Genomic DNA, 230,686 nt, shown 5'->3' on the forward strand with positions numbered 1-230,686 from the left:
ATACCAGGAATACCTGCTGTTTAAGGAACTGGAAGAATCCCCCGATGGCAACCAAATCCTGAACTTCAAGGAACTGACCTCCGCCATAGAAAAGGCCCTAAGTCGACTCCCCGAAAAAAGTGCCGAAGTGTTTCGGCTTAGCCGCTATGAGAATCAACCCGTCAAGGAAATCGCCAAACACCTCAACCTGAGTGAAAAAGCGGTGGAATACCACTTGACCAAGTCACTAAAATTTTTGAAAGACACTTTAAAGTCATATCAGTCCGAGAATTGATAAACCTTAAACTATGTTGAAATGACTCAAAAGGAGTTCAATGAACTGTCCAAACGATACCTTGAAGGAAAAACCACTGCCGAAGAGGACCGAAAAATTCAAGCCTGGTATGACACACAGCCTGAGTTTCATCAGCACAATACCCCTGATGAAGCAGCTCAAACTATAGGTAAAAGAATCTGGTCAAACCTCCGTCAGGCGGTTTACCACAACTCCACCGACCGCATCACCCGCATGACCTGGATCATGGGCATTGCCGTGGGGATGATTTTGGCTTTTGTGTGGTTGAGCCAATTTGAATTGCCACCACCACCAACGGAGGCAGCCGATCAAACCCGCCCTGCCGTGGCTCAACGTGGAATTGAACTCAAAAACACGACTTTTTCCGATCAAAAAATCACCCTGGCCGATGGTTCGCTGGTGGTACTAAAACCTGGAAGTAGCCTGGTTTACAACAAGAACTTCAATAAAACCAAAAGAGAATTGCACCTACATGGTGAAGCATTTTTTGATGTTACCAAAAACCCCCACAAACCCTTTATCGTCCACGCAGGCAAACTAACCGCCGAAGTATTGGGCACCTCTTTCAACATCAAAAATGCCGAAGACTCAAAAAATGTTTTAGTCGACGTATTATCGGGGAAAGTATCGGTATACGCCGAAAAAAAAGCACCCAACGAGTCGAATTCAACATCCGATCGGCCGAGCGTGATCCTGACCCCCAACCAACGGGTGAAATACCTCAGCGATGAAAATCGACTTGTCAAATCCATCGTTGAAGCACCCAAGTTCGTCATCAGCAAGGCGGAGGTTGAAAAACTCAGTTTTGTGGATGCGCCCATAGCCCAGGTTTTTGACGCCATTGAAACCGCCTATGGTCTGGAGATCATCTACGATGAAGTAGTGATGAGCGACTGCACCATGACCACTTCTTTCGACGATGAAAACCTGCACGACAAATTATCTATCATTTGCAAGCTACTAGGCGCTTCCTTTAAAATGGTTGACGCTCAAATAGTTATATCCAGCAATGGCTGCCAATAAATGTCGCCATTGTGCCACGAGCAAAACATTACTTGCTGCTTATCACAAATTTTTATTAACTTAACCAACATCAGAGGCATGAAAAAAAATCTACTGCACCGTGAAAAATTGCTTCAGCTCATGAGAATCTCGCTTGCTCAAATCATTCTGGCTGGGCTTTTCGCGGGTATGGGTTACGCTCACCCTGCTTTTTCCCAGAAGGTGCTTTTGCAAAAGCTTAGTCTCAATCTAGAAGACAAAAAACTATGCGAGGTACTATTTCTGATTGAAAAGAAAGCCGACGTTCGTTTTTCCTATTTACCGAAACAGATTGATGCCGACAGAAAAGTAAGTATCCAGGCAGAGGAAGAAAGCCTGGAAAAAATCCTCGACCGGGTGTTCAAAAAAACGCCCATTCGTTACGAAGTTTTTGGTGCAAAACAAATTTTGCTGAGTAAAACGCCCCTGGAGCGTTACGAACAGCAGCCAGATTTGGAAAGTTTGCCCAAAATCCAGCCGATCGTCGCCCAAAAACCTGATTTCAGGGTACAGGGAACCGTTACCGACAATGCCGGAGAGCCTATGGTAGGTGCTTCAGTCGTGCTGGAAGGTACCACCCAGGGCGCGATCACCGATGCCAATGGCAAGTACACTTTGGATCTGGCCGATGATGCCCGCAACGGCACGCTGATCTTTAGCTTTGTGGGCTACACCACCCTGCGCGTAGCCATTGATGGCCGGGCCACGGTGAACGTAGTACTGGAAGAAGGTAAAGTATTGGATGAAGTAATCGTGGTAGGTTATGGTACCCAGAAAAAATCTTCTTTGACTGGTGCTGTATCTTCAGTAAGTCAAAAAGACCTGAAGGCGCTGCCCGTTATCAGTTTGACCCAGGCTATTCAGGGTCGGGTGCCCGGTGTTTCGATCACCAACAACAGTAGCCCTGGTTCCGATCCGATCGTCCGCATCCGGGGGATTGGTTCGATCAGTTTGAACCCCAATCCATTGTATGTTATTGATGGTGTGCCTGCAGGCGGCTTAAACAACATCGATCCAAAGGATATTGAGTCCTTGGAAGTATTGAAAGATGCCAGTGCGGCATCTATTTATGGCTCAAGAGCAGCCAACGGAGTTGTTTTGATCACAACAAAAAAAGGAGCTGTCGGTAAGATGAAAGTAAATCTGGATTCTTACTATGGTGTACAGTCCGCATGGAAAACCCTTGATTTACTCAATCGTGACGAGTACATTCGTTACGGAACTGCCCTGCTGACTGCTTCCAACCAGCCAGTCCCAGGCCGTTTTACCAACTTGAATACCCCGGTTTATGACGGAGCAAGTACCACTTTTGGCCAAACCGAAACGGATTGGCAAGATGTGATGTTCCGCTCTGCGCCGATTATGGATCACCAGTTGTCGATCTCTGGTGGCAACGACGTATCCCGGGTGTATACCTCTCTGGGCTACTTCAGCCAGGACGGGATCATGCCTGTTACCGATTACCAGCGCCAAAGTTTCCGCATCAACTCGGATCACAAAGTGGCCAAGTGGTTGACCCTGGGCCAAACCCTGTTGGTAGCAACGGACAAGCGTCGTTTGGAGCGCGACGGTGGGGGCCGTACTCAGATCCAGAATATCATGCGGATGATCCCTTACTGGCCAGTACGTGACCCAACTAAAATTGGTGGCTTCAGTACCACTGCTCAAGGTTTGGACGCTACTGACCCTGAAAACCCACTGCGCATTGCCGAGCAGGAACAACGGTACCAGATCGACAATGGGGTAAAACTGCTGGGTACTTTTTTCACCGAAGTGAAGTTCACCAATTGGCTGAAGTACCGCTTTGTTGCAGGTGCTGATTTTGCCAATAGCCAGTTTACCAGCTTCCTGCCCATCTACAACGATGGCAACCGCAGCCGGGTCATTGCTTCTCTGTCTGAAAACCGGAATAATTTCTTCTCTACTGTATTTACCAACCAGTTGACCTTTGATAAATCTTTTGGCAATCACAATGTCAACATCATTGCGGTAGCAGAAAAGCAGGATGCCAAGTCAGAAGGTATCTCAGCCAGTGGTCAGCGCCCTGACAACAACATTCAGGTATTGCAGGGGATTTCGAACCCGAACGGTTCTTCTTCTCTGTCGCAAAACTCTTTGATTTCCTATGTCGGTCGTTTGACTTACGACTACGCTGGGAAATACTTGTTGGGTGCATCTATCCGTCGGGACGGTTCTTCCAAATTCGCTCCAGGCCGCAAATGGGGTATCTTCCCATCTGCATCGGTGGGATGGCGCATTAGTGAAGAATCATTCATGAAATCGATTACAGCAATTACTTCGTTGAAATTGCGGGCCAGTATTGGTCAAACGGGCTACAACGCCATTGGTGATTATGATTGGCAACCACTCATTTCGGCCAACAATACCATTTACCCATTTGGCAACACCACTACCAACTTGGGTTCTTACTTCAACCGTTTGGGCAACACTGGCCTGAGCTGGGAAGAAACGACCATGAGCAACATTGGTTTTGACCTGTCTTTATCACAAGGTCGTTTTGACATCAGTGCTGAGTTCTACAAGCGTAAAACGGATGGTCTGCTGTTGAGCGTTCCACTGCCTGAATCACTGGGTTTCTCTTCTAGCCCACTGGCCAACGTAGGCAGCATGCAAAACACTGGTTTTGAACTCGCTTTGGGTTACAACCACCGCAGTGCCGATTTCAACTGGAGCTTGACAGGTACTTTCGACATGGTTCGCAACAAGGTTTTGAGCCTTGCTACTCCTAACGCTACCATCAACTCTGGTAACAATGCCGACTTTGGTGGTTTTGACATCACTCGCACCCAGGCAGGTCGCCCCATTCAGTCATTCTATGGCTGGCAGGTGGATGGCATCTTCCAAAGTGCCGCTGAGGTAGCTGCTGCCAATGCACTGGGTAACGACAATGCTCCCTATCAGAACGCCAGCACTGCTCCTGGAGACATTCGTTTCAAGGACCTGAATGGTGATGGAAAAATTGACGGCACTGACCGTACTTTCCTGGGCAGCTATTTGCCTAAATTCTCCTATGGTTTGAACTGGGGCGGCACCTACAAAAACTTTGACTTTGCGGTTTACATCCAAGGTGTAAATGGCAATAAAATTTACAACGGTGTCAAAGTGATTGGCCAGGGTATGCTGCGTCTCTTCAACGCCACTACGGACGTACTGGATGCCTGGACGCCACAAAACACCGATACCGATGTACCTCGTGCAGTGAGTGGGGACCCCAACCAGAATACCCGTACTTCCGACCGCTTCATTGAAGATGGTTCTTACCTGCGCATCAAAAACATCAGCATTGGTTATACTTTCTCCAGCGAAAGCCTGAAGCAAGTCACCAACAATGTGATCAGCCGGGTTCGGGTGTATGTTTCCAGCCAAAACTTGTTGACTTTCACCAAGTATTCTGGATTTGACCCTGAAGTAGCTTCAAGAGGCAACAACCTGCTCAACAATGGTATCGATTTTGGCCAATACCCACAAGCACGTACTGTGTTGTTCGGGGTAAACCTTGGCTTTAACTAAAAAAATAATGCTTTGCACAGTCAGGTGGAGCCATCTCCACCTGATCATAAACTCAATTCATTATGAAAAAAATTGCTTTTTTAACCAGCATCCTGATCCTGGGAATTACCTTCAGCTGTAATGATGAGGTGCTGAATAAAGTCAACCCCAACGGGGTAACCCTGGATACCTACTTCAACAATGACGCTGAAATCACTGCGGGTGTAAATGCAGTTTACGCCTTGGTTCAGCACAACGGTTTGGTATCCCGCGAATGGTTTTTCACCCATGACCTGCGTGGTGATGAAATGGCTACTGGCGGTGGTCAGTTGGAAACTCCTCGGGCGCAATTGCTCAATGGAGTAAACGATGCAGGGAACTCCGTGTCCAATGCCGTTTTTACCGGTTGGTTCCGTGTTGTCCACCGTGCCAACGTTGTGATCGAAGCTGGTGCTGCGGCCAAGCCAGGCATCAGTGAAGCAGTGCGCACCCGGGTAGTGGGTGAAGCCAAGTTTTTGCGCGCCTGGGCTTATTATGAACTGGCTACCTTGTGGGGTGGTGTTCCATTGTACACTGAATACGCAAAATCGGTAGAAGGCTCTAAAGCGCGTTCTAGCCAGCAAGATGTGTACAACCTGGTCATTAGCGACCTCAAAGCTGCTGAAACTGCCTTGCCTGCCACCTACAGTGCAGCCAACCTGGGCCGTGCAACCAAACATGCAGCACAAATGCTCCTGGCTCGTACTTATCTGCAGTTGGGTGATTACAACAATGCCAAAACTGAGTTGCAAAAAATTGTCAGCTCCGGTTTGTTCAAGTTGGTAGACAACTACCTCGACCTCACCAATGAAGAAGGTGAATTCAACGCTGAATCTATTTTTGAAGTGGTATATGCTCCATCTGGTGGTGCTTACAACTGGGGTGGAGATGGCGACGGAACGGCGGTACAGGAAGAAACCGTACGTACGCAGGAGTATTCCGCAGTGGGCTGGCGCAACCTGATCCCCTCCAACAAGATTCTGAACGACTACGAAAGAGCTTCCAAAGGGGATGCCAAAGATGATCCACGTTACGACATGTCTTATTGGAAACCCGGCGACAAATTCAACAATGGCAACAGCACCATGACTGATGATCGGGTACAAGGCAATGCTTCCGTGGTAGACGGTAAAACGGTAAAAATCAGCTGGCGCAAATACTCCGTTCTGTACAAGATCGACAATGGTTTTTACACCAGTGGCATCAACATGCGCATCATGCGTTATGCTGACGTACTGCTGATGTTGGCAGAATGTGAGAACGAAGCAGGTAATTCCGCTGCTGCGATCAGCCTGATGAACCAGGTACGTGCCCGTGCTTCGGTACAAATGCCACCGTATCCAACGACCAATTACCCTTGCAACAACAAGGATGAAATCCTCCGTGCCTTGCAACACGAGCGTTTTGTTGAATTGGCTGCTGAGCAGGTGCGCAATTTTGACATCCTGCGCTGGCGCAAGCACAAAAAACTCAAATCAGAACCAATTTCTTTCTTTGTAGCTAACAAGCATGAGTTATTACCGATCCCACAAACCGAGATTGACAATAACCCAAACATTGAGCAAAAGGATCAGAATCCTGGCTACTAAGCGATGTTTCGCATAAACTATAAGCAAATGAACCATTATTGACCAATGCCCTCCTTCCGTGCTGGAAGGGGGGTATTGATTTTTAATACTTTTGTGGAGCTAAAAAATAAATGCTTCCTATGTCAGTACGCACCCTTCATCTATCCTTGTTTGTTCTCGCAATTTGTGGCCTACCTGGCTGCAAAAAAACGGATTTACTTTTTGAAAAAATCACCCCTGCCCACTCCAATATCCATTTCAACAATCAGCTCAGTCCTGATGCCACCCTCAATGCCTTTAGCTTCACCAATTTTTACAATGGCGGCGGTGTAGGCGTCGGTGATTTTAACCATGATGGCTTACCCGATCTTTTTTTCACTGGCAATCAGGTTAGTTCTGAGTTGTACCTCAACCGCGGCAATTTCAAATTTGAATCCATCACTGAAAAAGCCGGGGTAAAAACCGATCGCTGGTGCAGCGGGGTTTCAATAGTGGATATCAACCAGGATGGCTGGGACGACATTTACCTCAGCGTAGCCCAAGGACCTGGCTTGAAAAATTCGCGTAACCTGCTGTTCATCAATCAAAAAACCAGTAACCCCAGTTTTGTAGAATCTGCCCAGGCTTATGGACTGGACTACGATGGATTTACGACCCAAAGTGCCTTTTTTGACTACGACCTGGATGGCGACCTCGACGCTTTTTTACTCAACACTGCCCCCGACCTGCAAAACCCCACCACCTTGCGCCGGCAGATGAACAACGGCTTTTACCCCTCTACCGACAAACTCTTGCGCAATGAAGGAATTGGCAAAGATGGGCATCCTGTTTTTGTGGATGTATCCGCCGAGGCTGGAATTCGTTTCGAAGGCTTGGGCCTGGGTCTGGTCATTTCCGACTTGAACCAGGACGGCTACCCCGACATTTATTGCTCCAACGATTTCATGAGCAGCGACATCCTGTACCTCAATCAGGGTGACGGGACTTTTAAAAATACCATCCAAACCTCCATGGCCCATACCAGCCAATTTGGAATGGGAATAGACGCCGCTGACCTGAACAACGACGCCAAAATTGACCTGTTCCAACTGGACATGTTGCCCGAAGACAATGCCCGCCAAAAACAAATGTTGGGCAAACACGATTACGACAAAAAAGAACTGAGCATTTCGCCCGAGTACGGCTATGAATTGCAGTACATGCGCAATATGTTGCAAATCAATACCGGGAACGATGCGAATGGCCCCGTCTTCAGCGAACTGGGCCTGCTGGCGGGTGTGGCCAAAACCGATTGGAGCTGGGCTACCTTGCTCAGCGACCTGGATCTGGATGGCCACAAAGACATCTTCATCACCACTGGCTACCGCAAAAACATCACTGACCTCGATTTTATCCATTATTACCAGGGTTCCACCTATTTTGGCAGCGATGCCAGTCGGGCCGAAGTGCGGGAAAAACTGCTGGCCCAAGTCCCGGAGGTAAAATTGCGCAATTGTGTGTACCGCAACCAAGGCGATTTGGGTTTTGAAAATGTGGCCAAAGCCTGGGGCCTCGACGAATTGTCCTACGCCAATGGGGCAACTTACGCCGACCTGGATCAGGACGGCGACCTGGATTTGATTGTCAACAATGTTGATGCTGAAGCCTCGGTATTTAAAAACCGAAGCAGGGAACGGGAAGGACAGAATTACCTCAAAGTCGCTTTTCAGGGGCCGCTGGGCAACCAAAAGGGCATTGGTGCGGCGCTGAAAGTTTGGACGCAAGGCAAGGCCCAATTGTACGAGCATTTCCCAGTGCGAGGCTACTTGTCTACGGTTGAAACGGGTGTTTTGATCGGTTTGGGCAACCACAAAACCATCGACTCCTTGCAAGTATTTTGGGGTAAAGGCCTCCAGGAAACCCGCTACAAGGTAGCCGCCAATCAGACCTTGACTTTTAAACAAACAGATGCCAAGCCACAGGTAAAAACTACCGCCCCAGTTGCAAAAATCTTTGAAGCACTCCCGCAACTCCTCCCCTTCCAGCACCAGGGGTCCAACTTCGTCGATTTCAACCAAACCTTTGCCTTGCACAAAATGCTGTCCAAAAATGGCCCCCATGCAGCTGTAGGCGATTTGAATGGCGATGGCTTGAACGATGTAGTTTTGGGCGGCACTTACCCGGCTAGCCCCGGGAATGTTTTTATTCAGCAAAAAAATGGCTCCTTTACCCCACAATCGGGTTTAAATACCAATGGGTTTGAAATAGGTGACCTCACCATTTTTGACGCCGATGGGGACGGGGATCAGGATATATTGGCGGTGGCTGGAGGCAACGAACAGCCATTGACCTCAAAAGCCGCCTATCAACCCGTCCTCTGGATCAATGACGGGCAGGCTCGTTTTACCCAGTCGAATCAACTTCCCACCCTCGCAGTGAGCAGCCAAACCGTTCGCCCCTTTGATTACGATGCCGATGGCGACCTGGATGTGTTCATTGGGGGCCGTCAAATCCCGGGGGCCTACCCCATGCCGGCTGCCAGTTATTTGCTGCGCAATGATCGGGGTAAATTTACGGATGTGAGCCAGAAGGTAGCACCTTTTATACAAACATTAGGACTCGTCTGTGATGCCCTCCCGCTCGATGTGGATCAGGACAAAGACCTCGACCTTCTGGTAGTCGGTGAATGGATGCCGCTGACAATATTGGAAAATCAAAAGGGTCGCTTTGTAGCCAAAACTCCCCCCGACTCCGAAGGCTGGTGGAACAGCCTGGCCACCGGTGATTTTGACCAGGATGGTGACCCCGATTTGTTGTTGGGCAACGAGGGTTTGAATACTTTTTACCGGGCCTCCCCTACCGAGCCCATCCAAATGTTAGCCAAGGATTTTAATCAGGATGGCAAAGTTGACCCCATCATGGGCTATTTCATCCAAGGCAAGTGTGTACCCGCCCTGCCACGCGATGCGCTCAACCAACAGATGGTGCAGTTTCGTAGAAAATACGCCTTGTACGCCGATTATGCGAAGGTGGGTTTTGCTGACTTGTTCAACAAAAAAGAGCGTGCCGATGCGCAAGCACTTCAGGCTAAAGAGTTGCGGAGTTGTTATGCCGAAAATCAGGGGAATGGGCAATTTGTACTCAAACCTCTGCCTTTATTGGCTCAACAATCGCCTATTTTTGGGTTCCTGGTAAAAGATATTGATGGAGACGGGCACTTGGATGCACTGGCTACGGGCAATTTTTACGCCAATGAAGGGCATATGGGCCGGCAGGATGCTTCGCGGGGGCTGTGGTTGAAGGGGAATGGTAAGGGTGGCTTTACTATTGTGCCAAATGCGCAAAGTGGTTTGAATATTCCGGGGGATGCGCGGCGGTCGTATTGGATTGATACAAAGCGGTTTTTTACCACTATAAATGGTGGTCCGATTTTAGTACAAAAAATTAATTAACAACACTGGAATGTTATACTTCTAAGGTGTTCTAAGGTGCCTAAGGTGGTTCAAAAACAAGTGTACCGTGAAGAAATATTTAATTTGAACCACCTTAGGCACCTTAGAACACCTTAGAAGTTATGGCTTCAAGATCGGGTAATGTTTAATTCACCACCACCCTCGCAATTTTCCGCTCCTTCCCCATGAACACCTCCAAAAAGTAAGTCCCTCGCGGCCAGTCGCCCACCGAGATTACATCCTGTTGTATTCCCGGGAACATCACATCCATCACTTTGCGGTAAATGGGCTGTCCCAAAGTGTTTAAGACCCGAATCTGGATAGGGGTTTTCTCCGGTTGATCCACCGAAAGGGTAATACTGGAGTGCGTCGGGTTTGGATAAATCAGCATCCCTTTAAAATCATCCGGCACCGTGCGACAATCCTGGCGCAGGTGCTCCATACTTCGGTACACATTCAGGCGGCCTCCGGTTACGGTGATTTCCTTCAGGGCTGCCACTTCATCCAAACCCTTGATTAAGGCTTCTTTGACCCGTAATGCCGTTTCTGAAGGCTCTACCAAGGTTTTTTGCGCAAAATCATTGCAGGGCACACTGTACAGCAACGCAATTGACCCGGCCAGGTGTGGCGCAGCCGCGGAATTCCCGTGAAAACTACCGTAAGTTCCAAAGGGTTTGGTTGTGAAGGAGTTTTGCCCGGGCGCACCCATGTCAATCGAAGTTTTGCCATAGGCTGAACCCACATAACGCTGGTCCAATTCCGTGGTATTGAGCACCGTGAGCAGGTATTCACTGGGGCAGGTGGTCGGCATATCGCCTACTTCGTCTACGTCCCAGGGGTTGTTGGCTGCACCGGCGGCGGTGAGGATGCCAACATCGCCCATTTTGTCGTACATCTCGCCCCACATCACCTGATCTTTGCAGAAGAGGCGGTTGATGCCAAACGAGGCATTGGTGGCTACGATAAATGCGCCTTCTTTACCCTTAGAGCGGTTATAGCGGTCGCGTTGCTCGATGATGTATTCGTAAGCCGAGATGATTTCTGAAACCAGTCGGGCCTCCAGCACCATCACTTTGATGTGCCAGTTGATGCCAGTCACCCCAATCCCGTTGTTGCCAACCGCGCCAATGATGCCGGCTACGGATTGCCCGTGTTGTTCAACCTGGTGTTTGTTGCTGTTGCGGATAAAATTCCAGCCTTGCACATCGTCAATGTAGCCGTTGCGGTCGTTGTCCTTGTTGTCGTTGGGAATTTCGCCCCGATTGGTCCAGATGTTGGCCGCCAGGTCTTCGTGGCCCACGTCAAATCCGCTGTCCAATACTGCCACTACAATCGTATCTCCCCGTGCGGTAACCCCACCCGTGGAGATGGCCCAGGCTTTTTGGGCTTCGATGGTAGCCAGGCCCCACTGTTCATCCAAATTGGGGTCGTCGGGGTCGGTGCGGCTTTGCACGTAATAATCATAGGTGACCTCCTCCACATCGGGTTGCAGGTGCAACTCTTTCAGGAGCTCTTCCGCGGTCACGGTGGTAGAGTCGTACATCATCAAGTGTACGTTGGAGCGGGTGCTCAGGGCTTTTTCCAGCCAGACCCCTCCACCAGCCCGACTTTGGGTTGCAAATTCAACCATAAATTGAGATGGTGTAGTCGTTTCTTTTAGCTTGACCAATACCCTGGCCTTGATTGGCTCTGTCTGAGCAAAACCCAGCAAAGGCAATAGCAAGAGTAGTGGCAGCAGAAGTGTTAGTCTTCTTGCCATATCTATGTTTTTGCGGTTTTTTAATACAGGGAGGAGGTACCGGGCGGTATTATCCAAAAGCCTTGCCAAATCTCGTTATGGAAAAAGTTTTTTACTTTTTTTTTTAATATGGAACAAAAAAGTCGCTGTTTACACATCTTTTAAAACCTTTATACCTATGAGATTTTTATTTTTTAGTTTTATTCTGATGCTAGTTTTGGGCTGCCAGGCCCCTGCTCAAACCAAATGGCCCGTCTTTAGTGGTGGAAAAGCATCATTGATCACTGGAGCGGAAGCTGAACAACGTTTCAAAATTGGGGAACGCCTGGGCACCATGGAATTGCATGGCAAACCCGCCAAAGTAAAGGTGGCCCTGATCGAGGGCAAGGACATCCAGATGACCAATTTGCTGGATACCGAATGGGGTAAACTGTGCCATATTTTGATCATCAATGGCAACCTGCAAGTGGATTCACTCATTTCCTTGACGGGCGGTGTACCCGACTTATTGGTTTTGGGCAATCTGGAAGCGCCCTTTTTCTATTGTGGCAACTCCCACCAACGCGTAACCGGCACTGCCGACATCAAATACGTGATCCTTGGAGGGGGGAATGATGGTTCGCTCAAAATTGATGGTCGTACCTCCGTGCCTTACATTATTTCGATGGATCACGACATTGGGGTGAATGCGCCTGACGCCGAATGGTTTGATTGGAATGAAGGCACCATGAAGGAATTGGTGCGCGAAGTGTACAATCCGGTCAAAGATCAGCTGGATTTCAAACGGCTAGCTCAATTGGTTCAAGCCGGAAAATCGATCAAACGCAGTGCCAAGCGCGATATGTCTTATAAAGGCCTTTGGAAGGAATGGCTGCAACTCTATGGCAGGGATTCAACTGCCTTGTATTTTGAATCTTTTACCACCTTTCTAGAACAGGAAAATGTGCTGCTTTCGATGGATTACATGGATGGCTACGATTTACCCACCGAGATTTTTGAACTGACTCATTTGGAGGAGCTGAATTGTATGCACATCCAGCTCAAATCCTTGTCCCCGGCCATTCAACAATGCAAAAAACTCAAAAAACTGAACCTGGCTTTTTGCAAATTGGAGCGTATCCCCAAAGAAATAGGCAACTTGTCGGAACTGGAAGAGTTGTCCCTTTCGGGCAATCAGCTGAAGGAAATACCGGAGAGCATTTTTGGGTTAAAAAAGCTCACCCTACTCTACCTGGACGGAGTGTTATTTACCAAGGAGCAACAAAAACAAATCCTAAAGCGACTGCCTAAAACGGCGGTGTTTTTTTATTAAAATTAGGATACCACAAAGGCGCTAAGACCTTAAGCAAAATAGTTGATAGTTCTTATTTTGGGTCTTAGTGCCTTTGTGGCAAAAAATACGTTTACACTCACTTAAAATCATCCAAACTATCTGGCCTATCCCCGCTTAGCATCTGCTTGCGCATCTCCGCCTTTAGTTTTTCATAATTTTTAAGTTGGGCTTCACTGAGCATGGGTTTTAATTCCTTCTCCTTGCGCTTGTTGATCTCACTGCCCTTGGTGTACATGGTCCATTGGGAAGCCCCCTGATCGAAAACCTCTTTTTGCATGATTTGGGCATATTTGAGGTTGAGGGCGTGGATCTTATCGATTTGATCGGCTCGCAGAGGCAAGGCCACTTTCATTTTTTCGGTTTGCAATTTGGCTCGCTCCGCTGGCGTACCGAATGGGCTCTCCGTTTTGTTTTGTTGGGATTGAGCGCTCAGGGCAAAGGTGCCGAGCAGACTGAGTAGCAGGATCATTAGGGATTTCATGTGGATGGCGTTTAAGGTTGAGGAGTTGAGAAGTTGAGAAGTTTAGGCTACCGCGAGCGATTTTGACCATCCTTTGTCTAAGTCGCTTGCGGTAGCCTAAACTTCTCAATCCCTCAACTCCTCAACCCGATTCTTAATCTGGTTGAACGTATTTTCATATTCCGGGTGGTTTGTGCCCATCAGGCGATCCCAGATATTGAAATACAGGCCAAAATTGTAGTGTATTTTGGCGTGGTGCATGTTGTGGTGGGTGGGGGTGTTGAACCACTTCCAAAAAGGGTGATCCACAAAACCCTTGGGCGCAATTTCGTAGCCCAAATGCCCCATTACATTGAACAACAAAGACCAGGTCGCAAACAAAAACAGTACCAGTGGGTGAAAAGGCATCACCAGCACAATCATTGGTACCACCCCAATTTCCAAAATCGCTTCCAAGGGGTGGAAAGACAAAGAAGCCAGAGGCGTTGGGTTCCAGGACAAATGGTGCACCCGGTGCAAAATCGGAAACAAGCGGGGGTGATGCATCCAACGGTGCATCCAGTAAAAATAGGTGTCGTGCAAAAACACCAGAAACCAGAACGAAAAAACCAGGTAGGCCCAGCCGTATTCATTCAGCGTTAGATAGATGTGGGTATACCCGTTTTTGCGCAGCCAATAAATGCCGATTCCGATCGTTGCCCACACAAATGCCGTTGCAATCGAGTGCGATAGCTCATTGAGCAAATGTTGGGTTTTGGGGTAGGTTTGCTGGATTTTTTTGATAAAAAAACGTCGTTTGAACAACACGTAGAAGATCAAAAAAGCAGTGCCCGCAAACACCAGATAGCGCAAAAAAATGGCCAGTGATCCCAACAACCAGCCGGGGAGTAGGCCAAATTGTTCAATGAGGTATTGCATCATATTGAGTTTGAGTTGCGAAGTCCAGAGGTTCGATTAATTTACCCGAACCTCCAGAATCCCTTTGAATTAATTGAGGTCGATCTCATAGGTTTTGCCATTCACCGTCAGGGTGGCTTGTTTGTTGCCTTTAAAAACAATGCTGCCTTCTACCAGGAATTGGGCTTGTTCGCGCAGTTGGCCAGTTTGTACCTTGAAAGTAACCGTTCCCCCCGTGATGGTCGGGGTGCTCGTTTTGCTTACACTTAGCTTACTAACCGTGGCATCGATTTGGGAATAAAAATGAGTTTCATTCCGCACCTTGGAGACTGGCTTGGCCATTTGAATGAAGGTACCATCCAACTGATAGGTGCTCGCCGATTTGGCCAACCCGCTCAAGGTAAAATCGCCGTCGCTTTCACTACTTGAGCTAAGAACCTTGCTGTCCAGGTTTCCACTTCCGGCTGCTACTACCTTGGCCGAAACAGGTACTTTGAGTTGGTTGCAATTGAGTGTCCATTGGAGGTTCAGGCTGCTCGTTTTGCTGAAATTGCCCTGAGCGATAGCATTGGAAAAAGTGGTATCCTGAGTAGCTCCGCATACGCCGCGTGTTAGCAATTGTCCTTGTGCAGATTGGGTCGCAATTTTGGCTAAATCCTGGGTCAGGGTGCTGGATAATTCTGCTACAATCGCCGCAGTTGTTGCATCCATTTCGGTGCTGAGTTGATCCTCTTGGTTTTTTTCACAGGCAGTACTTATTCCAGCAAAAACGAAGAGTACCAAGCCGTAAACAAAATTTTTGGATTGCATGATGGGTGTTTTTTGATGTAAAAGATGTTGTTTGTTGTTTGATGAGTCAAAGAACGGCGGCTTGGCAGGGGATTGCAAAAAGATTCAACCAACGGTGGGAATATTTCAATGAAAGGTAAACAAGTTCAGGCGTACACTTTTCTGCCGAAAAATGTACGCCTGAACGGCCATTACAAATGAAACCAATTAACCTGATTTTGGAGAAAGAGGCACCCTGTTCAAGCACCTACGTAATGCAGGTTTGCTACAAACCAAAAGCGTAATAATATTCCCCTGGCAAATCTTCATACACCCCTTCCAGCATAACTCCCCCTTTCTTTTTGCTGAGGATACGGGTCAAATCTTCCACATTACTGACACTCTGGCCATCCACCTTGGTGATGATGAAGCCTTCGCGCATATCGGTATTTTTGCGCAGCTTGCCTACGCTCAGGTTTTTTACTTTAACTCCGCCGGGGATCTCCAGTTTTTTGGCCACTTTAGGGTCAAGGGTTTCAAAGTCGGCCCCCAATGCATCCAATACATTCTGATTTTCCTGGCGCACCAGAGCAGTTCCACCCTTGCGGTTGTTGAGGGTCACTTTGAATTCTTTCTCCTGGCCTTTGCGGTTCACCTTAATGTTGACCACATCACCCGGGCGATGGCGGGCAATGGCCTCCTGCAATTCCGGCGAACTTTGCACCTTTTGTTCATTCACGGCTACGATTACGTCACCCGGTTTGATGCCGGCAGCTCCAGCAGCACTTTTTTCCATCAAACTATCCACATAGGCTCCAGCGGCAGTTTCCAGATTCTTTTCTTTTTTCAGGTTGCCATCTACAGTGCGGATCATTACACCTAGGACGCCGCGTTGCACGGTACCGAAACGCAAAAGGTCTTCAACCACTTTGTTGACAATATTGCTGGGCACAGCAAAACCGTAACCCGAGTAAGCACCCGTTGGGCTGGCGATGGCCGTATTGATGCCAATCAAAGCGCCTTCGAGATTTACCAAGGCACCTCCGCTGTTGCCAGGGTTAATTGCTGCATCGGTTTGAATGAAGCTTTCTACAGCAAACTGTTCTTTCAAAATGTTGATGTTGCGCCCTTTGGCACTAACGATACCCGCAGTAACCGTAGAAGTTAGGTTAAATGGATTACCTACCGCCATGACCCATTCGCCCACTTTCACCTCATCGGAATTGACCAGTGGTAAAACGGGCAGGTTCTTTTCTTTGATTTGGATCAGGGCCAAATCTGTACTAGGGTCTGTCCCCACTACGCTTGCTTTATAGGTGCGATTGTCGTGCAAGGTAACCTCCAGGTCATCCGCATCAGCAATGACGTGGTTGTTCGTAACGATGTAGCCGTCCGGGCTGATGATCACCCCGCTACCCGTTCCTACTTGCAATTGTGGGTTGCGGCGCTGTTGAGGCGATTCGCCGGGGCCAAAATAAAAGCGTTCACCAAAAAAGTCTTTGAACAAATCACCCTCAGGCAGCTGGCCAAAAGGGTTGGGGACATTGCGCTGAGCACTGGCATGCACCTGGGTGGACTTGATGTGCACCACTGCATCCATCACTTTTGAAGCGGTTTGGGTAAAGTCGAGGGGAATGACCTCCCCTTTGTCGTTGAGGGTGTACACGGCCTTGGCCGCAGGTGTACTGTTGATGTGTTCAATTTTAATGGCACGCTGATTTTGGAACAGGGAATAAATCCCCAGAGTGGTGCCTGTCACTGCCAGTGAGAGCAATCCGGAGAAGATCAGGATCTTTTTCATGTTCTCTTCCAGTTTTAAAACAAACTTAAAATTGGTTTGAAAAAAGTGGGTGCATTCAGTTTCAGCAAAGCGCAGTGGCTGAACTGCTGCAGCCACTGCTTTTGCTTGAATCAATTAAACCAAAAGACTATTGCACAACAATGGTGCGTGGAGGAAGCGCTTTGGCTTCTTCTTTTTTGGGAATCAAAACCCGCAAAATACCATTGTTGTACTCTGCTTTGATTTTGGACTCATCCACCACCGTTTTAGGCAAATGGAATGAACGTTCGAAGGCTTGGTAGCTGAACTCGTGGCGGGTGTAGCGCTCATTGTCTTTCATCTCTTGCTTCCATTCCTTTTGGGAGGAAATGGTCAACACCTCATTGTTCAACTGGATGTTAAAATCAGCTTTGTCCATTCCAGGAGCAGCCATTTCAACTGCAAAGCCTTCATTGTTTTCCACAATGTTGACCGACGGGATGGTGGTGTGGGTTAATGAATTGCTGCGATTGTTGAAGTCGAACAAATCGCGGGTAAAGAAGTCGTCAAAAAGACGAGGGAAGGTAGGAAACGCAGGGAAATTGCTTTTCACAAGTGCCATAATAACCTCCTTTTTAAAAGTTTGACAATTTGTTTAAGTGAATAAATAAATCGACAATCAGTGAAAGAAGTGGTTTTATGAAACCATTGTGCCGTTCGCACATTTTAGCATTTTACAATTCCAATGCCAATTTTTTTTTCAAAAGTCAAATTGACCTAAAAATTGAAAAAATGACATTTTAGGATGTCAAAATGACACCTATCTAGGGGAGCAAAAATAAGTGCTCATTTTTCCTGAGCCAGAAGATTAGATAAGGCACTTGAAATGAAACGTTTACTTATCTAATCCTCCGGCAAAATGAGCACTTATTTTTTATCGCCCATACCTTGTTTTTAAACTTTTCGCTGATTCAATTTTTCAACTCTTCAACTTTTGAATACTTTTGCGCCATGGAAAAGATCCTCATCCTCGACTTTGGCTCACAATACACCCAATTGATCGCCCGTCGCATCCGGGAATTGAATGTGTATAGCGAAATTGTGCCTTTTAACAAGGTGCCTACTCTCGACGACTCCTACAAAGCGGTTATCCTATCCGGTAGCCCTTTTTCCGTCAGCGACGAAAATGCGCTTAAAATTGACCTGGGACCTATCGTAGGCAAAAAGCCTGTGTTGGGTGTTTGTTATGGCGCACAGTACATTGCTCAATATTACGGTGGGCAGGTGCAACGCTCTGAAAAACGGGAATACGGCAAAGCCAAATTGCACCGGCTATTTAAATCCGATGCCTTTTTAAAGGATGTTCCCCTCGATTCACAAGTCTGGATGTCGCACGGGGATACCATCATGGCAATACCCGAGCAATTTGAGTTACTGGCTGGTACCGAAAGTGTCGATGTGGCAGCTTTCAAAGCCAAAGATGGAGCATTTGATGCACCTGTTTATTGCATCCAGTTTCACCCGGAGGTAACCCATAGTTTGGATGGGGCCACCTTGCTGCGCAACTTTGTAGTAGATATTGCTGGTTGTCACGGCGAGTGGACACCTAAGTCTTTTGTGGAACATACTGTAGCTGAACTCAAAGAGAAAATTGGCACAGATAAGGTGTTGATGGCTCTATCTGGCGGGGTTGATTCTACCGTCGCAGCCACTTTGCTGGACCACGCCATTGGCGACAATTTGATTTGTTTTTTTGTAGACAATGGTTTGCTCCGCAAAGGAGAATACGATCAGGTTTTAGAGGATTACAAACACCTTGGCTTGAACATCCACGGAGTTGATGCCAAAAATCTTTTCTACGAAGAACTGAAAGGGGTCACCAATCCCGAAGCCAAGCGCAAGGTCATCGGTCGTTTGTTTATTGAGGTCTTCGAAGCCGAAGCGGCCAAACATCCGGGGGTGACCTGGTTGGGGCAAGGCACCATTTATCCCGACGTTATCGAATCAGTCTCGGTTCACGGGCCCTCCGTGACCATCAAATCGCACCACAACGTTGGTGGTTTGCCTGAAAAAATGGGGCTCAAAATTGTCGAGCCGCTGCGCATGTTGTTCAAGGACGAAGTGCGGCGGGTAGGCAAAGAATTGGCCATCCCCGAAAACATCCTGAAACGCCATCCTTTCCCCGGTCCTGGACTTGGAATTCGCATCCTGGGTGAAGTCAGCGCCGAAAAAGTTAAACTCTTACAGGAGGCAGATGCCATTTATATCGATAACCTGCGTAAATTTGGTCTCTACGACCAAGTTTGGCAAGCCGGAACAATATTGTTGCCCATCCAATCCGTTGGAGTAATGGGTGACGAACGAACTTACGAGCAAGCCGTTGCCTTACGCGCCGTAAACTCAGTAGACGGGATGACTGCCGAATGGAGCCATTTGCCCTACGAGTTTCTGGCTAAAGTGTCGAGTGAAATCATCAACAATGTTAAAGGCATCAATCGGGTAGTTTATGACATCAGTACCAAACCACCTGCTACCATTGAGTGGGAATAAGCCTCGATTCCGGGGCCAGCACAGTGCCCTCCGGCGCAGTGGACTATTTACGTTGTTGGGGCTCAGCACTGCATTTTCTTTGCTGAGCTGTAGCTTTTTCAAACCAGCCAGTTCCAACAGTACAGGGTCCACCCCTAAAGACATACCAACAGAGTACAGTGCTACCCCCAATCAAAATAAACCCGGCACCGCTGGAAGCGTGAGTGTTTATGACCCGGTTAAAGGCTGGGTTACCGTACAAACCAAGCCACAAGAACGCATCGATACCATCCGCTGGAAGGACTCGGCTGGTCCTACCGGGCCAATAACTTCCGATGCGGTACGATTGCCCAATTCCAACACGGATCGGGGTGCCGTGCCCGTCATTCCTGGGGTGCCTTCTACCAGTCCCAATCCAAGTTCACCAGTCAATCGGCCTGGGCAGTACACAAACCCCGTATCCTATAATGTTGCGGTTTTGCTGCCGTTCATGAGTGGAGTAGCCAACTCCACTATTGGGAATAACTCGGTGAGTGAATGGGCCTTGCAATATTATGGTGGCCTTAAAATGGCCCTCAGCGTCCTGGATCAGGAGGGCATTCGCCTGAATGTAAGCGTGTTGGACACCAAAGCAGATACCCTGGAAATGTATCGTTTGTTGCGTCAGCCAGAAATACAAAATGCCCACCTGTTGATCGGCCCTTACCGTCGCGACGACATCCGTATTACTGCCGAATACGCCAAGCGGAACAACAAACCCATGGTGTCACCTTATAGCGCTGTGGGTACCTTAACCCAGAATAACCCGAATTACATCCAGATGAATCCCAGTTTGGAGTCTCACTGCCGGGCCTTGTTGAATCATGCCCTAAGTGAATTCCGGCCTGAGGAAATTGTAATTGTTACCCGCAATGTTGTGGGTGAACAAAACTGCCTGGAATACCTGCGCAAGGCTTATGAGCCCAAACGGGCGATGGGCAATGCCCCCGTTCAGGAGTACTTTCTGCCCACAGAGGCGTACAATAACCTCAACCTGAGGCCCTATATCCAAAACAAAGCTCAAGCGGCCATCATCGCACCGTCCTGGGCTGATGAAACCTACATATTTTATTTGCTACGCGCCGTCAAAGCGGCAAAAGCAGCAGGGCAAAAAGTGGTGGTATATGGGATGCCTCAATGGGTAGATTTTGAACACATGGAGTTTGACCTGTACGAGCAATGCCAGGTACGCGTCAGCCAGGTAGCTTACGTGGATGAGCAGTCGCCGGAAGTGGTGAACTTCAAAAAGGAATTCTTCAATCGGTATGCCGCCATCCCTAACACTGAAGCTTATGCGGGCTATGATCAAATGATCTACTTTGGGCGTTTGTTGGCCAATTTTGGCCCCAAAGTTAGTGACAACCTGGAACGCAATCAGGGGATTGGACTACACACGGGTTTCAACTTTAGCCGAATCGTTAACAATGCGCCTTTTGGTGCAGAGCAATATTCGCCCACCCAGCGGTATGAGAATCGCTTTGTACATATTTTGGAGTTTGCGGGGTATCAGTTTAAGCCATTGCCAACAGCACCCCGATGATCACGATTGTCAAAGCGGCATTAATTTAGCACAAAGGACACAAAGGGAGGCACAAAGAACACAGAGTAAAGCGTTGTCAACCTCTAACTTTGTGCCCTTTGTGCCTCCCTTTGTGTCCTTTGTGCTAATAAAATGTCGCTTTGGTCCAATTCTTCACACTACTAAAGACCAAAGTGCATGGAGCCATCCCGCGAGCAAAAAATCCGTAACCTCGTCCAAAATCGCCAGCTTGACCTCACTGTAATACTGGAAAACGTAGATGATCCCCATAACATTGGTGCGGTACTGCGCTCTTGTGATTCAGTAGGGATCCGGGAGATTTTTGTACTGTATACCCGCCCTGGCCTTCAAAACCACAAACTGGAATTGGGCAAACGCAGTTCGGCGGGTTCCCGCAAATGGATCGATGTTTACCTTTACCGTGAAGTGGAAGCCTGCATGGAACACGTGCGGCGCAATTATGCACAGGTCTACGCCACCCACCTGGCACACAACGCCAAGTCGCTGTATGAGTTGGATTTGGCGCAATCTGTAGCTTTGCTCTTTGGCAACGAAGCAGAAGGCATTTCTGAACTGGCGCTAAGCCATGCAGATGGCAATTTTATCATCCCACAAGTGGGCATGGCGCAGAGTTTAAATGTATCCGTTGCTTGTGCTGTATCCTTGTATGAGGCCTATCGGCAACGGATGGTGGCGGGGAAATATGGATCTGGGAATCCAGCTTCTCCAGAGCAACAAAGTTTATTATTTGAGGAGTATATTAGGAGACAAGACGATGCAGATGAGGCTTGGAAAATGGCGAAATAAAAAAATAATTTCATAAATTTATTTAAAAAACAAAATAAAACATTATTTTTGATTTAAAATGCCTAATGCCCAAAAAGCCCTCAAAACCTCATGATGAATTTTTCAAGGCTACTTTTAGTCGAGTGAAAGTAGCCAGGGAATATTTGCAAAAAATGCTTTCACCGGCATTGTTACAATTACTTGACTTAAAGAAACTCAATAGGGTTAATGGGTCATACGTTTCGCCAACTTTACGAGAATTTTTTACTGATGTAGTGTATGAATGCCCATTGAAAAATAGTGAGCTGAAAATTTGTATCTCCATCCTTTTTGAACACAAAAGTAGTCCTGAGAAATATCCTCATTTTCAATTGTTGCGCTACATGCTGGATGCCTGGGAAGAGCAGATAAAACAAAAAGTGACCTTAACTCCTTTTGTGCCGACAATTATTTATCATGGAGAAGATAATTGGGTAAAAAGGGATTTATCTACCTATTTTTCGGAACAAATTCCAACAGGTTTGCTGCCTTATTTGCCTAGTTTTGACTATCACTTCACACATGTTACAGCCATGAGTGATGAGGAGATTCTGAGCTTGGGCAAAAGCTTGTTGACCAATGCATTTTTGATGATGAAGCACATTTGGGAACCAGATTTTGTCTTGCAAAATCCACGCCTGATTTTCATCAACCTGGATGAAATAAGCAGCCCCAGAGCCTTTATCTTTACAATGCTTGCATATTTTTTAAAAAACTCGGAACTTGCCAAAGAGAAAATTCAACACTTCATCGAGATTTTGCCAAAAACATTAAACGAAACCATTATGAGTACTTATGACATGCTGATTGAAGAAGGGATTGAAAAAGGCTTAAAAATAAACCAGGAGTTATTGGCAAAAGAGCGTATGCGAGCAGAAGAGGAGCGTATGCGAGCAGAAGAGGAGCGTATGCGAGCAGAAGAGGAGCGTATGCGAGCAGAAGAGGAGCGTATGCGAGCAGAAGAGGAGCGTATGCGAGCAGAAGAGGAGCGTATGCGAGCAGAAGAGGAGCATCAAAAAGCCGAAGAAGAACGGCTACGCCTCGACAATGTAATCGTTTACCTGCATAATGTGGCTCAAATGCCCATCATTGAAATTGCCAGCATGACCGAACGAGAAATAGCTTATATCGAAGCGCTTGTTCTCAAAAAAAATGAAGAAGAATAACCCAACGTAGTGATTGCGATAATTAGAAAATACTATCTTGGAAAAAAAGAACAACTATGCTACTAAAAATCAATCCCGACAACCCCGAAGGCCGCAAAATCAGCCAAGTAGTAGAAAAGCTCAACGAAGGTGGCATCATCATTTATCCAACGGACACTGTATATGGTTTGGGTTGTGACATCAACAACCAGGCCGCGGTAGAAAAAATCTGTCGCTTGCGGCGACTGGACCCAAAAGATGCCATGTTGGCCATCATTTGTAAAGACATCAGCCAGGTTCAGGAATATACCCAACAAATTGACAATCCAACCTTTAAATTGCTCAAACGCAACCTGCCGGGTGCTTTTACCTTCATCTTACCCGCTGCGGGAAGTGTGCCCAAGATGTTCCGCAACCGCAAAAAAACCATCGGCATCCGGGTTCCTGACCACAATATCCCGATGCAATTGGTGGAAGGTTTGGGCCGTCCAATTTTGACCACCTCCCTTAAATCAGACGATGAAATCCTGGAGTACTTCACCGATCCCGAACTCATCTACGAAGATTTCCAGAAGCTGGTCGACATCGTCATCGATAGTGGAAATGGTGGCAACACCCCTTCAACAGTAGTCGACTGCACCCAGGAAAAGCCAGTCGTACTGCGATTAGGCGCAGGTATGTTAGAGTTTTCCTAATCAACACATAGTGGATTCTCTTGTTGTTTGCCGACAAAATTAGGCATGGCAAGTATTTGGCACAGACAGAAAGTTTAACTTCGCTGCGTTAAATCTCATTTGTCATGAAGAAATTTCTATTGCCCCTCCTGTTCCTGATCAACACCTGGCTTGTTGCACAAAATGCAACCTTGCGGGGCAACGTGTACGATGAAGAAACGGGTAACCCCATTGGCTATGCCGTCATCAGTATAGCCAATAATCCGGGTCAGGGGGCAATCACCGACCCCAATGGTTTTTTTAGCATTGCCAACCTTAGTCCGGGTAAATACCAAATCAACATTTCCTATCTGGGTTACGAAAACGCCTCGTTCGAACGAGAACTCGCGGCGGGCTCTATCAACTACCAACGTTTTTTACTCAAACCTGCGGCCATTCAATTGGAGGAGGTCGACATTTCAGGAAGGCGTTCCCAGGCCCGATCGCAAATTCAGATTTCCAAACTGAGTGTGTCGTCCAAACAAATCCGCAGTCTCCCCTCCACTGGTGGCGAGGCCGATGTGGCTCAATACCTGACAGTGATTCCTGGTGTGGTCAGCTCTGGCGACCAAGGTGGGCAATTGTACATTCGCGGCGGCTCACCCGTACAAAACAAGATGCTGCTCGATGGCATGATCATTTATAATCCATTCCATTCTATTGGTTTGTTCTCCGTTTTTGAAACCGAAACCATCCGCAACATGGATGTGTACACCGGGGGTTACAATGCTGAATACGGTGGCAGAATTTCGGCCGTAGTTGACATCAAAACCCGCGAAGGCAACCGCAAGCGTTTGAGTGGTCTGGTTTCGGCCAGTCCCTTTCAGGCCAAGGCGCTGATTGAAGGGCCGATTAAACCCTTAAAAAACGAAAACGGCAACAGCATATCCTTTCTGTTTACAGGCAAACATGCCTTGATTGATCAAACTTCGCGCTCTTTGTACAGCTACGCCGTAGACAGCAATTATTATTCTTTTGCCCAAAAAGACACTAGCTTGAGTGTGGCCAAAAGCCTGCCTTTTCGATATACCGACTTGTACGGCAAGTTGTCTTTTAATGCCGAAAATGGTAGCAAATTGGATCTCTTTGGTTTCAATTTCAGAGACCAGTTCAATTTTGCCGGGCTGGCTAAACTGGATTGGACCTCGACTGGCGGCGGAGGCAATTTCACCCTGATTCCCAACAACTCCAATGTGGTGCTCAACGGTACAGTGGGTTTTAGCAACTACAATATTTCCTTGTTGGAAAAAGATGGCGCGCCCCGCCAAAGTGGCATCAGCACCTACAACGCCAACCTCAACTTCACGTATTATGGCAACCACAATCAAGTCACTTATGGTTTTGAATTTGTAGGATTCAACACCGATTTCCGCTTTAGGAATCTGGTGGGGTTGAGTTTTGCTCAGGAAGATTTCACCAGTGAATTGGCTGGGTACGCCAAGTATCGGCAGGAATTGAAGAACCTGGTGCTGGAGCCGGGTTTTCGGGTTCATTATTACGCTTCGCAGTCGCGGATGTCTCTGGAACCACGCCTGGGTTTGAAGTACAATGCTACCGATTTTTTGCGCTTTAAAGCTGCTGGTGGGGTGTACGCCCAAAACCTGGTCAGTACCGTAAATGATCTGGATGTCGTCAATTTTTTTGTAGGCTTTTTGGCTGGACCGGAGGAGAGTTTGTTCAAACCCAATTCACGCACTCCGGTTGACCACCGCTTGCAAAAAGCCTGGCACGCAGTAGTTGGGATGGAAATTGACTTGGGCCAATACCTGGAGTTTAATGTAGAACCCTATTGGAAACAATTCACCCAACTGATCAACATCAACCGCAACAAACTCAACGCGCAAGATCCCAACTATGTCACCGAAACAGGCGAGGCTTATGGGATTGATTTTACGCTACGGTACAGTCGAGGCAACTGGTACCATTGGGCCACCTACTCCTACGCCAAAGTGAATCGCAACGATGGTATTCAGGAATATCCGCCGGTTTTTGACCGTCGACACAACATCAACTTATTGAGCACTTATCACTTTGGTGGGCAAAAACAATGGGAAGCAAGTGCCCGCTGGAACATCGGTTCAGGTTTTCCTTTTACCCAAACCAGAGGTTTTTATCAAGACAATCCTTATAGTAATTTGTTACAAACCAATATTTTGACGGGTAATTTTCCGCTCGGGATTTTGCTTGCAGACGATATCAATGCTGGGCGTTTGTCCTGGTTTCACCGCCTGGATGCATCATTAAAATATACGGCCAAGTTCTCTCGTTACGCGGCTCTGGAAATCACCGCCAGTGTAACGAATGTTTACAACCGCGAAAACGTATTTTATGTGGATCGGATAACGAATAGGCGAGTAAATCAATTGCCGTTTTTGCCAAGCTTGGCAGCCGCAGTGCGATTCTAAGGTGCCTCTAAAGTGTCTTCGGTTCCTTAGGTGGTGAAAAGTAGAACACCCTGCGAAGCAGGATAAATTTTTCACCACCTAAGGAACCGAAGACACCTCAGGAATCACCTTAGCATTGGTTTAGCGCAATAGTGCCACATCCCCACTGCGTACCTCTTTCCTTCCTCCAGGGAATTCAAAGACCATATTGTACACGTAAGTATCTACGGGAGCAGGTTTGCCTCCCACGTTGCCATCCCAACCATTGATGTTGTTCCCGCTGTACATCAGTTTCCCCCAACGGCTGTATACTTTCATCTCGGTGAGGCGGATGTTTTTGTTGGAGGTGATTGGGCGGAAACGGTCATTCGCGCCATCTCCGTTCGGGCTAAATGCATTGGGAATCATCACCTGGGCTGGTTCTACCGAGATGGTAATTTCGTCGCTTACTGAACAAGAATTTGGGCCAGTTACCACTACCTTGAAGGTCATCTCGGTTGGAGAAGCTACTGCTGAAATGGTAGGGTTCGTATTGTTTCCCGGATTGGCTCCGTTGATGGTCCAATTGTAGGTGATCGCTGTAGGAGGCTGGGTCTGGATCAGGCGAATCCCAGCGAGTAGCGGATCTCCCTCCTGAGCACCCCGGCCAGCTACTGAATCCGGCGTAAAGAAAATACCGTTTTCGGTAGGCATCTGAATGACTTTGACCGTAGCAGTGTCTGTCAATCGGCCGCAAGTGGCGCCCCCTACTACACCATAAGTATAAGTGACACTTACCAAAGCAGTTTGTGCCAGGTTGTTGATGCTTAAGGTAGTTCCAGAAGATGCTGTCACACCACCTATTTGCCAGTTGTAGGTCTCAAACAGCGCCGGAACGGTTCCTGGAGATTGATTCACCCGAATGCTTAAAGGAGTGCGGTTTCGATCAGTGGCACAAACGGTTACGCCATTGATGTCGACGTTGTTGACCGTTGGCACCACACTGATGGTGATATCCCCCGAATTTTTACAATTGCGATTGCTGGTCGCTTCCAGGCGATAGGTGGTGGTGCTTGTTGGACTTACAGCGAAAAGAGGATTGGTAGAAACATTGTTCCCCCCTTGGGTCCACTGATAAGTTACCCCCTGTTGACTGGCGCCATTGAGTTGTATGGTACCACCCAGGCAAATGGTACGCAAATTGGGGAACAAGATGGCTGGAGCGGGCAAAACGGTGACCGTTTTACTGGCATTGCTCGGGCAGTCTTTTTCCTCCACTTTGATGCTGTAAGTTGTGGTTGTATTACCAGGCGCAGCCACAGGGTCTTTACAATCGGTGCAAGAAAGGCCCGTTGCTGGAGTCCAGGTAATTTTATCAAATTTGCCTTCAAATTGGGCATTCAACTTAACCGTTCCTCCCGGGCAAACCTCAGCTGGTTCGGGGGTAATCACAATATTTTTGGGTTTGATAACCGGCACAAAAATAGCAGCACTATCGCGGCAACCATTGTTGCGGGTATCGCGAATGAGGATCACACTATCGATGGTATTCAAAACCATGTTCCAGAGGGTATCCGGAGTTTCGAAGTCGTAGCCCGGAGTTGTTCCATTGGCACGCATGCGGGGTCTCCACTTGTGCTCGATATCTGGATAGGCCGCTGTTTCGAAGATATCAGACTTGAGGGTAATGATTTCACCAAAGCAGTAGGCCTCTTTTTTAGGATCGATGGTGATGGTCAACTTGGGCAGGGAGTCCACTTTGACTACAACTGAATCGATAATAGTACAAGGTGCAGCTACCAAAGTGGCATAATAGGTAGTGGTGACCTTGGGTTCAACCTGCAGGCTAAGCACATTCGTTCGAGTGATGCTTTTGTCTTTGGCGGTCCAGGTAACCCCAGTAGCTAATCCGGTGTTGGTTGTAGCACCGAGGGTAACCCGATTGGCACCCTTACATACTTTGACTGTATCGCCGTTGGTGATGTCAATTTTTTGCTGAGCGATGTTCACTGTGATTGTTGCATCGGCCTTGCACCCGGTGACATTTAATTCAGCCCGATAAGTGGTGATGTTTTCAGGTAAGGCAATCACCGTCCCGGCATTGGGGTTGTTGAGGCCGTCAACTGGATCCCAGGTGACGCCCTGGCCATTGGTATTGGTTACAGCCCGCAATACAACCGGAGTTCCCCGACAAACCGAAGTGTTGGTTAAAGCAACCAGCTGAATTTGAGGGCGCACGACGATTAGGGTGATGGTGTCCCGGCGCAACTGGCCATTGACAAAACCTTCTACAAAAACACGGGTATTGGCGGTAGGTTTGGCAATGACGATATTCCCGTTGGTACGATTCAGGATATTGGCAGGGCTCCAGCTGTAATTGAAGCCGCCCTTGACTTCCAGGGTTATGCTGCTATCGGGGCAAACATAGGTTGTGTCTAGGTCGGGCTGGATTTTGATCCGGCCAATCTGGGCATTGAGTTGACCTAATGTAAGGGCAAAGAAGCAAAAGCAAAGAAGTGTAATCAACCAATTCTTCATAAATAATGGTTTGGTGGGTGTTTTCTTAAATGGCCCTTCTCCCGCCCTTCGACTTCGCTCAGGGACCGGGAGAAGGACCACTTAAGAAAACACCACAGTTTGTCGGGTCGGAAAATACGACCTTTTACCCAAAAACAACGGTGAAAGCATGATTTTATTGATCGTACCGATGTAATACACCTGACGATTATTTACATTTTTCCAGCGCCTTTTGCACAGTTTGTACCTTAACGAACCCATAATCATTTCCCCAGGCCTGATGGATGTAATTGATGATGTTGGCAATTTCAAAATCGGTGAGCTTGCGCTCGCCGGGCATGGCTTCACTGTACGTTTTACCATTCACCGTTATTTCGCCTGTTTTGCCATAGCGAATGATGCAGGCAATTTCATCCGGGTGCTTTTTTAGATAGTCGGATTTGACCAGGGGTGGGATGCGCCCACGCAGCCCTGTACCATCCTCCATGTGGCAATTGGCGCAATAAGTACCGTACATGATTTCGCCTTGTTGGTAGGGGTTACTCTGGCAAGCCCATACCAGCATCATTACAAAAAACAGGGCAATCAAAAGGAAACGTTGCATTTAGTAAGTTTTGGTCATTTTGGCTGGCACACAGATGATAAAATCGGCCTTCCCCAGGTTTTCCTGGTCCAGTTTCTCGATGTTATCCTGTTCAACCGTGGCGATGTTGACCACGTCTTTGCCTCCTGCAAATTTGCGCAGGTACCACACCGTACCCTCTTTCAGATCGGAGTGATAAGAGCCGTTAAAGTGTAAGAACACATGACCCTTCTTTAAGTTCTGGGCAATAAAATACCCCATGGTGGCATCTTTTACCGCCTGAGATTTGATCAGGTTGTCGGAAGCTGCAGTACCACCGTGGCCGCCCATCATTTTGATCATGGCCTGATAAGAAGGTAAGTTCATATCGACTTCAATGGGCAGGGGAGCAATCCAGGATTTCGCTTCGCTGGTCAGCGGATTGAGCGATTCCAGGCCTTGTTTGTACACCATATTGGCGTAGCGCCGGGGTACATTGGTAGCAATAAAAGGCAGTTTTTTACTTTTGGCCAATTCCACCAGAGGTTTGTAATCGGTGGCATAATTGTCCCAAAGGCGGGCTTCGTCTTCAAAGTTTTTGCTACTGATCTGGCCAGCCAGGTACTCGTTGAGGATGGCCTGGTTGTCGCGTTCAAACATTTCGGCCCCCATGATCAGTTTACCACTGGTTTCTTTTTCCAGATCCTGAGCCAGTTCAATTTGCAGCCAGTGGGAAATGGGATTGTTGTGTTGCTCGCCAAAAAAGACCACGTCGGCTTTTTTGCTTTGTTTGAGCAATTGTCCGTAATCGGTTTCTTTGCCTTTGCTGTCAAAAACGCGGTAGGCTTGTTTGTCCTGTGCTGTTGCTACCAAGGTAGTCAGCATGAGGATAAAAACGCTTAGGATTGGTTTCATGTTGGTTTATTAAGCCAGAAACTTAGTTAGTTTTGGCCTAATCTTCCTCTTTTGGCGGGAGAATTATTTTTTTGCGTCCCGCTTTTTTGTCGCTTTGTACGGATTTGGCCTTTTTGCGCTTTTTCGGGTCGGCTACCAGGCGTTCGGGCACTTCTTCACGTTCTGGTTCTGGCTCTAGTGCTGCCTCGATGAGCAGTATTATTTTTTTGATGGCCTTGTCCCGATTGCTTTGTTGCAGGCGGCTTTCCTGAGAACTGGTGCTCAACAGGCCTTCCTTACTGATGCGATTGGCCAACTTTTGGCGCAGGGTGGCTTTTTCTTCTCCGTCCAGACCTTCTGATGTATCGATCTCGAAGAGGGCTTCTACCCGGGTTTCTACTTTATTCACGTTTTGCCCGCCGCTGCCGGAACTGCGGGAGGTACGAAACTTGAGCTCTTTCTGAATCTGCTGGGTATTCATGATTGTATTTTGAGCTGCTAGAACAGCAAGGACAAGGTAAAAAGTTTCTGATCAATAAAAAAAAACACCGTTGTGGTGGGGGAAAAGGAGCACTTATTTTTTTATCGCACCATTGGTTGAAGCATTCCCACCATTGGTTGAATAAAAAAAAGCTAGAGCCTCGCTCCTATTACCTTCGCATTCAACAAACAACACCTAATTGATTTACCTATGAAAACATTGACCTACCTCGGATTTCTTCTTGTTGTTTTTGGACTCTACACCTCTGCTTTTACCCAAAGCAAAGTGCCCTTCAGTCTCGAAATGGAGGAAATCACCTACAAAGACTGGCCAGGCTTACACTCTTTTGCCTTTGGAGAATGGTCGGGATACTGGATCATGATGGCTGGGCGCAGCAATGGCTTGCATGGCTTTTTTCCCTTCACCGGATTTCCCAATGCCAGTGCCAATGATAAAATCTGGATCATGCGACCCGACAATGGCAAAATTTGGGAGCAAAAACTCAGCACCTTCAATAGTGATCTGGCCGATGCCTTGCGGGTAAGCAACCCGCAGTTTGTCCAACACGGCCAATACCTCTACATTGTTGGTGGCTATGGGCAGCGCAGTTCGGATCAAAACTTCATCACCTTCCCCAATCTGGTAGCGGTAGACCTCGACGCTCTGGTCAAGGCCATAGTGGACGGAAAAGGGGATGTGCGCAACTCCTTTCGGCTCCTGAAAGACGAGCGACTACGGGTATGTGGTGCGGAGATGCACGAGTTAGGTGACTGGATTTACCTCGTTGGGGGTCACAATTTTAGCGGACTGTACTCCAAAGAACGCACCGAGGTGGTGCAAACCTACACCAGCGAAATCCGTCGATTCCGCATCCAGGACAACGGTACCACCTTGAGCATTGTGGATTATAGCGCTCAGGCTCATGCCGAATACCACCGCCGCGATGGCAATTTGGCCCCCATCATCACCCCGGAAGGGAACAAAGCGCTAACTTATTATGGTGGGGTATTCAAACCTGATGCCGATCTGCCATACCTGAATCCCATTTACATCCAGACCGATAAAATCCGCATCGATTCCAGTTATGAACAAGTGATGTGCCAATACACTTGCCCCATCTTACCCATTTTTGATAGCCAGCAACGCAGCATGTATTCAGTGTTTTTTGGTGGAATCAGCAAACATTTTTACAACAGCAGTCAAAAAAAGCTGGTAGAAGACAGCAACATGCCTTTTATCAAAGACATTTCCGTGTTCATCCGCCAGGCCAATGGTCGCAGCGAGGAACAGGTTTTGCCCCAGCAATTTGATGAACTCCTGGGCTCAAATGCCAAATGGGTCATCAATGCCCTGGCACCACAATATGACAATGGCGTAATCAAACTGGATGCCCTGGCCGGGCGAACTTTGGCGGGATATATTTTTGGTGGGATCAAAGCGGTGATTCCAAACATCACCCCCAGTTCAGCTTCCAATCGTTTGTTCAAAGTGTACCTGAAGCCCCAATTGAGTACCCACACCACTGCTCTGGAAACAGTGCATTTCAGCCTCTACCCCAACCCATCCAGCAACACCATGCACCTTCGCCTACCTGCCGATTTTGTGCCAGATCAAGCCATAGTGTATGATTTTCAGGGAAAAGTGCTCCAACGTTGGTCCAGCCTTGAGTCGGTACAGGTCATTGAACAATTCCTCGAAAAACTGCCCCGTGGTGTGTACGGACTGAGTCTGTCCAATGAGCAGCAGCGAGGCATGAGCAAAGTAATCAAAATATAATCCGTCTAGTCAATGACAAACTCCTGTTCCCTTATTCCCAAATTTCCAATTTCTGCTATCTTTAAGCCAACGGACTTCTAACCCGCTACGGATAGTATGAATAAACACATTTTACTGGGTCTCCTGATCTTGTACTGGATCGGGAGCACTGTCCATTTGTATGCACAAAACCAGGCTCCGCCCCTGCGGATCAGTGCTCAATTGGTGGATCAAACGCTGCCCGACATTTTCCAATCCCTGGAAAAACAATACCCCCTCCACTTTTATTACCGCGCTGATGAATTGCCTAAGGGGAAATTTTCGCTACAGGTTCAGGACCTGGCGTTGGAAAGTGCGTTGCAGCAGCTTTTGAATGAAAGCAAACTGGGATTTTTTCGCTACCGCAATTATGGCGTGGTCATTGCTCCCCTGGAACTGGTCAACGAAGGTTTTAATGCCGATTATTACCAGGCTTTGGAAACAGGGTTGAATGCCAATGCTGTGAGTACTCCGGTGCCCAACCTGCTGCAAATTGGCGACGTGCGGCAGTTAAAAGCCTCCGGAAAAGCGAAAATAAGTGGCCTGATCCAGCAACAAAAAGATAAATCGCCCGTCGTTGGTGCAACAGTAAGGGTACTCAAACTTGATAAAGGCAGTGTAAGTGACGAAAACGGCCGCTTTGACCTGGAGCTCCCGGTAGGCAAACACCAACTGCTGGTGCAATACGTAGGCAACGCCGAAGTGGTTCAGGACATCCAGGTGTTCAGCGATGGCAACATCACCCTGAGCATGGAAAGTGCCGCAGTTAACCTCGATGAGGTGGTGGTGGGCGCCCGTGCCGTAGATGCCAACGTCGAAAACGTACAAATTGGGGCTACCCAACTGGATGTGCGCAGCATCAACAAACTCCCCGCCTTTATGGGTGAAGCGGATGTGATCAAAAGTCTCCTGCTTGCCCCCGGAGTTAGCTCCATTGGGGAAGGTGCTACGGGCTTTAACGTGCGCGGCGGAGAGGTAGATCAGAACCTGGTATTGCAGGATGAAGGCATCATTTTTAATTCCTCACACGCCCTGGGCTTTTTCAGTTCCTTCAATTCCGACTTGATCAGCCGGGTTACTTTGTACAAAAGCATCATACCAGCCCAATTTGGTGGCCGACTGGCCTCGGTGCTCGATGTGGAAATGCGCGACGGCAATTTTGAGCAATTCCGCATCAAGGGTGGAGTTGGTCCGCTGAGTAGCCGCATTGCGGTGGAAGGGCCAGTGATCCCCAAAAAGGCTTCCTTTATTGCCGGGTTTCGCTCTTCTTACTCAGACTGGATTTTACAAACCGTACGGGATGTGGATGTGCGCAACAGTTCTGCCTTTTTCTACGACGCTAATTTGCGTTACACCCATAAATTGAGCGACAAAAACACCCTGATCCTGGCCGGATATGCCGCCAAGGACAAATTCATTTACGGTGATAACTTTGGATTTGACTACCAAACCACCACCGGACAAGCCACTTTGAAGCAAATTTTTTCCCAAAAATTCTATTCCAAATTTGCCGCTACCCTTAGCCAATACAAAAGCACCCAGTACGATTATTCTGGCCTGGACGCTTCCCAACTGGACAACAACATTGGTTTTTTGAGCCTCAAAGAACAACTGAGCCTGCAGCCTAAAGCGGGTTTACAACTGGATGCAGGTGTATCGGCCATTTTGTACCAAAGTTTACCGGGCGCTCGTCGGCCACTGAATGACTTGTCGCAGGTTTTTGCCAAAAGTTTGGAAAAAGAGCGGGGCCTGGAGTCGGCCGCGTTTTTAAATGCCGAATGGAGTGTCTCTTCGGCCTTACAAATATCGGGTGGTTTGCGCCTGGGTTTTTACCAGTTCCTGGGGCCCAAAACGGTGTTTGAATACCAAAACGAGATCCCAAGTTTGTTGAACCTGATCGATACCACGGTGTACGGCAAAGGTAAAACCATTGCCACGTACAGCAGTTTGGAGCCCCGTGTGTCGGCCCGGTACCGTTTCAGTCCTGCTGTTTCGGTCAAATTAGGCTACAGCCGCACCGCCCAATTCATCAACCAGATTTTTAACTCCGACTCCCCTACCCCCACCAGCCAGTATCAATTGAGTACCGCCTATATTGAGCCCACCCGTTCGCACAACGTGGCGCTGGGTTATTTCCAAAATTTCGAAGACAACCTCTGGGAAAGTTCCATCGAAATATACGGACGAGCCATCGATGCCCTCTTCGACTACCGGGATTTTGCTGAACTCAACGTCAACGAGCACCTGGAAACCGAACTCCTCAAGGGTAAGGGACGGGCTTATGGCATGGAGCTGAGTTTGCGCAAAAATCGGGGTCTGGTGCACGGCATGCTCAGTTATACCCTGTCGCGCACCGAACGGAAAATTGAAGGAATCAGCCGAGGAAAATGGTACCTCAGCAATTTCGACAAACCCCACGACCTTTCGCTGGTGCTCAACTACCAATACAACCAACGCCATACCGTGACACTGAACTTCACCTATGGCACCGGGCGGCCTACCACCGCTCCTCAAGGGGGCTACCGCACCCAGCTGGGGGTTCCAGTACCCATTTACTCTGAGCGCAACGCCCTGCGCATTCCCGATTACCACCGCATGGACCTGGCTTATACCATTGGCAAGGATCACCGCAAAAACAACAAATTTAAGACCAGTTGGACCATTTCGCTGTACAATGTGTACGCTCGCAAAAACGCCTTTTCGGTGTATTTCACCCAAACACCCTTCACGGCGGCGCAAGCCAATCGACTAGCCATTTTGGGCAGTGTATTCCCTTCGGTCACCTTCAATTTTGAAACCTTATGAAAAAATTCCACTATATCCCAATTTTGTGCGGCTTGAGCCTGCTATTGAGCAGTTGTTTGGATGAAATTGAGTTAAAAAATCAGCGCTTCGATACCAAAGCCGTGATCATTCAGGGGCGCCTGGTCCTGGGTGCACCTTCACTGGTTGAAGTGAGTGTCCAAAGGGTCGGTGAAGTCGATGGCTCCGAAACGGCTATCCACATTAGCTCGGCGAGGGTCACTTTGGAGCAAGCTGATGGAAAAAGTATTGAATTGCCCGAAGTCAATTCAGCCAAGTTATACCGCGCCAGTATAGCCGCCGATCAAGGTGGTTTTAAAGTCCAGGCCGGTCAAAATTACCGCATCAAGGTGAGCCTGTTGGATGGCCGCCAATACGAGTCGGAATTTGAGCCCCTCCTGCCCGTTCCCGAACTGGAAAAGACCAATTATACGATTCAGGATTTGACCTTGCCGGATAAAAAAGGCTTTCTCAGCACCGCTACTTACCTGAGCTTTTGGGTCAATAGCAAACTAAAAGCTGGCAGTAGCCCTGACAAAGCCAGGCTGCGCTGGGAACTCAATGCAGTGTACCGCCTGAGCGACAACATCCCCAAGGTTTGCTACAACTACGAGCCGCAGCGGGTCGACAAAGTGTTCATTTACGACGGCCCGGGCTTCCAATTGGAGCGGCTGGATACTTTTTATTTGGCGGATGTGCGTTTGGATCACCGCTTCGCCGAAGGGTTTTATCTCACCGTTTTACAAGAATCCTTGAGTCCCACCGCTTTCAATTATTGGAACCAGGTCAAAACCCTGGCTGAACGCAATGGCAGTATGTTTGAGGAGCCTGCGGCGAAAATTGTCAGCAACCTGCGCAGCAAAAATGCGGAGGAGGAAGTATATGGCTATTTTTATGCTACGGCTCAGGACACCCTGCGCTTGTACATCCGCCCGGAGCAGGTGGGGACGCCGACCAAGTATTGCCCACAACCGCCTCAGCCGCGGATTGGCCCGACCATTTGCGACAATTGTTTGCTGAGCACGGGGAGCACTTTGATTAAACCTAATTTCTGGATTGAATGAGTCCTTTTTAGTTGGCAGCTTCGCTGCTTATTTTTTGTAACCGCGACGACGCGACGGCGCGACGAAAGGTGTGCTTCGCAAACCTTTACGTCGTTTTACGTCGCTCATTTGGCTGCGCCAAATGAATCGTCGCGCCGTCGCGTCGTCGCGGTTACAAAACATTTGGCGCAGCCAAATCAGAAAGTATTCTTCTCAATTGACCCCTCTTTGGTCAACAATAAGCATTGGCATGAAAACTCGATTTTTGATTCAAATAATGGTATTCTCCCTGGCTTTTGCAGTCCAATCCATTGCCCAAAGCGATCTACAAAACCGCTGCCTGGTGCACCTGGACAAGTCTTTCTACGTGAGTGGCGAACTCATCTGGTTCAAAGTATACCTGCCCGCCTCCTTGCGCGAACAAAACTTCAACATTAAGGTAGGGGTGCTGAATCCGGCCGGGAGGCCAATCGAATCCTTTTTCATCAGCAGCCAGGGCGAGAATCAGTCCAGTGGGTACTACAAAATTCCCTTTGACTGTAGTGCTGGGGTGTATCAGTTGCAGTTTTCAGCTTTGGAAACAAGCTCCAAACGTCCAGTCTTACTGGCTGAGGTTCTGGTGCCGATTTACAACGATTTGGAAAAAGTGGATGCACAAGTTGTTAGCGCCACCAATTCAGACCAGAATGCAGCAACAGCTTTGCAGGATTTACAAGTGGAGATCCGTTTGCCTAAAACCACTTTTAAAGCCCGCGAGCAAGTTCAGGGCAAAATTCAGATCAAAAACCGCGAAGGCAACCCGGTTCCTGCACAAGTATCGATCGTGGTGAGTGATTGGGAGTTGAATGGCCCTGAGGTATGGCCACAAGCCAACTGGAGCCTGGGCCCAGTCATTACCCCAGCTACCCTGAGCAAACAAGTATACACCCAGGTTAAACTCCAAAGCAATGCCGCCGCCCAAAGTCAAAACCTGGTGGGCATCTTTTTCCCGCAAAACTGGCAACTACTGTACACCTCCTCCCAACGGCCCGAATATTGGGTGGAAGTACCTGCTTTTACGGGGAGCAAACAGGTGCAGTTTTTGGGTCACCCCAATCCTGAAGTGCAGGTACAACTATTGGAATCCTTTCCCACTAAGGCCAGTCCGCCGCTCGCTTACACCCCCGGCATCCGGCAATACCTGGAATGGAGCCGCATGCGCAAAAAGATTTACCAATTGTACAATGCGCTGGAAATGGCCTTACCCAGCACCGCACCCGTCAAGGACAGTATCCCGCTCAAGGCTGACCGCAGCTTGCGCCCCGCCGAATTTGAAGCTTTTGAAGACCTGGCCACCTTTTTCCGCGAAATCTCTACCCCACTGAGTTTTAAACAGGAGCGCAAAACCGGGGTGTATAGCGCCAAAATGTACAATCCGGGCACCTTCACCGATTATCCCAGCGCGCCCGTTTTTGTCATCGATGGCAAAATGACCCGCGACGCCGATTTTGTAGCCCGCCTCAAGTGCAGCCAAATTGAAAGCATCGACCTGTACTACCAACCGACCCAATTGCTAGGCTACTTCAAAGCCATCGGCCGCAGCGGAGTGGTGCACATCCGCAGCAAAGCAGAAATTGCCATCCCGCCAGCCGAGGCGGAGGATATTTTTTACTTGAATGGTTTGCAGGCCGCAGCAGCCTTCCCGGCCCTGAAAGCGGAACAATTCCAGGCTGCTCCCGCCCAGGCTTTTTTCCGCCCACAACTGTACTGGCAGGCCAACCTGCGCACCGATGCCCAAGGGCAAGTTGATTTTTCCTTTTTGCAGGGAGATGATTGGAGTCGATTTCGGATTCAGGTGATCGTGCAAGGGGGTGATGGGCGTTTGGGGGAAGGGCAATTGCAGTACGAAGTGGGGAAATAGTAGTGTTTTTAATTTTTTGAAAATCAAATCATTTGCAAAAGGCGCAAAAAAAAGTTCGCTCCTACGGGAATTTTTTTTGCATTTCGTTTGTATTAATCACCGCGGCATATATCTTTGCAGTCGCTTCGAGAAAAACGCGGTTGTTGAACGAAATAACTTGTTTTTCTCGCTCCAAGGTGGAGTGGGTGAGTGGCTTAAACCACCAGTTTGCTAAACTGACGTACTGGAAACGGTACCCCGGGTTCGAATCCCGGCTCCACCGCAACACACTCACACTTGCACACCCACACCATCACACACATCCTTCGGGGCGTAGCGCAGTCCGGTAGCGCATCCCGATCGAATCGGGAGAGTCTCAGGTTCAAATCCTGGTGCTCCTACAAATATCGGAACAAAATTCGGGGCGTAGCGCAGTCCGGTAGCGCACCTGCTTTGGGAGCAGGGGGTCCCAGGTTCAAATCCTGGTGCCCCGACAAACAAGAGGCCATCTTTCGAGATGGCCTTTTTAGTTTTATTCAATCTCTTCCCCATGTTTCACACCTACATTATTCAATCCACCGCTTCCAGCGTATTTTACATTGGGCAAACCAACAATCTGCCAGACCGACTCCTTCGGCACAATACCAATCGAAACAAATGGACCAAAAATAAAGGGCCTTGGATTTTAATTTTCTCTTGCGCTTTTCAAACCAGATCAGAGGCAATGGCACTTGAAACCAAACTAAAAGCCTTCAAAAATCGAGAATACCTTCTCAGCTGGATTGAGCAGCAAGAAGAAAAAAACATTTAAACCTATGTGGCAGTTAAAATTATACATCTTGAGCGGGTTCATGGTCCTTGCGAGTATCACCACCGGCCAAACCCAAACCCTCCGCATTCCCTTCCAATTGACTGCCCACAACAACATCGCCGTGCCCGCCATCCTGAACGAGACGGATACACTCCATTTGATGTTTCACACCGCCGCCAGTGATGTGACCCTAACGGAAGACGCCACTAAAAAGCTCAAAAGCATTCGTTTCGATGGAACCACTGAAGGCATAAAAAGCTGGGGAGGCGCAGCAAATTCCGCAAGGCACAGTGCCAAGAACTCCCTGCGCATTGGAGGCAGGCTCCTGAGTAACATTGAGATTTGGGAAAATAAGTTTTCAGGCCCCAATACGGATGGGAAATTCGGCCTCGACCTCTTCAAAGACCAATGCATTCAACTGGATTTTGAGCAAAAAATCATGCTGGTCTCCCCCTCCCTGCCCAAAAAACTCAAAAAATACCAGCAGTTTAAATTGACCATCGAGGACGAGCTGATGTTCATCGAAGCCAGCTGTGCCTTCGGGGATACGGTCATCCAGCATCCTTTTTTGATCCATTCGGGCTACTCCGGTGGCCTTTTGCTAGACGATCAATTCGCCAGTGAGAACCAACTGGGCGAAAAACTAAAAATCATCGGCACAAAGGACTTGAAAGACTCCTTTGGCAATGTCATCAGAACCCAAAAAGCCATTTTGCCGGGGTTATCGCTCGGGAAAAACACCCTCAGCAATGTGCCCGTTGGCTTTTTTGAAGGGGCCATCGGGCGGCAAAAAATGAGCATCATGGGTGGGGATGTACTGAAGCGGTTTCAAGTTGTCATTGATACTAAAAATGGGATGATTTATTTGAAGAGGAATAAATTGGGGAAGGGGGAATATTTGAAGGAGTGAGTTTGGTAGATAAGGGGAGCGGAACTCCATCCCTCCTACCTCAAGTAATAATAATAAAACGCCACTCCTAATCCCAGTACAATCACCCATTCCAGTGTCCCGCCCAGCGCTTTATTCCTTACCCGCACATGGATAATCGCGATCAGCGAAAACACCAGCCCCAGGGCCAGAAAAAAGCGCAATTTGGAGGCCTCGGCGATGGTCGGGCCCACTTCCAGTCCCATTTGGTAAAAGAGGTTCATAATGATCGGAGCCAGCAGTACACTTACGATGGCGGTGAGGCCCCCGGCCAGCCAGAGGATGAGTACGGGAATGTCTTTGGCCAGCAGGTGTAGGGTGCGCACGGCGCTGCTCACGATCAGCCAGAGCAGGAAGAGTTGCAGGCCGGTGATGACTTTTTGGGCAAAATTGGTATAACCGCCGAAGATGACGTAGGTCAGCAGGTTGCCTGCGGTAGCCAGAATGCCGTAAAAGATGCCAGCGAGGGGTACGGCGCGCAAGATGGCAGCCCAGTAGTTGACTTTGGTGGAGGAGCGTTTGGTACTCACGGTGTTGGTGTGTTTAAAACGAAAAAAATGGCGTTGGTGATGCTTAGAGCGCTTACTAAGAATCTTAAACTCAATTAACTGAGGTGTTTCTTCGGTGCCTCAGGTTTCTTAGGTGGTGAAAAAGAAAAAGCAGAGCGAAGCGTATTTTTCACCACCTAAGAAACCTGAGGCACTGAAGAAACACCTTAGAAAGACTGTAAAGCTAAACTTTTTACCCAAAAAACAAGGGAGCAGAATTTACCCTGCTCCCTTTCTAAATTTGGTATATAGATAACCTCTCTTATTCTTCAATCGCAGCCTAAGCTCGATTATTTATTCGCTTTTGCGTGATCCGCCAGGAACTGCTCGAGGCCGATGTCGGTCAGTGGGTGCTTCAACAAGCCCAGGATCGCCGAAAGTGGGCAAGTCACTACGTCTGCGCCCGATTTAGCCGCATCTACAATGTGTTTGGAGTTGCGGATGGAAGCAGCCAGGATTTGGGTATCAAAGCCCTGGATGGCGTAGATCTCCGCAATTTCGCGGATCAGAGCCATACCGTCCCAGTTGATGTCGTCTACCCGGCCTACGAAAGGGGAAAGGTAGGTGGCACCAGCCTTAGCCGCCAGGATCGCCTGACCAGCCGAGAACACCAGGGTACAGTTGGTAGGAACGCTGTGTTCGGTAAAGTAGTTGATGGCTTTGATGCCGTCTTTGATCATAGGTACTTTTACCACGATATTGGGCGCAAGATCGGCCAGGCGCATCCCTTCTTCGATCATGCCAGCAAAATCCGTAGAGATCACCTCAGCACTCACATCGCCATCTACAATTTCACAAATGGCGCGGTAGTGGTTGAGGATATTGTCGGTGCCGGAGATGCCTTCTTTGGCCATCAAGGATGGGTTGGTGGTTACGCCGTCCAGGATACCCAGGTCTTTGGCTTCCTTGATTTGATCCAGATTGGCAGTGTCGATAAAAAACTTCATTTTTTGTCTGTTTGGATTAGCAAGTTAAGACCACAAAGTTAAGTCTTTTTCTGAAAAGTGCATCATCCGCCTACGGCGGGATTTTTTAGCCACAAAGACACTAAGACCCAAAGACACAAAGACCCAAAGTTTTGGAAGCATTTCATACTTTGTGCCTTTGTGGCTTTGTGGCTAAAAAATCCCGCCGTAGGCGGACTTATTTTTCTTACACGCACAAAAAAAGCTTGGGATTTTCACCCCAAGCCTCGCCATATGAATCATAATCACTTTAAACCGATTGGGCTCGCTTACGCAAACCGGCAAGACATTCGTCCTGCACCATTGATAATGTAAAAGTATAGGCTCCTGGCGAGGAATCAAATGACAATAAACACAGTTTTGTTCACTAAAAAAAGAAGGGTATTTCTTCATAAGAAAATCATAATCTACTATAAATCAAAAAAATAGATTATCTCAATTTTAAATCATTTTAATTAGATAGGGTCCAAATCCAGTTTCCATCTGTATCAAAATATCCAATTTTATCGCCTTGTTCTACCCGAAAAACGCCTTGGCCAGCGTAACGGATGTACTCAAAATCGGCCCCGACGATCAAATCACCCTGTAAGTTAGACAAACCACTGAAACCATCAATCCGCACTTTGGCATAGCCATTTTCAAAACTTTCGATGCGGCTGTATTTGGGTGGCACCAATTCCATGCCCCGGCGATTGATCACGCCCCACTTGCCATTGATTTGCACCACGGCCACTCCATGGTTGAAACTACCGGCTTTTTGGTAATAACCATTGTACATCCCCGCCTGTTCGGTGATGTAATAAAAGCGGTATTGTTCGTCGCGCACCAGTCCGCGGCCTTCACTAAAATCCAGCAGGCGATTGATGCTGGGTTCAATGAGCAACTTGCCCGAAGTATCCAACAAACCCGCCTTGCGCAAGCTCCCCTGAAACACTACCGCTCGACCATCGGCAAAACGTTGGCATTGTTTGAACACAAAAGCGGTCAGGGCATCACCTTCCCGGGTGAGGTAGCCACAATTGCCGTCTTTGTACACGGCAGCCCGGCCTTCCGAAAAAGGTTCGGCCCGGGAGTAACTGCAAGGAATGACCAATTTGCCCGTTGTGTCGATGTAGCCATAAGCATCACGGTCTTTAACCACTGCCAGCCCTTCACTGAAGGGATATATTTCGGAATAATTGCTGCTACCTACGGGCAGCCCTTGCAAATTGATCAGCCCCAGGCGGCTATTATCCGGGGTAAGCACCGCAACGGCTAGCCCAGCACGATCAAAAGGACGGATATCGACGTATTTGGGCTTTAAAATCCAGCGGTTTTTGGCATCAATCAAGCCCCATTTTCCTTCGGCTTTGACTCGGGCAACCCCGCGGTCGAAATCCTGAGCTAGCTCGAATTGCGCCGGTATCTCCATTTTATTGTGGGCATTGATGTAAGCAATCCCTTTGTCCGTTTCTACCCAGGCCAGTTTATCGCGAAAATTTCCGGCACGTTTGTATTGAAAATCAATCATTACGTTGCCCAATTTGTCGATGTAGCCCCAGTAACGCCCCAGTTTTACGGCAGCCAAACCTTCATAAAAATCGCTGACTTCCCGGAAACGGCAAGGAATGATTTCCATACCTTCGTTGTTCACAAAACCCCAGAGGCCATCGCGCATCACCGCCAGGCGATTTTCACGGAAGGAACCAATCTGGTCATAGACAGCACTAACTGCCAGTTGTCCCAGGGTGTCGATCAGGCCGTATTTGGGCCGCTGTACATAAAGGCGAATGATTTTATTTTCGGTATTTTCCAAAAAATGGATGTCGTCGTACTGGCAGGGAATTACTTGTTTGCCAAAGCGATTGACCACACCCCATTTGTTGTCGCGTTGCACAATGCCCACCTCGTTGACAAAATCACGGGCGAAAGTAAACTGCGGCTTCATGCGCATTTGCCCGGAGGTATCCACGTAGCCCCAGGTGCAGGATTCACAGGTGAGGTAGGCATTGTCGCGAAAAATCTGGTCGTATTGCGTTACATCGGCCAGGGTGACTGGTGAGGCTAAATCGGTAAGATAATCCTGGAGTTTGCCCAGATCATAGTTGGGTTTTAGTGCGCCAGAAATACGGCCTACCTGGCTCATTCGCGCCACGCCGTCTTGAAAAGGGCCGATAAAAGAAAAATCCTCGCTGTGAAATTGCCCCCGGCGGTTGACCAAACCAAAACGCCCCGATTGCATCCAGCAGCGTGCCCAGGTACTGCCTTGGCGGAAATCCTCGAGGAAAAAATGAACCGCGCTGATCTCGGTGACCAAGGCGCCGAGATTGTTGTCGATCAGGCCATAAATGTATTCAAAACGGTAGGTAGTGCGCTCAAATTCATAGTCCTTGGAGCTGGGCATGCCTACCAGGGTCAGGCCCAGTTCGGGTTCCACCTTGATGCGCCTAAACGTAGGCTGGATTTGAATGCTGCCGTCGGAAATGTTGCGCAAACCCCAACGGTCGTCCTTTGCGGCATAAAACCATTCATATTTTTCCAAAACGTAACCCGCTTCGTCTTTTTCGAGGATACGCGTATTGCTGTTGTTAGCTGAGCCAATACGCACCTTGAAATGGCGCTCCAAACTTTGGTCGGCAACCAATTCTCCGGCATCGTTAAAACGCAGAAGATCGAGTGCCTCGGCCTGTCCCGTGCCGGTGGTTTTTTTGTAGGCTTTGGCTTGATTGCCTTCCAGACTGATTTTGCGGTAGCGAGCTGGAGTTAGTTCTTTGCCCGCCAGATTGATCAGGCCAAAGTCCTGCCCTTGTTTGACGATACTCACCGGCCCTTTGGGTGGGGCAATGTAGCTGTATTTGAAAGGCGTCAACTCCTGGTCGCCTTCTTTCAAAAGTGCCCATTGGCCTTTAAAATTGACGCGAAACACCGAAGGTGAGTGCAGTAAAATTTCATCGTAAAGCGGTGAAAGAATGGCTTTGCCGCACCAATCGATCAAGCCCAAGGTTTTGTCTTTACGGGTAATGATGTAGCGGGTAGTAAGCGGGTAATAGTCGTCGTAGGTTTTTCCATCGGTCACAATGCCTTTACAAATAGAAGAAAACAGCAGGTTTTGGGCACCGTTTTGAAAAATGAAGTAACTATCAGATAAACGACGCCAGGATTGAAAACGATTGGGAGCCATTTGCCGTCCCCGGTGGTCAATAGCCCCCCAGAGTTGGTTGCGGCGGAAAAAAAAGAGGCTGTCGTTGAGGATTTCTATTTGTTCATTGACTGCACTGATGAGTTCTTTGCCGTTCAACAAATACAGGCCGAGGCGGCCGTCGTTAGCAGTTTGAATGAAGCTGTTTTGTTTAAACTGGACTTCGTCGTATTGGGCGGGTACGATGCTGCGGCCTTCCCGGTTCATTACACCCCATTTCTGGTTTTGTCGATAAGCCAGATAACCCCCTTCCCACACCAACAAACGATCGTAGCCTTTGGGCAGGATGATCCGGCCTTGCAGATTGACCACCATCCATTGCCCTTGATCCATCACTGCTACCAAGAGAGAGTCGAGGACACGCAGGTCTTCGTATTGGGGGGCAACCACTTCCCTACCCTGTCGATCCAGCATGCCCACCTTGCCTTCACGTTGCATGACGGCATAACCGTAAAGTTTGAAGTCGCCGATGGCTTCATAGCGAGCTTGAATGACCAATTTACCTTCTCCATTGATCAACCCCCAACGGTTGCTGATTTTGACTGGAAAAAAAGTTTGTGCTCCAAGCCAGGTAGCCCACAATCCACAAAATAGTACAAAGACAATGCGCATAATCGGTGTGGTCGTTCGGTCTTTCCGGGTTAGAAAAACGTATGATAAAAACGTATTTCTTTTCCTATAATTTTAGGAAAGTGCAAAATAATAAGCGCAGCGCGATTCTTTGGTTAAAATTTGGAAATGTACAGTGGGTCATGGGGAAGGGTTGTTGGGAATTATGGAAGGGGAAGAAGGGACAGCCCTGGGTGGCTGCCCTTTGGGATTATTTCACCACCTAAGAAACCTTAGGCACGAAAGACACACCTCAGCACGTCATTCTTCCTCCTCCTCCCGAGCCCGAATAAAGGCTCCTCTACGCGGCGCAGGCATCACGGAATGCTCTCCTTTCACCGCTTTCCAAACAATTTCGCTGAACAACAAATCTGGCACCTGGTCCATTTTTTGCAGGGGTAAATTGCGGGAAAGTTGGGAGAGTTTGCCCCGTTCAGGATTGAGCTGGTTCAAAGAAATACGGTAAGGTGCCGCAGTATACGCTTGTAGATTCGGCTTTTTGTCAAAACAAGCATACAGTGAAGTAGCTGCAGCATCGTACTGGCTCATGGGTTTCAGGCCCAAAATCAGTTCGATGCTGCGCACTACACTGGCCGTGGAGTACATCGTACGTTCGTAGTGCTGGCGCTTGGTATAGGGGCTGGCCACCAGTGCGATCGAGCGATGAGCATCCACGTGGTCGGGGCCATTCTGGGCGTCATCTTCAATCACAAATACGGCCGCCTCTTTCCAAATGGCACTATGTGAAATGTGCTCAATGATTTTTCCTAATGCCCAGTCGTTATCCGCCACCATCGCGGCGGGGGTACGGGCACCGGGCGCTGCGCCGGAGGTATGATCGCCTCCCAATCCAATGATGCTGAGCCTTGGGGCTGAATTTTTGCGGAGCAAAGAATCAAAATCCGTTTTCCAACGCTCGTAGCGCAGCGAATCTTTGGTGTTCAAATCCCAGGCCGGGTATTTTCGGCAAGTATAGGGCCGCAAGGAAGGCGGAATGGCCGGATTGAAGCCGTAGCCCATTTCCCCGTAATTGCGAAAACTGACCTTGTTGCGCAAACAATGATCCCAGATGAAGCCCATTTTGGGTACCGCAGTGGGGTTTTGCCCTTCGTAGTCATAACTGCCACCACGCCCACCGTAATTGGTCGGCCAGGTTTTTTCCAGGTAATCGTTGGCGTAGGCGCCCATTGACCAACTGTGCCCATCGGCGCTTACTTCGGCGTTGACATAAAAATTGTCGAGCAGCACAAACTCATTGGCCAGTTTATGGGCATTGGGCGTCACGCTGTCAGGAAACAAACAAAGGGAAGGGTCGCCATTGCCGCGTTTGATGTCACCAAACACCTGATCATAGGTTCTATTTTCCCGCAGGATGTAAAAAACGTAGCGGATGGGCGAAGGATCACCAACCACTCGAGGGATAGGGTTTCCCGCTTCGCCTGCGGCCTTTTGTTCGATTGCTTTGGAATAAGGGGTATTTTGGTACACCCAGCGGGAATATTGCTTCAAGCGGCTCTCATCTGGCCTTTCGATGATGGACAACGATCCTTTGAACAAACCTCCAATGTATTCTCCACTTCCGTGACCATCGTCATTGGGTTGGGGGCCGTGAGGGTTGGCCAGGGAGCCGATGCTACCCTTGCCATTGGCGACATAAATTTTATTGCCCTTCACCCGCACTGAAGTGGGATACCAGCCGGTGGGAATAAAACCTTCAACCTCGGTTTCGCCCACTTCTTCGATGTCAAAAACCACGAGGCAATTGTTGTCAGCATTGGCAACAAAGAGGGTTTCACCATCTTCAGAAAGGGCGAGCGAGTTCGGAGCACTGCCAGTTGGCGCATCTGGATACAAGGCGGCGACGAGGGTCTCGGTCACTTGTAGCTTTTGCAAATCAATCACTTCAACCGTATTGTCGTCGGCACAGGCTACAAACAAACGCCCGCCATCCTTGCTTTGTACCATTTCCGTTGGATGTAAGCCTGTGGGGATTTGAGTGCTGATTTTTTGCTGGGCAAGGTTGTAGATGGCCAGGGCTTTACCTCCCCAGAGGGAAATGTAGAGTTCCTTTTTATCCTGAGACAAAAGGCAAGCATATGGCTGAGCACCCAGCTCAACTTGATGGCGCACTTGTTTTTTTACCAAATCGAGGACATACAACGTTTTGGAATCTTTACCCAGTGCATAAAGGGTTTTGCTGGCTTCATCCAGGCAGAGTCCGGCTGTCCAGATGGCCGCTTTTGGCCAGGTTTCACCCAGTGCAATGGAGTCTTTGAGTTGTAATTTGTCCTCGACTATCTGATACTGCCGCACATTGTTGTCGTTCCCTCCTGAAGCGTACAATACATCCCCTTTGGCATTTAGCGCCAGGCCGTACCAGGCCTTGGGTACTTCCAGGGTATGCAACACTGTATCTTTTTCCAGGTCGACCCATTGCAGGGAATGTCCACTTTGGCCATTGTTGCTCACGGCAGCACGGCGGCCATCGGTGCTGAGTACTACCTGAAGTGGAAGATCGCCCAAAACCAATTGTTGCCCAACAGGGCTAATGCTCCAGCCATCAGGCAGTTCGATGCGGCGGGGTGGCAAATCGTTTTTGTGGCCAGGCAGGGCGGCATCCTGACAAGCAAACAGGCTCAACAAGAGCAAAAAGGCGAGTTGTTTTTTGAACATGACCTGAATTTTGCTGGAAAAGTACAGTTTGAGCAATTAAAATGGGACTAGCAATCATGAAGTTTTTGTGAATTTTATTCTTTCCTTTGCAGCACAATTATTAGACCGCATTAAAATCACACGACATGTTCCTTTTCATCGGCCAATTGATTGATTTCATCCTCCACATCGACGATCACCTTCTGGAAATGGTCAACCAATATGGGAATCTGGTCTACATCATTTTGTTCATCATTGTTTTTGCCGAAACGGGGCTGGTCGTAACCCCGATCCTCCCTGGAGATAGTCTTTTGTTTGCAGCGGGTGCCCTGGCTGCAGGCGCCAAAAAATTGGACATTACACTGCTGATCATCCTGTTTTTTGTGGCGGCTGTATTGGGCAATACCGTGAACTATGCCATTGGCCGTTACTTCGGGCCACGCATTTTTCAGATCAAAAGTCGTTGGATCAAAACGGAATACCTGGAGCGCACCAAAGCTTTTTATGACAAGTACGGCGCAATGGCAGTTGTGTTGAGCCGTTTTGTGCCCATTATGCGCAGCTTTGTACCTTTTGTTGCTGGAGTTGGCCAGATGAGTTGGGGCAGCTATATGTTTTATACCATCTTTAGCGCCATCATTTGGGTGGTGCCGATCACCTTGTTGGGTTTTTGGTTTGGCAATGTGCCAGTAGTGAAAGATAACTTCAGCCTGGTGGTTTTGGGTGTGATCGGGATCAGTGTATTGCCAATTATTTATCAGGCCGTGAAAGGGTATTTCACCAAAAAGAAAGAAGCGTAAACCATAAACGTTCGAGGATTCCGGATTGTAGAGACGCACGGCCGTGCGTCTCTAGGTTGCTGCCGGATGCCGTAGAGACGCACAGCCGTGCGTCTCTACGGTGCGTTGCCCCGATTTCTTGAAGCATTTCAAAAAATTATTCAAACAGCTCCACCTTAAAATCGTCGACAAAAATTTGATTGCGGTTGGCATTGAAGAAAAAACAACGCAAATCATTTTCAGGGTTGTACAGGTTGCCCGTTAGAGGCAGTTCCAGGGAAACTTCGGTCCACTTGTTGATGCCAATTTGGCCCGTCACGGGTGCAGATTGCACTTTGAGTGGAGTGACCTTGGGGTCCCAAACCTGGATCACCATTTCAACCGAAGAATTGGCCGCTGGCAACAATACAAAGGCTGAAAATTTGACCTTCTTGTATTTTTTGGAAGAAATTTTGTTGAACTTCCGAATGAAGCCAATGCTGTATTCCAGCGTGGAGTCAATGGCGTAATAACATTCCCCACTGTGGGCTTTGCCCTTGTCTACTTTTTCGTTGAAGCCATAAAACGCTTCAAAATCATTCAAATAAACATTTTCATTCTTGGCGCCACCCTTGCCCCCGCAAGAAGACAAACTAAAAGCTATGGCAAAACCCAAAACAAGGGTCAATAAACTCGATTTAAACATGATTGTAGTGGTTGGTTAATGAATTTGGGCGCAAAAATAGGGAAAAAGAGATGAAATATGAGAGATGAGAGATGAAAGCGGTAATGCCATTTTTCATCTCTCATCTTTCATATTTCATCTTTCATCTTTCTATTCGTAGCCAAAAAGATCCCCCGTGTTGCTCGACCCCTTTTAAATTGGGATGATCCCAGAGCGGGGTTAGAATTTTGCGCAATTCAGGGTCTTGATCTACAAAGTAATTCGGCATCAGCGTAGCAAAACGGCCTGGGTTGGCCAGGATGAAGGCAGCCAGGCCGTATTGTTCCGAATAAAAGCGATCACACATGAACTGCGGGTAATCGTAAGGCAAATAGATGTCGTGAATGTGGACAATTACCCCTGGTTTGAGTTTGGGCAACACTTCCATAAAAAACACCATGGCATCCGAGTTGGGCAGGATGCGGTGGGAATTGTCTACGAAGAGGATATCATTGGCTTCCAGGTCGAATAGGAAATCAAAGTTCGTTTGTTCAAATGGAGCACGAATGACCTGATCCGCCAGATGGTCTATTTCAGCACGTGGCATCGGGTCAATCGAAATGATTTGAGTACTCAAGCCATTGTCGTGAATGGCGCGACGAGCGACCTTCGTCGAGTTCCCGGAGCCAATTTCCACGTATTTTTTGGGCAGAAAAATCGGCAAAAAGGCATAAAGGATGCTGATGTCCAAACCAGGCAAAAAACCATTGTTCCAGCCCGGTTGACTGACATCCTTTTCCTGGTCCAGGGGGCGAATGGCTTGAATCCGGCTTTGGTATTGCATCACCTGCTCCAACAAAGCACCGTATTCTCCCCGCCGGGCATTGATGTGTTGATACAACAAATCGTGAGGAGGCTTACCATGCCCATACCGTGGCTGAAAGGCCACTTTGTATTCTAAAAACAGGCTTTGAAACCGGGGATGGAGAAAACGATAGAGGTTTTTCATAGAGAGGAGAGATGAAAGATGAGAGATGAAAGATGAGAGATAACTCCCGTTGGGCCTTTCTCATCTCTCATCTCTCATCTCTCATCTTTAAATTTAAGGTTTCATCACCCCTTCCTGAATGGCTTCTTCCTGATAACCACGCAATTGAACAGGGTCTTGTTTTTTGCGCAAGCGCATATTCAGTGCCTCTACAAACAGGGAGAAAGCAATAGAGAAATAGAGGTAACCTTTAGGTACTGTGCCTACTTCTGATCCGGCGATGCTGAGGTGAGCAAGGTGTGCGCCTTCAGCGATCAGCATAAAACCAATCATGATCAAAAAGGCCAAACCCAACATTTGGATCGTAGGGTGGCGGTTGACAAAACGCCCAACTGGTCCGGCAAAAGCCATCATAATCAGGATCGAAATGACCACAGACACAATCATAATGGTCAAATCCTTGGTCAAACCAACCGCGGTCAGAATGGAGTCAAAGGAAAAGACAATATTGATCAGCGCAATTTGAACGATGACTTTGGGCAAGGAAGCAAAAATTTTGGCTCCCTGGTTCATGTCGTCATCCACTGCGTGTGCACCTTCCAGTTTGTGGTGAATTTCGCTGGTAGCTTTGTACAAAAGGAACAAGCCTCCCGCGATGAGGATCAAACTTTGGCCGGTGAAACCCGCATGGAAAAATTCTCCATGAAAGTTGAGGATGGGATTTTGCATGGCAATCAGGTAAGATATACCAAACAGCAAAATAATCCGAAAGACCATCGCCAGTAACATCCCGATGTTCCGTGCTTTGGCTTGGTCACTGGGATTCAATTTGTTGGCTGCAATCGAAATGAAAATGATGTTGTCAACCCCCAAAACAATTTCTAAAAAAGTAAGGGTGAGCAGACTGATCCAAACTTGTGGATCGGCAAAATTCGGCATTAAGAGTGTAGTTGATTCCATATTGGCTCTACTGTGTTTTTTGCAATGTTAATGAAATTCTATCGGCAGCAATTGAAATTTTATGGACTTTTGCGCTACAAATTTTTTCTACCATGAAGTATCGCCGCTTTACAAGCCAGGAATTGCAAGGCCTCGAATCCGATTTTACCCGCTTTTTAGCCCTCAACGGCATCCCTGCTGCTGATTGGGTTCAGCTCAAAACAGAGCAGTCGCCTAAAGTGGACGAATTGATCGAACAATTTAGCGATGCCATTTTTGAACGTACCCTTCAGGAGCTGGCGTTTCTTGAATTTCACAGCCCCAAAGATATCAAGACCTTCCATTGCCAAAAGGAAAAAATCGTTTTAGTGGGATTGACTCTCGACGGAGCAAGCGATTCTGACGTTTTTAGTCCGGAAAATACGGCTGAAATTTTGCAAAAAATTCAAAATGGCGTGATCAAAGCAAAGATCTATACTGCCGAAAAAACCTACCAAAATGGCGATCGGGAAGCAGAATTGTTCCGAATGATTGAAAATGGGGCACGGATTTCCAAAGATGGGCATTTGTACAAAGCTCTGGCTTCGAGCTTAGCGCATGAATAAAACCTTCAAAAAATTACCAAATTCTCTACGTAGAATAGCCAAGCCAACTGGCGCAAAAACGACATGAGGTTTTAGATTGACCACCATGGTCTGTAAATCAATGTCTTTACGCTGAGAAGCCAGTTTGATCAGCTCCAAATCAAATAAATAGCGGTCGATTCGGGTCGATTTTAATACGCTCAAACCTTTTTGAGAAAAAGCCTTTAATCCTCCCTGCGAATCCGTAATCTTCACCCGCAACAGGGTCCGAATCATCAATTTGAGCATTTTGGAAATAAAAGCCCGCCATAAGGGGACGTTTTGGTAATAGTTGCCCGCCCGCACACCTACTATAATATCTGCCTTGGCTTCCTGAAGCTGTTGTACCATGGCAATCAAATCTTCCTCCAGGTAAGGAAAGTCAATGTCCGTAAACAAAACATAGCTTGCATCCGCAATTTCAGCGCCCTTGCGAATGGCGTAGCCCTTACCACGGTTTGGCGTATACTGGATGGGGTGAAAATAGGGCAATGCCCGACTCAGTTTTTCAAAATCCTGCTCGCTTACATTGCGTAGGCTACCGTCATTGACCAAAATAATGCGGATTTGAAATTCGGGCGCCAATTCCAAAATGTGTTGATGGGATTGGATGATGTTGTCTGACCAGCCGGGGATAGGATTGTAACAAGGCAGGATGATGTCAATTTTCATGTGGCTGGATGCTGGTGTTGGAATGCTGTGCTATTCTTCCAATAAATCAGGGCGGCGCTCCTGCGTTCGGCGCAAAGCCTCGTCGTAACGCCAATCGTCGATGGCTTTGAAGTTACCGGAAAGCAAGACTTCCGGTACGCCCCAGCCTCTGAATTCGGCGGGGCGAGTATAGACTGGTGGAGCCAACAAATCGTCCTGGAAAGAGTCGAACAGCGCCGAGGTTTCATCATTCAGCACCCCGGGAATCAAACGCCCAATGGCATCAACCACCAAAGCTGCAGGCAACTCACCCCCTGAAAGCACAAAATCGCCTATAGAAATTTCCATGGTGATGAAATGTTCCCGGATGCGTTCGTCAATACCCTTGTAATGGCCACAAAGGATGATCAGGTTTTCCTTCATGGACAGGCGATTGGCCGTTTTTTGATCAAAGCGTTGGCCGTCGGGTGTCATGAAGATTACCTCATCGTAAGTACGTTCAGCCTGGAGTTTTTCCAAACAGGCCACAATGGGCTCCAGCATCATGACCATACCCGCTCCGCCACCAAACTGGTAATCGTCTACCTGGCGGTGTTGGCCAAGGCCGTATTCCCGCAGGTTGTGGACTTCCACTTGTAACAATCCCTTGTCCCGGGCTCTTTTCATGATTGAGTGGGCGAAGGGGCTGTCTAGGAGGTCTGGTTGAACGGTGATGATGTCGATGCGCACGATGAGGAGGAATGATGAATGATGAGTAATGAATGATGAGTGATGCTGTGTCAATTCATCACTCATCATTCATTACTCATCACTCCTATTTATTTAGTTGATTTTCAACAATTCAACTTCGAAGATCAAGGTTGAATGGGGCGGAATATCTTCTCCTGCACCCTGATCGCCATAAGCCAACTGGGAAGGAATGAAGAACTTGTATTTTGAGCCTACCTGCATCAATTGAACACCTTCAGTCCAACCTGGAATAACTCTATTCAACGGGAAGGTAGCTGGTTGCCCACGTTTAACCGAGCTATCAAAAACGGTACCGTCCAATAAAGTTCCTTCATAGTGAACGGTCACTTGATCAGTTGCGGCAGGTTTTGCACCCGTTCCGGCTTTCATCACTTCGTATTGCAAGCCGCTAGCCGTGGTTACAACACCGGTACGTTTTTTGTTGTCTTCCAAAAACTTCTTACCAGTAGCGATATTGGCTTCAAATTTTTTGGCATTTTCTTTCATTTTTTCGGCTTGTTTGGCCTGCAAGTACTCGGATACCGACTCATTGCACTTGGCCAAATCTACACTTGCGCCAGCAAGCGCATCAGCCACTCCTTTGGCCAATTGGGCAGGGTTAACATCTCCCAAGCCTTGTTGCTTGAGGTTTTGGGCAATTAAGATACCCAGATTGTAACTAACAGAATCCATTTTACTCATTTGATTTTGAGCCCAAAGGCCGCTGATGAACAAGGAAAATACGATGCTAAGAATCGTGATCTTTTTCATGTTTTTTGGTTAACTGAATGAAGCTGGGAAAAAGAACGCACAAAGGTAAAAAATATTGATTAATGTACTGTTTTGCTGATTTGCGATTGAAATAAATGATTGTTTACTCATTCCAGCGATACGTCGGCGGATCAAAACCCGCCAAATCCAGCACCCGATCCACCACCGTCAGCGCCAATTCCTCAATCGTCGCTGGCTTTGAGTAGTACGAAGGCGTTGCCGGACAAATGATGCCTCCAGCTTCCGTCACAGCCTTCATGTTGTTGATGTGAATCAGACTATACGGGGTTTCGCGCAATACCAGGATGAGTTTGCGGCGTTCTTTCAGGATCACATCCGCAGCGCGGGTGCTCAAATCACTGGACACCCCAGCCGCGATCCGCCCCAATAAGCCCATCGAACAAGGACATACAATCATGGTGCCATATCGCGCCGAGCCCGAAGCGAAGGGAGCCATGAAGTCGTTTTTGTCGTAAAAATCAAAAGGGTATTGCTCGTAATCCCGATTGCCCAGCTCGTATTCCCAGTTGAATTTGGCATTGCCACTCATCACCACCCCTACCCTGGCCCATTGCTCGGGCATTTGTTGGAGGCGATCCATCAACAATTTGGCATAAATCGCCCCGCTGGAACCACCAATTGCAAGGACTATTTTTTGTACATTTGTAGGCATCCGGACGTAGTCATTTGAAAATGTAGGTTAATCCAACTTTCAAAGGATTTTCTCGTTATGTTGGTAACGCTAAAATGATTAAAACATGAAAAAAGTTTTGTTTGGGGTGTTTTCAGTGGTTGGTGTAGCACTGGCCATGTATACTTTTTCACCCATTAAAAAAGGCGACCAGGCGCCTCAATCGGCTGATAAGACTGTGGCCATCAAATGGATGAGCTGGCAAGAGGCGGTTGAAGCCAACAAAAAAGAAAAAAAGAAAATTTTCATCGACTGTTATACCGATTGGTGCGGTTGGTGTAAAAAAATGGACGCTTCTACCTTTACCGATCCCAAGGTTGCGGAGTTGATGAACAAACATTTTTATGCCGTCAAGTTCGATGCTGAGCAGAAAGAAAACATCGTTTTTGACAACCATACCTTCAAGTACATTGCCAGTGGTTCGAGGGGTGTGCATGAGCTAGCTTATGCGCTTCTGGACGGACAACTGGGCTATCCTGCCTTTGTTTACCTGGATGAAAAATTCCAAAGGGTAACCATTTCTCCTGGTTACAAAACGCCAGAGCAAATTATGCCTGAATTGAAATTTGTTGGAGAAGGGCATTACAATGGTAAAACGTATGAGCAATACGTGAAGAGCACTAAGTAATAAAAATTAGCCACAAAGGCACGAAGGCACAAAGAGGATATTGAAAATATGGCTGCTTGGTGCCTTCGCTCCTTTGTGGCTAAAATGTGTCTTAGCGATCACAAAGTGACGCCAAATAGCTTTGCACGTATAAATCTACAGCCTTACGTTTGTACTGCATGATGAAACGTGGGTGGGCCAGGGGAATAATTTCCTGAAAATACCCGCGTTGTGCATTGAGCTGTTGCAAAAAAGCATAATTTTGCCCTTCGCCCAGGCAAAAACATTTGTCTCTGCGCATTAGGCAGCGTTCAATCATCGCTTCCAAGTGGTACTCAATAAACGGGGTGGCAGCTTTTTGTAAGGGTTTTTCGTCATAGTAGTTGTAGTTTTTGCCATTTTTGACAAAACCAAAAGGGCAAACAGAGGTGACGAAAAAGTGGTCGTAAAAAAGTTTGGGACCGCCGTAAGCATGAATAACCTGGTACACAAAATGAGCAGAGAGTTCTGTTTTTTTGGGGAAAGAGCTGGAAATACCCAATTCTTTTTCCAAATGTAGTGGATCAGTAAACGCAACATTGGTGATGCCGCCGCCAAACCTGCCCGGGTTGATGCCCATAATCAGGTGGCGAGGCTCAGTATCCGCGTAGAATTTTTCTAAAAAAATTTGAAAAATAGCTCTGGATTCCTGAATTTCACCCAATGGATTCAACCATTCTACCCCCGGAGGTAAGTCAGGCATGTGCGCTGCGAGATCGGAAAAGTGGGTAGAAATGCGTGTTGCAAGGTTCATTGCTGTATATTTGCGGTTTATTTCGGGCTTTTTATCCAAAAAGTGCGGGAATAAATGGTAAATTTACGTACTTCGTTGAACGAAATCGGGATCATTTGCGTTTTGATCCTGATCACAAGATTGCTAATGTTTTTTGTTTGTTTATAGTTTATGTGGGTGCTCTCCTTAAAGGAGCACCTTTTTTTATTTTTACAAACTGGCTACAATAGCTTTAGAGAATTTCTGCAAGGACAAAAATACTGCCTCCCACATAGATCAAATCATCCTTTTGGGCGTGACGACGGGCCGCATTTAACGCATTTTTAACCGAGCTGTAGGCTCTCCCTTTGCGACCTTGTTCCGATGCTGCTTTTTGTAGTACCTCCGCTTCTAGTCCCCGTGGAATATCCGGCTTGGCAAAGTAGTAAATGCCGTCAGCGGGCAATTGCGGCAACATTTTCGCCAGATCTTTATCCCGGAGCACCCCAATGACCAGGTGTAATTTTTGCCGGGGAATTTTAGCCAACTGCTGCATGGCCAATTGAATACCTGCTTCGTTGTGGGCACTGTCGGCAATGATGGTCGGTTTTTGCCCCAACACTTGCCAACGCCCCATAAACCGAGTCAGAGGGACGAGGTCTTTTAAACCCGTGGTAATGGCCCGGTCATCAATACTCCAGGCTTTGGGCAGACTGGCAACCGCCTGTAAAACGGTTTGTACATTCAAAAGCTGATAATCACCGTGCAAATTAGCGGCCAAATCAGGATACAGCACCAGCCCGTCTTTTTTCACTTCAAAATAACTATGGCTTAAATTTTCAGCCAATATATTTACCTGAACATGTTGGTCGGCAAAGCTAATCGGGGCATTTTTTTCTTTTGCCGTAGCGATAAAGACCGGGGCACTTTCGGGATGGGTTTCCCCAATCACCACAGGTACATTGGGCTTGATGATGCCGGCTTTTTCAGCAGCAATTTCTGGCAAGGTATCCCCCAGGAATTGCATGTGGTCAAAACTGATGTTGGTGATCACACTCAGTACCGGGGTAATCACATTGGTGCTGTCCAACCTACCGCCCAAACCTACCTCAATGACTGCTACATCCACTTTGCGCTGGGCAAAATAGTCGAAAGCCATTGCTACGGTCAATTCAAAAAAAGAGGGTTGCACTTCCGCGATGACGGGCTTCATTTTTTCCACAAAATCAATCACATACTGGCGCGAAACGTACTGACCATTGATCTTGATGCGCTCTCGAAAATCGCGGTAATGTGGCGAAACGTACAGCCCGGTTTTGAAACCTTTGGCTTGCAGGATGGCGCTCAACATGTGCGAAGTAGAGCCCTTGCCATTGGTACCACCAACGTGGATGGATTGGAATTTTTGTTGCGGATTGCCCAGGTATTCCAGCAGGGCATAGGTATTGCCCAGGTCTTTTTTGTAAGCCATTGCTCCAATGCGATGGAACATGGGGAGTTGGGCATAGAGGAAGTCGAGCGTTTGTTGGTAGGACATGAGAAAGTTCGGAAGAGCTAGGTAGGAATCATTAAGCATTAAAGATTTCACCTAGCATCGTGCTTTGTCCAAGAACCCCCGACCCCTAAAGGGGAGTACATTTTACGTAAGCCTAGTTTTTTATAAAACCTTAAGCCAACGTAAAATGTACTCCCCTTTAGGGGTCGGGGGTTCTTGAGCCAGTGTAAAATGATGCGCCGATTGCAGGCAAACTTTTCAGGAAATGCATCAGATCCTGAAGCTCCGGCATACTATTGTACTTTAAATCGATAAGTCACCGTACCACACTGCCGATCTGCGTCCCCTGCGGAGAATTTCCATTTGCGCGCATTGCTGATAGCCAGGTTGACCAGGGTACTATTCGTGGTAGTAGATCCTTTTTGGGTGAAATCAGCAGAGACCACCGAACCATTTGGGTCTACACATACTGCAATAACGACCGTACCCTCTAGCGAGGAGTTGTCGGTAATCCGGGGTGCAGTTACCACGCTCCGGTTGCCCAAACTTCCGCCCACAGAACCCGTTCCAGTAGTTATGCCTTCCAGGACCTTGGAGTTTGGGTCTCCGTCAGGATCACCCTGATTGCCAGGTTTGCCCGTATTGCCTTTACCCGTACCTTTACCTCCGCCACCGAACAAGCCTCCAATTTGGTCTTTAGTTGCTTTGGCTTCAGCTTCTTTACGGCGTTTTTCCTCATCGGCCAGGCGTTGCTTTTCCGTGTTTTCGCGAGCAATCCGGTCGGATTCTTCTCTGGCTTTGCGGTCTTTTTCCTGCCGCTCGCGCAAGGCAATGGCAGCAGGGTCCTCGGTAGTTACCGAAGGCTTAGGCTCAGATTTAGTAGGTTTGCTTGGGGGTGGCGGATTTTTTTTGTCCGGCAGCGCAGGCGTTTTTTCCGTTGGATCAGGCTTCACATTGGGTGGCGCAGGAGTGGGAACGGGCGGCCCGGGGGTGTTTTCTTCCCCTTGCCCAACGTCTGGCAAGCCCAAATTGACCAATACCCCCTCAACCGGTGGTGGTGGTGGAGTGGGCGTTTTGGTATGGGCGATCAACATCAATAGGATCAGCACAATGTGGATGACCGTACTGATGACTAAACCCTGGTTTTTTATTTTGCGCTCAAATGCTGATATTTTCATTGCCATGATGATCTTGCTTTACCTTATAAACAAATGCTTACTCCAGTGTGTTCAATATCGCATTGATGCCCAGCTGATAAGTAATGTCCATGATTTCAACTACGTTTTCCACTGGTGCTTCTGGCGATGGCGAAACGGTCACGTACACGTCTTCCAAACTGTTTTCCCGCAGCGACTTCAATTGTTCCTGTACCAGCAGTAAACTAGCCAAGCGCCCATTTAACGAATAAGTTCCATCCTCCTCAATGCCCACATCGATCAGCTTGTCTTTGGCTTTATTCGCCGTAGTGGCTGAGTTGCCAGGCAGCATCAAGTTCAAAGCACTCGGAGCAGTTAAGGTCGAAGTCATCATAAAAAACATCAAGAGGATGAAAATAATGTCGGTCATGGAGTTCATACCATGCTCGCCACTTCTTTCCCGGTCTCTATTGCGTAAGTTCATGTCCGTGTTGTTTAAGTGTGCGGTTCGGTTGCCAGAATAGCCTTGGTTCCCAGGCTGTTGGCAATTTTGATCACGTCCGTCACTTTGCGAAATTTGACCCCTTTTTCAGCAATTATGGTTACAGTTACGTCCTCTTTGGCTGCCTTTTTAACGGCTATGGCCTGGGCAATCACGTCCTTTAACTCTTCTTCACTTGCCGGATTGTCATTCACCTCATAGCCTAAATCGCCAGCCCTGATTTCAACAGTTATTTTGATGGGCGCTTTGGCCCTTGAAAAGGATTTCGGCAACTCAAAGGGAACGATTCTGATCAGCGTAGAGGTGAGCATAAAAAAGATGAGCAACATAAAAATAATGTCGGTCATCGAGGAAAGATTCACCTCTGTTAATGCCTTTTTTCTGGTGCGTATCGCCATAATGATGATTATAAAGCTGATGAACAAGAACGAAAAATAGTGCCTCAGCAGGCGACTAGGTTGGTTCCTGAAGCATATCGATAAAGTCGAAAGTACTCAACTCCATATTGTCCACCACCCGGTCGATCATACCATTGAGCAGGTTGTAGAAGATAAAGGCCATAATCCCTACGACCAAGCCCAAAGCGGAAGTAAACATTTTAACGTAAATACCCCCGGCAATAACCCCAATGGTCAGGTTGTTGGATTCAGCCAAAGAAGAGAAGGTCTGGATCATACCCGCAATGGTTCCCAAAAACCCAAACATTGGTGCAACCCCTGCAATGATGCTGAGGATGTTGAGGTTCTTTTCCATTTTGGACAATTCTACTTTACCCACGTTCTCGATGGCATGTTCAATATCGCGAACTGGCTTACCAATGCGCATGATCCCTTTTTCCACCATCATTGCAACCGGTGAGCCGCTCGCCTGGCATAATGCCCTTGCTGCTGCTACGTTGCCATTTTTTACATTGGCTCGGATATTGTTCATGAAGTTTTCGTCCACTCTCGAAGCACGCTTGATCATTCGATAGCGTTCAAAGAAAATGTACACCGCAATAAAAGACATGACGATGATCAAAAAACTGATGATGACCCCAGCTGGGCCGCCTTCCATCAATAAGTCGAGGGTGCTTCGAGAGGCAACACTTGTATCAGACACAGCTTCTTGTGTAGTTGTATCCAAACCAGCTTGCAGCAGCAGAAAGTTCAGTAGCATGGAAAAAGATGTTTTTAGATTAATTCGTATTTTCGCTTCAAAACGAAGTACTTTCGCAGATAAGTATTTTAACCGCGCCCAAATTTAACAATTTAAGATTTCCTTAATCCAAAACTTTAAGGAATTTGTTTTTGTTTTTTCCTAAAAAACACGATCTTGCGCCACCAAAATGAATCCAAAGTAAACCTCCAATTAAATTTTTTTTAACACTAAACGTATTACTGCCTCATTCCCAGGCCCATTAAATCAGAATAAGTTCCCAACATTGTGAAATCCAGTAATGAACCTAGTACGAAATATTTTTTTGAAAACAGATAAGATAGATGACAAACTTTCCAAATTCAAAAGCCGGGTTAATCCGAATTGGCGTGTTTTATGATGGCCATTATTTCCTACAAGTAAGCAACTACTACAATTATGTACACGAACGCCGTAGCCGGATCAGCATTCGTGGTTTACATGATTTTGTACGCAAACAAGTGGCCATTGAAGAGGACGAAGAATTTCACCGCTGCCAAATCATTGATGCCCATTATTTCCGTGGCCGCCTGAGTGCCAGCGAAGCCAGTCAACGGGGGAACTTATTGTATTTTGAACGCGCCTTCGACGACATTCTGATGAGCGAAGGGGTATCTGTACACTACCTTCCTGTACGCAACTTTCACGGACGTTGGCAAGAAAAGGGCATTGACGTATGGCTTGCTCTGGAAGCCTTTGAAATGACCTTTTACAAGCGCTTCGACGTCGTAGTGATTTTGGCTGCAGATGGCGATTATGCTCCACTGGTGCGTAAATTACACTCTTTGGGCAGCCGGGTGATGTTGTTGCATTGGAACTTTGAATACACCGATGAAGAAGGCAACCGTTTCAGTACCCGTACATCCAATGATTTGGTGACCAGCTGTGCTTATCCCATTGCCATGCACGAGATCATCGATGATTTTTCACCAAAAAGTGAGGCAATTGTAAGCAGTTTGTTTGTTCCAAAAACGGAGGCAAAAGTTTCGCACAAACAAGTCACCAATTGGCAGCCAAGTGGAGAATCGACTAGCGAAGATGAATTCCATCAAAGTACCATTCTTTCACTTAAAGAAGGGTATGGTTTCATCAAATATCCGCCAAACAACGTCTTTTTCCACTTTAGCAGCTTGATCGATTATGATTTCAACGACCTTGAGATCGGTGACAGCGTATCCTTCTCCCTTGAACCAAAGGAAGATGGTCGCATGATGGCTAAAGAAGTATTTGTGGTTGAGCAATAATCACAAAAAAATTGTAAGATAAAAAGGCCAATTTTCAGGAGCAAGTATCCTGGATTTTGGCCTTTTTTTATTGGTTGAGGAAGGTTTAGGGAAGTTGAGAAGGTTTAGGCTTCCGCAGCGGCTTAAACTCAACTTTCTCAACCTTCCTCAACCTCCTCAACTAAATAAAAAAATTCTCTACTTTCCCTTTTCCCTTCCAAGTTAATTCCTAAATTTGCGCAGTTAGCGAAAATTCGCTAAAATTAACAACGCCAATTTCATCCAATCAGAACGCCGCTTTTAACATGAAAAGAATCAGAAAAGCTGCGGTATTGGGTTCGGGAGTAATGGGTGCTGGTATTGCCTGCCATTTGGCCAACATTGGTTTGGAAGTACTCATGCTCGACATTGTCCCTTTTGACCTCAAAGACGAGGACAAAAACAACCCTGCCGCCCGCAATCGCATCGTCAATCAAGCTCTGGATAATGCCCTCAAATCCAAGCCTGCTGCTTTGTTTGACAAAAGCTTTGCCAGCCGGGTCAGAACTGGCAACTTTGATGATGACATGTCCAAAATTGTGGATTGTGATTGGATCATCGAGGTAGTTGTCGAAAATTTAGACATCAAAAAGAAGGTTTTTGACAAAGTAGATCAATACCGCAAGGCTGGCTCTTATGTCACTTCCAATACCTCTGGTATCCCCATCCATTTGATGCTGGAGGGCCGCAGTGAAGATTTTCAGCAGCATTTCTGCGGCACCCACTTTTTTAACCCACCGCGTTACCTGCGCTTGTTGGAGGTCATACCCACCCCCAAAACCAAGCCGGAAATGGTGGATTTCTTTATGCAATACGGGGATATCCACCTGGGTAAACAAACCGTCTTGTGCAAAGACACGCCCGCCTTTATCGGCAATCGCGTAGGGGTATACGCCATGGCTAAAATCTACCAGCTGACCACCGAACTGGGCCTGCGCATCGAAGATGTGGACGTATTAACCGGTCCTTCCCTGGGGCGCCCCAAAACGGGTACTTTCCGCCTGGGAGATTTGGTCGGGCACGATACCGCGGCCAATGTCATCAAAGGCATCAAGGCCAATTGCCCCGACGACGAGCAAGCTGGCGCTTTTACAGTACCTGATTATTTGCAGTTCCTGCTGGACAACAAGTTTTTGGGCAACAAAACCGGACAAGGTTTTTACAAAAAAACGGCTGAAAAAGACGAAAAAGGCCGTCCAGTCATTCTGGCGCTCAATCTGAGTACCCTGACTTACGAGCCTTCCGCCAAATCCGATCTGGCCAGCCTGAAACTGAGCAAAAACATCGATGATTTGCCCAAGCGCATTTGCGCCTTGTACGATGCTCCCGATGCAGGGGGGCAACTGGTGCAAAAGTCGCTCAATGGTCTATTTGCCTACTCCTCTAACCGCATTCCCGAAATCACCGATCAGCTTTACAGCATCGACGACGCCATGAAAGCGGGTTATGGCTGGGAGTATGGGCCTTTTGAATACTGGGACTTAATTGGCCTGGAAAAAGGTATCCAAAGCGCCGAAGCTCAGGGTGAAAAAATAGCTGACTGGGTCAAAGAAATGCTGGCTGCCGGGCATACTCGCTTCTACAAACGGGAAGGGGGACAACGCCTTTGCTACGATCCAGCCAAAAAAGCCTACGCCAGTATCCCTGGCCGCGAGTCCCTGATTGTCCTGGACAATTACCGCGATCAGTCTCCTGTCTTCAAAAACAACGAAGTGGTTCTCCACGATATCGGTGATGGAGTGCTTTGCCTGGAATTCACCAGCCCGCACAATTCCATTGGCGAAGGCGTGTTGCGGGGCATCAATGAAGCCATTCAAATTGCTGAAGACGGCAATTGGAACGGCCTGGTTATTGGCAACAATGGAACCAATTTCAGCGTGGGCGCCAACATCTTTATGATTGCCCAACTGGCCTACCAGGGCGAGTTTGAGGAATTGAACATGGCGGTCAACATCTTCCAGCAAACAACCTTGCGGGCACGCTATTCCAGCATTCCAGTGGTGGTGGCGACCCAAGGTTATGTATTTGGCGGAGGCTGTGAACTGTTGATGCATGCTGATGCTGCTACGGTTTCAGCAGAATCTTACATCGGTTTGGTTGAAGTGGGTATTGGGGTTATTCCAGGTGGCGGCGGCACCAAAGAGTTTGCCGTTCGTGCTTCTGATGAATTTAAAGAAGGTGAAGTATTGATTCCAACGCTGGTCGATCGTTTCAAAACGATTGCCACTGCTGGGGTAAGCACCTCCGCTTCCGAGGCTTTCAACTACCGTTACCTCCTGCCGGAGCGCGACGAAATCGTAATGAACAAAGATCGTGCTATCGCAGAAGCCAAGAAAAAAGTCCTGGAGCTCGCGCCCAACTACACCCAACCATTGCCTAAAAAGGTAACTGTGCTGGGGCAAACTGGCTTGGCTGCCCTCTACGTAGCTGCTAATGAACTCAAACTGGGCCGCTACGCCTCCGAACACGACATTAAAATTGCCAAAAAAATTGCCTGGGTACTTTGCGGTGGCGACCTCACGGGTACCCAAGTGGTTTCGGAACAATACTTACTGGATTTGGAGCGTGAAGCTTTCCTCAGCCTTTGTGGTGAGCAAAAAACGCTGGAACGCATCCAATACATGTTGCAGAACAACAAACCACTCCGCAACTAAAAAGAGATGGTTCCTGAGTTCCGGAACCATTGGAAATCTTAAATTAAACGCCACCCCACGGATTCATCCGTGGGAGGCCATATAGATCACCAACCCATGACTTTAGTCGTGGGCTAGTCGAAGACTATGGAAGCATACATCATCAAAGCATATCGCTCCGCCGTTGGCAGATCCAAACGCGGCGGCTTCAGAAACTACCGCTCCGATGACCTGGCGGTAGACATCATCAAACACCTGATGGCACAGGTACCCGAAGTTGATCCTAAGTTGGTCGACGACGTGTTCGTAGGTTGTGCCAACCCCGAAGGTGAACAAGGTTTTCAAATTGGCCGTCAGATTTCGCTGCGTGCCCTCGGACAGGAAGTACCTGGTGTTACCGTCAATCGGTACTGCGCCTCGGGCCTGGAAACCATCTCGATGGCTGTTTCCAAGATTCGCGCAGGCATGGGACACATCTACCTTGCTGGCGGAACCGAAAGCATGAGTATGATCCCGATGACCGGGTACAAACTGGCTCCCGCGTATTCGGTGGCCAGTACTACGCCCAACTATCTGGCTAGCATGGGGCATACTGCCGAAGCAGTCGCGCACAAATATGGCATCAGCCGCGAGCAAGCCGACGAATTCGCCTTGCGCTCACACCAGTTGGCGGGCCAAGCCATCGATGCTGGCAAATTCAATGATGAAATTGTGCCCGTTAAGGTCAAGGAAGTCTTTGTGCAAAACGACAAACGGGTTGAAAAAGAATTCACTGTAGCCATGGACGAGGGCGTACGTCGAGATACCTCTTTGGCTGGTTTAGCAGCGCTTAAGCCCGCTTTTGCCAATGGTGGCGTAGTGACAGCTGGTAACTCCTCCCAAACTTCAGATGGGGCGGCCTTTGTCCTCGTAGTGAGTGAAGAAATGGTCAAACAATTGGGGCTTAAACCGATTGCGCGCATGATCGGCTGCGCCGTTGGTGGTGTAGACCCTATGTACATGGGCATTGGCCCTTGTGCGGCTATTCCCAAGGCGGTAAAACAAGCGGGCATTTCGCTCAGTGACATCGATTTGATTGAACTCAATGAAGCTTTTGGTGCACAGGCATTAGCCGTGATTCAGGAAGCTGGATTGGACAAAGATAAGGTCAACGTCAATGGTGGTGCCATTGCACTAGGGCATCCACTGGGGTGTACCGGGGCTAAATTGTCCACTCAGTTGTTCAATGAATTGCGCCGCCAGAATAAAAAATACGGCATGGTTACCGCTTGTGTTGGTGGTGGCCAGGGTATTGCAGGCATTTACGAAATGGTGTAAAGTGTGCTCCGGCATCCACTCAACACCCCTTTTTGAATAAATTCATGTCCAACTTATCGGTTTAATAACTGTAAGTTGGACATTTTTTTTAACTTACCCCATTAAAATCACAAGAGATCAATGACTAAGGTACCTTTCACCTACAATGCGGATTCTTTTAAGGTAGCTATTGACTGCATTGTTTTTGGATTTGACAAACAGGAGCTCAAACTTTTGTTGGTTCACCGCAACATGGAACCAGCCAAAGGTCAATGGTCTTTGATGGGCGGTTTTTTGAGTCAGGAAGAAAGCCTGAATGATGGTGCCAAACGTATATTGTTCCAATTGACTGGTTTGGAAGACATTTACCTCGAACAAGTTTATTTATTTGGAGACATCAATCGAGACCCGGTTGAACGGGTCATTTCGATTTGTTATTACGCATTGATCAAATTGGAAGATTACGACGAAGAGTTGGGGCAAAGCCACGATGCCCACTGGTTCCCCATTAAAGCCCGGCCGGAACTCATTTTTGACCATGAACAAATGGTGGATGCGGCACTTTATCGCCTGCGTAGAAGAGCCGGTTATCAGCCCATTGGGTTTGAATTGTTGCCAGAGAAGTTCACCATGAAACAATTGTTGAGCTTGTACGAAGCCATTTACGATCGTGACTTTGATGAAGGTAATTTCAGCAAAAAGATGCTTTCCCTGGGTATTCTGTTCAAAACCGATGAAAAGCTGCGCGGCAATTCCAAAAAAGGCTCTTTCCTTTATTCATTTGACCAGGCCGGCTATGAAAGTGTTAGGGAAAAAGGTTTTCGGATTATTGGCTAGTACTGCACCAATTTTTACCTCGGCTTTTTGGCAGGCACATTCCCTGGAACCCCTCTTTTTTCCAGGTAAAAGCGACGCAGTTTGATGCGTAAAAAGCGATAGTATAAGCTAGTATAGTGAGGAAGTACATGATACAAGAAATAACGAATCTCCTCAATTCGGTAAATCAAATACGCAAAAAAAGCCAGGAACAACGCTGCCCCAATGGCCGCAGCCCAAGGCGTCCAGGAATGGCTTCCCAATGAGCGCACCCCAATTCCAAACCAGGTTCCGTACAACAGGACATAGTGTACGCTATAGATCACCAGCGTTTCTCCACCGATTTTCATCACCAAAGGTGGAATGTTTTTGAAAATTTTAGTGATCCAGATGAAAATAGAAAAGACAATCAAAACGTGCCCAAGTCGCCAAAAAGAGGCATTGTTGTAGGTAGCCAATCTGAAATGGTCAATGGTAGTTAGATGATGCAAACCATTGAGAATATCGTTTACAGAATAATGAATCCAAATCCCCAGACTTATGAACAACAAAGGCGCCCAATGGGTATGGTAAAAACTTGGCCAACGGTGCATGTGCCAACCTACCACCGCCCCAAAAAGGGAAAATCCAATCCAGGGAAAAAGGGTAAAAGTAGAGCCGTGATCTTTGATGAAGTAATTTTGCAACACCACTGGCAAGCCCGACCAGTCATAGGTTTTGATATCCGGCGAAATCAAAAAGGCCGTCAGCGCCAGTACAAAATACATCAATGGCAAGGGAATTCGGGTGTACTGGTGCACAATAAACACTGCAATAACCGTAAAAATGGCTAGTCCAATGATGTGAAATACATCGACAAAAAAGAAGGAGGGGAAGAACTTGAGGCTAAACACGTAGAGGAAATTCCACTTGAGGATATAGCCCAAAAAGATCAACAACAAAACCCTGCGTAGCCCTTTTTGAATGCGTACATTCTGGTACCAAGGCCGCGAGTCGCGCAACATCAAAAACACAAATATCGCTCCACTTACAAAGAAAAAAATCGGTGCAGTAAGCCCCCGCATAAAATGCCAGGTCCAATAAATGGGATTGGTCAGATCACGATAGCGATCATCGAGCATGGTGTCAACAAAGTGGCCTTGCAGCATCATCATGATGGCATATGCCCTCAATACATCCAGGAAAACAATCCGCTTTTTGGGTGTTGCATTAAATACGGGAAGAGATGGAGAAACGGTGCTCAATGCTTTGGTGTTGTTTTTGTCAAAGGTTTCGGCGTTTAGACGTACTCTGTGTTAAAAAGTAATCGCTCATATCCGAAAACTTGCGCGAAATTAGGTAAAAAATATACTTTCGTGCAAGCAGATTGGAAGCACTATTTCCAATTTTAACGTTTAATACTGTAACTCAAACAATTTAGCAAAAATATGGTTGGCATCATCATGGGATCGGATTCAGACCTACCGATCATGCGGCAAGCCGCTGAAATCCTCAAATACTTCGACATTCCGTGTGAAGTGACCATCGTTTCGGCACACCGCACCCCTGAACGTTTGTTTCACTACGCCAAAAATGCCCACGAGCGCGGCTTAAAGGTGATCATTGCTGGGGCGGGTGGCGCCGCACATTTGCCGGGAATGGTGGCTTCCTTGTCTCCCCTACCCGTAATTGGCGTGCCAATCAAATCTTCCAACTCGATCGATGGCTGGGATTCGGTTTTGTCCATCCTGCAAATGCCCAATGGAGTTCCAGTGGCAACTGTAGCGCTGAATGCAGCTAAAAATGCCGGTATTCTGGCTGCTCAAATCATTGGGGCACATCATTCCATCGTTCTGGATAAAGTAGTAAAATACAAAAAAGAGCTAGAGGCCGAAGTCGCCGTAAAGTACCAAAAACTGGAGGCGGAAGGCTATGAGGAGTATGAACGGACGAATAAAAAATAATATGAGTTCATTTAGTTTTTTTACCGCAGAGTTTCACAGAGTACCCGCAGAGTTTCGCGGAGTTTTTAAGTTTTAAGGAGTTTGCCACCTGCGGTGGCTGGAGTTTGTGCTCCAGGAAAATCTTGCAAGATCAAGCCAATAAATGGTACTTGATAAAGTTAAAGACCCAAGCTTCAGTAAAGGCGACCTCCGTGGACTCTCCGCACCGCAGGTGCCCCTAAAAAAACTCCGCGAAACTCTGCGGGTACTCTGTGAGACTCTGCTGTAAACAAAATGCATAACATGAGTAAATAACTGAAACCTCAGCCTCAATCTTATACCAATGACACCCATTACCATTACCATCACCACCGTCTCTCCGGCGGATGAACAAGTTCAATCCCTCATTGCCAAACTGGATGCCTTCCAAATCGAATTGTACGGTCGGGAAAACTGCCACCTCGATTCCATTGAAGTGCTGCTTAAAAGTGGAGCGCACATGCTCGGCGCCTTCTCAGGGCCGCAATTGGTCGGCATCGGGGCCGTAAAAATCATGGGCGATTACGCCGAAATCAAACGCATGTACGTGGAAGAAAGCCACCGGGGAATGGGCATCGCGGAAAACATCCTCTCCAATCTGGAGGCTTATGCCCAGGAGCAAGGCATCATGCAGTTGAACCTCGAAACGGGCGTGTACCATACGGCTGCCCAACAATTGTACCGAAAGTTGGGCTACTATGTGATTGATCATTTTGGGGATTACCCGATCACTGGCCTAAGTGTTTTTTACGAGAAAAAACTATAACAAAGGTTGATCTACCGAATTATCTGACCCATTCCAGGATGAGTTCACCGAATTGTCGCCTATTTACCTACCTACTAGTAGATAGATATCGTATCTTTGCGAAAAAAATGGAATGAGCACCCGCGAGACCATCATCGAACAAGCCGATTATTTGATCCGAGACAAAGGATACAACGCCTTTAGTTACTACGACTTATCCAAGGCCATTGGTATAAAAAACGCTTCGATACACTATCATTTTCCCAGCAAAAGTGACCTGGGCATTGCCGTGGTGCAAAAGCATTTACAAGGATTGGCCGAGCTCCGTCAGGAAAAAAAGGATTTGAGCCCTTTGGAGCAACTGGAAGCTTTTTTTTCAATTTACACCAAAGCCCAATCCAATCAAAAAATTTGCCTGGTGGGTGCGCTGGCAACTGATTTTCACACCATTGAAGAAAATGTACAAACCCATCTAAAAGTCCTGGCCGATCAAGTGTTGAATTGGGTTACGGAAATTCTTGTACTGGGGCAACAGCAAGGTGTTTTCCATTTTTCCATTGAGCCCCGCACCAAGGCCATGTTGATCATTTCCAACATGCTGGCCATTGTGCAACTCATCCGGCTCACCCAAATCGAAGATTTCGAGCGGGTTAAAGCGGCCATCATTTTTGAACTCACCAATCCACAATAAGATGAATCGAGTGGTTATCACTGGTCTGGGCGCGGTAACACCCCTGGGCAACAATTTGGAAACGTTTTGGCAAGCCTTGCTAGCTGGAAAAAGTGGGGCGGCGCCCATTAGTAGATTTGACCCAGGCAAGTTCAAAACCAAATTTGCCTGCGAGGTCAAAAACTTTGATCCCTCAGCCATTATCGAAAAAGGGGAGCTACGCAAATACGATCTGTTTACCCAATACGCTTTGGTAGCCGTTCACGAGGCAGTTGAACAGGCCCAGATTGATTTTGAGCAACTCAACAAAAACCGCATTGGAGTCATTTGGGGCTCTGGCGACGGCGGGGTCTCCACTTTTGAGGAACAATTCGGGGAATTTGTACTCGGCGATGGCACCCCCCGTTTCAATCCCTTTTTTATCCCCAAACGCATTGTCAACATTGCCTCGGGTATCATTTCCATCAAATACGGCCTACGCGGCGTAAATTTTACCACCGTAGCCGCTTGTGCCGCTAGTAACACCTCCATCATCGATGCATTCAATTACATCAGATGGGGCAAAGCAGACATGATCATCACGGGTGGTTCGGAGGCGTCCATCTCTGCCAGTTCGATCGGCGGTTTTAATGCTTCCCGGGCCATGTCGACCCACAATGAGGACCCGCAAAGTGCTTCCCGTCCGTTTGACACCGCACGCGATGGTTTTGTATTAGGAGAAGGCGCTGGAGCACTGATCCTGGAAAATTACGAGCATGCCATGAAACGCAACGCCCCCATTTTGGCTGAGATAGTCGGGGGAGGCCTGGCTGCCGATGCCTACCACCTCACGGGCACCCACCCGGAAGGGGCAGGCGCTACCCTGGGCATGCAACTGGCACTGGAAGAAGCGGGCATTGAAGCCCACGAAATTGACTACATCAACGCGCACGCCACTTCCACTCCTACGGGTGACCTCAGTGAATTGAAGGCGATTGAGACGGTGTTTGGGGCCAGTCCTCAGGCGAGCATCAGTGCCACCAAATCGATGACAGGGCATTTATTGGGGGCGGCCGGCGCGATTGAGGCCATTGCTTGTATCAAAGCCATTCAGGAAGATGTAATTCCGCCAACCATTAATTCCAAAGACATCGAGCCGGAGTTTGCAGGCAAGTTTGATTTTACATTGGGAGTGGCCAAAGCCAAAAGGGTCAAGTATGCGCTGAGCAATACTTTTGGTTTTGGGGGGCATATTGCTTGTTCGATTTTTAAAAAGTTTAACATTTAAAATCAGTAAATAACAATTTGCAAGCTTAATTTTACTGGGCAAATCAAATGTAATTTTAATCCCAAATGTCATGAAAAATTACTTTGTCCTCAGTTTAATTGTGCTTGCATTCCCTTGTTTGCTGCTTGCTCAGTTTGGGTCGATCGAAAGGTTGTTTAACGTAGAAGGAAAATATACGCTTGGAATTGCTCCAGCCACTAGCAAAAGTACAGGATTTGTTTACGGAGGTGGCGGGCAAATCTATTATCCACGTGGAGCGTATTTTAGTACCGCTTTTTTATTGCTACCAGACCCGTCAGAACGCGTTGGAGAAATCAAACACATTGATGTGGACAATGACCTGGATTGGGATTTGGTCGTCTTGACTCGCGAACGAAAATTGATTTTGTACATCAATGAAGGCAATGAATCCTTTCAATCAGGCAAGGTAGTGTACGCGTTTGATGTCCAGGCAAAAAATTTGGAAGTAGTGGATTTGGATGGAGATCAGGATTCCGATATTGTTCTTTATGGGGAAGGATTTGGATTTAGTGCTTCCAATAGAGGAATAACAATGTTTCTAAATGATGGCCAGGGGAATTTTGCTGAAAAGCCTTTCAGCAGGGTTAGCATTTCTTACCCGAATTTATTCTTGGTTGGCAATTTTGACGCAGGAAAAGATTTTGATGTTATTTATACAGATAGTTTCTCTGAAATTTTTTGGGTAAAAGACATCAGCACAGGAAACTTCAATAGCCAAGCAATGAATTTGAATACGGGGAGAATCATTAAATTAAGAGCCTTTGATTGGGATGAGGACCAGGATTTAGATTTATTGTACATCACTTATACCGGATTGTACCTGTTGGAGAACAATCAAGGAAAAGGGTTTTTAGCCCCTAAAAAACTGCTCCATCGCATCTCTGGCCTAGATACCGATTTAAATATGGCTGATTTTGATCAAGATCAGGATTTGGATTTAATCTTTGCTTCAGACCGAATGAATGAATTGCTACTGTATAAAAGAACAGGTGTGACCCTTGATACGATTCCCCAAGTGATTGACCGGAATCTGGAGTATGCTGAAATCATTGAATTAGGAGATATCGATGGAGATAGGGATGTTGATGTTGTTTTGGGTACCTCTGCAAAAAATTACGCTATTCTTTATCGCAACATGGGGAGCCAACTGCAAAGGCAACTTATAGATGGAGATATAGGAGAAGAGAGTTATTTAAGGTTTGCTGATATTGACAATGATTCTCTGCTGGATATACTGCCCGCATTTGATTGGGCCATCAAAAATTTAGGTGACCAAGGCTTTAGTCTTCGCTATTTACACGACAGTCTGGATTATAGCTGGATAGATAAAGGTATTCAACGTATACCCAGTTGGGGTGACATCAATGGAGACAATCGAGTCGATCTAGTGCTAATGCAAGGCAACTGCATCTACAGTTTCCTCAATCAAGGGCAGCATTTCTCCTTCCAGAAAAGAATCTGTGCAGAAGCTGATTTTTATTATGAGTTTCAAGATTTAATGGACATCAATCAAGATGGTAAGCTTGATGTAGTCTATTATTTCAATAAACGAGATAATTCTGAAAGTTTTTGGGCAGTTCGCTACAATGATGGCACTGGAAATTTTGGCCCCCAAGTCCCTTTACCTATATGTTGCACTGGCCTGGGATGGGCGGAGAATAAGATTGTATTGGAGGATTTAAATCAGGATGGCCATCCGGAACTAATTTTATTGGGGTTTGGTGGGAGTATATTTTTTAATAAAAACCTGGGGCAAGGAAATTACGATCCTAATGTAGTCGCTATTTCGGCAAATAGCGGTGTTGAGAACCAAGTCTATCCAGCCCAAGTTGCCGACTGGAACGGAGATGGATTATTGGATATCATAGGACTTTATAACGGACAATTTGTTTTTATTCCCAATCTTGGTGGTTTCAAATTTGGCAAAAGGGAAAAAATAGCCGATCTGAATACCGAGGTGATCAAAGTGGCGGATGGCAACGGTGATGGTCATCAGGATTTATTCTATGCCATTTACAATACGATCTATTTCCAACCACACCAGAACGGGAAACCATTGAGGGCAGCAATTCCCATCTCAACCAATTGGGAAGCATCTGCTAATCTCAACCTGACGAATATACAATTAATCGACATTGATCGTGATTTGGATTTGGATCTCATCGCCTCCTCTGGTTATTCCAGCATAATATATATCGCCAGAAATTACAGTGAACTAGCGACCATTAGTGGTCAGGTGTTTTGGGACGTCAATCAGGACAGTACATTTAATGCCAATGAGTTGCCCATTCCTAATGCCAAAATTAGCCTTAGCCCCTCCGCCAAAGCTACCTACACCAATGAAGATGGATCTTATGTGTTTTTCACGGGCACGGGTACTTATGAATTGAGCGCTGAAGTTTCATACTGCTGGGTTCCTTTGGATACCAACCAGGTAAGCATCACCGTAGGTGGCGAATCAAAAAAGCACTCCTTTGCCTATATCCGTTCAGCCGAGGATACGACCAACATCCAAACTCACTTGCAGTATGGCTTTACTCGTTGCAACAGTACCAGTTCAGCCTGGGTCAGCGTACGCAATGCTGGGTGTTCAGATCCAAACATCCGATTAAAAATAGCCAAAAATCAGGCCATCAAATTTCTGGGCTATGATGTTCCTCCTTCCTTTGAAAGCAATGATACCGTGTATTGGAATATTTCCAACCTTTTACCCGGTGCAGAACAGCGGATCAAATTGACTATCCAGTTGCCAGGGGTTGAGTTTTTTGACAAGGAATTGTCCATTACCTGCGTCACCAGGATAGAAGGGGGTAGCTTTCAAAAAAACGCAACTCAGCTAGATACCTTTCCTTTCTTCTTACGCTGTTCTTACGATCCCAACGACAAACAGGTGTCCCCCTTGAGTACCCTGCGGGACAATCCCATTTACTTCAAAAATAATCAGCTTGACTACACCATTCGGTTTCAGAATACTGGCAATGATACTGCCTTCAAAGTGGTGATTGTAGATACCTTACACCAGGCCTTTGATTGGACTACTTTTACACCCTTGCGATCCAGTCACCCTTACAGAGTTGAGCTAGATCAGGAAAAGGGCATTGTACAATTCATTTTTGATCCAATTGTGCTCCCGGATAGCAGTACCAACGAAGCGGGTAGCATGGGTTTTGTCGCCTACTCCATTTCGTTTTACCCCAATGCCAAATTAGGCACTAGGTTAACCAATCGGGCGGGAATTTATTTTGATCAAAATCCGGTGATATTGACCAATACCGTCCTGAGCACCATATCCGACTTGAGGACTTCTATTAAAACAACTACTCAGGCACGCGATATCATTGATTTTAGTGTAGTGCCTAACCCCAATTCGGGAACCTTTCAGCTCTTGTTGAAGTCCTGGCCACTTGCCGAGCCTGAACTTAGCATTCAGATTACGGACCAATTGGGTAGGCCGGTTTTTCGAACCCAATTAAGCGGGTATAATAGCACCATTGGTTTACCTGAACTTCCAGCTGGTTTGTATTTTGCCTTAATCAAAAGCAAAACTGGTGCTAATTTTGGCATGCAAAAATTTATCCTGCAACCCTAATTTTCACCATGCCAGCACCAGTCAACCAGGGCGAGAACATTCGCTCCCTCGCCATCGAAAACAACGACGCTACCCAAGCCTTGCTCGACCGCGATGCCCAAGTCTTTTTTCACCAAACCCTTTCCACCCCGGTTTTCAACGCCATCACCCGTGCCGAAGGGGCTTACATCTACGATGGTTCAGGTAAAAAATACCTCGACCTGCATGGCAATGGCGTCCATACGGTGGGTTATCAAAATCCCGGGGTAATCCAGGCCATCCAGCAACAAATTGCGGAAAACCTAACTTTTGCGCCTCGGCGGTTTACGAATGAGCCAGCCGTGGAATTGGCGGAAAAACTGCTGAGCATTGCCCCCGAGGGCCTCACCCGTGTCCTTTTTTGCCCCGGTGGTTCGGAAGCTATTGAAATGGCGGTGATGCTGGCCAAATTGTATACGGGCAAATGGAAGACCCTCTCCTATTATGGGACTTTCCATGGGGCGGGTTTTCAGGCGGTTTCGCTGGGGGCAGATGCGCATTTTCGGGAAGGTTTGGGGCCGGTGATTCCTGGAGCCATTCACCTCGAATTGCCGGATTACTACCGCAACCCCTGGGGCTGGACTGATCAGCAACAAATCGATGACGAATACCTGCGGCACTTGCGCACCCAAATTGAGTTCAATCCCGATATCGCCGCACTCATCAGCGAGCCCATTTTTTACAATTCCACCGTGCCCACCCGCTACTATTGGGAACAGGTGCAGCAACTCTGCAAAGCACATGGCATCCTGCTCATTTTTGACGAAATCTATACCGCCTTCGGCCGTACGGGCAAAATGTTTGCCAGTGAGCATTTTGTAACGCCAGATATTATCGTCGTAGGAAAAGGATTTGGTGGCGGAATTGTCCCTTATGCCGGCATCATTGGCCGTGAGGAGCTGAATGTACTGGAGCACAAGTCCATTGGACATTATACCCATGAGAAAAATCCCCTTTGTGCTGCGGTGGCCAGAGCGGTGATTGAAGAGGTGGAGCAAAAAGAGCTGGTTGCACATGCGCGTGAGCTGGGGCAATACTTCAAGGCTGGTTTATTGAAGCTCCAGGCTGATTTTCCAATCATTGGCAATGTTAGTGGCCTCGGCCTCAATTTGGCGGTGGATTTGGTCAAAGATCGCCAGACCAAAACCCGGGCCATTGAGGAAGCCAATCAATTGATGGGATTTTGTATGGAGCGGGGGATTTCGTTTAAGTTGATTCAGGGGAATATTTTGAATTTGAAGCCGTCGCTGGTGGTGACGAAGGAAGAGGTGGATTGGGTGCTGGAGGTGCTTAAAAATGGGTTGACAAGTTTATAGTTTTAAGTGCTGCCTCGTTACAATGTAACCTTTTCAGGATTCCTGGTTAAAACAGAAAGGACGTGTTATGAGGACTTTGCTGTTTTTGGGAATCGTTATTCTTTACTCTGCTTGTGACTTAATCAATCGTAAGCCTCCAACAGGATTTTACCAAAAAGAAATTGTATTGAGCAATTATGAAGAAGAGGGTCTTTTGGGTAAATTGAGCATTTATGTCCCCAATCGGTACAATACTTTGCTAGATTGGGATGATCGTAGTGATTGTAGGTGTTGTGGTTCAAAAAAATACCGACTACTCAATAAAAATAGTTGCTTGATACAAGAGTCTGGTTTTATTTACAAAGAAATTTGTAGAGATTCTTTTGATCGCTTAAGTGTTGTTTACTACTGTCAAAAAAAGGAAGATTTACATCCTGAAGTTGACAATACTTTTTTATTAGGACTTGCCAGTGACCTTGAAAAAAAAATAGAATACGCCACTGTAGATGAACCAGTAAAATGGAAGGCTAAAAAAATTATCCAGATCAATAATCAACCCTATTTATTTCTCCATTTTGTTAGTAGAAATTTATATAGTCAAACTCCCGCACAGCAGATATATGCAGGCACATTTTTCAATAAAACGCTGATATTGTTTATTTATGAAAACAATCAGAGGGATCGGTCAGTATTTCTCAAAGAGGCATTTACTAGTATTCAGTCAATAAAATTAAGCACGATTTAAAATCATTTTGGTACTTTCTCAGGGTTTAATTGGCAATAAATCAGTGGAATTTGTTCTCAAATTTTACAGCTTTTCTCCCCCACCCTGCTTTTCACTTTTCACTATTCTCTTTTCACTCCCCTTATTTCATTTGCAAATCTGAAACATATCTATTACTTTTACTTTTGCAAAACAAATACACCATGTTCCGCATCCACCTCGGCGAATTTGAAGAACTCGTTTTATTGCTCGTAGCCGTACTCCACGGCAATGCCTACGGCGTATCCGTAATGGAAGAAATTGAACAACAAACCGGGCGTTCGGTCAACATCAGTGCGGTGCACGCCGCCCTGCGCCGCCTGGAGGAAAAAGGCTACCTACGTTCGGAATGGAGTGAAGCCACCACCCAACGCGGGGGCCGCCGCAAACGCCTCTTCGACATCACCCAAGCCGGACGGGCCGCACTGGAGCAATCTCGGGATACCTACCTGAAACTCTGGGATCAAATCCCCGGTTTTGCACCCAAAACCAACATGGCATGAGCACTGCCAAGCCACCACAACCACCCCGTTGGGCCGACCGCTTTTTGGAGTGGTATTGCCGTCCTGAGTTGCTGGAGGAAATCCAGGGCGATGCTTATGAGTTATTCGATGTACGCTGCTTCGAAAAAGGGCCGAAGCTGGCCCGCCGTGCCTTTGTGTGGGATGTTTTGCGTTCTTTCCGACTGTCTACCATTCGCAAAATCACCATTCAATTTTCACCCGACATGTACAAAAGCAATTTCAAAATCGCCTGGCGCAACATGGCCAAGCACAAAATGTATTCGAGCATCAAAATCGGCGGCTTTGCCATAGGTATTGCCGCTTGTTTGTTGATCGCCTTGTTCATCCTCGATGAACTCAACTACGACCGCCATTACCCCGAAACAGGGCGCATTTACCGCGTGATCGGCGAGATGACCGAGGGGGAGTTTGCTGGCAAAGGGGTCGATTTCCCAGCACCATTTGCCAAAGCACTGAAGGACGAATTCCCCGAGTTTGAAAAGGTTGCCCGCATCAATCCGAACAGCCTTTTTACCGGAGGAGGTAACCCCATCCGCCGCGCTGAGTCCAACCAAAACACCTACGAAGAAGGATTCACCTTTGCCGATCAGGAACTATTGGACATCCTGCAAATACCAATGGTGTACGGCGATCCCAAACACGCCCTGGACGAGCCCAATACCATTGTCATCACCAAACGGAAAGCTGATAAATATTTCCCCAATGAAAACCCGGTGGGTAAAACCCTCATTGCCAACAACCAAAGCGACAAACCGATCAAAATTGGGGGTGTCATCGCCGATTTCCCCTCCAATTCACACCTCCAATTCGATTTTTTGATCACCATGAAGGGTTTGGAGTTTTATCCGGGTGAAGGAAGCAATTGGAACGCCAGCAATTACCACACCTATGTGTTGCTTCGCCCAGGAACGGACATTGCCAAACTGGAGCAAAAACTAATGCCAGTCATTATAGAAAAGTATATGGGCGCCAATCTTTCCAAAGCCGAGCAAGATCGCATCAAAAAAAGTGGGCGGCTGTATTTACAAGCTGTCTCCGACATCCACTTGCACTCCGCCGACATTGACGACGACCTGAGCAAAGGTGATATCCGTTTTGTATGGCTCTTTGGAGCCATTGCGGCCTTTATTTTGCTGATTGCAGTCATCAATTTTATCAACTTGTCTACTGCCCGTTCGGCCAATCGCGCCAAAGAAGTGGGTTTGCGCAAAACGGTGGGTTCAACCCGGGAATATCTGATTGGCCAATTTTTGAGTGAGTCGCTATTGTTCAGTGCCTTCTCTTTTTTGCTGGGCCTGGTTTTGGCCTGGGTACTCCTCCCCTACTTCAATCAACTTTCGGGAAAATCCTTGCAATTGCCCTGGCTCAATTGGTGGTTTTTGCCCAGCATTGCGGCCTCAACCATATTGGTGGGTTTATTGGCTGGCATCTATCCAGCCTTTTACCTTTCCTCTTTCAAACCCATCCAGGTACTCAAGGGCAAATTGAGCAAGGGCAGCAAAAACAGCGGTTTGCGCAGTGCATTGGTGGTTTTTCAATTCACCACTTCCATTGTGCTGATCATCGGCACTTTGGTCGTAACCCGCCAAATGAATTTTATCCTGAACAAAAAACTGGGTTTTGAAAAAGATCAGGTCATGCTCCTACAAGGCACCCAAACCTTGGGGGACAAACTTCCAACCCTGAAAAAACAATTGCAGCAATTGCCCTCAGTGGATGCAGTGACGGTGAGTGACTATTTACCCATCAACGGTGCAAAAAGAAATGGTACCGAAATGTGGGATGAAAAAAAAGAACAGCAAGGCAATTCATTCGCCTCACAAATGTGGCAGATTGACTATGATTACCTACATACCATGGGAATGAAGATTGTCAAAGGCAGGAATTTCATGGAAGGCATGCGCAGTGACTCCCAAGGAGTGATCATCAACCAGGCCCTGGCCAGAAAACTCAATTTTGCTCAACCCCTGGGCGAACGCATCACCAATGGATGGATGAAATTGACCATCATCGGGGTGGTGGAAGATTTTCACTTTGAATCCATGCGTGAAAACATCGAGGGAATGTGCCTGGTATTGGGCAGTAGTCCGAATATGGTTGCAGTAAAACTACACAGTGACGACCTGCAAAAAGCGGTGCAAGACATCAGCGCTACCTGGAAAGACATCGCCCCCAGCCAACCCATTCGCTACAGCTTTCTAGACGATAGTTTTGCCCAAATGTACAACGATGTAAAACGGGTCGGGCGCATTTGTAGCAATTTTGCCCTGCTGGCCATCATTGTTGCCTGTTTGGGCTTGTTTGCCCTGTCTACTTACCTGGCCGAACAACGCAGCAAGGAAATCGGCATTCGCAAGGTATTGGGGGCATCGGTGGGCAGTATTTTGGGCATGCTGCTGCAAAATTTCCTCAAGCTGGTATTGGTCGCTCTAGTAATCGCGGCACCTTTGGCCTGGTACCTGATGCAGGAATGGCTCAAGGATTTTGCGTACCGCTATCAGATTCGTTGGGATGTATTTGTGCTGGCGGGTGTTGCCGTGGGTTTACTGGCGGTGCTTACGATTGGTTTTCAGGCTTTGCGCAGTGCCTTGAGTAATCCGTTGGATTCGCTGCGGAGTGAGTGATTGCTTTGCCACAAAGGCACTAAGGCACTAAACCAAAGCGACAAAAATTAGCACAAAGGAAAAAAGAGAGGACTCAAAGGACACAGAGTTAGACGTTGACAAAGCGATACACCCAGGTTTTGATCAGAACCCTCGTCAACGTCTAACTTTGTGTCCTCTGTGCTGCCTCAGTGTTTTCTTTGTGATAATTTTTGTCGCTTTTGCTTATCCTTCGCCCCGCTCACAACCTGATCTTCCACGCCAAATCCACACTGATCAAATGTTCATACTTCAACACCGGATCGGTATACAATCGCACAAAACTGGGTCGATAAATCAAGCCCATGTGAAAACTACGCCCGGTAAAGTAATACCCCGAAAACTCCAAGCCCAGTGCCTGATGCCTCTTCCGCTGTCTTACCAAGTAAATACCAGGATCAAAGACTTCCTCGTAAACATCCCTACCCCATCGATTTTCAATCCAACTCAATCCATAACCCCAATCAAAACGTTTGATGCGGTGGTGATTGCTCAGGGACAAATAACTCGAACTCATAAAATCCTGTCCACTTGCATACGGCACTGGTGCCAGAATCGGTAAGAAAAAATCACTCACAGTACGTGCATCCAAACTCAGGTATTGCCGATCCTGGTGGTAATAATCTACCCCTACCCCTAAGCCCCAAAAGCCAGTCCTGGTTTTTCGGTTTTCACCAAAGGGCTGGGTTATGAATGAATTGATGTAAGGTAAAGAGATTTGAAAATTGAGGTCACCCCGTTGAGTTGCCGGGTACGTTTTGAAACCTCCATCCTCTGCCGAGTCCACAAATATGCGGCGAGGATAGGTATAACGTTTGGGATTGTTTTTATCTACCAACATCCCTAAGCCGTAATTGTACAGGATATTGAGGTAATAGGCAAAGGAGTTTTTGGCTTTGACAGTCAGAGATTGATCACTTGAATCAGCGACCACTCGCAGGTTCAGCGCTTCTTTACTCCTCGAAACCAAAAAATGAGCCTCATTGCCTTCCGTTTGTAAGGTGTCCTTCCTGATGATGATTTTGCTGGGGCCGGAGGTATAAATCGTCATAGCCTTGTGGCTTGGGTTGAGGATGGTCGCACAAGAGCAACATCCAAAGGCAAGACAAGTAAAGAGTAGTAAATTTTTCATCACATACCTTGTTTCCACTAAAGACACTATTTTGGCAACAGCCGTTGGAACGCTCCCCCAATGGGCCAAATAAAATTCACCCTTTTGCACAATAATATGCCAAAAGCTTATATCTTTATCCCATGCAGTTTTTCACTTCTCATTGTGCTGGCAAATAGATAGACAAAATTCACAGACTGCTACATTCAATCCCTAAGTTTGTTTACCTGCATCTCAACAAGAGCTTAGCCGCCAGGTGAGTGGCTTCACACCTACTCGCCAGCACGACTCAAATACATGTCTATCATTTAAAACAGTAGTAGTATGCTCAAGTATTACCTCACTAGTACGCCCGTCTTGTTGCGCAAGATGTTGGGTGTTTTTTTATTGATTACTGGGTTGCTGGTATCCGCTTCCGCACAAACGCGGGTGAGTGGAAAAGTGACCGATGCCGAGGGTGGCGCACTGCCTGGAGCAAGCATTTTGATACAAGGCACCTCACAAGGTACTGTAACCGATGTACAAGGTGAATTTAGCCTGGATGTGCCCGCCAATGCGGTTCTTGAAATCAGTTTTACTGGTTTCGCCAAACAAACCGTGGTAGTGGGCAACCGCACTGTAATCAACATTACCCTACAGGATGATGCCCAACTATTGGGAGAAGTAACTGTAACTGCATTAGGTCTTGAAGCAAACAAGAAGAGGTTAACGTATTCTTCTCAAGCGGTTGAAGGCAAAGTATTGCAAAACACCCAACGGGACAATGCCTTTTTAAGTTTGCAAGGTCGTATTGCGGGTTTGAGCCTTACACCTGTTTCGGGTGTAGCCGGGGGATCGGTCAACATCAACTTGCGCGGGGTGAATTCCCTGGGTAGCAGCAACCAGCCTTTGATTGTCATTGATGGTTTGCCTGTCAACAGTGGAACGCTGGATCAGCACAACCTGCACTCTGATGCTACAGGTGTCAATGGCAACGTCAACAACAACCGCGACGACATCGGTAGCCGCCTGGCCGAATTGAACAACAACGATATTGAAAAAATTTCAATATTGAAAGGGCCTGAAGCAGCAGCATTATATGGCAATGAAGGTGCCAATGGTGTAATCCTCATTACGACCCGTAAAGGTAAAGCTGGGACTGGGAAAGTGACCTACAATAACCGATTTGCAGGTTCAGAATTGTACTTGTTCCCTGAAACTCAAAAGGTTTATGGCCGTGGTCGCAATGGAGCGATTGAAGTCACGGACCCTGATTATTTTGGTCCAAAGTACGCTGCCGGCACTCAATTCTACGACAACGTTGGCAACTTTTTCCAACGTGGAACCAACCAACGCCATGACCTAGCCTTTGAAGGTGGCAACGAGCGGCTGACTTACCGGATGTCGACTTCTTACCTCGATAGCAAAGGGATCATTCAGACTAATCGCTTCCAGCAGGTCAATGCAGCCTTGAATACCGATGCTCAAGTATTGAAATGGCTCAAAGTGACCAGCCGTTTCAGTTATGTCCGCAACAAAAATATCTTACCTCCCGGTGGCGCTGAAGGGTACCTGACGGGATTGATGCGTTTTCCTAGTGATAAAGACGCCAGTCAGTATGAGAAAGCTGATGGCACCCGTATCTTGACTTTACCTACGGCTACCAACAGTAATGACAATGACAACGCGTTTTTCAATGTGAACAATAACGCGCGCCAGGAACAAACAGATCGGACCAACGCCAACATCAGCCTAAAAGCAGATGTAACCTCCTGGTTGAGTTTGAATGCGCGTTTTGGTGCTGACATTCACTCGACCAATGCCAACCGTTTTTTCCACCCTTATTCCAATATTGGCTTTAGCCGGGGTGGATGGCTTGAAAACTATACCGATCTTGGTCGTTTGCTCAACAGCAACTTTTTTGCCAACCTGCATAAAAACGTTGGCAAACTCAGTTTATCCGTACAAGCAGGGGGATCAATCGATGATCGTCGGTACGAAACCACCTCTGTATACGGTGAAAAGCTGTTTCTGCCAGATTTTAACAGCATCAACAACGTTGAACCAACTACGATGCGGAACAAGACCATCTTGACCCGTTCTCGTTTGTTGGGGGCATTTGCACAGGCCAATTTCACTTTTGATGATTGGATAACCCTGAATGTTACTGGACGCAATGACTGGTCTTCTACCCTTCCCATTGAAAACCGTTCTTATTTCTACCCATCGGTAGGTCTGGCCTGGAACGTGATGGATATGCCTTTCCTTCGGGGTAAAGAAAGCATATTAGACAACCTCAAGTTGCGTGCAACCTTTGCGGAAGTGGGTAACCCTGCACCAGCTTATAAAATCCGGGCCCGTTTAGTGCCACAAACCTCAACTGGTGGAGGATTTTTGTACGACTTCTTTGGAGACAACCCAAACCTGAAACCTGAAACCGTGAGAAGTTATGAATTCGGGACAGAAATGAGCTTCTTCAAAAGGCGGATCACGCTGGAAGCGAGCTGGTTCTCCAAAACCTTGATCGACCAGATCATTTCCCAACGTTTGAGTTATGGTACAGGGTTCATCTTTGGCTTGCTCAATGGTGGCGACCTGAATACCAAGGGTTACGAGCTTCAATTGGGGCTGGTACCTGTGCGGACCCAAAACTTTGAATGGGAAATGAATGTAAACTTCACCAAGTACGAAACCAAGGTAGTAGAACTGCCAGCCGCTCAATCAGAATATTACAACTCCGACACCTGGGTTTACGACAACGTACGCGCCAGTGCTTTTGCGCCTGCCGATCTATTGGCAGCTCGTTTCAACCAACCCAACAACCGCTTTTATGAGCCAGTAAATGGCCGTGGTGCGGGTTCAGCAACTGCTATTGGTGGATTTACCTACCTGCGCAACAGCAAGGGTCAGGTCTTGATCAATCCTACGACGGGTTTCCCGATTATGAACTCGAACTTCTTGCCAATGGGCGATCGCAACCCAGATTTTACGGTTGGTTTGGTGAACAGCTTTACGTTTAAAAATTTCAGCCTGTCCTTCCTGTTGGACATTCGTAAAGGTGGCGATATTTTCAATGGTAACGAACTCTATCTGACTCGTACTGGTTTGAGCAAACGCACCTTGGATCGCGACAAACCTATTGTTGTTCCTGGTGTATTGCGTGACGGTAAAGAAGAGAGTGAAACGCCAACAGTGAACACAAAGGAAATAATCCCTAGTGCCAATGAGTTGTACTACACCACTGCTCTTTCTGCCGAAGATTTTATTGAAAGAGACATCAATTGGCTGCGTTTGCGCGATGTGACTTTGCGGTACAGCTTCCCAACCCTGGGTAAGGGCCGTACCATCAAAGAACTGAGTGTGTTTGTCAATGGTACCGACCTTTTGTTGATTACCAACTACACCGGTGCAGACCCCTACATAAGTGTAACCAGCCCAGCGACGGGCGGTGCAGGTGGATTTGGCTTGGATTTTGGTAAAACTTCCTTGCCACGCCAGGTTTCAGCCGGTATCACCGTTTCATTCTAACATTTAACTCAAAAGTGAATTCAATCATGAAAAATAAAATCATTGTTGCATTTATTGGGTTGATGGGCTTATTCGTCTTTAATGGTTGTGACGATTATCTGGACATCAACTTCGACCCCAGCAACCCTCAGGTTGCAGAAGGTTTTGCCATTTTGCCGCCTATGTTGGGCCAAATGGTTCGGGGCGTTTCTTTTGACACCCGTTTTGTCAGCCAATACAATCAAAACTGGGCACAGGTAGCTACCAATAACGTATGGGATCAACATGGTTATGTTCCCGGAAGTGATGCTGGTGGTGACGTATGGCGCAGCAACTACTGGTCGATTGGCAAAAACGTTGACATCATCATCGAACAAGGTACACTCAAAGAGCAATGGGATTATGTAGGCGTAGCCAAAGCAATTCGGGCTTGGAGCTGGCAAAACACCACGGATCTACATGGGGAAATCATCCTCAAAGAAGCCTGGGAGCCCAACCGATATGTATTCAATTTCGATCCACAGGAAGAAGTTTACCAGGAAGCAACCCGTCTGGCCAATGAGGCCCTGGCCGATCTGAGTCGCACCGACGGCAACGTGAGTGTAGCCAACCTGGGGCGGGGTGATTTGGTTTACAAGGGCGATCGTACAAAGTGGATCAAATTTGCTTATTCCGTTTTGGCTCACACGGCCCAACGCTACAGCAATAAGTCAAATTACGATCCAGCCAAAGTGATCGAGTATTGCGATAAATCATTGGCCAGCAATGATGACAATTTTAGTGTACCACATGCCGGAACCAATTCTTTGGACGGCAACTTCTTCGGCCCTCTCCGCGGAAACTTGAACAATTTCCGACCAACTGTATTTTTCCTAAATTTACTGAATGGAACCGTATTTAATGGTGTAACGGATCCTCGTTTGCCCTTGATGCTCACCGCTTCAGCAGACGGTACTTTCCGGGGAGTTATCCCTACCAAGGGCGACCCGGTAACCAGCAATACGGATCCAAAACGGATGCCAAACCTGTGGGGCGCAAACCCTTCGGCAACAGTGTCTACCCTTCCTGGTAAATATTTCTTTACCAACAATGCGGTTCATCCTTTGGTGACTTATTCCGAAATTCAGTTCATCAAGGCAGAGGCTGCCTTCATCAAAGGAGACAAAGCCCTGGCTTATGATGCATTTAAAAAAGGAATCATCGCCCACATGGATCTGGCCAAGGTGCCCGCTGCCGCTCGTGATACCTATATGGCCAGCGCAGCTGTGCCTCAAACTTCAGATGCCCTGAAATTGAGCGACATTATGTTGCAGAAGTACATCGCTTGCTGGGTAATTGGGTCTTTGGAAACCTGGACCGACATGCGTCGCTACAACTACAGTAGTGATGTGTATACTGGTTTTGCACCACCTCCTGCATTGTACATCGACAATGGTGGCAAATTGGCCTATCGCTTACGGCCACGCTTCAACTCGGAATATGTATGGAATCGGGAATCATTGAATACCATTGGTGGCAATGATGCGAATTATCATACCAAACCAGTTTGGTTTACCATAAAATAAACGTACGGGCGACCCTTGCGGTCGCCCTACTGATTTTACAAAGGGCAGCCGCAAGGGCTGCCCCTACGTTATTTTTTGATCATCTTTCGTGTTGCGGAATACCGTGCACTCCGGAACGAATAATACAACACCCCACTCGGCAACTCCTCATCCCTCAATTCAACCTGATTCACTCCCCGTACAAAATCGCCTTTGATCTCCTTCAACAATCTCCCCGCGGCATCATACACCAGCATCCTTCCTTCACTTGCCTCTGGCAAATAAAAACGAATCAAGGTACTCTCCTGAAATGGGTTCGGCACGTTTTGGAACAATTCAAAATTGGGTACCTGAATTTCCCTTTCATTGAAGCGCAATTGAATCGGCAAACGTTCGTCGGCGAAGTTGTAGGCTTCGATTTGCATACGCCCGGGGCTCAGGTGTAAAATCTCGCTCAATTTCGCCTTGGTTTTTGCCCGAAATACCAGCGTAAACAACACTGCATCCGGGTTTAGGGCTGGTTGATCGCTGTACCAGTTGGTTGTAATCAGCCCTTCAGATTTGAAGATGCCGAAGTTTTCTGCTTTGGCCAATCCGTATTGGATGTCAATCAATTCGGCCTTGGAGGTGGCATAACTCAGCGCCATTTGATAGCCCTGGATATTAGCCAGATCTTTGACCCGAACGGCTACCGTATGGAGTTGCCCACTTTGTAAGTGTTGATCTTCCAGCTCAATCCACATTGGGTCGTTTTCCGTTCGAATTTCAGGCGTTTTAAAGCCCAAAATGGCCGACACATTGACATCCCCAATTTTCACCGCAATAAAATTGGCAGCAAGTTTTTGGCCAAAAAGGTCATTGATGCTATAGCTCTCGGGAAAAGATTGTGCCCAGGGATTCGTTGGGTCTGGGAAGCGGTAGTTGGCATCGACAAAACGCCAACTGGTATTGTTTTTAAAAGCAACATCCAGGTTCAAAATCAGTTTTTGAATGGCAATCAAATCCAGCGTCGTAACCGATTTGGAAGCATTGGCATCCGCAGCGATCAACTTGTAAGGAGAATCCAGAGCTGTAACACCCAGGATGTGTTTGCGGATCAACAACAAATCAAAGGTGGATACCCCGTTGACGTGGTCGGTATTGAGTCGAGGGGTAATGGTGTAGTCATTGCCTTCGACCAAATTGAGAAAAACGTAATTGCCCGTAGGGGTCGAAGTTGTGCGGTTAGAGGCCTGCCCGCTGAGGGTAATCTCTACATTGGGCAAACCTTGGCGCGATTCAGTTTGGATGAGGCCACCCAATAAGCCTTGTGGTAAGGGAATACAAATGTCCCCATTGTTTTGAACCGTGACAAAATTGAGGCAAAAATCATGATTCGGCCCGCCCAGGCGTCCATCGGGCTGCATCGCAGTGGGGTTATTCGCACTATCCCAGGCGTATACTTCCACAATGACGGTCCCTTCATCCGTACAAGTCAATAAGAGGGAATCCTGATTGATCTTGGGGATGGCTCCTTCACGGTTGATGGAGTAGCGGATTGGGCCAGAGCAGTCGGTAGTTGGACTGGCAATAAAATCTGCTGCTTTGACCACTGCATAAGCCAAGTCTTCCTTGCCGTCGCCGTTGATGTCGCGTGCTGGATTCAGCGCCTGCAAGGTCACGGTGATCCCACTTTTACAAATGGGGGAAGGAGCCTTACAATCCACCACCCGGAAAGTCAAACTGCGGGTACCAATATTGCCACAGGCATCTTTTACCTGCACCACAAAGCTATGGGTACCAATGGGGAAAGTACCTTTGATGCGGTAGTTGGGATAGGTACCCTGAATTTCGCTGGCGGCCAATTGCCGATCAATGCTGCCATTGTTGTTGAGGTCAACTCCGGCACTCAGCTGCAAACCATTCGGCGTACAATTTTCAAAAACGGTATACAACAAGTCTACACTACCGTTACAAGTACTGTTGTCATTGCTACAAAATGGTGCACCCTGGTTATAATTGATGACGGGTTTGACGGTATCAATTACCGTGATTTGTTGGGTGTATTGCCAAAAACCACGCGATTTCAGGGACTGATTGATGTTGCTGTTGCTCCAGTGTCCGATTGGGTTGCCCAGACCATCACAGGAGCGCCCACGTTCGTTGTTGCGGGGAAAAACATTGTTTTCGTTGTTGTCTTTGTCCAGATAGGTGACGCCGTTGGGGCGAACCATCAACCAAAGGTTTTCATCCCCCGGAAGCAAATCACAATCCATGTCCCGGCTCAAAATAGTCGGTGCCGAAACATCGTCGTATTCACAAAGATTCATCACTTGATAGGTGCGAAAAATCTGATAACAGCCCCCGCCAGGGATGGTAAATTGCCGGTCCTCCACGTTTATAGCCAACACATCACAAGCCAGTTCATCCAATAACAAAGTATCCGGTAAAGGGGTACCACAATAACTGACTACATCCTTGGGGAATTTGATTTCGTAGTTGTGGACTGGATTGACAGTGATGACTTGTTCACAAATGCTTTCAGATACGTTGCCTGCGGCATCCTTAGCTCTGAATTTGCGAGTAATGCTACCTACTCCACAATTGTCGAGGTTAACAAGCGGGGTCAGTTCTTCCCAGGTCACTTCGCAATTGTCTTCTACAGTAGGCAAACCAAAGTTTCGCTGCAAAACCGCCAAACTGCTGATGTCCAGGCCAGCCGGGATATCGTTACAATTGATCGTCCGATTCGGCGGAGGCGTACAGCTGGGTGCCAATTTATCATCTACTTGCAAGCGGGTGATACAAGTATTGGCATTGCCGTATTTGTCGGTACCTCGCAGCTCGATGGTGGCCAATTTGCCTACGTCACAGCAGCTAAGATCTACAAAGGCGTCCCAGGAGCTATAAACAGACACCCCATCAGGTGCACATTCAGCCGGGATCAAACGGCGGACTTCCAACTTCAAGGAATTGTCGCAATTGTCCCGACTACTTTTGTTGACATCGCCTGTGGTGATTCTGGCCATGCCGCCCCCACCGAGTGATACTACGAATTCACTATTACAAACCATCGTGGGCGCAATACGATCCAACACCTTGAACGCCACGGTATCTTTGGTTTCCTGATTGCAAATGTCGCGGACAGTAAAGATGAAGTAGTGGGTACCCAATGGCACGTTCTGCACCTGGCCATTCACGACGGGCAAATCCAGTTTTGCCCAAATGATGCGTCCGGTTGGAAAACCAGAGATGGTTTCGGGTTGCCAGGAGTAGATTTCTGTCGTCAAAGTTGTCGTCGAACAATCTTTGATTTTGGGGCTGGGTAAAGCAAAAGCTGCAAAACAATTGAATGGAGCTACCCCATAGCGCAGGGTATCGTCGACCACGCCATTGCGGTCCAAATCCAGTTCCGGGCTACTCACTATTGGCGCGTCAAAATCACCCACTTCCACGTATTGGCGTTTTTCGAGTAGGCGGCTGGGGTCACACCAATCGATCAGTTTCCAATTGCGGATGAGGGCATAACGCGTCCCACATACCGTTACCCGCTGATCGGTATAAGTCGCAGAGTAATTGCAAGTATTGGCACTGTTGTCGAGGTAGACTTTTTTGCCAAAACCATTGATGAACCAGGGCCTTCCGGCAATGGTCGGGCTCAGGTTGCCCTGGGCATCCGTTGGCAAAGCGGCTTGTTCACAGTTGGTTTTGACCAGGGTATCTTTTGGAAAAAAAATCTCGGCAGGACGGCGGAAAAAGAACTGCTGCACACAGGTTGAAGCATTGCCGAATTTATCCTTGACCGTAAACGTACGGATGATCCCCTTGGCATAGCTGGGATGGCAGTTCGCAAAATTAAAAATCGCGTCGCTAAAAGTGATCGTGGTTCCGCCGCAATTGTCCTCCACCACTGGTCTTCCCATGAAGTTGCGGAAAGTGGGATCGATGGTTTTGACATTGTTAAAAATGGAGTCAAAATCGGTGCAAACCAGTCCCGTAGTTTTATCGGCCGGGCAAGATTTGATCTGTGGTCCGGTGATGTCTTGCAGAACGATGTTCACGTTGCAAGAAATGATGTTAGGGGTGGGTTTGAAGCGGATGAAACCCGTGATGGTTTTGCCTACATAAGAGGCAGGTACAGGATTGGGCACCAATGTCCCATTGAAATTCAAAATCACCTCGAAGTCATCGTAACAATCAAATTTGTTGACCATCAGCATGCCAGGCGTGATCAAGACTTCGCAAGAGCTGTTGACATTGATGCTCAGGTCGGATCGGCAAGCAAAGACTGGTTCGTTTTTGATGACCACCACTTGTTTGGTCAAAGTGCTGGTACAGCCTACGTCTTTGGGTTCCAGCTTCCCCGCCGGGTTTCCGGCGTCAAAGGTGTAAGTGACTTGATGCGTACCTGTGCCCAGGGTTTTGGGATTAAAGCTGGTGGCCGTTTGCCCGTTGATTTTGAAGCTCCCCGTTCCTTGCACTCCGGTGCCCCCATTTCCAGTTAACGCAATGGCGGGGGTGAACAAACAAATGGGGTTATCCAGGTCAAACACCTGAGGTTTGGGGTATTTGCAAAGATTGGAAATGCTCAATGAGGTGGAAAACAAGGGGCTTTCTGCCACCAGGGTGTACCCTTGTCCATCCAGGTGTACCCCACGCAATACGTAAATGCTGGAATCGGGTTTGATCTTTACCTCGCGGAACAAGGTGCCCGCCGCGTAAACATTCAAGTTGAGCGAATCGCGCAAAGTGGTACTTTTTACCCGCCAAACCTGATTGGGTAGCGCCGGGCCGATCACAATTTCTTCGTCAAAAGCGCCATTGCCCCGACAGGAGCAGGGATCTCCAATTTTTGGCCCCTTGGCATTGCTTATTTTTGGGGTTCCGCAAGCAGTCCCGGCGATGATGCCCACTACAACTACGGTATCCGCCGTATTCCCGGAAGCATCCCGCAGGGTTACCGTGATGCGGTGAAAACCTATGTCTTTACACGTAAAGTCCACTTTACTTAAAGAGAACGTTACAATCCTACAATTGTCATAACTGCCTGCATCTACGGTTGAGGAGTCGATGCGCAGACTACCATTTGCACCCAACTGTACTAAAACTGTATCGGCACAAACAGGCACCGGAGGCAGTACATCGTTTACAGTAACATTCACTGTACAGGTTTGGCGACGGCCATTGGCACCCTCGATGGTCCAGAGTACCTGGGTAAGTCCTACGGGAAAAGTAGCGCCCCGCAGAGTGGTGTCACTAGGAGCAGCAGCAAAATTATGGTACACCCGACTTACGCCGCAGTTGTCTTTGCGATTGCTGGGATTGAGGCGGCGGTTCGTTACGGTATAACCACAGTCCTGGTCTCCATCGGCGTTGGAATTGATTACCAGGTCGGCAGGGCATTGAAAACTAGGCGTAAGGGTATCAAATACCGTTACTGCGGCCAAACAAACGCTACGGTTTCCCTCTTCGTCGTATACCGTGAGGGTAACCAAGTTTTCACCGATGTTTTCACAAGTGAAGCTGGTTTTATCCAGTGCCAAACTGTCTACGATACAGTTGTCGGTACTGCCATTGTCGATCATTGCCGGTGTAATCACCGCTTTTCCAGTAGCATCCAGGGATACGATGATGTTTTTACACCTTGCTTCTGGTTTGACCTGATCAACTACCGTGATCAAAGTGCTGCAACTATCGGTATTTCCGGCAGCATCAGTGGCGTAAAGTGTGACCTCAACCTGACCCCGATCGGCACAAAAGAAACGATCCCGGCTCAGGCGATAAGTCAATCCTGCGCAATTGTCACTACCACTTGCTCTGATTAAGGAGGGTACCAGTACAGCTTGCCCATCTACACCCAAAAAAATAGTGGTAGTACGGCACTGCACCCGGGGTTTGATGGTATCCCGAACGGTGACGATTGGGGTGCAGGTTTGTTGGTTTCCACTGCGGTCAGTAACCGTCATGGTGAGCCTTTTTTCACCCAGATCCGCACAGGTAAAGCTGGTTTGGGACAAATCCAGACTGGCAATGGTGCCACAATTGTCCACACTTTCATTGTCCACTGCACTGGGCAAAATGCTAGCCTGGCCTTCCTCATCCAAAAACACCTCAATGTTTTTGCAATTCGCCGTAGGGCGAAGGGTATCCAGAACTGTAACCGTTGCGGAGCACAAACCCACATTGTTACTGGAATCTTTAACGGTCAAAATGACCAAGTTTGCCCCCAGATCGGCACAAGTAAAACGATTGGGGCTGGCCTCCATACTTTTGATTCCACCACAATTGTCGCGGCTATTCAAGTTAAGGGAATCAACATTGAGGATGGCTACGCCATTGGCATTCAGGTAAATGGTCACATTGCGGCAATTGGCTACCGGGCGAATATTGTCAATTACGGTTACGGTAAAATTGCAGCTGTCAAGGTTGCCACTAGCGTCTTCCAGGTAATACGTATTGGCATTTTCGCCCAGATCGACACAAGTAAATTGAGTTTTGCGCAAACGAGGGTTGCGGATTTCACTACATTCTTCAAAACTGCCGTCGTCGACACTGGGTGTTGATAGATCAGCTATCCCTTCCTCATCCAGGTACAAGGTGACGTTTTTGCAACGGACCACCGGAGGAATGAGGTCTTCTAGATTGAGGATCAAGGAATCACTTAGGGCAAAACAACCGGTACTGGACAGCCGTACCCGAGTTACGGTACTATCCACCTGTGGTGGGAATTGAGCAGTATTGTTTAATTGATGGTTGAAGGCAAAAACGAAGTATTTGCCTGCGGCACGGGGACCAAATTTTCTGGTGGAACTGGCTTTCGCCAAAAATACGCCATTGGTATCGGTCAACCAATATTCAGTGGCATACCCCTCCCCTACAAACGCGCCATTCACACTCACTTGAATGGAATCGCCGGGGCAACGACTTAAAGTTCTAGGGGAAAATTGGCCAGCTGAAGCAGTACAGCTCTGTGCCTGAATTTGTGCGCTTACACAAAATATACAAATCGCCCATAGGACTATGGTGCGTATAGCTTCTCTCATGGTGTGATGGTATGTTAAAAAAGCCTCTGAAAAACACAAAAAGAGCTGAACATAAAAAAATCACAAAGGTAATCCTTGGATTAGCATTTGTCTCGCAAAAGTAGTGGGTGATGGTTCATCCTTGAATCAAAATGAGAAAAGCTCCGTGGAGGCAGGTAAATGGTGGTGCTTTGCAATGGGCACAGCTGAGGGCACAGCGCAAATAGAAATAAACGCATAAAATGCCCAAATCGGTGATTGGGTAAAACGTGTTGCATGGGACTATGTGTAAAGTGATTAAAAAATCGTTGCAATAATAACGTACGAGAGGGGTAAAATGTGTACTGGGATGGGTAAAAAATGGAAAATAGCGGTTTTGGGGTAGGTTAGCCAGTTTATTAAGCTTCTCTTATTTATTCAAGTGCAGAAAGAATCATCCGCAGAATGGTCAATGATCTTCCCTGTCCATATCCCGGACCGTAGGCACTGGAGGTAAGCGCAACAACCATTTCTTCATCAGGCACCACAACCAGGTGATTCCCCCCATTCCCGGACGCAAATAGATAATCCACTTTTTTCCCTCTAATGGTTCCTGTGGATTTATACCACAACCTTCCATAGGAATCGGCGAATGGAGACAGGTCAAAGTTTTTATGCCCTACCAATTCCTCGATATACTTGGGATCAATGAATTGAGTGCCGTCCCACTTTCCCTCATTCACAACAAGCAGGCCCAATTTGGCAAAATCCAATGTTGAAATATACAAATTACCAGCAGCCCCCGTCTGGTTGGCAGCATTCGTATACCAGTAAAACTGTTTGATGCCCAGAGGTTCAAACAACTTTTTCTGCGCATAATCTTTTAGGCTCATTCCCGACGCTTCTTCAATCGCCAAACCAATCAGTAAGGCATTTATATCCGCATACACCCACTTTTCCCCGGGTTGCGCAGTCAGGGGAACATTGAGAAGGTACGCTTTCCAATCGTCTTTCGACATCCATTTCCCCTCATGTCCAATAGTTTGTGGGTTGTCCGTATCCGCATCAAGCCCTGAAGACATGTCCAAGAGATGCCTGAGTTTGATTTTTTTATAGTCTTCATTGATTGAGGCATTTTTATTCTTGGAGAAAAGGGAATAAACGTTCTGGTCTAAATTTTTAATCAGGCCATCCTTTATGGCAATACCCAAGAGCAAGGCAGTGACACTTTTTCCAGCTGAGCGAATATCATGGATACTCATTCTCCAAAAGGTATTGTAGTATTCTTCTATGACGATTTGATTGTTTTTAATCAACACTAAGCCTCTAAAGTCTTTATGAGGAGTTGTTCTGATGAGATTTAATAGGTTTTTAATGGAATCGCTATTGAAACCTGCATCTTTTAATGAGGCAACAGGCAACTCTTTACTATTTACATTTACCTTATCCGTTAATAGTTTTTGCCCATTCGAACAGGAAAAGCAGAACAAACACAACAAAAAGATGAATCCTTTCATGCTTTAGGTTTTATTACTGTTGGGAATAAGTCTTTTTCTACAACAAATAATGCAGCTATTTTTCTTTTACAATAATTCACTCCACATCCCCCATTTTCACTGCCACAAACCTCACCTTCGCCCTGCCCGCCAAATTACTCAGCCGCACACTCGTCGAATAGCCCTCTTTCCAGGGGCTACGCGGGGTTTTAAACACATACCCAGCATCCACAAAACGCCAACTAGGTACCGCTTTGAATCGGGTATCCAGCCCCAAAATCAATCGCCGCATCAACACCAAATCCAGTGCCGTGATCGAGCCCGAATTGTCCACGTCGGCGGCCAATAGTTGATAGGGGTTTTGAATGGGTTTTATGCTTAAAATATGCTTTTGCAAAGCAATGATGTCCCGAGTACTTACGCCTTCCGCTGCTTGAACATCCAAAGCCGGGGTTAAAGTATAGGTGCCGTCGTTGAGGTTGCTAAAGGTAAAATTTCCATCGATTATGGTATTGTTTTGGGCTTGGGCAGCGCCGCTGAGGGCCACATTTACCCCTGCCAATGGTTCCCCATTGCGTTTGATGATCACCCCATTGATCATACTTTTGGTAAAACCCAGGGTAAAACCAGCCACTACCGGATCGTGGTCGGAACAGCGGAAGGGGTCACCAATTGGATCTTCGGAGGTGCCGGGTAGCAAGTCTGCTGCTTCATATTCAAAGCGACTCAGTGATTCCACCGAATTGATGTTCCATTTGGCACCTTGCAAAAATTGCCTGGCCATCGTAGGCGAGGCAAAGATATGGTCGAGGTCGCCTAAAAATCCGTCAAAATCTTTACTCTGGCCAGCTGGTACTACGTTCACAAAACCAGCTGCTTCCAACAAACGCAAAGGGTCCTCCTGCTCATAAGCATTGAAATCCCCAACCATCACAAAATCGGGGTCGCCCGAGCGGGTTGGGTCGCCCTGCACCCAGGTCAGGATTTCCTGAATGGCATCGGTACGCACCTGATTGTAAGCACTTTGGCCATCGAGAATATCGGCATTGAGCCCGGTACCATCACCTAGCTTGGAACGCAGGTGATTGACGATCAGGGTGAAACGTTCTCCACGTTGGTCGATAAAGGTTTGGGCAAGGGGTAGGCGGTTTTGTAAAAATATCCCGTTGCTGGAATTCAAAAAAACTGGCCCTCCATCAGGCCTTACCTTGGCTGTTTTGTAAATGATCCCCACCACAATTTGATCAGCGCCATAGCGAACCCCTGGGCTGCTCAAGGCATAAGTGCCCGCTCCACGCAGGGCATTGAGGGAATCCACCAGTTCCTGGGCAGCGCTGCGGTTGCCTCCACCATCGTTTTCGAGCTCTTGTAAGCCCAAAATATCCGCGTCCAATTGGATGATGGCCTGGAGAATTTTGCGCATTTGCAAGCGGAAAGCCGTCAAAGTGCGTGCACCCCGGGCCGTAGGAAAGCCACCTCCAGTTCCGTCACCGTTGAAAAAATTCAGCACATTAAAGGTGGCAATTTTGAGATCACCCGCCGGGCGTGGTGCAGCTGGGCGGGGGTTGTCGTTGCTGAAAGCGACCGGAGCCGAGGGGCGAATGCGGTAATTTCCACTGCTGAATTCCAGGATCCCACTAAGCCCTTCCACCGAGTTGCCCAAACGCAGCATATTGCCCTTATTCACTTGCAGGTGGTACACGGGAATCCGATAAGTATTGGAATAACGATCGTCCAGAATGATCCGCTCGCTGAATTTTTGTTGCTGGTAAGGCACAAACTCTTTGACACTGGGTAAATTCAATTCGGTGTATTGCAATTGCAGGCCACTGGCGGACAAGGTCAACTCCCCCGTTTCCCCCAGGTCGTGGTTGAATACTATGGTCAATTTTTGCGGAAAACTGACCCGCATCCCCTCTACCGCTTCCAATGCAGTGCTGGAGTCCTGAGGTAAATGGATCAGTGTAGCAGGAGGCAAATCCTGCCTGCTCGCACATACTTTCAGATCTTTTACCTGGGTCAATATGGTTGCGCCATCCCGCTCTGCTACCTGCGCCCGAATGCGTACCCGGTCGCCGACACTGATCCTTGGCCCAAAGCCATTGTTGTACACAAACAGCCCTTCCGAGCTGCGTTCGTTGTCATCGTAGTCGAATTGTTCTTCCTGGATAAAAAAGCCCAGCAAACTCCCATCTTCCTGCTCTTGAAAATCAGCGGTGACAATGGCTTCAACGTCTACAGTTTGACCTTCTAATGGCGAATTTGCAGCGCTGCCTTGTATTTCCGAGATCCAGGTAGCTTCCGTATTACAAGTGGTCGTACTAATGATATTGAAACCAAAGAGGTAATCCGCTGCTAAATTGTCTGGGGGGTCATTGGCGTCCTGATCCTGGACTCCCGTAGCCAGGATTTTCACTTGCACAATTTCTCCGGCTAAAAAATCAGTTTGTGGATCTAGGATAAACGTGTCTGTGGTGTCATTGGTAGCAAGGCGGCTCAAGGTAAAGGTGTGCGTTCCGCTACGCGACCCCATCAGGCTCAGAGCATTGGCACTCAAAGCCACTTTTTCGCTGAACTTGATGGCAATATTGACATTGGTGGCTACCCCATTGGCTTTGTTCAAGGGCTGGGTGCTCAACACCTGTGGGCCTTGATCCAATTGACCACAAATCACCGCATGTTTGCCCAAGCCGTCGAAGGTATTGCTGGCGAAAGCTTCCCATTCGGTAGCTGGATCAAAAGCATTGTTGGCATCCGTGTCCCCATTACAGATGTCCTTGCGCCGCCGCAAGGTTTTATCTACAGTGGATATATTGGCATTGCCCCAACCGGCGTTGCCAGGATTCGCACCAATTTGCCCAATCGCATCAATGACAGTACCCGTTGCACCACCTTTCCGTAGCACAATGGCATCATTTCCATCAAAAGCCACCAGATTACTCGACCCTACATCCATCACGGCAATAATGGCACGGTCGGCATCGGTGCGCCCCAATACAAAGACTTTGCCCGCGGCCAATGTACCAAATAAAGTCAAAGAAGCCGTGGGTGTATTGGCTCCATTGGAGTACAATTGAATGGTGTAAGTACTCAAATTTATGCCCGAACTGGTGCCATTGTAAATTTCGAGGGCTTTGTTATTGCCCGACCCTTCCACATATTCGGAAATGATCAAGTCGCTGGGTTGCGCATATAAAGTGATGAAAGTGACGAGATTTACCAATCCTAACAAGACAAATTTACCTGTACAGCAGGCGTAGAAACGATCCATGGGTTATATATTTCCCCAAAGGTATTCAGATTTTTTTTGGTAAAAAACTAGATTAAACTGAATGTTCTTCCTACATTTGCACCTCGTTCATAAAAACTGTTGAACCATGCCAAAGATGAAAACACATTCCAGCGCCAAGAAGCGTTTCAAGGTGACTGGATCCGGCAAGGTAAAGCGTTTCCAAGCCAACACCTCGCACTTAATGCGCAACAAAAGCAAACGTGCGAAATTGGCTCACCGCGACTCTACTCTTGTTTGTGAGGCAGAAGAAAAGCGTGTATTGCGCATGCTCTGCAAAGCTTAATGACGGATTGCTCCGTTCTCTTTTTTAACGAGAATACAGGAGAAAGTATCACCCAGCCGGTGATCCCTGTATTGTACTAAAAAAACAAATAATGCCACGTTCAGTGAACGCGGTGGCTTCAAGAGCCCGCCGCAAGAAAGTTTTAAAAGCCGCTCGCGGTTTCTTTGGTGCTCGCTCCAAAGTTTTGACTGTAGCCAAAAACGCCTTGGATAAGGCAATGGGTTACGCTTACGTCCACCGCAAAGCCAAAAAACGCGCTTTCCGCCGCTTGTGGATCGCACGTATCAACGCAGGTGCTCGTCAATATGGCGTTTCTTATTCACGCCTGATGCACCATCTCGCCGAGAGTGATGTTCAGTTGAATCGGAAAGTATTGGCAGATTTGGCATTGAACCATGCCGACGCGTTCAAAGCAATCGTAGAGTCCGTACGTTAATATATACGACGACATCGACCCAAACGGGGCGGCCATATCACAAGATATTGCTGCCCCGTTTTGTTTTTATTAAAAATATTCCCACTTTTATACTTATTCTTAACGCGATTTGCGTTTAATTTTTTTAAGTCCAAAGTCTTAAACCCTCATTCACATGGCCAACGTCGAAGCGATCCGCGACTTATTGCGTACCAATTCCATCAGCAAATTTTTGAACGTCAATGCCCGTAACACCTACGTTGTGGCTTTCCGTGAAATGCTGAACGAACTCGGTTTTTCTAACGAATTAAAAATGAGTTCGATAGGTAGTAGCGATTTTTTTGGGAATGAGGTCGTGAACGCCGTAGTGAGTTTTGCCCGGCGGAATAAACTCGATTCAACGGGTTTGACGGTGACTCCTTTTTTGGGTGCTACCATGGTAGAACGCCACGAAACCTTACCAGGAGTAAAAACACTGGAAGGCGCCATTGCCAATGGCCAATATGCTCAATTCAATCTGCAAAACACTGCCGACCGCAACAACATCATTTTGCGGAGTTTGCTCCAAACCCTGGGTATTACCGGCACCACTACCCAGGATGCGCTGCGCAATTTTGCCTTACGCAAAGGATTGTCTTCGGATGGTTACCTCTTGACCGAAAGCCTGGCCAAGGCCCTTTTAAGCGATTTATACCAATTGTACGGCGACAGTTTGTCTAAACTATCCATCAAGCCCGGTACAACCAATCCCCCCATAACCGGCCCGGGAAGTCCGGGGAATAATCCTTCACCCTATCCATATGAGCCACCCAAAACCGGGGGAACTGGCGTTCCTCCCATCACCAATCCCGCAGTTGGCAATAATTTACAAATTGACGATCGTGGGGGAACGATAGTGATCTCTGATGGCTCGCGCCAAATTCAATTCCGCAAACACCAACCGATGGGTGTGTCCACCCCTGGTTTCAACAGCTTGGTGACTTTTGTGGAGCAAAATAAAGACCGCCTGGTTGAGCTGGATTTGACCTACTCTGCGCTGCAAGTGATGGAATCTATCGCCAAAAACGAAGGCCGCATGGATGCCATTAATTCCTACGACCGAGGTATTCTAAGTATTGGCACCTACCAATGGACCTTGGGACGTGATGACAAAGCTGGTGAATTGGCCGCCTTGTTGAAAAAATTCCGTGACCAGTTTCCCGATTCATTTCGGCGGCATTTTGCCCCAATTGGAATTGACGTCAGTCAGGATACCAATACCACCTATGGTTTTTTGACCTTGAATGGTTTCGCGGTCAATACGCCTCAGGCCAAAGAACAGTTTCGGGATCCCGCCTGGGGATTTCGTTTTTGGAGGGCGTTGCAGGAGCCAGATTTCCAGGCTGTACAAGTTGAACATGCCCTCGATCGGCTCAAAAACTTCTATTGGAAGCCAAGTTATGCGGTGTTTGGTAGCTTGCTCAGCACAGTGATTACTTCAGCGTATGGAGTCGCGCTCTTGTTGGACAACCACGTCAATCGCCCAGCCTGGATTAAGCCTTGTGTGGAATTGGCCATGCAACAAACTGGCTTGAGCAATCCGAGTACTTTCACCGATCAAAATGAACGCGACCTGATTCAGGCTTACCTGAATGTACGCCATACTTACACAGATGGCAGCATAGCGCCGATGAGCAAATCACTCATTCGTGCTCAGGCCATTTATGCAGATGTTACAGCGGGGAAATTGTCAGAAACGAGGGGTTCTTTCCAACTGTCCAACAAAGCGGTGGCTGCTTATGACAATAGCCGGGGTACGGATAAAAGTGCGTTCCCGCCGGTGTTTTACGAGCCTGGGGAGTTTCCGGATATGGAAAATGAACGGGAGTAAATGATTTTTCATTTTTCACCACCTAAGAAACCTAAGGTACGAAAGGGACACCTAAGCAATATAGTTCTTAAGTGTCCCTTTCGTACCTTAGGTTTCTTAGGTGGTGAAAAAATCCCTGCGAAGCAGGACTTACAGCCCCGTAACCGCCTTACCCACATCAATAATTCCATACCCAAACTCACCATTCCGGCTGCTTGGCCATGTTGAATTCGCTTTCATCCTTGCATAGACCTGCTCACGGGTCTGGGCCGGATTGGTCGCCCAAATTAGTGCTGCAATACCAGCAGTAGTTGCCGTAGCCGCAGAGGAGCCCCCAACATTGGCGGGTACATTGCCCGAAGGCGCCAGGGTAATCGCTGTACGTGTATCATCCGTTCTACGCTGCATGACCGCTACAAATTCCACATCGCTGCCACTGTGGCAAGTGTTGCAGCGGATTAGGGGGAGTCCACCATCCTTCACACCTGTAACGGCAACACATTCCGCCATCCAAGCCGGGAAAATCACCCCATACCAATTGGTGAAGCTAGTAGAAGTACCCGCCGCTGCGAGCAACATTTTACCTTTACCATAAGCGTAACGCACTCCATCTTCAACCTGGCCACTGGAAAAAACATCCCCAATCGACATGCTGATGATTTTTACACTCGTGTTGTTGCCAGCAATCACCAGGCCATCGGCGACTCCTTTCTTTTCACTTGAGCCATTGATGATCACGTCGCTGGTTACCCGAATACCGAGCAAGTTACAGTTGTAAGCTACCCCGGCAGGAGTGCCATCATTTCCGCGTGGTGCAGCAATCAGGCCCGCCATTTGGGTTCCGTGTCCACATTGGTCATTGGGGCCGTCGGGAGTACCGCAAAACCAGCAGCTCACGTAGGTTCCTGTGCGGGTGAGCGTACGGCCTGTGGACAAGCCAGAGTTGAATTGGCTGCCGAGTTTAGGTTGGCTGGTGGGATTTGGTGTACCCGTGTCCAAAAGAGCAACGGTAATGCCTCTACCTGAGTTGTTGCCCCAAGCCGTGCCGATGCGGGGTACACCATGATGCCAGGACTGTTTTGCTGCGGGAGTGATGTTGGTAAAATCCGCTGCCGGAATACTTGGATTACCACTTACCCCACAGCCGGAATCACTGCGCAGGCGCTCTTCAAGGTAGCTGTAGCCCATCGGCTCGATGTAGCGCACCTGAGGCAAGCTGCGCAGTTTTTCGATGATGCCCAGGCTGGTGATTTTGATGTCGATCACCGGTAAAACCGCTTCCTCACCGAAGGGCATCAGGTCCTTTGCCGTGATGGTTTTGGCCGGGTTTTGCCGATTGGTTTCTTCCACGATGTAATTGATCAGTTCTTCGCGGACTTGTTTCCATTCCTTGCGCTGGATGTCGATTTGGTGCAGGCGTTGGTTGACGTTTTTTTCATTGGCGGGTTGGTAGCCGATACACATGATCGAATCGCCTAGCAGGTTGGCGCTCCATACGGTGGCCGCATCCACCATTTTCCATTCAAATTTCTGGTGTTCGTTCAGCAAGCTCAGGGCTTGCCGATTGATTTCTTCGCGGGTTTTGAGGGCGGCACCCGCGTGCAGATCGCTTGGACTGTTGTCCAAATTCAGGTTATTTTCTTTGCCACAAGAAAAGACGAATGCCAGTAAAACCGTAAATAAGGTAAATCTACGCATCATTTGTGCAGAGGTGTTTTAGAGTGAGCCGTGTCAGCAGCTACAAGGATGAGAGAATAATATTTTGGTCAGGGTATAAAAATAGCGAATATTCGCAAATCTAATATTGAAAAGGGGAAATTTATATTTGACTACCTTTGCCTTGTTAAATAACTTAAACCAACATGGAGTTAAGCAAAGGGTTGTTCTTTTTCTTCAGCGCGTTGGGTGCATTCAATGGCTTGTTGTTGAGTAGCTATTTTTTCTTTTTTGTGAAAAGAAGAACAGTATCCCATTATTTTCTGGGGGCCCTGCTTTTGGTCTTGAGTTTAAGGGTTGGCAAGTCCGTTTTATTCTATTTCGACCGTGATTTGCCCAAAATCTATTTGCAAATTGGGCTATCTGCCTGTTTCTTCATTGGGCCGACACTTTATTTTTTCCTAAAATCGGGCTTGAATTCGGTTAAATCTTTGCCCCGAAATTGGGGCATCCAACTGCTGGTTCTTTTTTTGCTCATCACACTAGGAGGTATTATTTTGCCTTATCAACAACACCCCTGGGTTTGGAACCGGGTTTATGTGCCGATCATCTATACGGAGTGGGCAATTTATGTAGTGGCGTCAGGTATTTTGATGAAAGAGGTGTTGAAGAAGTTATTTTTCCAACGTGCGGAAACCAAACCCTATGACCTTTGGATGGCTTCCATTTACCTCATCAATGTTTTGATTTTTGCGGCATTTTTGTGGGCCTATTGGGGCGGACTACCTTACATCAGTGCGGCCATTACTTTCTCCTTTGCGTTGTACCTCAGCATTTTTATGCTTTTGAACCGGAGAAAAAACGACGATTTGTTTCCAAATACCACTCGCCCTGGCAACAAAAAACTGAGCGATGAAGAAGCCAAACTTTGGCTGAACAAGCTGGAACAACTCATGGAAGATCGACAGCTTTTTAAAAACCCAAATCTTAAACTGCAAGACCTCGCCCAGGAATTGCGCCTTTCACCCCACCAATTGTCTCAGTTTTTAAATGACAATTTGGGTAAAAACTTCACCCAATTCATCAATGAATACCGCATCCACGAAGCTTGTAAATTATTGGAAACCGATACGCTACTCTCCATTGAAGGCATTGGGGATGAAGTGGGCTTTAATTCAAAATCTACTTTTTTCAGCACCTTTAAAAAGGTCAAAGGTTTGACCCCGGCCAAATACCGACAGCAAATTGTTAAAATATAAGTTTCTACTCCACATTTATAAATCCGAACTCCTGAAAACCCTTATCTGGACAATTTTCCCCTACTGCTTTTGGACATTTGTGTATTGTGAATTTTTAAATTTTAAAAATGAAAAATACACTCGTACTGTTGGCACTGTGCCTAACTTATTACACCTCTTTTTCCCAAAGCGATCGGCAGCAAATTGAAAGCACCATTCAATTGTACTTCGATGGTTGGGCTACTGGTGATACGGCGAAACTGAACAAAGCCATGCACCACTCTTGCCAGTTGAAAAATTACAATTATCGGACCGGGCAATTTGTCCTCATTCCCAAGTTGGATTACCTCAGCCGTTTCAGGCCAAGGGAAAGGGATAAAAACCTCAGCACCAATATCGTTTACGTGGACATTACGGATAACCTGATTGCAGGGGCAAAGGTGGAAATCCATACCGCTACGGACAAATTTACCGACTACTTCAATTTGATGAAAACCACCGAGGGCTGGTTGATCTTTGATAAAATTTCTACGCGGACCCCGCACCGGATCAGAAACGCTGCGCCGGAAAAAGAAGTAGTGTTAACGGGTTTGAACCGTCCTTGGAGCATGGCTTTTTTGTCGGAAGAGGAGGTGTTGATTTCGGAAAAAGAGGGGGATCTGGTGAAGGTTAATTTAAGGACAAAGGTAAAAACGCCAATCAAGGGCTATCCCAGCGATATCGTTACTAAGTTTGGCGGTTTTGGCGACAATGCGGGCAAATTTGAGGTATTGCTGGACCCTCAGTTTTTGCAAAACAAGTACCTCTACCTGTCTTATACCGCCGAAACTGCAGCGGGTAAAACCACCAAAGTGGTCAGGGCAACTTTAGAAAATGACGCCCTGACGAATCTCAAAACACTCCTGCTCGCTGCGCCCTACACCAATGAATGCTGCCACTATGGCGGTGGGATGACTTTTGGATCGGATGGCAAATTGTACATCAGCATTGGGGAGCGTTTGTTTACGGAAAAAGACGAACCAGCCCTCCCCATCGCTCAAAATGTGCAGGACAAAAGGGGGAAAATTTACCGCATCAATTCCGATGGAAGTATCCCGAACGACAATCCTGATTTTGGTGCAGGTGCCACGCCCGGATTGTATGCCCTGGGCATTCGGGCAACCCAGAGCCTGGCCCTGGACCCACGATCCCAAAAAATCTGGTTTAGCGAACACGGTACCCAGCAAGGTGATGAAATCAATGTCTTAAAAGCTGGTGCAAACTATGGCTGGCCCATCAAAACCACGGGGAAATACCGCTTTGAAGGCTACACCCCTCCCAAATTGAAAGACAGCACCTATACCGCCCCCGTTTGGTTTTGGCAACAAACGGTAGCGCCGACAGGTTTGACCTTTTATACTGGCGATGAGTTCCCAACCTGGAAAGGCAATTTATTCGTCGCAGGTTTATCCAAAGGTAGCCTTTGGCGCGTTACGCTTGAAAATGAAACGGTTAAAAATGTGGAAGAACTGTTTTTGGATAGCCGGGTTCGGGCCCGGAAAGTGTTGCAAAGCCCAATGGGGAAGTTGTACATTTTGACGGATGAAACGAATGGGCAGCTGATCAGGATTGTGAATAAGAATTAGGGCTTCGGATATTGAAATTTTTTGAAACAACTGATCGACCTTTAGGGGCTGGCCATTGAATTGCCTCTAGCTTTTGAAGTTTTTTTGAAATAAACGATCTTTTGGAACTGCCAGCTTTTCTCAATTTCTGGCTCATTTAGGAACGCTTTATTTCAAAAGCTCCATCAACATTGAAGATAATCGAAAACCTCCAGGCTTCAGCCTGAATAATGATTGAATAGCCCCTGGCTTTAGCCTGGGGTTCGCGTAATGCCCCCCGATCTGGGCTTTAGCCCAATATTCATAAGGTGTTTAAAGAGTTGGGCTAATGAAGTTTTTGGAAATAAACGATCTTTTGTAGCTGCCAGCTTTTCTCGATTTCTGGCTCGTTTAGGAACGCTTTATTTTAAAAACTTCATAAGCCCAAAAGAGAGCGATTACCGCAATCCCCAGGCTGAAGCCTGGGGCTATTCAATCGCCTTGCAGGCTGAAGCCTGGAGGTTCTCGATCGTCCTTCAGGCTAAGCCAAGTGGCTATGCAATCGCATTCAGGTTTCAGTCTGGGATGGAGGAGTATCCCCAGATTCGAACTTTAGTCCCACTTCCACCATTGAGATTTGGGCTGAAGCCCATTCAAAATTTGACCTTCAAACCACCAGTTAAAGCTGGAGGCAATTCATGTCCTTCGAGCAAAAGCATTAAATTTTGGCTCTCTTAAAAAGTTTGTATATTCACTGAGTCGAATCCACCCATTTGCCGATACCATGCCCAACTACAAACTCATCGCAGCTGCTTTTTTTCTGCTCCTTTTGATCGCCTACTGGTGGTGGCTTTTTTTCAAAAAAAAACGCCCCAAATCCACCCCATTCCCCGCACCATGGCAGCACATTTTAAGCGAAAAAGTCGATTTTTACAGTCAACTTTCCCCAACAGAAAAGCTCCGTTTTGAAGAGAGCACACTAGATTTTTTGGACAAAATCAGCATCACTGGCATCGACACCGACGTCGATGATACCGACAAACTGCTGGTAGCGGCAAGCGCAGTGATCCCACTTTTTGGGTTTCCAGGATGGCATTACCACAACCTGCACGAGGTACTCTTGTACGATGCACCTTTCAACCATGACTACGAAACTGAGCAGGGCAAAGACCGCAATATTCTGGGTATGGTCGGCAGCGGCAGCATGAACCGAATGATGATTTTGTCCAAACCTGACCTGCATGAAGGTTTTGACCAGCAGCGTTCCCACCACAATGTTGGCATTCACGAGTTTGTTCACCTGCTCGACAAGGCCGATGGTGCTACGGATGGCCTCCCAGAGGTACTAATCCAACAACCCTTCCTGGTTCCCTGGATAAAACTGATGCACCGCGAAATTGAGGCGATCAAAGCGGGAAGGTCTACGATCAATGTGTATGGCAGCACCAACGAGGCCGAGTTTTTCAGCGTGGTGAGCGAATACTTTTTTAAACAGCCCGAGCGGCTGAAAAAAAATCATCCGGAGCTGTTTGATCTGTTGGAGAGGGTTTTTAGGCAGGATTTGGCGTAGGGAGGTGCTTGCGTTAGGGAACTAGAAGTTGAATTGATTAACTAGCGAAGCTCGTTGCTGTTGTTCCAATATTTTATATACTCAGGATGTCTAATAATTGTTTCTTCTTCTAAGGCAAGCCCTTCAATTGATTCTCTTACATGCTCAAATTCGTATACAATTTCACTTTTGTTTAAAGCAGAAATAAAATCATTCAAAAAAATTGCGAACTCGTTGTCTTCGCATACATGTTCTACATCAACTAGAAAATTTTCCCTATTATCGTTATATAAATTTTCTAATGATGAATAACAATAAAAACTTAATTGATCATTAGCGTAATGAATTTCTTCCCCAAAAATCCGAACTCTTGACATTAGGCCTTCTCCCCAAAAATCAACTAAGACTTTACTTAGAGTATCAAAAGTAGTCGCAAATAAAGTTCCTCTAAGTTTTATTTTCATTGCTTGTAGTTTTTTAAAAATGGCTTTAAATCGAATGCTGAAGACGCCGTATGTATTGCGATGTTTTTAACAAGTAAAACCAGCTAGTTCAAGTCTTACCCACATGCCTTTAAGGCACAACGCTGGTTCAAGGTCTCCAGACTTGAACCAATATTCGGGCGTCTCCAAACGCAAAATTATGCACGATGCTGAATGGCAAGGATAAGTCTTTTGTTAAAAAAGGCAGGTTTTAAAAAAATAAAGAACTCATTTTCTTTTGATTACACACGTCTGGAGACGTGCTGATATTGGTACAAGTCTGGAGACTTGTACCAGCGGCAGTATTGGCTTAGGTAATCCTACCAATCCGAAAACGCCGCATTAAAAATATCCTCCATCAACTGATTGCTAATCGTGCGAATCGCAGTTTCCTGCACCGTGGAAAAATCCTGATCGGATGCATAGTTGTAGAAGAATGAAAAATTGCGCTTAAAGATCTCTTTTTGGGTACGGTTGTTGAAGTATTCGATGGCCAGGGTGATGGTCAGGCGGTTGATGGCGGTGGTCTCCCCTACCCTGGGCGCTTCAGATGTGATGCGAAAATCCACCAAAGTTCCTCGCAATTCAATATCGGGGTCTTCGTCGGTGTATTTAAGGGTGGATTGTAGGCGCACCTTATCCTTGAGCGCTTCCGTCAATTGAATGGGCAAGTTCGGAAGGGAGTTCTCAGCATTGTTGAGGAATTGCGGGACGTAGTAAGTTTTTAACTCCCCCGTATCTGCCGGGTTCATTTTGATGCTGCAGGCATTGAGCAGGAACAGACATGATAGGCTCAACACTTTCATACTCAGCTGCACAAACGACAGGGATGGCTTTACATTCATAGATCGTACTGTTTGATCTTGCGGTACAAGGTTCGCTCCGAAATGCCTAATTCTTTAGCCGCCTCTTTCCTGCGGCCCTTGTATTTGCGGAGTGCCTTTTGGATGAGGTTTTTTTCGTGGTCTTCGATGCGATAGTTGTCATCCAGGATTTCCACGCTTCCAAAAGCCCCCTGAGTTGCCCCCTTGTGCTCGGGCAATTGCTGCGGAATGATGACTTGAGGGTTCAGGTCTTCCTCGTAGTCCTCTTCCAGGTCATCCAAGCCATTATGCAAAGGAATGGACTCTTTGGGCGGGGTATAGTTGTAGCGGGGCTCGGGCGAAGGAATCATGTTGCGGGGAGGGTCCAAAGAGCGGAATTGCCGCAAATCGGGTACCCGCAGGTCGTTGCCTTTGATGAGTTCAAAAACCAGCGATTTCAGGTCGTTCAAGTCCTGCTTCATTTCGAAGAGGAACTTGTATAAAATGTCCCGTTCCTGCAAATTGCCCGGTGCCTCGTTGCCAGTGCCTACCAGAACCGGCAAATTGCGGGTAGCAATGCGGGGTTCAATCTCCAGCAGCGCTTCAGCAGTGATGACCCGTTCTTCGGACAAGACCGAAACCCGTTCCGCCACGTTTTTCAACTCGCGTACGTTGCCCGGCCAGGTGTAGTTTTTGATCAACAACTGCGCCCGTTCATCCAATTGCACGGGTGCCGAGCGGTGGCGTTCGGCGAAGTCGGCAGCAAATTTGCGGAAAAGCAGGTACACATCATCGGCGCGTTCCCGCAGGGCGGGCACCACAATGGATACGGTATTTAGTCGAAAGTAGAGGTCTTCGCGGAACTTGCCCTTTTTGACATTTTCCTCCAAATCAACATTGGTTGCCGCAATGATGCGGACGTCGGTGCGCAAAACTTTATTGGAGCCTACCCGGGTAAATTCACCATTTTCCAGGATGCGGAGCAGAAAAGTTTGGGTTTGCAGCGGCATTTCGCCGATTTCATCCAAAAAAATGGTCCCGCCATCGTAGGTCTCAAAGTAACCTTTGCGATCAGCAGTTGCGCCGGTAAAAGAGCCCTTTTCGTGGCCAAACAACTCTGAATTGATGGTACCTTCAGGGATGGCCCCACAGTTGATGGCGATGAATTGGTTGTGCTTGCGGGCGCTGAGTGAATGGATGATTTTTGAAAACACCTCTTTTCCCACGCCACTTTCACCGGTGATGAGCACCGTCAGGTCGGAGTTGGCCACCCGCACGGCATTGCTAAGCGCCCGATCGAGGAGGGGCGAATGGCCAATGATGCCGAAGCGCTGTTTTACGGAAAGAAGGTTGTCCATGCTTGGTTGAGGGGTTTAGGAGTTGAGAGGTTGAGAAGTTGAGAAGTTGAGAAGTTGAGGCTACCGCAGCGGCTTGGACAAGGTCATTGTCAAAATCGCTGCGGTAGCCTCAACTCCTCAACTTCTCAACTCCTCAACTATTCAACTCCTCAACTTTTAAATGCTTGCCTCCCCTATCAAAGTTGCACTACTGGCATCCTTGACGAGGACATTAATGTATTGACCTGGCTTGTAGCCGGCCACTTTTGGAAAAACAATCATTTTGTTCTGGGTGTTGCGTCCGCAGAAATCCTGGTCAGATTTGCGGGAATCACCCTCGATCAGTACTTCAAATACTTTGCCGATGTCGCGTTGGTTGTGGCGGAAACTTACCTTGGATTGCAGGTTGATGATCTCCTGCAAGCGGCGTTTTTTCACTTCCAGCGTGATGTCGTCCGGGTATTTCCGTGCAGCCAGTGTGCCAGGGCGTTCGGAATAAAAGAACATGTAGGACATGCTGTAATCGGCAAATTCGATCATGCTCAAGGTGTCCTGATGCTCTTCTTCCGTTTCCCCACAAAAACCGGCGATGATATCGGAAGAAATGGCACATTCGGGAATGATCTGACGAATGGCCTCGATGCGTTCCATGTACCACTCGCGGTCGTAAGTGCGGTTCATCCGTTCCAGCACATTGCTGTTGCCTGATTGCACGGGCAAGTGGATGTACTTACAAATATTGGGGTACTTCGCCATGGTGTAGAGCACCTCATTGGTGATGTCCTTAGGATGGGAGGTTGAAAAACGCACCCGCAGATCTGGAGCTACCAGGGCCACCATCTCCAACAAGTGGGCAAAATTGACCAGGTTTTCCGTTTCCGGGTTGGTCCATTTGTAGGAATCCACATTTTGGCCCAAAAGGGTCACTTCTTTGTATCCCCGCTCGTACAATTCCTGCGCTTCGGCCAAAATGCTGAAGGCATCCCGGCTGCGCTCGCGGCCACGGGTGAAGGGCACCACGCAGAAGGAACACATGTTGTCGCAGCCCCGCATGATGGAAATAAAGGCACTGACGCCATTGGAATCCAGGCGCAGCGGACTGATGTCGGCATAGGTTTCTTCCCGGGAAAGGAACACGTTGATGCCTTTGTCGCCATCTTCGGCAGTAGCCACCAGCTTGGGTAGGTCACGGTAGGCATCGGGGCCAACTACGAGATCGACCAGGCGTTCTTCTTCCAAAAATTTGGATTTCAAACGCTCCGCCATACAGCCCAAAACCCCAACCAGGGTACCCGGTCTTTGCCTTTTCATGGCATCAAACACCCGCAGGCGTTTGCGTACCGTTTCTTCGGCCTTTTCGCGGATGGAACAAGTGTTGACCAGAATCAGATCCGCCAGTTCCAAGCTTCGGGTCGGTTTGAACCCAACTTCGGCCAGAATGGATGCCACAATTTCACTATCGCTGAAGTTCATCTGGCAACCGTAACTTTCGATGTAAAAGTGTTTGCCGGAGGGGTCTTCAACTTGCTGTGGGTAATTTTTAAAAAAGACTTCCCCTTGCTGCTCCTCATTCATCTGCTGGTGCGGCACGTCTAGCAAGGTCGGATTGTCGTTGTACAAGTGCATGTCTGTGATAATTGACGTTGACCTAAACAGCCAAATGGCCACCCAGGTTTCGTGGGACACAAAAGTAAGGGATATTTTGGTTTGGTGTGCCAATTTGGCAGAAAAAAGAAAAGAAAGAATAAGCTTGAAAAAAAGTTGTTACTCACCTGTAACCATTCAGCCTGGACAGCATTACAACAATAAACAAACAACTAAAAACACACTATTCACAGCATTTTTTCAAAAAAACTTTTTTCACGCAACTATTTAGCCAAAATTCGCATCATTCAAATATCAACAAAACGGATTCGTCCGTTTGTGTATTACTGAAACAATATTCACACACCTGACTAACCGAACTGTTATTAATGAAACGCTCTCTAGGCCTGTGGATTATGTTGCTTGCCGTCAACATAGTCTTTGCCCAAAACCCGGCAAAAGTTACCATTAAAGGCAACGTGGTGGATACCGCAAATATGCCTGCCCCCTACCCAACTGTAATGCTGCTCAACCCTACGGATTCAAGTTTGATCAATTTTACCCGTGCAGACGAAAAAGGTGGTTTCGAGTTCAAAAACGTGCGCAACGTTCCTTACCTGCTCAAAATTTCCTTGATCAGTTATCAGCCTCGTCAAATGCTGCTCCCAGCACACGATAAGGAAGTGAATGACCTGGGCAATGTACCGATTAAACCCATCTCACTGGAGCTGATGGAAGTGGTGATTAGAACCGCCAAATCCACACTGAGTATCCACGGGGATACCATCGAATACGATGCATCTACCTTTAAAGTGCCCCCAGGCTCTACGGTAGAAGACTTGCTGCGGCGTTTGCCAGGCATTGATGTAGACGCAGATGGCAACATCAAATCGCAAGGGAAGGACGTAAAAAAGGTCTACATCGACGGCAAAACCTTCTTTGGCGACGACCCCAAAGCGGCCACCAAAAACCTAGGTGCCGAGACCATCTCCAAAGTGCAAGTGTTCAATGAAAAATCCGAACAAGCCAAACTCACCGGGGTGGACGATGGCCAAAAGAACAAGGTAATGAACCTTGAACTCAAGGCCGAATACAAAAAAGGTTCCTTCGGAAAAATCACTGGTGCACTGGGCGATCAGGACCGCTGGGCAGCCCGAGGCAACTACAACCGCTTCAACACCAAAGAACAGTTCTCGCTTATTGGTTTTGGCAACAACATCAACCAAACCGGGGTCAACTGGGAAGATTACGGTGAGTTCAAGGGTCAAAATGCTTACAATGACTTTGACAGTGGCGACTTTGGCTTCAACAGTGGCGGCATGCGTTTCTTTTATTCGGATGGTGGTGGAATAACCAACTATTTCGATGGCCGGGGTTTCACCAAAAACTATGGCGGTGGGGCCAACTACAACTTTGACAATGGTAAAAAATCCAAGATCAACGCCAGTTACACCTACAACCAAACCGACTTGAACCTGGACGAATATTCCTTCCGCCAGACCTTCTTGTTGGATACCAGTTTTTTCAACAATGACACGCTCAACCGGGGAGAATACCGCAACAACCACATCCTCAATGGCCGTTTGGAACAAAACCTCGACTCAAATAATGTGCTCATCGTCAAAGCCAATGCGCGCATAAGCAACCAAGATGCGGGGAGCTCCCAAAGCCAGTTTTTCTCCAACAGCCTGGAAAAAGCCAACAACCGCCTTTCTACCGACAACAATTCCAATCGGGATACCTGGGCACTGACCAGTTCCCTGATTTTCCGCCATCGTTTCAAGAAAAAAGGGCGCTCTTTTGCCTTCAGTGCGGCTTTTAACCAAAACCAAAATGATTTGGATGAACGTTTTACTACGATAAATCGCTTTTTTGCTGCAAACACCTTTACCGATCAGATTCGCCAGCTCAACCGCGACAACAATGGCAGCGATGAACTCAAATCCAGCATCCTCTATACCGATGCCTTGAGTAAAAAATGGTTCTGGGAAAGTTTCTACAATTTTAGTCAATCCACCAGTCAAAATCAGCGTCGGGTCAGTGATCCCGAATTGAATGACCAACTGATTGAAAACCTGAGCCTTTTTTCAGACAATAAATTGGTGTACAATCGCTTAGGTAGTGGCATTCGTTATTCCCACGAGGGAGTCAACCTGTCCTTTGGCCTGGCCGCACTGCAATACAATCTGCATGGTGAGTTTTCCCGGGATGAAGATCAGCCACTGGTTGCGCCAGCAGTAGATCGTACTTTTACCCACGTTACGCCAAACTTCAGCGCCGACATTGAATTGCTCAGCAACCTGACCCTGAATACCAGTTATTCCTATTCGGTGGTAGCGCCTAAGTTCAACGATTTACGGCCAGTGACCACCTACAACAACCCTGCGTACCGCTCGGAAGGTAATCCGAATCTGGATCCTGAACTAAGCCATAACCTGTCGGCAGGGATGTATTTCTGGGATCCAGGTAGCTTGAGCAGCATGGGTGTAAGTATGGACTACGCCGTCAAAGAAAGCCAGATCGTATACAATCAGGTCATCCAAAGTGATGATGAGTTGGGTATCCTGAGTATTACCCGTCCTGAAAATGTAAGCGGTGGGCGAGAAATGTCCGGTTACCTGTGGATGAATCGCCCAATCATCAAGACCAAATTGACCCTGTCGGCAAATGGTAGCCTCCGATTCAGCAAAAACCCGGCTTTTGTGAATGGTGTAGAAAATGAGACCAAAAGCAATGGTGGGAATATTTCCATGAGTTTGAGCGCAACGCCAAATCCAAAATTGATTTTCTCTTTGACTGGTGATTTCAATTTGACCAACATCAGTTATTCAATCCAGGAGTCGCAGAACCAAAAAATCCGCAATACCGGGATTGATGGCAACTTGAAGTATCAGTTTGCCAAAAAAATGTTCCTGGAAACCAACCTGGATTACAACATTTTCCGCAACGACCGCTTCAATTTCAAACAGGACATTCCAATCTGGAACGCTTCCGTGCGCCGCATCATTGGTAAAGCCAATAAAATTGAAATGCGTCTGGCCGCTTTTGATTTGCTCAACAAACGCCTGACCATCAATCAAAACGGCTCTGCCAACTTTGTTGAGCGCCGGATCTCCAATACCCTGGCTCGTTACTTCATGCTCAGCCTGAGCTACAATGTGCGGGGTTATGAGAACAAGTTGAAGAAAAACAATTATTGGTAGTAAGCTATGAGCTGTCAGCAATCAGCTACGAGCCCCCATTTTTCTGATTGCTGACAGCTGATTGCTCATAGCTCACAGCTAAAAAATACACACATGAAAAAAATACTCTTTCTGATCCTCCTCTTCTGTCCTGCACTGGTTTTTTCACAGCCTATGGAGGGTCGCATTCGTTATTTGGTGACCCGGCACTGGACCAAAATGATGTCGCACCTCGACTACATGAGCAAACAAAGTCGTGAACGGGCCTCATACATGTGGGGCAACCGCTCGGAGTGGAAAACCTATAGCAATTTGTATTTCAATGAAACTCAAACCAAGTTTGAACTATCGGAAGAAAAAGCCGAGCCGGAGGATGAAGGAGGATACTCCTGGCGCAAGGAAATGTTTTTCATCAAACGTGATTATGCCAAAAACCTCCAATACGATGGCCGGACTTTGATGGGAAAACCCTACCTCATTGAGGATAGCATTGCTGCGCCGAAATGGCGGATTTTAAATGACCTCAAGGAAGTAGCGGGCCACATCTGTATGAATGCGGTCATGGTGGATACGCTGCGCAAACAAAGAATTGTGGCCTGGTTTGCCCAAGATATGGTACACAGCGGCGGTCCTGAAAGTTTTCATGGTCTCCCCGGAATGATTCTGGAAATCGACGTCAACGACGGTGCTATGATTTTAACGGCTGACCTGATTGAAATGAAAAAGCTGACCAATGAACTGGATCCTCCAGCCAAATTGAAGGGCAAAAAAATCAAGCAGGCGGAATATGAAAAAATTGTGAAAGACCAGATCAAACAGCGAGTGGCGGAAGAGCAGCCCTGGTACTGGAATATTCCTTACATTTAAAGGCTTTCATACGTTAAGACTTGTTCTAAACCTTTCCGATATAGATCAGTAAGAAGCGCAGCTCGGTGAAATACCGGCTGCGCTTTCCTTTTATTCCATCTTGGCGTATGATGCAAAAAATTGCTTATTGAAAAATTTCCCGAAGTTCCAAAGTTCCCTGGTAATTCAGGTGAGGGCAGGTTCGGGCTATTTTTAAAGCCTCTTCTTTATTCGCTGCTTCAAAGAGGAAATAGCCGCTCATTTCATCAGCTGAGGTTTTTATCTCGTGGTCTAGTACTTCTACCTCCGTACCCTGTTTGTGCAAGCGCCAGGCTTTGCCGTGCAGGGCTTCGCCGCCTGCCCAACGTTCTTTTTTCAGGTTTTCCACCCAGGCGGTGTATTCTTTGAACTGTTGCATTCCATCGGCTGGTGGCACATCGTCGGCTTTGACCAGGAGGGCAAAACGAGGTTGCCCGCTGGATTTTTCCACGATCAAACTTTGATTACTGGATTTTCCGGCAAAAAATGCCCCAACAGCAATGCATAAACACAAGAGGGTGATACTCGCAAAACCTGTAAAAGAGGCCGGAATCAAGGCCTTAGGTGCAGTCAATAAACCTTCAGTTTTCATAGCTTCTACAATTTTGGTGTACAAATGAGTGGGTGCACTGTCCGCAGGGTTTGATCCCTGGGCAGGTGTATGGTTTTCCTGGTTTGGATTTTCCTTGCTCATCATTGATCAATTTTCTTTTCCTGATCAAATTTCTCTTCCAATTGGACCCGCAACAAATTCCTCGCCCGGGATAACTGGCTTTTGCTCGTACCTACACTAATGTTCAGGAGGCTGGCAATTTCCTCATGTTTAAAACCTTCGAGGTCGTACAGGCTCAAGACCATTTTATACCCTGTAGGCAAACGTTCGATGGCCGCCAACAAATCTGCCTTGCCCAATTGCTGATCCGGCCAGATGGCTTGCTCCGGCGCCTCCTCAAGCGACACCAGGCGTTTTTGCTGCTGGCCCTGAGTCCGCCACTGCTCCCGTACCCGCATGAGTACGAAACCCGACAGCCAGGTCCGCAGACTGGAATCCCAACGGAATTGAGGTAATTTTTCAATACCCCGTAGCCAAACATCCTGCAATACATCCTCTGCCTGCTCCCCATTGTTTTGACACATGCGCAGGGCCAGGCGCCACAATGCGTTGTTGTGGCGCTGATATAGAAGCCGAAAAGCCCATTCTTCACGCGTGAGCAAAAACGCTTCTACCAAAGCATGGTCGGTCAGGTTGGTGAACAGTGACATTGTAGATGAGTGATTAAAAGGGGCAAAATGGTTGCATGCCCCAAATTTATTTCCTTCGGAGTCCATTTCCTACCATTCGGAAGACCAAACCCAGCATTGGGAAAGGCTTTTTGAATTCCTGCACTTCGATGCTTACATTTAAGGTGTAGCGCAGCAAGTTCCATCATCAACACCCATTCAGCAATGAAAAATTGGCCCGCAAGACATCAGCCTAAAGCGATGCAGAAATTTACTTTAATTCTAATATTGACTCTCGTTTGGCGCGTCGGTTTTGCCCAAATTGGGCTAATTGATAGTTTAAAGGAACAGCTGGCGCTTGTCCGGATGGACACCAGCCGGGTAAATACATTGAGAAATCTTTGTACGGAATATTGGGGTGTAAATCCTGATTCTTCTCTGAAATATGGCCAAGAATCATTGGCTTTATCGCAAAAAATCCATCACCCTTTTGGAGAAGCTAGGGCATTTCACGCCTTGGGCGTCCTCTATCGAAGGCTGGGGGATTACCCCAAATCGCTTGAAGCCAATTTCAAAGGTTTACAAATTGCCGAAAAGGAACAACTGCCGCTGCCAACCATAAGTGCGGTAGAGACGTTGCATGCAACGTCTCTACAACATTCCGCATATCAACCAACCGTCACCGTTTCCACCCAGAAAATTGACGATCAAATTCTGATTAAGGTTCAAGACAATGGCAACGGCATCCCCGAGTCCATCCGCGACAAAATATTCCAACCCTTCTTCACCACCAAACCAACCGGACAAGGCACGGGATTAGGGCTGAGTTTGGCATACGACATTGTGACCAAGGGGCATGGCGGAACCATCAACCTGCAATCGAATACGGGCAAGGGCACTACATTTTCCATCTGGCTTCCAATTTAATTGGATCGCCTTACTCAATAACTCAATCCATCCCCAAATTTAAACAAAGCATAGCCCTTGGATTTAAGGTAGCCCGGTACGTCCGATTGATTGTCCAACACCGCTCTGCGTGAAACCGGAGTTGAAAAAGGCATCTTCCCACTTGGATTAAATTTTCCGCTCAACACATCCAAAAGCGCATCGGTGGAGGTGCCAAAAGTAGCCACAACCGTTTTTACATTTGGATTATCGATTTCATCAATCACCCAGGGGCTACTGTAGTTGATCACCAGCACAGTAGGTTTGTGGTAGGTCGTTTCGTTGACGCGGGCAATGTCGATTTTGTTTTTGGACAATTGCAACTCGATTGGCTCATTTTTAGCCGAAAACAAGCCGCCCATGGTAGGAGTCAACCAAAGTACCACCACATCAGCGGCATCACGAGTGGATACAAATTCCAGATCCCAATTGTTGGTTTTGGGCATGATCACTGAAACTGGAGCTCCGCCGCGGCCATTGTCGTAATAGGACTCAACATAAACCTTGGTCTTTTTGGCCAGGGGCAGGAGTTTGGCGTTGTTGCGCAACAAGACGATAGACTTGCGAAAAGCCAGGTCCGCCTGCTTTTGAAACTCCGCGTTGCCCACCGTTTTTTCAGCTACGGCCACATCTACATAAGGGTTTTCAAACAGCCCCAACTCCATTTTTTCCCTCAGCAAACGAGCAATGGATTCATTGATTCTAGCTTCGGAAATCATTCCTTTTTTCACTACTTCCAACAATTGGGTAGGATCGCCAGAGCCGGAAAACAAGTCCACGCCACACTCAATGGCTTTTTGGTAGCGCTCCAGAATGCTGAGGTTTTCAACTCCCCAGGGCATCATTTCAATAGGCCCAGTATCGGAGTTAATGATGCCTTTGAAGCCCATTTTATCGCGCAACAAGTCTTTGAGGATGGCTTTGTTGTAGGCGAAAGCCAGTTCTTCGTATTGGGTGCCGATGGGTTTGGCGTAGTATGGCATGATCGCCGAAGTACCCGCATCAACGGCCGCCTGGAAAGGTTTCAGGTGATAATCGAACATCTTTCCGGGGTAATGCTGGTCTTTGCCCCAATCAAAGTGTGGGTCCTGGCCTTCGACCTGAGGGCCACCTCCAGGGAAATGCTTGGTGGTCAAGGCGACAGATTGTGCCCCTAATTTAGTGCCCTGAAAGCCCAGTACGATCTCCCGCATCATACCCGCAGCCAGGTCGGCATTTTCGCCAAAAGTTCCTTCAATCCGTTGCCAGCGTGGCTCGGTAGCCAAATCGGCCATGTACATGTAGCCTTTGCGCAAGCCCACTGCGGCCCATTCTTTGGCGGCGATTTCGGCAAAGGTGCGGGTCATTTTGAGGTCATTCATGGCCGCTAGACCTAGTTCGCCGGGCCATCTGGAAAATACCGTAGTCCCTACACTCAAACCGATGGAGGCATCAACGGTGATGTGGTTGCGAGGATTGGAAGCCACAATTGCGGGGATACCCAGTCGGGTGTCTTCACAAAGAGCCTGTAAGTTATTGGACCATTCAGCCATGATTTTAGCCGAAGTATTGGCGCGCAGGATGAAATGCCGCAGGTGTCTTTCTTTGACCCCTTTGGTAGTGCCGGAGGCAGTGAGCAAGGGGAAAGGTAAGGGCTTGCGGGAAAACATATTGGTTTCCTGCTTTAGGTCTTCTTCGTTGAAACCACTGCTGATCTCGGCTCTGGGGCCGTTTTGTTGAAAGGAAAAATCACCAGCCAGGCGGGTGGTACTGATGAGCATGAAGCCTACCTTTTCTTCGATACTCATTTTGCTGATCAGGTCTTGAACGCGGGTTTCTACAGGCAGTCGCCAATCTTCGTAGGCATCCAATTTGCCATTTTTGTTCAGGTCTTTGAATTCAAACCCAGATTTTTTGATGATTTTGGCAGAGCGATAACCCAGTTGGGCCTGGGTTGGTTTTTGGGCAAAAATTGGAGAAGCAACTAAAATCGTCCCTAAAACGAGGGGTAACAGTGTTGTGCATTTTGCCCTAAAAAGGAGTGATGGTACAGTTTTCATTCTCTTCCGTTTTTGATCAATAGACGGAAGTGTTATCAGGCACCCTGACTTTTAGCCTCTAAAAATCAAAAGTTTATTGGTACAAGTACTCCTGCAATCATTTCTTGAGCTTTTTCATACGAATTGGGTTGTACCAGAGCCAAAATCCACTGATGGCCAAAAACACCAGGCCAATTCCAGCCAAAGTGGTGTAGATTAGTTTGATCTGGTCACTTTCAAGCTTCAGCTCCAGGTCCAGAATGGAGCCATCGTGGATTTTTTCAATCCAATCCGAATTGCGGGCGTTCACCGCGAGAATCTGGCCGCTGGCACAGTCGATTTGTAGTTCGGTGAAATGATCAGCAAATACAATTTTAGCAATCCCCTTTTGTGGGCGCACGTCGATGCGGTCGATCTCAGGGGATTTTTTCAAGGTCAAAGTGGCATAATTACTGGCCACTTTGCTGATGCTGTCCAGACTGATCCAGGCTTGTGTTTCGAGGTTGCTGCCTTTTTGGGTTTTAGGTAATAAGCCTGTTTGTTTTTTCCAACCCAACAACAAACCAGTGGTACCAATCAAAGTCAAAAACAGGAACAAAGGGATGGCGAACCAACGGTGTAGCTTGCGGTACAGGCGGGTAGTTGAGGCAATGCGGGCGGTTTTTTGACTCATGAAAGTGGAATGATTTGTGGGGGCTGAAGATAACTGAAATATTGAATCTCCATTAAACTTTCCCTCCACTTTATCCCCCAACTTTTGTAATCTTGCCCTCAAATCCAAAGCACTCGCCATGGCCAAAACAAAAAAATACTACGTCGTCTGGAAAGGAGCCAAACCCGGCATCTACGAAAGCTGGGCCGAGTGCCAAGCCCAAATCCAGGGTTTTCCCGGAGCGGCCTACAAATCTTTTGAAAGCAAAGCTGAAGCTGAAGCCGCCTATCAAAAAGGATCGCCTGGCTTCAAGCCCAAGGCTGGAGGTACAGGCAGTACAGGTAGCAAATCCTCCGCTCCCCGCACCACCATTTCCAAAAGCGCCATCATCAAAACCAGTATCAGCGTGGATGCGGCTTGTAGTGGAAATCCTGGCAAAATGGAATACCAGGGGGTATGGACGGATACCAAAGAGCAGATTTTCCACAAAGAATTTCCCTTGGGCACCAACAACATTGGCGAGTTTCTGGCACTGGTACACGCTCTTGCCCTTTGCCAGAAAAAAGGATGGAACTACCCCATATATTCCGACTCTGTCAACGCCATGAAGTGGGTCAAGCAGAAAAAATGCAAAACGACTCTGGTTGAAAACGCCAAAACTGCTGAGCTGTACGACGTGATTGACCGCGCCGAACAATGGCTACACGACAACACCTATAGCAACAAAATGATCAAGTGGGAAACGGAAGACTGGGGGGAAATTCCGGCGGATTTTGGGCGAAAGTGATTAACCTGTGTAATGTAAGTGGTTAACTCACATGCAGTTTTTAACCGCAGAGTTTCACCGAGTGCACGCAGAGTTTCACCGAGTTTTTTTAGTTTTAAGGAGTTTGCCACCTGCGGTGGCGAGCCTTCGGGCACTACTGAAATTTGATTTTTTTCTTACCAACTGCTATGCGATGCGGCCTCTGAGCACTCTTTGCCATCGAAGATGGCCTAAATTAGAAACTCCGAGAAACTCTGCGTGTACTCTGCGAAACTCTGTGGTTAAAAAAACCTGAGGTTAAATAGAATGAAACTATACACTTTAGCCGCACCTTATCGGAATCAAACTTGCGTAATGTGAGTTATTAAATCTTCCAAGGTATAAACCTCGGCGTCTTCTTCTGATAATCCGCATACTCCGGATACTTCTCACTCGAAATTTTTTCACTAAAATCCGAACTACCCAAAAACAACAGAACCAGGAGTATCCCACCAGTCAAGGACCAATTGAGCCAACGCCCAGTCGCAGCTACACTAAAGAGGTAATAGGCCAACCAGATGCCCTGCTCAGCGGCATAGTTCGGATGGCGTACCAGGCGCCAGAGGCCAGTTGCACAAAACCCACGTGCATAGTCCCCATCCAGGGTTTCACCCGCCTTGATGCGTCGGTATTTTTCGGTTTGGAAATCGTACTGTTGTTGGTCGGCAATAAACTCGATGACAACGAGGGCCAAAAACAGGCCAATAGCCAGAAAATCGATCCAGTTCAAGGGCTTTTCAGCTCCTTCCCAGGCCACTACGATGGGTAAATTGAACAACCAGATCAGGGTATTTTGGTACAAAGAGATAAAAAACAGGCCAAACAGCACCCAGTTGATGCGTTTCTGAAACAAGGGATTTTGGCGCAAAACGCCCCAACGGTAATCCTCCTCCCCTTTCCAGGGAATCCAATGGTATCCACCCCGACGAGCAAAATTGAAAGTCAGGCGCAAGGCCCAGATGCTCACCAAAACGGCCATGATGACCATCCGTATATTCCAGTCACTTTGTTGGGCAAAAAACCAGGCGTAGGCCATGGGTACAATGCTCCAGATTTTGTCGACCTGGCTGTAGTTTTTGGTCAATTCGCTGACCACAAAACAAGTCAGCGCAACCCCTAGCATCAGGTAAAATGAACTTTGTAAGGCGGCCCATTGTGCATCGTTCAGCGGCGTATCGTACTTGAAAGCAATGATGGGTAAGGCGATCAGCGTGAGGATCAGGAGAATGATGGTGCGCAACATAAATAATCGAGTCAATTAGGACTAAGTACTTGGTTTAATTGATGTTCACCCATTAAACAGGGTTCTATAAATAACAAAAGGCATCAAGCCTAAGCCCAATGCCTTCTGTATTGTTTCAAATGGGAACTATGCGTACTTGCCTTCCAGGCCTAATTTTTTCACCAAAAGGTAGTAAAAAATAGCGCGGTACTTGTTCCGGTTAGCTGTGCCCATTTGTTCACAAACCTCTTTCAAGGCTGCATCAAGATTGGGACCATCGGCAAGTCCCATTTTTCCGATCAGGAAGTTGTTCTTTACGCGATCCAACTCGGTCTTGTCAGAGCAAGAAACCCGGGAGGAGTCATCATTGTAGATTGATGGACCTAATGATTTTGTAATGGCTGTCAATAGGGTTTCGTCTACGCCACTTACGTCGCGAGTACCGCCCAGTTCTTCCTTGTACTTTACAAGCAAGTCATCAAATTGGCTCATGGAAAAAATTTTTGGGTTTTGAATGAGGCAGTAAAATAGAGATTTTCCCGAAATAGCGCTAATTTTTTCTCGATTTGTTCCTTTCTTTGCTAGAACTTTTAAACTTGAACAAACACAAAAATTCATTCCGATGAAAATCCTTTTACTTTTTGCCTTCCTCTTGCTTGGTTTTATTGGGGGATATGCACAAGCTTCTTCCAAAAAGATCAAAGGAGGGGTGGTACATACTGTTTACTTCTGGCTCAAAAACAAGGGCAATGCCCAAGACCTGGAAGCACTTTACAAAGGGGTTAAAACCTTAACCACCATCAAGGAAATTCAAGCTGCCTATATTGGTACTCCTGCCGATACGAAAGAGCGTCCGGTAATCGATGGTTCTTACGACTTGTCCATCACCTGGATATTCAAAAGCTCAGCGGATCAGGACGCCTACCAAATTCACCCCACCCACTTGAAATTTGTGGAAGAAAACAGCCATTTGTGGGAACGAGTGATTGTTTATGACGCAAAGGGGAAACAGTAGTCAGCACCCTAAAAAAAGGAGAGCGCCTTGTAGACATGCTATAAGGCGCTCTTTTTTGTATAAAATCAACCCAACTTAGTGCGTCTATTATGGTTTGATTGCCTTGCCTTGCTTGGCCGCTTTTTGCATAGGATTGGGTTGTGGATCAGCTTTGTGCTGTTTGTAAATCTGGAATCGGGTCGGCATTTCTTTGACGGGCCAATTGTTGCTTTTTTCATCAATATCGGCCGTTTCTTTGAATGGGTCAATCACAATGCCAGTCACTTCTTTGTCTTTCATAAACACTTTGGAAAATTTGTCCTCGTTTTTGCGCCAGATTTCCACTGGAATACGCTCAATTTCCTTGGTGCCATCTTTGAAAGTCCACTCGATAATAATCGGCATGACGAGCCCGCCTTTGTTGCTAAAGTACAATTCGTAATAGTTTTTATCACCGAAGAGTTCTTTTTTCTCCTTATCGGTCAAGGTTTCGGCGTACAGCGTTTGTTTGAAGGTTTGCACTGAATCTTCCGTTTCCCAAGGCTTATACGTATCGTAAAAATCGCGGAGATTTGGGTCTTGCTCCACCGCAAATCCGACGCCCGCTTCGCGGTTCCGATCTTGGGTTAAGGTGCGCTCTGGTTTGGTAGTTTTACGCGGGAAGCTGCGCTCTTGCGGTTTTGGGTTGTTTTCCAAATCAGCCTTGAACCATTTAACACTGTCCAGCGCAATATCCACTGGCTCAATGCCGTAGAACCAGCCGCGCCAGAACCAGTCCAGATCCACGCCACTGGCGTCTTCCATGGTGCGGAAAAAATCTGCTGGTGTAGGGTGCTTGAACATCCAACGACGAGCGTATTCTTTAAAGGCATAGTCAAACAACTCACGCCCCATGATCGTTTCGCGGAGCATGTTCAAACCAGCGGCAGGTTTGGAATAAGCATTCGGGCCAAAGTTGACAATGTTCTCACTATTGGTCATAATGGGCTCCAACTGATTCTTCGGCAAACGCATGTAACTGGTGATGCCTTGGAATCCTGGACGGCGGTTGTTGTCAAATTCCTGCATGGCTACCTCATCCATAAAACTGTTGATGCCCTCGTCCATCCAGGTCCATTGGCGTTCATCGCTGTTGACGATCATCGGGAAATAGTTGTGTCCTACTTCGTGAATGATCACGCCTATGGCTCCATATTTCACCCCTTCGCTGTAGGTGCCATCTTCTTCAGCGCGACCGTAGTTGAAGCAAATCATTGGGTACTCCATACCATTAGAGGCCTCAACCGAAATCGCAACCGGATAAGGGTAAGGGAAGGTGTATTTGGAATAGGTTTTCAAGGTGTGTGCCACTACTCTGGTTGAATATTTGCTGTAAACCGGATAGGCTTCTTTGCCATAATAGCTCATGCACATTACGCGCTTGCCTTCCTCGGTGATGTGTGGCATGGCGTCCCAGACGAACTTGCGGCTGGAGGTCCAGGCAAAGTCACGCACATTGTCGGCTTTGTAAATCCAGGTTTTGGTGCCGTTTGGCTTGGATTTTTCGTTTTTCTTGGCCTCATCCAAAGTCACGATTTCCAAAGGCTCTTTGACACTTTTTGCCATTTCCCAGCGCTTCAATTGAGCCGGTGTCAAAACGGTAGAATAGTTGAGACACTCACCGGTAGATCCAACGATATGGTCCTCAGGTACCGTCATTTTTACAATGAAATTGCCAAAGGTGAGGGCGAATTCACCTCTGCCAGTAAATTGTTTGTTTTGCCAGCCTTCAAAATCGCTAAACACACACAATCTTGGATACCATTGTGTTATTGTAAACAAATGGTTTCCATCTTTGCTGAAATACTCATAACCTCCCCGGCCCCGAAAAGTCATGCGATCGGTGATGTAATAATGCCAATCCACTTGAAAATTAAAGGTTTCGCCGGGTTTGAGTGGCTGTAGCAATTCCACCCGCATCATCGTTTGATTGATGCTGAATTTTAAAGGTTTGCCAACGGCGTCAGTAACTTTATGAATTTTGTGCCCGTATTTGCTGATGTCCTCTTTGTCATAGTTCTTCAGCGCACTTTCGCTCATAATGGGCGTCATGTGGCTGGGATTGGCTTTTTGAATGCCCGCCGATTCTGAGGAGTGCTCATTCTCATCCAATTGCAACCACAAGTAGCGCAAAGTGTTTGGCGACTGGTTGTAATACGTAATCATTTCACTACCATCCAGGCGCAGGTTTTTTTCGTCGAGTGTGCACTGAATGTCATAATCTACGCGCTGTTGCCAGTAATCCGGTCCAGGTGCGCCGTCCATGCCGCGAACGTTGTTGCCTGGAGCTAAAACCGTGCCCAGTTGCTCGAACTTGTTGCCATGATTTGAGCCAGTTTGGCTAAAAACAGTGGAAAGAGAACAATTGGCTAGAAACAAGATCAAAAAAAGCTTAAGTAAGTTAGGACTCGAAATTTTCATAGTCTTTTGATTTGGAAAAAAAATGATGAACCTAGACAACAAAAGATGCCATTGAACGAATTTACGACGAAATCTTTTAGGGTAATTCCTATACCTTACTATTTTCTGACAAATAACAGCTAACAAATGATAGATAGCGGCGATTAGCGATCAGCTGTCAGGGGTCAGCGATCAGCGATCAGCCTGGCTTAGACCTGGCTGAAGGCTGATCGCTGACCCCTGATCGCTCTCCTACCGCCCCGACGGTTTGGGTATCGCCTTGCTCCCATCCACTACTGTTTCAATGCTCGAAACGGCGGATACCGCAAAGAAGCCCAATACCTGCTTTTTATTGTTTTGATCCAGAGGGCGGATGTTGGTAGGGATATTGGTAGGTACGGTGGCAAAAATACCGCCGTTGGTGGACTCCGAGCGCACCAACTGCAGGAAGTAAAAAGCTTCTGGTGGAATAGAATACAGTTCTACTTTCACCTTGTCGTTGGCATTGTATAAGTCGGGACTAGCTCCGGCGCGAATGGGCAGAATGAACAACAAGCCATCGGCAGAACCACCAGGGCTGAAACTCCCATCATAAACTGGCAAAATCTGACTGGGTTTGTCAAAAAGGGTATCATTCCGATAGGCCCGCACCCAGTAACAATCGCCCTCGCCCTGAGGATCGCGGGCGTAAAAATCTACCTGATAACCTTCCTGACGCAAGTCAGTAGGTGCCACCGGGTATTTTTGTTTGAAGTAGTTGAGGGAGTCGATCGGAGGCACCCGATTGACTTTGCTGATTGAGAAATACTCCTCTGCTCCATATTTGACGTACAAAGCGTATTGTTTGCCCACTTGCAGGATTTTATCCCCGGCTATTTTGGGTTGCCAAACGTAGTTGCCATCATTTTTCAAATCGACAAAAGGATAAGGAATACTGTCTTCTGAAAATAGAATGACGGTGGCCCCTTTGGCCGGTACAATTCCTCCCTTGTCAAAATAGGGCTGAGTAAGGCTCAATTTGATGGTCTGGGCTTTGGATTCATCAGTCACCCAGGCATCAATCACCAATTGGGTTTCACCTGCTTCGGTTTCGAGATCGATGACGTCCTGGCAAGCGGTGCCGACCAAAAGCAGGAGAAAAAAATAAAACCACTGTATGTTTTTCATGGATGTGCTGTTTTGATTTACACTTCTAGACATTTTGCTCGGAGGACATGAATTGCCACGTGCTTTAGCGCGTGGACCGCGTTTTCCTTCTTAGTCGGGCTTTAGCCCAAATCTAAAATTTCAAACCAGGGCTAAAGCCCAAATCTGTGAGGTTACTTTGCCCCCAGGCTGAAGCCTGGGGCAATTGATGTCCTCCGAGCAAAATGTCCAGCAATGTGGTTTTGAATAATCATTGGGTACAGAAATGCTAATGATTAAAATTTAAAATTGTAGGTCACCGCCGGAATGATGGACCCGAACACTGAATAACGTACCGCCTCAGTTTGGCTTGGATTGTCTTCACTTTGGCGAACGTACACTGAAAAAGCATTGCGGCGGTTGTACACGTTGTACACGGAAAACACCCATTCTCCTTCACCTTTGCCAAAGAGCTTTTTCTTTTGCTTCAGGGTTGCGGCCAAATCTACCCGGTGGTAATCAGGGATGCGGTAGCCGTTGCGTTGCGCATAATAATTGTGTGGCAGCGCATACCCCTGCCAGATGAATTTGCTGGTGGGGAAGGTCGCCGGAGTCCCGGTGCCATAGGTGAAGTTTACTGAAAAACTCACCCGCTGGTTCAGGTCATAAATCCCTACAAAATTGAGGACATGGGTTTTGTCAAAACGGCTGGGAAACCAGTCGTCGTTGTTGAGCCCTTTGATTTGGCGTTCAGTGCGCGAAAGGGTGTAGCTCAACCAGCCATTCAATTTACCCTTGGTTTTTTTGATGAAAAATTCCGCACCATAGGCCCGGCCATCGCCGAAGAGCAGGTCTCCTTCCAATTCCGGGTTCAGGAGCAAATCGGAATTGGGGATATAGTCCACCTGATTTTGCAGGCTTTTGTAGTACACCTCCACCGATGTTTCAAAGAGATTGTCTTTCAAATTTTGGAAAAAGCCCAGGGCTACCTGGTCAGACAATTGAGGTTTGATGTTGTTGCTGGTGGGGGTCCAAACATCCAGGGGGGAAGCCGCTGCGGTGTTGGACAACAAGTGTATATACTGCGCCATGCGGTTGTAACTCACCTTGAGGGAGTTGTTTTTACCCAGTCCAAGGTTGGCCGAGAAGCGGGGCTCCCAGTTGCCATATTGGGTAATCCTTTCACCCTTTTCATAAGTCTGGGTACTGATGGGTTCTCGGCGTTCGCCCGTTTGGGGGCCGTAGGTATAAGCTTTGCCTGGGCCGATGTAATCGTAAAGGGAGTAGCGGATGCCGTATTGCAACGTGAAGTTTTTACCCAGCTTTTGCTCATTGCCAAAGTATGCCGCGTACTCGATGGCGTATTTGCTATCCTGTCCGATAACCCGGGTTTCGCCGCCTGAAATGGCTTCGGCTTTACCCGGCTGAAAGGTGTAATAAATCATTTGCCCACCAAAAGAGATCTTGTTGCGGGAATTGAGGTAATAGGTAAAGTCGGGTTTAACGCTGTAATTTTTAATGTTGGAATTCCAGCGGAAAGCATCCTGAGGGTTCGGCTCTCTTAGGTCAGATTGGAGGCGGTAGTCGTAGTTGCTGAAAAAAGCGGTAGTGTTGAGGAAGAGTTTGTCACTAAAAATGTGATTCCAACGCGCCGAAGCGGTCGTATTCCCCCAGTCAAAGCCAAAATCAGCCCCAAAAACATCCCGACCAAAATAACCAGAAAGGAAAACGGTGTTTTTATCATCAATCTGGTAATTGGCTTTAGCCGTAAGGTCATAAAAATAAAAACGGCTGTCCTTGAGGTCACCGCTCAAAAAGGGTTTGGCCAATACATCGATGTAGGAACGCCGTGCCGCTACGATGAACGAGCCCTTGTCCTTAATGATCGGAGTTTCCAATGCCAAACGGCTAAAGATGGTACCAATGCCACCAGATGCAGCGAATTTTTTGGAATTCCCTTCCTTCATGCGTACATCCAGGATGGAAGAAGTACGCCCCCCGTATTCGGCTGGAATGCCCCCCTTGATGAGTTTCACATCTTTCACCGCATCGGGATTGAACACCGAAAAGAAACCAAAAAGGTGAGATGAATTGAACACTGGCGCTTCATCAAGCAGTACCAGGTTTTGGTCAACGTTGCCTCCGCGCACGTTGAAACCCGTTGCCCCCTCTCCTACCGTGGTTACCCCCGGCAAAAACTGGATGCTGCGGATCACGTCCACTTCGCCCAACAAAGCGGGCATTTTTTGGATGGTGCGCATGTCTACCTTGTTCACCGACATTTCGATGCTGCGCACATTAGCGTCAACCCGCTCAGAACTGATGGTGACGGTTTCCAGCACCAGGGCGCTTTCTTTCAGCTCCAGATCGAGCTTGACGTTGGCATTTTCGAGCTTGACCTGGCGTTTTTCTTCCAGGTAACTGACGTAAGAAAAGCTAAGGTCGTAGGTGCCTCGGGGCAGGGTAAGGGAGTAAAATCCATAATCATTGGTGGTAACCCCTTCGCCCAGATTGGGCACAAAAACAGTGGCGCCGATGAGGGCTTCCCCGTTTTTGGCGTCCTTCACATAACCGCTGATGGTGAGTTTTTCCTGAGCAGCAACATGGCCAATGCTCATAAAAACCACCAGCAACGCGAGTAGTAGTTTGTACATAAAATTTGGGTTTTTTTAGATCCTTTCAGGTGATGACAAGGTATGAACAGTCGTTTGAAGAGATAAGTTTACTCGACCAAAGGTTGTAAAGTGTGGAAGGAAAGAACTTTAAATTTGATGGCCTGAAGCACTTTAACTCCATCAACGCTTTTCCTCCACCCAATTGTTATCCTCGGCAATCGCTCTTGGTTTGTCGATTATCTCCTTTGTTTTCAATGATTATGTCCTAAATTTACTTAACTCCAAATCAAAAACCATTAACTCATTGAGTATGAACCTTAGCCCTGTTGATCCAAACAACAACACAGCTGCCGAAGAGCCCCGGGAATTGTGCAGCAATTGTGGCAAAAAGATGGCTAAAAAGGGGAAGTTTTGCCCCCATTGTGGCCAAAAACGTTTTGAGGGCCGGATCCCTTTGAAGGCTTTGACTGGCAAGTTTTTTTACAAATTGACCAATCTGGACAGCAAGCTATTGCGCATGATGTGGCGCTTGCTGATTCCCGGGCAGGTCACGCTGGATTATTTTGCAGGAAAAATCAAACAATACCCGCATCCTTTCCAGTTTTTCTTCGTGGTGATGTTTTTCTTTTTGTTGGCGTACAACAAACTCAATACTACTGGTAACGCCGGTATTAATTTTAATTTTTCAGCAGAAAATAACGACATTAATTTAGGGAGTAGCAATAAAACCAATGGCCCAGCGAAACAGTCCGATTTTTATTTCCTGTTGGAACGCTACGTATTCGTCAATCAAATCAAGGAAGGTTTTGATTCTTTGCCACCCCGTTTACAAACGCCAGTAGTGAATGAATCCTTAAATATCATCTTGGAAAAAACCAATGGCCATTGGACTCGTCAACTGGATAGTTTGTTCAAAGAAGAAAAATCCAGGGATAGTTTAGGACTTAATTTTGGTACCAGGGTCATACGCATTGCCTATAAGGACATTGTCGAATACAGTCCTGATGAACTCGTTGAACGGTATAAAGTAAAGGACTGGCTAGGCAAAACCTTGATTCGCCAAGGCATTCGCTCCTTACAAAGTCCCAAAGACCTGATCGCAGCCTACATTGGTAGCTTCTCATGGACCATTTTGGCCCTGATCATTATTATGGCAGGTACGATGCATCTCTTTTATTGGCCGCAAAAACGGTATTATGTTGAGCATTTCATTCTGCTGATGCATTGGCACTCAGGTGCCTTACTGGTGCTCACCCTGATGCTAATCTGGAACTATTTTCTTCCTCTGGGAGCCTATTGGGGCTTCATCATTATGGGGGTTTTTGTGTTTCTATTGTTTACCATGAAGCGTTTTTATCGTCAAAATTGGTTCTGGACTACATTTAAGTGGTTTTGGTTTAGCTTCTTTTATTTGATTGGCTTTACGATTCTTTTTGTGGTTGGTCTTTTGGTGGTATTTACGTTTTTTTGAGGTTTTTTAAATCCGAACAACTGGAAATTTGCTCCTGTAAATCAAGGAAATAAATCATCTTAAGTTTTCCTTAATTTTTCTTAACATTTTTTTTGAATCGATTTTGCGACCCGTTTTTTAGTCCGCTGTCTAATGGTCAAATTGCGGATGAGACCGCAACATTTTTTCAAAACCAACTTATTTATCACCTAAAACCTGACTGTTATGTTTGCTTTCAAAACCTGGAGCCGCCTGGCTTCCGTAATGGCTATTTTGTCAATTGCTCTGGCGAGCACTTCTTGTGAATTGTTTGACAAAGACGATGATAAAGACGACGACAGCGTCAAAGCCAAAATCATAGGAACCTGGCAATTAAAGTCCCTTACCTGTGATCCCGCCATCGATTGGTTTGGTACAACGGTAACCAATGTTTATGCTCAGTTGCCTGCTTGTATCAAAGACGATTTGGTGATCATCCAAAACAACAACACTTACCTGGAAGACGAAGGCAATTCAAAGTGCCAAAATAGCGATCCTCAAACGGTATCTGGTACCTGGGCGTTGAATCCAGCTCAAACCATCTTGTCAGTAAGCAGAGATGGCGACACCGAAAGCTGGAACATCAGCAACCTGGGCAAAAGTGAATTCACCGCTGAATACGAGATCGAGGAAGGTGGTGTGACTTATACCTTCAAGGCAGTTTATGTGAAGAAATAATTTTGTTTTAATGGTAATTTGTTGAAGCGCTGCCGGGTCGAGGGGATCCGGGGCGCTTCTTTTGTTGGGGCAGGTTTGATGTACTTGGCGATATTATCGGATGAAGTTTTTTTCTTTTTTAAAATCCAATGAAAAACTAAAGGTAGAGCCCTTGTCTTCTTTACTTTTCACCTTAATGGTCCCGCCCTGTAGCGTTACCAGCTGTTTCACTATGGCCAGGCCCAGGCCAGTTCCGCCATACAAACGGGTAGTTTCAGAATTTACCTGCTCAAAAGCATCAAAAATCTGCTTCAATTTGTTCTCAGGAATCCCAATTCCAGTATCACTAACTGCAAAATGGATGCTTACAGTTTCTTCATCCTCTTCGAGTTTGCGGATCCGTACGGTTATGTTTCCGGTTTTGGTAAATGTTACCGCATTGCTGATCAGGTTTAAAATGATTTGACGCAAACGCACCGGATCGCCTACTACTACTTCAGGAATACTGGTGTCGTATTGTTTGATTAAGACTAGATTTTTCTCCTGCATTTTGGTCTCAAACAGGTGTAGCATGTCGGACACCGAAGAGAACAAACGGAAGGGGCTATGTTCAATCACCATTTTCCCGGCTTCGACCTTGGCCAGGTCCAGCACATCGTTGAGCAAAACGATCAAAGACTCGCTGGATACTTTAATGGCATTCACCGATACTTTTTGGGTTTCACTCAATTTGGTTTTCATGAGCACATTGGCAAACCCAATGATGGCGTTCATTGGTGTGCGGATCTCGTGGCTCATGTTTGACAAAAACTGCTGCTTGGCTTTTACAGCTGCTTCGGCGGTTTGGGTCTTTTGTTCGGCAATTACTTTCGCTTCGATCAATTCGTTGAGCACTTTCGTTTGTTTCGTTTGTAATTCATTGGCCAATTTCCTTAATTCGGTGATGTCGGCCATAGTCAGTACGATCAACTCCTCATTTTTGCTGGCTTGTTCAATTCGATGCGCATTGAGCAACAAGGTTTTGTGACCTATACCAACAAAATCCTGATCCACTTCAAAATTGTGGAAGCGTTTATTTTTGGGCACAATGTCTTCGAGCAACTCGCGTAGTGCTGGAATATTCCATTGGCTATTGCTCAACTTGAACAAGGAGGCACCAATAATCTCGTCTTCGGATACTTGGAAGGTGCTGCAAAATGCCTGATTGACGGATTTAATGCGGATGTTTTTGTCCAATACGAGCATGGGCTCGTGCACGGTGGCCAGGATCGTTTCGTAATAGGTGTACAGTTCTTCAATTTGCTGGATACGGACGTACAACTCGTGGTTGCTGGTGGTGAGTTCTTCGTTGGTGGATTCAATTTCTTCTTTGGAGGTTTCCAGTTCTTCGTTTAAACTTTGCAATTCTTCGTTGCTGGAAATGATTTCTTCGTTGGCACTTTGCAATTCTTCATTGGCTGCCTCGTGTTCCTGGGTAATGGTGTTCATGTAGGCCCGAGTAGCGGTAAGTTCTTCCTCCAGTTTTTTAATCCTGCGGTCTTTGGCTATGCTGTTTTTTTCCTCACCTTCCTCCAAAGAGTCGCTTAAATCAATCTGTTGCCCAGTAAACACAACTACCCACAAGGGCTCTTCACCTTCAATTTTAAATGGAGCCACTTCAATATTTACAATATGTACACTGTTTTGGAGCGCATCACGATTCATTTCAATGCCCGATTTGTGCACTACTTGCTCGGTCTTGATGGATTCATTGATGGCATTGCGCAACTCGAAGGTAATTTCGGGGTGCGACATTTTTAAAATGTTGAAACTCGCTTTACCCGGTCCATGACGGAGGTACAGGGAAGTGGAGCCCCGAAATTGTAGAATGTCCAATTCGGAATTAATGATCACGCTGGCGGGCACATATTGGCCCAATAGCACGACATCAAAGGCACTACTTAAGTCGCCTTTGGCAGGGGTGGCTGTCTTTTTAGGCATAATAGAGGTAGATCTGTCTCGATCGGGTAAATTTGCTTGCATAATCCGTTGGCTTATCTCCGGTATATGGTAGCTGCTCTTGTTCTTTTTGCGCGAATAAATTTTGTATTTTTTATTCAGTGAGGCAAACAGGTGGGTGGAGCTTCCAGTGGTTTCTGACTTGCCCAACATTAGATAGCCCTCCTCATTTAGGGCATAATGAATGGTGGAAATGGCCTTTTTTTGCGCAGAGGTATCGAGGTAGATCATCAGGTTGCGACAACTGATAAAATCCATGCGGGAAAAAGGGGGATCACTCAAAATATTGTGCTCTGCAAAAACACAAACATCGCGGAGGGTTTTGGTGATGCGGTACTTGTCTTTGGACTTGGTGAAAAATTGCTGCAATCGTTGGGTGGAAACATTCTTGAGCTGATGCAATGAATATTCTCCAATGCGCGCAATACCAATGGCCTGGGCGCTGAGGTCGGAAGCGAAAATTTGAAAAGTAACGTGGTGGTTTTGTCGATTGTGCAACTCGAATAGTAGCATGGCCAAGGAATACACTTCTTCACCAGTGGCGCAGGCTGCTACCCAAATGCGTAAGGTTTCGCCCGGTTCTTTGCTGCTCAACAAGCGGGGAAGAATGGTACTTTCTAAAAACTGAAAGGCTTCAGTGTCTCTGAAAAAATCGGTAACATTGATGAGCAGGTCTTGATACAACAGCTCAATTTCTTCTGGCTTTCGCGCCAAAAATTCGGCGTACTGTGACAGTGTTTCAATTTTATGGATCAACATCCGGCGCAACATACGCCGCTTGATGGTGCTCATTTTGTAGTGGCTAAAATCGACGTTACGGGTTTTGTGAATGAGCTGTAGGATATGTTTTAAGTCGGGATTACTGTTCTCAATTTTATCTTCCGGGCTTGATTTTAAAGGGGTTCGTTTTAGCAAAGGATGTTTGCTCATCCAGTTCAATTCCCTGGCCATTTCTGGAGGTGATAAAATAAAATCAACAATCCCTTCGGCAATAGCAGATTGGGGCATACTGCCGAATTTGGCCGAATCATCCTGCGCAAAAGTGAGTCCTCCTGCCAGTTTTATTTCTTTCAAGCCCCGAGTACCATCGGTAGCACTGCCAGACAAAACAATGCCAACCACATTCTCCTTGTGCGTTTCAGCCAGGGAAGAGAACAACACATCGATAGACAGGTTGGTGGTTTTATTTTGTGGGCGTGGAATGAGTTTGATGTGCCCGTCGGTTACGGCGATGTCTTTGTTGTAAGGCATCACGTAAACATGGTCGGGCAACATTTTGTCCATGTCTTCAATGTCCTGCACGGACATGCTAGTTGCCTTGGATAAAATGGGGGTCAACAAACTTTTGTGGTCAGGACTCAGGTGCTGTACATAGATAAAGGCCATGCCCGTAGTGGGCGACAGGTTTTGTAACAAGGAAGTGATGGCTTCCAGTCCACCCGCCGAAGCACCGATGGCCACAATAGGGAATGGATGTGAGGCTTCTGTTGCTTGCTCACTGAGCGTACCAGGGCCTTCAACAATTGGATTCTCGGGCTGCTCGATCTCACTCGGATTACTCAGGCTACTTTCTTTTTTGGAAATTGCCTTTTTTCTATTAGGAACGGGATTAGACTTCATTGTTCAAAATTTAGCTTGAAATCAAGCCTTTGGATGAATCCCTCCTTGATCGAGTGTCGGCTGCTAAAACAGGCCAAGAAGTGCATTTTAGAATGGTAGCACACATCTGTTGCTACATTTGGTAAATATAGTGATTAGTTGACGAATTATTTTTTGTTTTTATAAGCTACTGATTATGAAAGCAAAAATGGACTGAACCTTATTTCGTACGCCCATCTGCTACCTTATCAAATTCCTCATCAATTGGCTCCCACAATTCAATTTTATTGCCTTCCAGATCCAGGATGTGTACAAATTTTCCGTATTCAAATTCCTCAATTTCATCCAAGATTGTTACTCCTTCCTGCTTTAGGGCTTCAACCAAAGCTACCAGATTTTCTACCCGGTAATTGAACATAAAATCTTTGGTGGAGGGTGCGAAGTACTCGGTGGTTTCGGAAAAAGGACTCCACTGGGTATAGCCTTTCCGCTCAGGTTCGTCACTGACTCTCCATTCAAAGCTGGTTCCCCATTGATCACTTTCGAATCCAAGGTGGGTTTTGTACCATTCTTTAATTTGGTTGGGGTCTTTACATTTAAAAAAGACCCCACCAATTCCGGTTACTCTTTTCATTGTTGATTTGTTTGGCTTGAAGATACTATTTTTTTATTTAAAACCAAAACAAATTATTCATTTTGTTGAGTAAAAAACAATGTTTATTTGTCTTTAAAAGTTTTGATAAAATCCTCGCTTAATCCCTTCTCTTTGAGGTATTCATACAACTCCTTGGCGTTGTCTCCACCTTTTTTGGCATGGTGCAAAAGGGTAAAACCATGTGGCCCAATGGAGTGCAAAGCCTTAGGATACACATCAATTAAGGATTTAACCAAAGTGGTTTGTCCCAAAAGGGCGAGCACAAAAATGTCGAAACGGGCTCCTTTTTCAATCATAAATTTGACCTGATCAACGTACCCCATGTGCGCCATTGCGCCAATCCCCGTTTCAAAATCGCCATCTTTCCAGTCCACCGTGGCATTGAGTAAATTGGGGTATTCTTCCAATAATACCTGGACCCGGGCAAAATCGTTGTGTGACTTGAGCACAAATTCCTTGACAATGACTGGGTCGATGGGGTCAACCAATTGCCGATCCTGAGCATTGGCTTGTAATAAGGAAGGAACCATCAGGCCAGTGGAAGCAGCCAGGGCGCTGCGGATGAATTCTTTTCTGGATGTTTTCATAATGCAGATGATAAGCGTGTGTTTGTTTGTGGGACAAAACAAAGCTCAAGCTCAACTTTGGCAGGGAAAATTCGTCGGAAGAAGGGGAAATCCGATGGGATTAGGCCTTACTACTGGACGCTTTTGTTTTTGAGGCACGAGGACATCAATTGCCACGTGCTTATGAAGTTTTTTGAAATAACCGATCTTTTGTAGCTGCCAGCTTTTCTCAATTTCTGGCTCATTTAGGGACGCTTTATTTTGAAAACTTCATTAGCGCGTGGATCATGGAGTTGCTGTTAAAATGGACTTTAGTCCTGCCAAAAAATTGAAAATGGGGCTAAAGCCCAGGTCATTTTTTAGCTTCTTACCACGAGCTAAAGCACGTGGCAATTGAAACGAGCTGCGCCTGGCATACTTTGATGAAAGGATCATCTAAAAGATCGTTTATTTCAAAAAATTTCATCAGATGTCCTGAGTAAAATGTCCAGTGGGTGTTATTAAACCTTCTTTTCCTGCATCTGTCGATAAGAAGTAGGAGTAGTGCCCGTAATTTTTTTAAAAGCCAGATTAAAAGCATTTTTGGTACCAAACCCAACCTGATAAGCGACTTCAATTGCATTAAGTTCTTGTTTGGAGGTGGTAGCCAGCAGTTCTTGCGCCGCTTTAACTCGGTAGGCGTTCACAAACTCGGCAAAACTTTTACCCGCCTGTTCATTGATGGCTTGCGAAACGTGGTGGCGTTGCGCCCTAAGTTTTTGCGCCAGGCCATCTAGGGAAAGTTGGTTGTCGCGGAACAGCTCTTCCTTTTCCATCAGCTCTAAAATCCGCTGAAAAAGTGCACTGGAGTTTTCCGGGCTGAGCACTGAGTTGCGGTACTTGATCGGTTTGATGGCTTCTTTTAAGGTCATTCCGGCAAAAACCCTGGGCTCAATGTAACCCAGCCAGGCCACGAGGTAGATAAAAAAGGTCAGGCTGGCCGCGTCGAGTTGTCGCCATTGAGGGGCATGTAAGCCTAAAACGTGAGAAAGTCGATAGTAAATAAAGGTCAAAACAATGCCCCAATACGCATTGACCAACCAAATACTCCAACGTTTCAACTCCTGGTTTTTCTGGACATGCGGTTTTAGCATAATTTTCATCCAAATGCCATAAGTGATCATTTGAATAAAGACCGGGATCAAATACCAGTGGACTAGCGGCCATTCAGGAATCCAACTTAGGTAGGCTGTAAGGGATGGAAAAAAGCGGAGATAAAAAGGCAACAACAAAAAAGTAGTGAATATAAAAGGTACAGCGTGCCAAAGCACTTTTTGCGCACTCATTTTGGGGCGCTCAAAAGTCGCCATAAAGTACAAAAACAACAGCGGCCCATAACCAAGCTGGAGCGGATAACTAATGACTTTAAAGCCCGGTAAACGATCCATCCAATGCATCCACCACAATGCCCACTCCAGCAGGGTCACCACCAGCAGGGCCATCAACAAACCCAGGATCCGATTGGGCAAACGGTTCTCCTTCAATGAAAAAAGTAGAACGGTCAATAAAAGCCCTTGGGCTGCCGCAACTATTGCAGCAATTGCCCAAAAGTGGAGCGTCATAGTGGGTGATTTTTTGAGCAATAAATCATGAAAGCTGCTGTAAAATAAACGGTTTTTCAGCTAAATTTCCTTTTTTACAGCCCAAACCAAAGCGACCATGTTTAGAATTTACCTATTCTTGCTGATGGCCATGTTTAGCCTGCAAAACATTCAGGCGCAACAAATCAGCAAAGCCGACTACCAACGCGCCGTTGCCTCCATGTGGAGCAACTTCAACAACAAAAAAGTATTCAACCACAACCCACAGCCCATTTGGGCGCAGGATAGCTCGGGGATACTTTTTGTTTCTCAAAGCAGATTGGGCCGCACCTACTTTAAAGTTGACTGGAAAGCTAAAAAAATTGCCCCCCTGCTCGACCAGGAAAGATTGGCCAAGGTGCTTGGCGACAGCCTCAAAACTACGGTAAAAGCAAGCGACTTACCCATGCAAGCTTTGCAATATAAGGATGCCAAACACTTGGAATTCAGCAGCAGTGGAAAAACCTATGCGCTGGATTTGAGCAATTACACCCTGAAAAGGGTCATCAACCCGGAGCGAAATCCCTTCGAGTCCAAGTCGCCCGATGGCAAATGGATTGCTTATACCGACAAATACAACCTCTTCATTAAATCTACCACCGACGGCAGCATCCGCCAACTGAGCACCAAAGGCGAGCGGCTTTACGAGTACGGCACTTTTTACGGCTGGTCCGATATCATTGAGGGTGAAAACGGTGAACGTCCCCGGCGCTTTACGGTGCGTTGGTCGCCGGACTCCAAATGGATTCAGACTTATGTTACCGATATGCGGGTTGCCAAAAAAATGTACCTGCTGGACTGGAGTCAGGATGATTTGTACAAACCCAAATTGCTGGGCTATTACCGCGGCTCACCAGGCGATACGGACATGGTAAAGATGATCCCTGTGTTTTACAATGTCAGCACTGGAGCCGAGTACCAAAAGAACCACTTGCAGGCCACCCATACCAACCCCATCCAGTACGAATGGTCCAAAACCAGTGGTGTGGTGTACCAGGAAAATGCCATTCGGGGCTATCAGGCTGTGGAATTGCATCGCTGCGACTTGAATAAACAATCGGAAGAGCTACTTTACCGCGAAACAAGCAACACCAATATTGACAATTACAGCGCTGAAATCTTTGAAGATTGGGGCAAAGTATTGATCACCTCGGAGCGTGATGGCTGGAAACAATTGTACCTGCTCGACCTTAAAGACAAGTCGCTGAAACCCTTAACCAATGGCGCTTATTACATCAATCAAGTCTTGCACGTAGACCACGCTAAAGGGTTCATCCTGTTCAATGCTCAAGGGAAAGAGGCCGGGCGCAACCCCTATTTTCAGCATTTGTACAAACTGACCTTGTCGACAGGTAAGGTAGAATTGTTAACCCCTGAAAATGCCAACCACGATGTGTTTGTATCGCCAGATGGGTTGTATTTCGTGGACAATATTTCTACCCCCACGCAGCCTACTCGCACGGTATTGAAAAGCCACACTACTCCCCCACTGAGTCTGGACTTGCTCAAAACAGACGCCAGTGGCCTGGATTCCATGAAATACCGTTTGCCCGAGCCTTTCACTGCCATCGGCAAGGATGGAAAAACCACCATTTACGGCGCCATCTGGAAACCCAGCAATTTTGATCCAAAGAAAAAATACCCGGTCATTGATCAAACCTATACCGGGCCGCACACCAATATGTATCCGCGCAATTATACCACCGCTTTATCGCGCAACAACCAGCCTTTGGCAGAACTGGGATTCATCGTTATTACCGTGGATGGTCTGGGTACAGCGGGGCGCTCCAAGGCTTTCCACAATGTATCCTACAAAAACATGGGCAAAAACCTGGAGGATCACCGCCTGGCCATCTTGCAATTGGGGCGTAAAAACCCTTGGATGGATACGACGCGGGTAGGCATTTTTGGGCACTCAGCGGGAGGATACGATGCAGGCCATGCTGTATTGGAATACCCGGATTTTTATAAGGTAGCCGTTGCCAGTTCGGCCGACCACGATTTCAGGATGGAAAAGGACTGGTGGCCGGAAATGTACATGGGCTGGCCCGTAGATTCGACCTATCATCAGGTGTCCAATATCACCATGGCCAAAAATCTGAAAGGGAAGTTGTTGATCACCCACGGGGGCATCGACGAAAACGTGAACCCTTCGGCGACTTTCAAACTGGCTGAAGCGCTCATCCGCGCCAACAAGGAGTTTGATATGCTGATTTTGCCCAGCCAAAAACACGGTTACCAAGGCATCTACAACGATTATTTCACCAAAAAGCGCTGGAATTATTTTGTGGAGCACTTGTTGGGCGTAGAGCCGATTTGGGAGTTTGAATTGAAATAAGGGCTAGCCATTGGGGCAACTTTTACACCTGTTGCCCTTTTTGTATTTTTTGCAACACTTCTTTTTGTGCTTTTTTCCCGCAATGACAATAAGCGGAAAGGGGAGTTTCATGTTCATTGGGTCGAAACCTTTCTTTTGAGTAGCCATATTTTGCAGAGATTGGTCAAAACTGGCTGCAAAAATAAAGTTTATTTAGACTTAATACAAATAATTTCTCTAAAAAAGCAACTCATTGACGTTTTAACACTTTTCCCAGCTTGGGTAAAGCGCTGTAATAAAAAAACACCTCCCCTGGCAAGTCGTATTTCTGGTTCAGCTCAAGCATGCCCTTCAACAGTTCAGGTTTGATCCGATAACCATCCCCCAGGCCAATCAACACTCCAGCATAAAGGCGATCCTTTTTACCGCCGACTCGTTGAATGGTTTCTTGCAGGATTTTTTCGTATTCGTCCAACTTGTAGCGGTAGAGCTGCACGATGACATAATCCACGTAACCTTCACGTAGCCAGGTCGGCCAATCCTGAAGGTAATCCTGCAAAGAAGAAGGGTAAATACCTGGTGCCATACTCACCAGCACATTGGGTTTGGCCGCCTTAACTGACTGGTATAAGTCTTTGCCGAACTTGTTTAAGCGTTTTGCCCGCCATTGAATCCAGTTGCTATCCAGGTGATTGGCCGGTGGAGCAAGGCGGTTGTGCTCTTTTTTGTATTCGGCGACGGTATACAAATCATACCCCGCCGTGGATGGAACTGCTGGCATCCGGTCGTCGCCTTGAATGCCATCGATGTCGTACTTTTTCACTACCTCCAGCACCAAACTTTTGACAAAATTTTGCACCAGAGGGTGAAAGGCGTTCATCCAGGTAAAGCCATTTTTTTCAACTCCTTTTCCATCCAGACCTATGGCAGCGTAATAAGGATATTTTTTGAGGAGATAAGCCCCCGAATCACCAGAGGCAGCAGCAAAACCATATTCAAACCAGGCATGAACCTTGATGTTTTCTACATGCGCTGCGTCGATCAGCTCTTTTAAAGGGTCACGTTTGCCAAAACGAGGGTCGATGGCTATGCCAAAACGTTCCATCATAATGGCACTCGGATAAAGGGTGCGCCCCCGATTCCAGGTTGAGACATAAATGTTGTTGATGCCTGCTTTTTTGCAATTGTCGACAGCCTTTTGAATGTTTGTTTTGGAATCCAAAACGCTGTCCTGAGCAGTCACCCAAACGCCGCGGATCGCTCCATAAGGGGCTTGTGCTTGCACAAAACACATGAAAAAGCAACACTGAAGAAAGATGAAATAGCGCATAATTTTTACACGAATAACGAAAAAACAATAGCGAATAGCCAATCGCCAATAACCCTGCAAATGTACTATCTTTTCCCTCGTCGTTTTTCGCTGCCTCTACTCGACTGAATTATTTTTACATTTGAGCTTTAATGTGAGGCAAAATAAGTGCTCATTTTTTGCCCTTCGTTTAAAAATTAAACCATGGCCTGGACCTTTTTGGAGAAAACGACGGAATACGGCACCCAATCAAAACAAAACACCCAAAGACGGAAAATTGTCCACTTGCTCTTCCACCATCAGGAGCTGAGCATCCCTGCATTGTGTCAGTTTTTGAAACTAAGTGTGCCCACGGGCACCAAACTGGTGAAAGAGTTTGAAAATCAGGGCATCCTGGTGGAAGCTGGCAAAAGAGAATCCAGCGGTGGTCGGCGGCCAGTTGCCTATCGCCTGGCCCCCAACATGGGTTATGTTGTATGTATTGAATTGGTTTCGCACGCTTTCAAATTGGGTATTATCAACCTTCAGCGCGAGCTGGTGTATGAATACGAGTCTGAAACTTTTGACCTCAATGACAAAAATGCTGCCCTCGATTTTTTGAAAACCATTGTCCCACAAATTATCAACAGTCAAAATATTCCAGCTGAAAAAATCCTGGGAGTTGGCATCGGCATTGCCGGGCGAGTCAACCATAAAAAGGGCATCAGCTACTCTTACCTAAACCTGGATCAGCCGCTGGCGAATTATTTACAAATGGAATGGGGGTTTCCGGTTTTCATCGACAACGATACCCGTCTTTTGGCCTGGGGAGAAAATACTTTTGGCCTGGCCCAGGATAAAAAAAATGCCATTTGTGTCAATCTCAGTCGGGGCCTGGCGGTGAGTTTGATTTCCAATGGGCAGTTGCACAATGGGCATTCCGGTTTTGCGGGGGAATTTGGGCATATTTTTGCTGCTGACAACAAACGATTGTGTATTTGTGGGAAAAAAGGTTGCCTGGAAACCCTCGTTTCGGGCCTGGCCCTGGAATCGGCCTACGCAGCTCAAACCGGAGAGCAACTACCCTACAAAAAAATCCTGAATCAGGTTGAACGCGGCCAGCCGCAAGTTATTGAAAACCTACACCAGATGGGGGAACAACTGGGGCGCGCGCTGGCTGGATTAATCGACTTGCTCAATCCTGAATTGATCGTATTGAGCGGAGGTTTTGTGCCCGTATTCGAAACCATGCGTTACTCGATCATCAAGGGCATCAGTTTGTACAGCCTGCCCCAATTGGCCTCTGATTGTGAAATAAAGGTGTCGACATTGGGCGACAATGCTGGTATCATGGGGGCTTATGCGATGGTGTTTGAACAGACTTTGGCACCTTAAAGTATGACTAAATAGGGGGAACTCCACCATTCTTCCATCTAAGAGGAACCAATCATCAACGGAACTTTTAGGTTCTACAAGTCATTCCGATCATGCTTACTTTGCTCAATGTGCTCAGTACGGGAAGTGCCATTTTCCTTTCCTTTTTAGTGCTTACGGTACGCCGTGAAGTCAACATCATTGCCAACCGTTGGTTAGCGCTCTTTTTGTTGTTGTTGAGTTCTGCGCTTTTTGATGGAAACCTAAAAATTTATGGCCTTGCTGAAGAGCCTTACTGGTTGATCTTCTTGTTTAACTTTAATTTTCTATTGCTGGCCCCTACACTGTACCTCTGTGTTTTGCGTTTTGTGACCCCCAACCGGAACTTCAGGATAAAAGACCTTTGGCATTTTTCGCCAAGTATTCTTTTGATGACCCTGAATTTTCTAGTTTGGCTGTCTACTCCCGAAGTGGCCCAAGCTGAGCCAAGCACCACTGCTGCTGAATTGGATGTTGCTGATGTCATTGTGATTGCCTTGATTGTCTTGCAGATAGTAGGTTATTTGTGTTTTTCTTTCAGGGTTCTCCTCAGGCACCAGCGAAACATTGAAAATTTCACCGCAACACCCGAAGAATTTCAACTCAAATGGTTGTTTTATTTTTTATGCGGCGTAGGTTTAATGGTGCTAACCTGGTTGCTCGAGATCTTCTTCTTACCCATCGAACAAACGGAAAGTAAATACTCATTCGTTTATTTTTTCGCCATTTACGCCTTGGGGTATTTTTCTTTGCAACAAAAAGAAGTTTTCCCTTTTTCACCAGAACAAGCCGAAGAGGCCGAGAAAATTTTAGAAGAACAAGACGAGTCATTGTCCTTACGGCGCCAGCGCATTCCAGAAGATAAGTTTGATCAATTGAAAGCCTTACTCTTGGAAAGTATGGAAAAAAACAAACCCTACCTCAACCCAGAAATCAGTCTTGCCGGATTAGCCAAACACCAGGACTTGAGTTTGCATGAACTATCGGAGTTGATTAACCTGGGCTTCGGTGAAAATTTTGCCCAGTTTATCAATCGTTACCGCGTTGAGGAAAGCAAAAATTTACTCATTTCGAAAAAGCATAGCCACCTCACCATGGTTGGGATTGCTTTTGAGGCTGGTTTCAATTCCAAAACCGCATTCAATACTGCCTTCAAAAAAAACGTAGGTATTTCACCTACTGAGTTTCAAAAACAAGAAAGATCCAAAGTAGCCATGCCTGTTTAATTTAGGAGAACACCAAATTGGGCCTTTTTTTGCCTTAAACTTGTTCCAATCTATAAACTCGAACACCACTGACTGGTTGTTTTTGGAGTTTTGAGCCATTGAAAAACAATTTCATTATGGCAACCAACATTTCAAAAATCACCCTGCTGTTCTTTTTCTTAAGCCTTGCCCTTTATGCTTGTGTAAAGGTTGAGCCTTGGGATTATGATCCAGCTACCATCCCCGCGAATTTTGTACCACTGAAAAAGCCAGATCCTGGTACGGGCTACAATTTACACGTTCCCGCCTTTCCCATTCCGGCCAACTTTGAGCGGGAATGGTTTATGCGCGTACCCATCGGCAACACCGAAGAAATTTACATGTCGGGATATGAAGTGAAACAACGCGAAGGTTCGCACCATGTCATTGCGTACCAATACAAAGATGAAAAAAAGGTCGGACTGCCCAAAATTGGCGAAATGCGGGACCAAAACCAGGCCGATGGCCGCCTCAACACCTTTTCCAACATGGAAAACATGAATTTGCTGGCCGAAGCTGCATCGCCCTATCAACGGGTTGATTTCCCGGAAGGTTTTGCCGTACCCATTGCCGCCAATTCGACGCTCGACTTGAACTCACACTATTTCAACAAATCGAATCAAACCATTTTTGGGGAGGTGAGTATGAACATTTACACCAAACCCAAATCAGCGGTAAAGTATTTTTTGAAACAACAAAGTACAGACAATATCGATGTACTGGTTCTCCCCGCTAAAAAAACCACGACCATTGAATACACCGATATCTTTCCTGAAAAAAGAAAACTCAAGGTCCTGTTTTCTCACATGCACAAACGAGGTAAAAAATTTGAAGTGTACTACGTTGGCGGCCCCAAAGATGGGCAATTGATGTACTCAAACGACAATTGGCATGACCCCAAGTTTGTATATCTGCCTGACTTTATTGACATCGATAAAGGCAACGGGGTAAGGACAGCAATTACTTATGAAAATGACACCAATCGGGAAATTCGGTTTGGGGTAACATCTGAAGACGAAATGGGAATCTTCTTTTATTTCTACCTGTAGAAAATGCAGCTACAAGGCACTTACAAATCTTAAAATAATGAAATTCAAATATTTAATTGCATTCATTTGCTTTAACTGGGGATCAGCTGGGTTTAGCCAGAATTCCAGCCCATGGGCGGCCAATTTCGTTTTTTTTCACCAGGACGCAGGTTTTAAGCTGGATGTTGGCTCGCTGCAAACCACCAATCCGGTAACAATTCGGCCGGGGTTTTCGCTGGGTCTTGAACGAACTTGGGATGAGGGAAAAAGGAAGGGAACCCGGCTTTTCCAGGATTTACACGCTGGATTTTGGCAAAACCCCTATTCTGAAAACTATTTGTTCCTGGGTACCCGCCTGGGAGCTGATATCCGAATATTTGGTCAGCTCCGGCTCACGCCAAGCCTTATTTACCGCATTGGCAGGGCCAAAACCAAGGACATTCGCTACGCATACGAGGAAGGAAAATGGGTGCCTACCGACAATTCAACGCCAGGTTTTTTGCGACAAACCCTGGGGCTCGACATCCAGTGGAGTTGGCGTTTTGCACCAGATGCTGCCCACCCTATCGACTTTCAAGTGGGTGCCAACTGGCTTCTGGCCTTGAAATACATGCCAGTTGATCCTGAAGGCGCACCCAATCTCTACCTCTATAAAACCTTTCGTGTAGGACTTCGCTACGGGTTTTAATGCTATAGTCACATTCCTCAAAATTTAAATCACTTGACATGTTTTCAACCAAAAAAATAACCGTGGTTGTTCTTACCAGCCTTTTGTTTGCCATCGCTTGCAAAAAAGAAGAACCTGCTAAGCCGAGTTATAGCCCCCCCGAAGGTAGTTACAACCTTATTTACGAAAAAATTTTTAAAACCTCCTGCGCCTTATCCGGTTGCCACGCCAAGGAAGGGGATTTTGGCCACCATGGCTTGGGCGATGAAAAAACCTACCAACGTTTACTTACTGAAGACAGCCACAATTCACAGGCAAAAGCTGCTGGGTTGAAGTCTGTCAAACCAGGTGATCCTGCCAAAAGTTTCCTTTATGCAAAAATCAGTTGGGAAGGTTCAGCGTATCAATTTGGGCAAAAAATGCCCAGCGGGGGCTTAAAATTAACGGCCAATCAAATTGAATTTGTCCGGCAATGGATTGCAGCAGGCGCTCCAGAATCAGGGCATGTAGCGGATGAGAGCTTGTTGAAATAATGGAGATTGTGGTCTGTTTTTAATAGTGACTTTTATCATCCACTTTTTTTCAAAAAATCATTGTTAAAAATTGGCCACAAACTTTAGCTTTGCGGCGATGATAGCAACTTTCCCAAATTGAAGCGCGATTAACTACGTCATGAGAACCTTTTTTGCCTACTTTTTCCTGATCCTGATCCTCTGGCCAAGCTGGAGAATGGGATTGGTGTGGGCATGGTTCAAGGCCAATCAAACTTTCATCGCCAAAGAGTTGTGTATCAACAAAGATCGTCCGGAAATGCACTGTAATGGAAAGTGTTTCCTGATGACCAAAATGCGGGAGGTGCACCGCCAGGGGCATGACAATTTTGTCAATGGTTTGGAAAATTTGCTGGGCAAAGATTTGGTGTACGTTTTTCAGGCATTCACCCTTCGCCTTTCACAACCTGCACCTGCCGTTCTGCACAAGTCGCATTTTTCCTACCGTACTCCCCTATCTATTCTTCACATACTGGCCCTCATCAAGCCACCCGCAGTTACATTGCTGTAATTTCATGGGCGAAGTCTGCCCTATCGATTCCAATTTCATTTTTCATTTTGCCACAAAGGCACTAAGCATGAGTTTGTCATCCCGAATTTTTGGGATGACAAACCGCGGATGCGGTTGAATTTATCATAGCCCCGGTCGTCCGGGGTCATTTGGGTAGCACAAGGTTTCGCAACCGCGGATGCGGTTGAACTTTTTGCTCAATTGTGTTCAACCACTGCCGTGGTTGCCGCCAATTTGACCCTACTATTTACCCCGGACGACCGGGGCTATGATAAATTCAATCGCTCCGCGATTAGGTTTATGCCCGATTTTGGCTTTTCAAAAATTCGGGATGACGAACTGTTTGGCTGTCGTGCTATGGGGCGCATGTGGCATTTTTAACGATTCAATTCAACAGCAATGTATTTCAAAAATAGCCTTGCAGCACTTGTTGTGCTGGCAACTTTGATCCTTTCTTTTTCTTGCGACAAAAACGATGATGGTGAGTTTGGTCCCAATGACAAGGGCAGCATTATCCTGGAATTTGACAACGTAGTGGGTTCACAAAACCTGCAACTAAACGGCCCCCAAACCTACACCAATGCCAACGGGGACCAATTCAATGTGACCTTGCTCAACTATTACATCAGCAACATCAAGCTCAAAAAGAGCGATGGAACGGTCTACACAGTTCCTCAAGACAGCAGCTATTTTCTGGTTCAGGAAAGCATTGCCGCATCTCGGGAAATCAAACTGAACAACATTCCGGCCGGAGATTATACTGAAGTTACATTCATGGTGGGTGTCGATAGTATCCGCAACACCATGGACTTGTCCAAACGCACCGGCATTCTAGATCCTGCGGCCCACAGCGGTGACGACAACATGTACTGGAGTTGGAACTCTGGCTACATTTTCTTCAAAATGGAAGGTTTATCTCCTCAAGCAACTGCTGATGCAGCAGGCAACAAAAAATTCCGCTACCACATCGGCGGTTTTGGCGGGATGAACAGCAAAACCATCAACAACATCAAAACCGTCACTCGCACTTTTGCTGGGGACAAAGCTACCGTGCGCAGTTCAATTACCCCACAAGTACACATCATTGTAGACGTCCTCAAAGCATTTGAAGGGAGTAGCAAAGTGAGCATTGGCGCCAATACTACGGTCATGTTTGCCCCTTATTCGGTGAACATTGCCAACAATTACGTGGAGATGTTCCAGGTGCACCATGTACACAATGATTAACCATGAAGCCGATGCTCAATCTCATTCTCATCATAGCGGCCCTGCTTTGGTCTTGCCAACCAGAGGCCGAACCGGAAAACATTCAGTTTGTCAAACCAGCCAATTTTCCTGAGCCGGTTTACGACCTGAAGAAGAATCCCATCAGCGCGGCCGGGTTTGAACTGGGGCGCACCCTTTTTTACGATCCCATTCTGTCTCGCGATGGCAGCATCAGTTGTGGTTCTTGTCACCAGCAAAGTGCTGCCTTCACCCACCACGGACATGACCTTAGCCACGGCATTGACGACCAGTTGGGTGAGCGCAACAGCCCGCCGATCATGAACCTGGCCTGGCACAATACCTTCTTTTGGGATGGCGGGGTACACGACTTGGATTTGCAGCCGATTGCACCGATCGAAAATCCACTGGAAATGGATGAGGACCTGAAAAAAGCGGTAGAAAAAGTACGCAACAGCAGCAAATATGCCCCCATGTTTAAAGCCACTTTTGGCAGCACAGAAGTGACTACCGATCGCATGCTCAAGGCCATGTCGCAATTCATGTTGATGTGTATTTCCGCCGATTCGCGCTACGACAAGTATGTGCGCAAGGAAGCCGGGGGGGAATTGAATACGACCGAACTGGCCGGAATGCAGGTGTTTCAGCAAAAATGTGCCTCCTGCCACAAAGGGGAACTCTTCTCCGATTTCAGTTTTCGCAACAATGGCCTCAGTCACGAATTCAACAAAGACCGGGGCCGTTACCGCATTACCCTCAACGAGGAAGACGACTACAAATTCAAGGTACCCAGCCTGCGAAACGTAGCCAACACTGGCCCTTACATGCACGACGGCCGCTTTTACACGCTTGATGAAGTGCTGACGCACTACACGTTGGGCATTCGCGACCAAACTACCCTCGATCCCTTGCTCAAACAAAATGGCCAATTGGGCATCGAACTCAGCACCGAAGAAAAAGAACAAATCAAGGCTTTTTTAAAAACCTTAAGTGACGATACCTTCCTGCGCGATCGGAAATTGTCGGAGCAATAAAATTGATGGCTATGAAAAAGATATTCTGGGTACTCAGTCTGCTTTTCAGCCTGAATCAAAACTCAGTTTTGGCTTGTGATGTGTGCGGCTGTTCAGCCGGAGCTTATTACCTGGGCATCATGCCCCAACAAAACAACAATTTCCTGGGAATTCGCTACCGTAACAGCATTTACGACGGACACGGAGGCCTGGTGCCTTATGGCGCACACGATATTTTTCAAAGCACGGAACTGTTCTCCCGGTATTACCTGCATCCACGGGTACAGTTGCTGGGTTTTGTACCCTTTAGTTTTAACCAGCGCATGCAAACCGATCGGGAAATGAAGGTTCAAGGTTTGGGTGATGTGTTGTTGTTGGCCAATTATCAACTGTGGAATACCGCAAGGGGCAACAACCTGGAAGGCTGGCGGCACAGTTTTTTTGTAGGGGGTGGGCTGAAATTACCCACTGGGCAGTTTCGTTTTACCGAAACGGATGCTACCCAGGTGAACAATGCCAACTTTCAATTGGGCTCCGGTAGTCTGGACTATTTATTGAGTTCCAATTATACCCTACGTTGGAAAGGTTGGGGCTTGAATCTGGAAGGCAGCGTCAAACTCAACGGCAAAAACGCGGATGACTATCGCTTTGGCACCCGGGTTAGTGGCAATGGCAATGTGTTTTTGATCCGACAATTGAGCAAAAGCCTAGGCTTAATGCCTTATGCGGGATTGTATGTTGAACAAAGTGCTGCCGATTGGCAAAAGGGTACCGAAGTAGAGGGAACTGGCGGACCTTTGATGGCGGCCAACACCGGCCTCGACCTGTACCTGAACAATCGCTGGTCCCTGGGTTTGAAGTATCAATTGCCTTTATACCAAAATTTGGGCGATGGGCATCTTGACGCCAAACGACGGTTTATGGCACAGGTATTAATCCTTTGGTGATGAATGCCACCGTTTTTTCCTATTGAAGTCTAATATCTTTGTACTCAATTAATTCATAAAACCAAATCAATGAAAAAGTACTTTTTTGCATTGCTGTTGCTGGGATTGGCCCAGCTTTCTTTTGCCCAAAAAGCCACCGGTTGGGATGAATTGGATGCCTACCACTCGGTAATGGCGGCAACTTTCCACCCTGCTGAAGAAGGCAACCTCAAACCACTGATGGAACGTTCGGGTGAATTGGCCGAAAAAGCCAAAATCCTCAAAGCTTCGGCTATCCCTGAAAAATACCAAAAAGACGGGGTGAAAACTTCCATCAAACTACTGGCTAAAGAATCCAAAGCCATCGACAAGTTTGTAAAAACCAAACCTGCAGATGCAGAGTTGACCAAAGCCATCACTTCATTGCACGATCGCTTCCACCAGGTGATGGAGGAGTGTATGCATTAAAGTGAGAAGTGAGAAGTGAAAAGTGAGAAGTGAAAAACTATAAATAATTTTTCACTTCTCATTTCTTACTTCTTTTCTTATCTTTTAACTGATAATTAACCAATTGAATCAGCCGAATGACTAGAGTGTTTTACTCTTATTTTCTGGTCTTTTTGATGCTCTGGCCCGTGTGGAGAACTGGGTTGGTGTGGGCTTGGTTCATGGTTAATCAAACTTACATTGCGCAAGAATTGTGCATCAATCGGGACAAACCCGAATTGACTTGTAATGGCAAATGTTTCCTCAGCTTCCAACTCAAAGCTACACCCAAAGATGGGGACAAACAAGTAGCACATGGCGTAGAAGACCTAATGGGCAAAACCTTATCTTTTGATTTTCAATATCCTTCTCTAGTTTTTTTTACGCCTAAAGCCTCTCCACTGAATCAACATAAGGATTGTTTCTCTTCCCAAATTGTAGTGCTTCCCCCACAGAAGCACGCCCTTTTTAGACCTCCCATTGCTTAAATTTCAGCTGCTTGCTTGGATTTGATTTAGTCTTGTTACATCGAGGGCTGAGTGCGCTATGCGTTATCCCGCCTAATTGTTTCTGGAAAATCGCATTTACCGCACAATCACAATCTTCTTCACCTTCCGTTCCAAACTCCCCTCCGCTCTGATCTCCAAAAAGTAAATCCCATTGGGCAAGGTATTCACATTCAATTCCGTAGATTCTTCATTTAGAAGAGTGGGCTGCACCACTGTGCGACCATTCGCATCGTACAATCGAGCAACCAGCTTGCCATTCTCTACATTGCGGCGCACAACGAGTTGATCAATGGCTGGATTGGGAAAAACCAGGATTTCGGGCAGGCGCGGTTCATCGATGGAAACGACATTGTCGGAAAGTAGCCGCCAGAGTTCTTGTCCATGCACCCCATCATCGGCTGAAAAATAGAGGTCATTTTTAAAAACAGTGAAATTATCTGGACTACTGGAAGCTGGCCCCACGTTCAAGTCAAAAAGCATCTGAGTTCCCGCCTCCGTGCCATCACTTCGCCAAAGTTCATAGCCATTGATGCCGTTGTCGGAAGTGAAATACAAATACTTGCCCCAAGAGAAAAGACTGCGCGGATAGGTTCGGGTGCTGGAATTGATAAGTTGTTTGACGCGTACGGTTCCTGCGGAGGTTCCGTCGCTTTTCCATAGCGATTCCTTCCCACCACCGCCGTCTTCCACGATAAAAAACAGCTCTTGTTGATGTGGAGTAAAATAACGAGGAGCAGAGCCTTGCGGGCCTGGAAAAATGTCTTTCACCAGTACTGTTCCTTCGGCAGTACCATCGCTTTTCCATAGCTCTGCCCCAATTGAGAAATCAGAAGTAGTGAAATACAAATTTTGATTGAACACAACTCCATTACGTGGTGTCGAACCATCTTGGCCTGGGTTAATATCTTTGACGATTTTGGTACCTGCATTACTGCCATCACTAATCCACAATTCATCTCCCATGCCAATGGATTGGGCGTTCAAAAACAGCTTTTCGCCCACTTTTCCCAATATCTCACGAACCACTACGAGGTTAGGTTGAGTAGTAACCACAGTAGTGCCTGCGCTGGTACCATTGGTTTTCCAGAGCTGTTGCCCCCACAATGCATCACTAGCGATGAAAAAAAGCAAGCTATCTTGTAAAACAAAAGGAAGATTATAAGAATAATCAGGAAAAGCTTGCTCAGGGAAGTAAACGTCTTTTAGCAATCGCGTGCCTGCATCAGTGCCGTCCGAAACCCAAAGTGCATTGCCCTGCTCAAGCGTATAAGCATTAAAAATTAGTTTATCTCTTAGCACCCCAATGTATCTAGTGCCACTGATTTCTTTACCCAGGTAGTCTTTCAAACGTACGGTACCTTGCTCCGTGCCATCGCTCTTCCAAAGGTGGTGGGTCTGCCTCTCCGTCTCATGGATAGCTGAAAAGACGTACTGATCCTTATAAACCGTCGCTAAGAGAATATCTGCATTTTCTGCGCCAGGAAAAATGTCTTTAACCAGTTGTGTGCCTTGTGCGGTGCCATCTGATTTCCATAGTTCAGCCCCCAGCCTTTGGGTCCTCCCCGAAAACATCAGGTGATCTTTGACTACTTTGATCTGACTGGGAAAAGAACCTGATCCAGTTGGGTCAAATCGAGTAAAAAGTTGGGTTCCCCCCGCCGTTCCATCGCTTTTCCACAATTCCTGGCCATTGTCACCATCTTGAGATCTATAATAAATGTTATTTTTAAAAGCGATCAATCCAATGGAATCGCTTGAGTTTCCACCAGGATTGATGCTGCTGATACGACTAGTTCCGGTAGGGGTACCATCCGTGCGCCACAATCCACCGCCTTGTAAGCTATCAGTGGCTGCAAAGAAGAAGTGAGTGGCATTGCTAGTGCTTTGAAAGGGTAGACGGTTAAAAGAGCCCCCAGGGCCAGTAAAAATATCCCTGATCAATTGAGTTCCTGCTGCTGTCCCATCACTTTTCCAAAGCTCGAAACCATGGGTGCCATCGTCGGCTACAAAAAAAAGCTGATTGTTGAAGGATCGAAAATTGTATGGATTGGCACCTAATGCTCCTGGTCGAATATCCTTAAGCATTTTAGTAGATTGGGGCGTACCCTCGCTGTGCCAAAGTTCGTACCCATTGGCATCAGTAGAAGCAGTGAAAAAAAGCTTATTTCCAGCCACAGTGAGATTGGTTGGATTAATGCCATTACTCCCGGGATTTAAATCGGCAAATAATTTTGTACCTCCGGGCGTAGCATCGGATTGCCACAATTCCCAACCACTGCTGTTGTCATTGGCTACAAAATAAATCAAGTCTTTGAACACTACGAATTCAAAAATGCCAAACTGGAGGTCTACTGCTTTGATCAAACTGGTACCTGCGCTGGTCCCATCACTTTTCCAAAGTTGGTTACGTCCAGAGGAGTCTTCAGCTAAAAAGATCAACTGATTTTTATAAATCTGGAAATTATTCGGGCTAGCCAAAAAATCAAATTCAAAAACCCGGGTAGTGCCTTCACGTGTATTATTGGTTTTCCATAATTCCGATCGACCCGTATCAGTGTCACGGTGAATGAAATAAACCTGATCGCCAAGTTTGATGAATTTGCCATTTTCACCACTGGAAACACCATTCACAGTGGAAACTTTGAGTATAGTGGGCTGAGGGTTGATCAAATTGAAAGCCCAATATTGCAAGGTATTGGCATCGAGGCTTCTAACCAGATAGCAAAAATCGTCAATGATGTTAAGATCCCAATATTGGGAGCTGGTATTACCAATGTTAAAGTTCATTATCAATTTAGTGCCTGCCTCTGTTCCGTCGCTGAGGAATAAGTCGCGGCCGTATTGATTTTGAAAAGCAGTAAAAACGAAATGACTACTTCCTGCCTTTAAATTAAGCGGATCACTACCAATGGTCGATTTATTGATGTCGGTGACTAAAAACTGGCTTTTGAGTAAAAAAGGGAGAAATAAAAGGCAGGATAACAAAACGTAAAGTTTGGTTCGCATAACAATGGGTTTGGGATGAAATGGTTTTGCCTGTAAGTTGTTATTTTTGGTTGAAAATGGTGTGCGAAAAAAGGAGAATGTAAAATAGACGACAGCGCCGACACTACTTTGTTAAGCCTGAAAACGCTCCGTGGCTTCCCAGTACTGCAATTGTTGCTGCAAATCCGCAGCAGCCAGGCGATTGAAGGCCAGTTGGGTGTGGCTAGAAGGCGAAAAGTAGGCAAATAAATTGGTGGTCAAGGAGCCTATACATTTATTCAAATGAACGGATATTCAAAAGATTGACCATGCAGTTCTCCATATTGCCAATGGTGAGAACAAAGCTCTGTTTGACTTTTAAACCGTTAGAAAGCGCTGCTGGCTTCCAAGTAGGCATTTTTGAAATAGCCGCAACCAGCATTTCGTCAATTTTTGGATCTTTTGATGGCATGGCAACTTGGATATCCGCAACCTGCCCCTGTTCGGTAATGGTGAATTTAATGGCCGTCAAATCATAACCCGCAAAACTTCCTGCTTCAATCTTTACAATGCCATTTTGTTGCAGGTATTGAATCAATTGCGCTGCACTTTCGCCATAAGTAGCATTTTTATCAGGCATGATCGTAACGCTGAAATCGTATTGCTTCTCGGTGTTAACTTTCAACGAGTTTTCGGGCAAGTAGCTTACGCTTACAGCAATATCGCTGCTGCGGTCAGCCGATTTTATCAGTTCTTTTTGCTCCTGATTTAAGACATCGCTGGTACCCGAAGCCCTTGTTTTGATCCCATTTTTATATGCTGAAATTTCCACGGAAATGTATTTTTTCACCCAAGATGTGGGGTACCGTTTGTCCAAATCCGTAAGTGTGTTTATTTCAGCCAGCTTATTTTCCTGGATCGAAATGAATGGTAGAACCTTGTTTACTTCAAATTTCAGCTCATTCTGGGCAAAACCGTTGAAAGCGCATCCGATCGAGAGAAGCACTACCAGTAAAAACTGATTTTTTTTCATACCTGCATTTTTAAAAGGCATTAGGAATGAGGCGAAGATAAGCTGTTTTAGGGTGTAAAAATGATAAGTTTTTGTATTGAGATTGTGTTTCAGGGAACGGTTCGATGTACGCCCGTGCCACTGTGCTTTGGCGTTGAGCGTTGACTTTCAGCGGCATGGACGTACATCCTTGTACTAAGTTTTTGAGCCTTCGGAAGTTTGAAAACTTCCGAAGGCTTGGTTTACGTCATTTTGCTGCGGCAGTAACACAACCAAAGTTGGTCAGAAGCCATTTGCCAATTTTAAATCAATAGTGCGGCGCAAATCACCATTTGAATGATGTGTTTCATATGCAATACTTTGCACAGTAACTATTCACAAAAAATCCTAGAAATCAACCATTTGCCGTTCTCTTTGACCAATTCCAACTTTTTGGCGGTATAATCCTCTAAATCCAGAATTGCTGTAACTTTTTCAGTACCTAAACCTTGGACTTCCACCGGCGCCGTTGTCAAAAGCTTGAAATCCTCAATCTCCTGGGAACAGAGGAAGCGGTCGTAATCAAGACCCGATAAGGGGAATTCATTACCGTTTTCCTTGCCTTTTGCCCAAATCGCTTCGTATTTTTTCAGATACGCCATGTCATTGTCAATAAAGGCCTGACTGAGAAAACCACTTTTCATCATTTGTGCGTGATAGGCTGCTACTTTTGCCATGTCTAATTTTGAAAATTCACCTTCTGAGTCAACATAATCAATGCGCTCAATACCCGCCGGAGGATACCATTTGTAAAAATTATGCACCACATCGGTGATAGCCGCTAATTCAGCTTTAGGATCCGTTGGCACATTATTCTTAGGTGCTTCTTGACAAGCGGAAAAAGATGTCAATGCAAGGCAGATAACAAATAATTTTCTCATTTTCATGGCTTTATGAATTTTATAAATATTGAGGGGCTTTGTATGCTATATGACGCATAATAGCGTTTTAGGCATTAATTTTTTTCATCCTCGTTGCTTTTTTAAAAAAGCAAAGCTGCAGGAAACTACGCCCGCAGCCATGCTTTTTTCGATAAATAGCGTTCGGATTGAAGGCTACTTGCCGTTTGTCATTGATGCCCAAATAGGTTTGTTGTCTTGGGTGTAAACACACAAGTTGCCATCGTCCTGTAATACAAGATATTTACCACCTTTACCATGACATTGTGCGCTCCAAACTTGTGTAGGGCCATTGTAAATAAGAAAGCTACCATCGTCATTAAAAATTACGGTACTTGATGCTTTTCCATTGGTCATGGTTGCCCAAATAGGAGCGTTAGCTTTGTTATACAAGCACAAATTGCCATCTCCTTGATAAATTAGTTTGTAGTTGCCATTAGCTGACCTCAAAATCGTTTTGTTAGCATCACCTTTAGACCAAGTAGTCGGGTAAGTAGCTGGTGATTGTGCTTGAGCAGCGAAGCTCAAAATGGTGACAAAAAGCGAAAGAAGAAAATACTTTCTCATAGGAAAATGATTTTAAAGTGTTTGAAAAATGAATGATTGATTTAAACTTAACCTATTGATGAAGAAATACTTAGAAGTATAATCTTCATTGTTTTTTAGTCATCGTCAAGGGTTTTAGGTTTTTTCTATCCGCGGTGTTTGCATAAAACCCTGAGCCTATACTACCCGTTATTTTGCCGTAAAAAGTTTCGATTTTTTTTACGCCATTGATGAATTGTTCCAAGGTGATTGACCAGTTGCCTTTACCATCTTCCGACCACGTGAAATTCGCCAACTTACTATCGGGCATCAACACATTGCCTTTATTGCCAGTATCGCCAAATATGAAATTGTAGGGTTTGGCAGATATAGCTGGTACGGTCACATTCCATGTTGTTCCGGATAAAGACTGGGCTTTTATATTTTGTATAGACAATAGGCATAATAAAATGCCGGAAATCCATATTTTCTTTTTGCCTGTTTTCATGAAAAAAATTGAAATGAAGAATGTCAATATTCTCTTGAAGCATGATGTAAATTTAGGAGGGAAAAAACAGGCTGAAAATTAATGGGACGGTTGACAGAAGAGGTGGGACGGTTGGTAGAATCAGAGGGACGGTTGGTAAAATATGGTGAACGGTTGGTAGGATTAGATGAACGGTCAATAGGGATTGGCTGGGAGTAACTCAAGAATAAAACTTTAAATGCTTCAGCACATCGTCTTTAAATCCGCGACTAATGGGGATTTCCGATGCACCAATTGTTAAAAAATTCGCACCAATTTTATCTATACACCGCTTATTCACGATGAAAGAGCGATGCGTTTGGATGAAATAAGCTTCGGGCAGCGTCTTTTGGAAATCGCTTAGCGTAGAGCGAATGATCTGGCTGCTCCCTGCAAGGTGCAATTCGAGATAGTTTTTGTACGCCTGTATATATTGAATGTCTTTAATCGTAATTTTTTTGAAAACCAGATTGTCTTTCACAAAAATCGTATCAGTAAGTTGCAATACCCTATGGTTATCGGGTTGGTGCTTGGACACACGGTGTTCACGTCGTTGTTCATTAAAATTGGTCAGTGCGATTTCAATCGTTGTATAAATATCGGCTTGTGTGAATGGCTTTACCAAATAACCGTAGGGGTGGGTGCCTGCTGCGGTTTTTACCGTTGCGCTGTCGCTGAAGGCTGTCAAAAAAATAAAAGGGATTTTGTATTTTTTCTGAATTTGCTCCGCTACCCATATCCCATTTTTATCGCCTTTGATGTTGATGTCGAGCATCGCAAAGTCGGTTTTGCCTTTTTCCAATATTTTTATGGCTTCATCGGCGGACATGGCATCGCCCGATACTTCATACCCGCTCTCTTCTAAATAGTCGCGAAGCAAGTCCAACGTAACAAACTCATCTTCGACAATGAGAATGCGAACATTCTTGTCCATAAAATTCAACTTTTTTAACAAATAAACATTGATAATCAAGCAACTTGATTGATGCAGCAAATCGTAAATGTAGTTCCTTCCGCACTTGAGGTAAAATCCAATTTACCATCCAATTGCCGTACCAAACCCCGTACCAAATTTATACCTAAAGACTTTGTTTTATCGATATCAAAATTTTGGGGCAAGCCCACGCCATTGTCTTGTACATCCAAAACCATTTTATTGGCCGTTTGGTGAAAGCGGATTTGGATTTCGCCCTTGGTGCGGTCTTTGAATGCATATTTATAACAATTGGTTATCAATTCATTTAAAATCAAACCCAAAGGAATGGCCGTATCAATATCCAACACCGAGTCGTCTACATCTAACTTTAAGGCAATATCTTGAAACTCGCTTTTCTGCGATTTTTCGATGTTTTTGGTGAGTGTTTCCAGGTATGATTTTATTTGGATGGTGGTTAAATTATCCGATTGATACAAATTTTCATGCACTAAAGCGATGGAAAACACCCGGTCTTGTCCTTCTTTCATCAGTTTGCGGGTTGTTTCATCCCAGGTTTGACGGGATTGTTTGTCGAATAAACCCGATATAACTTGTAGATTATTTTTTATCCGATGGTGAATTTCTCTCAACATGTTTTCTTTTTCGCCAAGCGATTGTTCGAGCAATGTTTTTTGTTTGGTAATGGTTTGATTGTCTTTTTTGATGCGGCGGTACACCACAAAGGCGATGGCACCAAAAAGCACTAAGGTAATGAGCGCCAAATTGCGAAGGCGTTCTTGCAGGCGGTTTTCTGCTTCTGCCGATTGGATTTGTGAAAGATAATTATCCGATTTTACCCTGGATTCTATTTGCCAGAGTTTACGTTTATCGTTGCGGCGTTCGAGACTGTCTTGCAGTTCGGCAACCAATTTCATATAGCGAAATGCATTGGTGTAGTCCTTTTTCGCTTCGTAATAATTGACGTAGTTTTGATATAATTTTAAAGGTTTGAAGTAATTGGCTTCTGTTGATAAAGGAATATACGTTTTGAAAAATTCAACTTTTTTGAGCAAAGGCTCGACTTCATTTAATTTCCCCAATTTCAACTTTATTTTTATTAAAACGTACAAAGCATCAAAGGCAGCAACTACTTTTTCAGGGTTATTGATGTCCTCTTGGGCTTTATATTTGGCATATCCTCTATCTGCATACTTTTCGCCCTTTTCAAAATTGCCCATCTCAAACAGATACAGCGCAATATCTAATGAAGACAAGCCTTGCCAAAAAGTGGAGAACCAAGAGTGTTCTGCGTCGTATTGATTGTTTAGGTTTAAATCATATATTTTCTCTGCATAAGCGATTGCTTTAGGATAGTTTTTAGCATCGGCATAAATGGATTGAATCAAATTTAAGATCAAAGTGTGGATATGTGGGCTGCTGTACAACTTTGGCTTATTCAAATTTTCCGCCTCTAATAAACATTCTAAAGCCTTATCATAATCGCCCAAAGCATAAAAATTACCCCCTATTTGTAGTAAAATTTGGTCAATAGAATATGGCCTAAAATTGTCAATACCTAAGCGTTTTATTTTTTCAAAACAGTGAATAAAAGCTGAATATACTTGTTGTTCGCTTAATTTTTTGTTACCAAAATCGTCGAAGGCTATGTGGTATTGAGCAACGACTGATTCTATGTCTAAACCTCTTTTTGCAGCAGCATTACTCATGTTTTCAAGGATTTTTGGAAACAGTTCGTCATTAAAAACTTTAAACTGCTCCGCAAATCGCATATACTGAAAATGCCAAAAGAAGAGCGTTTTATCGTCTTTTTTAGCTTCAATAACAGGTAAAATAGCATCATAAGCGGGTTTGTCCATTTTCACAACGTTGCTGTCCGCTAAAAAAGCGAAGCGCTGCGCTGTGGTAGTGAGCTTACGGAATGCTTCAACACTCTGGGCTTGTTGTGCAGAAATAACCGATGCTGCAAAGAGAAAAATGAGCACTGCAAACTGCTTCATTCAATTGGGCTTTGTTTAAAATAGACTTAAAAGGTGTGTTACCCACATGGAGGGGTGGCACATCTTGCTTTTTTTAAAGGCAAAAGCAAATGTTGATGGTTTTTGCAATTTTACTCACGTTGTTGATTTTAGGGTGGTAAAAATTTTTTAAAATTAATAAAGTTTTGTGTTTACTGGAATGAAATTTAGCCACTTGATCATTGGTTAAATTCCCTTTGTTTTATTCAACAAGCAATTGCCCATTAATTTTCAAATCATCAATTGAGCTTTTGATCCTAGTCCAGCTTTTTATGAAGGATATGGGCATAAAGCGCTTGACTAAATTTTTGCGGGGTTTGCAAAGCAACCCAAGCGCAGTAAAAGAGGTATAGAGTAAAGCGCAAATCAAATGTTTTGCACTTTGCCTATTCCAAAAACGTAATGCTACTTGTTAACAAGTTTCAATCCATTGATTTGACCATGAAAAACCTATTGCCAATCTTTATCCTCCTCCTCCTCGCCGCATGCTCCAACGAAGCGATCGAGCCTGAGGAACCCACCGTAAAAGGCACTTTTTTACTGCACTTACACGCCTACGTAGGTTTACAGGAAGTAGACTTGTATGGTATCAATTACGAAACACCCGAGGGCCGCAGCATGTCTCTGGACTTTTCGCAGCTGTACATTTCGGACGTGCAGTTGGTCAAAGCTGACGGCTCCGTGTACGCGATCAAGAACAAAAGTTTCCTAAAAAACCTCAAAGTTCACACCTACGAGATTGGTCAAGTTCCCATAGGCACTTACAAGTCGATCCGCTTTAAAGTGGGCCTTCCACCAAGTACTAATGCCTTGAATCCTACTGTCCCAAGTGATTCAGCGATTCTCAATCAGCCCAGCATGTGGTGGGGGAATACCGCCCAACCCGGCGGGTACGTCTTTTTGAACGTTCAGGGAAAAATCGACACTTCGCTCACCATGAATAAAGCTCCCGTACCTTTTGTCTATAAAATTGGCACCAATGCCCACTATGTACAAGTCCAACTGGGGGAAAAAGAATTTACTATTGAAGAGGATGCTTATGTATACGGGCACTTGATCGTAGATTATAGCAAACTTTTTACTGGCATCACCCTGAACCAGGCCAGTTCATTAAGTGTAAAAACTGCTGCTGAAAACAATGCTGCTTTGGGAAAAAAAATTGCCAACAACATTCCAGCCATGTTCACCTATGAATGATCACAACATCCATGGCTCATTATTTTTTAACACCCAACAACATTCATTCATGAAACACAACTACCACTTTTCCATTAATATACTTGCTTTACTGGTGCTCTTCATGCTCTCCAGCCAGTCGCTTTGGGCCCATTTTGGTTCAAAAGGCCCTTTTGGCGGCTCGGTTAGCGTAGCCATTGCCAACGATTCCACGGTGTACATCGGAACTTTTAATGGCGGGGTTTATGAGAGTACCAACTCAACACTAAGCAATTGGAGGCCCTTACCCGTGGGTTTGAGGAGTGGTAAAATAACTGCCCTTGCCCATTCGGGAACCAATTTATTCGCGGGAACCCTAGACGATGGTGTTTACATTTACAGTGGTGTGGTTGGCACCGACAAGCACTGGGTGAGGATCAGCAATGGCTTGACCAATTTGAGGGTTACTTCCCTGGTTGCCCTGGATGCCAATACCCTGATTGCGGGTACGGAAAGTGGTGGCGTGTACAAAACCACCGACAAGGGCGCCAACTGGAAAGCCCTCAACAGTGCCTGGTTGAATGGCACAACAGTAACTGGCCTCTTGAAACTCGGCAACCGCATCATTGCATCCTCCCGCGAAGGAGGAGTGTTTGTCACCAAAGACGGCAATGGATGGGACAGTTTCAGCGATGGCAAAACCCTTGACGTGGATGGCACCAACTCCATTTCCTACAACGCCAAAACCAATGAACTGGCGGTTATCAATAAGGATGGCCTGTTCATTTTGTCCAATGCCAGTGCGGTGACGGGCAACATCAACTACCGGAGCATCCAAACTGGGCTGCCAGCAGGGACAAATATGCGCGCCATCGGAAACAATGGTGACAATTGGTTTTTGACCACCAACAAAGGGGTTTATACTTCCACCACGGGCGCAACCTGGGCTCCAGCAAATAACGGGCTGGCAACCAGCGATGTTACCGTAGTACTGGGCTTCAGAACAACTGTATTACTTGGCACTCGGGTGGAAGGCATTTACACCGCTCCGGCCAGTACCCTCAACTGGGTGAGCCGCAACAACAACTTCAACAACCTCCAAACCTACGCCATGGAGGCCAGCGGCGAACGGATCGTGGTGGCTGCTACCGAAAAAGGGGTCTTCGTCAGCAGAGACCTGGCCTCAAGTTATACAAGAGCCAACAAGGGTTTGAAAGACAGCCTCAACGTCACCTACCTCAAGTTTTTTGGCCGCAACTTGTATGCTTCCACCCAAAATGCTGGGGTATTTGTCAGTGCCGATACCGGAAAAACCTGGACGGCACTTAATGGCGGTTTGCTCGATTTGAACATTAAAAAGATCTACGCATCCAGCAGCAACATCTACATCCTGGACGACAGCTATGGGGTATTTCAACTGAACGGTTCCACCTGGAATTCTATTCAAGCGGGGCTACCCGCCAATACGCTACTCAGTTCGATGGCCTTTTACGGCAGCAAAATCCTGCTGGGTACGCTGGGTCAAGGGGTGTTCATCCGCGAAACAGCTGGAGGTGCCTGGACTGCGGCCAACACTGGACTTGCCAATCTGCGGGTGACCTCAGTGACCACCAATGGCAGTAGGTTATTTGCCGGAACCGATGGCGCAGGTGTATTTGTTGCCAATCTCGATGCAGCGAACTGGGCTCCAACTGCGGCTACCTCCATTTCACATACCACTTTGATGGGCCTGGATGGCAGCAAAATACAAGACATGGCCCATTACAACGGCTATATTTTTGCCAGCTACAAAGGTGGCTTGCTGGCCACTTCGGACAATGGCCAAACCTGGATCGCCGGGGGGAATCAGTTCAATTTGCCGAGTTATACCAGTGTACCCCGAATTTCCTTTGTCACTACACGGGTGTTTGTCTCTACGGAGTTCAATTCCTTGTATTCCAATGCCCTTTCTGAGCTTCCAGCCGTTGTAAGTGGTGTAAAGGACCTCAATCCGGCCTTGAACGCCGCCATTCGGATTGTGCCCAATCCCAATGATGGTCGCTTCGCCATCCAGTTGGACGATGCTCGCAACAAAGTGGAGGGAATTACTTTGTTTGATCGAATGGGGAGAAGAATTCAGGATTTCGGCAAACCCAATGATTTGCAAAACATCCAAACAAGTGTACAATTGCCAATTGGGATATATTTTGTGCAGATCCGAACGACGGAAGGGCTTGCGCTGAAAAGGATTGTGATTCGTTAATTTTGCCACCGATCAGGTCCCAAAAGGTAGGAGCATGACATTTATCGGTGGAAAAGTACTGCAGTTGCTCAATCTTCCACCCTTACTTTTTTCGCAAAAAATTCTTGTCCAAAAACGCAAATACCCGCTCAAAGTACTTCAGCGGCTCTGCATGGCCACCTTCTACGGCTAGATGCTCGTAATGGTGCTTAAAACCCTTTTCTTTCAGCCGGTCCATCATTTTTTCACACATGGGCGTGGTGGGCGCAATTTCGTCCCGGGTAGCTGATAGTAAAAAAATGGGGCCATTGATTTTTTCCACTTTGATCAGCGCCCTTTCTTCGGCAAGGCTGTCTTGCAGCATGGCCATAAACGTAGCCCGCAAATCCCTTTTCATCAAATGAGGAAAAGTAGCTTCATTGACGGGGACAAAAGGCAATTCCTGCCCCTGATAAGTCCAGGCAGAGGTGGAGAAATGATTGGTATTCCCGGGAAAGGCCACGTGGCTGGGCACCAAGGCCACTACACATTTGATATCGGGATAATGCGCAGCCAGCAATAAAGCCAGATCGCCACCCCGGGAGCCACCAACGATGGCAATCTTTTTGGGATTGACGCCCTTTGTTGCTGTAGCAAGTTTGATAGCAGCGTAGACTTCATCAATGGCAATTTTGTTGAGCTGCTCCGGGGTACCTTTTGCCCCAAAATAGCCAAGTGCTAAAAAAGCGTAACCTTTGGCCAGGAATTGATCCCGAGTGTTTTTCCAATACTCACTGGCCCAGGCATTGCCACCTTCCGAGCCTCCCAAGCCCACGACTAAGGGCTGTTTTTTGCCTTTACCCAAATACAGTTTACTCTCCACATTCACAGTTGGCAAGATTTGTTGAGCCAAAAGGAAGGAGGGTAAAACCCCGGCGATCATTAAAACTGTGGTAAAAAGTACTTTGCTCATCTTTTTAGGATTTGGATGGCAAAGTTGCGGCTGTGTGTCAACATAATTTTTGACCTAGATCAAAAACTATTTTTCGGCCCGGATTCGGCTCAAAGTTTCCTGGGTAATGCCCAAATAGGAAGCTACCATCCCGAGGGGAATACGGTGGTAAATGTCTGCATATGCTTCACAAAAGTGCTGGTATTTTTCCCGGGCACTGGTAAACCGCAAGGATGTGACCCGCTCCAGTAGATGCCCCAAGGCGCCGCCCATCGATAGGCGGGCATACCGTTCCATTTCCGGAAAATGGTCGAAAAGATAGCCCAGGTCTTGCAGTTGAAGTTTAAAAGCTAAAGTAGGTTCAATGGCGTCGATGCTGTAGATGTCCAGTTGTTGCTGCATAAAACTACGAGGCGAGTTGACCCACTCCCCTTCTGCGCAGAAGTACTCGCTGATTTCTTTTTCTTCTTTCAGATAATAGGTGCGGAGTAGCCCTTTTTGAATGAAATAACTGGCCTTGCATATTTTGTCGGCAGAATGCACGAGGTCTCCTTTGTTGAAATGGACGATGCTGATGCGGTAAGCCAGTTCGTCTTTCAGGCTTGGTGAGAGGCGAATGAATTGGGCGAAGTGGGTGAAGATTTGGGCTTTTGAGTCGGACAGGTTTTTCATGGGTACTTGTTATTTCTGTTCATGTAATTTATCTAGTATGTCTTTTTGATTCATTAAGTCATTGTAGTAGTCTGTTCTAAAGTCATGTTTCGCTGAAAAGTATCTACCTCTATTCAATTCATATGGAGATACCATTACATATACAAATTCACCTGATTTTGGCTCAAAAGAATTATTTCTAAATCTCCTAGGCAAGGACATTTTAATCAAATCGCCATTCAATACATCTTCGACCAAATGCCATGAACCCTCAATTTCCCCAAGGAATTTGGCTTTTCTCAATTTGAATTGCTCCATTTTGTCTATTCTTTATTTATTAAATTTCACACGGAAAAATTGGGCAAAAACACCTTCACCCTCCCACCCAAACCTTAAATCCCGCCGCCCCTTCCTGACTCACCAGCACCTCAAACGGCGGGCTTGGCTGCAACTCCAACAACAACTTGCTCTTGCTGACACTGCTGATGCGCTTCACTGCCCGATTGCTCACAATTACTTGCCGATTGGCTCGGCGAAATACAGCAGGATCCAATTCCGCTTCAAGAGCAGCCAGGGATTTTTCCACTAAATACCGCGTACCTGAAAAAGTCATGATGAAACACAGTTTGTATTCACTGAAAAAGTAAGCGATGTCCGCAATGTCGATGGGGAAATAGTCTCCCCCTTTTTCAGCCAAAAAGCGGGTTTTATAAGCCTGAGGCGCTTGCAGGTGTTGCAGCAGTTGGGGCAATTGGAGTAAAAAATGGCTTTTGAGCTGTTCGTATTTGCCTAATGCGGTACGCAGTTGTTCGGTTTTGAGGGGTTTCAGCAGGTAATCGATGCTGTTGGTGTGAAAAGCTTCGAGCAGGTATTGATCGTAGGCACTAAGGAAAATCACCGGGATGTGGACGGGAAATTGGCGGAAGATTTCGAAAGATAGGCCATCGCTGAGGCGGATGTCAAAAAAAGCCAGGTCGACTGAAGTTTGACTTTGAAAAAAAGCCAGGGTCTCGGCGATGCTGGCGCACTCCCCTACCAAGCGGGCTTGTGGCCACACTTCGGCCAGGCCTGCCTTCAACAAATCGCGGGCGGGCAATTCGTCCTCTACGATCAGAATGTTCATTTCAGTTGATTTTGACCAGAGGTAAAGTTACCGAAAAAAGCTCCTCCTGGTCGGCAATTTCAATGGCGCGGCCAGTGATGAGGCGAAAACGTTCGTCCAGGTTTTTGAGTCCTACGGCCAGCGAATTGTGAATGTCCACCCTTTTGTTGGTTTTCCGGTTTTTGACCCACAAGGTATCTTCTGCAAAGTCAATCTCTACCCGCAAAGGTTTATTGATGCTGAATTCATTGTGTTTCATTGCATTTTCCAGCAGGATTTGCAGGGAAATGGGGGGAATGAACCATTGTCCGGCTGCCGGGATGGTTGGCCAATGCAGGGCAAGGGCAGCTCCAAAACGCATTTGCATCAAACTCAGGTAACTTTGTAAAAAACGTTGTTCTTCCTCCAGGCGCACCAGTTCTACATCTTTACTTTTGAGGATGTAACGATACATATCTGCCAGGTGCTCCAGAAATATTTTAGCTTTTTTGGGATCTTCGCTAATAAAGTGAGAAAGGGTATTGAGGGAGTTGAACATGAAGTGTGGATCCACCTGATTTTTGAGGGCTTCCAACTCGGCGGTGGCTTTGAGTTTTTCCAGGTTCGCAGCACGCAGTCGTTCGTCTTCCCAATCTTTGAGCAAAAAGGTGGTTTCGTAAATGTTGGTGATAAAAATGACCGCAATCACATTGATCAACTCGGTGGTGACTACTACATTTTCATCCACCGGCAAACCTTGACTCCAGTACCACAAAAAACACATGGTCAGGGTTAAAGGAGCGGTATAAAAAATGAGCCCGAACAACATGGTCATGATGCGCATGATGGGGCGACTAAACCAATCGTAGTATTCCCTTTGCCGCAGGTAGATAAAACGATTGCCCCACCAAATAGCAAAAGCCGCTGCAATGAAATACAAATAACCCACCCAATACTGCCAGTCGCGCCAGGATAAATCGCCAAACAGACCCGACAGGTTGGGTATGATCAACCCAAACCAGGGGACGATCCATTTCATGACCCGCACATCATCAATGTCTTTTTTTATGGCCACAGTGTAGCAATTTAAACCTCAGGGTGGAAAAATCCAGCTTCAGGTTGGGCTTTTCCGGTTTCAGGCTGATTCGGCCCTAAAGTTCGGGTATTGAGGGATATGTTTAGGTATAATTTTTAAAACAGCATCTAATCTTTAGACAACATGAAACCAGAACTAATCAATTTTCCGGCCGTATTTGTAGCCGCAATCGCCAGTTTTATTCTGGGTGCCTTGTGGTATTCGCCGCTGCTTTTTGGCAAAGCCTGGATGGAAGAAAATGGATTTACCACCGAAATGTTACAAGCTAAAGGGGGTACAGCCCGAATCTTCGGTTTCGCCTTTTTGTGGAGCCTGGTGATGTCTTTCAACCTGGCTGCGTTTCTGGCGGCAGATGGCGTGACGCTCTCTTTTGCAACCCTGGCAGGCTTTTTGGCAGGCTTTGGTTGGGCAGCTTCGGGGTTGTTTATGGTCGGTTTGTTTGAATACCGCAGCACCCGCTACATGTTGATCAATGGTGGGTATGTAACTGTGGCACTGGTAATCATGGGAGTTATATTGGGTTTGTGGAGGTAAACAATAAGCTGGGTAATTTAAACCTTGTTCAAAACCAATTCTAAGGTGCCCCTAAGGTGAACTAAGGTGTCTAAGGTGGTGAAAAGAAAAAGCGCTGCGGAGCAGGGCATATATTCACCACCTTAGACACCTTAGTTCACCTTAGAGATGAGGGCGTTAAGCCAATATTTTCAGGTAATTCAATAGCTATCAATTAAATAAAATCGAAACCAATATTCATTCAATCCTTTTTCCCATACAAACTACAAATCGGGCACTCCTCTCGCTTATGCCCCCGCGCCGGACAATACTGCCGCCCAAAAAAGATGATTTGTAAGTGCAGTTTGTTCCATTTCTCACGAGGAAAGAGGTCCTTTAAATCCTTTTCGGTTTGCTCCACATTTTTGCCGCTGCTGAGTCCCCAACGTTCGGCCAGGCGGTGAATATGGGTATCTACGGGGAAAGCGGGTACACCAAATGCCTGACTCATCACTACAGAAGCAGTTTTGTGTCCTACCCCTGGCAAAGCTTCGAGCGCTGCAAAGGATTGGGGTACTTCCCCGCCATGCTCCCGCAACAGAATGCCCGACAAATCCCAAATGGCCTGAGCTTTTCGAGGTGCGAGGCCACAAGGGCGAATGATGTCTTCGATGGCCGCCACAGATTGTTGCTGCATGGCGGCGGGATTGTCGGCCAGGGCAAAAAGATGGGGCGTAACCTTATTGACCCGTTCATCCGTACACTGCGCTGAAAGCAATACCGCTACCAGCAAAGTATAGGCATCGCTATGCGTCAGAGGTATCGGTGTTTCAGGGTACAGCTCCTCCAGGATTTGTAGGATTGCCGCTGCTTTTTGGCGGCGACCCGGTGCCCGTTTGGGTTTATTGGTATTCGAAATGTCCATAAGGGCTGAAAATACTGACCTGATTGAATGGATTTTCTTCAACGTGTCCCACCACTTTGGCCTCAATGTTGAAAGATTGTGCCAGTTCGATCACCTGATGCGCATATGCTTCTGGCAAATACACCTCCAGGCGTTGCCCCATGTTGAACACTTGATACATTTCTTTCCAGGTAGCCCCCGATTCTGCCTGAATCAATTGGAACAAGGGCGGGGTTGGCAGCAGGTCGTTTTTGACCACTTTTTTGTTGTCCAAAAACTTCAAAACCTTGGTTTGGCCTCCGCCCGTACAGTGAATCATGCCGTGAATGTGGGAGCGTAGTTGCTCCAACAGCGGTTTGATAAAAGGTAAAAAGGTACGGGTGGGTGACAAAATCAATTTGCCAATTGGGATTTCCTGCCCCTGGATATTGATGGTTTCGGTGAGTTTACGTTTGCCCGAATAGACCAAAGTTTCGGGGGTAGCCGGGTCGAAGGTTTCGGGGTATTTTGCTGCGTAGCCATGATCCAATACATCGTGCCGGGCCGATGTCAGGCCATTGCTGCCCATGCCACCGTTGTATTCAGTTTCATAAGTTGTCTGCCCCGCCGAAGACAAACCTACGATTACGTCACCCGCCTGGATGTTATTGCTAATGACGTTTGCACGAGGCATCCGGGCAAAAGCGGTATAACCCACATCGATGGTGCGTACAATGTCGCCTACATCAGCGGTTTCTCCTCCGGTCAAAAATACGTTGATGCCCAGGGCATTCAGCTGATCAACCAGTTCAGTGGTCGCATTGATGAGGGCGCTGATGACTTCACCCGTGATGAGGTTTTTGTTGCGGCCAATGGTAGAAGAGAGCAAAATATTGTCAATACAACCCACACAGCCCATGTCATCGAGGTTCATCACGATGGCATCCTGGGCAATGCCCTTCCACACACTCAGGTCGCCGGTTTCTTTCCAGTACAGATAGGCCAGGCTGGTTTTGGTGCCGGCAGTATCGGCGTGCATCAAATTGCAATAATCGGGATCCATGCCCGCTACGTCGGGAATGATTTTACAAAAAGCATTGGGATACAAACCCTTATCCAGATTTTTGATCGCCGCGTGTACTTCGTCCTTACTGGCCGAAACGCCCCGTTGATCATAGCGGTATTGGTCCATTTTTTAATTTATGGTTGACAAAATGTGCCGCAAATATACAAGACTTGTCCCTACGACACTGTGCTGTGGATAAAAAAGAATCAGTTAGGAGTGGTAAAAATTACAACATTCCTTTTGTCCTTCCGTTCTCTGTTCTATATTTGCACAAAGGCATTATTCGTAACATTAGGCAGTGCTCACATATCCCCCCTTTCGCACGGTAATCGATAGCGAGCATTAGACCTATAAACTGCAAACAGTGTTGAACACAAAAATTCCTTTTAAACTGCGTGAGCAACTCACGCGGCTCAACTGGACGTGGGTCATAATCGGTACACTGGGCTTGGGATTGATTTTAACGCTAGCCGTTTCGCCCAGCACTTCCCGCCACCTCAAGGCTTCTTTACTGGGCAAAGACCGCAATGCATCCATTGGCGCTTTCCCTGTAGTAGTTCCAACCATTAAGTATGGTTTTGCACTCGATACTTTCCAGGTATTTGAGTCGGAGTTTCAGCGCAGCGAAAACCTGGGGGACATTTTGGTGAGCCACAACATGGATTATGCCGACATTGACAACCTCGTGCGCAACAGCCGTGATGTTTTTGATGTACGCGACCTCACCGCAGGTAAACCCTACCTGATTTTATCCAAAGATTCTACTCAAGGGCCAGATTATATGATCTATGAGCCCAACTTGTACAAATATTACGTTTTCCACCTCAAAGATTCCCTGTTCATTGAAAAAGTGGAAAGACCAATCACTACGGCCATTCGATCTTCAGGTGTTATCGTGGAGTCGTCCCTTTGGGAATCCATGGAGCGCAGTGGCGCAGACCCTGCCCTGATCAAATCGCTGGAAGAAGCACTGAAATGGAGTGTGGATTTCCACCACCTCAACCGTGGTGAAGAATTCAAAGCAGTGTACGACCAGAATTACGTAGAAGGCCAGCCGGTTGACCCAGGTCGGGTACATGCGGCCTTGTACAAAACCAACAACAAGGAAAATTTTGCTTTCTATTACGAAAGCCCACAATACACTGGCTATTACGATCAGGATGGTCGCCCAATGAAAAAGGGCTTCCTGCGTGCTCCGGTTAAATACGTACGCATCTCTTCTGGTTTCAACATGCGTCGTTTGCATCCAATTTTGGGCACAGTTCGTCCTCACTTTGGCACCGATTACGCGGCACCTTATGGCACTCCGATCATTGCGGTGGGTGATGGTACGGTTTTGGAAGCTACCCGCCGCGGTGGCAATGGTAACTTTGTCAAAATCAAACATACTGGTCAGGTACAAACGCAATACTTGCACATGCAGGCTTTTGCTCGGGGTATTCGCCCAGGTGTACGGGTTTCACAAGGGCAGGTGATTGGGTACGTAGGTTCAACAGGCTTGGCAACTGGCCCACACGTTTGTTTCCGCTTTTGGATGAATGGCCGTCAGGTCAATCACAATGGCTTGAAACTGCCACCACCGGAGCCACTACCCAAGACTGAAATGGAGAAGTTCGCGCCGATTCGCGACAAGTATATGGAGATGTTGAAGGAGATAAAAGTAGAGGCGGCAGTAGAGCCGTAATCTGGATTTAAATCCTCCCAATAAAAAAGGGTCAGATTTTGAAATCAAAATCTGACCCTTTTTTATTGGATCAAGTTAAGGTCACACCTTCTTCGGCAACTTCTTCCGATCCTCGGGCAGTCGTTTGAACTCCTTGCTGCCGTTCACCTCCATGTTAAAATCATTCAAGTCGGTATACTTCAGGCGGCCCTCCAAGTTGAGCAAGAGGAAATTTTTATCACCCTTGACGATCATGACCAAATCCGTGATCAGGTCATTGCTTTCCTTAATCATGAAGCGCACGTGGGAATCCTCTCCTTTAAAATAAGCCAGATCCTCAAATTTGTTGGCACGCAGTTGTTCCATTAAGTGATTGACGTCGTTGGCTTCTACTGGGTTTCCCTCGTCAAAATTGAGTAAATGCAGGCTGGAGATGCTGCGCATGATGCGCATGGCTTCATCGTCGTCGCTGTCTTTGGCGGCGAGTTTGAGGAACAAACCTCCGATGTTGAGGCGGGTAGCTTGTTCGTATCTGCCGAATTTGCGCATGAAATCCTGGATCACCTGGTTTTGAGCAGGCAAGGCAAAGCCCAGGCCTAGCAGTGCCAGGCTAAAAATAATCTTCTTCATGGTGTTGATGAGTTTTGAGAGGTTTCCCCCACTACTAGGTGTGCAAATATGCTGCACTGCGGCAGCTCGTGTATCGATTAGGCCTGAGGTGATTTTTTGGCTTTGGCTTTTTCTTTCCAACCCAGTTCCTTCAGGTAATGATCCAGCACTTGGTTGATGTCCTTCATCCGCAGGCGGGTTTTGGCACTAAGGAAGATGGTTTCTCCATCATCACTGCCTACGACCAGCAGTTCTTTGAGCCGGCCATTAGAGCCTTCCCGAATCATGACATTGAGGTCGGTGTCTTCGTTGCGTACATAAACCAGGTCATCGTAACCACTTTTGGCTTTGAGCCCGCTGACGAAATTCGACAAATCCTCCTTGGTGATGCTGCTGCTGTTTTCACTTTGCATCAGGCGAAATTTGCCCAATTTACGGGCGAGGCGCAGCCAGGTGCGGGTTTCTTCGTCCTTAACGCTGTTGTAAACGAGTCCTGTGCCAATCCAAACCAACCAACCCGGTAATTTGAAGTTGGTAACTTCTTCCTGCTTTTTGAATTTCTGGTAAAATTCGCCCACCGAGTTTTGAGCAGATAAGCTGCCACTCAGGGCTACCATGGTCAGGAGGAGGATCGCCGTTCTCATTTCTTCTCAATTTCTTTGGCCAGACGGGTGATTTTGTTCAAATCCAGGTTGCCCATGAAACTTAGTAGCACAAATTCTTCCTTGCCACCAGACAAGAGCAGGAGTTCCTGAATGACGTTGTTGCTTTCCTTGATCAAAAATTCCACATTGTCGCCATCTTTGTCGCGCACCGTCAACAACACCTCGTACTCTTTGGTGTTGATTTTGGCTTTGGCTTCTTTGTAAAACACTTCCGGGGTTTCCTCGGTGGTCAGGATGCGCAGGCCCTGGAGGTCTTTGGCCATGTCCAGTATGGCTTTGGCTTCGGCGTCATCCTCCATGTCCAGGATTTTGGAATCGATCCGGCCAATCATCTGGAACAATTTCGGGCTGATGTACACCACGTCAAAACGTTTGTCTTCCACATAGCTGGAGAAGTACTTGTCGATGGCACTGGCAGTGCTACTCGTAGCACCTTGGGCCAGACCGTTTACAGCGGCCAACGCAATAATGGCCAGGGTGAAAAAATGCTTGATTTTCATATTGTTTGGTTTAAAAAGATGTCGGTTTGGTAGAGACGCACGGCCGTGCGTCTACTATTTTGATTCGTGCGTCTACTTTACAGATTCAAGACGCACGGCCGTGCGTCTCTACAGTGCGCCTATTTTATCAGTTTCCCCATTTCCCCCATTTTATCAATACCCTGGGTAGCAATGGCGGTGCCTTCGTTGAATTCGGTGGCTACTTTGCGAAAGGCTTTGCGGGTAACTTCATAAGCTTCTTCCACCGTTTTGGGTTCGTATTTGGACCAGTCGATGACCTTTACTTCTGCTTCTGCAACAACGGGTGGCTCAACCGGACTGGAACGAACCAACCACCACAGTCCCGTAGCGACCAGGGCAAACACTGCGGCGATGCGCAAAACCCAGCTCGTTGAAAGGGTGCGAATAACAGGCTTTGGCTTACTGTAGGCTTCAATAGAGGCCATCACTTTGGCGTCGAAATCATCACCCAAACTTTGCTCGGCCTCTTCGTCCAACAATTGGAACCATTCGCTGTAAGTCAAATGCTCTTCCGAAATGGGTTCCGTTTTTAACAATTGCCGCAGTTGAGCTTCTTCTTGCAGGCTGCTTTCGCCAGCGAAGTACTTGTCCAAAAGGGATTGAATCTGTTGTTGTTTCATGGTATTTATACTTGTGGGGTTTTGTTTAGTAGTGGGGCAAAAATAAGTGATCATTTTTCCTGAGCCAGAGGATTAGATAAGACACTTGAAATGGAACGTTTACTTATCTAATCCCCTGGCAAAATGATCACTTATTTTTTTATCGCCCCTACCTAAAATACTTTTCATGGTTTGCCGCGCCCGAAAAAGGTTGATTTTCACCTGAGCCAGAGGAATGTCTAATGCCTCGGCAACTTCCTGGTAGCTCATACCTTCCACATCGCGCAATTGCATGACCAGCCGCTGGTTTTCAGGCAGGCGTTCCATGAGTTTTTGCAACTTGTTCATGGTATCTGCCGATTCGGTGCGTGCATCGGGCAAGGGCGTAGAGTCGGCCCAGTCCAGGCCATCTTTCCATTCCTTGTGCCCATTTTTGCTGCCGCGTAGGCGATCGATGCACTGATTTTTGGTCAGGCGAATCACCCAGGCTTCCAGGTTTTGCACCTCCGCCAAACGATCGTGTTGCTGCCAGAGTTTGATCAGGGCTTCCTGGACCAAATCCTCTGCCTCTTCCCGCTTGTTCAACAAGCGCAAAGCCAGGCGGAACATTTTGTCCTTGTATGGCAGGATGGTGTTTTTAAAATCAGTCGGGTTCATAGCTGCTTGGCGTAAACAAATGGAAGACGACAGGGGAAAAATAAAGTTACAGGAAGCTCGATTTTTTTTGAAAAAAACTTTGATACTGCTGTTTTTCAAAAAACGATTTGCAAGTGCAGCGTTTTTCACTGAAATTGCATCGTATTTGTGAGTGTTTACTTTTATGTTTCGAAACGTGTAGGGATGAGTATTTTTAGCAAATTGCCCAGATTAAAAAGGATCGACGAGTTGGTGATCACCAGCTTCATCCCTCCATTTTTAGTGGCTTTTTCGGTATCTTTGTTTGTGTTGTTGATGCAGATGTTGTGGATTTACATCGACGACCTGGCTGGAAAAGGTTTGGGCTTTTTCACGGTCATTGAATTGTTGTCCTACCGGGCAGTGAGTTTTGTGCCCATGGCCTTACCTTTGGGGATTTTGCTCTCTTCGGTCATGCTGATGGGGAATTATGCAGAGCATTACGAACTCTCCAGCATGAAATCTGCGGGAATGTCGCTGGTGCGCATCATGCGGCCCCTGTTGGTTTTTGCCCTTTTTGCGGTAGCCTTTTCCTGGTATTGTTCTGATTATTTGATTCCTGCTGCCAACCTCAAGTTTGGCTCGCGGATGTGGGACATTCAACAAACCAAACCTGCTTTGCGCCTGGATGTGGGTGTGTTCAACGATGACTTTCAGGGCTTCACCATCCACATTGGCAAAAAAATGGGCGATGGCCGTACCATCAAAGATGTGATCATTTATGACCATACCGAATCCAACTCCGGCAAATACACCGTCATTACCGCCAAGGATGGTGAAATGTTTAGTGCCGAAGGTGGGAATATTTTTGTGATGCGGCTACGCAATGGCACCCAATGTATTGAATCCAGAGGCTACCAGGCTAGTAGCCAAAGTAAGTACCCTTTTATCCGTACGGGTTTTAAACAATTCACCAAAGTTTTTGACCTAAGTGAGTTTTCGCTGAGCCGTACCAACGAGGAATTGTTCAAACAGAGCCGCCAAACCATGGACTCCCGCGCCCTGAAGGCCGCAGCCGACTCTATGGCCATCGACATCCACAAGCGCACCGTAACTGCTGGAAATTATGTGGCCAATTACCTATCCATTTTTAAGATGGACAGTACTTACCTGCGGGAAGAGCTCAAAAAAGCCAATACCCGGGCGACCGATCAAGCCAGTAATTCTGGCTCCGGCCCTACACCACTCAATGTTTCGACACCAATCGAATCCACTTTCGATTCTACCCATAGCATTAGCATTGGAGTTGCTCGCTCCACCATTTTGAAAAGGGTCAAACCAATTGGAGTAGTGACCAAATTTGCCGATACCTTTAGTGATGCTGACAAATCCACGCTGCGGGGACGCGCCGAATCCTCTGCCCGGGGCATCCAAAACCAAACCTTTAGTACCACTGCTTCTTTGGATGCCACCAAAGAAAACCGGGTCAAGTTCATCTACGATTGGCAAATGAAATACAGCATTGCTGCAGTATGTTTCATCTTTATGTTCATTGGTGCGCCCATGGGGGCCATCGTGCGCAAGGGTGGATTCGGGTATCCCCTACTGGTCTCGATTGTATTTTTTATGCTTTTTGTGATCCTGACCATCTTTTGCCGCAAAATTGCCGAAACCTTTGTTGTTTCGGCCTATCTGGCCGCATGGATACCCTGTATCATTCTGATGCCATTGGGGGCCTGGCTGACTTATAAGGCCATGAATGACCAACCCTTAAATCTATTTGAGGGGCTGCGTTATTTTTTGCAAAACCTGTTGAAACGATTCAGAAATGCTAAAACTGTTCAAGGATAATCCTTGGTTTTTTATGGTCTTTGCCCTTTTCCTCTTGGGCGGCATTCCCTTTTTAGCTGCTGATCAAGGAGCTTTGTTGATTCAGCTGAATGATCACCGAAGCCCTGGAGGTGATTTGTTTTTTCGTTGGTTTACCAAAGTTGGTGAAGGCTATGGGTATCTGGCTGTGTTCCTCCTATTATTGGTGTACAAACGCCGGGCAGCCTGGGGCGTTCCACTCTTAGGTGTAGCAGTTTCGTTGGTAGCCTGGATAGGCAAAACTTTGTTTCAACATCCTCGTCCGTATTTGTATTTTGAACAACAGGGGCTATTGGCTCAGTTGGAATTGATCCCAGGCGTTAAAATGCACAAAGGCTTAACCAGCTTCCCTTCTGGCCACACCATGGCTGCTTTTGCCTTGTTCACTTTTTTGGCTTTGTGTTTCCCTCGCAAACCTTGGTTAAGCCTAACCTGTTTCTGCATTGCTTTACTGGTGGGGGTTTCAAGAATGTACCTTGTCCAACATTTTTTTGAAGATGTGTATTCGGGGGCTTTGTTGGGGCTTGGACTGGGCATACTTGCCTATTACTTCCTGAATCAAATAGAGCAAAAATTATTGCAAAAAGCCTAAATGCATGTTTAAACTTTTTTATCTTCCCTCTTAGAAGCTGTTTGAATTTATATCACGAGCTCCAAAGGGTCCAATTGAAGTCAAATTTCGTTCCGAAAATGCTCATTTAGCGCTGCTAAACTCCGCTTTTCGTGCCTCATTTGACTTCAATTAGTCTCCTTTTCGCTTTCGCGATATAAACTCTAACAGCTTCTTAATTCTTCATTTCCTAAACCAAATCCTGTTTGCAGACGACGCCGAACAACGACCGTGAATTTTTCGACTTATTGTCCACAGATGCTGAAAAAGCATTTGAATGGTTGTTCCGCAGGTACTTTAGCGAATTGTGTCAAGTGGTTTATCGGGTAGCACACGATGAACATTTGGCCCAGGACCTGGTGCAGGAAGTATTGTATGAATTGTGGCGTAAACGGGACAAACTGACTATTTCCATCTCATTGCGAGCCTACCTGAAGCGCGCAGTGCTCAATCGTACCCTCAACCATTTGCGAGATAACCGCCAATGGTCTTCAGAAGAGCGAATGCCCGAAATCGCCGTTGAAGAAAGTGACCCTGTAGACATGCTGCGTAGTGAAGAACTACAAGAATTGGTCGATGCAGCTATCGACGAATTGCCAGAAAAATGCCGGATGGTGTTTGTCTTGAGCCGTTATGAAGAATTATCGTATCGAGACATTGCCACTGAATTGGGCATTGCAGAAAAAACGGTGGAGAACCAGGTGTCAAAAGCACTCAAATATCTTCGTCAGCGGCTGCTCCCGTATTTAAAAAGTGGAATGCTTTTGTTCGCATTTTGGATGGGAAGCTAAAAATCTCGTTGCGTTTGTCTGCTAAACGGCATAATTGCCCGGAAAAACGCTGTGCGGATATAGGGGTATCTGAGTTTCTTTGTGTCTAAAGGAAAACGAACAGTACTAGACCCCACACAATATTCAGGCCAATGGAAAAAAAGATTCGGTTTTTAGCTCAACAGTGGAAAAATGGAGATGTAGATCCAGCCAAGCATTCAGATGCTGGTTCGGACGATGCTGCTCTGAATAAAGAATTGGAGACCATTTGGCAAAAGGCAGGCAATTACAAATCAACATCTTTTGGGCCGGATGTGGAGGCCAATTGGAAAAAATTCCAGGCCAAGATTGAAGAAAACAACAACAATAGTTCAGAAACTCCTCCCGTTCGTCGCCTAATTCCTCGCGCCTGGTTGGTCGCAGCTTCGATTGCTGCACTATTGGTTATTGGCTGGTGGATAATTAACCCCAATTCTGGCTCTAATGAATTTAAATCTTTAGCTACCAATAAGCGAGAAATCAAAAAAGTGGAATTGCCTGATCATTCGGTAGTTTGGCTGAGCAACAATAGTGAGTTGAGTTTTGACCCCACTTTAAACCAAAGTAAAGTTCGCCAGGTAAAACTGCGTGGAGAAGCATACTTTGAAGTGCAAGCCAATCCGCAAAAGCCATTTCGCATTGAAACACCGCATGGTTTAATTGAAGTTTTGGGGACTAGCTTCAATGTACGCGCCTTAAAAACAGAACCACATACGGAAGTTCAGGTGATGACTGGCCGGGTCGCCTTAATGGGCAAGGGTGAAAATGATCAGAGAATTGAAATCCCTGCGAATTTTATAGGCTATATCCCCTCCACTGAAAAACACGCTAGTAAATCCTCCAGTGATAAAAAGGTTTTTGCTTCAACCCAAGTATGGAGAACCCGTAAGATAGAATTATCAGGTCGCACCTTAGGCGAAGCGCAGGAAATCCTGCGTAGGTATTCTGATTTTCGACTTGAATTCTCTGATCCCCAGCTTGCGGATTGTATTTTTACCTGGACTTTTGACCTAGACAGGCCCGAATCCAGTTTGAAACTGTTGGCCAAAACTGGTTATTTCCATTTAGATAAAACAAGTTCTCCGGTTTTCCGTTTGGAAGGTAAGTCTTGCCCTAAATAAACTTAGGCTAAAGCTTAACATCAACACAAAGCGGTTATATTTATTCACCTAATCGCTTTGCAGAAATCAGCAGTATGAAGGGAAAACTTCTACCCAAGCTGATGATCTTTTGTTTCTTCCTGGTTTCGGCCTTGCAGGCACAAGAAACCCTTGACCGTGTCGTGTCGGTTACTTTTGAAGACCAATCGCCAGCCAAAGCGCTTCAACACCTGCGCAAATCCTTTGACCTAAACATCGTTTTTGCCGACAGCCAATTGCCAAAACGCAACAGTTTTCCCCTTAGTTTCAAACGTCAAAGTATTCGGAGCATCCTCAATTCCATTTTGGCCAATACGGGCCTCGCCTACCATTCCGAACCAGAAGGTATTGTCATTACCCGGGTTATGCTTACCCCAAAAATCCGTTCGCGGTATACCATTCAAGGAATTGTAGAAATCGGGGGAAGCGCAGAAACCCTGATTGGTACCAATATTTTCGCCATCAACCACAATGAAGGCACTCACTCCAATGAACAAGGTGTATTTAGCCTGACCCTTCCCCAGGGTCGTACCCGCATCAGCGTGTCCTACATTGGGTTTCATACCGATACGTTCAGCATCAATTTACAACAAGATACCTTCCTGCGGATTTACCTGCACCGGGAGAGCCAGCAAATCGAAGGCGTAGTCATTCCTGCTGCGATGCAAGGCGATGGCATGAATATTGGAAAATATAGTTTTGATCTGGAGCAGTTGCAACGCATGCCAAAAATTGGCGGGGAGACCGACCTCATTCGAGCGATACAAATGCTCCCCGGGGTTCAAACCGGTCCAGATGGTGTAGGAGGCGTGTTCATCCGTGGTGGAGAAGCTGGTCACAACCTCGTAATTATTGATGATGTGCCGGTTTACAATTTCAACCATGCCGTTGGGGTATTGTCCGTTTTTAATACCAGCATTGTTAAATCAGCCGAATTGCTTAAAGGGGCCTTTCCGGCACGTTACGCCGGGCGGCTCTCATCGGTATTGGATGTAAGAATGCGGGATGGGAACAAAGAATTTTGGACTGCAAGTGGGGAACTGGGGCTGATATCAGGTCGTTTGACCTTGGAGGGGCCTATTGTCAAAAACAAAAGTTCTTTATTGATAGCCGGTCGCGCCTCTTTGCTGAATTGGATGCTCAAACCCTACTCGGAACATTACAAATCTCGCAAGGGCGAAAAAGGCCAAAGCACTTATAATTTTTACGATTTCAACGCCAAGTTCAACATAGAGCTTTCAGCAAAGGATCGCCTTTTTTTCAGTTTCTACCGTGGTCAGGACCATTTTGGCAACACCGGAGACTCTCAGGACACCCTTTCTCTATTGGTTGATGATCGTTTCGAAACATATCGTTTCCGAAAAGTTTATCACGAGAAACTATATTGGACCAATACGGGGAGTTCCTTGCGCTGGAGCCATATCTTAGGGAAAAAACTTTTTTCCAATACAACTTTTACCTTTAGTGAGCTAAATGTCAACATTGCTACGGCCTCAAGTGACACCGTGAATGTATTTTCAGTTGCTGCTCCTAAAGTCCACTTCGATGCTGATTATGGCCGTTATTTGTCCAGTATCCGTGACTTCGGTGCCCGTAGTGATTTTCACTGGGACATAGCCCCTGGAAATAAGGTACGCTTTGGTCTACGCGTGCAACACAATCATTTTGTACCCGGCATTCAGGAGTATGATGACGATTTTCAGGAATACATTTCACCAGATGGGAAAATCAGTCGTAGCGTTCATACCACGGGCTGGGCATTTTACCTGGAGAATGAAAAGCGGATGTTATCCCGGCGTTTGTACCTCAATTATGGTTTAAACTGGTCGGGATGGAATGTGGATCAGCAAAATTACTCCACGCTTGAGCCTCGATTAGCCCTCTCTTATCTTTTGAGTGATTCAACTTATCTTGAGGCATCGGTCAGCAGAATGAGCCAGTTTTTGCACCTTCTATCCGGGACCAATGTGGGCTTACCTACCGACTTGTGGGTTCCTTCTACGGGTGAAATTGGGCCGGAATTGGCCTGGCAATACACCCTGGGTTTGCGAAAAAACCTGAACTTTGGTTGGAATATTGCTTTGGAGGGCTACTACAAGGAAATGAAAAACCTGGTTAATTATTCGGAAGGCGCGGATTTTCTAGATGATTGGGAACAAAACATCACCATTGGATCAGGCCGGGCTTTTGGCATGGATTTTATGTTGCGCAAAAACAATCGAATCATCGATGCTTACATTGCTTACTCATTGGGGCGCACCGATCGGGTTTTTCCAAAAATCAACCTTGGCGAACGTTACCCCTTTAAGTATGATCATCGACACGATTTGAAAATTTGGAGCGATTTTCGTTTTTCCTCTAAAATTGACCTTTCTGCTTCCTGGACTTTCAGCTCTGGGTTGGCCACCAATATACCTCTCGAGGCTTTTACCGTTGAAATCCCAGGCGTATCTCCTCCTGTAACCGTAATTGATTATGGCCCCAAAAACAGCAGGCGCTTACCAGCCTATCATCGTTTTGACTTTGGCCTGAATTTTCATTTCACCTCTCCAAAAGGAACTGAGCACAAGTTCCAAATTGGCGCGTACAATGTCTATAGTCGTCGCAATCCATTGTACTATCAACTGCGTACTGTATTTATAGCGGAGAATGGCGTTTTGAAAAAAGATTCTGAGCTAGTTGGGGTACACCTCTTACCTTTTTTACCTTCAATTAACTATTCTATAAAATTTTAGTTAAATTTGTCTAGTTTTTTACAAAAAAGGCCAACCACCGCGTCTTTTTTACCGTCATTTCAGCATACAACAATGGTATAATGTGAAAAAACATCTAAATGGCATAGTATTGATGGGTTTTTTGCTCCAATTGTTCGCTTGCGAAAAGCCTCAATTGCCTCTGGAAAATTACACGCCCAGCCTGGTAGTCATCTCTAATTTCAATACTTTGGATGGCATCCGGGTGCAAGTCTCCAAAAGCCAATCTCCATTGGACAATGGACCTACGGAATACATCAACTATGCTACGGTAGAAATTTGGGAATCGGGCCTTTTATTGGAAAAACTCTATTTGAATGACACCCGAGAACTAAAAACACCATTTTATACCAGTGAATTACTGAAGCCTCGCATTGGAGTGGATTATACCGTCAAAGTTTCTGCAAAAGGTTTTAGATCGGTTACTGCAACCAGCAGAATCCCTGAAAGTGTCAATTTGGATAGTGTGAAAATAGAAAAGCTGAGTGCCGTGCCAGACGACCCCGGATACGTGCGTTATAACTTTGATTTGTCCATTTATTTCACCGATCCTCGCCTGGAGCGCAATTTTTACCACGTCAATGTTTTTCAAAAAAATGTAGTCGTACAAAAGGACGGAGTAGAACAAGTAGAGCAAATTAAAAAATTAACTTTCAGCTCGGGAATCAATTCCAACTACATCGTCGCTAATTATGACGGCGGATTTTTAATTGAAGATAAACCTATTGATGGCAATGCGATCCGGATTCCAGTTCCAATTAGCATTCGTATGCCTGCAGGTGTGCAAAATCTTGACGAAATGATTGTGGAGTTGCGCTCGGTGTCGGAAGAATATTACCTGTTCCACTCGACAGTTAGCCGCCAACAAAACAACAGTGACCAACCTTTCTCCGATCCAGTGGTGCTGTTCAACAATATTCGCAATGGTCAGGGAGTATTTGCAGGTTATTCCCAAGCCGAAAAGATTGTAAGCTTAAAGCCACAATAAGCTTTTGCATCCTTAGTATGCCGCAAAAAATCGGGGACTTAATTTTTCTACTTTACTTAATCTAGTTTTTGTCGTCGTTCGACGACTTTCTTTCCTTTTTTTTCATTTTTTTCCAAAAAAATTTGCATCGGCGTGGGGGTAAGCCGATTCTTATGTGTCAAGGTTGTGTTGATTCAAAATAATCTACACAATTGAAAAAACTCTTGACTCATGACCATATATGCCAGTAATACCCGCAAAAAGAATTTGGGCAATAGTTTAGAAGCCAAAATGGCTTTCATTGAGCGCTACCCCTTGTTTTCTTGTCTTAGCCTAGAAGAAAAAATGCAATTGGCCAATCTGATGGAGCATCGTGAAAAATCTCGCTATGGCTTCGTTTATGAGGCAGGAGAGAGTTCTGATGTACTCTATTTGCTGGCAGAAGGGGCCATCAAAATTGGGGCCACGTCACACGACGGCAAAGAGGTCATTAAAGCCCTGATCCATCCTTTGGCAATGTTTGGCGAACTTGGACTGGTTGGCGAAGTGCGTCGGCAGGAATTTGCCCAGGCAATGAAGGAAGAAGTTGTTTTGTTTGCCATCAAAGTAGAGGAATTCCGCCGTTTGATGCGCCAAAACTTTGAATTGTGCAACCGGGTGATGCTTTATTTGGGTAGCCGACTGAGTTTGGCTGAACAAAAAATGGAGTCCCTGATTTTTAAAGACGCCCGCACCCGGATCGTAGATTTCATCAAGGATTCAGTTTCTGACCGGGGTCAGCGGGTAGGTTATGAAATGCTCCTGCGGCATTCCCTAACCCATCAAGATATTGCGAACATCACTTGTACTTCCCGTCAAACGGTAACCTTGGTACTCAATGAATTGCGCAAGTCCGACCTGATTTACTTCAATAGAGGTAAAATTTTGGTGCGGGATTTGGCGAGATTGATGTAAAAAATGATGAATGATGAATGATAAGTGATGAATTGGCTCTGTCCTGAAATTCATCACTTATCACTTTTCACTTTTCACTTCCCCCGGAGTATTTCCCTCGAAATCACCAGCTTCTGAATCTCGCTGGTACCTTCCCCGATGGTGCACAATTTGGCATCCCGGTAGAATTTTTCAACTGGAAAATCCTTGATATAACCATAACCACCGTGAATCTGCACGGCATCGGTGGATACTTCCACTGCAGTTTCCGAAGCAAAGTATTTGGCCATCGCCGAAAGTTTGGTTACATTTTTACCTTGGTCTTTCAAGTCACCTGCCTGGCGCACCAAAAGTTCTGATGCTTCAATTTTGGTCGCCATATCCGCCAGTTTAAAGCTGATGGCCTGGAAATTGGCGATGGGTTGTCCAAATTGCTGGCGTTCTTTGGCGTACTTCAGGGAAGCTTGATAAGCCCCTTTGGCGATGCCCAAAGAAAGGGCAGCAATAGAAATGCGCCCACCATCCAGAATCTTCATGGATTGAATAAAACCCTCCCCTTCTTCACCCAGGATTTGGCTTTTGTGGACCCGACAATTGTCAAAAATCATCTCGGCGGTTTCGGAAGCCCGCATGCCGAGTTTGTTTTCTTTTTTGCCAGCATAAAAGCCAGGAGTTCCCCTTTCCACCACAAAAGCGGTCATCCCATGACTGTCCAACAATTCTCCGGTACGCACGATCACCACAGCAACATTGCCAGATGCGCCGTGCGTGATAAAGTTTTTAGCCCCGTTGATGACATAATAGTCGCCATCGCGCTCCGCCACACATTTCATCCGGCCAGCGTCGCTACCCGTATTGGGCTCGGTAAGTCCCCAGGCGCCAATCCATTCTCCGGAGGCTAGTTTTGGCAAGTAGCGATGCTTTTGTTCTTCGTTGGCGAAAGACAAAATATGGTTGGTACACAGCGAATTGTGGGCTGCCACGGAAAGTCCGATGGACCCACATACCTGGGCAATTTCCTCAATAACCGTGATGTACTCCTGGTATCCCAAGCCGGCTCCACCATAATGTTCGGGCACCAAAACACCCAAAAAGCCGTAATGGCCCATTTGGTGAAACAAGTCCACCGGGAAATGAGAGACTTCGTCCCATTCCATCACGTGGGGTCGAATGTAGGTTTCTGCAAAATCACGGGCGCTCTCCTTGATTAATTGCAAGTTTTCCAAGGTTTCAACATTCATAAAACTATATTTTACACCTGCTACACGATTTGGTCAATCTATGATGACGACCGCGCAGCGATAGTTGTTTCCAAAAGCTCATTTATAATAAAACAGCTTTTGAATTGTTCAGTTTAGAGGGAAAAAAATCTTGTTTTGTAAAGCAGAAAAATTAACTTCCCGGTTTTGGGTTTTGAATAGGAAGTCGAACGCTTCATTTAAAGTGAGCTTCCTATTCAAAAGCCTCTCGAAAAATCGGGAAGTAATTTTTTGCGTCATACGTTGGATGTAGGCTTTTTAACTCCGGTCAGATTTATCGTTTTTCCTGGCCTTTGGCGCTTCCCTGAAATGAGGGGCTTTTTTGTTCTACAAAGCCCAGGGCTCTACGCATTTTTTGATTGATGCTGGTATTTTCAAAGATACCAGCAAATTGCTTCGACATCGGCCCATAAGCAAACACCGGAATCATACTCGCGGTATGATTGATGGTGGTAAAAGCCGTTTCAACTTTGTTCATTTTGGAACCTGGATTCAAGGCCATACCGCCACACTCGTGGTCAGCGGTTACAATCACCAGGGTATTGCCACGAGAGCGAGCAAAATTTAAAGCTTCTCCCACGGCGCGGTCAAAATCCAGGGCTTCCTTAATCGCCAGTTTTCCATCGTTGGCATGACAAGCCCAGTCAATTTGTGAACCTTCAATCATGATGAAAAAACCTTTGTCTTTACCGCGTTTTTCCAAGAATTCCAATCCACGCCGGGTTGCAAAGGGCAAATAATCGCGGCCAGCAGCAACATTGAGTGGGTGTTTGTCGGCAGTGAGGTACAATAAGTTTTCGCTGGGATCCCAACGCATCTCATGTAAATCCTCCTGGGAATAATCGGTTACTTTATAACCCTTTTGCGCGAACTCCTCGTAGAGGTTACGGTTGTCTATCTCCCGGCGATCAAAATACTTTTTCCCTCCTCCGATCAAAAGATCCACCGGCGTTTTAAGCATGTCTACTGCAATCTCTTCATATTGCTCCCGGGAAACCACATGCGCAATAAACGCGGCCGGAGTAGCATGAACGATGGTGGACGTGGCAATCAAACCAGTCGCCAGGCCATTTTCTTCGGCTTCTTCCAGAATGGTTTTAACCCCCAAAGTGTCTTTATCCACACCAATGGCACCATTAAAGGTTTTGATGCCACAAGCAAAAGCAGTAGCCCCAGCAGCCGAATCGGTCACCAAATCATCGTAGGAGTAGGATTTATGAAAACCCAACACTGGCATTTGTTCCAGATTGAGTTTGGCATTGTTGCTGAACATGGCCGCGCTGATCTGGGACAAACCCATCCCATCACCAATCAGTAAAATAACATTTTTGGGTTTTTCGGGCAGGGCGCTTTCAACGGGTGCAGTACTTCCACAAGCCCAAAACAGAAAACTCAGGCTACACAGTAGCAACATTTTACCCGATATTTGTTGTAGCAATCTTCTCAACATCGCATCTCCAGATTAGATTTGGGGAAAATAACCAATTATATTCAATTGAACGGCTTTTAAAAATGCTAAATTGGGAAGCAAAGATAAAAAAACGCCCCCAAGTTCAATTTTTATCTTAACAATTCCTTTAGTAACCTTGCGTCCTGTTCTCCTGTCTTATCTTTTAATTTGCTCACCAGTTTAACAATTGCCATGGGAACTCAAATGATCAAACCTCGTTTTTTTGCTTTACTGATAACCTTGTCACTTTTGGTATCAGGCGCGTTAAGCGCTCAGAATCCTTCCATTTTCCAAACCTTGGGGCAAGTTGCCAACCAGGAAGTAACCATGGTTCTGAATTTTGAGTCTTTAAACGAATTGCGTAAAAAGGATGAATCTTTTCCAGCCCAGATAAAGTACAAAAAGGCCAATGGAGATTCTGTTTCCTGGAACGTCAAACTGACGGTACGAGGCAGATACCGCCGACTATTTTGCGATTTCCCTCCTCTCAAGGTCGTTTTTCCCAAGAAGGATTTGCAGGCTAAGGGCTTCGCCAGTTTTAACGACCTGAAATGGGTAACCCATTGTTTTGAAGACCACGAATCGGATGAACACCTGCTGCGTGAATACCTGGTCTATGGCATGTACCAGCAAATTTCGCCTTATAGCTATCGTACCCAATTGTTAAAAGTGACCTACATCAATACCAACAAGCCGCAGCAAAAGATAGTCCGTTTTGCCTTCATTGTAGAGGACGACGCCGAAATTTCACAACGCCTGAACCTTAAAGAATGTAAAGATTGTTTTGTGGCCCACCGCGATTCGCTTGATTTGAGAAGTGAAAACAGTGTCGCCGTTTTTCAATACATGATTGGAAATACCGACTGGAGCATTGCCAAAGGTCAAAAAAATGTGAAGTATTTTAAACCATTCAATGGAGGCAAAATGGTCGTCATTCCGCATGATTTTGACTTCAGTGGCTTCGTAGATGCAGGGTATGCGGTGCCCGCTACGGGTACAAACATTCAAACCGTCAAAGAGCGGGCGTTTTTAGGGTTTAAGGCGGATAAGGCCGTTTGGGATGAAACCTTGAATTTGTACAAGAGCAAACAAAGCGCTTTCATTCAGTACATTGAGGCTTTTCCTCACCTGAAAGAAAATTCAAAAAAAGAAAGCATCCGCTACATCAACTCCTTTTTCTCGCGGGACGCCGGCAAATTACTGGCCTCACAAAGCAACTAGTGCAGTAACTCATCAATTGTGACCTAGAGTTAGTGTACTAAGATCAAGTACAACACTCCAGCACTGATCACCAGGCCGAAGCCCCTCAATGCGGCTTTGCGCAAGGAGGGAACACCCCGAATCAAACTGACACTCAGTTTAAAGATCGAGTTGGAAAAAATAGCGGCGAGAATCAGGCCTCGGGCTACCTTATTCTGTTCAGGATTTACTGCAGCCCATTTGGCCGTACTCAAGGTGATGGCGTCAATATCGGCAATGCCTGTAATGGCTGCACTGACGTAGGCCATAGACGCACTCAGCCATTCACGGGTGTAATACATCAGCAAGGTGGTGGCAATGTACAAACCAGCGAAGAACAAGGCGTTTTTAATGTCCAATGGATTCCCGGCGTCCAGTGCTCCGGTTTGAACCTGTTCTTCCTTGCGCCAACTAATGATCGCAGGAACAACACTAGCCAGCAACATCATGGACAAGGGTAAAATCAACAATTTGGCGACTGGAAAGGCAAAAATGGTGGTCAGAATAAAGACCCGTACCAACATGACCGAAGAGGCCAGTACAATTCCGGCGCCGTACACTGGCCCATACTCCGGCTTTTCCCGGCTCCGCGAAGCAAAGACCCAGGCAATCATCGTGGAGGAAAACAAACCCCCAATCAAAGCCGACAGCAAAATCCCTTTGCTGGGGCTACCAAATTTCAACAGCAGATAACCACCAAAATTAAAGGTCAGAACCACCACCACAATCAAACCCAAATCCCGCACATTGATGGAATCATCCGGACCAAAAGTTTGATCGGGCAGCATGGGTAAAATCAAAAGTGCCAGAATGATGAATTTGATAAAGGCAAATAATTCTTCATTGGTCAATTTTCTGACAATGTTGTGGAGTTGCTCCTTCAGAGACAAAATGGTCGTGATGACCACTACAGCAGCCAAGGCTTCCTGAAAGTAACGGTAGGCAATCAAAATACCCAAAAAGAAGGTCAGCAACATGCCCAATTCCGAAGTCAAGCCAAGCCTTTGATTTTGCGCCTGGATGAAATAGGCAACACCGATCAAGCCCATAAACCCCAGTGCAGCTGCCAATAGCAGGTAAATGTGAGTGTGTTGGGCCAGTTCTCCAACGATGAACCCGGTCAGGGCAATCAGGGTGAAAGTTCGGAGTCCACCCAGATGGGCAGCCTCCCCATGCGTATTAAATTCTCGCTCCAGTCCAATGATCGATCCCACTCCACTGGCCACCAAAAGGCCAATGACAAAAGATCCAAAGGGGTTGTTAAAAAAGTCAGATATGTTCAATTGCCAACGGTTTTTCCATTAAATATGCAAAACTTTGGCCTAACCTACTAATTTTTTTAACTTGCCTTTATGAAATGCACTAAATAGAGCGTTCAAAAAGATTTTAAGTATTTTGAATGATTTCTTGAACAAGTTCCCTGCTCTGTTTTGTTGCAGCGTCTGACAAATTACTTTATGGAACAAAAAATCACAATTCCCGATCACCAACTCATTCTGATGGTCAAAAACGGTGACCGTGCTGTAATCCCTATGCTCTATCAACGTTATTCTTCTGCACTTTATGGATTAATCGTAAAGACAATAGGAAATCAGGAAGATGCGTCGGAGATACTCCAGGACGTATTCATCAAGATATGGCAAAGGGGAAACCAGTATCAGGAAGACAAGGGTTCTCTGCTCGGTTGGATGATGCGCATTGCTAAAAATGCGGCATTGGACCACACCCGATCACGCGTCGTTTCCCAACGATCTAAAACCGATCAAATGGATAACTTCGTATCTGATACTAAGGGCCCCAAATCTGAAGCGCTGATCCCCGATGTGGGTTTGCGCAAAGTGCTTGACCGAATGGATGAACGTCACCGTCAAATGATTGACTTGTTGTATTACCAAAATTATACGCAATCCGAAGTTGAAGAACTGCTGGGGATACCCCTGGGCACTGTAAAAACGCGTGCCCGTGCAGCCATCGGCGAGTTGCGAAAGATTTTGCGCAACGAAAAGTTGTAATGCGAGAATTTGTGAACCAAAAAGAGTACCGACAAACCAAGACCTTTTGATTTTGCCGCTCAAGTGCGGATCGTTTTTAACAGGTTTGTTGTCTCTTAATGAATAAATAACCATTAATCCTCTAACAAGTGGAAAAATTCAATATTCAGGAATATTTGGATAGCGGCGTCATAGAAATGTATGTTTTGGATCAATTGAATGACGCAGAGAGGGCGGAAGTTGAAAAACTGGCCACCCAATATCCAGAAATTCGGGAAGAAATCGTGGAGGTGGAAGAGGCCATGGGAACTTACCATTCCCTGGAAGGCCTGACACCACCTGATCATATTTTGTCCAATATCATGGCTGCTACTGCTGTTGGTACGGTTGCTGCTGTAGAAAGCGAGGTAACTCCATTGCCAAAGCGTACTTTGTCGCTCTTTTGGCCAATGGCTGCGGCAATAGCAGGTTTAGCGCTGTCGATCTGGATGTATATTGGCAAACAATCGGTCCTACAAGAACTGGCTACAGTGCAAAAAACAGCTGAGGATTTACGTGCCAATGAGCAAGTGATCACCAACAGACTGCAAATTACAGAGCAAGAGTTGAATGAGCTGAAAGGTGCCTGTTGTGCAGAAAAATTGGTGGTCAAAGCCGCCGATCAGCCCATTGCATCGGTTTACTGGAACAAGAACGCTCGATTGGCGCATCTGAAACTGGAAAACCTGGTTGATCCCGGTAAAGACAAACAATATCAGCTTTGGGCTTTTGTAGGCGGGAAGCCCGTAAGCATTGGGGTAGTTGATTGGGAAGCACTCCAAAAAGGTTTGGTGAGTTTTGAATTCAAAAACAAACCTGAAGCTTTTGCCATTTCCCTGGAAAAATTGGGGGGATCACCCGTACCTACGGATGTCAAAGGTGCCAGCGCGGCTGTTGTCAACCAAGGTTAAAATCTGTTTAAAGTTTCTGCAGGTATGCAGAAACTTTAAACAGGCACTCAAAGCAATTTTTCCATATCGCTCCAAATTTTGCTAGCTTTACCTCATCAAAAAACCGTCTGGTTATGAGGAATAGATTAGCAAAATTTGGATTGATGATCCTAAGTCTCCTGTCCATTGCTGCAATGGACCAACCCGCCGAAAATTTCAACGATTACCCCGTTTACGAGGGTACTGATCTCGGGCTTACTTATACTGCCAAGTCTTCCACTTTCAAAGTTTGGTCGCCTCCCGCGGCTCAGCTCTTTCTCCGCTTTTACGAACAAAGCCTGGGTGGGAAAGCTTCCAAAACCGTAAAAATGAAAAAAGGCCCTCAGGGTACCTGGGTGGCTACGGTCAAAGGTAACCTGCAAGGCCGGTATTATACCTTCCAAGCCCAGATAGGTGGCAAATGGTATGATGAGGTTCCCGATCCTTATGCTTATGCAGTAGGTACCAATGGCAAAAGAGCTCAGGTCGTAGATTTAAAAACGACCAATCCTTCCGGCTGGGATTACGATACCCGGCCCAACCTCAAAAATCCTACCGATATCATTTTGTATGAGTTGCACCTGCGTGATTTATCGACACACCCCTCTTCCGGCATCAGCAACAAAGGCAAATACCTGGGCCTGACTGAGGAAAGAACCCGTAATCCCGAAAATCAGTTCACTGGACTGGAACACCTCAAGGAACTGGGCATCACCCATGTTCACTTGTTGCCCGTTTTTGATTACCTATCGGTCGACGAATCAAAACTCAACGAACCCCAATTCAACTGGGGTTATGACCCTCAAAATTACAATGTGCCCGAAGGCAGTTACAGCAGCAATCCGGCTGATGGGGCAGTGCGCATCCGCGAGTTCAAACAAATGGTCAGCGCCCTGCACAATGCGGGCATCCGGATGGTAATGGACGTGGTGTACAACCACACGGGTGCTACCGGGCCTTCCAACTTCAACCAATTGGTACCGGGTTATTACTACCGCCAGAATGACAAGGGTGGTTTTTCGGACGCTTCCGCCTGTGGCAATGAGACTGCATCGGAGCGACCAATGGTGCGCAAATTCATCATTGAATCCGTATTGCACTGGGTCAAAGAATACCATGTGGATGGCTTCCGCTTCGACCTCATGGGCATTCACGACATTGAAACCATGAACCAGATCAGCAAAGCTGTACATGCCATTGATCCTACCATCTACCTTTATGGGGAAGGTTGGACGGCGGGAGCCTCTCCCCTACCCGATGACCAAAAAGCGATCAAAGCCAATGTGCTCAAGCTGGACAAAGTGGCGGCTTTCAGCGACGACATGCGTGACGCCATTCGGGGGCATGTGTTTACCCATACCGAAAAAGGCTTTGTCAGCGGCAAAGCAGGTTTGAAAGAAAGTGTAAAATTTGGGGTAGTCGCCTCTACCTGGCATCCCGAAGTGGATTATTCCAAAGTCAACTATTCCAAAGCCCCCTGGGCAAATAGCCCCGATCAAACCATCACCTACGCCTCCTGCCACGACAACCATACGCTCTGGGATCGCCTGGCCATCAACAACCCCATGTTTCTGGACGAGGAGCGCATCAAAATGTACCGTTTGGCCCTATCTATGGTACTCACTTCCCAGGGTGTGCCCTTCTTACATGCAGGTACGGAAATGGTGGTCACCAAAAAGGGCGAGGAAAACTCCTACAACAAACCCGATGAAATCAATCAGCTGGATTGGACCCGCAAATACCAATACAAAGAGATTTTTGATTACACCAAAAACCTGATTGGGCTGCGCAAAAGCCATCCTGCCTTCCGCATGACCTCGGCTGCCATGATCCGGGAACACTTGAAATTCATCCCCACCGACGACGATAACCTGACGGGTTTTCTCATTTCCAACCACGCCAATGGTGATCCCTGGCATACCATTGCGGTGATTTACAATGGTTCGGATAGGGTACACCCGGTCGTTTTGCCTTATTCAGAGTGGAAAGTTGTAGGCAATGGCATTTCCATCGATGTCAAAAATCCACCTGTAATTCGCAACTCTGGTGTGTTGGTTCCCGCTTATTCAGCGTTAATCCTTTATTCTGCAACTGCACCTGGACAAAGTGGAGGGATGGAGAAATAATCTTAACTTCGCGCAAATTTTTTCTTTTTAAATTAACCAAAGTGAAAAATCAAAGCATTTTACTACTGAGTTTGTTGCTCTTGCTGGGCTTTGTAGCCTGCAAAAATGACGGGAAGAACGACGGGGAAACCAAAGTTTTGGGCCCGAATGACGTATTTGAAGTGGATGCGCCTCCCATCACTGGCCCTGAATCGATTGCCGAAGTCGAAAAACTGGTCAAAAGTATTGATGGGGTAATGGATAGTATGAACGTGGCTGGTCCCAATTATGTCTTTAATGGCAACGAAAAGACCGAAGTGATGGTCTATTCTTACGAGGGAATGCCACAAATGATTTATTGCAAAGCACCAAAACTGGAAAGTTGGTACTACCTCAAGGATCGCCGCCCGGTGTACCTGAAGGAACTTGTTTTGACTGAAGATGGTTTTGTTCAAAACCGCTTTTACTACGGTCCAAAAGAGCTCATTGGCGCTGAAAGCCGCAAGGGTGCATCCCCAGATGATACCAACAACGGTGCAGCCAAAAGATATCGTGGTGCAAACGACGATTTCCGCTTGTCTGGCGAAGCCACGACTGCTAAGGTTTTGGAATATCTTTATGGTAAAATGAAATAGTTGAGAAGTTGAGGGGTTGAGAAGTTGAGGCTGCCGCAGCGATTTTGACAGAGACCTTGTCTAGGTCGCTGCGGCAGCCTCAACTTCTCAACCTCTCAACTCCTCAACTTTTTTCCTATTTTTGCCACTCAATCTACAACATACCCGGACAAATGAACATTGTCAACATCATTCAGCAAGGCGTCGTCCAAGCCGCTGCGCAATTGTACAATCTGGAAATCAAGGGTGAAGACTTTCCCCTGAGCACGACCCGTAAAGAGTTTGAAGGAGATTATACACTCGTTGTTTTTCCTTTCACCAAACACGTCAAAAAAAGCCCCGAGGCCATCGGTCAGGAACTGGGCGCTTTTTTGGTGGAGCAGGTTCAGTACATCAAGGACTTTAATGTTATCAAGGGTTTTTTAAACCTGGTAGTCGACGATCAGTACTGGCGGGAGTTTTTGGAAGACATTTACCAAAATCCACAATACGGCACTCAGCCCGCCAATGGCCGGAAGGTAATGGTGGAATACTGCTCTCCCAATACCAATAAACCCTTGCACCTGGGGCACATCCGGAATATCCTGCTGGGTTGGTCGGTGAGTAAAATTTACGAAGCGGCGGGTTATGATGTAGTGCGGGTGCAAATCATCAACGACCGGGGCATTGCAATTTGCAAAAGTATGTTGGCCTGGAAGAAATTCGGAGCCGGTGCCACCCCTGAGTCAACCAATACCAAAAGTGACCACTTTGTAGGTGACTTCTACGTGTTGTTTGAAAAGAAATTCCAGGAAGAATACAAGGCCTGGCAACAAAGTGAGGAAGCCCTGGCCATTTACAGCGAAAAGAAAAAAGGCGAACAAAGCCCCGAAGAGTTTTTCAAAACCTACAAGGACCAATACTTCAACCTGTACAGCACCCTGGGCAAAGAAGCCCGTGAAATGTTGCTCGCCTGGGAAGCCCATGACCCTGAAACCATCGAGCTCTGGAAGCTGATGAACGGTTGGGTTTATGCAGGTTTTGATTCTACCTTTGACAAACTGGGCGTCACTTTTGACAAACTTTACTACGAATCCAACACCTATTTACTCGGGCGTGAAACCGTGGATCAAGGTTTGAACTCGGGTGTGTTCTACCGCCTCGAAGACGGTTCGGTGTGGATCGATTTGGAGGACGCCAAATTGGATAAAAAACTGGTGCTGCGCAAAGACGGCACCTCCGTATACATCACCCAGGATATTGGTACCGCCCAAATGCGTTACCAGGATTTTGGGGCAGAGAAAATGATTTACGTAGTTGCGGACGAACAAAACTACCACTTTCAGGTGCTTTTTGAAATCATGAAGCGTCTGGGCGAACCTTATGCGACTGGTTTGTACCACTTGTCTTATGGTATGGTGGATTTGCCCAGCGGCAAAATGAAATCGCGGGAAGGTACCGTGGTGGATGCCGACGACCTGATTGCAGAAGTCGTGCAGGAAGCCTGGGAGAACAGTAAGGAACGGGGCTCTTTGGCCGATATGACGCCAGAGGCGCAACAGGAAGTCATCCGTAAAATTGGTTTGGCGGCTTTGAAGTTCTTCATCGTCAAGGTGCACCCAAAAAAACGCATGATTTTTGACCCGAAAGAGTCGGTTGACTTGCAGGGGCAAACGGGGCCATATGTTCAAAATGCTTTTGTACGCTGTAGTTCCATGCTCAACAAGGCTGGAAATCCCGACCTGAGTGCAGCTGGCGAGTATACAACGCTGGAAACTGCCGAGAAGGACATCATTGCCCAACTCTACCAGTTTCCTGAAATCATCAAACAGGCTGCCGAAACCTACGACCCCTCCATGGTGGCGATGTACAGTTATGAACTGGCCAAGGCTTTCCACCGCTTCTGGCACGATTACCGGATCCTGCAAGCAGAATCGGAAGCGGCCAAAGCGTTCCGGATTCAGTTATCAATTGCAGTGCGGAATGCCTTGCGGATGGGTCTGGATTTGCTGGGCATTGAGACGCCAGAGCGCATGTAGAGACGCGATTTATCGCGACTTTGAAAAAAACTACTTTATCATTGAATCCCTACAACCAAACAAATATGAGTGCCGACAATCCTTTGCTTGAAAAAGAAGAACGTTCACTGAATTTTATCGAGCAAATCATCGAAGAAGACATTGCCAACGGCAAACATGCTGGTCGGATTCACACCCGTTTCCCACCAGAGCCCAATGGCTATCTCCATATCGGCCATGCCAAGGCCATCACCGTTAATTATGGCATTGCCCAACGTTTTAAGGGCAAATTCAACCTGCGTTTTGACGACACCAATCCGGTTACCGAAGATGTAGAGTATGTCGACAGCATTCGCGCGGATGTACGCTGGTTGGGTGCCGAATGGGACAATGAGTTTTATGCCTCGGATTATTTTCCGCAATTGTATGCATACGCCGTTGAGCTAATCAAAAAAGGCCTGGCCTACGTCGACGATTCCACCAAGGAAGAAATCGAAGCCATGAAAGGCAACCCATCTGTGCCAGCGCAAGCAAGCCCCTATCGGAGTCGATCCATTGAGGAAAACCTGGACTTGTTTGAACGCATGAAAAATGGGGAATTTCCTGATGGTGCCCGCGTTCTACGCACCATGGGCGACCTGAGTTCGCCCAACATGCACATGCGTGACCCCATCATGTACCGCATCAAACACGCCCATCACCACCGCACTGGCGATCAGTGGTGCATTTATCCGATGTACGATTTTGCCCACGGCCAAAGTGATTCTATCGAAGGCATCACGCATTCCTTGTGCTCTTTGGAGTTCATACACCACCGCCCCTTGTACGAGTGGTACATCGAAAAACTGGGCATTTTCCCCAGCCGTCAGATCGAGTTTGCCCGGATGAATGTGGCCTACATGATCACCAGCAAGCGCAAACTGCTCAAGTTGGTGACTGAAGGTCATGTGACTGGCTGGGATGACCCGCGCATGCCTACAATCTCTGGGATGCGTCGTCGGGGTTATCCAGCCCAAGGGATTATCAATTTCTGCGAACGCGCCGGGGTAGCCAAACGCGACAACACCATTGAATACGGACTATTGGAGTTTTCGGTGCGTGAAATCCTCAACCAAAAGGCCACCCGCGCCATGGCGGTGCTCGATCCGCTCAAGGTAGTCATTCTCAATTATCCTGAAGGCCAGGTGGAGCAGATGGAGCTTGAGAACAACCCAGAAGATCCTAACGCCGGGGTGCGAAACATCCCTTTCTCTCGTGAAATTTACATTGAACGGGAAGACTTCATGGAAGAGCCGCCTAAAAAGTTCTTCCGACTTTCACCCGGTGGTATGGTGCGATTGAAAGGAGCTTACATCATTCAGTGCGATGTCGTGCTAAAAGATGAGAATGACCAGATCACGCAACTATTTTGTACTTATTTCCCGGATAGCCGCTCGGGCTCAGATACTTCTGGCCTAAAAGCCAAGGGAGTACTGCACTGGGTATCGGCGGCGCAGGCCATTGATGGTGAAGTCCGGATGTACGATAAGTTGTTTACTGATCCTGAACCAACCAATCACGAAGACCGTGATTACCTTGAGTTTGTCAATCCAGACTCGCTCAAAGTAATCCCAAATGCCAAATTGGAACCTAGCCTGGCCAATGCCAAAGCTGGCGATAGCTTCCAATTCTTGCGGATGGGGTATTTCTGTGCAGATCAGGACACCACAGCGGAGCACCCAGTGTTCAATCTTACCGTGGGTTTGAAAGACGGTTATAAGCCTTAGGGACGGAAATGAAATTTATTTGTACGGAACCAAAAGTATCCTTAAACTTGTTTTACTATCAGAACTTTTTTGAACAAAAACCCAATTAAAAATGAATGAATTTCCTTTTGTAGGTGACCAAAGGCAGGCTTCCATCGAAGCGGAGCAGGCTCGCTTCATCACCAAAGTATACGGCTGGATGTCGATTGGCTTGGCGCTGACGGGTACAGTCGCTTATTTTGTGGCCAGTTCTCCAATTTTGCTCCAGATGATTTTTGGAAATAGATTGGTATTCTGGGGACTAGTCATCGGGGAGCTGTTGATGGTGGGCTATCTGGCTGCTGCCGTAACGCGCATGTCCGCAGCCACGGCTACACTGGTGTACATGCTGTATGCGGTGCTCAACGGGGTGACCTTGTCGGGCATTTTTATCATGTACACGGGCGCCTCTATCGTGGGCACCTTCTTGATTACGGGAGGAACTTTCGCTGCAATGAGCGCTTACGGCTATTTCACCAAACAGGACCTGACCCGGGCGGGTAATTTACTCTATATGGCCTTGATCGGTTTGGTGATTGCCACAGTGGTGAACATCTTTTTCCGCAACCCGATCATGTACTGGATCATCACCTATGCAGGAATCCTGATCTTTGTAGGCTTGACGGCTTACGATACTCAGAAGATCAAACAGATGAACATCATCGGGAATGAGGGTACGGAAGAGGATCATAAAGAAGCCATCATGGGCGCATTGACCTTGTATCTGGACTTTATCAACTTGTTTTTGTACTTGTTGAGATTGTTTGGACGCTCGAATGATTAAAAAAATAGGGCCCTGGTCAGAAAATTAACCCTTTCTGAGCAGGGCTCCAACTGCTTATTTATCCTATCCTTCCTTATTAGCTTTAATTTTTCACCCAAAAGTCTGGTACTTTTTCAAAACCTTATACAACTGCTCCGGCCTAAACGGCTTGGTAATGCAGTCATTAAAACCACAATTCAGGTATTCTTCCTGAAATTCGACCGACGCCTCAGCGGTAAAAGCAATGATGGGGATGTTGCGTTTGCGATCATCGCTAAATTGTCTAATTACCTGGGTAGCTTCTTTCCCGTCCACATTGGGCATTTGAATGTCCATTATGATTGCGTCAAAATCATCTTTTTTCATCCAATCAATTGCCTCTTGACCATCTTGGGCAAGTGTATATTTTGCCCCCCATTTTTTCAGAATCGCGGTTAACACAAGTGCATTCACGTCGTTGTCTTCAGCAATTAAAAAGGTCATTCCTTGTAGGTTCATCGGTGGTGGAGCAGGTATGTCAGTGGCAATTGCCGAAGAGAGTTCCGTGTGTTTATCATACCTCATCTCCACTGAAAAAATTGATCCTTGCCCCAGACGACTCTCCACAGCAATGGTTCCACCTTGCTGCTCAATCAATTTTTTGCTAATGCTTAAGCCCAGTCCGGTTCCTCCATATTTTCGGGAAGTACTCACATCAGCTTGGGTGAAATCATCAAAAACTTGCTCGAGTTGTTCCGCAGAAATCCCCACACCAGTGTCTTTTATGGTGAATTTTACCCGTACATTACTTTTCGTTTCCTCCATTAAGTGATAGGCCAACTCCACTGAGCCCTTATCCGTGAATTTAATGGCATTGGATAAAATGTTAGATAGAACTTGGCTAAGTCGGAAATAGTCCCCAATTAAAGGATGCTTGATGCGCGGATCAGGAACAAAAGTCAAGGTTATAGTTTTGTCTTTGGCGCTGTTTTCAAAAAGCCGGAATACATGTGAAGTTACTTTAGCCAAATCGAAAGGAATACGTTCTAAAACGAGTTTTCCTGATTCGATTTTTGAAAAATCAAGAATGTCCGAAACGATGTTGGACAGGTGTTGGGCCGAAAACTTTAAGGTATCCAGGTATTCACGTTGGGTAGAACTGAGTTGCTCTTCCATGAGTAAGTCAGCAATGCCTATCACCCCATTGATCGGCGTCCTGATCTCGTGGCTCATGCTTGCCAAAAACTCTGATTTAGCAATTGCGGCCTGTTTCTGAGCCGTAATGTCTTGGTCCGTCCCTTTCAGCCCCACGATCTGGCCCTCACTGTCTTTGATCGCTTCCCCGATACAAGCGATGTATTTCACCCTACCATCCTTAAAAATCACTCGATGTTCGACATGGAATTGGGCTCCGGTGTTCACTGTATTTTGTATCGCCTCATCCAGTTTGATTCGGTCAACAGGATGGCACTTTTCCCGCCAGGCTTCATACAATTGCTCATCCGGGCAATTCTCCAGCTCAAAAATGCGGTACGTTTCTTTGGACCAATGCAATTCCCCGCTTAATAAGTTGAATTCCCAGCTGCCAACCTGGGCAATGGCCTGGGCTTCTTCATACAATGCCTGGCTTTGCAGGATTTGAGCCTCAGCCCTTTTGCGTTCAGCAATTTCTTCTTGAAGCTTTATGTTCTTTTTTCTAATGATATTGTATAAAAATGCGCCAACTATTAATAAACAACTTACCAGTATTAAAATGATGACAACCATAATGTTGTAGTTGCGCTGGCTATCAATTTCGATCTGCTTCAGGATTAATGCCTGCTCTCTTTGTTTGCTTTTAAGTTCTATGTTTTCCAGGTCATATAAACCTCTTATTTCGGCAATTTTCTCGGCGCTGGTGGTATTGTACAAACTATCATTGGCATCAATTGCCAAATAGAGGTATTTGTTTGCGGAAGAGATATCGCCCGTTTTTTCATTCAATTTTGCAAACAACAAATTTACATCTCGCCTTAACTCAGGAGAGGTTGTTTGATTTGCCAATTGTAAAGTCTTCTGCAAAAACCGTTCAGCAGTACCATAATCTCCTTTTAAAATGGCCAAGGAGGCTATTTTTTTATACCCCAATCCTATATTCACCACGTTGCCCAATTCCTCATCTAGTTTCAAACTTTTGTCGGCGTAAAATATCGCTCGATCAATTTGACCATTTTTCTGGTATACTGAGCTAAGGTTATAATAACTATCCGCCATTCCTGAACGAGACTGCAAGTTTTGCCGGATGCCCAATGCCAATTCGTGTTCACGGATGGCTATTTCAAATTTACCCTGAGCGTTATAGAGCGAACCTAGAATGGAATGAGCGCGAGCAATCCCGTAATCATCTTGAATAGTCGTTCCAATTTCCAAAGCTTTATTGACAAAATTCACACATTCTTGGTCATTGAATTGTTTGAAATAAAGCCAGGCGACATCAGCATAAACCCAGCCCAAATCTTTCCGAAGACCAATGCGCTCAAATACCGCTACGGCATCCAAATAATATTTGAGCGCTTGATGCAATTCTCCACGTTCCAAATATATTTTTCCGGCTAGAATATTCATATCGGCCTTGATGTCTTCGTATTGTTCTACCTCTTTGATGGAAAGTACTGTTTTAAGGTGGGTGATCGCGGCAGCATTTCTACCCATATTGAACTCGACATGAGCAAGGTGATAGAGAAAATTAAATTTTACATAACTAAAGGTATTCTTGGGTATCAATCGCTCCGCTCGTTTTAAATACGCGTAAGCCTTTTTGTATTCATCTCTTTTATTTTCTATTGCCCCAAGTTCAGTAAGCAACTCTGCCTGGTTCATTTTTGCGTTGTTCTTTACCGCAATTGTGTAAAGATCTTCCAACACCTTTTGGGATTCATCAAACTGATTCTGTTCAAATAAAAAACTAGAGTAGCAGAAATGGCTATAATACTTTATTTTGTAATGATCCTCGTGTTCAATCAATTTAAGCGCCTTCTGGAAACAGACTTTGGCCGAATCGATATTGGATTCTTCCAGGTAAAGATTTGCTGCAATAACGTAATAATAACCTGTATACAGTTTTCCCCCTTCTTTCAGACTTATTTGATCTGCTTGCCGTAAAAATTCGCGTGCTTTGGGGCTGTCACTGAGATTATAGTAGTATTCAGCAATCAAGGTTAAGGCATGTTTTTCTCCCGGTTTATTTTTGATTTTTCGGGCCTCTTTAAGTGCAGCTATGGCATAACGATGGGCATCTTCGATGCTGAAATCAAAAAGCTGGTAGGCAAGATCCATTAGCGTATTCAGCCGTTTTTTCCCAATTTGATGAGGCAACAACCGTTTCATGCTGTCAATTTCGGTGGATTGGCCACCAGACAGCACTGGTACGAGTATGAAGATTAACAGGATAAAAGTAGCTCTCATCTATAGTGCACGCTGATTGTGGAGCGAATGAATAATTGCCTCTTTGATGAAGCACCAGTAAAGATAATGCTAAGCTTTGGATTATTGTCTGCTTGCCCCCACCCAAACATTTTTTATCTTTAAGCCGCTACCTAATGATCACTTGAAAACTTAAATCAATGACACACTTGGTCCAAAAAACACTGCTTGCTATTTTGTTTTGCTTGTCCTTTACTATGCTACTTTTTGCACAATCAAACAATTCTGAATTCATCTATGGTGATTTTTTACCCGACGCGCCAGAATTGGCCAAGCGGGGTCCATACAGTATTGGCGTACAGACCATCAATTTACTGCATAAAAATCAGCTCAATGTACTACAACATAAGGACGGTAAAACGCCTACGTACGATCGTCCCCTTACCGTAGAAGTGTGGTATCCAGCACTGATTCCAACCTCAAAAAAAGAAATAGAAGTGTACCAGGAGGTAATGGGGAATTTTAACGACCCCAAGCGCCCACTAAAGCCTTTTACATTTAAGGGGCGTTGCTTGCGTAAAGCGGTGCCCAAAACCGAAGGCGCCCCCTACCCTTTGGTCATTTTGTCACATGGTTATACCGGGTCGCGGTATTTGATGACCTATCTGGCTGAAAACCTGGCCTCTAAAGGATATGTAGTGGCTGCTATCGACCACACGGAATCCACTTTTCGCGATGCAGCACCTTTTCCGAGTACTTTATACCATCGCCCCCTGGATCAGTTGTTTGTACTGGATGAAATGGATCGACTGAGTCAAAAAGGGAGTGGAAGTTTTTTAGCCGGGCTGGTCGATGCCAAAAACACCGGGCTCATTGGCTATTCCATGGGTGGCTATGGTGCATTGAATGCTACGGGGGCTGGATTCAGCAACAGTGCATTCCAACAATTCAAGGGGATGAGTGGTGGCTGTGAAGCCCTGGCCGAACGTATGGCTGGATCCCCAGCATATGCCAAAACCCAGGACCAGCGCATCAAAGCAGTGGTGGCTTTTGCCCCCTGGGGCATGAACAGTGGAGCCTGGGATTCTACTGGTTTGGCTGGTTTGACCCGCCCTACTTTTTTTGTTGCGGGCAGTGAGGACGACATTTCGAAATACGAAAAGGGCATCAAAGCCATCTACGATGGTGCGCGACATGCCAATCGATACCTCTTGACTTATCAAAACGCTCGCCACAATGTAGCACCAAATCCCGCTCCCCCCGAAGCCAATGCAGACGGTTTGCCCCTCAATGAATACCTGCGTTATGCAGATTCAGTATGGGATCAGCGTCGGATCAACAACATCAATCAACATTTTGTCACAGCCTTTTTGGGCATTCACCTGAAAAAGCAGGACCTGGGCGAGTACCTTCAATTATCGGAAAAAGCGGTTGATGGCAACTGGAAAGGTTTTAAACCCAGAACTTCGATTGGGCTGGAGTTTAGACACAGCGAGGCGAAATGAGCGATTTGGAGATAGCACAAAACATCAATCTTCCCAATTCCAAATAAAAAACGAACCATGCTGCAAAATAACTTCAAACTCGCCTACCGGAACATCCGCAAAAACGGGTTTTACTCCGCCCTTAATGTGTTTGGATTGTGCGCAGGTATCCTCTTCGCCTTGCTCATTGGCGCCCATGTCTGGGGGGAGTTGCAAGTGAATCAACAGCTGCGCCATGCCGATCGCCAATATTTCCTGACCAGCATCTGGAAAAATCCGAACATTGGCATGGACATCACCTCCGCAGGGCCGCTGGGCAAACGTTTGAAAGAAACTTACCCACACCTGGTGGCCAACTATTACCGATGGGATGGCATTAAGTCGGATGTGGTGAAAGGGGACAAAGTTTTTAAGGAAAGCATCCAGATTGGGGATAGTACCTTCATTCCCATGTTTGGTTTCGAACTCCTGCACGGTGACCGAAACAATGCCTTGAAGGCCCCGTATTCCGTGGTGATCACCGCAGAGAGGGCGCTCAAATATTTTGGCAAAACCGATGTGCTTGGCCAAACCCTCAGCGTAAGGAATTTTACAGGTGGCAATCATGAATTCCTGATCACCGGGGTGTTGGGAGAAATTCCCGAAAATTCCGTAACCAACTTGCTCGGTACCGAATCCAGCAGCCTTTTTATTTCCTTCACCACCGCCCAATACTTTTTCGATCGGAACGTGAACGATTGGAACAATACCATTTACCCTACTTATCTCGAATTGCAGCCCGGAGTGAGTGCCGCTGATTTGGAAAAGCCCATCCAACAACTCATTCAAAACGAAGGCGCCGATTTTGAAAAAGAAAACCTGCGGGTGCTTCCCATTCCATTGACAGATTACCACCTTCAAAAAAACAAGGCCCTGGTTAGGCGGATGTTGTTCGCCCTATCATCAGTGGGCATTTTCATCCTGTTTATGGCCATTTTTAACTTCATCAACCTGGCCATCGGGCGCTCTGGGTCGCGCATTCGCGAGATCGGAGTGCGCAAGGCGTTGGGTGGCCTAAAAAAACAATTGGCGCTTCAGTTTCTAAGCGAATCTTTACTCTTGGTACTGATCGCTACTGGGCTTGCCTTTTTAGCCTACCCACTTGCTCAAACACCTTTTGAGCAGATTGTGGGAAAAAGCCTGCCTGCACTAAGCACTTTCCCGCTGTTTCTTGCCTTTTTGCCCCTCGCCTTGGTGCTTGTTGTCGGCCTTTTGGCGGGCCTGTACCCGGCGCTTTTCCTGTCCTCAATGCGCACCGTAGAGTCATTGAAAGGGAAACCAGGAACCGCCAATCAAAGCCTGCATCTGCGCAAATACCTGGTCGGGTTTCAATTTGGGGTAGCCAATTTGGTCATCATCGCTACCCTGGTGGTGGCCGCACAGGTCAATTATTTTTTTGGCGAAAACCTGGGCTACAATAAGGAATTCGTCGTAAGCGCCCAGGTCCCCCGCGACTGGAGCCCGGAAGGCCTGCGCAAAATGCTGACGGTGCGCGACGAAATGGCCAAATTGCCCGGGGTCCAGAGCGCTTCGCTCTCCTACGAAATTCCCAACGGCATCAACCAGGGGCAGCCTTCCGTCTACCGAGCGGGTACCGATTCCACCACGGCTACCGTCTGTCAAGAGATAACTGCAGATGAAAATTACCTCGACACCTACCAAATCCCAATTCTGGCCGGTGCGTATTTTAATCCTGAGGTGCGCAATTTCGGCAAAGTAGTGCTGAATGAACGTTCTGCGCTGGCCCTTGGCTTCCCGGACGCAGCATCAGCCGTCGGCCAAACTTTGCGTATAGCCGGGGACCCAAGCCCTTACACGATCAAGGGCGTACTTCGGGATTTCCACTTTGGCTCCATGGCTACCTCCATCCAACCCATGGTGGTGTTTTCACAGCAAAGTCGGGTGTTGTACCGCTATTTGTCTTTCAAAATCGAACCCAAAGGAATGGGTGAGCACATGGCCGCCTTACAAAAAAAATGGGCCGAACTAATGCCTGGCAGCGCCTTCGAATACACCTTTATGGACGATACTTTGGCAAAAATTTATACCATGGAATTGCAGATGAAAAGATCAGCCTATGCGGCCAGTGCCATCGCCCTGTTGATTGCCTTGCTTGGTGTGCTGGGTCTGGTATCGCTCAATTTGCAACGGAGGGAAAAAGAAATGGGCGTGCGCAAGGTTTTGGGTGCTTCTATTCCGGGCATCATCGGGCTGTTTTTGCGGGAGTTTCTGGTCATTTTAGTGCTGGCAGGGCTGGTAGCCTGTCCACTTGCCTGGTATTTGCTGCGCGGCTGGTTGGAAAATTATGCTTACCGGATCGAAATGTCACCCTGGTTTTTTGCGGCGTCTCTGGCGGGCCTGGCGCTGGTTACAGCACTTTTGATCAGCTTGCAGAGTGTGAAGGCGGCTTTGGCCAATCCGGTGAAGGCGCTGCGGAGTGAATAAGAAATATAACCTCGCAAATAGCGGGCAAGCCCTGAAAGGGCGATATCACTTCAAGAAAGGGCAAGGCCCTTTCGATCAAACACCCGCACCTGTTAGCTGTACCAGCCCTGAAGGGGCGATATAATCAGTCCAAGTGATGTCGCCCTTTCAGGGCTTATTACTTTAACCAGTCATTCTCCTCTTAGAATGGGCCCAGCCCATTCTTGAAGGGATATCGCCCTTTCAGGGCTTGTTCATTTTGCGTAACGTGAGTAAAATATGCCGAATTGATTCTTAACCATCAAAACCAGAACCACCCATGAGCACTTTTCCCAGCATCTTCAACGACGTCATTGGCCCAGTCATGCGTGGACCTTCCAGTTCACATTGCGCGGCCTCCTTGCGGATTGCCCGCCTATGCCGCGATCTGATGGACGAAAACATCCAGGACATTTTCATCGAATTTGACCCCAATGGCTCCCTGGCCACTACCCACAAAAGCCAGGGTTCGGACATGGGGTTGTTTGGGGGGTTCCTGGGATGGGAAGCCTACGATGAACGCCTGCCCGAGTCCGAAAAATACCTGGAGGGTGCGGGAATCAAAGTCATCATCAACATCTGCGACATCAATGCCGATCACCCAAATACCTACAAAATCACCCTCAGCAATGCCCGGGAAATCCGCAGACTGACCGCCATTTCCACCGGAGGGGGCATGATTGAGGTGATTGACATCGATGGTGTTGCGGTATCGATGGCGGGCGATTATTTTGAAACCCTGATTTATTGCGCAAATCCAGATCAGGTCATTCCCTACCTTCAGGCATCTATTCCCTATGACGACATTCAGTTTCGGCATGGGGCGGAGCACAGTTTCATTCAAATCAAAGCTCAGAGCTTCCCGGACTCCATCATTTGTCAGGAACTGCTGAATATGGATGGTGTGGCTTTTATCAAATACCTCAAGCCCGTACTGCCCGTAATGGCCCGCAAAAACCTGCAAGTACCCTTCATCACCTGCGCAGAAATGCTGGAGTACAACGCAGACAAGAATAAATCACTCTGGGAGTTGGCCGTAGATTACGAAAGTGCCCGTGGCAACCTTAGCGCCGATGCGGTTTTTGAAAAAATGCGCAGCATCATCCACATCATGGGCAATGCCATAAACCTGGGTTTGAAAGGCACCCATTACGAAGACCGGATTTTGGGCAGCCAATCGCTACAATTCAAAGCCCAACTGGATGCCGAAAAACTGATCGGTGGCGACGCCAACAACCGGATTATTCTCTACGTGTCGGCGATGATGGAGGTCAAAAGTTCGATGGGTGTGATCGTGGCAGCGCCCACTGCTGGGTCTTGTGGCGCTCTGCCGGGAGCCTTGTTTGGAACCGCTCATTCCTTGGGTTTGTCCGAAGACGAGATTGTCAAAGCCATGCTGGCTGCGGGACTCATCGGGGTCTTCATTGCGGCGCACGCTACTTTCGCTGCCGAGGTGGGCGGTTGTATGGCCGAAACCGGATCGGGTGGTGGCATGGCTGCTGCCGCACTGGTAGGCATGAAAGGCGGCACGCTGGAGCAGGCGCTGGCTGCGGCCTCTCTGGCCCTGCAAAACTCTCTGGGCATCATTTGTGACCCCATTGGCAACCGGGTAGAGGCGCCTTGCCTGGGTCGTAACGTGATGGCGGCCAGCAACGCAGTTTCCAGCGCCAATATGGCCTTGTCCAATTACCTGCAATTGATCCCCCCGGATGAGGTGATTGAAACGATGAAGGCGGTTGGGGATCAAATTCACCATACGCTGCGCTGTACGAATTTGGGTGGGCTTTCGGTCACCAAGTCAGCGAAAAGGATTGAGGCGATGTTGGAGGAGGGGGTGAGTGTGGTGTACAAAAGTTGTTAGTTGGAAACACAGCGAACCTTAGATGGTTCCTTGAGTGCCTCAGGTTTCTTAGGTGGTAAAAGATGAAACCTGCGGAGCAGGGTATTTTTTCACCACCTAAGAAACCTGAGGCACTCAAGGAATCACCTAAGCAATCACCAAGGTTCAATAGAAGTTTGTACTTAAAAATAGTTTGCGCTGTGTTTTTTAAAATTCTCGGAATACCTGTTGCGGCACCTCCCCTATTTCAACACCGGCAAAACAACCTTCGACGCATACTGACTATTGTGAAAAATCCTGACATTGCTTTTAATAAAGTCCTTCTCGCTGCAATGGTAAATATCGATGAACTGCTGCGGGTTGCGATCCACCAGGGGAAACCAGCTGCTTTGCACCTGCACCATAATCTGGTGGCCTTTTTTGAAGGTATGTGCCAGGGCGGGCAACTCAAATTTCACCTGTTCAACTTTGTTGGGCACAAAAGCTACTGGAGTTTCATAACTTTTCCGATACCGGCCACGAAATACTTCGGCTCTGACCAACATTTGATACCCCCCCTTCGGGTAAATCGGGGCCGCATCCGCTTCTGCGTAAATATTCACAGCATTGTAGCCCATGTCATCGGGGAATACATCAATGATTTTTATCACAAAATCAGCATCGGTGGTAGAAATACTGGTCATGAGGTCAGCCACTACACTACCCGCAATGGTTACATCCTCACTTAGTTTGTCCGTTTGAAAAACCAGTACATCCGGCCTGCGCGACGCAAAACGTTGGTCATCGCTCATGTAGGTTCTGCTGCGGTTAAAGTGCACGTCTTCGGTGTAGGGAACCGGCTTGGCGGGGTCGCTGAGGTATTCAGTAAAACCCTGAGCTGTCGTTGGTTTGGTCCAACCCAGTTTTCCATTGGCCTGCAAGTACATAGCCTGGTCAGTTTTCCCGGCGGGAGGCCATTGGTTGAAGGTTTTCCATTCATTGGCCCCGCTAAAAAACACACTGGCTTCCGCAATTTTGGACACATCCCCTTTACCTTTCAGGAAATAATTGAAGAAAGGAATTTCGATGTTTTGCTGGTACCAGGTGGAGGTATTGCTGCCAAACTGCACATTGCCCAAATGGGTACCATCATTGCTCGCCCATTGCCCATGATACCAGGGACCTTCCACAATTTTGTTAAAAGCTTTGCCCGGGTTGTTTTGCTCCGCCGCCAGATAGGCATTCCAGGCACCCCAGCAGTCCTCTGCATCGAACAAACCTCCCACCCAGAGCATGGCGGGTTGCAGGTTTTTCGTGGCATTGCGGGCGTCTCTGGCTTTCCACCAGGCGTCGTAATTGGGGTGCACCATCAACTCTTTCCAAAAAGCAATACTGTCGCCCATGTACTTCGTAAGGTTTTTCAGGCTGCCCGCTTCCAGGAAAAATTTGTAATTGTCGTGGCTGCTGTAGTCAAATTCTTTGGGGCCTACCGTGGTGGGTTTGGGGCGAGGCTGACCAAAACCGGAGTAAAAACCAAAAGCGTCCATTTGAAAAAAAGCGCCATTGTGGTGAAAATCATCGCCGATGAACCAGTTGGTCACTGGTGCTTGCGGGCTCACTGCCTTTAGTGCCGGGTGATTGCTGGCCGCTGCCATGGTGGAATAAAAGCCGGGATAAGAAATGCCGAATACCCCTACGTTGCCGTTGTTGTCGGGTAGGTTTTTGATCAACCAATCGATGGCATCATAGGAATCGCTGGCTTCATCAATTTCAGTACCTTTTTTATTGGGGTTAAAAGGACGGATGTTCACGTACTCGCCCTCACTCATCCAGCGGCCGCGTACATCCTGGGTCACCATGATGTAGCCTTCCCGAAAGTAGTTTTTCAAATAGCCATTCCAAACCGGGGAAAAAGTCCTTTCCCCATATGGTGCACAAGAATAGGGAGTGCGGCTCAACAAGATGGGATGTTTTTCACTCTTGTCTTTGGGCATGTAGATGGAGGTAAACAACTTAATGCCGTCTCGCATTGGAATCGACACTTCCTTTTTGATGTAGTTGTTGACAATCCAGATCGAGTCGGCATTCTGGCCAATGACCTGGCAGGAAACGAAAAGCAGGCAAAAGAGGTAAATATTTCTCATGGTTAGAACTTTAGTGAATGAAAATACACCAAAAACTCGGGAGTAAATAATTTTTCAACTCATTTAAACCCAGCCCGCAGCATCACCCCGGCAGTATACAAAATCACCACAATCACCACCCAGCGTAGGGTATCAAGCGGTAAAGACTTGACAATAAAGGCAGCAATCAGTACAGCAACAATCCCTGGTAGAGCCATGCCCACCGCAGCCTTACGGTTGTACGCGCCTTCAAGAATGAAACGAATGGAAGCGGGTGGCATCAAAAACGCACAAGAGCCCATCATAATTGGGAAAGCCACCTGAGGCGACATGCCCAGTGCAAAGACCAGAGCCATGCAGGGTGCATACAAGCCAATACCCACGGTCATCAAAGCGCCCAGAATAAAATTGACCACTACACCAATGATCAATTTGCTGCCGTACAAACCAATGGCAGTTCCCCCGCCCTGGATCCACTCCATGTTGCGGGCAAACATAAAACCTGCCGTCACCAGCAGCGCACCACCCATGACGAGCCGGATGGTTTTCTCTGGCAGCCGTGCCACCACGCCAACCCCCATGATTGCCCCGGCCGCTGCTGAGGCCAGCATCAGTAGCAGGGTTAGTGGTTCTACCTTGATCACCGTGATAAAAATCAGAGCCTGAATTAAAACCGGAAGGGTGTTGGCTACATTCAGAGTGCCCGGCAAAAGACGGTCTTCGGTTTGTTTGGTAAATTTTAACAAGGCCGTTTGAGGCGCAAAAGCCCCAATGCCCAATACGTCAAAAAAATTGACCACAAAACCAATCAATCCCGTTTTGAGCCAACTGCTGTCTTCAAGTTCACTCTTGTGCCGATTGACATCTCTGATGAATACTGCACTGAAGGCAATGGTAAAAATGGCCAGGAAAATCCAGATGAGTGTAATCATTTTTTTGTGCTAGTTATAGGTTTGACTTCTTCAAATTCCCAGCTAACTAGCAATACTGTTTGAGGATCAAGCAACACTTTTTCCGGTTTGCTGTCTGCGGGAATGCTGATTTCGATATTGCGCGATGAAATTGGATGAGCCGAAAGACTCGGCAACATTTCCCCCGTTTTGTAGATGCCCACTTCGATAGAAGCATCAAAATGGTAGACCTCTGGTTGGGTTTGTTGCAAAGAAATTTTGACCACTTTGTTCGCCGCGTCGTATTTCCAACTGCCTTTCAGCGCGATGTACCCGCCCTGGTACAACCATTGCTGGAAGAAGCCTTGCAGGTTTTGGCCCGAAGCTCTTTCCAGGGCCAGCCGGAAATCAGTTGTGGTGGCATTGGCATTCACAAAACGCTGGTAATAGTCGCGAATGCCGGCATTGAAGGCTTGATCACCGATTTTTTTGCGCAGCATGTGCAAAATCCAGGCACCTTTTTGGTAGGTCAGTCCACTGGTCACTGGGCCTTTTTCTGCGGAACGATCGTCCACAATTTTATACCCAGGGTCTTTGGCTAAGGCATTATAAGTGGTTTTTCTTGCACCCAGCAACTGTTGCACGAACTCTTCCCGGCCATAAGCATGTTCAATGAACAGCATGGTGAAATAGGTAGCAAAACCCTCGCTGAGCCAGGCGTCATCCCAGGTCGATTCCGTAACTGCGTTGCCAAACCATTGGTGTGCCAGTTCGTGAATGACTACATTGCGCAGTCTGGTGCTTCGTTTGCCATCGACCAACTCTTCTCCGTAAAAAATGGCCGAGGAGGTTTCCATGCCCCCCTTCACACTTGGCGTTTCGATGTTGGCTACTTTTTCATAAACATAAGGGCCAATGTAATCGCTGAAGAAACCCATCACCTGTTTGGTGGGCTCCGCAAAATCGTAAAAACCAGCTTCCCGATCCTGGGCATACACCCAGGTCTGGATGGATTTTCCCTCAAACCAGCCCACGTATTGCACCGCAAATTTTGCCACGCCCAATACGTACAACCAGGAGGATACGGGCACATTTTGCCGCCAATGGGTCAGTTTGGTTTTAGCATCCAAAGTTGTTTCCTCCATCAATAAGCCATTCGAAACCACTTGGTAATGGATGGGGGCTTTTACCACAAATTCACTCGTTGCTTTTTCGTAAGGGTGATCAATGCAGGGCAACCAGTGTCGGGCGCGGTTCGGCCAGTTTTCGTTAAAAAAACTGCGGTCGCCGTATTTGGTGGGGCCGATGCGCAGGCCATCGGCGGGAATGCCGTGGTAGGCAATGGTGAGTTGGATTTCGGTATTGGCGCTTGATGGTTTAGACAGGCTGATCCACAATTCATTATTGGTATGGGTATAGGCTACTTTTTGCCCCATCTGGTACACCGAATCAATGATCATACCTTTGTTTTGCAAGGCTTCGGTTTGATTGACAAAGTCGAGGCGGATCTTGTCCAGGCCGTCCTTTTTGAAAAAAATGCGGATGCTGGTTTTACCGATAATTTGGTCGCTATCATCCGAAAGAGCGAGCTCAAATTTGTAATGGAGCACATCGATGTTGAGGTTTTTGGGGTAGTTGTCGGCGTAGGTGGGGAGGGGTTTGAGGTGGAGAAGCAAGAAAAGGGTAAATAAGGTGTTGGTTTTCATGGTTAAAGGTTAGCGGCTAGGTTTTCAGGTTTGTTGATTGTACTAAAATTAACAAAAAAATCGGGGGTGCTAATTATTTTGGTGTAAACATCTGTTTCAGTTGGGGTATTTCAAAATTATAGTACAAACTGAAGAAAGGCTCAGATTGGTTGATGCAAGGGCCAGCGGCATGAGCCGCGAAATGTCTGTAGCATTTAGGCCAAGTGGCGCATTTAAGGGGCGTTAGCAACGAGCGGTAAGAAATAATAATGATAATTGCTTATACTCGATTTAATTCAGCCAAAGCGGCAGGATAGCAAAACGGATGCCACGGATGCCACGGATTAGAACGGATTTTGACTCACCTTCGGCTCGTCCTTTTCCGCCTGCGGCGGAAAAAATCCGTTTTTATCCGTGGCATCCGTGGCATCCGTTTTGCCATTGCATCGCTTTTAGCAAAGAGAGGCGAAGCCTCACCAGCGCGAAGCGCATTAACGTCCTCTTGGTTAAATTAAAGCAGCAAAGCTGCAAAATGCTGGATATTACTTTTCACTGCTCATAACTCTAGCACCGGAACAATGCTTGGGTTTCGGTGCTACGCACCTTAAAATTCACCTTCGTTCGCTTAGATCTATCGACGTTTCGCGGCTAATGCCGCTGGTCGGTTCATTTGGGCGGTAACGGTTATCCTATTTGTGTGGCTTCGACTGGACAAGGTCTTTTAACTCTTTGATCTCCGATCTCAGTTCGGCCAATTCTGTCTGAATGGCTTCTAATTGAGTCATGATTTTATTTCCTTGTTCTGTTTCTCCGAAGATTTGCTCAGGATCAATGTTGTATTCTTGCACGAGGAGATCAGTAATTCTTCTGAACGTCCTTGCATTCCCTCCACTCAGTGCCAAACTGACCACACCTTGAGCTAATCCTAACTGCGTAGACAAGTCTTTTTGATTGATGGCCAGCGTTTTTAATAGCCCTTTTACACGCAGGTAAATCATTTGATCAGGGTCTATATTTTTCGGCATTGTTTGGAAATTTTATCTAACTATTGGAATTTTAATTCAATCATCCTATCTTTGCATCAGCATAGGAACTGATCGACAAATTAAGCACTTTATTAACTCATTACTATATCCTTTTTGAGATAGGTCAAAATTTGGTTTATGAATACTGTGGCAAAAAAATACCAAAGTAAGGGCAACACTCCTGCCCCGAAGCAAAAGCCTCGTAGGGGAAATTTATGGTACATTTTGATCATTTCCACGATAGGAATGGGGATATTCATGGCCATTCCTAAGACGTGGGAAGAGGCGGTCACCCTGCAAGAGGATGGCTCTTATCGTTTGAATGAAAAATGGGAGAAGACCATTTTGCGGAAAAAGGAGAAGACAGAAAAACACCGCCTATATATGTTAGTCGCAAGTACCGACGGTTATTTTCAGTGTGCTCATTCTCCGTCCGGAAAATTCTACCTTAACGCAGGTGAAGTATATCGATATGGTACAACTGGAGATTCTTTCTCTGCCAGAGGCTATAGTCAAAAGTGGTTGGCCGACAATAACCTAATTTTGATCACTATTATGGAAGGAGACTTGGCAACGGTAATGGCTGCACAAACCACATTAATTGGCAATTATGCTTTATTACCCGAAAATCTACGACGCCCTTTACCCAGTGAGGCAAGTGCCAAACCATATTGGTACAGGTTGGTTTTACCCTCTGGCAACAAAAGCCTTGATTAAGCACAATTTTTTCTTTATTTTGCATAAAATTATATCCAATGATCTCTATTAATGGCAATGTTGATATGCTCTCTTACCCAAAGATTGATTTTGTTTGGATCAATGATTTATTAAAAGATTTGACAGATAGTAAATTGTACATCACCTTAGTAGGTAGAAAAGAGGACACTAAAACCCGAGTCAGGAAATATAAAGATGCGATTTATCTATGGCTGGTTTTGCCTTATCAGGATATCCTCGCCGCTGACGATACTAAGCCCATTATCATCAATACATTATTGGAGGAATTGCATCGGCTGGAGAGATATCATGAGATTGTAGATGTGGAAGGATTGAGCGAGGGGATTAAAGAGCGGTTTGGGAAAAGTTTGAATTTATTTACATTTTATTAGTCCAACATAAATAAAATAATAGTATGATTAAACATATAGCAGACGAAACAAAACGTTTAATTTCATCAGGTAAAACATCTGAAGCCGTTCAATATTTATTCAATAATCTAGAAAGAGCAAATATTGAAATCAACGATGAATTAGTATTATTATCAGGAAGGCTGAAAAAGTTAGAAAAAAACTCAAGAGAAAACCTAATATCATGGTCTGACATTAATGTTGAATACTCTAATATCAATAAATCAATAATTGATTTGTTAAATGAAATTTCAGCCATAACAGAAACGATTAAAGATGATAAAAATACAGATAATAAAGAATTTATATTTCTTGAAAAAATTTTAGAAAATATTGACAAATTGCAATCTACTATTAAAAAAATTACAATAAGCACTAAGCTTTTTGATGAATCAATATCCAATCATGAAAAAGAAGTTGAAGCTTGGGCAAGTACTATAAATTTCAAAGACAGTAATGGTTCAAAATTATTGTCGAATGTTTATATCGATCTGGACTATTATGTTACGCCCGCGAGGTTAATTGATACAGAAAGTAAGAGGGCTATTATAAATATTGACAAATTGCTTGAAGTCACTCCTGGTAATATTGTGATTTTTGGGCAAGCTGGAGCCGGAAAAACAACAACAATAAAAAAAATTATTCAAAAATCATTAAAAGAAATCAATAAATATTCTAAGTTTAGTTTTGTTGTTCTAATTCGACTCAGAGAGCTTAATTCTTTAAAAAATAACGCTTATAAATTCTTTCTCTTTGAGAGGATTTTCTCTATTCTTGGGATTGAAATAGATTTCGACACTACTCGTACTGATTATGGGCAAAATTTGCTCAATAGAGTAATAACTAATTTGTTAGATGAGCTTAAAATTTTATTAATATTAGATGGTTTTGATGAACTTAAAAATGAAATGAAGCCCATTTTTTTTCCCAGGTTGAACTCTTATCTTATGGTTTAAAGTCTTCGAAAATGATCATTACATCTCGTTCTGGAGAATTCCAATATTCTTTAAACAACACCTTCGAATACGAAATAAAATCATTAAATAATTATCAAATCGAATCGTTTATTAAAAAATGGCTCAACAATAAAAAAATGGCATCCGACATGATTAAACAATTAGCTAAATCACCGTATTCTGATACAGCTATTAGGCCTTTAACATTGGCACATTTATGCGCCATTTACGAACGTAATTTAAAAATTCCGAATAAACCTAAGACCCTATATAGGAAAATTGTGAATTTATTACTTGAAGACTGGGATTTGCAAAGAAACGTATTTAGGGATTCTCAGTATAGTCAATTTGAAATAGACTTAAAATTTGAATTCCTATCATATCTTTCATATTTTTTAACTACAAGGTTAAAAAAATCTGTATTTTCCTTTGATGAATTAAGGCAGGCATATATAGAAGTTTGTAGTAATTTTGGTTTACCTAAAAATGAAGTTCACAAAGTAGTTAAAGAGTTAGAATCTCATACAGGAATTTTCCTTCAATCTGGCATAGATAATTTTGAGTTTTCACACAAATCATTACAAGAATATCTCGCTGCTGAGTATATGGTAAAACTACCATCTATACCTCTTGATGTTAATACTTGGGAAATTCCTTACGAAATGGCAATTGCTGTTGCTATTTCTTCTAATCCAACTCAATATTTATCACTGGTAATACTTGAATCGCTAAAAGGAAAAAAGGTGGATATTCATTTTATTAATAGATTTTTTGAACGTTTAGAAATTGAAAAGCCAGACTTTTATCCAAGTCCAGTCTTGGGCGTATCTATATTGTATTTGTTTACACTTGTAGTTATTGAGCAAAGGGAGTTGACTAAAACTGAAAAATTCGACCAAATCCTTAAATTAGAGCCTTTTAGGTTGTCTATATTGGAACTAAAAAACTATTATCTTTTGGCCAAAGAATCACCCTCTGAAAATGATCTGAGCGACTTTGAAATGCGTTCATGCTATCCTATAGAAAATTTAATACATAAGTTTGTAGTAAAAAAAGGGATGGTCTTATTGAAGAGGAAGCAACTTTTTCAAAATTCTATCATAACAATCACGCCAACTTATCTTTTAGCGAAAGAAGAATATTGGACTAGTCGACCCTGACAAAGTCAAGATCGACTAGCTTTTTAATCCAAAACCCCTACTTCACCTCAACCCTCTCCCCACTCGAAAAGCTACTAAACTCCGGTGCATACATACACTGGATGCTACTGATTCCATTTGAAAAAGTCCCTTTGTGCACCACCCGCAGCGGGTATTCAAACACATAAGTCCCTTTCCTTAGGTAATCGATGAAGAAGTGGGTAGCAGCGTCGCCGGTGCTTTCATAGTAGCCCAGGCCGCCCTGGTATTTGTATTGGCTCAGCACGTTCATCGGTTCGAAGCCGGAGGCGCGCATGTCTTTCAGGTGGATGTATTCCATATCGCGGTCAGAGCGCAGTTCTACCCGTACGATCAGTTTGTCGCCGGGGCGGAGTGGCTCGGTGGCGGTGATCTCGCGTAGTTTCAGGCCGGTTGCAGTTTTTTCCTCTTTGAAGAGTTTTTTGCGCAGCGTCAGCGGCGTTGCTTCGAAGCCTTTGATTTTGTCCAGTTGTTCGAAGTATTGCCAGTACATAGCGCCCCAGGCGATGCCCGCGTTGGGGTTGCTCACGCTCACCTGCTCCATACCTGGCTGGATGTCTTTGCCCTTCCAGGAGGTTTTGAAGTAGCCTGTGCCCGGTTCGGCGTCGTTTTGCGCTTTGCCGATGCTCGCCTGTGCCGCTTTATTCTTCAGTTGTTTGAACTCCAGTTTCACCGGTTGCGCGTCGGCCAGCATCTCCACTTTACCTTGGGTCACCAGCAGGGCGTAGATCGCTTCCGAAGTCGCCTTGGTGGTTTTCCAGTGGGTGGTCTGTTTGTTGCGCAGCAGCCATACCTTCAGTTCGTCCACCACTTTGTCGTCTTTGCCGACCTCGGCGAAGAGTTCGATCATCAAGGACTGCGTTTCGATTGGTGCCTCGTACCAGTAGTAGCCCGCGGGCGATTTCCAGTACATGCCCAGCTCTTCGGAACGGATGGCGCGTTCTCCCAGTGATTTTACGATCTGGGCAGGAGTGGTTTTGTCCTCAAAGCGGTGCAGCGCTAGAGCCAACATCCCCTGTTGGTAGTTGCCCTTTTTGGTCCAGTAGGTTTTGGCCTGTTGGATGAAGTAGTTGCGCGCTTCGGTAGCTTCCTTGGTGCTGGTCGCTTTAGGATAAAAGCTGCGGGTATACAGATAGTGGATGTACATGTCCCAGAGGTTGTCGTCGGACAACTTCAGGCGTTTATCCTTTTCTGCTTTTTTCAGGTCCTCATAGGCCTTAACCACCTGAGCATCGCAATATTCGATGGCTTTCAGCGCCATTTCATCACTCGCCAGTTTGGGTTTTACGCCCAGTTTGGCCAGGTGCCCAAAGCCCGAAGCCAGGTGTTGGGTGATGTACCAACTGCCCGTACCGCCAGGGAACCAGCTCCAGCCGCCGTCCGCCATTTGGCGTTCGCGCAATTTGCCCAGGGCTGCTACCTCTTCGTTGGCCATGCGGTCGAGATCGAATAGGATGGCGATTTGTTGGCGTTGTTTTTCCTCACTTTGTGCTTCTAGTACCCAGGGCGTTTCTTCCAGGAGTACTGACTTCAGTTCTTGGTTGGCACGCAGATTGCTCTGCAAAGCCGTGGCTGAACCTTTCCACTTGTCGAACACCTGGCGGATTTTCGGGTGTTGATCGACTACGTGTGCAGCCAGAGTATTCGCGTAATAACGGCTGAAAATCTGCTCCGAGCATTCATGTGGGTATTCCATCAAGTACGGCAATGCCTTCACCGCCAACCAGGCTGGGTTAGAGGTAAATTCCAGCGTAAACTGGTGCGGCTGCATGGTGCTCGACTTGAAGCCCTCGCCCATCGAAGCCAGGGTGAAGTTTTTGTTCTGCTTGCTGCGCACAAACAATGGCAAAGTTTCCGTCACCAACATGCGGTTGCTCAGCACAGGCAAGGCATTTTCCTCCCCGTCACTAAAGCTACCCGCTGAAGCCATCACCCGGTAGGTCACCGCGCTGGCGCCGCCTACGGGGATTTTCAATTTCCAGGACAAAGGCGCCGACTGCCCAATCGCTACAGTGAAGGACTGCGAGCTATTGTTATTCGCCAATTGGCCATCGATTGCCTGCCCATTCACGGCGTCAAACAACTGCAAGGAGGCCATGCCCGTGAGGACTTGCCCACTCAGGTTGCTCACCTTGGCGGTGAATTCTATCTCATCCCCTTCGCGCAGGAAACGTGGCGCGTTGGGTTGTACCATCAGTTCTTTTTGGGTTACTACCGAGCGGGTGGTGCTGCCAATTTTCAGGTCTTTGGTATGCGCCAGACCCAGGAATTTCCAGCGGGTCAGCGCCTCGTTCATCTTGAACTTGATGATGATGGCACCGCTGGCATCGGTGGCCAGTTCGGGTAGAAAAAAGACCGTTTCTTTGAGGTTGGTACGGGGCTGGAAGTCGGCAGGTTTGGCCGTTGGCTTGGCTTCAGCTGCTGGCTTATCCTCCAGTTCCATACTGTCGTCTTTTGATTTCTTCTCTCTTGCATAAGCTTCAGGCTTCAGGTCGTGTGCTCCCGGCGGGGCTGGTGCCATTGCAGGCTCTTCCTGACTCATGCTGTATGCAACATCCGGCGCACTTCGCGACATTGTACGAGCGCGGCCACCCATTAGCCGTACATCTCCACCTTCCGCATCATAAATGTAACCAAACCAGTTCAGGCTTGGGTAAGCACGACCAGCCACTTCACCCTGATTGGTACTGATGAAATAATTGGCAGAAGTTGCCCCAAAAGCCTGGTTGTTCCAGCGATACGAGGAGTAAGACTGGCTACCAAAAGGCCACATGTACCAACTATTGGCAGCAAATTGGTCCAATGACTCATCGTATAGCGCAGCCACCATTTCTGCGGCTACTTGTTCCCCTTTCGGGCCACTAATGCGCAAGCGCCATTCTTCGTCCTGGCCGGGTTTGAGTTTGTCGCGGAAGCTCTGGTATTCTACTTTCAGTTCCTGATTGCTCCAGGGCACATTCAAGGTCAGGTGATCGCTGTAGGCACGGCCATTCCACACGTAGGCGAGCAGGTACTGCACGTTCCCACGGTCGGCCTCTTTCACCAGGTAACTTTCCTCGGCCCATTTTTGGAGGCTGATCCATTTGCGGTCGCGGATGCGGTTGTTTTTTTCGGTTTCAATCAGGATTTTGAGGTTCGGCAAACCGGAGTACATCATGAGGTCGGCCATTTCTTCCGGCTCAAAACTGCTTTGATCCCATTCACGCATCAGGATGGTACTGGCGGGAATTTGTTTGCTTACACTGTTGTAGGCCTGGAAGTATTTGGTGATTTCAATTTTTTCACCCTTGGCATCTTGGGTACTCAGTTCCAGGGCGTAATGACCTGCACTGAGGTTCATCATCGGCAACTCCAGACTATCGTTTTGAGCGGTATTGAAATTTTGATCAAAAATCAAATCCTGCTTGGCCCAGTTTTCAGGTTTGTCCTCCTGGCCAAAAGGCAGGTTGGGGAAAGCTGCCCGGAAATCTTTTTCGGCAATGCTGGGGCGATCTGGAGCATCCCACAAACGATTCTGATAAGGTTGTTCAGGCCCTTTCAGTCGGTAAATTTTCACACGCCCGCTGGCGGCCTGGAATTGTCCGTCCAGGTTTTGGGTGCGGATGCCCAGGTAATAGGTCTTGGCCTGATTCATTTTTTCCTCCAGATCCAATTCCACATTCAAACCAATGTAACCAATGGTCACACTGCGTTGGCCAGAGTGGGTTTCGCCGGTAATGTCCACCACATCGGCGTAAACGGTGAATTGGAATTCAGGTTTGTCCGCTGCTGCCACATTCCGATCAGGAATAGCCTGGAAGCTGATGCTGAACAAGCCCTGGTCGTCGGTTTGGGTTTCACCCTGGGCAATTTCCTGCTCTTCGCTGTTGCCGGGCCAGTAGCCACCCCAACGCCACATCATCCACCAGGGAATGCGGGTTTGACGCACCACGCGGTAGGTAACCTTGGCACCAGTGATGTTGTTGCCCGCAAAAGCTTTTGCGTCGCCTTTGACGGTAATTTGCTGATCCAGTTTTGGTTCCCCTTCTAAGGGCTTCATGGCCACTTCGAAGGTGGGGCGTTTGTATTCTTCCACGTTAAAACTGGTCGAAGAAGCGCCAATGCTGCTGATCAGGCTCATCCGTCCGCGCAGTCCGCCCGCAGGGGCTACGAAGGTACCGTTGAAGGAACCATAAGCATTGGTCACCAGTTCTTTGTGTTCAATTTCCTGGTTATTGGCATCAAAGAAGGTCACGGTCACTTTGGTGTTGGTCAAAATGACCGGCTTCTGATTGGGGCGGTTTTCCACCGCGATACCTTTAAAGTAGATCGTTTGTCCGGGCCGATAAATGGCGCGATCCAGAAAGAAGTAAGTGTTTTGCGTAATGTCTTCGCGCAACTCTCGGCTGTAACTGTAGTAGCTGTCGTTTAGGTACAGGTAGTCCTTGCCCTGAATGAAACGCACGCGGATGGAACGGTCGCGGATATTGGAAGAAACGAAGCCATCGGCATCCGTTTTGGCTTTGCCAATTTCTATATCATCGTAAGTGCGGGAAGTACGGTTGTATTCATTGCTGAAAAAAGTCGCTTCCACACCAGGAATGGGGTCACCCGTTTGGCGATTGACCACAACCAGATTCAGGGCACCCGTATCGTCGTTGCGAGTCAGGATGCCGAAGTTGGAGACGTGGAAAAAGGCAATCGCAGGGCGGCGTTCCTTATTGCCCATGGCCTCATCGTCGGCAGCCAAAAGGGCATAAAAGCCCAGGTCGAGCCCATCGGTTTTGATTTCGGTGAAGTGTTCTTGCAGGTCGCCGTCATCGGGTAGTGTAGCCGTCCACTTCCGGATGGGTTTGAGTTTGCGTAGGAATGCATCTCCCTCTTCCTGGCGCATTTTGCGGTGTTTGTCGCGTTGGTCAGGAGTGAGCTGCACAAGGCGCAAGAAGGTTTTGCTGGCATTGCGGAAACCAATCTGAATCAAAACTGGCTCTTTCGGGCTGCTCACTTCCTCCAGTTGCAGGTTCACGCTGCGGTTACTAAGGCTAGCAACCAGGTTTTTACACAACTGCGCACTGTTCGATTTGGGGAATTTTTTGATACAATCCTCACAAATTGTCTTGGCCTTTTTCAGGTCCAGGCGGTATTTTTCGGTGCTTTTGTCCTGGGCGTTGTACAAGCGACCCTTTTGGGCAAAGTGTTGCGCCATGCGGTAGGTAGCTCCGCCAGCAGCAGGATGAGTCGGGTATTTTTTCACCAAATTCTCCAATGCCGCCAGGTACAAATCATCCTTATTGGCAAGGGTCGCATTTTCTTTTACAAAATCAAGGCGCAACAATTCGGCGTCAATCAATGCATCAGGGGCAGGATCATTCAAGTGAAATTTAATGACCTCCTGATACAAGAGTAAAGCGCGGCGTTGGTACGACGTCTCGTCCTTACTTGGGAAACTTGCGGAAGCAAAACTGGCCGCATCACCAAAAGCGGCTGGATTGTCGATGTAAAATTTATAGGCTGGTGTAGCTACCCGGCTCCGTGAGTTGGCAAAATGACTGATGGCACGGTGCGCCAACACGTCGAACAAGGTTGGACGCAAGCCTTCGGTATTGACCCCTGGCAACAAAATGGGGTCAAAATTTTTCAAGGGTGTGCTGCGCAAACCCTGCCCTTCCACCGAAGCCAGGTAAAGTTTGGCGCTTTCATCCTGGATTTGCTCCGCCGACCAGGTGGCCAGGTCATCAGGCTTGTAATCGGCGATGGTGGTGCGGTTGTTGAGGCGCCAGTAATTTTCATCCTGGTATTTTTGGTACAACTGCCCCAACATGGACTGGAGGATGTTTTTTTCTGGAAAAGCAGCCCCATTCACCTCTTCCTGAAGGCGGTTGATGGCCAGGATTTCACCGTTTTCTTCCAGGTTAGCCAGGTATTTGCTGCGGTAAATCAGGGCTTTGAGGACTTGGGCCGATTCTTTCTCTTGTTTCGCCCGAGTGTAAAGTGCATCTACCTTTTCCAGGGCAGTGCGTAGTAAACCCTGATTTTCCAGGGAGTCGATCTGCTTCCATTCTTTAGGATAGTCTTTCAAGGTCATTTGGCGTTGGGTTGAAAAGATGTTTTTGCTGAACCCCGTCAAGATGACTAGGGTACTTGCTAGAGCGAGGAGTGTCCATTGGATTATTGACTTCTGGTTGTTTTTCATCGTGGTATGTTTATCAAGCACCGGATGCAAAGACTTATAAAATTACATAAAAAAATGTTACGAAATGGGCTTTTATGCCTCGGTTCCTTAACTTTTTCAGCACTGTTTTTATTGTTTGAAAGTTTTTTCAAAAAAAAATTCCAAAAAGCTGGAACGCCCCCTACCCTCTCCCACACCTACTTGTGAACGTTCACCAAAATCATAGTTATGAAATGGTTGATCAGCTTTCTATTTATTCTGGCACAATGCCAAACTGACCCTGACATGATCCCTGAACAACACACCATTCGCGCCAAAGTAGGCGAAAAGTTTACGATTGAGTTACCCGGCAGCATCGCGACCGGCTACAGTTGGGCTTTGGCCAATCCAGTGGACAGCCAATTTGTACATCTGGAAAGCCAAACCCACCAGGAATCTGAAAAAACCACCGACGGAAAATCGGGCATGGATGTATTTGTGTTCAAAACATTGAAACAAGGCAAGACCACGCTGGATTTTGTGTACCGGAGGCCTTTTAACAAGCAGATTCCTGCGGATGCCAAACGAGAAAGCTACACCGTACAGATTGACTAAAAAGTTAGGAGGTATTGTCTCCTTAAAACGACCAATACCTCCTTCCCCCATAAATCCCAAAATTCTATCACCAACCCTTTAAGCAGATTACCATGAAAAAGTTAACCTTTGCTGGCTTTACCAAGCCGCTCTACCTTTTTGCATTATTGTTGAGCGCTTGTAGCATGTACGCTCAAGTTCAAGTTCCCCAGATTTACATCAACCGTGAAATTCAAGCTCCCCAGCCCATCAAACTGGAGTTGCAACAACAGCGCCAGTTTATTGCAACCCAAAAATTACCTTTTGCAGTAGGTTTCACCTCCGTATCGGGTCGCCCCATCGCTCAGATCACCGGTGAACGGGAACCAAATCCGCAACAACTCCAGAGCATCAACAATTACCTGCGCACCAAAACCTTCACCATTGACCCAGGTGTATTGGCTTGTAATGCAGGTTTGGCAGCTTATGACGCCCGCAGCAAGGGGCATGTTACTCCTGTCCGCGATCAGGGTGGTTGTGGCAGTTGCTGGGCTTTTGGTACCGTTGCGGCTTATGAGTCCAACTACCTGAAAGTAAATGGCGGTGCAGCAGCTTCATTGAACCTTTCCGAACAGCAAGTACTCTCCTGCTCTGGCGGTGGTGACTGTAGTGGAGGGATGTCCAACTTGGTTTACCAATGGTGGGTAGACGGCAACAACAGTGTAACTACTGAAGCTACCTATCCTTATACAACTTCTTACACCGCTTGTGCTCCCAAACCTGCTACCACTTACAAAGCGGAAGCTTGGGGCCTGGCCGATCCGGCAGCAACTTATGCCGGTATCGCCTCGGTAGCCAAAATCAAAGAAGCCATTTGTAAATATGGTTCAGTTGCTTCCAGTGTAATGGTTGATGGTTTGTTCCAAAACTATGTAGCGGGCGTATTCATTGGCTTTCCTAGCAACTACGGCGCTCCTTCTTCCAACCACGTGGTACAAATTATCGGCTGGGATGATGCCAAAGGCGCCTGGTTGATCAAAAACTCCTGGGGAACCGATTGGGGCATGGGTGGTCTGATGTGGATCAAGTACAACGCCAACAACATCGGTCGCCGGGCAGTATGGGTGAAGGCCAAAACCAATCTGGTGCTGGTTAATCCTGGTATCGTAGTGAATCCCGGTATCGTAGTTGGCATTCTTGACAATTGGGTTAATGTTGATCCAAACACGGGTGGTTTGACCAAAATCAACTTCGTAGATGGTGGCAACAACATCGCAACCTGGGGTCAGTGCTCCCCACAAGATTGTGACTGGGGCAAAGCGCCAGTAGCCCAAGTGAATGGCAATCCAAATTATACCCACACTGCAATTTACAACCAAGGTTTTGTGCTCCGTACCCTCTACCTCAATAAACAGGGTACGAGTATGAAAGTAGTCATGGTTAGCAAATTCAATGATGCCCGAGGCACGCAGACGTCGACGATGACGTTTAAGAAAGCGTGAAAAGTGAAAAGTGAAAAGTGAAAAGTGAAAAGTGAAAAGTGAAAAGTGAAAAGTGAAAAGTGAAAAGTGAAAAAAATACACGAATTGGTGAAATCCAAACGGTGTACTCACTTTTCACTTTTCACTTTTCACTCCTAAAGAAGAACGCAAAGCCCAGCAAAATCGCCACCGCCAATCCGGCAGGCACCATCCAGATTGAAGTCCAGTTGTGCACTCCATCGGCATTGTACATGTCTACTACATAGCCGCTGATGTAGGATCCGATGAACATACCGATGCCGTAAGTAGCCAGCGTAATCATACCTTGAGCGGAACTTTTAAAGCGCACCCCAGCTTGTTGTTCGGTATAAATTTGGCCCGTTACAAAGAAGAAGTCGTAACAAACACCGTGTAGAATAATCCCCACGATCAGCATCCAGTAATTCTCGCCAGCATCGCCATAGGCAAAACAGATGTAGCGCAGTGCCCAGGCCAACATTCCCACCAGCAAAATCCTTTTAATGCCATAGCGAATCAAGGCTACTGGCAGAACCAACATGAAAGCAATTTCGCTGATTTGTCCCCAACTCATTTTTCCAGCAGCGCCTACCATTCCCGCTTCGTTCAAAAAAGGGTTGGCGAAGTTGTAATAAAAGGACAGCGGAATACACACCAAAATGGAACCGATGAAAAAGATCAGGTAAGATGAATTCTTCAGCATGCCCAGTGCTTCCAAGCCCAGAATATCACTGATGGAGATTTTTTCTTCTTTACTTTTGGGTGGAGGCGTATTGGGAAGGAAAAAGCTAAAAACACCCAATGCTGCCGAAGCAATTGCTCCAATCAAAAAGGTTTGATCCAGAGACTTGGTTTTTTCCAAGGCCAAATACGCAATAATGTTGCCCACCACAATCCAGCCAATGGTGCCCAAAACCCGTACCGGGGGGAATTCTTTGGCCGTATCGCTCATTTGTCGGAAAGCGACTGCATTGACCAGGGCCAAAGTAGGCATGTACAACAACATATAAGTGAGGATCAATGGATAAAAACCATTAAAAGTACTTTGTTGCCCCAGCAAGTACAACACCACGGCACCAATCAGATGCAAAACGCCCAAAATGCGCTGTGCAGGAAAAAAACGATCGGCAATCAAGCCAATGAAGAATGGCGCAATAATCGCCCCAATACTCACCGTTTGGTAGGCCAGACCAATTTGCACTCCAGTAGCCTGAAGGTTATCCCCCAGATAGGTTCCCATTGTAACATACCAGGAACCCCAAATCAGGAACTCCAGGAACATCATGGCCATCAATTGAAAGCGTGTCGTTGTACTCATAATTTGTGAAAGGCTTGGGTAAAAAAGGTGAAATTATACTTGGGTAAAAGTAAAAAAGCCGGAATAATTTATGGTGATATTTCTTTTTAATTTTGTGAGAGGTAAATAAAATCCCAGAATGCGCTAATTATTCCTAAATTTCGGGCATCTTCCAAACCAAATTTTTCAATCTATGAAGCTTACACCTTTTGCCAAAATTTTAATTCTGGCGCTGGTTGCCGTGGGAATCTTTTTTGCGGTACGTAAATATTTGCCACAAAATACGACCACAACTACGACCAAAACTGAAGAAAAGACTTCCCCGGCCAGGCCCGTAGAGGAAGAAGAAGAAAAACCAAGTACTAAATCAAAGACAAACCCTGGCCGGGCGGCCTTCAGCTATTTGCCTCCTGCCCCGGTCAATGGTACGCTGAAAGGGGTGGTGGAATTGGGCGCTTCTGGTTTCAACTCGTTTATCATCAACGTTGACGCTAAAAAAACCTGGAAGCTTGAAAAAGCGGAGTTTGGCTCCAGTCTGGTGTACGAAAACATGGCTACCGACGATGATGTACGCGCGGGGCTTAAAAATTACATCGGCAACATGCTTGCTTATGGCGTAGCGGGAAAAGACATTCACTTCGTGGTAAGCTCCGGGGCACTCAAAACGCCAGAAACCCAAAAAATCTCCAAGGGGCTCAAGTCACTCAAGTATTTTGTCAATCCGGTAACCGCTGAACAAGAAGGTGCCTATGCACTCAAATGTGTATTGCCAGCCTCGTACGCGGGTGAAGCCTTTGTATTGGACATTGGCTCAGGCAACACCAAGGTTTCCTGGATGGAAGCTGGCGAAATCAAAAGCTTCGAAACTTATGGTTCCAAGTATTACCAAAACAATGTAAGCGACCAGGCGGCATACGACGAAGCAGCTTCCATTGCTGCTCAAATCCCTGCTTCCAAACGCAAGGTATGCTTCATCATTGGTGGTATTCCTTTTGAGTTTGCGAAAGCGATTCGCAATGGCAAGGAACGGTATACTGTACTGACCAAACCAGAAGACATTAAAGCAGAAGGGGGCAAACAAAAATCGGGCCTGAACATCTACAAGGCTTTTGCTGACGAGACCGGCTGCAAAACCTTCGTATTTGATTGGGATGCTAACTTTACGATTGGGTTCTTGCTGGATCTGAAATAAAAAGTGAAAAGTGAAAAGTGAAAAGTGAAAAGTGAAAAGTGAAAAGTGAAAAAAATAACACTTTTCACTTTTCATTTTTCACTTTTTACTCTCCTTTAAAATTTGCCACTCTCTTTTCCACAAAAGCGCTCGCCCCTTCGCGGAAGTCAGCGGTTTTGGTAGTTTCGCCAAAGGCTTTGATTTCATAAGCAAATCCATCAACTCCATCTTCAAAATAAGCATTGATGGATTCGATGACTTTGGCAATGGCGATGGGCCCTTTGGTGCCAATTTTTTCGATCAGGCTTTTGGCCATGTTCACTTCTTCTCCTGCGGGCACCACGTAATTGACCAGGCCCAGGCGATAGGCCTCTGGAGCATCGATCATATCAGCAGTCATACAGAATTCCAGGGCTTTACTTTTACCAATCAATTGGGTCAAACGCTGGGTGCCGCCGTAACCCGGGATGATGCCCAGATTGACTTCAGGTTGTCCAAATCGGGCCTTCTCCCCGGCTACCCGCAAATGGCAAGCCATTGCCAATTCACAACCACCGCCTAGCGCGAAGCCATTCACCGCAGCAATCACTGGTTTGGGGAATCGCTCAATCAAAAAGAAGGTATCCTGGCCGTATTGAGCCATGTTTTGGCCTTTGTTGTCTAAATCCAGGAACTCCTTGATGTCGGCACCAGCGACAAAAGCGCGGTCACCTGCTCCGGTTAGGACGACGCCTTTCAGGTCTTTACGCGTGGGCAAATCCTCGGCAAAAAGGTAGTTCAATTCCTGCATGGTGCGGGTATTGAGCGCATTGAGGGCTTTCTCGCGGTTGAAGGTAACGAGGAGAATGTTGTTTTCGTGGGTGAGGAGGAGGTTTTCGTAAGTCATGGTTAGGATCTGATTTTGGGGGTAAAATAGGGAGAAATATAGAAAAAGAAAATGGGTGTTTCAAAGTAAATATCCTCCAAAACACCCAATGAAAGAATTGAGTAATCAATGCACTATAATCACTGCATCACAAATTTCTCCACACCAACTACCCTTCCTTTCTCAACAACTTGCAACAAATACATCCCACCCGCCAGGTTTTCAGCCTGCACCGTTTGCAGCTTATTCCCAGTTTGGGTCGGTTTTTCCAATACCAGTCGACCCGCAAGGTCGGTGACGCGAAGAGTCATACCAATGGTAGCAGGCTGTGGCAATTCCACATTGAAACTGCCCGGATTGGGGTTGGGGAAGATGCGAATTGGTTTTAAAGCAGACAATTGTTTGGTGTCACTGATGCTGCTGGTACACATGCTCAGGTTGTCGATGCCCACCACTGATGGTTGTACATCATCATCATTCTGAAGACAAATGATCAGGTACTTAAAGTCTGGATTCGGGCTCGCTTTTACCGATACAACCACATTGGTCCAGGCCGCACTGGTATCACTGATCATGTGTCGGTAGAGTATTTGTGACGGCCCGCCAGAGATGCTATCGGGTTCCAGACGGAACTCCAGAACGGTTCCCGGAGGTGAACTTTTGCCCAGGTAATTTTTATAATCGAACTCGATAGTGGTAAATATATTTGGCGACAGGTTTACTTGTTGCCAAATTCCTGAAAAACTTCCCTTACCGCCATTGAGGATCAGGTGGCCTGCATCGCCGCTACCGGAGCTGTCTACTCCGAATACAAATGCTCTTCCATGCGAAGGGAATACTGCAGTCCAAGGCTTCCTTGGACCTCTATCCAAATCCCCCGCTTCGACACCTTCTGTAAAATCTCCGTTTAGGATCACATCGTTTGCACAGAAAGTAACATTAGGGTCAATGCCTCCTGGGTTACATTTTACTTTTACCTTTTGGCAAAACTTTGCTTCACATTTCTGGCCATTGGGTTCTGTTCGAATCACCGTCATACAAACCACATAAATGCCTGAGCTGCTGAAGGTGATCATTTTGACATTGTTGCCAGTAGTGGTACCTGGTAAATTCACACCGTTCACCGACCAGCTGACAACGTCATTGGAACAGAGTGCAACTGGCCTAAAATTGCGTTTGCAACTGCCAGGTGCCTGTTTGGCAACTGCATTAAAGCCGTGGGCGATGTCTGCCTTGAGATCGTCGCAAGAGCAAGGGCAGGCTGGCACTTCAAATTTGAAAGAACAAGGGCACTCTTTTCCACCACATTTGCGACTGATGTGGAGCACGTAGGTTCCTGGGGTCGTACAAAGGTTCCAGGGGATGGATACGTCGAAGTGTGGATAGGTCGAGTTGGAAACCCCCGGAACGTCAGGCAGCGTCCCCGGGCGATCCAGCACCCATTTCACGGTGTCGTTGCCACAAGCATCCGGAATGCATCGGTAATTGCCGTGGATCAGGTAATTCTGGCCGGGTTTTGGGCAAGGTACGGACAATGCCGGAAGATTATTGCCGCCGCACCGAATGGGGCTTGAAAATCCTCCGTTGATTTGCAAAAAGGTGGCCCAATCGAGCGCACTACACTCGCAACTATCACAATTTACCCGTACGGTGGTACACATTTGTTTGCTTTGACACCCGTCAAACACGGTTACACAAATCTGGTGAATGCCACTTTGGGTAAAATTAAAGGTCCAGGAGCCACCCGGATCGGTAATCACCTGAGGGGCAACTCCACCATCCAGGACAGGCGGAGTACTGAAAAGGTAACAGGAATCAAACTGCGGAGCAGTCACGGTCACACTGCATCCCTTGTTGTCTACGGTGAACCCTTGATTGATCAGTGCAGCGAACGTGAGCGAGTCGGTACAGCAAGAGTCACATGGAGGAGTAACACAACTTGCACAAACGGACACGTCGTCGATGTAATAATAAGACCCAGTGTAAAAACCACCAAGGTTCGTTTGTGGAGTAGTGGCAACGTTGTCATAGAAATTCCCAATCACCAGATACTGTTCCCCACCACTAGCCAGGTAAGTTCCGCTGATTTGGGTCCAATTGGTTTTGTCGGTAATAAATGTACCAGTGGGATGCATGACTTGTGGTACAAAAGGAAGCACGGGCGCCGCTGCAATCGGACCTACAGGAGCCAGAGAAAGAAAGGCTCCAAATTTGTCAATGGCCCACTGCGCCTGATCAGCCAGGTTTACATAGAACGAAACCTGATAAGTATTGCCCGCCACTAGCGGTGCGCTGAGTTTTACTTCAAGGTATTCCCGATAGAGGTTGGTGGGCCGCAAAATGAACCCGGCGTATCCCGAGCCCGTACGTGGCACTTGAGTACCAAATGAATTGACGGGAGTGCTGACATTACTGGCAACAGGAGCACAACTGTTGTAATAATCCGAAGACCCTCCGGTAGTTGGCAGTGACCAGATTGCTGCCGTGAAGGGCGGTGAAATCCCCGGTGGGCAAGTGGTAAACTGTTCAAAACTTGGATTGGGAACCAGGTTATTGCGGCATGGCACATTACAATCAAAAAGCAGGGTATCGGTACAGGCCAAATAGGGCACATCATTGGGCCCATACACATACCAACGGAATACCACTAGTTGTGGTACCGGAGTAGCGTTGGTGATGTTGTCGAGACAAAACTGTAATGCATTGGCGTAATTACCCTGAGGAATACCTTTAAAAGGGTTGTGTTTGATGGAGATCAATGTACTGCTTGGCAATCCGGCAAACGCAAAACTACTGCTCAGATTGGGGCTACTGAAGGTTACGCCCGGGGTCAGGCTTGCTGCTTCCACATATGCTACTGGCCCCGCGTTTACTTTGAAATTCACACTGAAACAGCAGGCACCACTATCTACTTTGGATTTGGTAACAACGAGTGAATCGCAGGGAAAAGCAGGTGGGTCAGGGGGACATTTCACCGTCACCGTAAAACTACAAGTGGCCTTATTGCCGTCCATATCTACCACGGTGTAAGTCACAGTAGAAACCCCTTCCAAAAAAGTGCTCCCGCTGGCATCATTGTTTCCTGTAGCCGTAGTAGCACCACTTATGGCGTAGGTGACGGTCAACATGGGGCAGTTGTCGGATGTGGTTGGAGTTAGGCCTCGTACTATGGCTTGACAGCGCCCTTGTGCATTTTTGGTGCCGGTTACACTTGTACTGATGGGACAAGTGATTTTGGGCGTTTGATTGTCTCGCACGGTAAGTATATAGGCACAAGATCGGCTGACGTTCCCACATTTGTCCCTGGAAAAACAAACAATGGAATTTTCTCCTTTGGGGAACTGGGTTTGAGGCGTGATCAGGATCGAACTAGTGGAGGTAATCAAGGAGCAGATAATTTCCGGGGATACATCACAATTGTCCGATGCCGAAGGCTGGGGTAAGGTACCAGTAAAATAACACTGCCCGGGATTGGTGTTCACTGTTTGATTGCGTGGACAGATAATGAACGGCACTGCATTATCCGAGGCATCCACGGTATAACAAATTTTCGAGGAACAACCCTCTCCTTTCAAGGTCAGGCACACGTTGTAGGTGCCACATTTGCTGAATTGATGGATGGGGTTTGGCTCGGTCGAACTGTTGTTCACGCCACTTGCGGTGTCCCCAAAATCCCAGGAATAACCTATACCGCCGGGAACAATGGAAGTATTGTTGAATTGAACCTTGCCGCATCCATCCAGATTGGTAGTCGTATAATCAGCTTTACAAGCACAGCAGGCAAAATAAATGTCATCTATTCCAAAATCCCTAAAACTGCCCCCGGTCATCTGTCGGATGGCAATGGGCATACTTCTCAAGCCAACCGGACAAATACCCGTAAAGGAGTATTGGGTCCAGGTAGGTGAGGCTTGGCTAACGGTGAATTGTCTAACAGTTTGGCCATTGACAATCATCCCGAGATCAAAAATCAAGTCCCTGGATACATAAGCCGTGGCTACCCAAAATGAAAAAGTGTAAGTATCTCCAGGTGAAACAGGAACGGTGCTTGCCCATACATTAGCCGGGCCAGTAGAACTGCCATCTACAATCAGGTAATTCGTCCCTCCAGGCGTATGATTTCCCAAGGTTGACCAGCCCCGGCATTTTTGACCAAAATTGGCATTGACACAGACGCTGGCATCTACACAATCACAGTTGTAAGCCAATGCAGAGGTAAACCCGGCATTCCCAGCTTCAAAATCGCCGTTGATTATGACATTGGGACAGGGCATTTGTGCAAATAATCCTAGTTGGATCAGCACAAAGGCAAGGATTAAAAAGGTACATTTTTTCATGCCTGTTGTAATCTAACTGGTGAAAAAATTGGGTGAAAG

At 46.7% G+C, this 230,686-nt stretch carries 174 protein-coding genes and 3 tRNA genes (1 of these 177 running past the window's edge); 94 read left to right on the top strand and 83 right to left on the bottom strand.

What is annotated here, in order from left to right; all coding sequences use genetic code 11:
- From ACO08K_RS28145 to ACO08K_RS28165, 5 genes are all read left to right on the top strand, one after another.
- Positions 1-274, top strand: the 3' end of a protein-coding gene (locus tag ACO08K_RS28145; protein ID WP_421799831.1) for an RNA polymerase sigma factor. Its footprint begins 281 nt before the window's first position; 274 of the gene's 555 nt are visible here — the last part of the coding sequence; its start codon lies beyond the left edge, outside the window; it ends in the stop codon at positions 272-274.
- 21 nt (positions 275-295) lie between these two features.
- Complete coding sequence (locus ACO08K_RS28150) at positions 296-1,318, top strand: FecR family protein (protein WP_421799832.1); 1,023 nt, start codon at positions 296-298, stop codon at positions 1,316-1,318.
- A 120-nt stretch (positions 1,319-1,438) separates the two neighbouring features.
- The gene (locus ACO08K_RS28155) at positions 1,439-4,867 is read left to right on the top strand and encodes a TonB-dependent receptor (RefSeq protein ID WP_421799833.1); all 3,429 of its coding nucleotides are present in this window, start codon (positions 1,439-1,441) and stop codon (positions 4,865-4,867) included.
- A 62-nt stretch (positions 4,868-4,929) separates the two neighbouring features.
- The gene (locus ACO08K_RS28160; protein WP_421799834.1) at positions 4,930-6,474 is read left to right on the top strand and encodes a RagB/SusD family nutrient uptake outer membrane protein; all 1,545 of its coding nucleotides are present in this window, start codon (positions 4,930-4,932) and stop codon (positions 6,472-6,474) included.
- 119 nt (positions 6,475-6,593) lie between these two features.
- Positions 6,594-9,884: a VCBS repeat-containing protein gene (locus ACO08K_RS28165; protein ID WP_421799835.1), complete on the top strand. Its 3,291-nt coding sequence runs from the start codon at positions 6,594-6,596 to the stop codon at positions 9,882-9,884.
- A gap of 145 nt (positions 9,885-10,029) precedes the next feature.
- On the opposite strand, the gene ACO08K_RS28170 is transcribed toward ACO08K_RS28165, so the two are convergent.
- Positions 10,030-11,643, bottom strand: a complete 1,614-nt coding sequence (locus ACO08K_RS28170) for a S8 family serine peptidase (RefSeq protein ID WP_421799836.1) — start codon at positions 11,641-11,643, stop codon at positions 10,030-10,032.
- A 157-nt stretch (positions 11,644-11,800) separates the two neighbouring features.
- Here ACO08K_RS28170 and ACO08K_RS28175 point away from each other — a divergent pair, with 157 nt between their 5' ends.
- Complete coding sequence (locus tag ACO08K_RS28175) at positions 11,801-12,934, top strand: leucine-rich repeat domain-containing protein (protein WP_421799837.1); 1,134 nt, start codon at positions 11,801-11,803, stop codon at positions 12,932-12,934.
- A 97-nt stretch (positions 12,935-13,031) separates the two neighbouring features.
- Here the strand turns inward: ACO08K_RS28175 and ACO08K_RS28180 are convergent, their stop codons facing one another.
- The 5 genes from ACO08K_RS28180 to ACO08K_RS28200 all read right to left on the bottom strand — a co-directional run bounded on the left by ACO08K_RS28180 (position 13,032) and on the right by ACO08K_RS28200 (position 17,461).
- A complete protein-coding gene (locus ACO08K_RS28180; RefSeq protein ID WP_421799838.1) occupies positions 13,032-13,436 on the bottom strand; it encodes a hypothetical protein in 405 nt (134 codons plus the stop codon).
- 105 nt (positions 13,437-13,541) lie between these two features.
- Positions 13,542-14,333 (bottom strand): sterol desaturase family protein, encoded by a 792-nt coding sequence (locus ACO08K_RS28185; RefSeq protein ID WP_421799839.1) that lies wholly within the window; start codon positions 14,331-14,333, stop codon positions 13,542-13,544.
- A 69-nt stretch (positions 14,334-14,402) separates the two neighbouring features.
- On the bottom strand, positions 14,403-15,122 hold the full coding sequence (locus ACO08K_RS28190) for a hypothetical protein (protein WP_421799840.1): 720 nt from the start codon (positions 15,120-15,122) through the stop codon (positions 14,403-14,405).
- A gap of 244 nt (positions 15,123-15,366) precedes the next feature.
- Positions 15,367-16,881 carry a Do family serine endopeptidase gene (locus ACO08K_RS28195; protein ID WP_421799841.1) on the bottom strand — a complete coding sequence of 505 codons (1,515 nt, stop codon included), beginning with the start codon at positions 16,879-16,881 and terminating at the stop codon, positions 15,367-15,369.
- 127 nt (positions 16,882-17,008) lie between these two features.
- Positions 17,009-17,461 carry an Hsp20/alpha crystallin family protein gene (locus ACO08K_RS28200; RefSeq protein ID WP_421799842.1) on the bottom strand — a complete coding sequence of 151 codons (453 nt, stop codon included), beginning with the start codon at positions 17,459-17,461 and terminating at the stop codon, positions 17,009-17,011.
- A 389-nt stretch (positions 17,462-17,850) separates the two neighbouring features.
- Here ACO08K_RS28200 and guaA point away from each other — a divergent pair, with 389 nt between their 5' ends.
- The 6 genes from guaA to ACO08K_RS28230 all read left to right on the top strand — a co-directional run bounded on the left by guaA (position 17,851) and on the right by ACO08K_RS28230 (position 26,035).
- Positions 17,851-19,389, top strand: a complete 1,539-nt coding sequence (guaA, locus tag ACO08K_RS28205; RefSeq protein ID WP_421799843.1) for a glutamine-hydrolyzing GMP synthase — start codon at positions 17,851-17,853, stop codon at positions 19,387-19,389.
- On the top strand, positions 19,346-20,947 hold the full coding sequence (locus ACO08K_RS28210; RefSeq protein ID WP_421799844.1) for an ABC transporter substrate-binding protein: 1,602 nt from the start codon (positions 19,346-19,348) through the stop codon (positions 20,945-20,947). Before guaA ends, ACO08K_RS28210 begins: the two co-directional genes overlap by 44 nt.
- A gap of 177 nt (positions 20,948-21,124) precedes the next feature.
- Positions 21,125-21,754: a TrmH family RNA methyltransferase gene (locus ACO08K_RS28215; protein WP_421799845.1), complete on the top strand. Its 630-nt coding sequence runs from the start codon at positions 21,125-21,127 to the stop codon at positions 21,752-21,754.
- Positions 21,755-21,819: 65 nt separating this feature from the next.
- On the top strand, positions 21,820-22,938 hold the full coding sequence (locus ACO08K_RS28220; protein WP_421799846.1) for an Rpn family recombination-promoting nuclease/putative transposase: 1,119 nt from the start codon (positions 21,820-21,822) through the stop codon (positions 22,936-22,938).
- Positions 22,939-22,994: 56 nt separating this feature from the next.
- On the top strand, positions 22,995-23,612 hold the full coding sequence (locus ACO08K_RS28225) for an L-threonylcarbamoyladenylate synthase (protein WP_421799847.1): 618 nt from the start codon (positions 22,995-22,997) through the stop codon (positions 23,610-23,612).
- A gap of 104 nt (positions 23,613-23,716) precedes the next feature.
- On the top strand, positions 23,717-26,035 hold the full coding sequence (locus ACO08K_RS28230; protein ID WP_421799848.1) for a TonB-dependent receptor: 2,319 nt from the start codon (positions 23,717-23,719) through the stop codon (positions 26,033-26,035).
- 120 nt (positions 26,036-26,155) lie between these two features.
- Here ACO08K_RS28230 and ACO08K_RS28235 read toward each other — a convergent pair whose 3' ends face one another.
- From ACO08K_RS28235 to ACO08K_RS28250, 4 genes are all read right to left on the bottom strand, one after another.
- Entirely contained in the window at positions 26,156-28,531 is a 2,376-nt protein-coding gene (locus ACO08K_RS28235) for a T9SS type B sorting domain-containing protein (protein WP_421799849.1), read from the bottom strand.
- Positions 28,532-28,718: 187 nt separating this feature from the next.
- A complete protein-coding gene (locus ACO08K_RS28240) occupies positions 28,719-29,114 on the bottom strand; it encodes a c-type cytochrome (RefSeq protein ID WP_421799850.1) in 396 nt (131 codons plus the stop codon).
- Positions 29,115-29,987 carry a ChaN family lipoprotein gene (locus tag ACO08K_RS28245; RefSeq protein ID WP_421799851.1) on the bottom strand — a complete coding sequence of 291 codons (873 nt, stop codon included), beginning with the start codon at positions 29,985-29,987 and terminating at the stop codon, positions 29,115-29,117.
- Between the two features lie 37 nt (positions 29,988-30,024).
- On the bottom strand, positions 30,025-30,447 hold the full coding sequence (locus tag ACO08K_RS28250) for a peptide chain release factor-like protein (protein WP_421799852.1): 423 nt from the start codon (positions 30,445-30,447) through the stop codon (positions 30,025-30,027).
- A gap of 210 nt (positions 30,448-30,657) precedes the next feature.
- Here ACO08K_RS28250 and ACO08K_RS28255 point away from each other — a divergent pair, with 210 nt between their 5' ends.
- The 9 genes from ACO08K_RS28255 to ACO08K_RS28295 all read left to right on the top strand — a co-directional run bounded on the left by ACO08K_RS28255 (position 30,658) and on the right by ACO08K_RS28295 (position 39,686).
- Positions 30,658-32,223, top strand: coding sequence for a T9SS type A sorting domain-containing protein (locus ACO08K_RS28255; protein ID WP_421799853.1), 1,566 nt, complete (start codon positions 30,658-30,660; stop codon positions 32,221-32,223).
- Between the two features lie 96 nt (positions 32,224-32,319).
- Entirely contained in the window at positions 32,320-35,046 is a 2,727-nt protein-coding gene (locus ACO08K_RS28260; protein WP_421799854.1) for a TonB-dependent receptor, read from the top strand.
- Complete coding sequence (locus tag ACO08K_RS28265; RefSeq protein ID WP_421799855.1) at positions 35,043-36,107, top strand: DUF4249 family protein; 1,065 nt, start codon at positions 35,043-35,045, stop codon at positions 36,105-36,107. The genes ACO08K_RS28260 and ACO08K_RS28265 overlap by 4 nt, the downstream gene beginning before the upstream one ends.
- 229 nt (positions 36,108-36,336) lie before the next feature.
- Positions 36,337-37,986, top strand: coding sequence for a hypothetical protein (locus tag ACO08K_RS28270; RefSeq protein WP_421799856.1), 1,650 nt, complete (start codon positions 36,337-36,339; stop codon positions 37,984-37,986).
- Between the two features lie 175 nt (positions 37,987-38,161).
- Positions 38,162-38,248: transfer RNA gene (locus ACO08K_RS28275), tRNA-Ser, on the top strand.
- A 44-nt stretch (positions 38,249-38,292) separates the two neighbouring features.
- Positions 38,293-38,366 (top strand) — tRNA-Ser (locus tag ACO08K_RS28280).
- A gap of 19 nt (positions 38,367-38,385) precedes the next feature.
- Positions 38,386-38,459: transfer RNA gene (locus ACO08K_RS28285), tRNA-Pro, on the top strand.
- A gap of 56 nt (positions 38,460-38,515) precedes the next feature.
- Complete coding sequence (locus ACO08K_RS28290; protein ID WP_421799857.1) at positions 38,516-38,776, top strand: GIY-YIG nuclease family protein; 261 nt, start codon at positions 38,516-38,518, stop codon at positions 38,774-38,776.
- A 4-nt stretch (positions 38,777-38,780) separates the two neighbouring features.
- Entirely contained in the window at positions 38,781-39,686 is a 906-nt protein-coding gene (locus tag ACO08K_RS28295; RefSeq protein ID WP_421799858.1) for a hypothetical protein, read from the top strand.
- Between the two features lie 35 nt (positions 39,687-39,721).
- On the opposite strand, the gene ACO08K_RS28300 is transcribed toward ACO08K_RS28295, so the two are convergent.
- The 4 genes from ACO08K_RS28300 to ACO08K_RS28315 form a co-directional block, all read right to left on the bottom strand.
- A complete protein-coding gene (locus ACO08K_RS28300; protein ID WP_421799859.1) occupies positions 39,722-40,234 on the bottom strand; it encodes a hypothetical protein in 513 nt (170 codons plus the stop codon).
- A 308-nt stretch (positions 40,235-40,542) separates the two neighbouring features.
- Positions 40,543-41,199, bottom strand: coding sequence for a fructose-6-phosphate aldolase (gene fsa, locus ACO08K_RS28305; protein ID WP_421799860.1), 657 nt, complete (start codon positions 41,197-41,199; stop codon positions 40,543-40,545).
- Positions 41,200-41,668: 469 nt separating this feature from the next.
- The gene (locus tag ACO08K_RS28310; RefSeq protein WP_421799861.1) at positions 41,669-45,007 is read right to left on the bottom strand and encodes a WG repeat-containing protein; all 3,339 of its coding nucleotides are present in this window, start codon (positions 45,005-45,007) and stop codon (positions 41,669-41,671) included.
- Positions 45,008-45,265: 258 nt separating this feature from the next.
- A complete protein-coding gene (locus ACO08K_RS28315) occupies positions 45,266-47,677 on the bottom strand; it encodes a beta-propeller fold lactonase family protein (protein WP_421799862.1) in 2,412 nt (803 codons plus the stop codon).
- Between the two features lie 125 nt (positions 47,678-47,802).
- On the opposite strand from ACO08K_RS28315, the gene ACO08K_RS28320 reads away from it, so the two are divergent.
- Entirely contained in the window at positions 47,803-48,456 is a 654-nt protein-coding gene (locus ACO08K_RS28320) for a VTT domain-containing protein (RefSeq protein WP_421799863.1), read from the top strand.
- 136 nt (positions 48,457-48,592) lie between these two features.
- Here ACO08K_RS28320 and ACO08K_RS28325 read toward each other — a convergent pair whose 3' ends face one another.
- From ACO08K_RS28325 to ACO08K_RS28335, 3 genes are all read right to left on the bottom strand, one after another.
- Positions 48,593-49,120: a hypothetical protein gene (locus ACO08K_RS28325; RefSeq protein WP_421799864.1), complete on the bottom strand. Its 528-nt coding sequence runs from the start codon at positions 49,118-49,120 to the stop codon at positions 48,593-48,595.
- A gap of 121 nt (positions 49,121-49,241) precedes the next feature.
- Positions 49,242-50,087, bottom strand: a complete 846-nt coding sequence (locus ACO08K_RS28330) for a class I SAM-dependent methyltransferase (RefSeq protein WP_421799865.1) — start codon at positions 50,085-50,087, stop codon at positions 49,242-49,244.
- 93 nt (positions 50,088-50,180) lie between these two features.
- Positions 50,181-51,026 carry a TerC family protein gene (locus tag ACO08K_RS28335; RefSeq protein ID WP_421799866.1) on the bottom strand — a complete coding sequence of 282 codons (846 nt, stop codon included), beginning with the start codon at positions 51,024-51,026 and terminating at the stop codon, positions 50,181-50,183.
- A gap of 92 nt (positions 51,027-51,118) precedes the next feature.
- On the opposite strand from ACO08K_RS28335, the gene ACO08K_RS28340 reads away from it, so the two are divergent.
- On the top strand, positions 51,119-51,610 hold the full coding sequence (locus tag ACO08K_RS28340; protein WP_421799867.1) for a DUF6495 family protein: 492 nt from the start codon (positions 51,119-51,121) through the stop codon (positions 51,608-51,610).
- On the opposite strand, the gene ACO08K_RS28345 is transcribed toward ACO08K_RS28340, so the two are convergent.
- From ACO08K_RS28345 to ACO08K_RS28360, 4 genes are all read right to left on the bottom strand, one after another.
- Positions 51,596-52,300, bottom strand: coding sequence for a glycosyltransferase family 2 protein (locus ACO08K_RS28345; RefSeq protein WP_421799868.1), 705 nt, complete (start codon positions 52,298-52,300; stop codon positions 51,596-51,598). The two genes, ACO08K_RS28340 and ACO08K_RS28345, sit on opposite strands and share 15 nt — an antisense overlap.
- A 30-nt stretch (positions 52,301-52,330) precedes the next feature.
- Complete coding sequence (gene trmD, locus ACO08K_RS28350) at positions 52,331-53,008, bottom strand: tRNA (guanosine(37)-N1)-methyltransferase TrmD (protein WP_421799869.1); 678 nt, start codon at positions 53,006-53,008, stop codon at positions 52,331-52,333.
- Positions 53,009-53,101: 93 nt separating this feature from the next.
- The gene (locus ACO08K_RS28355) at positions 53,102-53,779 is read right to left on the bottom strand and encodes an FKBP-type peptidyl-prolyl cis-trans isomerase (protein ID WP_421799870.1); all 678 of its coding nucleotides are present in this window, start codon (positions 53,777-53,779) and stop codon (positions 53,102-53,104) included.
- 103 nt (positions 53,780-53,882) lie between these two features.
- A complete protein-coding gene (locus ACO08K_RS28360; protein WP_421799871.1) occupies positions 53,883-54,452 on the bottom strand; it encodes a UbiX family flavin prenyltransferase in 570 nt (189 codons plus the stop codon).
- Between the two features lie 85 nt (positions 54,453-54,537).
- On the opposite strand from ACO08K_RS28360, the gene ACO08K_RS28365 reads away from it, so the two are divergent.
- Positions 54,538-55,098: a thioredoxin family protein gene (locus tag ACO08K_RS28365; RefSeq protein ID WP_421799872.1), complete on the top strand. Its 561-nt coding sequence runs from the start codon at positions 54,538-54,540 to the stop codon at positions 55,096-55,098.
- A 91-nt stretch (positions 55,099-55,189) separates the two neighbouring features.
- Here ACO08K_RS28365 and ACO08K_RS28370 read toward each other — a convergent pair whose 3' ends face one another.
- The 6 genes from ACO08K_RS28370 to ACO08K_RS28395 all read right to left on the bottom strand — a co-directional run bounded on the left by ACO08K_RS28370 (position 55,190) and on the right by ACO08K_RS28395 (position 60,119).
- Positions 55,190-55,870 carry an SMUG2 DNA glycosylase family protein gene (locus ACO08K_RS28370; protein ID WP_421799873.1) on the bottom strand — a complete coding sequence of 227 codons (681 nt, stop codon included), beginning with the start codon at positions 55,868-55,870 and terminating at the stop codon, positions 55,190-55,192.
- Between the two features lie 211 nt (positions 55,871-56,081).
- A complete protein-coding gene (locus ACO08K_RS28375; RefSeq protein ID WP_421799874.1) occupies positions 56,082-57,365 on the bottom strand; it encodes a bifunctional folylpolyglutamate synthase/dihydrofolate synthase in 1,284 nt (427 codons plus the stop codon).
- 251 nt (positions 57,366-57,616) lie between these two features.
- Positions 57,617-58,507: a hypothetical protein gene (locus tag ACO08K_RS28380; RefSeq protein ID WP_421799875.1), complete on the bottom strand. Its 891-nt coding sequence runs from the start codon at positions 58,505-58,507 to the stop codon at positions 57,617-57,619.
- 31 nt (positions 58,508-58,538) lie between these two features.
- The gene (locus ACO08K_RS28385) at positions 58,539-58,943 is read right to left on the bottom strand and encodes an ExbD/TolR family protein (RefSeq protein ID WP_421799876.1); all 405 of its coding nucleotides are present in this window, start codon (positions 58,941-58,943) and stop codon (positions 58,539-58,541) included.
- An 11-nt stretch (positions 58,944-58,954) separates the two neighbouring features.
- On the bottom strand, positions 58,955-59,359 hold the full coding sequence (locus tag ACO08K_RS28390; protein WP_421799877.1) for an ExbD/TolR family protein: 405 nt from the start codon (positions 59,357-59,359) through the stop codon (positions 58,955-58,957).
- Positions 59,360-59,414: 55 nt separating this feature from the next.
- Positions 59,415-60,119, bottom strand: a complete 705-nt coding sequence (locus ACO08K_RS28395; RefSeq protein WP_320030495.1) for a MotA/TolQ/ExbB proton channel family protein — start codon at positions 60,117-60,119, stop codon at positions 59,415-59,417.
- Positions 60,120-60,442: 323 nt separating this feature from the next.
- Here ACO08K_RS28395 and ACO08K_RS28400 point away from each other — a divergent pair, with 323 nt between their 5' ends.
- The 4 genes from ACO08K_RS28400 to ACO08K_RS28415 all read left to right on the top strand — a co-directional run bounded on the left by ACO08K_RS28400 (position 60,443) and on the right by ACO08K_RS28415 (position 66,165).
- Positions 60,443-61,381 carry an NYN domain-containing protein gene (locus ACO08K_RS28400; RefSeq protein WP_421799878.1) on the top strand — a complete coding sequence of 313 codons (939 nt, stop codon included), beginning with the start codon at positions 60,443-60,445 and terminating at the stop codon, positions 61,379-61,381.
- 284 nt (positions 61,382-61,665) lie between these two features.
- Positions 61,666-64,053: a 3-hydroxyacyl-CoA dehydrogenase NAD-binding domain-containing protein gene (locus tag ACO08K_RS28405; RefSeq protein ID WP_421799879.1), complete on the top strand. Its 2,388-nt coding sequence runs from the start codon at positions 61,666-61,668 to the stop codon at positions 64,051-64,053.
- Between the two features lie 126 nt (positions 64,054-64,179).
- Positions 64,180-65,349 (top strand): thiolase family protein, encoded by a 1,170-nt coding sequence (locus tag ACO08K_RS28410; RefSeq protein WP_421799880.1) that lies wholly within the window; start codon positions 64,180-64,182, stop codon positions 65,347-65,349.
- A 120-nt stretch (positions 65,350-65,469) separates the two neighbouring features.
- Positions 65,470-66,165 carry an NUDIX hydrolase gene (locus tag ACO08K_RS28415; RefSeq protein ID WP_421799881.1) on the top strand — a complete coding sequence of 232 codons (696 nt, stop codon included), beginning with the start codon at positions 65,470-65,472 and terminating at the stop codon, positions 66,163-66,165.
- Between the two features lie 14 nt (positions 66,166-66,179).
- On the opposite strand, the gene ACO08K_RS28420 is transcribed toward ACO08K_RS28415, so the two are convergent.
- Positions 66,180-67,388, bottom strand: a complete 1,209-nt coding sequence (locus ACO08K_RS28420; RefSeq protein ID WP_421799882.1) for a heparan-alpha-glucosaminide N-acetyltransferase domain-containing protein — start codon at positions 67,386-67,388, stop codon at positions 66,180-66,182.
- Positions 67,389-67,571: 183 nt separating this feature from the next.
- Between ACO08K_RS28420 and purE the strand changes: the two genes are divergently transcribed.
- From purE to ACO08K_RS28465, 9 genes are all read left to right on the top strand, one after another.
- Entirely contained in the window at positions 67,572-68,087 is a 516-nt protein-coding gene (purE, locus tag ACO08K_RS28425; protein WP_421799883.1) for a 5-(carboxyamino)imidazole ribonucleotide mutase, read from the top strand.
- Between the two features lie 322 nt (positions 68,088-68,409).
- The gene (locus ACO08K_RS28430) at positions 68,410-68,871 is read left to right on the top strand and encodes a GNAT family N-acetyltransferase (RefSeq protein ID WP_421799884.1); all 462 of its coding nucleotides are present in this window, start codon (positions 68,410-68,412) and stop codon (positions 68,869-68,871) included.
- Positions 68,872-68,983: 112 nt separating this feature from the next.
- Complete coding sequence (locus ACO08K_RS28435) at positions 68,984-69,541, top strand: TetR/AcrR family transcriptional regulator (RefSeq protein ID WP_421799885.1); 558 nt, start codon at positions 68,984-68,986, stop codon at positions 69,539-69,541.
- A gap of 1 nt (position 69,542) precedes the next feature.
- Positions 69,543-70,787 carry a beta-ketoacyl-ACP synthase II gene (fabF, locus tag ACO08K_RS28440; RefSeq protein ID WP_421799886.1) on the top strand — a complete coding sequence of 415 codons (1,245 nt, stop codon included), beginning with the start codon at positions 69,543-69,545 and terminating at the stop codon, positions 70,785-70,787.
- Positions 70,788-70,857: 70 nt separating this feature from the next.
- Positions 70,858-74,397, top strand: coding sequence for a DUF7619 domain-containing protein (locus ACO08K_RS28445; RefSeq protein ID WP_421799887.1), 3,540 nt, complete (start codon positions 70,858-70,860; stop codon positions 74,395-74,397).
- 8 nt (positions 74,398-74,405) lie between these two features.
- A complete protein-coding gene (pbfA, locus tag ACO08K_RS28450; protein ID WP_421799888.1) occupies positions 74,406-75,731 on the top strand; it encodes a (R)-1-hydroxy-2-aminoethylphosphonate ammonia-lyase in 1,326 nt (441 codons plus the stop codon).
- 67 nt (positions 75,732-75,798) lie between these two features.
- A complete protein-coding gene (locus ACO08K_RS28455) occupies positions 75,799-76,455 on the top strand; it encodes a hypothetical protein (protein ID WP_421799889.1) in 657 nt (218 codons plus the stop codon).
- Positions 76,456-76,637: 182 nt separating this feature from the next.
- Complete coding sequence (locus ACO08K_RS28460) at positions 76,638-76,976, top strand: PadR family transcriptional regulator (RefSeq protein ID WP_421799890.1); 339 nt, start codon at positions 76,638-76,640, stop codon at positions 76,974-76,976.
- On the top strand, positions 76,973-79,621 hold the full coding sequence (locus ACO08K_RS28465; protein WP_421799891.1) for an ABC transporter permease: 2,649 nt from the start codon (positions 76,973-76,975) through the stop codon (positions 79,619-79,621). Before ACO08K_RS28460 ends, ACO08K_RS28465 begins: the two co-directional genes overlap by 4 nt.
- A gap of 220 nt (positions 79,622-79,841) precedes the next feature.
- Here the strand turns inward: ACO08K_RS28465 and ACO08K_RS28470 are convergent, their stop codons facing one another.
- On the bottom strand, positions 79,842-80,690 hold the full coding sequence (locus ACO08K_RS28470; RefSeq protein WP_421799892.1) for a hypothetical protein: 849 nt from the start codon (positions 80,688-80,690) through the stop codon (positions 79,842-79,844).
- Between the two features lie 384 nt (positions 80,691-81,074).
- Between ACO08K_RS28470 and ACO08K_RS28475 the strand changes: the two genes are divergently transcribed.
- A complete protein-coding gene (locus ACO08K_RS28475; RefSeq protein WP_421799893.1) occupies positions 81,075-84,257 on the top strand; it encodes a SusC/RagA family TonB-linked outer membrane protein in 3,183 nt (1,060 codons plus the stop codon).
- 26 nt (positions 84,258-84,283) lie between these two features.
- A complete protein-coding gene (locus ACO08K_RS28480) occupies positions 84,284-85,801 on the top strand; it encodes a SusD/RagB family nutrient-binding outer membrane lipoprotein (protein WP_421799894.1) in 1,518 nt (505 codons plus the stop codon).
- A gap of 68 nt (positions 85,802-85,869) precedes the next feature.
- On the opposite strand, the gene ACO08K_RS28485 is transcribed toward ACO08K_RS28480, so the two are convergent.
- From ACO08K_RS28485 to ACO08K_RS28495, 3 genes are all read right to left on the bottom strand, one after another.
- On the bottom strand, positions 85,870-92,802 hold the full coding sequence (locus tag ACO08K_RS28485) for a T9SS type A sorting domain-containing protein (RefSeq protein WP_421799895.1): 6,933 nt from the start codon (positions 92,800-92,802) through the stop codon (positions 85,870-85,872).
- A 392-nt stretch (positions 92,803-93,194) separates the two neighbouring features.
- Positions 93,195-94,277: a serine hydrolase domain-containing protein gene (locus ACO08K_RS28490; RefSeq protein ID WP_421799896.1), complete on the bottom strand. Its 1,083-nt coding sequence runs from the start codon at positions 94,275-94,277 to the stop codon at positions 93,195-93,197.
- A gap of 76 nt (positions 94,278-94,353) precedes the next feature.
- Positions 94,354-97,527: an ExeM/NucH family extracellular endonuclease gene (locus ACO08K_RS28495; RefSeq protein WP_421799897.1), complete on the bottom strand. Its 3,174-nt coding sequence runs from the start codon at positions 97,525-97,527 to the stop codon at positions 94,354-94,356.
- A gap of 106 nt (positions 97,528-97,633) precedes the next feature.
- Here ACO08K_RS28495 and rpmI point away from each other — a divergent pair, with 106 nt between their 5' ends.
- The 3 genes from rpmI to ACO08K_RS28510 all read left to right on the top strand — a co-directional run bounded on the left by rpmI (position 97,634) and on the right by ACO08K_RS28510 (position 100,116).
- Complete coding sequence (gene rpmI / locus ACO08K_RS28500) at positions 97,634-97,831, top strand: 50S ribosomal protein L35 (protein ID WP_320033273.1); 198 nt, start codon at positions 97,634-97,636, stop codon at positions 97,829-97,831.
- 91 nt (positions 97,832-97,922) lie between these two features.
- Positions 97,923-98,267: a 50S ribosomal protein L20 gene (rplT, locus tag ACO08K_RS28505; protein ID WP_421799898.1), complete on the top strand. Its 345-nt coding sequence runs from the start codon at positions 97,923-97,925 to the stop codon at positions 98,265-98,267.
- Between the two features lie 154 nt (positions 98,268-98,421).
- Positions 98,422-100,116: a hypothetical protein gene (locus ACO08K_RS28510; RefSeq protein WP_421799899.1), complete on the top strand. Its 1,695-nt coding sequence runs from the start codon at positions 98,422-98,424 to the stop codon at positions 100,114-100,116.
- Positions 100,117-100,245: 129 nt separating this feature from the next.
- Here ACO08K_RS28510 and ACO08K_RS28515 read toward each other — a convergent pair whose 3' ends face one another.
- Positions 100,246-101,796: a S8 family peptidase gene (locus ACO08K_RS28515; protein ID WP_421799900.1), complete on the bottom strand. Its 1,551-nt coding sequence runs from the start codon at positions 101,794-101,796 to the stop codon at positions 100,246-100,248.
- A 161-nt stretch (positions 101,797-101,957) separates the two neighbouring features.
- Between ACO08K_RS28515 and ACO08K_RS28520 the strand changes: the two genes are divergently transcribed.
- The 3 genes from ACO08K_RS28520 to ACO08K_RS28530 all read left to right on the top strand — a co-directional run bounded on the left by ACO08K_RS28520 (position 101,958) and on the right by ACO08K_RS28530 (position 106,142).
- Positions 101,958-103,010, top strand: coding sequence for a helix-turn-helix domain-containing protein (locus tag ACO08K_RS28520; RefSeq protein WP_421799901.1), 1,053 nt, complete (start codon positions 101,958-101,960; stop codon positions 103,008-103,010).
- A gap of 107 nt (positions 103,011-103,117) precedes the next feature.
- Positions 103,118-104,614 (top strand): PQQ-dependent sugar dehydrogenase, encoded by a 1,497-nt coding sequence (locus ACO08K_RS28525; RefSeq protein WP_421799902.1) that lies wholly within the window; start codon positions 103,118-103,120, stop codon positions 104,612-104,614.
- Positions 104,615-105,356: 742 nt separating this feature from the next.
- Positions 105,357-106,142: a zinc-dependent peptidase gene (locus ACO08K_RS28530; RefSeq protein ID WP_421799903.1), complete on the top strand. Its 786-nt coding sequence runs from the start codon at positions 105,357-105,359 to the stop codon at positions 106,140-106,142.
- A 41-nt stretch (positions 106,143-106,183) separates the two neighbouring features.
- Here ACO08K_RS28530 and ACO08K_RS28535 read toward each other — a convergent pair whose 3' ends face one another.
- The 4 genes from ACO08K_RS28535 to miaB all read right to left on the bottom strand — a co-directional run bounded on the left by ACO08K_RS28535 (position 106,184) and on the right by miaB (position 110,369).
- The gene (locus tag ACO08K_RS28535; protein ID WP_421799904.1) at positions 106,184-106,585 is read right to left on the bottom strand and encodes a hypothetical protein; all 402 of its coding nucleotides are present in this window, start codon (positions 106,583-106,585) and stop codon (positions 106,184-106,186) included.
- 338 nt (positions 106,586-106,923) lie between these two features.
- The gene (gene lptE, locus ACO08K_RS28540) at positions 106,924-107,448 is read right to left on the bottom strand and encodes an LPS assembly lipoprotein LptE (RefSeq protein ID WP_421799905.1); all 525 of its coding nucleotides are present in this window, start codon (positions 107,446-107,448) and stop codon (positions 106,924-106,926) included.
- Positions 107,445-108,764, bottom strand: a complete 1,320-nt coding sequence (locus ACO08K_RS28545) for a sigma-54 interaction domain-containing protein (protein ID WP_421799906.1) — start codon at positions 108,762-108,764, stop codon at positions 107,445-107,447. Before ACO08K_RS28545 ends, lptE begins: the two co-directional genes overlap by 4 nt.
- A 156-nt stretch (positions 108,765-108,920) precedes the next feature.
- Positions 108,921-110,369, bottom strand: a complete 1,449-nt coding sequence (gene miaB / locus ACO08K_RS28550; RefSeq protein ID WP_421799907.1) for a tRNA (N6-isopentenyl adenosine(37)-C2)-methylthiotransferase MiaB — start codon at positions 110,367-110,369, stop codon at positions 108,921-108,923.
- 347 nt (positions 110,370-110,716) lie between these two features.
- Between miaB and ACO08K_RS28555 the strand changes: the two genes are divergently transcribed.
- Together ACO08K_RS28555 and ACO08K_RS28560 are read left to right on the top strand one after the other, a co-directional pair.
- Entirely contained in the window at positions 110,717-113,530 is a 2,814-nt protein-coding gene (locus tag ACO08K_RS28555; RefSeq protein ID WP_421799908.1) for a TonB-dependent receptor domain-containing protein, read from the top strand.
- Positions 113,531-113,623: 93 nt separating this feature from the next.
- Positions 113,624-114,376, top strand: a complete 753-nt coding sequence (locus tag ACO08K_RS28560) for a GLPGLI family protein (RefSeq protein WP_421799909.1) — start codon at positions 113,624-113,626, stop codon at positions 114,374-114,376.
- Between the two features lie 124 nt (positions 114,377-114,500).
- On the opposite strand, the gene ACO08K_RS28565 is transcribed toward ACO08K_RS28560, so the two are convergent.
- A complete protein-coding gene (locus ACO08K_RS28565) occupies positions 114,501-115,091 on the bottom strand; it encodes a YciI family protein (protein WP_421799910.1) in 591 nt (196 codons plus the stop codon).
- Positions 115,088-115,657 carry an RNA polymerase sigma factor gene (locus ACO08K_RS28570; RefSeq protein ID WP_421799911.1) on the bottom strand — a complete coding sequence of 190 codons (570 nt, stop codon included), beginning with the start codon at positions 115,655-115,657 and terminating at the stop codon, positions 115,088-115,090. Before ACO08K_RS28570 ends, ACO08K_RS28565 begins: the two co-directional genes overlap by 4 nt.
- Before the next feature lie 183 nt (positions 115,658-115,840).
- Here ACO08K_RS28570 and ACO08K_RS28575 point away from each other — a divergent pair, with 183 nt between their 5' ends.
- Positions 115,841-116,542, top strand: a complete 702-nt coding sequence (locus tag ACO08K_RS28575; RefSeq protein WP_421799912.1) for an ATP-binding protein — start codon at positions 115,841-115,843, stop codon at positions 116,540-116,542.
- Between the two features lie 14 nt (positions 116,543-116,556).
- Here the strand turns inward: ACO08K_RS28575 and ACO08K_RS28580 are convergent, their stop codons facing one another.
- Positions 116,557-118,599 carry a glycoside hydrolase family 3 protein gene (locus ACO08K_RS28580; protein ID WP_421799913.1) on the bottom strand — a complete coding sequence of 681 codons (2,043 nt, stop codon included), beginning with the start codon at positions 118,597-118,599 and terminating at the stop codon, positions 116,557-116,559.
- Positions 118,600-118,696: 97 nt separating this feature from the next.
- A complete protein-coding gene (locus tag ACO08K_RS28585) occupies positions 118,697-119,251 on the bottom strand; it encodes a PepSY domain-containing protein (protein ID WP_421799914.1) in 555 nt (184 codons plus the stop codon).
- Between the two features lie 118 nt (positions 119,252-119,369).
- Here ACO08K_RS28585 and ACO08K_RS28590 point away from each other — a divergent pair, with 118 nt between their 5' ends.
- Positions 119,370-120,017 (top strand): viroplasmin family protein, encoded by a 648-nt coding sequence (locus tag ACO08K_RS28590; RefSeq protein ID WP_421799915.1) that lies wholly within the window; start codon positions 119,370-119,372, stop codon positions 120,015-120,017.
- Between the two features lie 343 nt (positions 120,018-120,360).
- On the opposite strand, the gene ACO08K_RS28595 is transcribed toward ACO08K_RS28590, so the two are convergent.
- Together ACO08K_RS28595 and ACO08K_RS28600 are read right to left on the bottom strand one after the other, a co-directional pair.
- Complete coding sequence (locus tag ACO08K_RS28595) at positions 120,361-121,278, bottom strand: DUF1295 domain-containing protein (RefSeq protein ID WP_421799916.1); 918 nt, start codon at positions 121,276-121,278, stop codon at positions 120,361-120,363.
- A gap of 126 nt (positions 121,279-121,404) precedes the next feature.
- Positions 121,405-121,749 carry a DUF2853 family protein gene (locus ACO08K_RS28600; RefSeq protein WP_421799917.1) on the bottom strand — a complete coding sequence of 115 codons (345 nt, stop codon included), beginning with the start codon at positions 121,747-121,749 and terminating at the stop codon, positions 121,405-121,407.
- Between the two features lie 130 nt (positions 121,750-121,879).
- On the opposite strand from ACO08K_RS28600, the gene ACO08K_RS28605 reads away from it, so the two are divergent.
- A complete protein-coding gene (locus ACO08K_RS28605; protein WP_421799918.1) occupies positions 121,880-122,272 on the top strand; it encodes a Dabb family protein in 393 nt (130 codons plus the stop codon).
- A gap of 87 nt (positions 122,273-122,359) precedes the next feature.
- Here the strand turns inward: ACO08K_RS28605 and ACO08K_RS28610 are convergent, their stop codons facing one another.
- The 3 genes from ACO08K_RS28610 to ACO08K_RS28620 all read right to left on the bottom strand — a co-directional run bounded on the left by ACO08K_RS28610 (position 122,360) and on the right by ACO08K_RS28620 (position 128,469).
- Positions 122,360-124,711 carry a M1 family metallopeptidase gene (locus ACO08K_RS28610; RefSeq protein WP_421799919.1) on the bottom strand — a complete coding sequence of 784 codons (2,352 nt, stop codon included), beginning with the start codon at positions 124,709-124,711 and terminating at the stop codon, positions 122,360-122,362.
- A gap of 231 nt (positions 124,712-124,942) precedes the next feature.
- Positions 124,943-125,857 carry a DUF4249 domain-containing protein gene (locus ACO08K_RS28615; protein ID WP_421799920.1) on the bottom strand — a complete coding sequence of 305 codons (915 nt, stop codon included), beginning with the start codon at positions 125,855-125,857 and terminating at the stop codon, positions 124,943-124,945.
- Positions 125,858-126,111: 254 nt separating this feature from the next.
- Positions 126,112-128,469 carry a TonB-dependent receptor gene (locus tag ACO08K_RS28620; protein ID WP_421799921.1) on the bottom strand — a complete coding sequence of 786 codons (2,358 nt, stop codon included), beginning with the start codon at positions 128,467-128,469 and terminating at the stop codon, positions 126,112-126,114.
- Between the two features lie 271 nt (positions 128,470-128,740).
- Between ACO08K_RS28620 and ACO08K_RS28625 the strand changes: the two genes are divergently transcribed.
- Positions 128,741-129,901: a DUF3667 domain-containing protein gene (locus ACO08K_RS28625; protein WP_421799922.1), complete on the top strand. Its 1,161-nt coding sequence runs from the start codon at positions 128,741-128,743 to the stop codon at positions 129,899-129,901.
- Positions 129,902-130,105: 204 nt separating this feature from the next.
- Positions 130,106-130,597, top strand: a complete 492-nt coding sequence (locus tag ACO08K_RS28630; RefSeq protein WP_421799923.1) for a DUF5004 domain-containing protein — start codon at positions 130,106-130,108, stop codon at positions 130,595-130,597.
- Positions 130,598-130,690: 93 nt separating this feature from the next.
- Here ACO08K_RS28630 and ACO08K_RS28635 read toward each other — a convergent pair whose 3' ends face one another.
- From ACO08K_RS28635 to ACO08K_RS28650, 4 genes are all read right to left on the bottom strand, one after another.
- On the bottom strand, positions 130,691-134,194 hold the full coding sequence (locus ACO08K_RS28635) for a CheR family methyltransferase (protein ID WP_421799924.1): 3,504 nt from the start codon (positions 134,192-134,194) through the stop codon (positions 130,691-130,693).
- 199 nt (positions 134,195-134,393) lie between these two features.
- Positions 134,394-134,807, bottom strand: a complete 414-nt coding sequence (locus tag ACO08K_RS28640; RefSeq protein WP_421799925.1) for a VOC family protein — start codon at positions 134,805-134,807, stop codon at positions 134,394-134,396.
- A gap of 83 nt (positions 134,808-134,890) precedes the next feature.
- Positions 134,891-135,415 (bottom strand): ankyrin repeat domain-containing protein, encoded by a 525-nt coding sequence (locus tag ACO08K_RS28645; RefSeq protein WP_421799926.1) that lies wholly within the window; start codon positions 135,413-135,415, stop codon positions 134,891-134,893.
- A 479-nt stretch (positions 135,416-135,894) separates the two neighbouring features.
- On the bottom strand, positions 135,895-136,995 hold the full coding sequence (locus ACO08K_RS28650) for a helix-turn-helix domain-containing protein (RefSeq protein WP_421799927.1): 1,101 nt from the start codon (positions 136,993-136,995) through the stop codon (positions 135,895-135,897).
- Between the two features lie 97 nt (positions 136,996-137,092).
- Between ACO08K_RS28650 and ACO08K_RS28655 the strand changes: the two genes are divergently transcribed.
- Positions 137,093-139,351: a prolyl oligopeptidase family serine peptidase gene (locus tag ACO08K_RS28655; protein ID WP_421799928.1), complete on the top strand. Its 2,259-nt coding sequence runs from the start codon at positions 137,093-137,095 to the stop codon at positions 139,349-139,351.
- Positions 139,352-139,580: 229 nt separating this feature from the next.
- Here the strand turns inward: ACO08K_RS28655 and ACO08K_RS28660 are convergent, their stop codons facing one another.
- Positions 139,581-140,660 carry a glycoside hydrolase family 10 protein gene (locus ACO08K_RS28660; RefSeq protein WP_421799929.1) on the bottom strand — a complete coding sequence of 360 codons (1,080 nt, stop codon included), beginning with the start codon at positions 140,658-140,660 and terminating at the stop codon, positions 139,581-139,583.
- Positions 140,661-140,843: 183 nt separating this feature from the next.
- On the opposite strand from ACO08K_RS28660, the gene ACO08K_RS28665 reads away from it, so the two are divergent.
- The 12 genes from ACO08K_RS28665 to ACO08K_RS28720 all read left to right on the top strand — a co-directional run bounded on the left by ACO08K_RS28665 (position 140,844) and on the right by ACO08K_RS28720 (position 150,169).
- Positions 140,844-142,013, top strand: coding sequence for an ROK family transcriptional regulator (locus ACO08K_RS28665; protein ID WP_421799930.1), 1,170 nt, complete (start codon positions 140,844-140,846; stop codon positions 142,011-142,013).
- 92 nt (positions 142,014-142,105) lie between these two features.
- The gene (locus ACO08K_RS28670; RefSeq protein ID WP_421799931.1) at positions 142,106-143,257 is read left to right on the top strand and encodes a helix-turn-helix domain-containing protein; all 1,152 of its coding nucleotides are present in this window, start codon (positions 142,106-142,108) and stop codon (positions 143,255-143,257) included.
- 116 nt (positions 143,258-143,373) lie between these two features.
- Positions 143,374-144,324: a hypothetical protein gene (locus ACO08K_RS28675; RefSeq protein WP_421799932.1), complete on the top strand. Its 951-nt coding sequence runs from the start codon at positions 143,374-143,376 to the stop codon at positions 144,322-144,324.
- 37 nt (positions 144,325-144,361) lie between these two features.
- Positions 144,362-144,991 (top strand): hypothetical protein, encoded by a 630-nt coding sequence (locus ACO08K_RS28680; protein WP_421799933.1) that lies wholly within the window; start codon positions 144,362-144,364, stop codon positions 144,989-144,991.
- 38 nt (positions 144,992-145,029) lie between these two features.
- Positions 145,030-145,503 (top strand): hypothetical protein, encoded by a 474-nt coding sequence (locus tag ACO08K_RS28685; protein WP_421799934.1) that lies wholly within the window; start codon positions 145,030-145,032, stop codon positions 145,501-145,503.
- Positions 145,504-145,642: 139 nt separating this feature from the next.
- Positions 145,643-146,032 (top strand): hypothetical protein, encoded by a 390-nt coding sequence (locus ACO08K_RS28690; RefSeq protein WP_421799935.1) that lies wholly within the window; start codon positions 145,643-145,645, stop codon positions 146,030-146,032.
- 201 nt (positions 146,033-146,233) lie between these two features.
- Positions 146,234-146,413 (top strand): hypothetical protein, encoded by a 180-nt coding sequence (locus tag ACO08K_RS28695; protein WP_421799936.1) that lies wholly within the window; start codon positions 146,234-146,236, stop codon positions 146,411-146,413.
- A gap of 18 nt (positions 146,414-146,431) precedes the next feature.
- The gene (locus ACO08K_RS28700) at positions 146,432-147,259 is read left to right on the top strand and encodes an MbnP family protein (protein ID WP_421799937.1); all 828 of its coding nucleotides are present in this window, start codon (positions 146,432-146,434) and stop codon (positions 147,257-147,259) included.
- Between the two features lie 11 nt (positions 147,260-147,270).
- Positions 147,271-148,290 (top strand): cytochrome-c peroxidase, encoded by a 1,020-nt coding sequence (locus ACO08K_RS28705; protein WP_421799938.1) that lies wholly within the window; start codon positions 147,271-147,273, stop codon positions 148,288-148,290.
- A gap of 11 nt (positions 148,291-148,301) precedes the next feature.
- Positions 148,302-149,216 carry a hypothetical protein gene (locus ACO08K_RS28710; protein WP_421799939.1) on the top strand — a complete coding sequence of 305 codons (915 nt, stop codon included), beginning with the start codon at positions 148,302-148,304 and terminating at the stop codon, positions 149,214-149,216.
- A gap of 69 nt (positions 149,217-149,285) precedes the next feature.
- Positions 149,286-149,663 (top strand): hypothetical protein, encoded by a 378-nt coding sequence (locus ACO08K_RS28715; RefSeq protein ID WP_421799940.1) that lies wholly within the window; start codon positions 149,286-149,288, stop codon positions 149,661-149,663.
- Between the two features lie 116 nt (positions 149,664-149,779).
- A complete protein-coding gene (locus tag ACO08K_RS28720) occupies positions 149,780-150,169 on the top strand; it encodes a hypothetical protein (protein WP_421799941.1) in 390 nt (129 codons plus the stop codon).
- 96 nt (positions 150,170-150,265) lie between these two features.
- Here ACO08K_RS28720 and ACO08K_RS28725 read toward each other — a convergent pair whose 3' ends face one another.
- From ACO08K_RS28725 to ACO08K_RS28760, 8 genes are all read right to left on the bottom strand, one after another.
- Positions 150,266-153,196 carry an ELWxxDGT repeat protein gene (locus ACO08K_RS28725; protein ID WP_421799942.1) on the bottom strand — a complete coding sequence of 977 codons (2,931 nt, stop codon included), beginning with the start codon at positions 153,194-153,196 and terminating at the stop codon, positions 150,266-150,268.
- A gap of 111 nt (positions 153,197-153,307) precedes the next feature.
- Complete coding sequence (locus tag ACO08K_RS28730) at positions 153,308-153,436, bottom strand: DUF3526 domain-containing protein (RefSeq protein ID WP_421799943.1); 129 nt, start codon at positions 153,434-153,436, stop codon at positions 153,308-153,310.
- Between the two features lie 13 nt (positions 153,437-153,449).
- Positions 153,450-154,187: an energy transducer TonB gene (locus ACO08K_RS28735; protein ID WP_421799944.1), complete on the bottom strand. Its 738-nt coding sequence runs from the start codon at positions 154,185-154,187 to the stop codon at positions 153,450-153,452.
- 350 nt (positions 154,188-154,537) lie between these two features.
- Positions 154,538-155,092: a DUF3828 domain-containing protein gene (locus ACO08K_RS28740; protein WP_421799945.1), complete on the bottom strand. Its 555-nt coding sequence runs from the start codon at positions 155,090-155,092 to the stop codon at positions 154,538-154,540.
- A gap of 168 nt (positions 155,093-155,260) precedes the next feature.
- Entirely contained in the window at positions 155,261-155,671 is a 411-nt protein-coding gene (locus ACO08K_RS28745; protein WP_421799946.1) for a hypothetical protein, read from the bottom strand.
- 85 nt (positions 155,672-155,756) lie between these two features.
- A complete protein-coding gene (locus ACO08K_RS28750; protein WP_421799947.1) occupies positions 155,757-156,137 on the bottom strand; it encodes a hypothetical protein in 381 nt (126 codons plus the stop codon).
- Between the two features lie 199 nt (positions 156,138-156,336).
- Entirely contained in the window at positions 156,337-157,128 is a 792-nt protein-coding gene (locus ACO08K_RS28755; RefSeq protein WP_421799948.1) for a LytR/AlgR family response regulator transcription factor, read from the bottom strand.
- The gene (locus ACO08K_RS28760; RefSeq protein WP_421799949.1) at positions 157,125-159,089 is read right to left on the bottom strand and encodes a tetratricopeptide repeat-containing sensor histidine kinase; all 1,965 of its coding nucleotides are present in this window, start codon (positions 159,087-159,089) and stop codon (positions 157,125-157,127) included. Before ACO08K_RS28760 ends, ACO08K_RS28755 begins: the two co-directional genes overlap by 4 nt.
- A 459-nt stretch (positions 159,090-159,548) precedes the next feature.
- On the opposite strand from ACO08K_RS28760, the gene ACO08K_RS28765 reads away from it, so the two are divergent.
- Both ACO08K_RS28765 and ACO08K_RS28770 read left to right on the top strand, forming a co-directional pair.
- A complete protein-coding gene (locus ACO08K_RS28765) occupies positions 159,549-160,304 on the top strand; it encodes an MbnP family protein (RefSeq protein ID WP_421799950.1) in 756 nt (251 codons plus the stop codon).
- Between the two features lie 49 nt (positions 160,305-160,353).
- Positions 160,354-162,504 (top strand): T9SS type A sorting domain-containing protein, encoded by a 2,151-nt coding sequence (locus ACO08K_RS28770; protein WP_421799951.1) that lies wholly within the window; start codon positions 160,354-160,356, stop codon positions 162,502-162,504.
- A gap of 82 nt (positions 162,505-162,586) precedes the next feature.
- On the opposite strand, the gene ACO08K_RS28775 is transcribed toward ACO08K_RS28770, so the two are convergent.
- The 5 genes from ACO08K_RS28775 to ACO08K_RS28795 all read right to left on the bottom strand — a co-directional run bounded on the left by ACO08K_RS28775 (position 162,587) and on the right by ACO08K_RS28795 (position 166,221).
- Entirely contained in the window at positions 162,587-163,435 is an 849-nt protein-coding gene (locus ACO08K_RS28775; protein ID WP_421799952.1) for an alpha/beta fold hydrolase, read from the bottom strand.
- Positions 163,436-163,501: 66 nt separating this feature from the next.
- Positions 163,502-164,086 carry a Crp/Fnr family transcriptional regulator gene (locus ACO08K_RS28780; RefSeq protein ID WP_421799953.1) on the bottom strand — a complete coding sequence of 195 codons (585 nt, stop codon included), beginning with the start codon at positions 164,084-164,086 and terminating at the stop codon, positions 163,502-163,504.
- A 9-nt stretch (positions 164,087-164,095) separates the two neighbouring features.
- Positions 164,096-164,383 carry a hypothetical protein gene (locus ACO08K_RS28785; protein WP_421799954.1) on the bottom strand — a complete coding sequence of 96 codons (288 nt, stop codon included), beginning with the start codon at positions 164,381-164,383 and terminating at the stop codon, positions 164,096-164,098.
- Positions 164,384-164,438: 55 nt separating this feature from the next.
- Positions 164,439-165,188 carry a LytR/AlgR family response regulator transcription factor gene (locus ACO08K_RS28790; RefSeq protein WP_421799955.1) on the bottom strand — a complete coding sequence of 250 codons (750 nt, stop codon included), beginning with the start codon at positions 165,186-165,188 and terminating at the stop codon, positions 164,439-164,441.
- A gap of 1 nt (position 165,189) precedes the next feature.
- Positions 165,190-166,221 (bottom strand): sensor histidine kinase, encoded by a 1,032-nt coding sequence (locus ACO08K_RS28795; RefSeq protein WP_421799956.1) that lies wholly within the window; start codon positions 166,219-166,221, stop codon positions 165,190-165,192.
- A gap of 144 nt (positions 166,222-166,365) precedes the next feature.
- On the opposite strand from ACO08K_RS28795, the gene ACO08K_RS28800 reads away from it, so the two are divergent.
- Positions 166,366-166,776, top strand: coding sequence for a DUF1761 domain-containing protein (locus ACO08K_RS28800; RefSeq protein WP_421799957.1), 411 nt, complete (start codon positions 166,366-166,368; stop codon positions 166,774-166,776).
- A 220-nt stretch (positions 166,777-166,996) separates the two neighbouring features.
- On the opposite strand, the gene nth is transcribed toward ACO08K_RS28800, so the two are convergent.
- Positions 166,997-167,659, bottom strand: coding sequence for an endonuclease III (gene nth, locus ACO08K_RS28805; RefSeq protein ID WP_421799958.1), 663 nt, complete (start codon positions 167,657-167,659; stop codon positions 166,997-166,999).
- Entirely contained in the window at positions 167,637-168,809 is a 1,173-nt protein-coding gene (locus ACO08K_RS28810) for an AIR synthase-related protein (protein ID WP_421799959.1), read from the bottom strand. Before ACO08K_RS28810 ends, nth begins: the two co-directional genes overlap by 23 nt.
- A 238-nt stretch (positions 168,810-169,047) precedes the next feature.
- Between ACO08K_RS28810 and ACO08K_RS28815 the strand changes: the two genes are divergently transcribed.
- On the top strand, positions 169,048-170,367 hold the full coding sequence (locus ACO08K_RS28815; RefSeq protein WP_421799960.1) for a peptidoglycan DD-metalloendopeptidase family protein: 1,320 nt from the start codon (positions 169,048-169,050) through the stop codon (positions 170,365-170,367).
- Positions 170,368-170,448: 81 nt separating this feature from the next.
- Here ACO08K_RS28815 and ACO08K_RS28820 read toward each other — a convergent pair whose 3' ends face one another.
- The 5 genes from ACO08K_RS28820 to ACO08K_RS28840 all read right to left on the bottom strand — a co-directional run bounded on the left by ACO08K_RS28820 (position 170,449) and on the right by ACO08K_RS28840 (position 173,397).
- Positions 170,449-170,976 (bottom strand): DUF4252 domain-containing protein, encoded by a 528-nt coding sequence (locus ACO08K_RS28820; RefSeq protein ID WP_421799961.1) that lies wholly within the window; start codon positions 170,974-170,976, stop codon positions 170,449-170,451.
- Between the two features lie 77 nt (positions 170,977-171,053).
- Positions 171,054-171,599 carry a DUF4252 domain-containing protein gene (locus ACO08K_RS28825; protein WP_421799962.1) on the bottom strand — a complete coding sequence of 182 codons (546 nt, stop codon included), beginning with the start codon at positions 171,597-171,599 and terminating at the stop codon, positions 171,054-171,056.
- A complete protein-coding gene (locus tag ACO08K_RS28830) occupies positions 171,596-172,120 on the bottom strand; it encodes a DUF4252 domain-containing protein (protein ID WP_421799963.1) in 525 nt (174 codons plus the stop codon). Before ACO08K_RS28830 ends, ACO08K_RS28825 begins: the two co-directional genes overlap by 4 nt.
- A 119-nt stretch (positions 172,121-172,239) precedes the next feature.
- Positions 172,240-172,761, bottom strand: coding sequence for a hypothetical protein (locus ACO08K_RS28835; RefSeq protein ID WP_421799964.1), 522 nt, complete (start codon positions 172,759-172,761; stop codon positions 172,240-172,242).
- A 99-nt stretch (positions 172,762-172,860) separates the two neighbouring features.
- On the bottom strand, positions 172,861-173,397 hold the full coding sequence (locus ACO08K_RS28840) for an RNA polymerase sigma factor (RefSeq protein ID WP_421799965.1): 537 nt from the start codon (positions 173,395-173,397) through the stop codon (positions 172,861-172,863).
- Between the two features lie 183 nt (positions 173,398-173,580).
- On the opposite strand from ACO08K_RS28840, the gene ACO08K_RS28845 reads away from it, so the two are divergent.
- The 7 genes from ACO08K_RS28845 (at position 173,581) to ACO08K_RS28875 (ending at position 182,456) form a co-directional block, all read left to right on the top strand.
- Positions 173,581-175,206, top strand: coding sequence for an LptF/LptG family permease (locus ACO08K_RS28845; protein WP_421799966.1), 1,626 nt, complete (start codon positions 173,581-173,583; stop codon positions 175,204-175,206).
- Entirely contained in the window at positions 175,184-175,816 is a 633-nt protein-coding gene (locus ACO08K_RS28850) for a phosphatase PAP2 family protein (RefSeq protein WP_421799967.1), read from the top strand. Before ACO08K_RS28845 ends, ACO08K_RS28850 begins: the two co-directional genes overlap by 23 nt.
- Positions 175,817-176,040: 224 nt before the next feature.
- Positions 176,041-176,625, top strand: coding sequence for an RNA polymerase sigma-70 factor (locus tag ACO08K_RS28855; RefSeq protein ID WP_421799968.1), 585 nt, complete (start codon positions 176,041-176,043; stop codon positions 176,623-176,625).
- Between the two features lie 131 nt (positions 176,626-176,756).
- Positions 176,757-177,764: a FecR family protein gene (locus ACO08K_RS28860; protein WP_421799969.1), complete on the top strand. Its 1,008-nt coding sequence runs from the start codon at positions 176,757-176,759 to the stop codon at positions 177,762-177,764.
- A gap of 74 nt (positions 177,765-177,838) precedes the next feature.
- Positions 177,839-180,517 carry a carboxypeptidase-like regulatory domain-containing protein gene (locus ACO08K_RS28865; RefSeq protein ID WP_421799970.1) on the top strand — a complete coding sequence of 893 codons (2,679 nt, stop codon included), beginning with the start codon at positions 177,839-177,841 and terminating at the stop codon, positions 180,515-180,517.
- Between the two features lie 82 nt (positions 180,518-180,599).
- On the top strand, positions 180,600-181,523 hold the full coding sequence (locus ACO08K_RS28870; protein ID WP_421799971.1) for a DUF4249 domain-containing protein: 924 nt from the start codon (positions 180,600-180,602) through the stop codon (positions 181,521-181,523).
- A 210-nt stretch (positions 181,524-181,733) separates the two neighbouring features.
- Complete coding sequence (locus ACO08K_RS28875) at positions 181,734-182,456, top strand: Crp/Fnr family transcriptional regulator (RefSeq protein WP_421799972.1); 723 nt, start codon at positions 181,734-181,736, stop codon at positions 182,454-182,456.
- Positions 182,457-182,530: 74 nt separating this feature from the next.
- On the opposite strand, the gene ACO08K_RS28880 is transcribed toward ACO08K_RS28875, so the two are convergent.
- Together ACO08K_RS28880 and ACO08K_RS28885 are read right to left on the bottom strand one after the other, a co-directional pair.
- The gene (locus ACO08K_RS28880; protein WP_421799973.1) at positions 182,531-183,676 is read right to left on the bottom strand and encodes an acyl-CoA dehydrogenase family protein; all 1,146 of its coding nucleotides are present in this window, start codon (positions 183,674-183,676) and stop codon (positions 182,531-182,533) included.
- A 292-nt stretch (positions 183,677-183,968) separates the two neighbouring features.
- Positions 183,969-185,144: an alkaline phosphatase gene (locus ACO08K_RS28885; RefSeq protein ID WP_421799974.1), complete on the bottom strand. Its 1,176-nt coding sequence runs from the start codon at positions 185,142-185,144 to the stop codon at positions 183,969-183,971.
- 327 nt (positions 185,145-185,471) lie between these two features.
- On the opposite strand from ACO08K_RS28885, the gene ACO08K_RS28890 reads away from it, so the two are divergent.
- On the top strand, positions 185,472-186,365 hold the full coding sequence (locus ACO08K_RS28890) for a hypothetical protein (protein ID WP_421799975.1): 894 nt from the start codon (positions 185,472-185,474) through the stop codon (positions 186,363-186,365).
- 29 nt (positions 186,366-186,394) lie between these two features.
- Here the strand turns inward: ACO08K_RS28890 and ACO08K_RS28895 are convergent, their stop codons facing one another.
- A complete protein-coding gene (locus ACO08K_RS28895; protein WP_421799976.1) occupies positions 186,395-187,666 on the bottom strand; it encodes an MgtC/SapB family protein in 1,272 nt (423 codons plus the stop codon).
- Positions 187,667-187,840: 174 nt separating this feature from the next.
- Here ACO08K_RS28895 and ACO08K_RS28900 point away from each other — a divergent pair, with 174 nt between their 5' ends.
- From ACO08K_RS28900 to ACO08K_RS28930, 7 genes are all read left to right on the top strand, one after another.
- Complete coding sequence (locus tag ACO08K_RS28900; RefSeq protein WP_421799977.1) at positions 187,841-188,395, top strand: RNA polymerase sigma factor; 555 nt, start codon at positions 187,841-187,843, stop codon at positions 188,393-188,395.
- 128 nt (positions 188,396-188,523) lie between these two features.
- Positions 188,524-189,324 carry an anti-sigma factor gene (locus tag ACO08K_RS28905; protein WP_421799978.1) on the top strand — a complete coding sequence of 267 codons (801 nt, stop codon included), beginning with the start codon at positions 188,524-188,526 and terminating at the stop codon, positions 189,322-189,324.
- Between the two features lie 113 nt (positions 189,325-189,437).
- On the top strand, positions 189,438-191,468 hold the full coding sequence (pulA, locus tag ACO08K_RS28910) for a type I pullulanase (protein WP_421799979.1): 2,031 nt from the start codon (positions 189,438-189,440) through the stop codon (positions 191,466-191,468).
- Between the two features lie 41 nt (positions 191,469-191,509).
- On the top strand, positions 191,510-192,082 hold the full coding sequence (locus ACO08K_RS28915) for a hypothetical protein (RefSeq protein ID WP_421799981.1): 573 nt from the start codon (positions 191,510-191,512) through the stop codon (positions 192,080-192,082).
- Between the two features lie 152 nt (positions 192,083-192,234).
- Positions 192,235-194,079, top strand: a complete 1,845-nt coding sequence (gene argS / locus ACO08K_RS28920) for an arginine--tRNA ligase (protein ID WP_421799982.1) — start codon at positions 192,235-192,237, stop codon at positions 194,077-194,079.
- 65 nt (positions 194,080-194,144) lie between these two features.
- A complete protein-coding gene (locus ACO08K_RS28925) occupies positions 194,145-195,824 on the top strand; it encodes a glutamine--tRNA ligase/YqeY domain fusion protein (protein ID WP_421799983.1) in 1,680 nt (559 codons plus the stop codon).
- A 91-nt stretch (positions 195,825-195,915) separates the two neighbouring features.
- On the top strand, positions 195,916-196,626 hold the full coding sequence (locus ACO08K_RS28930; RefSeq protein WP_421799984.1) for a Bax inhibitor-1/YccA family protein: 711 nt from the start codon (positions 195,916-195,918) through the stop codon (positions 196,624-196,626).
- Positions 196,627-196,716: 90 nt separating this feature from the next.
- On the opposite strand, the gene ACO08K_RS28935 is transcribed toward ACO08K_RS28930, so the two are convergent.
- Entirely contained in the window at positions 196,717-199,950 is a 3,234-nt protein-coding gene (locus tag ACO08K_RS28935) for a tetratricopeptide repeat protein (RefSeq protein ID WP_421799985.1), read from the bottom strand.
- A gap of 236 nt (positions 199,951-200,186) precedes the next feature.
- On the opposite strand from ACO08K_RS28935, the gene ACO08K_RS28940 reads away from it, so the two are divergent.
- The 3 genes from ACO08K_RS28940 (at position 200,187) to ACO08K_RS28950 (ending at position 205,833) form a co-directional block, all read left to right on the top strand.
- Entirely contained in the window at positions 200,187-201,491 is a 1,305-nt protein-coding gene (locus ACO08K_RS28940; protein ID WP_421799986.1) for an alpha/beta hydrolase family protein, read from the top strand.
- A gap of 57 nt (positions 201,492-201,548) precedes the next feature.
- On the top strand, positions 201,549-203,954 hold the full coding sequence (locus ACO08K_RS28945; protein WP_421799987.1) for an ABC transporter permease: 2,406 nt from the start codon (positions 201,549-201,551) through the stop codon (positions 203,952-203,954).
- Between the two features lie 298 nt (positions 203,955-204,252).
- Positions 204,253-205,833, top strand: a complete 1,581-nt coding sequence (locus ACO08K_RS28950; protein WP_421799988.1) for an L-serine ammonia-lyase, iron-sulfur-dependent, subunit alpha — start codon at positions 204,253-204,255, stop codon at positions 205,831-205,833.
- 221 nt (positions 205,834-206,054) lie between these two features.
- On the opposite strand, the gene ACO08K_RS28955 is transcribed toward ACO08K_RS28950, so the two are convergent.
- The 4 genes from ACO08K_RS28955 to ACO08K_RS28970 form a co-directional block, all read right to left on the bottom strand.
- Positions 206,055-207,935: a CocE/NonD family hydrolase gene (locus ACO08K_RS28955; protein WP_421799989.1), complete on the bottom strand. Its 1,881-nt coding sequence runs from the start codon at positions 207,933-207,935 to the stop codon at positions 206,055-206,057.
- A 59-nt stretch (positions 207,936-207,994) separates the two neighbouring features.
- A complete protein-coding gene (locus ACO08K_RS28960) occupies positions 207,995-208,846 on the bottom strand; it encodes a TSUP family transporter (protein WP_421799990.1) in 852 nt (283 codons plus the stop codon).
- Positions 208,843-210,510 carry a M1 family metallopeptidase gene (locus tag ACO08K_RS28965; RefSeq protein WP_421799991.1) on the bottom strand — a complete coding sequence of 556 codons (1,668 nt, stop codon included), beginning with the start codon at positions 210,508-210,510 and terminating at the stop codon, positions 208,843-208,845. The genes ACO08K_RS28960 and ACO08K_RS28965 overlap by 4 nt, the downstream gene beginning before the upstream one ends.
- A gap of 668 nt (positions 210,511-211,178) precedes the next feature.
- On the bottom strand, positions 211,179-211,514 hold the full coding sequence (locus tag ACO08K_RS28970; RefSeq protein ID WP_421799992.1) for a hypothetical protein: 336 nt from the start codon (positions 211,512-211,514) through the stop codon (positions 211,179-211,181).
- A 138-nt stretch (positions 211,515-211,652) separates the two neighbouring features.
- Here ACO08K_RS28970 and ACO08K_RS28975 point away from each other — a divergent pair, with 138 nt between their 5' ends.
- The 4 genes from ACO08K_RS28975 to ACO08K_RS28990 are packed head-to-tail and all read left to right on the top strand — an operon-like array spanning position 211,653 to position 214,757.
- Entirely contained in the window at positions 211,653-212,231 is a 579-nt protein-coding gene (locus ACO08K_RS28975) for a hypothetical protein (protein WP_421799993.1), read from the top strand.
- Between the two features lie 38 nt (positions 212,232-212,269).
- Positions 212,270-212,623 (top strand): hypothetical protein, encoded by a 354-nt coding sequence (locus ACO08K_RS28980; protein ID WP_421799994.1) that lies wholly within the window; start codon positions 212,270-212,272, stop codon positions 212,621-212,623.
- Between the two features lie 23 nt (positions 212,624-212,646).
- Positions 212,647-213,597 (top strand): NACHT domain-containing protein, encoded by a 951-nt coding sequence (locus ACO08K_RS28985; protein WP_421799995.1) that lies wholly within the window; start codon positions 212,647-212,649, stop codon positions 213,595-213,597.
- Positions 213,598-213,608: 11 nt separating this feature from the next.
- Positions 213,609-214,757, top strand: coding sequence for an NACHT domain-containing protein (locus ACO08K_RS28990; protein ID WP_421799996.1), 1,149 nt, complete (start codon positions 213,609-213,611; stop codon positions 214,755-214,757).
- Positions 214,758-214,794: 37 nt separating this feature from the next.
- Here the strand turns inward: ACO08K_RS28990 and ACO08K_RS28995 are convergent, their stop codons facing one another.
- A complete protein-coding gene (locus tag ACO08K_RS28995) occupies positions 214,795-220,947 on the bottom strand; it encodes an alpha-2-macroglobulin family protein (protein ID WP_421799997.1) in 6,153 nt (2,050 codons plus the stop codon).
- A gap of 207 nt (positions 220,948-221,154) precedes the next feature.
- Here ACO08K_RS28995 and ACO08K_RS29000 point away from each other — a divergent pair, with 207 nt between their 5' ends.
- Positions 221,155-221,520, top strand: coding sequence for a protease inhibitor I42 family protein (locus tag ACO08K_RS29000; protein WP_421799998.1), 366 nt, complete (start codon positions 221,155-221,157; stop codon positions 221,518-221,520).
- Between the two features lie 92 nt (positions 221,521-221,612).
- Entirely contained in the window at positions 221,613-222,980 is a 1,368-nt protein-coding gene (locus tag ACO08K_RS29005; RefSeq protein WP_421799999.1) for a C1 family peptidase, read from the top strand.
- A 121-nt stretch (positions 222,981-223,101) separates the two neighbouring features.
- Here ACO08K_RS29005 and ACO08K_RS29010 read toward each other — a convergent pair whose 3' ends face one another.
- The gene (locus ACO08K_RS29010; RefSeq protein ID WP_421800000.1) at positions 223,102-224,295 is read right to left on the bottom strand and encodes a nucleoside permease; all 1,194 of its coding nucleotides are present in this window, start codon (positions 224,293-224,295) and stop codon (positions 223,102-223,104) included.
- A 172-nt stretch (positions 224,296-224,467) separates the two neighbouring features.
- Between ACO08K_RS29010 and ACO08K_RS29015 the strand changes: the two genes are divergently transcribed.
- The gene (locus tag ACO08K_RS29015; protein ID WP_421800001.1) at positions 224,468-225,466 is read left to right on the top strand and encodes a hypothetical protein; all 999 of its coding nucleotides are present in this window, start codon (positions 224,468-224,470) and stop codon (positions 225,464-225,466) included.
- 85 nt (positions 225,467-225,551) lie between these two features.
- On the opposite strand, the gene ACO08K_RS29020 is transcribed toward ACO08K_RS29015, so the two are convergent.
- Positions 225,552-226,331: an enoyl-CoA hydratase/isomerase family protein gene (locus ACO08K_RS29020; RefSeq protein ID WP_421800002.1), complete on the bottom strand. Its 780-nt coding sequence runs from the start codon at positions 226,329-226,331 to the stop codon at positions 225,552-225,554.
- 119 nt (positions 226,332-226,450) lie between these two features.
- Entirely contained in the window at positions 226,451-230,647 is a 4,197-nt protein-coding gene (locus tag ACO08K_RS29025) for an HYR domain-containing protein (protein WP_421800003.1), read from the bottom strand.
- Between the last annotated feature and the right edge of the window lie 39 nt (positions 230,648-230,686).

Origin of the sequence: Haliscomenobacter sp., from assembly GCF_965225875.1 — a bacterium.
Classification (GTDB): domain Bacteria; phylum Bacteroidota; class Bacteroidia; order Chitinophagales; family Saprospiraceae; genus Haliscomenobacter.

Coding starts and splice junctions, on each gene's coding strand:
- ACO08K_RS28950 (WP_421799988.1), top strand. CDS start 204,253: ATGAGCACTTTTCCCAGCATCTTCAACGACGTCATTGGCCCAGTCATG.
- ACO08K_RS28265 (WP_421799855.1), top strand. CDS start 35,043: ATGAAAAAATTCCACTATATCCCAATTTTGTGCGGCTTGAGCCTGCTA.
- ACO08K_RS28230 (WP_421799848.1), top strand. CDS start 23,717: ATGAAGAAATTTCTATTGCCCCTCCTGTTCCTGATCAACACCTGGCTT.
- ACO08K_RS28890 (WP_421799975.1), top strand. CDS start 185,472: ATGGTTCTGAATTTTGAGTCTTTAAACGAATTGCGTAAAAAGGATGAA.
- miaB (WP_421799907.1), bottom strand. CDS start 110,369: ATGCACTTGTACAACGACAATCCGACCTTGCTAGACGTGCCGCACCAG.
- ACO08K_RS28580 (WP_421799913.1), bottom strand. CDS start 118,599: ATGAAAACTGTACCATCACTCCTTTTTAGGGCAAAATGCACAACACTG.
- ACO08K_RS28325 (WP_421799864.1), bottom strand. CDS start 49,120: ATGTTTAAATCGAGTTTATTGACCCTTGTTTTGGGTTTTGCCATAGCT.
- ACO08K_RS28185 (WP_421799839.1), bottom strand. CDS start 14,333: ATGCAATACCTCATTGAACAATTTGGCCTACTCCCCGGCTGGTTGTTG.
- ACO08K_RS28595 (WP_421799916.1), bottom strand. CDS start 121,278: ATGTTGCGCACCATCATTCTCCTGATCCTCACGCTGATCGCCTTACCC.
- ACO08K_RS28575 (WP_421799912.1), top strand. CDS start 115,841: ATGAAAAATTGGCCCGCAAGACATCAGCCTAAAGCGATGCAGAAATTT.
- ACO08K_RS28610 (WP_421799919.1), bottom strand. CDS start 124,711: ATGAAAATTTCGAGTCCTAACTTACTTAAGCTTTTTTTGATCTTGTTT.
- ACO08K_RS28745 (WP_421799946.1), bottom strand. CDS start 155,671: ATGAGAAAGTATTTTCTTCTTTCGCTTTTTGTCACCATTTTGAGCTTC.
- ACO08K_RS28330 (WP_421799865.1), bottom strand. CDS start 50,087: ATGAAAAACCTCTATCGTTTTCTCCATCCCCGGTTTCAAAGCCTGTTT.
- ACO08K_RS28460 (WP_421799890.1), top strand. CDS start 76,638: ATGTTCCGCATCCACCTCGGCGAATTTGAAGAACTCGTTTTATTGCTC.
- ACO08K_RS28605 (WP_421799918.1), top strand. CDS start 121,880: ATGAAAATCCTTTTACTTTTTGCCTTCCTCTTGCTTGGTTTTATTGGG.
- ACO08K_RS28600 (WP_421799917.1), bottom strand. CDS start 121,749: ATGAGCCAATTTGATGACTTGCTTGTAAAGTACAAGGAAGAACTGGGC.
- ACO08K_RS28315 (WP_421799862.1), bottom strand. CDS start 47,677: ATGTTCAAAAAACAACTCGCCTTTTTGCTCTTGTTGAGCCTGTTTGCT.
- ACO08K_RS28690 (WP_421799935.1), top strand. CDS start 145,643: ATGAGAACCTTTTTTGCCTACTTTTTCCTGATCCTGATCCTCTGGCCA.
- ACO08K_RS28200 (WP_421799842.1), bottom strand. CDS start 17,461: ATGGCACTTGTGAAAAGCAATTTCCCTGCGTTTCCTACCTTCCCTCGT.
- ACO08K_RS28430 (WP_421799884.1), top strand. CDS start 68,410: ATGACACCCATTACCATTACCATCACCACCGTCTCTCCGGCGGATGAA.
- rpmI (WP_320033273.1), top strand. CDS start 97,634: ATGCCAAAGATGAAAACACATTCCAGCGCCAAGAAGCGTTTCAAGGTG.
- nth (WP_421799958.1), bottom strand. CDS start 167,659: ATGGACATTTCGAATACCAATAAACCCAAACGGGCACCGGGTCGCCGC.
- rplT (WP_421799898.1), top strand. CDS start 97,923: ATGCCACGTTCAGTGAACGCGGTGGCTTCAAGAGCCCGCCGCAAGAAA.
- fsa (WP_421799860.1), bottom strand. CDS start 41,199: ATGAAGTTTTTTATCGACACTGCCAATCTGGATCAAATCAAGGAAGCC.
- ACO08K_RS28345 (WP_421799868.1), bottom strand. CDS start 52,300: ATGAAAATTGACATCATCCTGCCTTGTTACAATCCTATCCCCGGCTGG.
- ACO08K_RS28955 (WP_421799989.1), bottom strand. CDS start 207,935: ATGAGAAATATTTACCTCTTTTGCCTGCTTTTCGTTTCCTGCCAGGTC.
- ACO08K_RS28390 (WP_421799877.1), bottom strand. CDS start 59,359: ATGGCGATACGCACCAGAAAAAAGGCATTAACAGAGGTGAATCTTTCC.
- ACO08K_RS28850 (WP_421799967.1), top strand. CDS start 175,184: ATGCTAAAACTGTTCAAGGATAATCCTTGGTTTTTTATGGTCTTTGCC.
- ACO08K_RS28990 (WP_421799996.1), top strand. CDS start 213,609: ATGATCATTACATCTCGTTCTGGAGAATTCCAATATTCTTTAAACAAC.
- ACO08K_RS28215 (WP_421799845.1), top strand. CDS start 21,125: ATGGAGCCATCCCGCGAGCAAAAAATCCGTAACCTCGTCCAAAATCGC.
- ACO08K_RS28705 (WP_421799938.1), top strand. CDS start 147,271: ATGCTCAATCTCATTCTCATCATAGCGGCCCTGCTTTGGTCTTGCCAA.
- ACO08K_RS28830 (WP_421799963.1), bottom strand. CDS start 172,120: ATGAAAATCAAGCATTTTTTCACCCTGGCCATTATTGCGTTGGCCGCT.
- ACO08K_RS28560 (WP_421799909.1), top strand. CDS start 113,624: ATGAAAAAAATACTCTTTCTGATCCTCCTCTTCTGTCCTGCACTGGTT.
- ACO08K_RS28735 (WP_421799944.1), bottom strand. CDS start 154,187: ATGAAAAAAAATCAGTTTTTACTGGTAGTGCTTCTCTCGATCGGATGC.
- ACO08K_RS28825 (WP_421799962.1), bottom strand. CDS start 171,599: ATGAGAACGGCGATCCTCCTCCTGACCATGGTAGCCCTGAGTGGCAGC.
- ACO08K_RS28930 (WP_421799984.1), top strand. CDS start 195,916: ATGAATGAATTTCCTTTTGTAGGTGACCAAAGGCAGGCTTCCATCGAA.
- ACO08K_RS28385 (WP_421799876.1), bottom strand. CDS start 58,943: ATGAACTTACGCAATAGAGACCGGGAAAGAAGTGGCGAGCATGGTATG.
- lptE (WP_421799905.1), bottom strand. CDS start 107,448: ATGAATGTAAAGCCATCCCTGTCGTTTGTGCAGCTGAGTATGAAAGTG.
- ACO08K_RS28785 (WP_421799954.1), bottom strand. CDS start 164,383: ATGGAGCAATTCAAATTGAGAAAAGCCAAATTCCTTGGGGAAATTGAG.
- ACO08K_RS28835 (WP_421799964.1), bottom strand. CDS start 172,761: ATGAAACAACAACAGATTCAATCCCTTTTGGACAAGTACTTCGCTGGC.
- ACO08K_RS28660 (WP_421799929.1), bottom strand. CDS start 140,660: ATGCGCTATTTCATCTTTCTTCAGTGTTGCTTTTTCATGTGTTTTGTG.
- ACO08K_RS28665 (WP_421799930.1), top strand. CDS start 140,844: ATGGCCTGGACCTTTTTGGAGAAAACGACGGAATACGGCACCCAATCA.
- ACO08K_RS28680 (WP_421799933.1), top strand. CDS start 144,362: ATGAAATTCAAATATTTAATTGCATTCATTTGCTTTAACTGGGGATCA.
- ACO08K_RS28220 (WP_421799846.1), top strand. CDS start 21,820: ATGCCCAAAAAGCCCTCAAAACCTCATGATGAATTTTTCAAGGCTACT.
- ACO08K_RS28510 (WP_421799899.1), top strand. CDS start 98,422: ATGGCCAACGTCGAAGCGATCCGCGACTTATTGCGTACCAATTCCATC.
- ACO08K_RS28940 (WP_421799986.1), top strand. CDS start 200,187: ATGACACACTTGGTCCAAAAAACACTGCTTGCTATTTTGTTTTGCTTG.
- ACO08K_RS28655 (WP_421799928.1), top strand. CDS start 137,093: ATGTTTAGAATTTACCTATTCTTGCTGATGGCCATGTTTAGCCTGCAA.
- guaA (WP_421799843.1), top strand. CDS start 17,851: ATGGAAAAGATCCTCATCCTCGACTTTGGCTCACAATACACCCAATTG.
- ACO08K_RS28625 (WP_421799922.1), top strand. CDS start 128,741: ATGAACCTTAGCCCTGTTGATCCAAACAACAACACAGCTGCCGAAGAG.
- ACO08K_RS28590 (WP_421799915.1), top strand. CDS start 119,370: ATGGCCAAAACAAAAAAATACTACGTCGTCTGGAAAGGAGCCAAACCC.
- ACO08K_RS28845 (WP_421799966.1), top strand. CDS start 173,581: ATGAGTATTTTTAGCAAATTGCCCAGATTAAAAAGGATCGACGAGTTG.
- ACO08K_RS28335 (WP_421799866.1), bottom strand. CDS start 51,026: ATGGAATCAACTACACTCTTAATGCCGAATTTTGCCGATCCACAAGTT.
- ACO08K_RS28310 (WP_421799861.1), bottom strand. CDS start 45,007: ATGCGCATTGTCTTTGTACTATTTTGTGGATTGTGGGCTACCTGGCTT.
- ACO08K_RS28790 (WP_421799955.1), bottom strand. CDS start 165,188: ATGAACATTCTGATCGTAGAGGACGAATTGCCCGCCCGCGATTTGTTG.
- ACO08K_RS28675 (WP_421799932.1), top strand. CDS start 143,374: ATGGCAACCAACATTTCAAAAATCACCCTGCTGTTCTTTTTCTTAAGC.
- ACO08K_RS28810 (WP_421799959.1), bottom strand. CDS start 168,809: ATGGACCAATACCGCTATGATCAACGGGGCGTTTCGGCCAGTAAGGAC.
- ACO08K_RS28615 (WP_421799920.1), bottom strand. CDS start 125,857: ATGAAAAACATACAGTGGTTTTATTTTTTTCTCCTGCTTTTGGTCGGC.
- ACO08K_RS28725 (WP_421799942.1), bottom strand. CDS start 153,196: ATGCGAACCAAACTTTACGTTTTGTTATCCTGCCTTTTATTTCTCCCT.
- ACO08K_RS28470 (WP_421799892.1), bottom strand. CDS start 80,690: ATGACGATTTATACCTCCGGCCCCAGCAAAATCATCATCAGGAAGGAC.
- ACO08K_RS29025 (WP_421800003.1), bottom strand. CDS start 230,647: ATGAAAAAATGTACCTTTTTAATCCTTGCCTTTGTGCTGATCCAACTA.
- ACO08K_RS28355 (WP_421799870.1), bottom strand. CDS start 53,779: ATGAAAAAGATCACGATTCTTAGCATCGTATTTTCCTTGTTCATCAGC.
- ACO08K_RS28645 (WP_421799926.1), bottom strand. CDS start 135,415: ATGAAAACATCCAGAAAAGAATTCATCCGCAGCGCCCTGGCTGCTTCC.
- ACO08K_RS28585 (WP_421799914.1), bottom strand. CDS start 119,251: ATGAGTCAAAAAACCGCCCGCATTGCCTCAACTACCCGCCTGTACCGC.
- argS (WP_421799982.1), top strand. CDS start 192,235: ATGAACATTGTCAACATCATTCAGCAAGGCGTCGTCCAAGCCGCTGCG.
- pbfA (WP_421799888.1), top strand. CDS start 74,406: ATGCCAGCACCAGTCAACCAGGGCGAGAACATTCGCTCCCTCGCCATC.
- ACO08K_RS28515 (WP_421799900.1), bottom strand. CDS start 101,796: ATGATGCGTAGATTTACCTTATTTACGGTTTTACTGGCATTCGTCTTT.
- ACO08K_RS28860 (WP_421799969.1), top strand. CDS start 176,757: ATGGAAAAAAAGATTCGGTTTTTAGCTCAACAGTGGAAAAATGGAGAT.
- ACO08K_RS28365 (WP_421799872.1), top strand. CDS start 54,538: ATGAAAAAAGTTTTGTTTGGGGTGTTTTCAGTGGTTGGTGTAGCACTG.
- ACO08K_RS28840 (WP_421799965.1), bottom strand. CDS start 173,397: ATGAACCCGACTGATTTTAAAAACACCATCCTGCCATACAAGGACAAA.
- ACO08K_RS28885 (WP_421799974.1), bottom strand. CDS start 185,144: ATGTTGAGAAGATTGCTACAACAAATATCGGGTAAAATGTTGCTACTG.
- ACO08K_RS28565 (WP_421799910.1), bottom strand. CDS start 115,091: ATGATGAGCAAGGAAAATCCAAACCAGGAAAACCATACACCTGCCCAG.
- ACO08K_RS28435 (WP_421799885.1), top strand. CDS start 68,984: ATGAGCACCCGCGAGACCATCATCGAACAAGCCGATTATTTGATCCGA.
- ACO08K_RS28255 (WP_421799853.1), top strand. CDS start 30,658: ATGAAAACATTGACCTACCTCGGATTTCTTCTTGTTGTTTTTGGACTC.
- purE (WP_421799883.1), top strand. CDS start 67,572: ATGGTTGGCATCATCATGGGATCGGATTCAGACCTACCGATCATGCGG.
- ACO08K_RS28900 (WP_421799977.1), top strand. CDS start 187,841: ATGGAACAAAAAATCACAATTCCCGATCACCAACTCATTCTGATGGTC.
- pulA (WP_421799979.1), top strand. CDS start 189,438: ATGAGGAATAGATTAGCAAAATTTGGATTGATGATCCTAAGTCTCCTG.
- ACO08K_RS28260 (WP_421799854.1), top strand. CDS start 32,320: ATGAATAAACACATTTTACTGGGTCTCCTGATCTTGTACTGGATCGGG.
- ACO08K_RS28165 (WP_421799835.1), top strand. CDS start 6,594: ATGTCAGTACGCACCCTTCATCTATCCTTGTTTGTTCTCGCAATTTGT.
- ACO08K_RS29020 (WP_421800002.1), bottom strand. CDS start 226,331: ATGACTTACGAAAACCTCCTCCTCACCCACGAAAACAACATTCTCCTC.
- ACO08K_RS28715 (WP_421799940.1), top strand. CDS start 149,286: ATGAAAAAGTACTTTTTTGCATTGCTGTTGCTGGGATTGGCCCAGCTT.
- ACO08K_RS28490 (WP_421799896.1), bottom strand. CDS start 94,277: ATGAAAGGATTCATCTTTTTGTTGTGTTTGTTCTGCTTTTCCTGTTCG.
- ACO08K_RS28685 (WP_421799934.1), top strand. CDS start 145,030: ATGTTTTCAACCAAAAAAATAACCGTGGTTGTTCTTACCAGCCTTTTG.
- ACO08K_RS28170 (WP_421799836.1), bottom strand. CDS start 11,643: ATGGCAAGAAGACTAACACTTCTGCTGCCACTACTCTTGCTATTGCCT.
- ACO08K_RS28960 (WP_421799990.1), bottom strand. CDS start 208,846: ATGATTACACTCATCTGGATTTTCCTGGCCATTTTTACCATTGCCTTC.
- ACO08K_RS28360 (WP_421799871.1), bottom strand. CDS start 54,452: ATGCCTACAAATGTACAAAAAATAGTCCTTGCAATTGGTGGTTCCAGC.
- ACO08K_RS28650 (WP_421799927.1), bottom strand. CDS start 136,995: ATGACGCTCCACTTTTGGGCAATTGCTGCAATAGTTGCGGCAGCCCAA.
- ACO08K_RS28640 (WP_421799925.1), bottom strand. CDS start 134,807: ATGAAAAGAGTAACCGGAATTGGTGGGGTCTTTTTTAAATGTAAAGAC.
- ACO08K_RS28225 (WP_421799847.1), top strand. CDS start 22,995: ATGCTACTAAAAATCAATCCCGACAACCCCGAAGGCCGCAAAATCAGC.
- ACO08K_RS28780 (WP_421799953.1), bottom strand. CDS start 164,086: ATGAAAAACCTGTCCGACTCAAAAGCCCAAATCTTCACCCACTTCGCC.
- ACO08K_RS28405 (WP_421799879.1), top strand. CDS start 61,666: ATGAAAAGAATCAGAAAAGCTGCGGTATTGGGTTCGGGAGTAATGGGT.
- ACO08K_RS28465 (WP_421799891.1), top strand. CDS start 76,973: ATGAGCACTGCCAAGCCACCACAACCACCCCGTTGGGCCGACCGCTTT.
- ACO08K_RS28995 (WP_421799997.1), bottom strand. CDS start 220,947: ATGAAAAACAACCAGAAGTCAATAATCCAATGGACACTCCTCGCTCTA.
- ACO08K_RS28970 (WP_421799992.1), bottom strand. CDS start 211,514: ATGCCGAAAAATATAGACCCTGATCAAATGATTTACCTGCGTGTAAAA.
- ACO08K_RS28495 (WP_421799897.1), bottom strand. CDS start 97,527: ATGGATCGTTTCTACGCCTGCTGTACAGGTAAATTTGTCTTGTTAGGA.
- ACO08K_RS28415 (WP_421799881.1), top strand. CDS start 65,470: ATGACTAAGGTACCTTTCACCTACAATGCGGATTCTTTTAAGGTAGCT.
- ACO08K_RS28395 (WP_320030495.1), bottom strand. CDS start 60,119: ATGCTACTGAACTTTCTGCTGCTGCAAGCTGGTTTGGATACAACTACA.
- ACO08K_RS28770 (WP_421799951.1), top strand. CDS start 160,354: ATGAAACACAACTACCACTTTTCCATTAATATACTTGCTTTACTGGTG.
- ACO08K_RS28925 (WP_421799983.1), top strand. CDS start 194,145: ATGAGTGCCGACAATCCTTTGCTTGAAAAAGAAGAACGTTCACTGAAT.
- ACO08K_RS28155 (WP_421799833.1), top strand. CDS start 1,439: ATGAGAATCTCGCTTGCTCAAATCATTCTGGCTGGGCTTTTCGCGGGT.
- ACO08K_RS28485 (WP_421799895.1), bottom strand. CDS start 92,802: ATGAGAGAAGCTATACGCACCATAGTCCTATGGGCGATTTGTATATTT.
- ACO08K_RS28630 (WP_421799923.1), top strand. CDS start 130,106: ATGTTTGCTTTCAAAACCTGGAGCCGCCTGGCTTCCGTAATGGCTATT.
- ACO08K_RS28195 (WP_421799841.1), bottom strand. CDS start 16,881: ATGAAAAAGATCCTGATCTTCTCCGGATTGCTCTCACTGGCAGTGACA.
- ACO08K_RS28670 (WP_421799931.1), top strand. CDS start 142,106: ATGCTTACTTTGCTCAATGTGCTCAGTACGGGAAGTGCCATTTTCCTT.
- ACO08K_RS28545 (WP_421799906.1), bottom strand. CDS start 108,764: ATGGACAACCTTCTTTCCGTAAAACAGCGCTTCGGCATCATTGGCCAT.
- ACO08K_RS28320 (WP_421799863.1), top strand. CDS start 47,803: ATGTTCCTTTTCATCGGCCAATTGATTGATTTCATCCTCCACATCGAC.
- ACO08K_RS28235 (WP_421799849.1), bottom strand. CDS start 28,531: ATGAAGAATTGGTTGATTACACTTCTTTGCTTTTGCTTCTTTGCCCTT.
- ACO08K_RS28985 (WP_421799995.1), top strand. CDS start 212,647: ATGATTAAACATATAGCAGACGAAACAAAACGTTTAATTTCATCAGGT.
- ACO08K_RS28290 (WP_421799857.1), top strand. CDS start 38,516: ATGTTTCACACCTACATTATTCAATCCACCGCTTCCAGCGTATTTTAC.
- ACO08K_RS29000 (WP_421799998.1), top strand. CDS start 221,155: ATGAAATGGTTGATCAGCTTTCTATTTATTCTGGCACAATGCCAAACT.
- ACO08K_RS28250 (WP_421799852.1), bottom strand. CDS start 30,447: ATGAATACCCAGCAGATTCAGAAAGAGCTCAAGTTTCGTACCTCCCGC.
- ACO08K_RS28555 (WP_421799908.1), top strand. CDS start 110,717: ATGAAACGCTCTCTAGGCCTGTGGATTATGTTGCTTGCCGTCAACATA.
- ACO08K_RS28880 (WP_421799973.1), bottom strand. CDS start 183,676: ATGAATGTTGAAACCTTGGAAAACTTGCAATTAATCAAGGAGAGCGCC.
- ACO08K_RS28535 (WP_421799904.1), bottom strand. CDS start 106,585: ATGAAAATAAAACTTAGAGGAACTTTATTTGCGACTACTTTTGATACT.
- ACO08K_RS28935 (WP_421799985.1), bottom strand. CDS start 199,950: ATGAAACGGTTGTTGCCTCATCAAATTGGGAAAAAACGGCTGAATACG.
- ACO08K_RS28945 (WP_421799987.1), top strand. CDS start 201,549: ATGCTGCAAAATAACTTCAAACTCGCCTACCGGAACATCCGCAAAAAC.
- ACO08K_RS28160 (WP_421799834.1), top strand. CDS start 4,930: ATGAAAAAAATTGCTTTTTTAACCAGCATCCTGATCCTGGGAATTACC.
- ACO08K_RS28965 (WP_421799991.1), bottom strand. CDS start 210,510: ATGAAAACCAACACCTTATTTACCCTTTTCTTGCTTCTCCACCTCAAA.
- ACO08K_RS28635 (WP_421799924.1), bottom strand. CDS start 134,194: ATGAAGTCTAATCCCGTTCCTAATAGAAAAAAGGCAATTTCCAAAAAA.
- ACO08K_RS28760 (WP_421799949.1), bottom strand. CDS start 159,089: ATGAAGCAGTTTGCAGTGCTCATTTTTCTCTTTGCAGCATCGGTTATT.
- ACO08K_RS28370 (WP_421799873.1), bottom strand. CDS start 55,870: ATGAACCTTGCAACACGCATTTCTACCCACTTTTCCGATCTCGCAGCG.
- ACO08K_RS28295 (WP_421799858.1), top strand. CDS start 38,781: ATGTGGCAGTTAAAATTATACATCTTGAGCGGGTTCATGGTCCTTGCG.
- ACO08K_RS28175 (WP_421799837.1), top strand. CDS start 11,801: ATGAGATTTTTATTTTTTAGTTTTATTCTGATGCTAGTTTTGGGCTGC.
- ACO08K_RS28400 (WP_421799878.1), top strand. CDS start 60,443: ATGACAAACTTTCCAAATTCAAAAGCCGGGTTAATCCGAATTGGCGTG.
- ACO08K_RS28750 (WP_421799947.1), bottom strand. CDS start 156,137: ATGAAAACAGGCAAAAAGAAAATATGGATTTCCGGCATTTTATTATGC.
- ACO08K_RS28530 (WP_421799903.1), top strand. CDS start 105,357: ATGCCCAACTACAAACTCATCGCAGCTGCTTTTTTTCTGCTCCTTTTG.
- ACO08K_RS28720 (WP_421799941.1), top strand. CDS start 149,780: ATGACTAGAGTGTTTTACTCTTATTTTCTGGTCTTTTTGATGCTCTGG.
- ACO08K_RS28455 (WP_421799889.1), top strand. CDS start 75,799: ATGAGGACTTTGCTGTTTTTGGGAATCGTTATTCTTTACTCTGCTTGT.
- ACO08K_RS29010 (WP_421800000.1), bottom strand. CDS start 224,295: ATGAGTACAACGACACGCTTTCAATTGATGGCCATGATGTTCCTGGAG.
- ACO08K_RS28190 (WP_421799840.1), bottom strand. CDS start 15,122: ATGCAATCCAAAAATTTTGTTTACGGCTTGGTACTCTTCGTTTTTGCT.
- ACO08K_RS28340 (WP_421799867.1), top strand. CDS start 51,119: ATGAAGTATCGCCGCTTTACAAGCCAGGAATTGCAAGGCCTCGAATCC.
- ACO08K_RS29005 (WP_421799999.1), top strand. CDS start 221,613: ATGAAAAAGTTAACCTTTGCTGGCTTTACCAAGCCGCTCTACCTTTTT.
- ACO08K_RS28700 (WP_421799937.1), top strand. CDS start 146,432: ATGTATTTCAAAAATAGCCTTGCAGCACTTGTTGTGCTGGCAACTTTG.
- ACO08K_RS28570 (WP_421799911.1), bottom strand. CDS start 115,657: ATGTCACTGTTCACCAACCTGACCGACCATGCTTTGGTAGAAGCGTTT.
- ACO08K_RS28820 (WP_421799961.1), bottom strand. CDS start 170,976: ATGAAGAAGATTATTTTTAGCCTGGCACTGCTAGGCCTGGGCTTTGCC.
- ACO08K_RS28380 (WP_421799875.1), bottom strand. CDS start 58,507: ATGGCAATGAAAATATCAGCATTTGAGCGCAAAATAAAAAACCAGGGT.
- ACO08K_RS28975 (WP_421799993.1), top strand. CDS start 211,653: ATGAATACTGTGGCAAAAAAATACCAAAGTAAGGGCAACACTCCTGCC.
- ACO08K_RS28445 (WP_421799887.1), top strand. CDS start 70,858: ATGAAAAATTACTTTGTCCTCAGTTTAATTGTGCTTGCATTCCCTTGT.
- ACO08K_RS28800 (WP_421799957.1), top strand. CDS start 166,366: ATGAAACCAGAACTAATCAATTTTCCGGCCGTATTTGTAGCCGCAATC.
- ACO08K_RS28270 (WP_421799856.1), top strand. CDS start 36,337: ATGAAAACTCGATTTTTGATTCAAATAATGGTATTCTCCCTGGCTTTT.
- ACO08K_RS28240 (WP_421799850.1), bottom strand. CDS start 29,114: ATGCAACGTTTCCTTTTGATTGCCCTGTTTTTTGTAATGATGCTGGTA.
- ACO08K_RS28865 (WP_421799970.1), top strand. CDS start 177,839: ATGAAGGGAAAACTTCTACCCAAGCTGATGATCTTTTGTTTCTTCCTG.
- ACO08K_RS28875 (WP_421799972.1), top strand. CDS start 181,734: ATGACCATATATGCCAGTAATACCCGCAAAAAGAATTTGGGCAATAGT.
- ACO08K_RS28375 (WP_421799874.1), bottom strand. CDS start 57,365: ATGTCCTACCAACAAACGCTCGACTTCCTCTATGCCCAACTCCCCATG.
- ACO08K_RS28180 (WP_421799838.1), bottom strand. CDS start 13,436: ATGAAATCCCTAATGATCCTGCTACTCAGTCTGCTCGGCACCTTTGCC.
- ACO08K_RS28525 (WP_421799902.1), top strand. CDS start 103,118: ATGAAAAATACACTCGTACTGTTGGCACTGTGCCTAACTTATTACACC.
- ACO08K_RS28765 (WP_421799950.1), top strand. CDS start 159,549: ATGAAAAACCTATTGCCAATCTTTATCCTCCTCCTCCTCGCCGCATGC.
- ACO08K_RS29015 (WP_421800001.1), top strand. CDS start 224,468: ATGAAGCTTACACCTTTTGCCAAAATTTTAATTCTGGCGCTGGTTGCC.
- ACO08K_RS28475 (WP_421799893.1), top strand. CDS start 81,075: ATGCTCAAGTATTACCTCACTAGTACGCCCGTCTTGTTGCGCAAGATG.
- ACO08K_RS28150 (WP_421799832.1), top strand. CDS start 296: ATGACTCAAAAGGAGTTCAATGAACTGTCCAAACGATACCTTGAAGGA.
- ACO08K_RS28245 (WP_421799851.1), bottom strand. CDS start 29,987: ATGAAACCAATCCTAAGCGTTTTTATCCTCATGCTGACTACCTTGGTA.
- ACO08K_RS28710 (WP_421799939.1), top strand. CDS start 148,302: ATGAAAAAGATATTCTGGGTACTCAGTCTGCTTTTCAGCCTGAATCAA.
- ACO08K_RS28210 (WP_421799844.1), top strand. CDS start 19,346: ATGACATCAGTACCAAACCACCTGCTACCATTGAGTGGGAATAAGCCT.
- fabF (WP_421799886.1), top strand. CDS start 69,543: ATGAATCGAGTGGTTATCACTGGTCTGGGCGCGGTAACACCCCTGGGC.
- ACO08K_RS28410 (WP_421799880.1), top strand. CDS start 64,180: ATGGAAGCATACATCATCAAAGCATATCGCTCCGCCGTTGGCAGATCC.
- ACO08K_RS28480 (WP_421799894.1), top strand. CDS start 84,284: ATGAAAAATAAAATCATTGTTGCATTTATTGGGTTGATGGGCTTATTC.
- ACO08K_RS28740 (WP_421799945.1), bottom strand. CDS start 155,092: ATGAAAATGAGAAAATTATTTGTTATCTGCCTTGCATTGACATCTTTT.
- ACO08K_RS28980 (WP_421799994.1), top strand. CDS start 212,270: ATGATCTCTATTAATGGCAATGTTGATATGCTCTCTTACCCAAAGATT.
- ACO08K_RS28775 (WP_421799952.1), bottom strand. CDS start 163,435: ATGAGCAAAGTACTTTTTACCACAGTTTTAATGATCGCCGGGGTTTTA.
- ACO08K_RS28620 (WP_421799921.1), bottom strand. CDS start 128,469: ATGTACAAACTACTACTCGCGTTGCTGGTGGTTTTTATGAGCATTGGC.
- ACO08K_RS28520 (WP_421799901.1), top strand. CDS start 101,958: ATGGAGTTAAGCAAAGGGTTGTTCTTTTTCTTCAGCGCGTTGGGTGCA.